Here is a 225117-nt window from a genome sequence, read left to right on the forward strand (position 1 = left end):
AGGTGCCGTACTTCTGGTTGGCCTCCTCGCGCTTCCCCGGGCGGTAGGTGTAGTACGCGTCGACCCGTCGGACATCGAGGTTGTCGGAGCACTGCTGGATGTAGTCCCGCGCCTTCGCCAGCATCGGCGCCACCTGCGTGTCGATCGGCCCGTCGGCCTTGAGCATGAACTCGTGCTTGGTTGACCCCTGGGTGAGCAGGAAGGCGTGCCGTTCCCAGTCGATCTTCAGCGCGAGGTAGGCGACGATCGAGTCGTCCGGACCGTACGCGATCAGCTTCACCTGGGCGAGCAACCTGTCACGGATGCTCCTCATGATGATCTCGAGGGCGGACGCCGGTGCCCGCACCGCGCTGGCGATCTCCCGGGCGACGTGCGCGATGACGTTCAGTCGCACGAGGACCACCACTTCCGGGTCCACATCGACGGAGACGTCGATGTCGTCCTCGCCGTCGTCCATCACTCACCACCCGTCCGGAAGTAGGTCAGGCGCCGCCGGGTGAGACCTCGCCGCTGCAACGCGTCCTCGATCTCGTCGAGCGTCACCCCGCCGACGCCGTTGGCGTACCGCTGCCGCGCCTCGACGATGCCCATCTGCGGGTTTTCCGAGAGGAAGTCGAAGATCTTGTCGCCGAGGCACTCCACCAGGGCGGACGAGATGGCGGCCACGGAGAGGCCCGGATAACGGGCGGCAAGCTTCTCGACCTGCCCGAGCGTGAGTCCGGGCACCCGCGCGTGCAGCGCAGAATAGATCATCTCGGCCCGTTCGGCGGTGTTCGGCTCCCAACTGAAGACCCGCATCCGGCCGGGCCTGATCAGCGGTCCGTGCAGCGTCGACAGATCGTTTGTGGTGAGCACGATCGGAAATCGCCGGCTCGTCCCCACGTCGCACATCCGCACGTCGTCGGCGAGGTTCATCAGGAAGCCCGTCAGGAGCTGCGAGTTCACCGTGTAGCGGGCGTTCCGGTCCCGCCCGGCCGGCCCGAGGTCGAAGTCCTCCAGGACGAGCACCGGATAGCTGTTCTCGACCTCGGCGTGCTGCGCGGCCCGTTTGTAGAGGCCGCGAAGCTGCTCCACCGGGCGGCCCTCCGAACGTCCGCCCAGCTCCGACGAGGAGAACCGGAAAGGGACGAAACCGGCGGCCTTGAGCGACGCCGCGGTCTGGAACGACTTTCCGTCACCGGGCGGACCGACCACGGCCAACAGCAGGGGATAATTGTCCAGGCACGACACGGCGAAACAATGGGAGAGAACAGCCTTGCGAAACCGTTCCGGCACGCTCACTCGGGGTCGACCTCATTTCGCGTCTTTCGATATTCGAAGGTGTCACCCTGCTGCAGCAGAAAGTTGACGTCGGTCAGGATTGCGACCTGCAGTTCCTTCTCCGACATCCCGGCGTACTCGCTCTTGCGGCGGACCAGTGGCAGCACCTGCTGACCCGGCGGTGGCGCCGCGACCGGGGCCACCGGGGCGACCGGAGTCGGCCGCTGCCGAGGCGGAGCGGGGGCGACAGCCGGGCCGGACGCCGGTCGGACGCCCCGGACATGCGCCACCGGTTTCGTCGGTGCGGGTCGCTCCGGCCGTTCGGCCTTGACGGCCCTGACCGTGTATACACCGGTGATGAGCGCCGCCAATACGCCGAGAGCAGCGACTACTATTTCCGTCATTGGTACCGCTCCAGGGGTGGGTCCGACGAGTCTACGAAGATTCCGCCAATTGCCAGTATGGCCGGACGGGGCAAGGTCGACGGCTCTCCGACCCGTCCCGATGCCCGCCCAGCCAAACCCCGACGACCCGATGGTCAACTGTCACCGGCCGGACCGGACCATGCGATCACCGTCAATCAGAAGCACGACAGAAGCGACCTGGAGTTCGATGGCATTCGAGCCATCATGATCGCGGTCCGCGGGACTCCCATCCGCGGATACCGGGTCGCCGGCCCCACATCCGCTCGCTACGCTGCGCCGCATGCGGCTGGAGACTGTCACTCCCGACAACTACGAGGCGGCGCTCGCGCTGTCGGTGCGCCCCGATCAGGAGGACCTGGTCGCGCCGGTGGTCAAGTCGCTGGCCGAGGCGTACGTCTTTCCCGAGCACGCCTGGCCAAGGTTGATCTTCGACGGCGACCGGCTCGTGGGCTTCCTGATGGCCTTCTTCGACATTCCGTGGGGCGATGATCCCGACGACAGGCGCGCCGGCCTGTGGCGCCTGAACATCGCGGCCGACGCGCAGGGCCACGGCTACGGCCGGTTCGCCGTGGAGGCGGTGTGCGCGGAGATCCGCGCCCGGGGCGGCACCCGGGCGTACGTCACCTGGGAGCCCCGCGACGGAGGGCCGGAGCCGTTCTACCTGAAGCTGGGCTTCCGCGCGACCGGCGAGCAGAGCGAGGGCCAGACGGTCGCCGTCCTGGACCTGTAGCGCCTCCCTGATGTCGGCCCCCACTGGCATGATCCGCGCCGTGGGGATTCTCTGCGATTACTTCTCGGCGCCCTCCGATGAGGCTGCTGCCGCGGTCGCCGACGTCCTGGGCGGTCCGCGCGCGGCGGCCGATCCCGGCTTCGATGTCGTCGAGCTGAAAGGGATCGAGCCGGCCGTGCGGCTCGGGACGCTGGAGGCGCTACTGACCAACCTCGATTACGACGCGGTGACGCGGAACCCCCGGCAGGGCAAGGCCGTCGCGGTCCGTGATGACGGCGAGGTGCTGGTCATCTCGCTGACCGACGAACTGCGAGCCGCGCTGGCCGACGCCCCGGAGAGTCGGCTGCGTGAGGTGGCGCGGCCGTGGTCCGAGACCGAGGAGTTCTGGGGGCAGGGTGACCAATCGGTCCTGGCCGAGGTGCTGATCGAGCTGGCCGGGTTGGCTCGCCGGGCGACGACCCGGGACGAGCGGCTCTACTGCTGGGTCTGCGTCTAACCGCGTCAGTTCGGAGAGGTGGGGCGCGCTGTCGGACACGGTCGTCCGCAGCGGGATCGGAAACCAGGCCGAGGATCGCACTCAGGACGGTCAGGAAGACATTACGCGGCTGCTTGTGCAGCCAGACCAGCACGTCCCGGTCGATCTGGACCTTCACGCCGCCTCACCGTTGGCTCGGTCGGCTAGCAGGGCCTCCACCTCTTTCGGGTCGACTCCGAGCGACTCCAGGGCTGCCGACAATGGGATGAACTGGCCGTCTGCGCGGGATCGAGCAATCGCCTCGGAGTCCCGACGGTCACGGAATGCCTCGATCTCCTCCCACTCGTCGATGCCGACCAGCACGGCGACGGGTCGTTCGTACTTGGTGATGATGACCGGTTCACCGGTACGTTCGACCGCCTCCAGCACCCGGCCCGCACCATCGCGGAACTCCCGCAACGTCATCGTCGTCATGTACCGGACTGTACCACGCGGTACCGTGCCAGATATAACGTGATTGCCCGATCGGAGCGCCCGGCTTACCGCCACCTCGGTGAAGTGGAGTGGATCAAGCGCCAGCCAAGGGCTACTTCCAACGAAAGTGGACGAACAGGCGGCCGAAGTTCTTCGAGTCCTTCTCGACCCGGTGGTAGAGCTGCTTGACGTCCTTCTGGTCGAGGAAGCGCAGCACCTTCTTCTTGAGCGCGCCGGAGCCCTTGCCCGGGATGATCTCCACGAGCGTGGCCTTCTTCGCCACCGCCTCGTCCATGATCCCGCGCAGCGCGCGATCGATGTCGTGGCCCTTGTTGTAGATGTCGTGGAGATCGAGCTTCAGCTTCACGCTTCCATCCTAGGTACGCCGAAGGGCAGCCCAACCGGGCTGCCCTTCGGCACCGCTCACCGACCGACCCGTCCCTCGACCCGCTTGAGCGCGGTGGTGTAGTCGGTGTTCGTCGAGTACATCGCCGCCGCGATGCGCAGGTGCCGCAGCGCGTCGGCCGGCCGGTTCATCCGCTCCAGCGTCCGGCCCAGCACGTGGTGCGCGTAGTGGTCGCTCGGGTCCCGGTCGACCAGCTCACGCAGGTGCTCCTCGGCCCGGTTGAGCTGGGCCGACTGAAAGTAGGCGCGGGCCAGCAACTGCCGCACCGAGGAGTTGTCGGGCTCCGCCTCGATGATCGGCTCGAGCAGCCGGGCCGCCCCGGTCGGGTCCCCGGAGTCGAAGAACATGGTCGCCCGCCGGTACTCCGCCAGAAGGTCCACCTGACCCACCTCCTCGTGTCGCGTCAGCCCTTTGTCCGACGCTGGCACAACACCGAAGGAACCGCGAGTGTTCCACCCGGTAAAGATCAGGGCGTGGGGTCGTACCTTTCGCCCACCAGCTCCCACGCCCGGACACCACCCACGATTCCGGCCGTGTTCGGGACGACCACGACGTCGTCCCCCATCCGGGCCACCTGCTCCGGCCGGATCAACCGCGAGTTGCCCCCGCCCAGATAGAGCCGGTCCCAACGGAACACCGGCCGCAGGCCGTCGACCACCTGCCGGATCCGCCGGGACCAGAACGCGTCACCGAGGCGCCGCCGTTCCGGCTCCCCGACGTACGTGTCGTAGGTGGTGTTCCACCGCACCGGCGCGTGCGACAGCTCCAGGTGCGGGGCGATCGTCCCGCCGTCGAAGAGCGCGCTGCCCAGCCCGGTGCCGAGCGTCAGGACCAGTTCGCAGCCGGTCCCGGCGACCACGCCGGCCCCGTGCACCTCGGCGTCGTTGAGGACCAGCGCCGGCACGTCGAACGCCTCGGCCAGCGCGCCGCGCGCGTCGTACCCGGACCATTCCGCGACCAGGTCGGGGTCGACGCGGCTGCGCGGCCCGGAGCGGGTCACGTAGTGCGGGGTGGCCACCACCACGCCGTGCCGGATCATGCCGGGCATCCCGACGGTGAGCCGGTCCGCCGCGGGCAGGCGGGCGCCGAGATCCCGCAGCGTCCGCACGAACACGGCCGGGGGCAGGGGGTACGGCGTGGGCACGCGCAACGGGCGGGCCCGCATGGTGCCGGCGGCATCAAGCACGGAGGCTTTGATCCCGCCGCCTCCGCAGTCGATCGCCAATGTGGTCACCACGGCTGTGAGTCTCCCTCACGTCGGTACCTTCCCAAGCGCGGGACACGGTAATCCGGATGCGCCCGCCGGTATTCTCGGTGTCCTGATGAGCGCCACGTTGATCGCCAAGGATCTCACCGCCGGCCACGGTGACCGCCTCCTCTTCGAAGACCTCAGCCTGGTCGTCGCGCCCGGCGACGTGGTCGGCCTGGTCGGGGTGAACGGCGCCGGCAAGTCCACGCTCCTGCGGACGCTCGCCGGCCTCCAGCCCCGGGAGCAGGGCACGGTGGCGTTGAACCCGCCCAGCGCCACGGTCGGCTACCTGCCGCAGGAGCCGGAACGCCGGCCGGGCGAGACGGTCCGTGACTTCCTGGCCCGGCGCACCGGTGTGACCGCCGCGCAGGCCGCGCTCGACGCCGCCACCGAGGCGCTGACCGCCGGCGCGGCCGGCGCCGACGACGCGTACCCGATCGCCTTGGAACGGTGGTTGGACCTGGGCGGCGCGGACCTGGACGAGCGGGCCGAGCAGGTCGCCGCGGAGCTGGGCCTCGACGTTGGCCTGGACCATCCGACGGTCGGGCTGTCCGGCGGGCAGGCGGCCCGCGCCGGGCTGGCCTCGCTGCTGCTCAGCCGCTACGACATCTTCCTGCTCGACGAGCCCACCAACGACCTCGACCTGGCCGGGCTGGACCGGCTGGAACGCTTCGTCACCGGGCTGCGCGCCGGCACCGTGCTGGTCAGCCACGACCGCGAATTTCTCACCCGCACGGTCAACCGGATCGTCGAGCTGGACCTGCATCAGCGGCAGGTCAACCACTACGGCGGCGGCTACGCGGCCTACCTGGAGGAACGCGCCGTGGCGCGCCGGCACGCCCGCGAGGAGTTCGAGGAGTACGCCGACACGAAGGCCGACCTGGAGGCGCGCGCCCGGACCCAACGGGCCTGGATGGAGAAGGGCGTGAAGAACGCCCGCCGCAAGGCCACCGACAACGACAAGATCGGCCGCAAGTTCCGCACCGAGGCGACCGAGAAGCAGGCGGCGAAGGCGAAGCAGACCGCCCGGCTGATCGAGCGGCTGGAGGTGGTCGAGGAGCCGCGCAAGGAGTGGGAGCTGCGGATGGAGATCGCCGCCGCGCCCCGCGCCGGCGCCGTCGTGGCCGCGCTCCGAGGCGCCGTGGTACGCCGGGGAGCCTTCACGCTCGGCCCGGTGGACCTCCAGATCGACTGGGCCGACCGGGTGGCGATCACCGGGGCGAACGGCTCCGGCAAGAGCACCCTGCTGGCCGCGCTGCTGGGCCGGCTGCCCCTGGACGAGGGGCACGCGGCGCTCGGCCCGGGTGTGGTGGTGGGCGAGGTCGACCAGGCCCGCGGGCTGTTCCTCGGCGACCAGCCGCTGCTCGACGCGTTCGCCGCCGCCGTACCCGAGCTGAAGCCCGCGGACGTCCGGACGCTGCTGGCCAAGTTCGGCCTGCGGGCCGACCACGTGCTGCGCCCGGCGGCGACGCTCTCCCCCGGCGAACGGACCCGGGCCGCGCTGGCGCTGCTCCAGGGCCGTGGGGTCAACCTGCTGGTGCTCGACGAGCCGACCAACCACCTCGACCTGGCCGCGATCGAGCAGTTGGAGTCGGCGCTTGCCGGTTACCCCGGCACGCTGCTGCTGGTGACCCACGACCGGCGGATGCTCGACGCGGTGAGCGTCAACCGGCGGCTGCGCGTGACGGACGGACGGATCGCCGAGGACTGATCCGTGCCGGCCCGCCGGTCGGGGGCCACAATGACCCCATGCTCAAGTGGGAGTACGCGCTGCTGGTCCGCCGCCGCCAGGCCGCGACCACCGACGCCGGGTGGGAGATCGTCTTCCACTGGTACGGCCCGGACGGCACCATGGTCGACGTCACGCCCTACGGCGACACCTCGCTGGTCCACCTGAACCGGGCCGGCGACCAGGGCTGGGAGCTGGTCGCGATGAGCGAGGACCCGTCGTTGGAAGGCCACGCCGAGCTGCACCGCTATCACCTGAAGCGCCCGAAGTCGCCCGCTCCCCAGCCCCGCCAGCGCCTCCGCCCCACCCGCCGAGCGCTCCCCACCTGACCCACCCCAACCCCCCTCCCGGCGCGTTGATCATGAAGTTAGCGGCAGCTCCGTGCCCGATTTGTCGCCGCCAACCCCATGATCAACGGCCCTGCTCCGGCAGTTCCGGGGCGGGACGGCGGACGGCGGGGCGGGGCTGCGGGGTGTGTGTCGGGGTGGAACGGGTATCGCGCGGCCGGAGGTGGCGCATGGTGGCGATGGGGCAGGCCGCGCCCTCGGGTGAGCGGCTCCGCCAGGCCGACGGGTTCCTCGCCGAGGCGTGGGCCGACCTGGCCCGGCATGACGACCGGCTCCGGGGCACGGCCGTCGAGGTGCGCTTCGACCGCGGCGTGGCACACCTGACCGGAGCGGTCGCCGACCCGGCGGAACTGCGGCTGGTACGGGAGTTGATCGGTCGGCTGGCGGGGGTGCTCGGGGTGTGGTGCCGGGTCGGCGTCGCCGGTCGCCCGCCGGTGGTGGTCGACCTGGGCTGCGGCGCGACCAAGCAGTGGCCGGGCAACCTGGGGCTGGACATCTATCCGGCGACCGGCGTGGACGCGGTCGCCGACCTCTCCGGCCCGCTGCCGCTACGGGACGACTCGGTGGACGTGTTCTTCGCGGTACACATCGTCGAACATCTGATCGACTTCCTGCCGCTCTTCGACGAGTGTCACCGGGTGCTGCGGCCCGGCGGCGTCCTGCACGTGATGAGCCCCTGGTGGCGACACGTCAACGCGGTCGCCGACCCGACCCACGTCCGCCTGCTCGACGTGCAGACGTTCAAGGGCATCTGCGGTCAGCGCCCGCCCGGCGCCCCGCGCTGGTATCCGCTGCACGTCGGCTGCGACGGCGCTTCCATCTTCGCCGATCTGACCCCCCTGCCCGCGGATGCGGCCCCTCCATCCCCTTCCCACCTGGCCCGCTTCTTCGACTGAGCCGGGTCAGACGGGTGGGGCGGATTCGCGTAGCGCCAGGCGGTGGGGGGCCACCAGTTCGCGTGGAGGGGCGTCGCGGTCGGCGGCGAGGCGGTCGGCGAGGAGTTCGACGGCCAGGCAGGCGATGTGTGCCTTGTCCGGCGCGACAGTGCTCAGGGTCGGGATGGAGAAGCGACCGTCCTCGATGTCGTCGAACCCGGCGACCGCGACGTCGTCGGGCACGCGCAGGCCGGCCTCGTGCAGGGCGCGCAGCGCGCCGAGGGCGAGCGTGTCGTTGAAGCAGAAGACGGCGTCGGGGCGTACCCCCGAGGTGAGCAGGTGCCGCATGGCGGCTGCGCCGTCCGCGCGGTGCCAGGCCGGCGCGGACGCCACCAGGCGGTCGTCGGGTTCGATGCCGGCCTCGGCCAGCGCGGCGGCGTAGCCGGCCAGGCGCAGCCGGGCGCTGGCGCCCTCGGGGGTGCGTTGGGTGCCGATGGCGGCGATCCGGCGGCGGCCGAGCCCGGCCAGGTGGGCGGTGATCTCCCGGGCGGCGGCCACGTTGTCGATCATGATGTGGTCGGCGGGGCCGTGGTCGACGCGTTCGCCGAGTAGCACCATGGGCAGGCCGTCGAGGCTGGCGAGGTCGTCGGCGGTGAGCGCGAGCGGGCTGAGGATCAGGCCGTCGATCATGTGGTCGCCGATCCCGCTGGCGGCCTTGCGTTCCTGCTCCGGGCCGCCGCTGGTCTGGTCGATCAGCACCGTCCACCCGTGCTGGGCGGCGGCGGCGACCACGTGGCGGGCCAACTCGGCGAAGTAGGGGAGGTCGAGTTCGGGCACAGCCAGCGCGATCACGCCGGTGCGCCCCGTGCGCAGGTTGCGGGCGGACAGGTTGGGCCGGTAGTGAAGTTCGGCGATGGCCTCCTCGACCCGGGCCCGGGTGGCGGCGCGCACGTGCTGGTAGCCGTTGACGACGTTCGAGACCGTCTTCACCGACACGCCGGCCCGTTCCGCCACGTCCTTGAGCCTGTGCCGCACTTGACCTTCCTCCCGCCGCCACTGCGGCGAACTCTACCGCGTGACGACGACGTCCCGACCCCCTTTACAGGACGGGTTACAACGTTGTAGAAACCAGGGGCACGGTGACCGACGTCACCGGGCAGCAGCCCCCGAGGGAAAGGTGGCATCCGTGCCGAACGCGCAGCTCACGGTCGATCCGGCATTCCGGGTCGGCGAGGCCGACCGCCGGATCTTCGGCTCCTTCGTCGAGCACATGGGTCGATGCGTCTACGGCGGGATCTACGAGCCCGGGCACCCGGACGCCGACCCGCGCGGCTTCCGCCGCGACGTGCTGGAGATGACCCGCGAGATGGGCGTTTCCGTGGTCCGCTACCCGGGCGGCAACTTCGTCTCCGGCTACCGCTGGGAGGACGGCGTCGGTCCGGTCGGCGACCGGCCCCGCCGGCTCGACCTCGCCTGGAAGACGATCGAGACCAACGCGTTCGGGCTGGACGAGTTCATGACCTGGGCGACCGCCGCCGGGGTCGAGCCGATGATGGCGGTCAACCTCGGCACCCGCGGCATGCCCGAGGCGTGCGACCTGCTGGAGTACACCAACCACCCGGGCGGCACCCGGCTGTCCGACCTGCGCCGCGAGCACGGCGCCGAGCAGCCGTACGGGGTGCGGCTGTGGTGCCTCGGCAACGAGATGGACGGGCCGTGGCAGGTCGGGCACAAGACCGCCGAGGAGTACGGCCGGCTGGCCGCCGATACCGCCCGCGCGATGAAGATGATCGACCCGTCGATCAGCCTGGTCGCCTGCGGCAGCTCCGGCCGGCAGATGCCCACGTTCGCCGCCTGGGAGGCGACCGTGCTGGAGCACACCTACGAGCACGTCGACTACATCTCCGCCCACTCCTACTACGACCCCGCCGACGGCGACCGGGCCAGCCTCCTCGCCTCCGCGGTCGACATGGACGCCTTCATCACCGAGGTGACCGCCACCGCCGACCACGTCGGCGCGAAGCTGCGGCAGAAGCGCAAGCTCAAGGTCTCCTTCGACGAGTGGAACGTCTGGTACCAGTCCCGCCTCCAGGCCGACCTGGACCGGCGCGGCTGGGTGGAGGCGCCGGCGTTGATCGAGGACGACTACACCGCCGACGACGCGGTGGTGGTCGGCGACCTGCTGATCACCCTGCTCCGGCACGCCGACCGGGTCGGGGTGGCCTGCCAGGCACAACTCGCCAACGTCATCGCCCCGATCCGCACCCGCACCGGCGGCCCCGCCTGGCGGCAGACCATCTTCCACCCGTTCGCCCTCACCGCCCGCTACGCGCGGGGCACCGTGCTGCACACCGAGCCGGTCGGCCCGACGTACCCGACCAGGAAGTACGGCGACGTGCCGGTGCTGGACACCGTCGCCGTGCACGACGACGAGACCGGCGGCCTGGCCGTCTTCGCGGTCAACCGGGGCCCGGAGGACCTCCCGCTCGACCTGGACCTGCGTGGCCTGCCCGGGTTGCGCGGCGAGGCGCACACCACCCTCGCCTCCGGGGCCGACCCGGCGGCCACGAACACCGAGGCCGACCCCGAGCGGGTCACGCCGCGGGAACTCACCACCCCCGTCCTCGACGGTGGTCGTTGCCCCGTGGTGCTGCCCGCCACCTCCTGGAACCTGCTGCGCTTCGCGCCTCGCGGGTAAGGCGGGGGCCCTTATTAACGCTTTCGGTATAGGAGGGGCCCCCGCTTAACACTCAGGTGTTAAGCGGGGGCCCCTCCTAACATCTGGCGGTCAGGGGGTGGGGGCGTGCTCGCGGCGGGCGAGCCGGTTCTTGCGGTGCCCGTAGCCGAAGTAGATGATCCCGCCGAGCGCCATCCAGATCAGGAACCGCACCCAGGTCTCCACCGACAGGTTGAGGCTCAGGTAGAGGCAGGCCACCGCCGTGACGATCGGCAGCACCGGCGAGAACGGCACCTTGAACGGCCGCTCCAGGTCGGGGCGCCGCTTGCGCAGGATCGGCACCGCGATCGCGACCAGCATGAACGCGCAGAGCGCGCCGATGCTGACCAGGTCGGCGAGCGCGGACAGCGGCAGGAAGCCGGCGAGCAGCGCCACCGCGACCGTCATGATCGCGGCGATCCGGTACGGGGTGCCCCAGCGCGGGTGCACCTTGGCGATCGACGGCGGGATGAGCCCGTCCCGGGCGATGGCGAAGCCGATCCGACCCATGGCCACCAGGTCGACCAGGATCACGCTCGTCAGACCGGCGACGGCGGCGATGGAGACGAGCGTCGCGGCCCAGCCGGCCCCGACCGCCCGGAACGCGGACGCGATCGGCGCGCCCTCGTCGATCTCGGTGTAGTTGACCATGCCGACCACGACGAGCGAGACGCCGATGTAGAGCGCGGTGGAGATGACGAGCGTGCCGAGCAGGCCCAGCGGCAGGTCGCGCTTGGGCTTGCGGGTCTCCTCACCCAGGTTCGCCACGGCCTCGAACCCGGTGTACGCGAAGAAAACCACCGCGGCGGCGGTGAGCACCCCGACGAAGCCGAAGACGGAGGGTTCCAGCCCGAAGAGGGCCTGGGTGACCGGCTGCTTGATGCCGTCGTCGCCGGCGCCCGCCGGCTCGCTGGACGGGATGAACGGGGTGAGGTTCGCGGCCTTCACGAAGAACAGCCCGGCGATGATGACGAAGGCGCAGATCGCCACCTTCACCAGCACCAGCACGTTGGTGACCCGGGCGGACTCGCGGATGCCGACGATGGCCACCACGCCGAGCGCCAGCACGATGCCGACCGCGCCGAGGTTGACGATGCTGCCCTCCTCGGCGAACCAGGCGCTGGGCAGGCCGAACAGGTCGGTGAAGTAGCCGGACCAGCCCCGGGCCACCACCGCCGCGCCGAGCGCGAACTCCAGCAGCAGGTCCCAGCCGATGATCCAGGCGACGATCTCGCCCATGGTGGCGTAGGCGTAGGTGTAGGCGCTGCCGGCGGTCGGCACGCTGGAGGCCAACTCGGCGTAGCAGAGCGCGGCGAGCAGCGCGACCGCCCCGGCGATGCCGAAGGAGATCACCACGCCGGGTCCGGCGCTGTTCTTCGCCTCGACGCCGGTCAGCGTGAAGATCCCGGTGCCGATCACGATCCCGATGCCGAATCCCATCAGGTCGACCGGCCCGAGTCGACGACGGAGCCCCGGCTTGCCGTCTTCGCCGTCGGCGTCGCCATGGGCGAGCACGTCCTTGATCGGCTTGGTCCGCAGGACTGACATGGATCACCTCCCCCAACGCCGCGACCACCGCGTTGGCGGTCCGTGGTCGGCCAAGCTACCCACCGTTCGCCGCGTCCAATCCAGTACGTCGGGTGTCGGAATGGTCACGATGCGGTGCGCGGCTCCGGGGTCTTGCGCCGGATCGGGATTGATGAAAGTTTCCTACCGGCGGTGTAATCATCACGGCGAATCTTGCCGAGCGCGCGCCGCCGTCCGCCCTCGGACCCGACGAAGGGACCGCACCGCATGAAGGCAACACCGCTCAGAGCCGCCGCGCTGGCCGTGGCGCTGCTCGGCGCGCTTGTCGCCGCCACCCCGGCACACGCCGCGCCGAACCGGACGACAACCACGAACACCACCGACTGCGTGACGGATCCGGCCACCCCCAAGCGCCAGTTCCGAGCCATGTGGATCGCGTCGGTGACGAACATCGACTGGCCGAGCAAGGACTCGTGGACCGCCCCGGACCAGGTCGCCAAGCAGAAGGCGGAATACCTCGGCTGGCTCGACCTGGCCCAGAAGCTCCACCACAACGCCGTCGTGGTCCAGGTCCGACCGACCGCGGACGCGTTCTGGCCCTCGCCGCACGAGCCGTGGTCGGAATACCTGACCGGGGTACGCGGCAAGGACCCGGGCTGGGACCCGCTGGCCTTCCTGGTCGCCGAGTCGCACAAGCGGAACCTGGAGTTCCACGCCTGGCTCAACCCGTACCGCGTCTCCATGCCCGCCCCCGGCGGCGCCGGCGCCGACCTGTCCCAACTCGCGCCGGACAGCCCGGCCCGGGCGCACCCGGACTGGGTCTTCGCCTACCCGCCGGCCGGCGTCGCCGGCAGCCGGCTCTACTACAACCCCGGCATTCCCGAGGTACGCGAGTTCGTCCAGACCGCGATGATGGACGCGGTCAAGCGGTACGACATCGACGGCGTGCACTTCGACGACTACTTCTACCCGTACCCGAGCGGCACCTACCAGGTGCCCGACGACGCCACGTTCGCCGAGTACAACCGGGGCTTCACCGACCGGGCCGACTGGCGGCGGGACAACATCGACCTGCTGATCCAGGAGATGAACGCCAAGATCAAGGCGGCGAAGCCGTGGGTGAAGTTCGGGGTCAGCCCGTTCGGCATCTGGCGCAACGCGTCGGCCGACCCGAACGGCTCGGACACCACCGGCTCGCAGTCGTACGACATCATCTCCGCCGACACCCGCAAGTGGATCAAGGAGGAGTGGATCGACTACGTGGTGCCGCAGCTCTACTGGTACATCGGCCAGTACCCGGCCGCCGACTACGCCCGGCTGGTGCCGTGGTGGGCGGAGCAGGTGCGCGGCACCCACGTGCAGCTCTACCTCGGCCAGGCCGACTACAAGAGCGGCGAACCGGCGTACGGGTCGTACTGGATGAACCCGCGGGAACTGTCGGACCACCTGACGTTGAACCGGTCGTACCCGGAGGTGCTCGGCAACGTGCACTTCTCGGCGGTGCAGGTCCGGGCGAACCGGCTCGGCGCGACCGACATCTACGCGGCCGAGCACTACTCCCGCCCGGCGCTGGTGCCCGCCATGACGCACCTGCCGCACAAGCCGTTGCTCTTCCCGGTGGTCACCAAGGCCCGGCGGGAGGTGGACGGGGTGCGACTGAGCTGGCGGCAGCCCGCCGACGGCAGGGGCCCGCTCGGCACCGCCACCTCGTACGCGATCTACCGGTTCGACGGCCTCGGCCTGCCCGGCCGGTGCGACCTCGCCGACGCGTCCCACCTGGTCGGCACCGTCCGGGCCACCGACGGCGCCACCCAGTCCTGGGTGGACACCTCGGCGGTCGCCGGCACGCGCTACACCTACTACGTGACCGCGTTGGACCGCCTGTGGAACGAGAGCCCGGCGAGCCCGCCGCGCTTCGTCCGCTGACCCACCCGAATGCCCCCGGCCGCCACCGCGGCCGGGGGCATTCGTCTGTTTGGGCGAATGTCAGCAAGTGGCCGCCCGAGCCATCCCCCGGCGTCACCACATTGATCGACACTCTTCGAAATCCGGAGATCCCGGAGCGCCCGTCCCGACGCCGACCACCCGGAGGTCCACCGTGACCCGACGCCTCGCCACCACCCTCGCCGCCGGCATGATCGCCCTGCTCACCGTGCTCGGCTTGGCCTCACCGGCCGCCGCCGCGGTGAGCACCGCGCAGAAACTCTCCGTGCTGTCCACCTGGACCCAGACCAGCGCCAGCAGCTACAACGCCTGGAACAGCGCCCGGTTGAACAAGGCGCCCTGGGCCGAGTACGGCTTCGACTGGTCCACCGACTACTGCTCGTCCAGCCCGGACAACCCGCTCGGCTTCTCCTTCAACCTCTCCTGCTACCGGCACGACTTCGGCTACCGCAACCACAAGGCCATGGGCATCTTCCCGGCCAACAAGTCCCGCCTCGACAGCGCGTTCTACGCGGATCTCAAGCGGGTGTGCGCCACCTACAACACGATCGTCCGGCCCGCCTGCTACAGCCTCGCCTGGACCTACTACCAGGCGGTCAGCGTCTTCGGTTCGGTCGCCGCCGTGCGGCAGGCCGACCTGGACCGCGCTGCCCGAATGAAGGCCGACGCCGAACGCCGCGCCGCACCCCGCCCCTGACCCGCCGCGCTCCGCCCGCCTGCCCCCCGGTTTCACGGAAGGAGTGGTTGTCCGGGCCCGGACAGCCACTCCTTCCGTGGATCAGCACGCAGGGTGGGGGGTGGGGGTCAGCCGGCTGTGCTGTGGGGCTCGGGGGTCGGGCGGGACGTCTGGCGGCCGAACCAGAGCGAGTCGGCCGTCAGGTCCGGGTGCTCGACGTGCAGCGCCAGCGCCGCCGCCTCGTCCAGCCGCAGCCCGGCGCCCGCGCCGTACGCCGCGTCGAACGCCTCGTCGCCAAGGGCCCGGCGCAACTCCGCCTGCCGGGCCAGCCAGTACGGCTCGTAGATGCCCGGGGTGGCCCGCAGGCTCGCCCGGGTGGCCTGCGCCGCGCCGAAGAGCCGGGCCGCGGCCACCGCGTCGCCGGCCAACGCGCAGCGCACCGCGATCGCGTTGATCGTGTCGCAGGCCCGGCCCAGATAGCCGTGACTCATCCGGGACCGCAGCGCCACCAGCAGATGCTCGTGCGCCGCGACGAGGTCGCCCCGGGCCAGCGCCACCATGCCGAGCAGCATGTCCACCGAGCGGCGGCCCCGCTCCACCGGGCGGGCCGCCTCCACCGGACGGGCCGAGCCGAGCACCTCGGCCGCCTCGTCCAGCGCGCCCCGGCGCCAGAGCAGCTCGGCCAGGTTGTAGACGGCAAGCAGCGCGTCGCCGACCACGTCCTGCGCGTACGCCCAGTCGATCACCTCGCGGCAGACCCGCTCCGCCTCGGCGAACTGCCCCATGTCGACGAGCGGCGCGGCACGCCCGGCCAGCACCCGGGCCAGCAGCCCCAGATCACCGGCCTGCCGGGCCGCCGCCTCGGCCCGCTGCGAATACCGCAGCTCCTCCGCGAACTCGCCGTCGGCGCCCGCGTGCAACGAATGCATGTGGTACGCGGCGGCCAGCTCGGCCTCCGGGATGTCCTCGCCGGTCTCGGCGATCCGGCCGTAGAGCCGGAACAGCCACAACCGCCCCTCCCGGGCCAGCCCGCGCTCCCGCCACCACTGGTCCAAACCCCCGGCCAGGTGCAGCCCCGACCGGGCGCTGCCCCCGGTGGCGCACCAGCGCAACGCGGCCCGCAACTCCCCGGCGAGCGGGTCCAGCGCGTAGAGCGAGAGAGTCACCGGACGGCCGTCCGGACCCAGGTGCGCCCGGTCCAGCGCGTGCCGGGACCAGGCGACGTGCCGGTCCCGGGCCGCCTGCTCCTCACCCGTCTCGATCAGCCGGCGGGCCGCGTACGCCCGGATCGGGTCCAACATCCGGTAGGTGCTTCCCGAGGCGTGCGGCTCGGCCAACACCATCGACTTGTCCACGAGCACCGACAGCGGGTCCAGCGGATCCTCGTCCAGCAGCCACTGCACGGTCGGCAGGTCCACCGGGCCGGCGAACACCGCCATCCAGCGCAGCAGCCGGGACGAGCGGGCGCCGAGCGTCCGGTACGACCAGGTCACCGTGGCCTGGATGGTCAGGTGCCGCTCGCTTGCCGACCGCTGTACCGCCCGGGACGCCGGAGTCGGCGGGGCGGACCCGGTCGCGGCGGCCACCAGGTCGACGGTGTCCTGCTGGTTGCCGCTCCAGCCGGCCTCCACCGGCGGCGGCTCCGCCGACTCACGCCCCGCGTCCAGGGTGCCCATCATGTCGTCGAGCCGCTCCGCCAACTGCCCGGCCGACAGCACCCGCATGCGCGCCGCGGCCAGCTCGATGGCGAGCGGCAACCCGTCCAGCCGACGCACCACCCGGTGCAGGTCCGCCTGCTCGGTCAGGCCCGGCGCCCGACCGCCCCGGGCCGCCGCCGTGCGCTCCAGCAGCAGGGCCACCGCGTCACTCGCGCCGCTGCCCGGCTCCTCGTCCACCGACAGCGGCGGGATCCGCCACACCACCTCACCGGGTACGCCGAACGACTCCCGGCTGGTCGCCAGCACCCGCACCCCCCGGCCGCCGGCGAGCAGCCGGCTGATCACCTCCGCCGACGCGGCCGGCTGGGCGTCGCAGGTGTCGAGCACCACGAGCATCCGGCGGGGCGCCGCGTACTCGACCAGGGTGTCGACCATCGGCCGGCCCGGTTCCGGGCGGAGGCCGAGCACGGCGGCGATCTCGAAGGCGACCAGCCCGGGGTCGGTGACGGCGGCGATGTCGACGAACCACACCCCGTCCGGATAGTTCTCGACGATGCCGGAGGCCAGCTCCACCGCCAGCCGGGTCTTGCCCGCCCCACCCGCGCCCAGCACGGTCACCAGCCGGTACGCCTCGACCAGCCGCCCCAACTCGGCCCGCTCGAAGTGCCGGCCGACGAACGAGGTGGACTGGGTGGGCAGGTTGTGCGCCGCCGCGTCGGCGGTGCGCGGGCGCGGGAACCGCCGCTCCAGCCCCGGCGCGACGAGCTGGAACAGCCGCTCCCGGTCGTCGAAGCCGCGCAGCCGGTGCAGGCCGAGGTCCAGCAGGGACGCGCCGTCCGGAAGCGGGTCGGCGTGCCGGGCGGTGGCCGCCGAGCAGAGCACCTGACCGCCGTGCGCGGCGGCGGCCACCCGGGCCGCCCGGTGCACCTCGGGGCTGGCGTACTCGCCGTCGCGTGGCTCGGCGTACCCGGTGTGCAGGCCCATCCGGACCCGGGGGATGGCGTCCGGGTTCGGCCACTCGTGCCCGGCGAGGGCACGCTGCGCGGTCAGGCATGCCTGCACGGCGGCGGCCGCGTCCGGGAAGGCCAGGAAGAACGAGTCGCCCTCGGTCAGCAACTCCGCCCCGTCCGTGCCGGCGAGCGTGTCGCGCAGCAGCCGGCGGTGCTCCCGCAGGACCGGTCGGTAGACCGGGCCGAGCATCCGGGCCATCCGCGTCGAACCCTCGATGTCGGTGAACACGAAGGTCACCCACCCGCTGGGGAGGTGGATCCGTGGCGACATACGTCGAACCTCCGCCCGCTGACGTCGGGTTCATGCTGCCCTATGATCGCGCCGTCACGCATCGTGAGAACGGACGGGCACATTCCGACCAAAGGTTCCCACAGAAGACGCGCGCCCGGTCGCCCGGCGGTGGGTCAGCAGCCGCAGGCGCCGCCGCAGCAACCCCCGCCCGGGGTCGGTGTGCCACCGACCGGGCCGGCCCCACCTCGGCCGGTGAACGCCACGGTGGAGAGCAGCTTCACTGTGTCGGGGTGACCCTGGGGGCAGGTGGCGGGGCGGCCCGCCTCAGCCATCGGACGGTTGACCTCGAAGGTGTCGCCGCAGGCGCGGCAGCGGAACTCGTACCGGGGCATGCGGTAAGCGTACGGCCGGGCCTGACGCCGTCGCACGGATGGGTGATACTCGACGGGTGGTGGACGGCGAACGGCGACCGACGGTCCGGCCCCTGCGACCCGCCGCGCCGCCCGACGGCGACGCCGGGCCGGTCCCCCGCCCCCGGCGGGACGAACCCACCTCTCCGCCGGCGAAGACCGCACCCGAGACCGCGTCCACAGCGGAGCCCACGGCGGCCGAGCCCGCAGCGGCGAAACCGGCGCTCAAGTCCACAGCGGCGAAGCCGGCGGCAGAACCCGCGGCAGCGGAGCCGGAGGCCGAGCCCGCGGCAGCGGAGCCGGAGGCCGAGTCCGCAACGGCGGAACCCGCGGCGGCGGAGGTCGCAGCGGCCGGGGGGCGGCGTCGGCGGGTGCCGTTCGCGCACGCTGGTCGGGTGCGACCACGGCAGCTCGCGGTGGGCGCGGCCCGGGCCACCCGGGCGTGGTCGCGCCGGCCGAGCGGACGCACCACCCTGCCCGCGCTGTTCCTGCTCGCCCTGGTCGGGGCCGCCGTCGCGGTCGGCGCGATACTCGTGCCGGCGGCCGTCCGCGAGCCGGAACCGGTCGCGGTCGAGGCCACCAGCGCCACCCCGGCCCAGGGGGTGCCGCAGACCGGCACCGTGCCGGGCGTGACCGCCGTGCCGGGCCTGACCGCCGCGCCCGGCCTGACCGGCCTGCCCGGCACCGCCGGGCCGTCCGGCTCGCCGCCGGCCGGTGGCGCGACCGCCAACCCGGTCCTGCCGGCCGGGCGCCCGGCCGACGCGCTGACCGGGTGGGCGCAGCGGGTCGGCGTCACCACCGGGATCCCGGCGACAGCGTTGCAGGCGTACGGCTACGCCGAACTGGTGCTGGCACAGACCCACCGCAGTTGCCAACTGAGCTGGACCACGCTCGCCGCCATCGGCTTCGTCGAGTCCCGGCACGGCACGGCCGGCGGGGCGACCCTGCGACCTGACGGCCTGACCTCGAAGGAGATCCTCGGCGCCCGACTCGACGGTCAGGGTGGCCGCTCCCGGATCCTCGACACCGACCAGGGCCGGCTCGACGGCGACACGACCTTCGACCGGGCGCTCGGGCCGATGCAGTTCATCCCGAGCACCTGGCAGGAGATCGGCGCGGACGCCGACAACGACGGCGTGAAGAACCCGCACGACATCGACGACGCGGCGCTGGCCGCGGGCGAATACCTGTGCAAGGCCGGGCGGAACATGACCATCCCGGGCGACTGGTGGGGCGCCATCCTCTCCTACAACGACGTGCGGCGGTACGCCCAGGAGGTCTTCGACAAAGCCGACGAGTACGGACGCAAAAGCGGCACGTGACGTGACGACGCGCGCACATTCGCGGCCACAACCCTTCCCCCGAGCTGCGGTTGACGGCAAGCTAGACGGGTGATGGTGCGCGAGTGGGACCCTCGGACAGCGTCGTCCGCCGAGATCACGTCACTGCTGGACACGCTGAACGCGGTCCTGGCGGCGGATCTGCCGCAGGATCCGCCCTGGCGGGTGAGCTTCCTACGGGAATACCTGTCCGAGGTGATGCCCGGCGAACGCCGGATCTCCTGGGTCGCCCAGGAGGATCCGGCGCCGGACGGCAGCCCCGGCGGGATCGTCGGGCACGTGCACGTGCTGCTGCTCGGCGGGATCGGCGTGCTCGAGGTGCTCGTGCATCCGGCGCTGCGGCGCACCGGGCTCGGCCGCGAGCTGGTGCGGGTGGCTGCCCGCCGGGTCTGGGACGAGGGGTTCCAGTCGATCGGCGTGGAGGTGGTCGGCGACACCCCGGCCCTGGCGTTCTACGAGGCGCTGGGCTTCACCCGGGAATACGTCGAGACCCGCAGCGTGCTCGACCTGAGCGGGGTGGACTGGCCGGCGCTGACCGAGATGGCCACCGAGGTGAGCGCGGGCTACCACGTCGAGTTCTGCCCGGGCGGGCCGCCGGACGAGCTCATCGAGGCGTACGCGCGAGCCAAGGCCGAGGTGCGCGACATGGACGACGGCGAGCTGCGCCCCAGCTCCTACGATCCCGAGCGGCTCCGGGACAGCCTCGCCACCCTGCACCGGCGGGGCATGAAGCCGTACATCGTGCTGGCGTTGCACGAGGAGAGCGGCGAGGTGGCCGGGCTGACCGAGGTGGTGGTGCCGGCACAGCACCCGACGCGGGCCGATCAGTACGACACCATCGTGGTCGGTGAGCACCGCGGTTTCGGCATCGACCGTGCCATCAAGGCACGGATGCTGCTGGAGCTGCGCTCGGCCGAGCCCGAGGTGGCCGAGGTGCAGACCTGGAACGCGCAGGCCAACGAGTCGATGCTCAAGGTCAACGCGGAGCTGGGCTACCAGCCGGACCGGGACTGGTGCGAATACGGTGTGGACGTCGCCGAGCTGGTGCACCGGCTGGACAGTCACCGCTGACGCCTCTTCACCATACGGCCGCCCGGAGGATGGACGACGGACGGCCACGGCCCTTAACGTGCGTTAGTTCCCGACCACCCATCGTGGAGGCTCCATGCGCCCGCGCCGCACACTGGCCGTGCTCGCGACCACTGCCGCCGTCACCGCTACGGCGATCGTGGTCGTGCCCCCCGCGGCCAGCGCCGCGCCCACCGACCTGTTCATCTCCGAATACGTCGAGGGGTCGTCCAACAACAAGGCCGTCGAGCTGTTCAACGGCACCGGCGGCCCGGTCGACCTGGCCGCCGGCGGCTACCAGCTCCAGATCTTCTTCAACGGCGCCACCACCTCGACGAACGTGGCGCTGAGCGGCACCGTCGCCACCGGGGACGTGTTCGTCTTCGCCGCCTCGGCGGCCACCCCGACGATCCTCGCCCAGGCCGACCAGACGTACGGCGGGGCGCTGTTCAACGGCGACGACGCGATCGTGCTGCGCAGGGGCGACACGGTGGTCGACTCCATCGGCCAGGTCGGCGTCGACCCGGGCAGTGAGTGGGGCAGCGGGCTCACCAGCACGGCCGACAACACGCTGCGCCGGCTGCCCTCGGTCAGCGCCGGCGACACCGACCCGACGGACCCGTTCGACCCGGCCGCCCAGTGGGCCGGCTTCGCCACCGACACGTTCGACGGGCTGGGCAGCCACGCCGTCGACGGCGGGGGCCCGGTCGACCAGGCACCGACGCTTGCGTGCGGCGGCGCGCTCATCGTGGAGGCGGGCGCCACCGCGACCCGCGAGGTGACCGCCACCGACGCCGACGACACCGTCACCGACCTCGCCGTCACCGGAGTCGCCCCGGCCCCGGTGAGCGGCTCGATCAGCCGTACCGCGTTCACCCCCGCGGCCGGGGTCGGCGGCACGGCCCGTGCGACGCTGACCGCGACCGGCCTGCCGGCCGGCAGCTACACGGTCACCGTGACCGCGACGGACGCCGAGGGCGGCACCGCCACCTGCACGCTCGCGGTGCAGGCGACAAGCGTGCTGTCGGTGGGCGAGGTGCAGGGCCGCACCACCGACGACGAGAGCGGGCGCACCGACCGGTCGCCGCTCGCGCCGGCCACCGGAAACGGCACCAGCCCCATGCTGTACGACGTCCGCGGCGTGATCACCAGCAGGTCCCTGACCCGCAGTTCGGCCGGGGCGGACCAGTGGGGCTTCTATCTCCAGAGCCGGCTCGGCAGCGAGGACGGGGACCCGCTCACCTCGGACGGCCTCTACGTCTTCATGGGCTCGTTCACCACGCTGATCGGCGGCTACGCCCCGACCGTCGGCGACGAGGTCGTGCTGCGCGGCCGGGTCTCGGAATACTTCGACCAGACCCAACTCTCCGGCGCCTCGCTGGTCCGCAAGCTCGACTCGGGCCTCGACGTGGACTCCGTGGTCGGGGTGACCGACGCGGTCCCGCCGGCCGAGGCGGACGCCGCCGACCTGTTCTGGGAACGGCACGAGGGCGAACGGATGCGGGTTCGCGCCGGCAGTGGCGTCTCCGCGCCCCGGCACATCTACGCCTCCACCGCCGACTCGGAGATCTACGTGCTGGACCGCGAAGACCCGATCATGAAGCGGTCCGACCCGTACGCCCGTCGGGTGTTCCGCGACGCGCACCCGCTTGACGACATCCCGGGCACGCTCTTCGACAACGGGAACAACCAGCGGATCCTGCTGGGGGCCGGTGGCGTGAAGGCGACCGCCGCCGACTCCGGCGCGCTGCTGCCCGAGGCCCGCACGTTCGACACGCTGACCGAGGACGCCTACGGCGCCGTCTCGTACGCGTTCAGCAAGTACAGCGTGCAACCCGAACAGCTCACCCTGACCGGTGGCGCGGACCCGGCGGAGAACAACCCGCCGCGCCCGGCGGACCGGCACAGCGAGGTGGCGGTCGCCACCTACAACGTGGAGAACCTGTACGACTACCGGGACGACCCGTTCGACGGCTGCGACTTCGCCGGCAACAGCGGCTGTCCCGGCGTCAGCCCGCCGTTCGACTACGTGCCGGCCAGCCCGGAGGCGTACGCCGCGAAGCTGGCCACCCAGGCCCGGCAGATCGTCCACTCGCTGCACAGCCCGGACCTGATCCTGGTGCAGGAGGCCGAGGACCAGGACATCTGCTCGGTGGTCGACGGCAACCTGGCCTGCGGCGACAGCAACGACGCCGACGGCGCGCCGGACACGGTGCAGGAGTTGGCGCTGGCCGTCGCGGCAGCCGGCGGCCCGGCCTACGCCGCCGCGTACGACCGCACCGGCGCGGACGCCCGGGGCATCGTCTCGGCCTTCCTCTACCGCACCGACCGGCTGACGCTGGCCTCCGCGACCGCCGGTGACCCGCTGCTGGGGTCCGCGCCGACCGTCCAGTATCGGTCTGCCGCGTTGCCGTCCAACGCGGACGTGCAGAACCCGAAGGCGTTCAACGCGGTGCTGCCGGCCGATGTCGACAGGTCGACCGGGGTGGACGGCAGCAACGTCTACACCCGCGCGGCGCAGTTGGCCCGGTTCACCGTGAAGGCGGCGCCCGGCTCGGCCGAGCGGTTCACGCTCTGGGCGGTCGCCAACCACTTCTCGTCCGGCCCGGACAGCCGGGTCGGGCAGCGCCGCGAGCAGGCGGCGTACGGGGCCGCGCTGGTGCGGGCGGTCGAGGCCACCGACCCGAACGTGCGGGTGGTCTACGGCGGCGACCTGAATGTCTTCCCGCGGCCGGACGACCCGATCGCGACCGGGCAGAACCCGACCCCGTCGGACCAGCTCGCCCCGCTCTACCAGGCCGGCCTGCACAACCTCTGGGACGACCTGGTCGCGGACGCTCCGGCGTCGGCCTACTCGTACACCTTCAGTGGGCAGGCGCAGACCCTGGACAACATGTTCGTCAACGACCCGATGCACGACGACCTGGTGCAGGTGCGTACGGCGCACATCAACGCCGACTACCCCACGGACGCCACGGATCTGGGCGACCGGGGCGCCAGCGACCACGACCCCCAGGTGGCCCGGTTCGCCTCGCGTGCCGCGCTGCGGGTGGCCGACACCTCGGTGACCGAGGGCGACAAGGGCACCAGCACGATGACGTTCACGGTCACCGTGTCCCGTCCGCTCTCCGAGCCGGCCCTGATCTGCGCGACCACCTACGGCACCACGGCCCAGGCCGGCTCGGACTACGACCCGTACGTGGGCTGCCGGATCCTGGCCGCGGGCCGGACCTCGCTTGCCTTCCCGGTCACCGTGCGCGGCGACCGCAAACGCGAGGCGGACGAGCGGCTCACGCTGTACGTGGCCGGGGTGCCGGGGCTCCGGCTCGCCGACCCGTCCGCGGTAGGGACGATCCTGAACGACGACTGATCGGCGCTGCGCGTGGCGGCCCGTCACTTCGCTCTCCAGCGGATCGGCGGGCCGCCGCGGTATCCGCACCGCTGCGGGTCCTTCGGGGGCGGCACGTTGCGGTATTTGGCCACCCGCACCTCCCACTGGCTGCGGCGCCGCAGGGCGTCCCGGACGGCCCGGTCGCGGTAGAACGTCTCCGGCGGCCGGGCCAGCCCGTACCTGTCGGCCCACCACTCCCCCGGCTCCGGGTCGGTGACGATGTCGAGGTGGGACGGATATCGCCGCTCGGCGCCGTCACGCAGGTCGGCCCGGTCACGCATCGGCTTGAGCACCGTGCCGGCCTCGTCGACGACGACGAGCCGGAAGCCGGCCGTACCCACGATCCGCGACAGCATGGCGAGACTGGGTGCCAGGGTGCCCGCCTCGATCCGCCCGACGGTGGTCGGGTGCACCCCGGCGAACCGGGCCAGCTCGCGTTGGCTGGCGTCGGCGCGGCGGCGGACCGCACGGACGATCCCGGCGGCCGGGAAGGGAATGTCGAAGGGTTCGGTGAGCAACGCCGGCCGCTCGTCTGCGGCCGGCACGCAGGCCGCCCCCGGCGCGGCGGTCACCTCCGGCACGGTGGCCGCTTCGGGGGCGGTAGCCGCTTCAGGCGCGGCGTCGGCGGTGTCGGTCACCCCGCCACGCTCGCGCCTCCCCGGGTGCCACGGCAACCCCGCCCTCCCCGACTGTGGAAAACCCGGCATCCGCCGATCACCCCATCACGACCCACGGGGTACGCGGGCCGAATGGCAGTCACAGAATGTAAACATCACCCAAAGTGACGCGCACCGACCGCCGTGGCGATCGATGCGCCATGACCAATGCCTCTAATGATTCAAATAGGACAGCCCTGAACGCCCACCGACATCACCTCTCGCTGACTTTGCTCTGCAGCCACCGGCGCAGCAGACACCAGCGGTTACTGCTGACTCGATGGCTGCAGAGCAAAGTCTGTGGACGACGAGGCCCACAGGCGAAGGAAATGTGACTCCCTGTGACGAAATCGCTGCAGCAGATCGAGCGGTACGGAAAGGCCGCCGAGCATGGCCAGGATGGCCGGCCGAAGCTGGTGACCGATGCACGAGAGCGGGATATCACACGTCACGACAGAGCGCGGGCAAACAGCGGGGACAGGCGCGGTAGGCCGCGGCACGTGAGCGTATCGGGCGCATGGCTGGGGAGCGCGCAGGCCGCAGCGCGCGAACGCGGGTGGAGACGGAGTCGGAGGACGGCCGGCGCGGCGGAGTGGCGGCGCGGCGGAGTGGCGGCGTTGGGGGGTGGCGGCGTGGGGGGGGTGTCAGATTACAGGGTCACAGGTCGCAGAGCCGGCGACCGGAGCGGATGTCGTCGAGTGCGGTGTGCAGCTCGGCGATCCGTCGTTCCGCCTCGGCGGTCAGCCGGTCGTGCAGCCGTTGCCAGTCGGCCAGGTCCGGCTCCGGCGGCAGAGCCGCGAGCAGGTCGCGGATCTCACCGACGGTGAGGCCGATCCGCTGCGCCACCCGGGCGACCCGGACCCGGCACGCGGCGTCCGGACCGAACCGGCGCTGGTTACCGCTGGTGCGACTGGCCGCGATCAGGCCCTGCCGCTCGTAGAAGCGGATCGCGGAGCCGCTGGCACCGCTCTCCCGGGCCACCTCGCCCACCGTCAGCATGGTCACGCCCACTCCCGCGAGTGCTTGACTTCAACAATTGTTCAAGTCTTAGCGTCCAACCCATGACGACGCAAGAGACGACCCAGGAATCACCGCTCACCCTCGCCGTGCTCGTCGGAAGCGTTCGCCAGCCCCGGATGGGTCGGATGATCGCCGACTGGTTCGTCGACCACGCCGGCCGCCACGCCGGCCTCCGCACCGACCTGGTCGACCTCGCCGAGGTGCCGCTTCCGCTCGCCGACACTCCGCCCGGCGGCAACCCGGCCAGCCCGATCGCCGGCCGCCTCGGCGCCGCGGACGCCTTCGTCGTGGTCACGCCCGAATACAACCACAGCTTCCCGGCGGCCCTGAAGAACGCCATCGACTGGCATCACCGGGAGTGGGTGGCCAAGCCGGTCGGGTTCGTCTCGTACGGCGCCGGCTCGGGCGGGATCCGCGCGGTCGAGCAGCTCCGGCTGGTCTTCGCCGAGCTGCACGCCACCACCACCCGCAGCGGCGTGGTGCTCACCGCGCCGTGGGAGCGCCTCGACCGGCAGGGGCGGCTGGTTGCCGACGGGCCACTGGAGCGGGCCGCCGACGCGACGCTCGGCGAGTTGACCTGGTGGGGCGAGGCGCTCCGGGCCGCCCGCCGGCGCCGACCGTACGGTCAGTAACGCTGGCGGAGGAGCTGGGCCGCCTCGACCGCCCAGTAGGTGAGGATGATCTGTGCGCCGGCCCGGCGGATCGAGGTGAGCGTCTCCAGCATGACCCGCTCCCGGTCGACCCAGCCGTTGGCGGCGGCGGCCTCGACCGTCGCGTACTCGCCGGAGACCTGGTAGGCGGCGACCGGGACGTCCACCGCGGCCCGGACCGCCGACACCACGTCGAGGTAGGGCAGCGCCGGCTTGACCATCACCATGTCGGCGCCCTCGGCGACGTCCAGCTCGACCTCGCGCAGCGACTCCCGCAGGTTCGCCGGGTCCTGCTGGTAGGTGCGCCGGTCGCCGTCCAACGCCGACTCCACCGCGTCGCGGAACGGGCCGTAGAAGGCGGAGGCGTACTTGACGGCGTACGCGAGCACCGAGACGTCCCGGTGGCCAGCGGCGTCCAGGGCCTTGCGGACCACGCCGACCTGGCCGTCCATCATCCCGGACGGCCCGACCATGTGGACCCCGGCGTCGGCCTGGGCGACCGCCATCTCGGCGTACGCGGCGAGCGTCGCGTCGTTGTCCACGCCGCCGTCCGGGGTGAGCAGGCCGCAGTGCCCGTGCGAGGTGAACTCGTCCAGGCAGAGGTCGCTCATCACCACGGTGGCGTCACCGACCTCGGCGATCACGTCCCGGATGGCCACGTTGAGGATGCCGGCCGGGTCGAGGCCGCCGGAGCCGGTCTCGTCCCGCGTCGCCGGCACCCCGAACAGCATGATCCCGCCGACCCCGGCCTGGACCGCCTCGACGGCCGCCTTGCGCAGCGAGTCCCGGGAGTGCTGGAGCACCCCCGGCAGCGACGCGACGGCCCGCGGCTCGGTCAGGCCCTCCTTGACGAACATCGGCATGACCAGTTCGGCCGGGGCGACGCGGGTCTCGGAGACCAGCCGCCGCACGGCCGCGTTGCGGCGCAGCCGGCGGGGCCGGATCTCGGGGTACGGCATGAGGGGTCCTCCTGTCAGCGGAACCTCAGGGCGGTCGGGCCCTGCACCTTCGAGCCGCGGCGCTGCTTCGCCGGCATGGCGGCGAGCTTCTCGCGCAGCTCGACGGCGTAGGCGGCGAGCGCCTCCACCAGGTCGGGCACCGAGGCGTGCGGCGGCTGCACGTCGACCCGCAGGCCGAACTCCGTCGCGGTCTCCGCCGTCTTGGGCCCGATGACGGCAACAACGGTACGCGCGTGCGGCTTCCCGGCGATGCCGACCAGGTTCCGAACGGTGGAGGACGAGGTGAAGAGCACCGCGTCGAACCCGCCCGACTTGATCGCGTCGCGGATCTCGGCCGGCGGCGGCGCCGCCCGGACGGTCCGGTACGCGGTCACGTCGTCGACCTCCCAGCCCCGCTCGGTGAGGCCGGCGGCAAGCGTCTCGGTGGCGATGTCGGCGCGGGGCAGCAGCACCCGGCCGACCGGGTCGAGGATCTCGTCGTGCGGGGAGAACTCGGCCAGCAGGCCCTCGGAGGACTGCTCCCCGGCCGGGACCAGCTCCGGCTGGATGCCGAACGCGCGGACCGCGTCGGCGGTCGCCTCACCGATACAGGCGATCTTGACGCCGCCGAAGTGCCGGGCGTCCAGCCCGTGCTCGGCGAACTTCTCCCAGACCGCCCGGACCGCGTTCACCGAAGTGAAGATCACCCAGGCGTACCGGCCGTCGACCAGGCCCTTGACCGCGCGCTCCATCTGGGCCGGGGTGCGGGGCGGCTCGACCGCGATGGTCGGCACCTCGCACGGGATCGCCCCGTACGCGCGCAGCCGCGCGCTCATCGCGCCGGCCTGCTCCTTGGTGCGGGGCACCAGCACCTTCCAGCCGTACAGCGGGCGGTTCTCCCACCAGCTCAGCTTGTCGCGGTCGGTGACGCCCGCGCCGACGGTGAGCACGACGCGGCCGGTGAAGCCGAGCGCCGCCGCGACGAAGGAGTCCACGCTCGACGTGGTGGTGTACTGCGTCTCGCCGGTGCCGTCGCCGGTCACCCCGACCGCGGTGGCGCCGTCGACCCCGGCGGCCAGCAGCCCGTCCCGGACGGCGGCCAGGTCACCGGCGTCCACCGCGAGCGCCAGCGAGCCCCGGCCCACGGCCGTGGCGAGCGCGTCGAAGTCCAGCGCGGTGACGTCCTCGACGTCGGCGGCGGTGCGCACGCCCGGCAGCGGGACGCCGGCGTACGTGGCGACGCCCTCGGCCTGGCCGACGCCCGGCACCACCTCGAAGTGGGCCGCGGTGCGCGCCACCGCCTGCACCTCCTTGACCACCGAGTCGTGGCCGAACGGGTCACCGGCGACCAGGTGCACCGCGTTCTGGCCGGAGCGGGCCGCGGAGATCAGCACCTTCGCCACGTCCCCCGGCACGCCCTCGGCGGGGCTGAACTCGGCGTCGGACCGGGCCTGGGCGCGTACGTGGGTCAGCAGCGACTCGGGGACTCCCCGGTCGTACACCACGTGGTCGGCCTCGACCAGGGCGTCGAGCGCCCGGCGGGTCAGCAGGCCCGGGTCGCCGGGGCCGGCCCCGACGAAAGCGATCCGGCCTACGGGCTTACGGGTGCGGGTCATTCTGTGCTCCCAAGTTGCTGGGTCCCCGGGCCGGCGTGTCCTTCTTGGCCGAGGATCGAGTCGGCACCGAGTTCGAGGAGTTCGGCGGCGAGTGCCTTGCCGATCTCCGCCGCGTCGGCGGGCGTTCCGGTGCGGGACAGCCGGAGGTCACGGGAACCGTCCGGGCTGATCACCGCACCGCGCAGGTAGATCTCCTCACCGGTCTCACCCTCGGCGAGTTCGCCGTAGGCGGCCACGGGTGCGCTGCACCCGGCCTCCAGGGTGGCCAGCAGTGCCCGTTCCGCGGTGACCGCGGCGCGGGACGGCGCGTGATCGAGCCGCGCCAGCAGCTCGATCAGGTCGTGGTCGTCGACCCGGCACTCGACCGCGAGCGCGCCCTGTGCGGGCGCCGGCAGCATGAGCATCGGGTCGAGCGTCTCGGTGATGACGTCGGCGCGGCCGATCCGGGCGAGCCCGGCCCGGGCCAGCACGACGGCGTCGAAGTCGGCGTCCGGGCCGAGCACCCGGCCCACCCGGGAGTCGACGTTGCCCCGGATCGGGGTGACCTCGAACTGCATGCCGAGCGCGTGCAGCTGGGCGATCCGGCGCAGGGCGCCGGTGCCGATCCGCGCGCCGGGCGGCAGCTCGGCGAGGGTACGGCCGCCGGTGGCGACGAGCGCGTCCCGTGGATCCTGCCGGGGCGGTACGGCCGCGATGTGCAGACCGGGCGCCGCCGCGGTGGGCAGGTCCTTGTACGAGTGCACGGCGAAGTCGATCTCGCCGGCGGTCAGCGCGTCCCGCAGGGCGGACACGAAGACGCCGACACCGAGCCGCTGCACCGGGGCGGTGGAGCGGTCCCCGGCGGTCACCACCTCGACCAGCTCGACCGGGCGGCCGGTGGCCGCGGTGAGGGCGTCGGCGACGTGGCCGGACTGGGCCATCGCCAGGACGCTGCCCCGGGTGCCGAGGCGCAGGGGGGCGGTCATCGCGCACCTCCGGTGGTCGGGACGTCGGCCGCGTCGAACGACGACCGGCCGTCGAGGTCGGTGGTGACCACGTCGGGGACGGTGTCGACCGGGGACGTCTGTGGCACTTCCAGGTCGAACAGCTCGCGCAGCAGGGCCGCGTACTGGTCGCCGCCGGGTTCGGCGGCGAGCTGGCGGACCCGCACGGTCGGCTGGTGCAGCAGCCGCTGCACCACCCGGTGCACGGTGCGGGCAACCTCGGCGCGCTGGTCGTCGCTGAGGTCGGGTCGGCGTTGGCCGAGCCGGCGCAGCTCGGCGGTGACCACGTCGTCGGCCCGGCCGCGCAGGGCGGCCACGGTGGGTGCCACGTCAGCCCCGCGCAGCCAGCTCAGGAACGCCTCGACCTCACCGGCGACGATCCGGCCGACCTCGGCCGCGTCGGCGGCGGCCGGGCCGTCGGCGAGGACGGCGGCCATCCGGTCGATGTCGATCACCTCGACGCCCGGCAGCTCGGCGACGCCCGCCTCGACGTCACGCGGGACGGCGAGGTCGAGCAGGACCAGCGAGGGCCGGTCGGCGCCCCGGCGGGCCAGCGCCCGGGTCACCACGTCCCGGGTGAGCACCGGCTCGGTGGCGGCGGTCGCGGCGACCACGATGTCCACCGTGGACAGCGACTCGACCAGCTCGGCGATCGGCACGGCGGTCGCGCCGTAGGACTCGGCGAGGCGGACGGCGCGGGCGGCGCCCCGGTTGGTGACGACGACCGGTCCGGCGCCGAGCCGGGACAGGGTCGCCACGCCCAGCGAGCCCATCGCCCCGGCGCCGACCACCATGGCGGGTCGTTCGGTCAGGTCGCCGTCGAGCAGGTCGGCGGCGAGGCCGAGGGCGGCGGTGACGACGCTTTGTCCGGCCCGGTCGATGTTCGTCTCGGTGTGCGCGCGCTTGCCGACCCGCAGCGCCTGTTGCATCAGTTCGTGCAGCAGCCGGCCGGTCGACTCGGCGCCGCCGGCGGAATGGTAGGCGTCGCGTAGCTGGCCGAGGATCTGCGCCTCGCCGACCACCATGGAGTCCAGCCCGGTGGCGACCCGGAAGACGTGATCGACGGCGGCGGCGTCGTAGTGCACGTAGAGGTGCGGGGCGAGCGCCGACGGCGGGCAGCCGGCCTGTTCGGCAAGGACCGCGCAGATGTCACCGAGCCCACCGTGGAACCCGGAGACCGCGGCGTACACCTCCACCCGGTTGCAGGTGGAGACGAGGACCGCCTCGGCGACGTACGGCTGGGCGACGAGGCGGTCCAGCGTGCGGGTGAGGTCCGCGGGTGGGACGGCCAGTTGCTCAAGCGTGGCGACCGGGGCGGTGCGGTAGGACGCGCCGACGACGAGCAGTTTCACGTGCCGATCGCCTCCTGGGTGTCGGTGGCCGCGAGCCCGCCGGGCAGGGCGGTGAGACCGGGCCCGCCGGTGGCGGGCAGCGCGGTCAACGACGCCTTGCGGTGCTCGTGGAAGGACAGGATCTGCAGCTCGATCGCGAGGTCGACCTTGCGCACGTCGACCCCGTCCGGGACCGAGAGTACGCACGGCGCGAAGTTGAGGATGCTCGTCACGCCGACGGCGACGAGTTGGTCGGCGACGGCCTGGGCGGCGGGCGCCGGGGTGGCGATCACGCCGATCGAGATCGACTCCTCGGCGACGACCTGGGGCAGCTCGTCGGCGTGCCGCACGACCAACCCGTTTATCTGTTCGCCGACGCGGGACGGGTCGGCGTCGAGGAGCGCGGCGATGCGGAATCCGCGGCTGGCGAAGCCGTCGTAGCCGGCCAGGGCGTGACCGAGATTACCCACCCCGACCAGGGCCACGGCCCGGCACTGGGTGAGCCCGAGCACCGAGGAGATCTGATCGATCAGCAGCGCGACGTCGTAGCCGACGCCCCGGGTGCCGTACGAGCCGAGGTGGGACAGGTCCTTGCGGAGTTTCGCCGAGTTGACGCCGACCGCGCTGGCCAGGCTCTCACTCGACACGGTCTCGTGACCGGCGTCGGCGAGCGCGTGCAACGCGCGCAGGTATTCCGGAAGCCGGGACACGGTCGCCTCGGGCAGCTCCGGAAGCGCCGGTACGGCACCGGTGCGGCCGGGCGCGCCGGGTGGACGGTGCTGACTCATGAGACTCCGTGCGGTGCGATCCTCGACCAGCGTCGGAGGCCGGTCGTTTCGGGACTCCCGCTGGCGACCGTTGTTGCCGGCTGTGCTAGCAGGGCGCGTCGGAACTACAGAGTAGGCGCTTGTGAAGAGGTGCACAAATCGCGATCTTGATGACTCGCGACGCCACTCCACCTGCCCCTCCATTCTCACAAGATCGATCAACCGCGCCTTCCCCGCAGCGCGTGGCGATTATTGCTCAATCCAGACTTCTCTGACCAATCGCGCGCGCCCGGTAGCGCTCAGTGACCGGCGCAGCGAGGCGCTTCTCACTTCCCGGTAGGGAGAACCCCACCCTGGATGCACCGGCGCGCGGGATGGGCCGGCCGGGTCCGCGCTCCTAGCCTCGAACCATGACCGCCATGCCGTCGGCCGCCGCGCCCGCCCCCTCGTCGCCCGTCCGGGGCCTGCTCCGCCAGCTCGGGAACGACACCGGGTACGTGATCTTCAGCCTTCCGTTCGCGATTGTCGGCTTCGTGCTCGTCATCGCGGGGATCTCGCTCACCGCCGGGCTGCTGGTCACCACGCTCGGCCTGCCGGTCCTCGCGGGCCTGCTGTACGCGGCCCGCGGGCTGGCCGACCTCGAACGGCTCCGGCTCCCCGGCGTGCTCGGCCGACCCCGGGTCCGCCCGGTCTACCTGGTGCCCGGCCGTGGCGCCCGGTTCTGGCGGCGGGTCTTCACCCCGATGCGTGACCCGCAGTCCTGGCTCGACCTGCTGCACGCGTTCCTCCGGTTCCCGGTGACCCTGCCCACGTTCGTGATCATGGTGGTGTGGTGGGCGGTGGCGCTGGCCGGCCCGTTCTACGGCCTGTACGACTGGTCCATCCCGCGCGGGCCGGACGACCAGCACCTGAGCTATTTCCTCGGGATGGGTGACGGGGCCGGCGCGCGGATCGCGCTGAACACCGCGATCGGGCTGTTCGCGCTCTTCACCCTCCCCCTGGTCGCCCGCGGGCTGGCCCGGATCCAGGCCGGCCTGGCGTACTCCCTGCTCACCGGCGTGGCCGAGATGCGGCAGCGGATCATCACGCTGGAGGAGCAGAAGCGGGCCGCCGCCTCGGCCGAGGCGGTCGCCCTGCGCCGGTTGGAGCGCGACATCCACGACGGGCCGCAGCAGCGCCTGGTCCGACTCGCCATGGACCTGGGCCGGGCCCGCCACCAGCTCGCCGCCGACCCGGAGGCGGCCCGGCGCACCCTGGACGAGGCGGTCGCCCAGACCCGGGAGACGCTCGACGAGCTGCGTGCCCTCTCCCGCGGCATCGCACCGCCGATCCTGGTCGACCGGGGGCTGCCGAGCGCGCTCGCCGCGCTCGCCGCCCGCGCCCTGGTGCCGACCGAGCTGCTCGTCGACGACGAGTTGGGTCGGGCCGGCGGCCGGCTCGACCCGGGTCTGGAGAGCACCGCGTACTTCGTGGTGGCCGAGGCGTTGACGAACGTCGCGAAGCACAGCCGGGCCACCGCCTGCCGGGTGGAGGTGACCCGGAAGGTGGGCCGGCTGGAGATCACCGTCACCGACGACGGGATCGGCGGCGCCCACCTGGCCAAGGGGCACGGGCTCAGCGGCATCGACGACCGGGTGCGGGCCGCCGGCGGCACCCTGGAGGTGGCCAGTCCGGCCGGCGGGCCGACGTGGGTCCACGCGGAACTGCCCCGGTGACGTCGGTCGGCCCGGAGCCGGCCGCCGACGCCGCCGGACGACGCTGAGGGCCGCCGGAGGCAGCGCCGCGGGCCCCGGACGTGATAGACACCGGACCCATGCGGGTGGTGATCGCGGACGACGCCGTACTGCTCCGGGAGGGGCTGATCCGGCTGCTCACCGAGTTCGGGCACGAGGTGGTGGCCGCCGTCGGCGACGGGGACGCCCTGGTCGAGGCCGTGGTCACACACCGGCCGGACGTCTCGGTGGTGGACGTGCGGATGCCGCCGTCGCACACCGACGAGGGACTGCGCGCGGCGGTGGAGGCCCGCCGTCGGGTGCCGGGCACGCCGGTCCTGGTGTTGTCCCAGTACGTCGAGGTGTCGTACGCCGACGACCTGCTGGACACCGCGGGCCGCGCCGGGGGCGGGATCGGCTACCTGCTCAAGGACCGGGTGGCCGCGATCGACGAGTTCCTGGACGGGCTGGCCCGGGTGGCCGGCGGGGGCACGGTGCTCGATCCGGAGGTGATCAGTCAGCTCCTGGTGCGGCGCCGGCGGGACGACCCGCTCGCGGCGCTGACCCCGCGCGAGCGCGAGGTGCTGGCGCTGATGGCCGAGGGCCGTTCCAACACCGCCATCGCCCGCGCCCTGGTGGTCAGCGACGGCGCGGTCGAGAAGCACGTGCGCAACATCTTCACCAAGCTCGACCTGCCCCCGGACGCCACCACCCACCACCGCCGGGTGCTCGCGGTCCTGGCCCACCTGCGCGCCTGACCCGCGGTCAGGGCAGGGCGCGGGCCATCCGTACCGCCGCGGTGAGGGTGTCGGCCACCGGGTGGCCGCTGGCGCGCAGCGTGGCCGGGTCGGAGATGCCACCGGTGTAGAGGACCGCGGCGCCGCCGACCGCGGTCGCCGCGTCCGCGTCGTCGAGCGAGTCACCGATCAGCACCACGTCCCGACCGTCGAGCCCCAGCTCCGCGAGGTGCTTCTCCAGCCACTGCGCCTTGTGCCCGCCGCCGACCGCGGCGCGCAGCCCGTCCACGCGGCGGAAGTGCGGGGTCAGCCCGTACGTGTGCACGGTGGGCACCAGCTCCTCGTGGAACCACATGGACAGCAACGACTGGCTGCCCGGCCAGGCGGCGATCGCGGCGGTGGCGTCGGCGGCCAGCGCGCAGCTGGTCAACCCGGCCCGGTAGGCGTCGTGGAAGATCCGGTCGAGCGCGCCGAACGCCTCGTCGTCGACCGCCCGGCCGAGCATCTCGGCGTAGTAGTCGGCGATCGGCCGGCGGAACCGCACCCGGTGCTCGTCGGCGCTGACCGCCCGGCCGCCGGCGCTGGCGAACGCCACGTTCGTGGCCCGCACCACCAGGTCGAGGTCGTCGAGCAGGGTGCCGTTCCAGTCCCACACCAGGTGGCGACGCGTCCTCGTCACCTCAGCACCATAGTTCAGAGCTGCGGGGTGGTCAGGTCCCGCAGCAGCCGGTCCTCCTCGACCCGCCAGTATCCGTGCTCCTTGCCGTCGAGCAGCACCACCGGCAGCCGGTCGCCGTAGTCACGCTCCATCTCGACGTCGCCTGTCACGTCCTTCTCCACCCAGCGATCGCCGGTGACCGCCACCACCCGGGCGAGCGCGGCCTTGGCGTCCTCGCAGAGGTGGCAGCCGGGCCGGGTGATCAGGATGAGCCGCGGGTCGGTTGACATCTGGTGCCTCCTGCGGTGCTCGGTCGGCGTCGACTGCGAGTGGGGCGCGGACCGGCTCAGATTACGCGCCGACACCGACGGGCCGGCGGTCCGCGCCACATACGCAACTAACAGTGGGTGGGAATCCCGATGATGGGAGCTGGATCTTCCCGGGCCACCCGGGCGCGTTCCGGACCTGACCGGCCGGGTCGCCGCCACGACACGCCGAGCGGAAAGAAAATTGGGTCCGACCTGGACTTCCGTCGAAACCAGGTTCGGAGGCGAAAGTCAACCACGGGCGACGGACAGCCGGTCCGCCGGCAGTGCCACCGGGCGGGAAATACTTCCGCTCTGTGTAACGGACTTGCCACGCGCGGGTGACGTTGGGCCTATCATCACTCGGGTCGGCTCACCCCATTTGCTGTGAGTCGACACCCCTCAGCCCGAGGAGGCCCCCGTGCCCGTGAGCGCATTGGACCAGCACCTCAAGGGGATCTGCCGCCCGTCGGCACGTCCCGGACCGGCCGCGCCCGACCGGGTCGTACCCGACCCCGCGGCGACGCCGGGGCGCCCGGCGCGGTCGCTGCCCACCTGGACCGGGGAGGCACGGTGACCACGTTCGGTTACGCGGAACGGCCGGCCGGAGTGGTCGGCCCGAGCCAGCGGAACCCGCTCAACGAGCGCGCCGATCCCGCCCCACGCCCCGACGGCCTGCTCGCCGTGCGCGGCGAGGGACGACGAACGCGCAGCCGCGCGCACCACGGCAACGAGGCGCCCGTGCGCCCGGCGCTGCCCGGCGCCAACGCGAAGCCCGCCGCCGGCCGCCTCGGCGCGCCGGCCCGCCCCGTCCCGCCGACCCAGGCCCGGCGCGGCGACGCGGCGACAAGCGCCGAGCCCTCGGCCGCCGAGACCGCCGTGTTCCCCGCGGTGGCCGCCGGCGACACCGCGGTGCTGCCGGCCGTCCCCACCGCCACGCCGGCCACCGGCTTCCCGAGCCGCCCCGACCCGTCCGACCCGGCCACCGAGGTATGGACGCTCGTGGAACGGGCGCAGGCCGGCGAGGCCGAGGCGTTCGGCCTGCTCTACGACAGGTACGTCGACACCGTCTTCCGGTTCGTCTACTTCCGGGTCGGCAACCGCCAACTCGCCGAGGACCTCACCTCCGACACGTTCCTGCGGGCGCTCAAGCGGATCGGCAGCTTCACCTGGCAGGGTCGCGACCTGGGCGCCTGGCTGGTCACCATCGCCCGCAACCTGGTCGCCGACCACTTCAAGTCCGGGCGCTACCGGCTGGAGGTGAGCACCGGTGACGTCCTCGACGCCGACCGGGAGGACCGCGGCCCGGAGGGCAGCCCGGAGGCGGCGGTGGTCGAGCACATCACCAACGTCGCCCTGCTCACCGCCGTCAAGCAGCTGAACCCGGAACAGCAGGAGTGCATCGTGCTCCGGTTCCTGCAGGGCTTCTCGGTGGCCGAGACGGCCCGTGCCATGGGCAAGAACGAGGGTGCCATCAAGGCCCTGCAATACCGGGCGGTGCGGGCCCTGGCCCGGCTGCTGCCCGACGGCTTCCAGGGCTGACAGCGGCAGATCCCCTCACCCACCGGCGCGGGCGCCGGTGGGTGACGTGTGCCCGACACGCTCCGCGTTCGCCATCACACCCGGTGATTTCGCCCCCGAACCGGCCGTAACCGGCGACCGGCGCGAACCGTTTCTCCGGGTGCGACCAGTGGTTGTCCCGGCGTCCCCCGGGCCACCCGGTCCGGCGGGTCAGGTCGGCCGTTCCGGTCGGCACTGTGCCACACGCTGCCACGGGTCGCTGGTGACGACGACGGCCGCCCGGCCGTGACCAGCGGAAGGGGGTGCCCGCGGTGGACAGTGACCTCTTCTCCGGTCGGCGAGCCGAGCGCTTCGCGCAACTCCTCGACGAGGCCAACGGCGGACGCCGACACCACGTCCGGTCCCGAGCCGACGGCGAACTCACCGCGCTCGTCGCGGTGGGCCGGCGGCTCACCGTCGAGCGGCCCACCGTCGAGGTCGACTCCGAGTTCCGCACCAGCCTGCGGGCGATGCTCGTGGCCACCGCCGAACGCGAGGGCGTCACCGCGGGCGCCGGTGCCACCGCCGGCCTGCGCGGCGCGTTGCTGCCGGCCATCACCGGTCGCCGCGCCCGTGCCCGCGGCGCGATCCTGGTCGGCGTGGCCGCCGGCGCGATCGCGCTCTCCGGCATCTCCGCCGCCAGCGAGAACGCGCTTCCCGGCGACGCCCTCTACGGCATGAAGAGGTCCACCGAACGCGCCCAGCTCGCGCTCGCCAAGTCGGACATCAGCCGCGGGCAGCTCTTCCTCGACTTCGCCCGGACCCGGCTCGACGAGGCGGCCTCGGTCCGCGACGACCGGCTCGGCTTCAGCGCCGTTCTCGACGACATGGACGCGGACACCCGACAGGGCGTACGCCTGCTGACCACGGTGGCCGCACAGCGCTCCGACCCGACCGCGCTGGACGCCGTGGACACCTTCCTCGCCGGCCAGCGCCGGATGGTCAGCGGCCTGCTCGACCGGCCCGACCACGCCGACCGGGACCGGACCCGCCGCTCGCTCGCCCTGCTCGACGCGGCCGGCCGGCGCGCCGACGCGCTGCGCGAGGCGATCGCCTGCGGGCTGCCCGCGCCGTCGGTCGCCGACACGCTCGGACCCGCGCCCACCATCTGCCCCGGCGAACGCTGAGCGCACGCGGCCACACTTCCGCTCGCGGCCACCAGACAGTCACGACGAGCCGGATACGCTCGACCCGGAAGGTTCGTGCGGTCGTCGAGGGAGGTGCCGTGACCGAATCCCGCAAGGTGACGGTCAGCACCGACGTCCACGGTCACACCGCCGGCTGGGCGGCGACTCCGGCGGCAACCGTGACCCCGGTCGCGCCGGACCCGACGGCCGCCGCGTTCTTCGACGTCGACAACACCATGATGCAGGGCGCGTCGATCTACTGGTTGGCCCGCGGGCTGGCCGCCCGGAACTACCTCACCGCCGGTGACCTGGCCCGGTTCGCCTGGCAGCAGGCCCGGTTCCGGCTGCTCGCCACCGAGCACGCCGGCACCGTGTCGCAGGCCAAGGAGGCCGCGCTCGCATTCGTGCGGGGCTGGCGGGTCGACGACGTGGAACGCCTCACCGAGGAGATCTTCGACGAGCTGATGGCGCCCCGCATCTGGGCCGGCACCCGCCGACTGGCCCAGCGTCACCTCGACGCGGGTGAGCGGGTGTGGCTGGTCAGCGCCGCCCCGGTGGAGATCGGCCGGGTGATCGCGGCCCGGCTCGGCCTGACCGGTGCGATCGGCACGGTGGCCGAGGTGGTCGACGGCGCGTACACCGGCCGGCTGGTCGGCGACCTGATGCACGGGCCGGCGAAGGCCGAGGCGGTCACCCAACTGGCCACGGTGGAAGGGCTGGACCTGGCCCGCTGCACGGCCTACAGCGACTCCGCGAACGACCTGCCGATGCTCTCCGCGGTGGGCCGCGCGGTGGCGGTCAACCCCGATCCGGCGCTGCTGCGGCGGGCCCGCGAACGGGGTTGGGACGTCCGGGACTTCCGCACCGGGCGCCGGGCCGCGCGCATCGCCGGACACTCGACCGCCGCGGCCGGGCTGCTCGCCGGCGCGGTCACCGCCGGGCTGGCGCTGCACCGCCGCCGCCAGCGCGCCTGAGCACGGGCCGGGCGCCGGCCCCGCCGATCAGGGACCGAACGGGTCCGGGCGGCGTTCGAGCAGCTTGTGCAACGTCTGCTGGATGGTCTCCCGCACCTGGTCGGCGAGGTTGAACACGACGAGCGGGTCGTCCGCCGAGTCACGCAGGTGCGCCGTGGGGATCGGCGGGCAGAACTCGATCAACCACTTGCTCGGCAGCGGCACCATGCCCAGCGGCCCCAGCCAGGGGAAGGTCGGCGTCACCGGGAAATACGGCAGCTTGAGCAGCCGGGCGAGCGGCTTGATGTCGGCGAGCATCGGATAGATCTCCTCGCCGCCGACGATCGCCACCGGCACGATCGGCGTGCCGGTGCGCAACGCGGCGGAGACGAAACCGCCGCGGCCGAACCGCTGGAGTTTGTAGCGGTCGGAGTAGAGCTTCCCGATCCCCTTGAAGCCCTCCGGGAACACGCCGACCAGCTCGCCGTTGCCGAGCAACCGTTCGGCGTCCGGGTTGCAGGCCACCGTGCCACCTGTCTTGCGGGCCAGCTCGGAGACGACGGGCATCCGGAAGACCAGGTCGGCGCCGAGCAGGCGCAGGTAGCGGCGCCCCGGGTGCTGGTCGTGCAGCGCGGTGGAGAGGATCAACGCGTCCAGCGCCACGGTGCCGGAGTGGTTGCCCACCACCAGGCCGGCGCCCTCGGCCGGCACGTGTTCCATGCCACCGACCTCGGTGCGGAACCAGTCCCGGTAGAGCAGCCGGACCAGCGGGTGGAAGACCGCGTCGGTGAGTTCGGGGTCGAAGCCGAACTCGTCCACCTCGTAGTCACCGGCGAGCCGGCGCCGCAGGAACGCGAGCCCCCGCGCGACCCGTCGGTCCCACTGGTCCCCCGGCCGGTCGGTCACGGCCGGCCCGGGCGGCGTCGCGATCCCGGCGGGTCCCGACGCCTCGCCGGCCCCCGCCCGCCCGGCCACGACCTTCTTCGCGACGGCCTTCTTCGCGACGGCCTTCTTCGCGACGGCCTTCTTCGCGACCGGTCGACCAACCGTCGGGGCGGCAGGCTCGGTGACCGGCCGGTGCCCGTTGCGCCGCGCCGGCTCCGCGCCGGGCTCGGGCACGGTCAGCGGTACGTCGCGCCGCTCCTGCGGGCTGCTCACGAGCGCTCCCGGACGGTCGAGCGAACCTGGCGGATGCTCTCCAGCACCAGGTGCTCGGCGGCGGCGAGCTGATCCCGCGTCACCACCACCCCGCCGAGGTGGGCGCGGATGAAGTCGTCGAAGGCGGCGGCGGTCGAGCGGGGAGTGAAGCCGAACTCGTGTTCCAGTCGGGTGGTGTCCACCACCCGACCGTGCACGAAGAGGTCGACCTGATCCAAACCGTAGCGGCCGAAGCCCAGGGTGCGGGCGACCGCGGCCACCCCGGCCAGGCCCGGCTCCAGCACCGGCACGGCCACCCGGCCGGCCCGGCGGATGGCCTGCGACAGCGACAGCACCCCCGGCCCGGCGACGTTGTACGTCCCCGGGTGTTCCTCGGCGACCGACCGGTGCAGCACCGACAGCGCGTCGTCGATGTGCAGGAACTGCAGGCGCGGATCGCGTCCGAAGATGGTGGGCACCACCGGCTGCGCGAAGTAGCGGGTGAGCGTGGTGTCGGCGGTGTAGCCGATGAACGGAGCGAAGCGCAGCACGGTCGCGGTGACGTCGGGCCGACGGCGGCGGAATCCGCGTACGTATCCCTCGATGTCGAGGATGTCCCGGCCGAACCCGCCGCGCGGCACCTCACGCGGCTCGGTGTCCTCGGTGAAGACGGCCGGGTCGCGGAACGACACCCCGTACGCGGCGGTCGACGAGCGGACCACCAGCCGGCGCAGCCGGGGTGCCCGCTGACAGGCGGCGAGCAACTGCATGGTGCCGATGACGTTCTGTTCCTTCATCGCCGCCCGGCCGCCGTGCTGCCCGTCGGGGGCGGTGACGAGCGCCAGGTGCGCCACGGCGTCGACGTCGAGGTCGGTCAGGAGACCGCCGAGCGAGTCGAGGTCGAGGCGGACCAACTCGACGTCGGAGAGCAGATCGGCCAACTCGGGGTTGGGCGGGGCCGGATCGACCCCGATGACCCGCTCGATGCGCGGATCGGCGGCGAGCCGGGCGGCCACGTTCGCGCCGAGGAAGCGACCGACCCCGGTGACGACGACGACCCCCGGGGCACCTGAGGTGCCGCCGAGGGTCATGTCGTGCGCCTTACGCGGCCGGCAGGATCGAGCCGGGACGTCCGCGGCCTGATCACCTGAGCCTCCGAGGGTCGACAGTTGGCAAGTGGTGCCGGTGCCGGGTCAACGCCCGGCGCCGGTCACTTGCCGAGACGGCGACGCTGGACGCGGGTCTTGCGCAGCAGCTTGCGGTGCTTCTTCTTAGCCATGCGCTTGCGGCGCTTCTTGACCACCGAGCCCATACGACAGCCTTTCGATGCAACGTGCGGGGCGGACCGGGAGACGCCACCGCCGGTGGCGCCGTGCCCGCTTGCGGACAACGGACCGGACCAGCGAGGTGGGCAGGGCACACCAGGGTGCGATCTCGGTCGGGCTCCAGGGTAGCCGCAGCGCGTCAGTCGGACCAACGCGCCCCCGTCGCTGCCCCTTTTCGTCACACTCGGCGGGCGGTCGCCGGCTGCGTCAGGCGGACTCCTGGAAGGCGCCCCGGAGGTATTCGTGCACGGCGTGCTCGGGCACCCGGAACGAGCGGCCGACCCGCACCGCGGTCAACTCACCGCTGTGCACGAGACGGTAGACCGTCATCTTGGAGACCCGCATGACCGTCGCCACCTCGGCGACGGTCAGGAACCTGACATCCGACAGCCGTGCGTCGGACTGCGACCCGGCCATGGCTCACCGACCCATTCCCGTGCCCGGCGCGTGCCACCGGGCAGGTGCTCCCGCCTCGACGAGCGACGCGCGTGTAACCAGTACGGTAGCGGGACGGCTGTGACCTGCGCGATCCCTTCCCACCTTTGACCACCGTGGGACGAGCGTTCACCAGGGCTTTTTCGCCCGGACGGGTGGCTCGTCCGAATCCACCTACTCGGCGCGCAGGGCCACCACCGGATCGAGCCGCCCGGCCCGCTGCGCCGGCACCACCCCGAAGACGATGCCCACCGCCGCCGAGACGCCGAAGGCGAGCGCCAGCGACCACCAGGTGATCGCGGCCGGGATCGGCGAGAACACGTCGACGAGCAGCGCGGTGCCCACCCCGAGCGCCATTCCGGTCAGGCCGCCGATCGAGGTGAGCAGCACCGCCTCCAGCAGGAACTGCACGCCGATGTCCCGGGGGCGGGCGCCGACCGCCTTGCGCAGGCCGATCTCCCGGGTCCGCTCGCGCACCGAGACCAACATGATGTTGGAGACGCCCACGCCGCCGACGAGCAACGAGATGCCGGCGATGGCGGCCAGCACGCCGGTGAGCACGCCCAGGATGTCGCCGAGCACGCCGAGGATCTGCTGCTGGGTGACGGCGCTGAACTCGGTGTCCGGATGCCGGCGGGACAACTCCGCGACGATCCGCTCGCCGAGCTGGTCGATCCGCTCCCGGTCGGGCGCCTTCACCGCGATGCCGTCGATCCGCTGGGTGCCCCACAGCCGCTGCGCGGCGGTGACCGGGATGTGCACCTCGTCGTCCCGGTCCACGCCGAGGCTCTGCCCGAGCGGCGCGAAGACGCCGATCACCCGGAACCGCACGCCGGCCAGCGTCACCTGCTGGCCGAGCGGGTCACGGTCGGGGAAGAGCGCCCGGGCCACCGAGGCCCCCAGCACCGCCACCCGCCGGCTGGTGTCCACGTCGGCCCCGGTCAGGTAGCGGCCCCGCTGAAGCGACCTGGTGAACACCGACGGGGTGGTCTCCAGCACGCCCTGCACGGTGGTGAAGTCGGACCGGTTGCCGGCCCGCGCGGTCGCGCCGGAGGCCACCGTGACGGCCACCCGCCCGGGATCGCCGACGACCCGGGACACGGCGTCGACGTCCCGGAGGTCCAGCGGGGACACCACCGGCGCGGTGCCCACCTCGATCCTCCCCGGTACCACCAGGAGCAGGTTCGAGCCGAGCCCCTCCACCTGCTGCTCGACCTGCTGCTTGGTGCCGGTGCCGATGGCCACCAGGATCACCACCGAGGCGACCCCGATGATCACGCCGAGCATGGTCAGCAGGCTGCGCAGCCGGTTGGCCCGCAGCGCGTCCAGCGCCACCCGCCAGGCCTCGGCCACCCTCATCCGGCGCCCCCGCCGTCCCCGGCGTCGCGCGGAAGGCGTCCGGCGTCGCGCGGAAGGCGTCCGGCGGCCCCGGCGGCGCCACCGGGGCCACCGGACGGGTGCCCCGGACCGCTTCCGGACGCGGACCGGGGCTCCGCGCTGGGAGCGCGACCAAGTGTCGCAGGTCCGCCGGCGTCGCCCGACGCCGGTCGATCATGACCGGTGTCCGACCTGATCAGCCCGTCCCGGACGGCGATCCGCCGGCGCGCGCGAGCCGCCACCTCCTGGTCGTGGGTCACCATCACCAGGGCCACCCCGGACTCGGCGTTCAGTCGCTCCAACAGCTCCAGCACCGCCTCGCCGGTGGCGCTGTCCAGGTTGCCGGTGGGCTCGTCGGCCAGCAGCACCGCCGGCTCGGTGACAAGCGCACGGGCGATCGCCACCCGTTGCTGCTCGCCGCCGGAGAGCTGGTTGGGACGGTGGTGCAGGCGGTGCCCCAACCCGACCCGCCCGAGCATCGCCGCCGCCCGTTCCCGCCGCTGCCGCGCCCCGACGCCCCGATAGACGAGCGGCAGCGCGACGTTGTCCACCGCGGACGTCCGGGCCAGCAGGTGGAACGCCTGGAAGACGAAACCGATCGTCTCGTTGCGCAGCGTCGCCAACTCGGGCGCGGTGAGCGTGGCGACGTCCCGGCCGCCGATCACCAGCTTGCCGCCGCTGGGCCGGTCCAACCCGCCGAGCAGGTGCATGAGCGTGGACTTGCCCGAACCAGACGGGCCGATCACCGCCACGTACTCGCCCTGGTCGATGGTGAGCGACACGCCGCGCAGCGCGGACACCGACACCCCGTCCAGCTCGTACGTGCGCGACACGTCGACCGCCTCGATCGCGGCGACCGTCACGGCAGTTCCTGGCCGTCGCGGACCTGGTCGGCGCCGCGCACCACCACCCGGTCGCCGGCCCGCACCCCGTCCACGATCTGCACCAGGTCCGGCCCCTGCACGCCGACGGTCACCGGGACCCGGTCCGCCCGGCCGTCGCGCAGCACCCAGACCGCGTCCCGCCCGTCCGCGGAGAAGACCGCCGAGGCCGGCACCGCCACCGCGTCGGCCGCCTCCCGCACCCGCAGCCGCACCACCGCGTTCATGCCGGGGCGGGGCACGGGTGCGGCCTCCGCCTCGCCGAGCCGGCCGGCGCCCAGGTCGAGCCGGACCCGGTAGGTGACCCCGCCCCGGGCCGAGCTGGTGGGGAGCACGTCCACCGAACGCACGGTCGCGTCGTACGTCGCGCCGGTCACCGCGTCCAGCTCGACCGAGGCGGGCACCCCGGCGCGGACCAGCAGCACGTCGGTCTCGTCCACCTCGGCTAGCAGGCCCAGCCGGCCGGTGTCCACCACGGTGAGCACAGGCGTGCCGGCGGTGACCCGGCCACCGGCCGGCACCGCGTCGTCGACGCCGGCCGGCGGGCCGCCCGAACCGGCCCCGCCCACCGCCGACGGGTCGAGGCCGGGCACCGACGCGCCACCGGGCGCGCCGAACAGCCCGGCCAGGTCGGTCGGCGCCGCCGCCCGGGTGCCACCCGGCTGCACCACACCGGCGATCGGGGCCCGCAGCGTCAGCGCATCGGCAGTCGCCTTCGCCAGGTCGTACGCCTGCTGGGCCTGAAGTCGCTGCGCGGCCGACAGCGCGCTGACGGCGCTGTTCAGGCCCGCCACGCCGCGCTGCACGGCGGTGACCGCGCGGTCGGCGGCGCGGGCGGCCGAGACGTACTGCCGCTGCGCCGACTCGACCTGGAGCAGCAACGCGGCGCGTACCCGCGGGTCGCCGACCTTGCCGGCGGCGGCGCGGGCGGCGGCGAACGCCTCGTCGGCGGCCCGGTCGGTGCCGCGCCGGTTGCCGCCCAGGTCGCCGGCGCCGACACCCCGGCCGGCCCGCTTCGCCGCGCGCAGCGCGTCCCGCGCCTGGGCCAGGCGGTCCCGCGCGGCCGGCGAGTCGACCACGGCGAGCACCTGCCCCTTGGTGACCCGCTGGCCGGGTTGGACGCGCAGGGCGGCGAGGGTGCCGTCGGCGGGAGCGGTGAGCGTCGCGGCGGCCCGCGCGGTCACCGTGGCGGGCGCGTCGATGACCTCGGTGACCGGCGCGCGACCCACCGGGGCGACGGTGACCGCCGGGTCGTCGTCGCCGCAACTGGCGGCCGTGGTGCCGGTCAGCGCGACGACGGCGAGGAGTGCAGTGACGAGACGGGGGCGGCGGGCCGCGGGCAGCCGCGGCGAGAGGGTGCGGGCCACCCCGCCCATGCTACGACCCGTCGGCGTCGCAGCGGCCCGTCGCGTCGGTGCTCAGCCGGCGACCGCCCGGGCGTACGCGACGCAGTCGTCGTGCAGCTCCGGCCACGGGTCGCCGAAGACCTCGTCGGCGGCCTCCGCCGGGGACGTGCGCTTGTGCACCACCGCCCGGAAGAAGTCCAGCACCCGCTGCTCGCCGTACCTGTCGACCAGGTGACGAACGGCCAGATAGCCGAGGCCGTACGCGCCGCCGACCCGGTCGTCGGTCGCGTCGTCGTCCGGGGCCACCGAGTCGAGCCGGCCGGACCATCCGCCGCGGATCAGCTTGCGCACCTCGGCCAGCCCCTCGTAGCGGTCGACCGGCTGCCCGTCGGCGCCGGCGTACTCCGCCAGTCCCTCCACCAGCCACCAGTCCGCGTGGTCCGCGTACCCCTGCTCGGGCAGCGAGGCGGCGTGGGTCAACTCGTGCCGGAGCAGGTCGTCGACGCCGGCCGGGGAGAGGCTCTGCGCGTTGAGCACCACGTCGTGCCGTCCACCCCCGACGCCGACCGCGTAACCGGCGGTCCACTTCGGGCGGCCACCGCCGTACCAGCGCTTCCACTCAGCCTTGCCGGCGTAGTAGACCAGGTACCGGTCCGGCGGCGGGCCCACCGCGTACCGGTCGGCGGTCCGGGCGGCGGCCTCGGCCTGCCCGAGCAGCCCGGGCAGCTTCGCCCGCTGGGCCGGCGTGGTGGCCACAAGTGCCCGCTTCCCGACCGCCACGGCCAGCTCGCTCACCTCCCATGGACGCACGCCCGCCGGGTCCGTCAAGGACCGCTCCACGGCGAGCAGCCGCGGCTGCTCACCCACCAGCCGCCACCGCATGCCCATCCCCGCCGTGCTCGGCGCGCAGCCGGGCTCCACGAAGCAGTAGCCCACCGTCACCGCGAGCCGCCACTCCCCGGGCCGCCCGTCCACCGCCACCGGCACCCCGTCCGCCGCCGGACGCCACACCGTGACCCGCAGCGCGCGCAACGCCGCGTACCGCCGGGTCAGCGCCGGCCGGGCGGCCGGCTCCGCCACCGCGAGGAAGCCGGCCCGGTCACCGCCGAGCAGTGCCCCGGCCTGCCGGTCGAGCTGCCCGACCATCCGCTCGGCGAGCTGCCGCTGCGCCGCCGTACCCCGGTCCGCCGCGCCCGCCGCCGGCCGCCCGGCCGCGTCCGGCTCCCGAAGGAGTACGCCGGGAACCGCGCCCGCGACCAGCCCGAGCACCAGCCCGAGCGCCGTCCACAACGGCCACCGCCGCCGCTTCCCCGCCGCCGGGGTCGGCGCGGGTACGGCTGCCTGCGGCACCCCGGCGGGCGAAGCTGACGTCGAAGGTGGCACGGCGAACACGACGGTGCTCGGCTCGGACGCGGTCGACGCGGTCGGTCCGGTCGACGCGGTCGACGCGGTCAGCGCGGACGCGACCGGTGTCGGCGCGGACGGTGTCGGCGCGGACGGTGTCGGCGCGGATGCGACCGGCTCCGGTGTGACAGCTCTGCTTGCGACCAGCCCGGGTCCGGCCAGCTCGGGTCCGGCCAGCTCGGGTCCGGCCAGCTCCGGCGTCGCCTCCACAGCGGAATTGCCGACCGACCGTAGGGCGGAACCACCGCCCGGCGCGGAGACGGGCTCGGCCGCCGGCACCGGGACGGAAGCGCCCCCAGTCGGGCGTGCCGTGCTGTCCGCGGCTGTGGGAGCAGAGCGGCTGGTCGGACCGGTGGTCGCCACGACATCGTCGACCGGCGAGCCCTCACCCTGGTGCCGCGCGTCGCCCGCACCCGAGCCGAGGCCGGGTTCGTCGTCGTCGGCCGCCCGGCCGGGGCGCGATCCGTGGTCGTCGGCCGCCCGGCCGGGAGGCTGCTCGCCGTCGGCTGCCCGGCCGGGAGGCTGCTCGTCGCCGTCGGTCACGGGCGAAGGGTACGACCAATCGGGCGTTCCGGGAAAGTGCCCGGCGAGTAGTCCCTGCCCCAGGCCCCGTGGGCAGATCTTGGAGGAAAATGGCCCCCAGAGGGGCCCTCCGCTTCCAAGATCTACCGACGACGGTGAGATCTTGGTACGGGGACGCCCCTCCGGGGAAGGATTCGTACCAAGATCTGCCGCCAACGCTCGCGAAGCAGCCGGCGGAAGCCGGCGGAAGCCGGCGGGAGCGGGGACGCGCGTCAGACGGGGGCGCCGGCGTGGGTCAGGAGGGCCTTGTCCACGGCCCAGAGGAGCACCAGCACCGCGCCGGGGACAGGGTGGCCGGCAACGGCGAGCAGCAGGCCGCCGGTGAGGAAGCAGGCGGCCTGGATGCCGAGCTTGGCCGGGGCGGGCAGCGGCACGGCGGCCCGGGGTGAGCAGAACACTCCCCAGGTCACGGCGAGTGCCAGCGGCGCGACCAGTCCGGCGAGCAGCCGCACCGGCCAGCCGGCGTCGAGCGTGAAGCCCCAGAACCCGGCGGCGGCCAGCAGGGCCAACTCCAGCAGGAAGATGAGCACCGTCAGCGCACCGCCGCGAGACGACGGCCCGGCGTTCAGCGGGACCGCCAGCCACGGTATGCGACGTCGAGTCCGTCGATCATCTGCTCGAAGGAGCGGTCGACGTCGCGGGGCAGCCCGAACCCGCCGGCCGCCTCCAGGGTGACGAAGCCGTGCACGGTGGACCGGAACATCCGGGTCGCGTCGACGGCCGCGTCGCCGTCGATGCCGTACCCGTGCAGGATCGCGAAGATCGCGCCGACGGCGCGTTCGGCGGCGGCCAGGTGCTCCGGGTCGGTCGGGTCGGGCGCCCGCTGGGAGGCCGGGTAGCGGCCGGGGTGCCGGTGCGCGTACCCCCGGTAGCCGGTGGCGACGGCGCGCAACGCGTCGCCGCCGGCCCGGCCCGCGGCGGCGCTTGTCAGCACGTCGGCCATCTCGGTGGCGGCCAGCACGGCGAGCTTCTGACGCAGGGCGTCCACACCGCGCACATGCTTGTAGAGGCTGGGCAGCGCGACGCCGAGCCGGCCGGCCAGCGCGGCCAGGGTCAGCCGGTCGTGTCCGACCTCGTCGGCGAGCACGGCCGCCTCCCGGACCACCGTCACCGGGGTCAGGCCGGCCCTAGGCACGCGCGGTCGCTCGCAGGAACTCGACCAGGTCGGCGGCGGTGGCGTCGGGCTGGTCGGCGTGCGGATAGTGGCCGGAGTCGGCGATCATGCGGGCTTCGGCGACGGCGAACTGCCGGCGGGCGGCCCGCGCCTCGGCGCCCGGGTCGGGGAAGTCCGGGTCCTTCGTACCCATCAGGATCAGCACCGGCTGCCGTACCTCGCGTGCCCGTGCGGTCCAGTGCGGCTCCACCGGCGCGACCACGCCGCGCACCGCGGCCATCCGGCCGCGCAGCTTGGCGACCATCTCCCTGCGGTACGCGGAGTCGTCGGCCGGCCGCCCGCACGGGAAGAGCGTGCGGTGGAACAGCCCGAACAGCCGCGGGCTGCGCAGCACGGCGGCTTGGGCGGCCCGCATCAGCGGGTTCGGTCCCGGCACCTTGACGAACGGGCTGACCTGCACGATGCCGCCTACCAGCGCCGGGTCCTCGGCGGCGGCGAAGACCACGGCCGCACCGCTGGACGAGCTGCCGACCAGGGTGGCCGGCCCGCCACCCAGCGTCCGCACCACGGCCAGCAGGTCACTGCCGACCGCCGCCGGGGCGTACGTGGGCCAGCGCGGGCTGGAGTCGCCGTGGCCGCGTACGTCCACGGCGGCGACCCGGTAGCCGGCCGCCACCAGCAGCGGCACCAGGTGCCGGAAGGCCGCCCGGTTCTCCCCCATGCCGTGCGACAGCACCACGAGCGGCCCCGTGCCGTGCACCTCGTAGGCGATCGTCCCACCGTCCCCCGACACCTGGCTAACTGTCATAGCCGAAAAGCTAATGTCATTAGCTTTTAGCGTCAAGTGTTGACCTCAACCCGACCTGAGGTCGCACGATCACCGCATGCCGATCTCCGCCGACACCCACGTACGCCCCGCCCGGCCCAGCCGCGACCTGCCCGCAGCCGAACGGTTCTATGCCGACGGCCTGGGCCTGGACGTGCTCTACCGGGGCGCGGCCGACGGCCCGGGCGAACACGACCTGGTGATGCTCGGCCGACCCGGCGCGGGCTGGCACCTGGAGCTGGTGGGCGGCGCGGCGCTGACCGTCGACCCGCGCCCCACCGAGGCGGACCTGTTCGTGCTCTACCTGGACGGGCCGGTCGAGGACGGGCTGGTGGCGAGACTGGAAGGGGCCGGGGGGGGGACCAGGGTCTCCGCCGGCCCCTACTGGGACGACGACAACTCCAGCTCGGCGCGTCTGACGCCGCGCCACGACCTGGAGCCGTCGGGTGGGGGATCGCGTTCGCCGACCCGGACGGCTACCGCCTCGTGCTGTGCACCCGGACCTGGTCGAACGGCTGACTCACGTCGTCGACATCACCGCGCGGCCGAAGAACGCCAGGTTGGCCGGGCGCTCGGCCAGTCGCCGCATCAGATAGCCGTACCACTGGTCGCCGTAGGGAACGTAGGTACGCACCGTGTAGCCCTCGCCGACCAGACGCTTCTGCTCGTCCGGGCGGATGCCGTAGAGCATCTGGAACTCGAACCGGCCCGGGTCGCGGTCGAACCAGCGCGCCCGGTCCTCGCCGATCGCGATCAGGCGCGGGTCGTGGGTGGCGAGCATCGGGTAGCCGTCGCCCGCCATCAGCACGTTCATACAGCGCACGTATGACTTGTCCACCTCGCGGGCGGACTGGTAGGCCACCGACTCCGGCTCCCGGTAGGCCCCCTTGCACAGCCGCACCCGGGACCCGGCGGAGGCCAGCTCGCGGCAGTCCGACTCGGTCCGTCGCAGGTACGCCTGGAGCACCGCGCCCGTCGACGGGTGGTCCTTGCGCAGCTTGGTCAGGACGTCGAGCGTCGAGTCGGTGGTGGTGTGATCTTCCATGTCCAGCGTGACCGTGGTGCCCGCCGCGTCGGCCGCCGCGCAGATCGCCCGCACGTTCTCGTACGCGAGCTGCTCGTCGAACATCTGGCCGAGCGCGGAGAGCTTCACGCTGACCTCGGCGGCCGGGGTGAGCCCGGCGGCACCGAGCAGGCGCAGCAGTTTCACGTATTCGTCCCGGGTGGCGTTCGCCTGCTCACCGGTGGTGGTGTCCTCGCCCAGGTAGTCGAGGGTGACCGCTTGGCCGTCGGCGACGAGTGCGCGGGTCGCGCGCAGCGCGTCGTCGGTGCCGGCGCCGGCGACGAACCGGCGGACGACGTCCCGGGTGAACGGGGCCGTCGCGACGAGCCGCTCCACCTGGGATGACCGGGAGGCGGCGAGGATGACGGAACGGAGCATGGGCCGAGCCTAACGCCCACCCCGGCACCCGCGCCGGGCACGTGTTAGGCGGGGGCCCTTGTTATCAGCCTGGCGATAAGAAGGGCCCCCGCCAAACGCACCGCGCCATGTCCGCGCCGAGTCGTCTACCGTTGGGGCGTGAACTTCGACGCGTACGCCCGGACCGGGGTCGAGCTCGTCAACGCCCGGCTGGACGACCTCGACGGCCTGCGGGCCCTCTTCCCGGACGAGAACGCCTGGATGCGCGACGAGGTCGCGGAGCGGGACCTCGCCATCTTCCGGCGAGCACAGAAACGCCTGCGGGACGTCTTCGAGTACGGCACCTCGGGCCGGGACGCCGACGCCGTGACGGAGCTGAACGCGCTGCTGGAGGCGTTCCCGGTGCAGCCCCGCATCTCCGGCCACGACTCCTCGGACTGGCACATGCACGTGACCAGCCGGGGCGCCTCGGTCTCCTCCGAATACCTGGCCGGGGCGGTCTGGGGGCTGTCGGTCTGGCTCTGCGAGTACGGCAGCGCCCGGTTCGGGGTCTGCGCGGACGAGCGCTGCGGCAACGTCTACCTGGACACCTCGTCGAACTGCTGCCGGCGGTTCTGCTCCGAGCGGTGCGCCACCCGCTCGCACGTGGCGGCGCACCGCGCCCGCAAGCGTGCCGCGGTCGGCGAGCAGGCGGTGCCGGCCCAGCCGCTCGCCCCGGTCAGCTGACCGCTGCGGTGTTCACCCGGCCCGCCGGCCGTCGGCGGCGCGGCCAGGCGTCTCGGCGGCGCGATCAGGCGTCGACGGGTGAGGGCGCGGTCAGGTTGGCCCGGGCGAACGCCAGCGACTCGCGCAGGTCCGCCTCCCGGACCGCGCGGCTCTTCGCGCCCCGGGTGGTCACCTCCACCGCCACCGAGCCGGTGAAGCCGCGCCCGGCCAGCGAGCGGAGCAGCTCCGCGCAGGGCTGACCGCCCCGGCCCGGCACCAGGTGCTCGTCCCGCCCCTCGCCGGTGCCGTCGCCCAGGTGCACGTGCGCGAGCCGGCTGCCCATCCGGTCGGCCATCGCCAGCGCGTCCGTGTGCGAGGCCGCGCAGTGCGACAGGTCGAGCGTGTAGGCGGCGTAACCGGCGTCGGTCGGGTCCCAGCCCGGGACGTACGGCACGAACTGCCGGCCGGCCATCCGCACCGGGAACATGTTCTCCACCGCGAAGCGGAGCCCACCGAACTGCCCGGCGATGGCGTCGAGGCCGTCGGTGAACGTACGCGCGTAGTCACGCTGCCAGGTGAACGGCGGATGCACCACCACGGTCGGCGACTCCAGCGTCTCGGCCAGCTCAGCGGCGCGGCGCAGCCGCTCCCACGGGTCGGGGCTCCACACCCGCTGGGTGACCAGCAGGCAGGGCGCGTGCACCGACAGCACCGGAATGTCGTAGTGCTCGGACAGGCCGCGCAGCGCGCCCGCGTCCTGGCTCACCGGGTCGGTCCAGACCATCACCTCGACGCCGTCGTAGCCGAGCGCGGAGGCGAGCTGGAACGCCGCCGCGGTCCGTTCGGGAAAGACCGAGGACGTGGACAGGAGCACCGGGACGCGGGAAGTCACACCCCTCAGGGTAGCCGCACCCGCCAGGAGGCATCGGGACGAGCAGCCGCAAAATCACCCAGAGCGACCGCTCGGATCACATCGGTGCAAGCTGATCCAGCCGGCGTAGGATGACCCCCTCGCGCAACGCCCAGGGGCAGATGTCCACGCTGTCGACGTCGAGCCGGCGCATCACCGCCTCGGCCACCACCGCGCCGGCCAGGAGCTGGTGCGCCCGCTGCGCGCTGACGCCCTCCAGCTCCGGCAGGTGAGCCGGCGGAATGTGCCGGACGAACCCGAGCACCTGCCGCAACCCGGTGCGGGTCAGGCTGCGCCGCGCCCAGAGACCGGCGCCGGACGGCGCGGCGCCGGCCAACCTCGCCAGCGAGCGGAACGTCTTGGAGGTGGCCACCGGACGCTCCCAGCCCACCTCGGTCAGCTGCTTCACCACCGGGTCGAGCTGCGCGTCCACGTACTCCCGCAGGTCCTCCACGGCCCGGGCGGGTGGCGGCGTCAGCCCGGCCGGGTCGATCGCCAGCCGCTCCCGGCTGAGCCGGCCCGCGCCGAGCGGCAACGAGACCGCCACGTCCGGATGCTCGTCGATGCCGGCGGCCAGCTCCAGCGAGCCACCGCCGATGTCGAGCGCCAGCAACCGCCCGGCGGACCAACCGAACCACCGCCGCACCGCGAGGAACGTCATCCGCGCCTCGTCCGCGCCGGAGAGCACCCCCAGACGTACGCCGGTCTCGTCGCGGACCCGGGCCAGCACCTCGCCGGCGTTCGTGGCGTCGCGGACCGCGCTCGTGGCGAACGCCAACAGGTCCTCGGCGCCCAGCCCGTCCGCCGCCGCCCGCGCCATGCCGACGGCCTCGACCAGCCCGTCGGCGCCGGCGTCGGTCAACGCGCCGTCCGGGCCGATCTGCTCGGCCAGCCGCAGCACCACCTTCTCCGAGTGGGCCGGCCAGGGATGCGCGCCGTGGTGGGCGTCGACCACCAACAGATGCACCGTGTTGGAACCGACGTCGAGGACACCCAGTCGCATGGGAAGCACCCTAGGGCCAACACGTTTCGTCGGCTCGCCGGCCGGTCGAGGTGACCGCGCGTACGCTGGTCCGGGTGACAGGGCAGATCGAGCTTCACGTGCTGGTGGACGACCCGGACGACCCGCGTAGCCGCGAGGTCGGGCTGGACTTTCCGCGGGAGTGGATCGAGTTCGTCGACCCGGCCGACCCGAAGCACGTCGTCCGGGCCGACCTGACCTGGCTGCTCTCCCGCTGGACGTGCATCTTCGGCCGGGGCTGCCACGGCATCGTCGCCGGGCGGGCCGCCGACGGGTGCTGCTCGCACGGCGCGTTCTTCACCGACTCCGACGACGAGAAGCGGGTCCGGGCTGCGGTCAAGCGGCTCACGCCGGAGACCTGGCAGCACTTCCGTCGCGGCTTCAAGAACTGGACCGAGAACGACACGGTCGACGGCAAGACGCCGGCCCGGCGCACCGCCACCCGGGCGGTGGACGCGCCGTGCGTGTTCCTCAACGACGCCGACTTCCCCGCCGGCGGTGGCTGCGCCCTGCACGCCCAGGCGCTACGCGACGGCGTGCACCCGCTGGAATACAAGCCGGACGTCTGCTGGCAACTGCCGGTCCGCCGCGACCAGGAGTGGCACAAGCGGCCGGACAACACCAAGGTCCTGATCTCCACGCTGGCCGAGTTCGACCGGCGCGGCTGGGGCGCCGGCGGCCACGACCTGGACTGGTGGTGCACCTCCTCCACCGACGCGCATGTCGGCGCCGAGCCGATGTACGTCTCCTACGGCCCGGAGCTGACCGCGCTGATCGGTGCGCCCGCGTACGCGAAGCTGGCCGAACTGTGCGCCGCCCGCCACCGTCAGGGCCAGATCGCCCCGCACCCCGCCAGCGAGTAAGGAAGGGGCCCCTATTAACGCTTCCGGTAGAGGAAGGGGCCCCGCTTAACGCTTGGGGAACGCCGCGTCGACGAGTGCCTGGGCACTACGCCGGGCCGCCTCGGCGACCGCCGGGTCGGCGTCGAGCACACCGCCGGCAAGACCGCCGTCGAGCACCAGGGTGAGCTGCCGGGCCAGCAGCTCCGGCTCGGCCGCCCCGGCCTGCCGGGCCAGGTCGGTCACCCAGGCCCGCACCGCGTTCTTGTGCTCGACCGTACGGGCGTGCACCGGGCCGCCGGCGGGCGACTCGGCCGCGGTGTTGATGAACGCGCAGCCGTGATAGCCCTCCCGACGGCAGGCCCCGGTGAGCGCGTCGAACATCCCGACGAGCTGGGCCCGGGGATCGTCGCCGGCCGCCCGGGCCGCGTCCCGCAACGCGCCGGACCAGGCCCGGTCGACCTTCTCCAGGTACGCCAGGACGAGGTCGTCCTTGCTCGGGAAGTGCTTGTAGAGCGTCGCCTTCGCGACGCCGGACTCGGCGATCACCGTATCCACCCCGACGCCACGCGGCCCGTACGTGTAGAACAGCCGGAACGCGGTCGCCAGGATGCGCTCCCGGGCGGCGCCGGCGGGAGTGCGGGCCATGGGTCCTCCTCGGTGTCGGTCGAAGCCTATCTGTTCACACCCTTCAAGTAGACAGACCTGTCTGTTAGCCTCGGTCGCACCGAGCGACGCATCGGCGTCGCGCAATATCGGAGGACGGATTCCACATGCGTATCGCAGTGCTGGGCACCGGCGTGGTCGGACGGGCGATCGCCGCTCGCGCGACCGAACTGGGCCACGAAGTCGTCGTCGGCACCCGTGACGTCGCCGCCACCCGGGACGCAGACTGGGGCGACTGGGCCACCGGCCACCCCGGAGTCGCCCTCGCCGTCCACGCCGACGCCACCGCCGGCGCCGACCTGGTGGTGAACGCGACAAGCGGCGACGGCTCCCTCCCCACACTCCACGCGGCGGGCGCGGAGAACCTGGCCGGCAAGGTCCTGCTCGACATCGCCAATCCGCTCGACTTCAGCCGGGGCTTTCCGCCCACCCTGTCGGTGCTCAACGACGACTCACTCGCCGAACGGATCCAGCGGACGTTTCCCCGTACCCGGGTGGTGAAGGCGCTCAACACGCTCACCGCCGACCTGATGACACACCCCCGGCGACTCGGCGGCGGGGACCACAGCGTCTTCGTGTCCGGCGACGACGCCGAGGCCAAGAAGACGGTCGCCGAGCTGCTCATCAGCTTCGGCCACACCGACGTGATCGACCTGGGCGACATCACCACGGCACGGGGCACCGAGATGCTGATGCCGATCTGGCTGCGTCTCTACGGCCGACTGGGCACCCCGTTGTTCAACGTCAAGGTCGTACGCTGAAAGGCCGGCACCCGTTGTTGCGGGTGCCGGCCTTCGTGCGTGCTTACTTGTTCCAGTGCTTGGTGACGAGGTCGGTGGCCTGGTTCTCCCACTGGGCGTAGGCATCCGGGTAGGCGCTCACCTGGACGGTCTGCGCGGCCTCGGTCAGCGGCATGTCCTGCCAGCCGTCGACCTGCTTCAGGCCCTTGAGGAACGCCAGCGTCGAGTATTCGGGGTCGGTGATCTGCTCCGGCGTGCCCCAGCCGGAGGAGGGGCGCTGCTGGAACAGACCGAGGGAGTCGTGGTCGTTGGTGTCGCCCAGGTGGCCCAGGTTCTCCAGCTTCGACTCCTGCAAGCTGGTGGCGATGGAGATGACCGCCGCCCGCTCGGGCAGGCCCGCCTTCTTCGTCGCGGCGATGATCGCCTTGACGTTGGCGGTCTGCTCGCCGTTCAGGTCGATAGTCGACTGCTTGCCCTCGGCCTGGACGGTGGCCGTCACGGGCTTGCCGGTGTGGGGGGTGTCGGCGTGGACGGTGGCCGTCACGGGCTTGCCGGTGTGGGGGGTGTCGGCGTGAGCGGCGATCGGACCGGCGAACACACCACCGGTGAACGCCAGACCAGCGATACCCAGGACACTCTTACGCAGAATCGTGTTCATCAGGGGGCTCCATTCCGGGGGTCGACACACACGCCGAGCGGGGGTGGTCGGCGCGGGGCGAGCACCGTCAGGCGCTCAAAGTTCGGGGGTTCCGGCGGCCTTCGCGGGGCGGGGCCTCAACGCGGGTGGGCCGGAGTGACCGTGTAACGACCGGCTACCCACCGTCATTCCCGGGGGCGGGGTCGGCCGCGCGGCATGGGCGCGCCGGCCTTCCTCGGTCGTTCACCGCGTTACAACGCCCCCACCCCCGCGACGATTCCGCCGCCAGAGTGCCACCCACCACCCCCGAACCGGACACCCCACCCACCCGCACACGAAGACACCCACACCGTTCCACTCAGGCGCCACCACGCCCACGACCGGAACGCCAGAGGTGTCTCCACGCGCTGCAGACGTCCATGACGCTCCACCCGCGCGCTGTCAAGGCCGCGAGTGGAGCGCTATGGATCCCCACCCCCGTCCAGTTGATCATGAAGTTGACCGCCGGGAGAGCGCTCCCCGGCACCGCCAACTTCATGATCAACGCACTCCCCATCCGCGCGCCCGTGGAGATCCGGACCGGCGGGCTTCGGCGCTCGATCTCCGGCGAAAGGACGGAATCCGGCGCGCCCACGAGACGGGCATCTGCCCGGGGCAGACCCACGCCCGCCGGGGCGGTCACGGCTCGAACTTGTAGCCCAGACCCCGCACCGTGACGATGTAGCGCGGCGTGGACGGCTCCGGCTCGATCTTCGACCGCAACCGCTTCACGTGCACGTCGAGCGTCTTGGTGTCGCCCACGTAGTCGGCCCCCCAGACGCGGTCGATGAGCTGTCCTCGGGTGAGCACCCGGCCGGCGTTGCGCAGCAGCAGCTCCAGCAGCTCGAACTCCTTGAGCGGCAGTTGCACGCCGGCCCCGTCCACGGTCACCACGTGGCGCTCGATGTCCATCCGAACCGGGCCGGCGGCAAGCGTCGGCGCTCCCGTCTCGTTGGCCTCGGCGGTCTGCCGGCGCAGCACCGCCCGGATCCGGGCGACCAGCTCACGCGGCGAGTAGGGCTTCGTCACGTAGTCGTCGGCGCCGATCTCCAGGCCGACCACCTTGTCGATCTCGCTGTCCCGGGCGGTGACCATGATGATCGGTACGTGCGACCGCTGGCGGAGCTGACGGCAGACCTCGGTGCCCGACATCTCCGGCAGCATCAGGTCGAGCAGCACGATGTCCGCGCCGGTCCGGTCGAACTCGGTGAGGGCGGAGGTGCCCGTCGCCGCGACGGAGACCTCGAACCCCTCCTTGCGGAGCATGTAGGACAGGGCGTCGGAGAACGACTCTTCGTCCTCGACCACCAGTACGCGGCTCAACGGGTGTTCCTTTCCTGTGGTCAGACCTGCCGGAGCTCGGCCGGGCCGGCCTCGATCCCAGCGGAGGCGAGTGTCGTCTCCAGGTCGTCCGGGGGGCGGGCAGGCAACCGGAGGGTGAACGTCGAACCCCCACCAAGAGTGCTCGACACATCGACCCGGCCGCCATGGTTGCTGGCGATGTGTTTGACGATGGCCAGCCCCAGGCCGGTGCCGCCGGTCGAGCGCGATCGGGCCTGGTCGGCGCGGTAGAAGCGCTCGAAGATCCGGTCGACCTCGTTCGGGGCGATGCCGATGCCCTGGTCGGCGACCGCGATCTCGACGTGCTCGTCGGTGCCCCGCACGGTCATCCGGACCGTGGTGTCCTCGGCCGAGTAGTTGACCGCGTTCTCCACCAGGTTCGCCACCGCCGTGGCGAGTTGGCTGTCGCTCCCGTACACGGTCAGGCCCCGCTGCCCGCCCACGACGATCTCCACCCGGCGGGCGGTGGCCGGGGTGCGGGTCCGGTCGATCACCTCCGCGAGCACCCAGTCCACGGAGACCGGTTCGGGCGCCGGCTGCGGCTCGGCGCCCTGGAGCCGGGTGAGTTCCAGCAACTCCTGCACCAACCGGCCGAGCCGGGTCGACTCGTGCTGGATCCGTTCGGCGAACCGCCGCGCGGCGACCAGGTCCTCGGACAGGTCGGGCGCGCCGTCGCCGGCCGGCTCGGTGGCGTCGACGAGCGCCTCGGCGAGCAGTTGGAGGGCGCCGATCGGGGTCTTCAGCTCGTGGCTCACGTTCGCCACGAAGTCCCGGCGCACCCGAGCCAGGCGGTGCGACTCGGTGACGTCGACCGCCTCGATCGAGATGTAGCCGGCGCCCAGCCCCATGGCCCGCAGGTGCACGCCGAGCGGGTTGTCGCCGGCGCTGTCGCGACCCCGCGGCAGGTCGAGCTCGATCTCGCGACGCACGCCCGTGCGCCGGACCTGCCCGGCGAGGGTACGGATCAACGGGTGCGCCGCGATCGACCCGGGTGTCGCCCCGGCCCGGAGCAGGCCCATCGCCCGGGCCGCCGGGTTCACCAGCACCGGCGTGTCGTCCGCGTCGAGCACCACCACGCCGGCCCGAAGCGAGTCGATCGTCTTGCGGCCGAGCCCGGAGAGGCCCCCCTGCGCTTCGTCCGGAATCGTCGGCCTCCCTGCGTCACGGCGGGAGGTCCCGCCGCCCCGCGACGCCCACCGGCGCCGCCATTCCGTCACGGAACCGGACAGCGTCGATCCGGCGACCAGTCCGGCCACCAACGCCACGGCCACCGCGATGGCCACTGCCCATTCCACCCGGCGATCGTAGGGTCATTGTTAACCCAAGGAACGGGCACAAAGGGACGAATCACTCTCGCTTCCGAGAATGTTCACCCATGGGTCCCGCGTCGTTCATCCGCGTTCACCCTGGTGCCGACCGTCCGGCCTACCGTGGGGCGCGCACCTGCTCACGCCGTACCCGCCTCGGGCCGCGGCCCCCGACCCCAGGAAGTGACGATGCGCGACGAGTTCCGGGCCGACCTGCAGATTGTCAGCCAGCTGCTGGTGGACATGGCCGAGGCGGTGCGCGCGGCCATGCGGCAGGCCACCAAGGCGCTCCTCACCGCCGACCGTGGCGCGGCCGAGACGGTGATCGCGCGGGACGCCGAGATCGACGAGCTCTACCGGCACGTGGAGGAGCGGGTCTGCGACCTGCTGGCCCGGCAGGCCCCGGTCGCCTCCGACCTGCGGGCCATGATCACCGCTCTGCACGTGGCCGCCGACCTGGAGCGGATGGGTGACCTGGCCGACCACGTGGCCAAGACGGCGCTGCGCCGGCACCCCTCCCCGGCGGTGCCGGCCGAGCTGCGGCCGGTCTTCACCGACATGGCCGGCATCGCCGACCGGATGGCCGAGAAGATCGGCGCGGTGCTGGCCAAGCCCGACGCCGACGTCGCCGCCGAGCTGGACCGGGACGACGACGCCATGGACGACCTGCACAAGAGTCTGTTCGGCGTGCTGCTCGGCGACGACTGGCCGTACGGGGTGGAGACGGCGATCGACGCGACCCTGCTGGGCCGCTTCTACGAGCGCTTCGCCGACCACGCGGTGAACGCCGGCGAGCACGTGGTCTACCTGATCACCGGATCGTCGTCGGCCTGACCCACCGAGGAGCAAGGAAGGGGCCCTTCTTAACAGGGGAGTGTTAAGAAGGGCCCCTTCCTCTACCAGAGGCGTTAAAAGGGGCCCCCGCCTTACATCAGCGGCCCTGGTTGGCTACCGCGGCGGCGGCTGCCTTGGCGGCCTCGGGGTCGAGGTAGGTGCCGCCGAGCACCTGGGGACGCAGGTCGGCGTCCAGGTCGTAGCGCAGCGGGATGCCGGTGGGGATGTTCAGCTTGGCGATCGCCTCGTCGGAGATCTGGTCGAGGTGCTTGACCAACGCGCGCAGCGAGTTGCCGTGCGCGGCCACCAGCACCGTCCGACCGGCCAGGATGTCCGGCACGATCGAGTCGTACCAGTAGGGCAGCATCCGCTCGACGACGTCCTTCAGGCACTCGGTGCGCGGCATCAGCTCGGTCGGCAGCAGCGCGTACCGGGGGTCGCCGACCTGCGACCACTCGTCGTTGTCGTCGATCGGCGGCGGCGGCGTGTCGTACGACCGGCGCCAGAGCATGAACTGCTCCTCGCCGTACTCGTCCAGGGTCTGCTTCTTGTTCTTGCCCTGGAGGGCGCCGTAGTGGCGCTCGTTGAGCCGCCACGACCGGCGTACCGCGATCCAGTGCCGGTCGGCGGCGTTCAGCGCCAGCTCGGCGGTGCGGATCGCCCGGCGCATCACGCTCGTGTGCACCACGTCCGGCAGCAGGTCGTGCTCGCGGAGCAGCTCGCCGCCACGCCGCGCCTCGGTCTCGCCCTTGGCGGTCAGGTCGACGTCGACCCACCCGGTGAAGAGGTTCTTGGCGTTCCAGTCGCTCTCGCCGTGCCGCAGCAGGACCAGCGTCCCGACGGTGGGTCCTTCGCTCGCAGTCATGCGGATCATCCTGCCGTACCGGCCGGGCGGACACGCGGGGACCTGTGGTGACGACCACCACGTGGAAATGCGGATGACCGGCGTTCCGGCGCGGGACTAGGTTGTAAGGCATCTGAGATAGATCGGTCATTACCATTCGGGGGCACGGGGATGCGTACGGTGCGGGGTTGGTTCCGGGACACGGCGGGCGGGTTGCCGCGTTCCTTCTGGTACCTCTGGACCGGCACCCTGATCAACCGGCTCGGCTCGTTCGTCCTGGTCTTCCTCGCCATCTACCTGACCCAGCAGCGGGGCTTCTCGGCCGCGCAGGCCGGTCTGGTGATCGGGCTCTGGGGCGCCGGCGGCGCGGTCGGCACCACCGTCGGCGGCACCCTGACCGACCGCTGGGGCCGGCGGCCTACGCTGCTCACCGCGCACCTCGGCGCCGCCACCATGATGGTCGCGCTCGGCCTGGCCCGGCCGCTCTGGGCGGTGGCGGTGGGCGCGCTGCTGCTCGGCATGTTCGCGGAGGCGGCCCGCCCGGCCTTCGGCGCGATGATGATCGACGTGGTGCCGGAGAAGGACCGGCTCCGCGCGTTCTCGCTCAACTACTGGGCGATCAACCTCGGCTTCGCCTGCGCCGCGGTCCTGGCCGGACTCGCCGCCGAGGCCGGTTACCTGCTGCTCTTCCTGGTGGACGCGACCACCATGCTCGTCACCGCGCTGATCATCTTCACCCGGGTGGGCGAGACCCGGACCGCGCCGGCCGGTCCGGTCGGCAGGAGCCAGCCGGCCCCGGCGGGCGCGCTGCGCACCATCCTGCGCGACCGGGTCTTCCTCGGTTTCGTGGCGCTCAACCTGTTCGCCGCGCTCGTCTTCCTCCAGCACATCTCGATGCTCCCGATCGCCATGGCCGACTCCGGGCTCAGCCCCGCCACCTACGGCTCGGTGATCGCGCTCAACGGCGTGCTCATCGTGATCGGTCAGCTCTTCGTGCCCCGGCTCATCGCCGGCCGGAGCCGGTCGCACGTACTGGCGCTCGCCGCACTGATCATGGGCGTCGGGTTCGGGCTCACCGCACTCGCCGACACGGTCTGGCTCTACGGGCTCACGGTGCTGATCTGGACGCTCGGCGAGATGCTCAACTCGCCCTCCAACGCCACCCTGATCGCGGAGTTGTCCCCGGCCGCGCTGCGCGGTCGCTACCAGGGCGTCTTCTCGCTCTCCTGGCAGCTCGCCGGCGCCAGCGCGCCGATCCTCGGCGGCCTGCTCCGGGAGCAGGCCGGCAACACCGCGCTCTGGCTGGCCTGCGCCGGGATCGGCGCCGTGGCGGCGGTCGCGCACCTGGTCTCCGGCCCGGCCCGGGAGCGCCGCGCCACCCGGCTCCGCGCCGCCGGGACGGCCGTCGCGCCGGTCACCCTGGCCCGCACCCCCGCGCCCGAGGCGGCCGAGGCCGCGGCCACCTCACCCGCCGCGCCGGTCCAGGTCGGTTCCTGAGTACGCCGCTGGGTACGGTACCTGGGCGTATCGGTAAGGAAACCTTCCTGGAGGAGTGGTGCACGGCCTGCGGCGCTGGTGGGACGACACGGCCGGTGGACTGCCCGCCACCTTCTGGTACCTCTGGACCGGGCTGCTGATCAACCGGGCCGGCGCGTTCGCGCTGCTGTTCCTGTCGCTCTATCTCACCTCCGCGCGGGACGCCTCCCCGTCGCTGGCCGGGCTGGTCGTCGGCGCGTACGGCATCGGCGGCGCGGCCGGCACGCTGCTCGGCGGCGTCCTGGCCGACCGGTGGGGCCGACGGGCCACGCTGCTCGCCGCCCACCTGGCCGCGGCCGGGCTGATGGCGGCGCTGGCGTTCAGCCGGCACCTGGCGGTGATCGCCGTGCTGGCCGCGCTCGTCGGGGTGGTGCACTCGATGCCGGGTCCGGCGTTCGTGGCCGCGATCGTGGACGTGGTGCCGCAGGCGGCCCGGTCCCGGGCGTTCAACCTCCAGTTCTGGGCGTTCAACCTGGGCATGGCGGTGGCGTCGCTGCTGGCCGGTGTGCTCGCCGAGGCGAGCTTCCTGGCGCTGTTCCTGGTCGATGCCGGGGCCACGCTGGCCGCGGCCGTGGTCATCGCGCTCACGGTGCCCGAGACGTTGGCCCGCCAGGCGGTGACCCCGCGGGCCGTGACGGGCCGGCGGCCCGGGCTGCACACCGCGCTCACCGACCGCACCTTCCTCGCGTTCGTCGGGCTGACCTTCCTGCTGGCCGTGCTGACCATGCAGACGTCGACGATCATGCCGCTGGCGATGCGCGCGGACGGACTGCGCCCGAGCGCGTACGGGCTGGTGGTGGCGCTCGGCGGGGCGCTGATCGTGGTCGGGCAGTTGTTCGTGCCCCGGCTGATCGAGGCGCACCGCTCCTCGACCGTGCTGGCCGTCTCCACCGGGCTGATGGCGCTCGGGTTCGGCACGTTGACCGTCGCCGACGGGCTGCCGCTGTATCTCGGCGCGGCCGTGGTCTGGACGGTCGGGCAGATGCTCGCCGCCCCGCCGAACGCCCAGATCAACGCCGACCTGGCCCCGCCCCGACTGCGGGCCCGCTACCAGTCGGTCTTCTACCTGACGTTCCCGGCGGCGTCCTTCGTGGCGCCCGCGCTCGGCGGCCTCAGCCTGGAGCATCTCGGCGAGCGGCACTGGCTGGTGGTGGGCGGGCTGGGCCTGTGCGCCGCGGCCGGTCACCTGCTCGCCGGCGGCCCTCGGGAACGCCGGGTCGCCGCGTTGCGGGCCGCCGCCCGGGAGCCGGAGAAGGTCCACCGCTGAACAACGGCAGAGCGCCCATCCCGACCCCCGTCGGGATGGGCGCTCTGACCGTACGCCCGGCGGCGGCGGGCGACACTCACCCCCGTAAGCGTCGCCCGCTCGCGCCGCCGGTTTACACGGGCGGCACCGTCCCCCAACGGTGTGCTCCACCCGATCATCGCGCATCGCTTGCGCGGATCTGATAGATCCGCCGCTCCCCCGAACGAAAACAAGCGCAACGCGGTGCAATAAAGCTAGTTCGCGCAGATTCCGGATTCAACCCGCATCGCTGTCTTACCCGTCACAGCACCGATGTCGGAAATCCGCCCGTCCCTGCTCCGGCCTCCGACCATCGCCAACACGGGATTCCCGGCGACCATTCCCGTAAACCCTCAACCGTCCTCGCGATTCGGGTTCTCCGTGCGGAAGAAGTTGCTCTGCCGGCCGTCCCGCATCTGCTCCTGATAGATCAGGTTCAGCCGCCGCGAGTCGAATGTCCGAAACCAGTCGTCCCAGGCGATTTCCCGGATCCGGCTGCTCTCCCGGTAACCCGGAATGTTGAAGGTCAGCACCCCGGGCCGGTCGCCCCGCTCGGTGCCGGCGATGGTGGCCGGCTTCGCGCCCCGGGCCCGGGCCCAACGCTGGATCACCTCGTGGTTGCGGGTCACCAGGCTGCGACCGGGACGCTCCGGACGATCGGCGAGCGACATGATGAGCTGCGAGGACCCGATCGACCTACTGGACGCGGGCCCGCGCGTCGGCGCGGCCTGCGCACGAGCCGACGCCGCCTTCCGCGCCGGGGCCGCCTTCGCCCGTGACGACGTCACCTTGGCCCGGGACGGAGCAGCCTTGGCCCGGGACGGAGCAGCCTTGGCGCGAGACGACGTGACCTTCGCCCGGGACGGGGCAGCCTTCGCCCGCGACGACGTCGCCTTCGCGCGAGCGGGCGCCGCCTTGCGCGTACCCGTCGCCTTGGCCCTGGCACCGGTCGCCCGGGCGGCCGGGGCGGACTTGGCCGGCGTCGCCGCGCGGCGCGACGCCGTGGTGCTCTTCCTCGCCGCGGTGGTCTTCTTCGCGGCGCCGGCCCTGCGGGTGGCGGAGGGCCGGCCGGCCGGGCCGGTGCTCCGCCGGGCCGCGCCGCCACGCCCCTCCGCGCGCATGGTCCGCGCGAGTGTCTTCACCAGCTCCGGCTTGCGCAGCGTGGAGGTCCCGGAGACCCCACGACGGCGGAGCTGGCCCCGGATGTCGTCGACCTTCATCCGGGAGATCTCGGACTCCGACACCATCGGGGTGTTCGGGGTCTGGTTACCTGTTTGCCGCTTGGTGCGGGTCGCGGTCGCGCCGCGACCTGAGCTGTTGCGCTGAGCCATTGGGACACGCTCCTCGACAGTCCGTCCTCGGCCCGCGGTGGGTCCCAGTGCTCCGCACCGCGCGCTGCGGCATACCCGTCAGGAGGGTTCCGAACCTCCGGCGGCCGAACCGGCCGGGGCCGAGGGCTCGAAGAGGTGGGCGAACGCGGCCAGGTTGGCGGTCGACTCGCCCCGCTTGACCCGCCACTCCCACTCCCGGCGGATGGCGGTGCCGAACCCGATCTCCAGCATGCTGTCGAACGACTCGTCGGCGTAGGTGAGCACGGAGCCGAACAGGCGGTCCAGCTCGTCCGCGTCGACGCCGGCCAGGTTGACCCGGCCGGTCAGGTAGACGTCGCCGACCGCGTCGATGGAGAACGAGACGCCGTACATCCGCGCGTTGCGTTGGAGCAGCCAGGCCCACAGCTCCTCGCGGCGCTCGTCGGGCTGGCGCATCACGAACGCCTCGATCCGCAGCGCGTGCTCGCCGACGATCAGGTTGCAGATCGTCTTGAGCTTGTGCGTGCCCGGCAGGGTCACCGCGTACGACGTCTCGCCGGTCGACTCCCACTCCAGCTCGCGCTCCGCGCAGACGGCCTCGATCAGGGCGGCGACCTCACTCGTGCGGCTCATCGCACCCACTCTACGGTCGCCGGGCGGCGGTCGCCGGGCGGTGGCGCGGTCACCAGGAGCAGGCGAGGGCCGGATCGCCGAGCCGGCCGGCCAGCCGGGCCCGGTGCTCGGTGATCGCCTCCCCGTAGACCGTGAGCAGGCCGGAGACGGTCCGGTCCCAGGAGAAGTCGCGGGCGTGCCGCTCCGCCCCCCGGGCCAGCGCGGCCCGACGCCTCCGTTCGGGCAGCAGGCGGGCCAGGGCACGCGCCCAGTCGACCGGGTCGTGCCCGTCGATGAGCATCCCGCTGTCGCCGTCGCGTACCGCGGTGACCAGGCCGCCCACGGCGGCGGCCAGCACCGGCGTGCCACACGCCTGGGCCTCCAGCGCGACCAGCCCGAACGACTCGTTGTGCGACGGTACGGCGACCAGGTCGGCGGCCCGGTAGAGGGCGGGCAGGTCCTCGCCGATCCGCGGCGGCAGGAAACGCACCCGGTCGGCCACGCCGAGCGAGTGGGACAACTCGATCAGCGCGGTGGGCCGGTCCAGCCCGCTGCCGCTCGGACCGCCGCAGATCACCACGGTCAGCTCGCGGGCGAGCGCGGGCTCCCGTTCCCGCAGCGCGGCGATGGCGCGGATCAGCACGTCCGGGGCCTTGAGCGGCTGGATCCGGCCGACGAACGCGACCACGTACCCGTCCACGGGCAGGCCGAGACGGCGACGGGCGGCGCGGGCCGCGGCCTCCCGGTCGCCCGGGGCGGGACGAAACCGGTCCAGGTCCACGCCCGGCTCCACCACGGCCACCCGGTCGGGGTCGGCCGCGTACCGGTCGAGCAGGTCGCGGGCCTCCACCCGGGTGTTGGCGATCAGGCGGTCCGCCTCGGCGACCACCTGCTCCTCGCCGATCACCCGGGCCTTCGGCTCGGGCCGGTCCCCGGCGGCGAGGCGGGCGTTCTTGACCTTGGCGAGGGTGTGCGCGGTGTGCGCCAGCGGGACGCCCCAGCGTTCCTTGGCCAGCCAACCGACCTGCCCGGAGAGCCAGTAGTGCGAGTGGATCAGGTCGTAGTGGCCCGGTGGGCGGGCCGCCTCGGCGCGCAGCACACCGGCGGTGAAGGCGCAGAGCTGACCCGGCAGTTCCTCCTTGGTCAGCCCCTCCAGCGGCCCGGCGGTGACATGCCGGACGGTCACCCCGGGTGCCATCTCCACCACCGGGGGCAGGTCGCCGGAGGTGGCCCGGGTGAAGATCTCCACCTCGACGTCGGCCGCGGCCAACCGGCGGGCGACCTCCAGGATGTAGACGTTCATGCCGCCCGCGTCACCGGTGCCGGGTTGGTGCAGCGGCGAGGTGTGCACCGAGAGAGTGGCGATACGGCGGGGCCGGGGCCACGGCAACGCACCACGCTGACGACCGACACCGGTGTGCAACTCCGCCACGTCCGCTCCCTCTGTCACGGTTGATGCCGTCCCGCACGACCGGCGCTTCTCGGTCAACCCGTACGCCGGATGTCATCTTCCCCATCGGGGTTCGGAAATACCTGACGCGGGCTCCCGGGCGTGACGGACCTCATCGCGGCACGGGCCGGGGCGGCGGGAGAGAATGGCCGGATGACCTCTGTCGCCATCGTCACCGGAGCATCGAGCGGGATCGGCGCGGCCACCGCCCGCCGGCTGGCCGCCGAGGGTTTCCACGTGCTCGCCGCCGCGCGGCGTACCGACCGGTTGGCCGCGCTCGTCGCCGAGATCGAGGCGGCCGGCGGCGCGGCGACCGCGGTGGCCTGCGACGTGACCTCGGACGGGTCCGTCGCCGGCCTGGCCGCCGCGGCGGACGCCGCGCCCGGGCCGGTCACCCTGCTGGTGAACAACGCCGGCGGGGCCCGCGGCGTGGACCCGGTCGAGACCGCCGACGTGGGCGACTGGCAGTGGATGTACGACGTCAACGTGCTCGGCACGCTGCGGGTCACCAAGGCGCTGCTCCCCGCGCTGGAGCGCTCCGGCGCGGGGACCGTGGTGATCGTCAGCTCGACCGCCGGTCACGTCGTCTACGAGGGTGGCGGCGGCTACACGGCGGCCAAGCACGCGCAGACCGCGATCGCCGGCACGCTCCGGCTGGAACTGTCCGGGCGGCCGGTCCGGGTGGTCGAGATCGACCCCGGCATGGTGCGGACCGAGGAGTTCGGCCTGGTCCGCTTCGGCGGTGACGCCGACCGCGCCGAGGCGGTCTACGCCGGGGTGGCCGAGCCGCTGGTCGCCGACGACGTGGCCGACTGCGTCGCCTGGTGCGCCACCCGCCCGCACCACGTCAACGTGGACCAGCTCGTGGTCCGTCCGCTGGCCCAGGCCGCCCAGCACAAGGTGCACCGGAAATTCTGATGGAACGGCCGCTCGGCGTCGTCACCCGGGGCACGACGAACCCGAACCGGCTCCGGCGGGTGGACAACTGGATCGCCGCGGCCTGCGGCGATCCGCTCCGCGCCGCCGCCGACCCGCTCGTGGTGGATCTGGGGTACGGCGCCAGCCCGGTCACCGCGGTCGAGCTGCGGGCCCGGCTCGCCACCCGGGTCCGCCCGGACGTGCGGGTGGTCGGGCTGGAGATCGATCCGGTACGGGTGGCTGCCGCCGCGCCGACCGCCGACCCGCCCGGCCTCACGTTCGCCCGGGGCGGCTTCGAGCTGGCCGGGCTGCGTCCCGCGCTGGTGCGGGCGTTCAACGTGCTGCGCCAGTACGACGAGGGCGAGGTGGCCGACGCTTGGCGCACGGTCACCGACCGGCTGGCACCAGGCGGGCTGCTGGTGGAGGGGACCTGCGACGAGTTGGGGCGACTCGGCGCCTGGGTGCTGCTCGACGCCGCCGGCCCGCGCACGCTCACCCTGGCCGCGAAGCTGACCACGCTGGCGAGCCCGGCGTCGCTTGCCGAGCGGCTGCCGAAGGCGCTGATCCACCGCAACGTGCCCGGTGAGCGCGTGCACGACCTGCTCGACGCGCTGGAGCACGCCTGGCGCTCCGCCGCCGGCTACGCCCCGTTCGGCCCACGCCAGCGGTGGCTGCGCACGGTGGCGACGGTCAAGGAGTCGGGCTGGCCGGTCCAGGACCGCCCGGCCGCCTGGCGCCACGGCTACCTGACCCTCCCTTGGCCCGCCGTAGCCCCCTGATCCTCGCGGCTCGCGGCTCGCGGCTCGCGGCTCGCGGCTCGCGGCTCGCGGCTCGCGGCTCGCGGCTCCGAGATCTTGGTATCAAATGGCCCCTCTGGGGGCCTTTTCCTACCAAGATCTTCAGCCTTCCCGACATGCGGAACGCTCATCTCTCAATCTGAAAGCGGCGGATGGCTGCGGCGACCGGCGCGGCGGGCCCGCCGGATCCGCGCGGTGCGGGTGCCAGGCCGGGCGGACACCGAGGCGAGAGAGCGACGGCCGGGCGGGGCAGGCGACGCCGAGGGGTCAGATGGTGCAGTTGATCAGGACGGGCTCGGGGTGGAGGGGGACGCCGAAGCGGGCGTGCACGCCGTCGCGGATCTCCCGGGCCAGGGTCACCAGGGCGGCGGTGCTTGCCGCGCCGGACCGGTTGGTGAGCGCCAGCGTGTGCTTGGTCGAGATGGCGACGCCCTCCGGGCCGGCGTAGCCCTTGCCGAAGCCGGCCTTGTCGATCAGCCAGGCCGCGCTGACCTTCACCACGTCACCGGGGCCCGGCCAGTGCGGCGGCTCGCCCAGGTCGGCCGCGCGCTCCCGGAGCAGCTCGTACGCCTCGCGGTCCAGCACCGGGTTGGTGAAGAACGAACCCACCGACCTGGTGTCCGGGTCGGCCGGGTCGAGCACCATGCCCTTGCCGGCGCGCAGCCGCCGCACGGCGGCCCGGGCGTCGGCCAGCGGCACCCGGTCGCCGACCTCGACGCCGAGCGTGCGGGCCAGTTCGGCGTAGCGGACCGGGGCGGAGAGCGGCGAGCGGGTGAGGTGGAAGTCGACCGAGAGCACCACCCAGCGGTCGCTGTACTTGAAGATGCTGCCCCGGTAGGCGAATCCGCAGTCCGCCGCCGCGATCCGGACCACCTCGCGGCGCGTGCGGTCGTACGCCTCGACGGCGACGATCGTCTCGGCCACCTCCTGGCCGTACGCGCCGACGTTCTGGATCGGGGTCGCGCCGGCCGAGCCGGGGATGCCGGAGAGGCATTCCAGTCCCGCCCAGCCGCGTTCGACGGTGGCGGCGACCAGGTCGTCCCACGGCTCGCCGGCGGCCACCCGTACCGTGACGGTGTCGGCGTCGGCGGCGACGACCTGGAACCCCCGGGAGCGGACGAGCACGACGGTGCCGGGGAAGCCCTGATCGCCGATCACCACGTTGCTGCCGCCGGCAAGGACCAGCACTTCCTCGTCGCGGGCCTCGGCCTCGCGTACCCGGCGGACGATCCCGGTGGCGTCGGTGGCGATCTCCAGTCGGCCGGCGGGGCCGCCGAGGCGTAGGGTGGTGTAGCGCGCCAGGGTGCCCGGATCTGTCGGTCCGGTGGCGGTCGTCGGTTCGGCGTAGACGTCTGACACGCCTTTCACCCTAGGCTGAGGGGGAGCCGCGGCACCCACTGGTGGCCCGGTCACCCCCGGGAGGATGGCGATGAGCAGACTGCACCACACGAAGGACTTCTGGATCGGCGCGTTGCGGACGGAGGGTCCCGCGTTCGCCGCGGCGGTGGCGGAGGCCCCTCCCGAGACACCGGTGCTGTCCTGTCCCGGCTGGACGGTCACCGATCTCGCCCACCACCTGACCCGGATCTACGTGTGGGCGGGCACGGTGTTGGCGGCCGGCTCGACCAGCCGGCCGGAGCGGCACGAGCCGGAGCCGCCGGCCGGTCTCACCCCGGCCCAGTGGTATGCCCAGGAGTACGAGCGTCTGACCGGGATCTTCGACGGGTTGGACCCGGAGGCGCCGGCCTGGAACTTCGCGCCGCAGCCGAAGCGGGCGGGTTTCTGGCCGCGCCGGATGGCGCACGAGACCGCGGTGCACCGCTGGGACGCCCAGCTCGCCATCGGCGCGGGTGACCCGATCGAGTCCAAGCTCGCGGCCGACGGGGTGAGCGAGGTGTTGGACACCTGGCTGCCGGCGGGCCGGCGGCGCGGCTCGGGTCCGTGGCACGGGGTGGTCCAGTTGACCGCGACGGACGCCGCCCAGGAGTGGTATCTGCGCCTGCGCGGTGAGGGGGTCGCGTTGCTGGACACCGCGACGATCCTGGACCACGACGACCACCGGGCCCGGGCGCAGGTGACCGGCACGGCGAGCGACCTGCTACTGGCGTTGATGGGCCGGATCAGCTTCGACACGCTCGGCGTGGCGGGCGACCGCGGTCTGTTGGACGGCCTGCGCACGGGCTGACCGCGTCGAATTTGGGCGGAGAGGGGCGATGACCGCCCCTCTCCGCTTTTTTCGGACGCTCTGAGAGCGCTCTCTTGACACGGTCCCGGACCACCCACCAGGCTGTCGAGAGAGCGCTCTCTTAGTACCGGAACCGTCTTCCACCACCCGTTACGACCCCGAGAGGTCAGGACAGCATGCTCACCTTCACGCGCCGTCGACTGGCGGCGGTGGCCCTGGTCGCCGCCACCGCGCTGCTCGGCACCACCGGCTGCGGCGGCGACGACGAGGCCGCCGCCGACGGGCCGGTCACGCTCACCGTCGACGTCTTCGGCCAGTTCGGCTACGCGGATCTCTACCAGGAGTACATGGCCAGCCACCCCGGCGTGAAGATCGTCGAGCGGGGCACCGGCAGCAACCTCGACGAATACTCGCCGAAGCTCACCCAGTGGCTCGCCGCCGGCAAGGGCGCCGGCGACATCGTCGCCATCGAGGAAGGGCTGCTGGTCGAGTACAAGGCCAACCCGCAGAACTTCGTCAACCTGCTCGACCACGGCGCGGCCGACCTGAAGGGCGACTTCCTCGACTGGAAGTGGAACCAGGGGCTCACCGCCGACGGCAAGCAACTCATCGGCCTCGGCACCGACGTCGGCGGCATGGCCATGTGCTACCGCACCGACCTGTTCGCCAAGGCCGGCCTGCCCACCGACCGGGAGGCCGTGTCGAAGCTCTGGCCCACCTGGACCGACTACGTCAAGGTCGGCGAACAGTTCACCGCGAAGAAGACCGGCGCCGCGTTCCTGGACGCCGCGACCAACACGTTCAACACCATCCTGCTCCAGACCGCCGGCAACACCAGCGGCTACAGCTACTACGACACCGACAACAACCTGGTCGTGGGCAGCAACCCGGCGGTGCGGCAGGCGTACGACACGACGATGGACATCATCGACTCCGGCCTCTCCGGGAAGTACGGCTCCTGGTCGGAGGAGTGGGTCTCCGCGTTCAAACAGTCGAAGTTCGCCACCATCGCCTGCCCGGCCTGGATGACCGGCGTGATCGAGGGCAACGCCGGCCCTGGCGCCAAGGGCAAGTGGGACATCGCCCAGATCCCCGGTGAGGGCGGCAACTGGGGTGGCTCCTTCCTCGCCGTGCCGAAGCAGAGCAAGCACCAGGCCGAGGCGATCGAGCTGGCCAAGTTCCTGACCAGCGCCAAGGGCCAGATCGGCGCGTTCAAGGCGAAGGGCCCACTGCCGTCGTCGCCGCAGGCGCTCGCCGATCCGGCGATCGTCGACTCGACGAACGCCTACTTCTCCGAGGCACCGGTCGGCAAGATCTTCGCCGAGGGCGCCAAGAACCTGAAGCCGGTCTACATGGGACCGAAGAACCAGGCCGTACGCACCGAGGTGGAGAACGCCGTACGCACCGTGGAGTTGGGCAAACGCTCCCCGGAGCAGGGCTGGACCGACGCGGTGTCGAACGCCGAGAAGGCCGCCGCCAAGTAACCCGAGCAGCGCGTGCGGGCGGCCCCGGCGACGGGTGCCGCCCGCACCGCGGAAAGGAGTTCTCAGGTCATGGCCGTCCAGCTCGACGCCCGCCCGCCGGTCGCACCGGCCCCCCGCACCACCCGTACCGACCGGGGCCTCCGGCTCAGCCGGCTCGACACCAGATACTCGCCCTACCTCTTCGTCGCCCCGTTCTTCCTGCTCTTCGGCGTCTTCGGGGCCTACCCGCTGGCGTACACGTTCTGGGTCTCCCTGCACGACTGGGACCTGCTCGGCGCCGACCACCCGTTCATCGGGTTCGACAACTACAGCCAGTTGCTTGCGGACCCGGATTTCTGGCACTCCGTGGTCAACACGCTCGGCATCTTCGTCATCTCCACCGTCCCACAGCTGCTGGCCGCGCTCTGGCTGGCCAACCTGCTCAACCGCCAGCTCCGCGCCCGTACCACCTGGCGGATGGCGGTGCTGGTCCCGAACGTCACCTCGACCGCGGCGGTGGCGATCGTGTTCGCGGTGCTGTTCGGCCGCGACTTCGGGATGATCAACTGGGTGCTCGACCACGTCGGGGTGAACGCGATCGACTGGAAGGCCAACAGGTTCGCCGCCTGGGTCGCCATCTCCACCATGGTCGACTGGCGGTGGACCGGCTACAACGCGCTGATCTTCCTGGCCGCCATGCAGGCCATCCCCCGCGACCTGTACGAGTCGGCGGCGATCGACGGCGCCGGCCGGGCCCGGCAGTTCTGGTCCATCACCGTGCCGCTGCTCAAGCCGACGATCGTCTTCGCGGTCATCATCTCCACCATCGGCGGCCTCCAACTCTTCACCGAGCCGCGGATGTTCAACTCCGGCACCAACGCGATCCGCGGCGGGCCGCTGCGCGAGTCACAGACGGTGACCATGTACATGTTCGAGAACGCGTTCGCGCCGCACTACAACTTCGGCTACGGCTCGGCCGTCGCCTGGCTGCTCTTCGCGCTGATCGCGGTGGTCGCGGCGATAAACGTCCTGCTCCTGCGCCGACTCGGCGGCGGTTCCCGCAAGGAGGTCTCCCGATGACCCGCCTCTGGTCGGCCAGCCGGCTCACCTACCTGGCGTTGGCGCTCTCAGCCGCGCTGTCGGTCTTCCCGATCTACTGGATGTTCGTGGTGGCCAGCCGCACCAGCGACGCGATGGGCCAGGTCCCACCCCCGCTCACCCCCGGCGGCAACCTCGGCGCCAACATCGCCCGGCTGTTCGACAACACCGACGCCTACTTCCTCACCGGCCTGATCAACTCGGCGATCGTGGCCACCACCGTGACGATCTCGGTGGTGTTCTTCTCCACGCTGGCCGGGTTCGCGTTCGCGAAGCTGCGGTTCCGCGGGCGCAACGCGCTGCTGCTGACCATCGTCGCCACCATGATGGTCCCCACCCAGCTCGGCGTGATCCCGCTCTACCTGCTGATGACGAAGCTGAACTGGAACGACCGGCTGCCCGCCGTCATCGTGCCGGCGCTCGTCACCGGCTTCGGCGTGTTCATGATGCGCCAGTACGCCGGCCAGGCGGTCAGCACCGAGCTGATCGAGGCGGCCCGGATGGACGGGTGCAACACCGCCCGGATCTACTGGAACGTGGTGCTGCCCGCGCTGCGCCCGGCCGCCGCCGTGCTCGGCCTGCTCACGTTCATGACCACCTGGAACGACTTCCTCTGGCCGTACGCGGTGCTCAACGACCCGGAGAACCCGACCGTCCAGCTGTCGCTGCGGGCCCTCTCCGACGGGTACTACCAGGACATGTCGCAGGTGTTCACCGGCACGGCCATCGCTACGCTGCCCCTGCTGCTGGTGTTCGTCCTGTTCGGCCGTCAGATCATCGGCGGGATCATGGAAGGTGCGGTGAAGGCATGACGGAACTCCGTTTCCCCGAGGGCTTCGTCTGGGGCGCGGCCACCGCCGCGTACCAGATCGAGGGCGCGGCCCGCGAGGACGGTCGCGGCCCGTCGATCTGGGACACCTTCAGCCGTACGCCGGGCGCGGTGGCCCAGGGCCACACCGGCGACGTGGCCTGTGACCACTACCACAGGTACGCCGAGGACGTGGCACTGATGGCCGAGCTGGGGCTGCGGGCGTACCGGTTCTCGGTGTCCTGGCCCCGGATCCGGCCGGACGGCACCGGCCCGGTCGAGCCGCGCGGGCTGGACTTCTACGACCGGCTGACCGACGCGCTGCTGGCCCGGGGCATCGACCCGATCGTCACGCTCTACCACTGGGATCTGCCGCAGGCGCTCGAGGACCGGGGCGGCTGGACCGTCCGGGAGACCGCCGAGCACTTCGCCGAGTACGCGGTCGTCGTACACCGTCGCCTCGGCGACCGGGTCCGCACCTGGACCACGCTCAACGAACCGTGGTGCTCGGCGTACCTCGGGTACGGCGCCGGGGTGCACGCGCCCGGCCGACGCGACCCGGGGGACGCCTTCCGGGCCGTACACCATCTGCTGCTCGGCCACGGCCTGGCCGCGCGGGCGCTGCGCGCGGCCGGCGCGGAGACGATCGGGATCACGCTCAACCCGGCCGACGTGCAGCCGGCGGACGCCGGCAGCGCGGCGGACGCCGAGGCGGTGCGGCTCGTCGACGGCCTGCACAACCGGATCTTCCTGGACCCGCTGACCGGCGCCGGCTACCCGGCGGACGTGCTGGCGCACGTGAGCCGGATCGTCGCGCCGGACTTCGTCCGGGACGGGGACGAGAAGATCATCGCCGCGCCGCTGGACCTGCTCGGCCTGAACTACTACTCGCCCACCTACGTGGCGGGGCGGCCGGACGGCGGGGGCAGCGACGCGTACCCGGGCACCGCCGGCGCGGTCGAGTTCCTGCCGGCGACCGGTCCGGTCACCGACATGGGCTGGTCGATCGAGCCGGCCGGGCTGACCCGGCTGCTGGCCCGGGTGGCCGCCGACCACCCCGGCCTGCCGCTGATGATCACCGAGAACGGCGGCGCGTTCCCGGACACCACCCGGGACGAATCGGGCCGGGTGGCCGACGCCGACCGGACCGCCTACCTCGACGGGCACCTGCGCGCCGCGCACGAGGCCATCGCCCGCGGGGTCGACCTGCGCGGCTATCTCGTATGGTCGTTGCTGGACAACTTCGAATGGGCCGAGGGATACCGGAAGCGGTTCGGGATCGTCCACGTCGACTACCTGACCCAGCGGCGCACACCCAAGCAGAGCGCCCGCTGGTACCAGGAGGTGATCGCCCGGAACGGGCTGTGACGAGGTGGTGGTTACGGGGATGACGACGGCACAGCGGCCGACCCTGGAGGCGGTGGCCCGGCGGGCCGGCGTGTCCCGAGCCACGGTCTCCCGGGTGGTGAACGGCTCGACCACCGTCGCCGAGCCGATCCAGCAGGCGGTCCGGCGGGCGGTCGAGGAACTCGGGTACGTCCCGAACCTCGCCGCCCGCAGCCTGGTCACCCAGCGCACCGACTCGGTCGCGCTGGTGCTGCCCGAGGCGGCCACCCGGGTCTTCTCCGACGACCAGGTCTTCCCCGGCATCATCCGCGGCGCGGCCCAGGAGCTGGAGGCCGCGGACAAGCAGCTCGTGCTGATGCTCGCCGGCTCGCCGGCCGGGCACGAACGGGTCGAGCGGTACACCACCGGCCGGCACGTCGACGGCGTGCTCTTCGCCTCGCTGCACGGGGAGGACCCGCTGCCCGGCCGGCTGGCCCGGCTCGGCATCCCGGTGGTGTGCAGCGGCCGGCCACTCGACGGCGCCGACGTGCCCTACGTCGACGTGGACCACACCGGTGGCGTGACCACGGCGGTGGAGCACCTGATCGCCGCCGGACGGCGGCGCGTCGCCACCATCGCCGGGCCGCAGGACATGGTCGCCGGCATCGAACGGCTGCTCGGCTACCGGGCCGCGGTCACCGCCGCCGGGCTGCCGGAACTGGTCGCGTACGGCGACTTCACCCGGGAGTCCGGCACCGCCGCGATGCGCGAACTGCTCGCCGCCGACCCCACGCTGGACGCCGTGTTCGCCGCCTCCGACCTGATGGCGCACGCGGCGTTACGCGCGCTGCGCGAGGCCGGCCGGCGGGTGCCCGACGACGTCGCGGTGATCGGGTTCGACGACATCGAGACGGCCGCGTACACCGAGCCGCCGCTGACCACAGTCCGGCAGCCGATCGTGGAGCTGGGCCGGGCGATGACCCGCCAGCTCCTGCGCATCGCCGCCGGTGAGGAGGTCGAGCAGGCCCTGCTGCTCCCCACGCAGCTCATCCTCCGCGATTCCGCGTAAGGCGGGGGCCCCGCTTAACGCATTCGGTATAGGCGGGGGCCCCGCTTAACAAACCGCTCGCGGGGCGCGGGCCGGGTGGCTAGCGTCGCGCGGATGAGTGAAGCCCTGATCCGTCCCGCCCGTGCCGACGACGCCGACGGCGTGGTGGCGCTGCGCAAGCTGGTCTTTCCCTACCTGGTGCGCGGCGTCGAGTCGACCCGCCGGATGATCGCCGAGCCGCCGCCGGGCGAGGACTGGGCGGCCTGGGTCGCCGAGGCGGACGGGCAGGTCGTCGGCTGGGTGTCCGCGTACCGCAACACGCAGACCTCGACGCCCGGGGTGGGTGAGATCGCCACCCTGCACGTGCACCCGGACCACCGCCGCCGGGGCCTCGGCACCGCACTGTTCGACCACGCCTTCGGCCACGTCCGGGCGCTCGGCTCGACCCAGGTGCGCGCCCACACCCGCGCCGAGTCGCTGCCGTTCGCGCGGCGGCACGGCTTCGAGCCCACCCGCGAGCTGCACTACGCTGCGCTCGACCTGCGGCCCGCCCCGCCGATGCCGGAGCCACCGCCGGGCGTACGGCTGCTGCCGACCGCCGGGCTCGACCCGCGCCGGGTCCACCGCGTCGACGCCGAGGCGTCCCGGGACGAGCCCAGCGACGTTCCCGTCGACGCGCTCGACTACGACCTCTGGCGCCACGAGTGCTGGGAGAACCTCGGGCTCGATCGGGAGGCCAGCACCGTTGCCGAGGTGAATGGCGAGCTGGTCGCGTTGAGCCTGGTCAAGCGCGACGGCGAGCGGATGTGGTCGGACTTCACCGGCACGCTGCCCGCGTACCGGGGCCGGGGGTTGGCCCGGCTGACCAAGCTGGCCGCGCTGCACACCGCCGCGGCGCGCGGGGTGCGGACCGCGTACACCTCGAACGACGAGGCGAACGCGCCGATGCTGGCGATCAACGCGCGGCTCGGCTACCGGCGGGTGGAGAGCCTGGTGGCGTGCCGCCGCACGCTCAGCTGAGCCCGGCGGCGACCCGCGCCGCCGTCGCGTACGTGTCCGCGCCGAACAGCACCAGCCGGGCCTCGACCAGGTGCGCCGGGGTGGCCGCGTGCAGCACGGTCAACGCCTGGGTGACCGCGTCCTCGACCGGCCAGCCGTAGATCCCGGCGGAGATGAGCGGAAAGGCCACGGACAGCGCGCCCAGCTCGTCGGCGACGCGCAGGCTGTTGGCGTAGCAGTCGCGCAGGAGCGCCGACCGGTCCTCGCGCGACGCGTACACCGGCCCGACGGTGTGCACCACCCAGCGTGCCGGCAGGTCGCCGGCGGTGGTGGCGACCGCCTGCCCGGTCGGCAGCCCCCGCCCGTAGCGGGCGGCGCGCAACGCCCGGCACTCCGCCAGGATCGCCGGGCCGCCGCGCCGGTGGATCGCGCCGTCCACTCCCCCGCCGCCGAGCAGCGACGAGTTCGCCGCGTTGACGATCACGTCGACCCGCTGCGCGGTGACGTCGCCCTGGATCAGCACGGTGTCCATCTCACTGCTCCTCGGTGTGTTGGCCGAGCGACCGGCGGGCCAGCAGGGCGGCCCCGGCGACGGCGGCCGGCATGACCAGCACCGCGCCGAGCGGGATCAGGAAACACAGGAAGACCGCCACCCCGAAGCCGAGCGCGGTCGGCCGGTCGGCCCGCAGCCTCGACCGCCGGTCCGGCAGCCGCATCCCGCGCCGGTAGAACGGCGCGCCGACCAGCTCCAGCGCCAAAAACCAACCACCCACCAGGGCTCCGACCACAGGCACCACCGTCTGACCCACCACCGGGATGAAACCGGCCGCGAAGAGGGGTACGCCGATCAGCGCGGAGATGGCCACCAGGCGCAACGAGTCGACGACGCTGCGCCGCAGCGAGGCCCAGAACGGCACGTCCACCTTGCCCGGGGTGCCGCCTAGGCGGTCCTCGACCCGCTCCGAGATGGCCTCGTAGAACGGGTCGCCGACGGCGAGTGTGACCGCGGTGAAGGTGAGCACCCCGAGCAGCGCGGCCACCCCGACGACGGCCAGCCCGGCGGCGACCCGCAGCAGCCCACGTGCGGTCGACGACCAGTCGTCGGCGAACGGGGTCAGCCAGGCCGCCAGGTCGTCCACGAAGTAGAGCAGGGCGGCGAAGACGGCCAGGTAGAGCACGCCGGAGATCAGCGCCGGCACGATCCCGAGCAGCATCAGCTTCGGGCTGCGGACGTACATGCCGAGCCCGCGCAGCAGCAGGCCGGCGCCGCCGAGGAAGCGGGTGACCGCGCCGGTGACGGGCGCGACGGTACGGGAGGCGTTCACGACGGCACAGCCTAGTGGGCTCGCGCACGCCGCCGCCGGAGGTGTTAGGCGGGGCCCCCGCCTATACCGAATGCGTTAAGCGGGGGCCCCGCCTTACACAATGGGTGGGTGCGTGCCTCGCGACTGATCTCGTTGGTGCTGCTGCTCCAGTCCCGGGAGACGATGACGGCGGCCGAACTGGCGCACGAGCTGGAAGTCTCCGAACGCACCGTCTACCGGGACGTGCTGGCGCTCTCCGCCGCCGGCGTCCCGGTCTACGCCGACCGGGGGCGGGCCGGCGGTTACCGGCTGCTCGGCGGCTACCGGACCCGGCTGACCGGGCTGAGCCGGGACGAGGCGGAGGCGCTGTTCCTGGCCGGGCTGCCGGGGCCGGCCGGCGACATGGGGCTGGCCGACGCGGTGGCCGCCGCCGAGCTGAAGGTGCTGGCCGCGTTGCCGCCGAGCCTGCGGGACGCGCCGGCGCGCACCGGGCAGCGGTTCCACCTGGACGTGCCGGGCTGGTTCCGGGAGTCCGCGCCGCCGCCCCGGCTGGCCGAGCTGGCCGGGGCGGTCTGGGGAGACCGGATGGTCGAGCTGCGTTACCGGCGCGGCGACCGGGAGGTGACCCGCGCGCTCGCGCCGTACGGGCTGGTGCTGAAGAACGGGGTCTGGTATCTGGTCGGCCGTGTCGGTGCGGCGTGGCGGACGTACCGGGTGGACCGGGTGGTCGACGTCGAGGTGGGTGCGGCCGGCTTCGACCGGGACGAGCGGTTCGACCTCGGGGCGTACTGGCGGGAACAGGCCGGCGCGTTCCTGCGGGATCTGCTCCGGGAGCGGGTGACGGTACGGCTCGGACCGGCGGGCCTCCGGCTGCTGCGGCACCTGGTGGACGCGCCGTTCGTCTACGAGGAGGCGGTCGCCGCGGCCGACCGGCCCGACGGGCGGGGCCGGCTGGTGCTCCGGCTGCCCGTCGAGTCGGTCGACGTGGCGTACGGCCAACTGCTGGCGCTCGGCCCGGAGGTGGAGGTGCTGGCGCCGCCGGAGCTGCGGGACCGGTTCGCCGAGGCGGCCCGCCGGGCGGCGGCGCTCTACGCCGGGCCGCCGGAGGACCCGACCGGTCAGCGGTAGCCGGTGTCGTTGGCCGGCTTGCCGGTCGCGACCACCTCGTCGTGGTAGCGGGCCCAGTGCGGGCGGGTGCCGTCCAGGTCGGTGAAGCCGTACACCTGGGCCAGGCCGCCGCTGTCCAGCGACCGGCCGTTCCAGCGGGCCCGGTCCGGGTCGGCGGCAAGCGCGGCCACCGCCCGCCCGACGAACGCCGGCGTCTCGGACATCACGAAGTGCGGGTCGGTCTTTGCGCCGTCGCGCCAGGTGGCCTCCGTGACGCCGAAGTGCTCAAGCATCGCCTCGGAGCGCAGCCAGCCGGGGGTGAGCGCGACGGCCGTGCAGCCGTACGGGGCCAGCTCGTGCGCCTGGGTGAAGCCGAGCCGGTTCACCGACACCTTCGCCAGGTCGTAGAAGACGGACAGGCGGTAGGTGGCGTCGTTGTACGCCTTCGTGCCGTCGCCGATCTCGACGACCAGCCCGCCCGGGTTGCGGATCAGCAACGGCAGCGCGAAGTGGCTGGTGATGATGTGGGTGTCGACGGCCAGCCGGAGCGTGTGGAAGCCGGCGTCGAGCGGCTGCTCCCAGACCGGCTTCTCCCAGGTGATCAGCGGATCGGCGCCCCAGATGTCGTTGACCAGCACGTCGAGGCGGCCCTGCTCGGCGTCGATCCGCTCGACCAGCCCGCGTACCCGCTCGGGGTCGAGGTGGTCGACCGCGACGGCGATGCCGGTGCCCCCGGCGGCGGTGACCAGCTCGGCGGTCTCCTCGATGGTCTCCGGCCGATCCATCTCGGAGCGGCGCTCCCGGGTGGTGCGGCCGGTGACGTAGACGGTGGCTCCGGCGGCGCCGAGCTGGACGGCGATCTGCCGGCCGGCGCCCCGGGTCGCGCCCGCCACGAGCGCGACCTTTCCGGTGAGTGGTGAGTTCATGGGTTCACCGTGTCACCGATACCTGACACCCGACGTCCGGTTTCCCGGACGGTCCGGGTCAGTCCGCCAGGCGTACCCGGACCCGGCGGTTGGCCCGGCCCTTGCTCTCCACCTTGACCACCTGGACCTTGCCGATCTGGGCGGTGGAGGCGACGTGGGTGCCGCCGTCGGCCTGCACGTCCAGCCCGACGATGTCGACGATCCGCACCTCCTGCTCGGTCGGCGGGATCAGGTTGGACTGGGTGCGGATGATGTCCGGCAGGGCGAGCGCGTCGGCGCGCGGCAGCACCCGGACGGCGACCGACCGGTCGGCGGCCACCTCGGCGTTGACCAGCTCCTCGATGCGGGCCTTGAAGTCCGGCGGCACCTCGGGGAGGTTGAAGTCCATCCGGGCCTCGCCGGGTTCCATGTTGCCGCCGGTGACGAGCGCGCCGAAGTCGCGGAACACCACGCCGCACAGCACGTGCAGCCCGGAGTGGGTGCGCATCAGCATGGTCCGCCGGCCGTCCTCCACCGCGCCTGTGACGTCGGTGCCGACCGGCGGCAGCGGGTCGCCCTCGGCCGGGATGAGCCAGAGGTCGTCGCCCTTGCGGGTGCCGACGATCCGGGTCTGCACACCCTGCCAGAGCAGCACCCCGTGGTCCGGCGGTTGGCCGCCGCCGCCCGGGTAGAACGCGGACCGGTCCAGCACGATGCCCTGTTCGGGATCGGCCGCGAGCACCCGGCACGTCCACTCGCGCAGCGTGGGGTCGGCGAGGTCGAGTCGGTGCGTACGGCCGTGGTGTGTGACGCCCATGGGCGGTGACGTTACTCGTTGAGGAACGACGAGATGCGCCCGCGCAGGTCGGCGCGTTCGGTCCAGAGCACGCCGGGCCGGTCGTACACGTGCAGGGTGGCCGCCGGCAGCGCGGCGGCCAGCCGCTCGGCGACGGGCACCGGATGCAGGTCGTCGTCCGCGCACGCGATCACCAGGGCCGGCGCGGTGACCGCGGCGAGCGCGCCGGCGTCGTCGAGCGCGGCCTGCTCGGGCAGGCTGGCCAGGCCGGGCGCGAGCCCGTCACGCAGCAGTTGGTCGAGCCGTTGCCGCAGGTAGGACCAGCCGGCCGGGGTGTTGCGGACCGACGGCGGCAGCTCCAGCGACACCACCTCGGCGAGCGCGTGCGCGTCACCGTCGGCCACCGCGTCGAGCAGGCCGGTGAGGCGTACCCGGGCCGCCTCGCCACGTGGCGTGTCCAGCACGGCGGGAAGGAAGAAGACGAGCTTCTCGAAGCGTTCCGGGCTCTCGGCGAGCACCCGGCACAGCGCGCCCGCGCCGAGGCTGGCGCCGAACGCGCGGGTGGCGCCGCCCAGGTCGGCGACGGACCGCAGGTCACGGGCGAGGTCCAGGTAGGTCCACGGCCCGGGTGGGGAGTCGGACCGGCCGTGCCCCCGGAACTGGAAGAAGATCCGCCGCCCGGTCACGCCGCTGCCGAACGGCCGGGTGGTGGCGATGCCGTTGCCCAGCCCGTGCGCGAACACGGTGACCGGGTCGCCGACGCCGGTGACCAGGCGTTCCAGGCGCACCCCGTGCGGGGTGGCGACCAGTTCCGTCTCCGGCTCGGGCAGCGCCGGGCGGCCGGTACGCGGCCCACCGGGGCCGGGGCCCCAGGTGCGGGGGCCGCCGTCGGGCGGCGGGGGCCAGCGGAAACTTCTCACCAGGACCCTCGGCCGTCGTGCAGATCCCGCAGGCCGGGGCGCACGTCGAGCATGTAGATCAGACCGGCCGCGATGCCGACCAGCCCGAAGAGGCTGATCGGGCCGAAGCCCAGCAGGGTCAGCAGCAGGCAGACCGCCAGGATGGCGATCCAGCCGCCCTTGGGCAGCGTGCCGATGGCGGCAAAGCCGTCGCCGCGCTGGGTGAGTGCGTGCACGAGCGCCACGCCCTGGATGACAAGCGCGAAGACGAGCAGGATCAGCTGAATCACGGAGCGGACTTCGAACGCGAAGATCGGCGCGGCGTAGACCATGTCGGCAAGCTTAGGCCGAGACCCCGGAAACGTCCGACAGGACGCCGTCCGGGGTCTCGATGGACGGTGGGGTCACTCGGCGGCCGGGCGGGTCCGCTTCGTGGCCTTCGGGGTGACCGGCTTGGCGGCGGCGGCCCTGGCGGTGGTCGCCTTGGTGGCCCGGGTCCGCTTCACGGCGGCCGGCTTGGCGGCCACCGCCTCGGCGACCTCGGTCGGGCTGGGCGCCTCGGTCTTCGGGGCGTCGGCCTTCGGGGCCACGGCGGCCGGGACGGTCTCCTCGGTCGCCGCGATGTCGGCGTTGACCGTGTCGGCGGCCTCCAGCACCCCGGCGCCGACGACCCGCTCACCACGGGCGACCAGTTCGGCGTACGCGGCCAGGGCGCGCTGCTGCGCGACGTACGCGCCGGACACCACGGCGGCGGCGTTGCGGGTGGCGGCCTCGCGGAGCTTGTCCAGGTTGGCGGCCTCGCGGAGCTTGTCCAGGTTGGCGGCCTCGCGGAGCTGGTCGAGGTCGGCCTTCTGGCGCAGCTCGTAGCCGGTGCCGACGGCCTTGCCGCCGAGGTCGGTGACGACCCGGGTGCCGAGGCCGCTGACCACGGTGGGCAGCTTGCGCAGCTGCTCCAGGGCCAGCTCGCCGGCGCCGGCGGCGGCGTAGAGGGGGGCGGGGATGCGGTTGGTCTTCGACTGGGTCATGACTGCTCCTCTTCGGCCGCTCCGGCGGCCTTCCGGGCCGCCCGGCGGGCGGTCGTGCGTTCGCGGGCGGCGGTGGTCGGCGCGGGCGCGGTGCCCGCCTCGGTGACGGCTACCGATTCGAGGACCGCCTCGGTCGGGGTGCCGTCGGGCGTCACGGGGCCGGTAGCGGCCGGCGCGACGGTGGCCGGGGCCTGCGGCGCGGCGGCCGGCTCAGCGGCCTCGGTCGGGCCGGCGGTGCCGGTCGCCTCGGCCAGACGCGCGTTCTCCCGGCGGAACGTCTCGTAGATCTGGGTGAGTGACTGCTTCTGGGCCATGGTCAGCTCGGGATCGACCGCGATGGCCGCGAGCACACCCTGCCCCTCCTTGTCGTCGAGCAGCCCGGCCCGCAGGTACATGGCCGGGGTGGAGACGCGCAGCGCACTGGCGAGCTGCTGGAGCACCTCGGCGCTCGGCTTGCGCAGCCCACGCTCGATCTGGCTCAGGTAGGGGTTGCTGACGCCCGCCTGTTCGGCGAGCTGACGCAGCGAGATCTTCGCATTGCGCCGCAGGTCGCGAATGAACCCGCCGACATCGGGAAGGTCCTTGCTGGTGGCCATGACTCCACCGTAACGCGCCCTGCTAGCTGCTGCAAGCAAAACGCTAGCCACAGTTAGCGAGGTCACTCGAAGGCGGTTGCGGCCCCTTCGAGCGGTCCGTACCGTTCCATCGTGACCAAGATCGAGATCAACGGCGCCCAGCTCACGTACGACGAGGCCGGCAGCGGCAGCGTCGTGGTGCTGTTGCATGCCGGCATCGCGGACCGGCGGATGTGGCGCGAGCAGGTGCCGGCGCTCGCCGCCCGGCACCGGGTGATCGTTCCGGACCTGCGCGGCTACGGCGAGTCCGAGCTGCCGCCCACCCCGTTCGCCCACCACGACGACGTGCTCGGGCTGCTCGACGCGCTCGGCGTCGAGCGGGCCGCGCTCGTCGGCTGCTCGTTCGGCGGCCGGGTCGCGGTGGACACCGCGCTGGCCCACCCGGAGCGGATCTCGGCGCTCGCGCTGTTCGGCGCCCCGGTCTCCGGCCACGAGTGGTCCGAGGAGACCGAACAGCTCTGGGAGGAGCTGGTCGGCGACGTGGACCCGGAGGGCTTCACCGCCACCGCCGCCGGCGAGGTGCGGTTCTGGGTGGTCGGCCCGACCCGCCGGCCGACGGACGTCGACCCCGAGCTGATCCGGTTCGCCGAGGAGATGGACCGCTGGGCGCTCGCCGCCGAGCAGGCGCTCAGCGCGATCGAGGTGGGCGAGCTGGACCCGCCGGCCGTTGACCGGCTGGGCGATCTGCGGATGCCGGTGCTGGCCGCCGCCGGCGCCCACGACCTGCCCGACGTCCACCGCCTGGCCGACCGGATCGCCGCCGAGGCACCGCACGGCACCCGCCTGCCGAACGTCCCCGACGCGGCCCACCTGGTCCCCCTGGAGCGCCCCGAGCCGGTCAACGCCGCCCTGCTCGACTTCCTGCCCTGATCGCGGTCGCGGTCGCGCGCTCGTCGCCCCGGCGGGCGGGCGACCGGCTACCAGACCGGGCGGACCGCGCCGACCGGGAGACCACCGCCCAACAGGGGAAACTCGGCATACTCGGTGAGGACGGGCGCGCCCAGCCCGAGCCGGGTCAGGGCCGAGGTCAGCACCGGCATCCGGGGGCGGGCCGCGCCGTCGTCGATCTTCAGGGCGACCACGCCGACCCCCGGGACCGCCGCCGCCATCACACCCTCCGCGCCGATCTTGGCCAGCAATCCGGGTACGCCGAGCATCAGCCGGGTGTCGTCGGCCACGGTGCCGCCGACCATCTCCGGGTACGCCCGCATCGCGTCCGCGACACCCCGCTCCACCGTGCCCGGCTCGGCGGTGACCAGCCGCCGGAAGGCCCGCGCCAGCCCGGTCAACGACACCGCGTGCACCGGCGCGCCGCAACCGTCCACCCCGACCGCCGCCACCGGCTCGCCGGTGAACTCCTCGACGGTGGCGGTCACCCGCTGCTGGAGCGGATGCTCGGGCCGCCAGTAACCGTCCAGCGGCCAACCGGCGGCCAGGCAGGTGAGCAGCATGCCGGCGTGCTTGCCCGAGCAGTTCATCAGCACCCGGGACGGACCGCCGCCGGCCCGCAGCACCGCCTCCCGGGCGGCCTCGCCGAACGGCAGGTCCGCCGGGCAGTGCAACGCGTCCTCGCCCAGGCCGGCGCCCCGGAGCAACGCGACGACCCGCTCGACGTGGAACTCCTCGCCCGCGTGGCTGGCGGCGACGAGCGCCACGTCGGCCGGGTCGGTCAGCGGCAGCCCGGCCCGGAGCATGCCGACCGCCTGCAATGGCTTGTTGGACGAGCGGGGAAAGATCGGCGAGGTGACGTCACCCGCACCGGCGACCGGTGAGCCGGCGGCGTCGAGCACCACCACGGAACCCCGGTGGACGCCCTCCACGAACCCGGACCGGACCACCTCGGCGAGCGGCACGCCGCCCTCGTACGTCTTTCCCACAGGATGGACGGTACCGACGGGGCGCGGCGGTTCCGCAGCGGGGTGACCTGCGACGTCGACCCTGCCCGTACAGGGGCGTGAGCTTGCCTGCCGCTTACACGCCGAGCAGGGCGCGCGCCTCGGCGATGGTGAGCGGCGGACGCTGGGCGAGCTGCGCGAAGCCGACCGCCCGGGCGACGAGCTGCATGTTGGACTCCACCGGGCGGCCCTTCGCGTAGGTGACCGTGTCCTCCATACCGACCCGCAGGTGACCGCCGGCCGACAGCGAGGCCAGCATCACCGGGATGGTGCTGCGTCCGATGCCGGTGGCCGAGAACGTGGTGCCCGCGGGCAGGTCGCGGAGCATCTGCGCGGCGGCGACCAGGGTGGCCGTGGTGCCCGGCATGCCGCCCGGCACACCCATCACGAAGTCGACATGGACGTGCCCGCCGTGCGGCAGGCCGTACTTGCCGAGCAGCCGCTGCAACGCGGTGAGGTGACCCAGCTCGAAGATCTCGTACTCGGGGACGACGCCCCGCTCCTGCATCCGGGTGTGCAGGTCGACGATGAACTCCCAGCGGTTGAGGAACACGTCGTCCCCGAAGTTGACCGTGCCCATGGTGCAGGAGGCCATGTCCGGCGCGGCGTCCAGCACGGCGAGCCGGTGGGCCTCCGGATCGGTCACCGCGCCGCCGGAGGAGAGCTGCACGATCAGGTCGGTGCTCTCCCGCAACGCGGAGACGGTCTCCCGCAGCCGGCCCTGGTCGAGCGTCGGCCGCGCCTCGTCGTCGCGGATGTGGACGTGGATCACGGCCGCGCCGAGCGCCTCGCACTCCTTGGCGGTCAGCAGCAGCTCGTCGAGCGTCACCGGCAGCGCCGGCACCTCCGCCTTGGCCGACTCCGCGCCGGTGGGGGCAACCGTGATCAACGTCCCTGTCGTCATGCCCGGATCCTAGACGGCCGCCGTCGCACCGCCCCGCAGGTGTTAAGCGGGGGCCCCGCCTATACCGGAGGCGTTAAGCGGGGGCCCCGCCTTAACTGTCGACGGCGGCGGCGGAGTCGCCCACCATCAGGCGGGCGTCGTCGGGGGTGTTGCGCTTGAGCACGGCGAGCGCGATCTGACCCAGCTCGTAGTGGTGCACGGCGGTGCCGACGAAACCGACGGTACGACCGTCGAGCGTCACCGGCGTGCCGGCGGCCGGCGGCTGGTCGCTCGCCACGCCGTCCAGGTGCAGCAACGCCAGCCGGCGCGGAGGCTTGCCCAGGTTGTGCACCCGGGCCACCGTCTCCTGCCCCCGATAGCAACCCTTGTCCAGGTGGACGGCCGGGGCGATCAGGTCCACCTCGGCGGGAATGGTGCGATGGTCGGTGTCCACCCCGGCCCGGGCCCGTCGGGCGGCCACCCGGACCGCCTCGTACGCCCACAGCCCGGCCACCGGCACGCCGGCCTCCCGCAGCTCGGCCACCACGCCCGCCATGGCCGGGCGGGGCACCAGCAGGTCGACGCCGAGCGCCACCCGCCGGGCCCAGCCGCCGGCCGGCAGCGGCTTGACGTCGTACACCACGGAGGGTCGTGCGGGCAGCTCGCCGGAGCGGAACTTCGGACCCGGCACCCCGACCAGGTCGGGCGCGGCCAGCCCGGTGACGCCCAGGGTGTCGAGCGCGCCGGCGGCGTCCGGCCCGACAAGCGAGAGCAACGCGTGGTCGGCGGTGACGTCGCGCGGGTCGACCTTGCTGAAGAAGCGCATCTTCTCCAGGTACGACAGCAGTCCGCCGGTCATCCCCGGCTCGGTGTCCAGCCACGTGGTCTCGCCGTCCTCGGTGACGAGCGCGTGCTGCTCCACGTGCCCGTTCGGGGAGAGCACCAGCAGCTCGGTGCCCTGCCAGGGCGCCAACCCGGCCAGGTGCTGGCTGGTCAGCGTGTGCAGCCAGGCGATCCGTTCCTCGCCGGGGACCGCGAGCACGCCCCGGTGCGACCGGTCGACCAGGCCCACGCCGGTGGCGAGCGTCCGCTGTTCGCGCATCGGGTCGCCGTAGTGCGCGGCCACCGGGGCGACCCCGGCCGCCCGGTGGGCCGGCTCGGGCTGGTCCCGGGTCTGCTCGTCGATGGCGTCGGCGGCGACCGCGCCCGCGATGTCGATCATCTCTGTTCCCCGTCCTGTACGCACCTGCCGCAGACCCCGAAGAGCGCGACGTGCCCGATGTCGACCTGGAATCCGCGCTGCCGTGCCAGTTGGTCGGCGAGCGGCCGGAGCATCTCCGGGGAGATCTCGTCGATCGCCCCGCACTCCCGGCACACCAGGTGCACGTGCTGGTGCTCGCCCGCCGCGTGGTAGGTCGGCGAGCCATGCGACAGGTGGGTGTGCGCCACCAGGCCGAGCCGCTCCAGCAGCTCCAGCGTGCGGTAGATGGTGGTGATGTTGACCCCGGCCGCCACCTCACGGACCGCCGTGTGCACCTGCTCCGGGGTGGCGTGCCCGAGATCCAGGACAGCCTGGAGGACCAACTGCCGCTGCGCCGTCAGCCGCAGCCCGCGCGAGCGGAGCAGTTCCGCGAGGGAGGATTCGGACACCCTCCGATCATAGTTCGGCCGCCGCAGTTGCCCTGCGCCCGTGGCGGGCCGGGTGGGTCAGCCGGCTACGCGGGTCAGGCGGGCGGAGAGGTGCGGGCTCAGGGGGTGGCCCATGGCAGCCATCTCCTGGGCGTACAGCAGGGCGCCCTCGACGATGCCGAACAAGCGGGCGCCGGCCGTGACCTCCTTCGCCGTGGCGGTACGGACGACCGCGTCGGTGGCGAACTCGATCTGGGTGCCCCTGCGCTTGCCGATGTGCAGTTCCATCACGCCGGTCGGCACGCTCATCAGCGCCTCGATCTCGTCGGTGACCCGGTCGCCGTCGAGCACCGGACGCCACCAGCCCACCTCGCGACCGGCCGGGCGGACCGGGCGGCTCTGCTCGTCCAGGATCCACGCCCGGGACTCGTAGAGCAGGAACGGTCGGCCGTCGTGGCTGATCCGGATCTCCTGGGCGAAGTCGAAGTCCTCGATCGTCGGGAAGCCGCCGCGACCCCGGCCGCGCCACACCCCGATGTACGGCAGCAGACCGTCCAGGCTCGGGTGCAACTTCGGGCCGACACGCAGGTCGTGGCTCTCCTCGTAGGGATATTCCTCGACCGGCGGCGCGTTCAGCCACGGCGGCTGAAGCGGATTCTCACTCACCATTTACCTCTTGCTATCCGGACCGCGACATAGACGAGGCCACCGGCGAACGCGCCCAGGCCGGCGACCAGCAGGCTGACGAACCCGATCTCGGTAACCATCCGGGCCATCCTATGCTGGGCGGCATGACGCGCACTCTCGTCGTCAAGGCCACCGCCGGAGCGGACGCCCCGGAGCGATGCGCCCAGGCGTTCACCGTCGCCGCCACCGCAGCCGCCGCGGGGGTGGACGTGTCGCTCTGGCTGACCGGCGAGTCGACCTGGTTCGCGCTGCCCGGGCGCGCGGAGTCGTTCGAGCTGCCGCACTCGGCGCCGCTGGGCGAGCTGCTGCACGTGATCCTGACCACCGGCCGGGTGACCGCCTGCACGCAGTGCGCGGCCCGGCGGGACATCGGCCCGGACGACGTGCTGCCGGGCATCCGGATCGCCGGGGCGGCGGTCTTCGTCGAGGAGGCGATGACCGAGGGCGCGCAGGCCCTGGTCTACTGAGCCTCCACCGGTCGTCCATTCTGACCGGTCCGTCGAACCCGACCCGATATGTCTGTTATGCGCCTACCATTCGGATGTGAGTGAGGCGATCGAACAGTTCTTCGCGTCGCTGCCGGCGCGTGCCCCCGCCGTGTTGCGCAGCCCGATCGGCGGCACCCTCCAGATCGACCTGACCGACGGCAACCGTACCGAGCACTGGTACGTGACGATGGCCCCCGGATCGGCCCGGGTCAGCCGGCACGAGGAGCGCCCACCGGACGCCGTCCTGACCGCCGGCACCCAACTCTTCGAAGGGCTGGTCACCGGCCGGGAGGCCGGCATGGCGGCGGTGCTGCGCAACGAGGCCACGTTCGGCGGGCAGGTCGTACTGTTCCTGGCACTGCGCCGCTTCCTGCCCGACCCGCCCGGGGTACGGGACCCGAGGGACGCCGCCCGCGAACACGTGCGGCAGTCGACGTGAAGGAACGGGTGAGCATCCTCGACGGCAACACGTTCCTGGTCAGCGACCGGCGCGGCAACATCGAGCCGTCGTACGACTTCCCCACCGGGCTGTTCTCCTACGACACCCGGTTCCTCTCCACGTGGATCCTCTCCCTCGACGGCCAACTGCTGCACGCGCTCTCGATCGACGACTCGCTGTCGTACAAGACCCGGTTCTTCATGGTCCCCGGCGAACCGACGCACGACCTGGACGCGGACGTCTCGGTGATCCGCAGCCACTCGATCGCCAGCAGCTTCGACGAGGACCTGACCCTGCTCAACCACTCGGCGCAGGACAAGGAGTTCCGTCTCCGGCTCGACATCGCCTCCGACTTCGCCGACCTCTTCGAGGTCAAGCACCAGTTGGAGAAGAAGGGCAGCACCAGCCCCACGGTGGAGGAGGACGGGCTGCGGCTCACCTACCGCCGGCAGGGGTTCCACCGGGAGACGAAGATCAGCAGCACCGCGCCGGTCGAGGTCGACCGGGACGGGCTGACGTTCCGGATCCGCGTCGCGGCGCACGGCGAGTGGACCACCCGACTGCACGTCACCACCACCATCTACGGGGCCCGTGGTGAGGACGTGCGGGCCATCCTGCCGATGGGCCGGCGACGCACGGTGGCGGCCGTCGAGGCCGAGCAGAACGAGCTGATCGAGCGCGCGCCGACGCTCGGCTGCGACTGCGAGCCGCTGGCCGGGGCCTACCGGCGCAGCCTCACCGACCTGGCCGCCCTCCGATACGAGTCGATCACCCTGGGCGTACGGCTGGTCGCCGCCGGCCTGCCCTGGTTCATGACCCTGTTCGGCCGGGACAGCATGTTCACCTCGCTCCAGTTGCTGCCGTTCCTCCCCGAACTGATCCAGCCGACCATCCTCATGCTGGCCGGTCTCCAGGGCACCCGGGTCGACGACTTCCGGGACGAGGAACCCGGCAAGATCCTGCACGAGCTGCGCTACGGCGAGACCGCCGGCTTCGAGGAGCAGCCGCACTCGCCCTACTACGGCGCCGCCGACACCACCGCGCTCTTCGTCATCCTGCTCGACGAGTACGAGCGGTGGACCGGGGACGGGACGCTCGTGCGCCAACTGGAGCAGGAGACCCGGGCGGCGCTGGCCTGGCTCGACACGTACGGGGACCTGCTCGGCACGGGCTACGTCTGGTACATGACGCGCAACCCGGAGACCGGGCTGCCGAACCAGTGCTGGAAGGACTCCCCCGACGCCATCTCCTACGCCGACGGCCGGCTGCCGCCGTTCCCCCGGGCCACCTGCGAACTACAGGGGTACGCCTACGACGCCAAGCTACGCGGCGCCCGGATGGCCCGCACCCACTGGCACGACCCGGCGTACGCCGAACGGCTGGAACGTGAGGCGGCGGCGTTGAAGGAACGGTTCAACCGCGACTTCTGGATCCCCGAGCGGGAGTACTACGCGTTGGCCCTGGACCCACAGGGACGGCAGGTGGACGCGCTCACCTCGAACATCGGCCACCTGCTGTGGAGCGGCATCGTCGACGAGTCCCGCGCCCCGGCGATCGCCGCCCACCTGCTCGGGCCGCGCCTCTTCTCCGGCTGGGGCGTACGCACGCTCGCCGACGACCAGGGCCGCTACAACCCGATCGGCTACCACGTCGGCACGGTGTGGCCGTTCGACAACTCGATCATCGCCTGGGGCCTGTGGAAATACGGCTTCCGCGACGAGGCCGGCCAGATCTGCGAGGCGATGGTGAGCGCGTCCAACTACTTCAACGGACGGCTGCCCGAGGCGTTCGCCGGCTACGAGCGCGGCCTCACCGACTATCCGGTGCGGTATCCGACCGCGGGCAGCCCGCAGGCCTGGTCCGCCGGTACGCCGCTGCTGCTGCTCCGGGTGATGCTGGGGCTGGAGCCGCAGGGCGAGCATCTGATCATCGACCCGGCCGTGCCGTCGGGCATGGGCCGGGTGGAGCTGCTCGACATCCCGGGGCGGTGGGGGCGGGTGGACGCCCTGGGCCGCAGCCGCACCCCCCACGACGCCAGCCGAGGGCACTGACCCGGGACTGGCCCGGCTCGGCTCGGCCTCGGCCTCGGCCCGGCTCGGCCTCGGCCCGGTCCGGCTCGGTCCGGTCCGGCTCGGCTCGGTCCGGCTCGGCTCGGTCCGGCTCGGTCCGGGTCAGGCCGGGCACGGGCTGGTGACCGCCACCCGTACCCGCTCGTCGATCCGCTCGGCAAGCACCGCCGGGTCGCCCGGACGGGCGTACCTGTCGGCGGAGTCCACCACCGGCGCGGCGCCGGCGCCGAACGCGGCGGCCAGCGGCTGGTCCGGCGTCGCGGCGGCCTCGCCCCGGGCGGTCCGGGCGGTCCCGCCGCCCGGGCAGGGCGCGCCGAGCACCTGGACCGCGCCGGTCGCACCGCCCCAGCGACCCAGCGCGCGGGTCAGCGCGGCGGACTCGGCGGCGGCGTCCACGGCCGGCGACCGGTAACCGTCGCCGACCGGCCGGCAGCCGGTGGCGGCGGTGAGCAGCACCCGACCGGGCCCGCCGGACCGGCCCTCGACGGCCACGAAGTCGCCGGCGTCGGCGCGCAGCAGCGGCTCGCCGTCGAACGTCGAGACACCGGCCCGCCATCGTGACGGCAGCCGGTCGGCCACCTGGCGCAGCACCTCGCGGGTGTCCGCGTCGGCGGTAGCCACCTCGATGCCGCGTTCCAAACTCACACCCGCGTCCAACGGGGTGACCCGGCAACCCCGGTCCAGCCGGTCCGGCAGGAACGCCGGCACGCCGGCCGTCCCGATCGCGGCGCTCAGCTCACCCATCGCCCGGTCCACCACCGGACCGGCCTGGCTCAGCGAGCGTTGCTCCTTGACGGTGGGCGGATCGGTGCGCACCGACCACCAGGTCAGCCCGGCGAGCAGCACGGCCCACACCACTGTGGCAACCACCAGCCAGCGCTGAATGCGGCGGCCGGATCCGGGCTGCTCGGGACGGGTCGGCGGGGCGTACCCAGGGTGGATGGCACCGGTCACGCGATCCATCGTGTCACCCCTCCGCGACCCGCCTCGCTCCGGCTCTGAGATCTTGGTACGAAACGGCCCCCATAGGGGCACTTTGCTACCAAGATTCACTCGCCTCCCGAAAACCGGAAGATCGATCTCAGGGCTTGCGCAGCCAAGTCGCCGGATCCGTCACGAAGATGCCCTTGCCCTGATGGCGGGTGATCACCCCGAGCGCCTCCAGCCGCACGTTGACGAGGTTGATCGTCGATGGGCTGACCTTGAACCGGTCGCACTGCTCGCTGATCGAGGGCAGCTTGTCTCCCGGCTTGTACTTACCCGACCTGACGTCGGCGACTATCTCGTCAGAGATCCGGATGTAGTCCGGGGTCGCAGGCATGGCACTCCTCGCGTGGCACCTGCGATTCGATCACGCACTCGTCGACGTATGCAACTACACACTGCTACCGAACGTTGACTCCTTCCAGTTCCTCAAATAAGTTGGACGACGAGCGCTCCTCGCGTGGCAACGAGCAGGGCTCTTCCCCGGTCGGGGCGGGTGTCGGAGTCGGAAGGGACATGCCCGCCCCGGCCACCTTCCACGGCAGCGACCCGGCTGTTCTCGCGAAAGGTGGTCCCCATCGTGCCCAGGTTGTTCCGTCCGCCCGACCGGCAGTCCCGGCGCGGTTCTCGAACGGTGCACCGGTGAGCGCCGCGACCGACCGCGAGCGGTACGTCGTACACCTGACCGTCGCCGCCGACGACCTGCCGGGCGCGCGGCGGCTGGCCCGCGCGATCGGCCGGTCGCTGGCGTTCCTGCCGGAGTTGGTGCTCGGTGAGACGACGGTGTCCGAGGAGGGCACGTCCGACCCGCAGCACCAGATCTTCTGCGACCGGCGACTCGGTGGACGACGCCGCTGCGTACGGCGGGTAGACCATCCGGGCGGCTGCACGTCCTGAGCCGGCGGCCCACGACGGCTCGGGCCGGCCACCCCTGGACGGGGCGGCCGGCCCGAGCCGATGCGCGCGATGCGGAGGTGTTAAGCGGGGGCCCCGCCTATACCGCAGGCGTTAAGCGGGGGCCCCGCCTTACGCCTTGACGGTGACGGTGACCTCGTTGATGCCGCGGGCGGCGGTCACCGGGGTTTCGCCGTTGCCGTGCCGGGAGAGCGCCCGCAGCGTCCACGAACCCGGCGCGGCGAAGAACCGGAACTGGCCGGCCCCGGACGTCACCACCTCGGCGGTGAACTCGCCGGTCGAGTCGAGCAGCCGGACGTACGCCCCCGGCACGACCTCGCCGGACTCGGCCAGCACCTGACCGGTGATGACGGTTTCCTTCTCCAGGTCCAGGCTGGCCGGGAGCGGCGCGGCCTGGTCCGGCGCGGCGCAGCCGGCAGCGGTCGGAGCGATCGGAGCGGTCGCCATGGTCACGCCTCCCCGGGCTCGTCGCCGAGCGCCACCGGCACGCCGACGAGCGAGCCGTACTCGGTCCACGAGCCGTCGTAGTTCTTCACGTTCTGGTGCCCGAGCAGCTCCTGGAGCACGAACCAGGTGTGCGAGGAACGCTCGCCGATCCGGCAGTAGGCGATGGTCTCCCGGCCGTCGTCCAACCCGGCGTCGGCGTAGATCTTGCGCAGCTCGTCGTCGGACTTGAACGTGCCGTCCTCGTTCGCCGCCTTGGACCACGGCACGCTGATCGCGGTCGGCACGTGGCCGGCCCGCTGCGCCTGCTCCTGCGGGAGGTGGGCCGGGGCGAGCAGCCGACCGGCGTACTCGTCGGGACTGCGCACGTCGACCAGGTTCTTGGTGCCGATGGCGTCGACCACCTCGTCGCGGAACGCGCGGATCGAGGTGTCCGGCGTCTGCGCGACGTACTGCGTCGCCGGCCGCTGCACCGCGTCGGTGACGAGCGGACGGGCGTCCAGCTCCCACTTCTTGCGGCCACCGTCGAGCAGCTTGACGTCGCGGTGGCCGTAGAGCTTGAAGTACCAGTACGCGTACGCGGCGAACCAGTTGTTGTTGCCGCCGTAGAGGACGACGGTGTCGTCGTTGCCGATGCCCCGCTCGGAGAGGAGCGCGGCGAACTGCTCCTGGTTGACGAAGTCGCGGCGGACCTGGTCCTGGAGGTCGGTCTTCCAGTCGAGCTTGATCGCGCCGGCGATGTGGCCGGTGTCGTAGGCCGAGGTGTCCTCGTCGACCTCGACGAAGACGACGCCCGGGGCGTCGAGGTTCTTCTCGGCCCACTCGGCCGAGACGAGTGCGGTGTCGCGACTCATCAGATCACTCCCTGGTGAGGATGGGTGGTGAGCCTGCGCGCGGAGATCGAAGTCGGTGGTTGTCGCACCACGCGCGGGACCCAGGCTGGAAACGGATCACGGGTACGTGCGACGGCGCCGCTGCCGGGCGTTCGGGGGATGCTGCGAACCCTTGGTGCCGATGGCCGCTAGGCGGCCGGAGACAGCCCCGCCGTCAGATGACGGGGCGACACAGGCAGGTGGCCACGCGGCACAGGTCGACCGCGCGCCGTTTGGTGAGGTGGGTCCCCATGGGCAGCGACACTACCAGCCGGACGGGCATGCGCCACCGGTCCGACCAGCATGCGAGACTCGAAGAAGCGGATGGTCGACTGAGCCGATCAGGCGGGCCGGCTTTCAGCCGGCCGAGTTGATCGGCACGTTCGCGGCGTCCGCTTCGATCACCAGGCCCTCCGGCGTCGGTTCCACCTTGCGCAGGTTGAGCTGGAACGGCAGCTCCGGCAGCGGCACGTCGATCGAGATGCTCTTGGCGTAGTTGGACAGCAGCGTCCGCGCCGGCGCCACGTTCGGCAGCCCCTCGGCGGTGAGGTCGTTGAAGCGCAGGGCCACCTTGCCGTCGTTCACGGTCAGGTCGGCGGTGCCGTTGACGGTCAGCTTGATGCCGAGGATGTCCACCGGGGCGGTGACGGCCAGCCGGCCGTCCCGCTCGGCCAGCTTCAGGCCCGGCCGGTTCAGCAGCTTCGCCAGGCTGTCGTAGGTGACGGTGCCCCGCCCGTCGACGCTCTCGGCCACCACGTCGCCCCGGCCGGAGCGGATCGTGTCGAGCGATGCGGTCACGTCGCGGGCGTCCACGTCCAGGCGCGGCACGTCGACCGTGCCGCCCTGCACGTTGCCCTTGACGTCGGTCAACTGGATCGAGATGCGCTCGTACTTCCCGGCCAGGACCTGGTTGAGGAACGGGAAGCCGCCGACCTCCACCTTGGGCGCGGCGGACTGCGCGTCCTGCTTGGCGAGTTCCTGCCGCACCTGGTCGGCGATCGCCCGCTCGGCCACCCCGGCGGCCACCCGGTCGGCGACGACGAGCAGCCCGGCCAGCACCAGCAGCAGGACGACGAAACCGATCAGCACCTTGCGGCCCCGGCGACGGGGCCGGTCCTCTGCCGGGTACGCCTCTGCCACGCCGCCTCCAGTCCTCGCCGCCGTCACCGCGTCTCGCGGCGCAACCGTACTTACCCGGGGCGCGGATTCCCCAACCGGGCGGGTCAGAGGAAGAGCACGCACATGGCGTACGCGGCAGGCGCGGCGAGCGCGAAGCCGCCGAGCGGCCCCTGCATGTGCCGGGCCACCCACATGGTCGGCAGCTCACCGGCCATCAGCCGGCCCGCCTCGGCGTATCCCACGGCCAGGTCGGCGAGGACGGCGGTGGCCGCGGTGACCACCCCGACCAGGGCGGCGCTGGTCGGGGTGAAGCCGACCAGGTAGCTGCCGAGCACGGCGCTGGTGAGCGTGCCGATCATGGCGCCCGCCACCACTCCGGCGGCGCCCCGGGGCACCTGCGGGGCGAGCCGCGGCCACGGCGCGATCGCGTCGGTCAACCGCGCCACCAGCAGGGCCACCCCGGCGGCGCTGAGGCAGACCGTGATCGCCTGGGTGCCCTTGGGTATCCGGCTGAGCACGATCAGCGAGGCGAAGGCGACCACCCCGATCACGATGAGCAGGGTGCCGCCGAGCGAGTCGGTCACCCGGACCCGGTCCACCCGGCGGACGAGCTGGCCCAGCACGCCGAGCACGAACCCGGCCACCGCGGCGTACCCGAGGGGGGCCAGGCCGGCGACGTCGGTCTGCACGGCGGCGGTGTCGGCGATCGCCGCCGTACCTGCGCTGACAAGCGCCACGACGAGCAGCGCGGGCGGTCGCATGGCCATGGTCCAGGCGAGCACGTAGAGGAGCTGGACGCCGAAGACGATGGCCGCGAAGGGCAGCCGGTGCCCGGGGCCGGCGGTCTGCGCCCCGAGCACCAGGCCCACGCCGAGCAGCGCGGCGAAGCCGGCCACGGTCAGCGCCAGCGGACGCCGGAAGGGGACCGACGGGACCTCCTCCTCGGGCGTCTCCTCCGACTCGGGGTCGGGACGCCGGCCCTGGCCGCCCTTGCGGAGCCGGCGTGGCCCCTTCCGCTCGGGCCGCTCCTCCTCCGCCTCGGCCGGCCCGGTGCGCGGGGCGGGCGGGTAGCCACGGGCGGGGCCGGACGGCCCGGCGGGCGGGTCGTCGGCCCACGGTTCGCGAGCGGCGTCGCGTGAGGTGGAGGGAAACACGCCCCGATCGTGCCAGACCCGGGCGGTCCGGCGGGGGTCACGGTTTCGGCAACGTTAAAACCTTGGCCGCGATCGGGGGCAGAAAGGGCAAACGGGAAAAGCCGCGAAGGTGACGGCGAGGCCATCGGTTACGCTCAAGCCGTTACCCCGCCCGTCAGCGACGCCGGGACCCACGCAAGTTCACAGCGCCGCCCCCGCCCGGGCGTGCCGCTGGTCGCGCGCGGCCGTAGGGCCGCCGGGACGGAGGTGATCGTGGAGCTCCTGCTGCTCGTGACCGCACGTGCGGGTGAGCCGTCGGCGGTGCTGCCGGCGCTCGACCTGCTGCCGCACTCGGTGCGCACCGCGCCCCGCGACGTGCGCACGCTTGTCTCCGGCCCGACGCCGGACGCCGTCCTGGTGGACGCCCGTTCCGAGTTGAGCGAGGCGCGTGCCACCTGTCGGATGCTGCACGCCACCGGGCTCGGCGTGCCGCTGGTCGCGGTGGTGACCGAGGCCGGCCTGATCGCGCTGAACGCCGACTGGGGTGTGGACGACGTGATCCTCGCCGGGGCCGGCCCGGCCGAGGTGGAGGCCCGCCTGCGACTCGCCGTCGGCCGGTTGAGCAACGCGGTGGCCGGCGCCGGTGGCTCGATCCGGGCCGGTGAGCTGAACATCGACCCGGACACCTACGCCGCCAAGCTGAAGGGCCGGCCGCTCGACCTCACGTACAAGGAGTTCGAGCTGTTGAAGTTCCTCGCCCAGCACCCGGGGCGGGTGTTCACCCGGGACCAGTTGCTGCGTGAGGTCTGGGGCTACGACTACTTCGGTGGCACCCGCACGGTCGACGTGCACGTCCGGCGGCTGCGCGCCAAGCTCGGCTCGGAGTACGAGTCGATGATCGGCACGGTCCGTCAGGTCGGCTACAAGTTCGTCGTGCCGCCGTCGCGTTCGCTGCCGGAGACGGAGCCCGCCCCGCTGCCGGTCTGACCGGTCCACACCCCCCGCAGGGGACATTTTCCCCGTATGCCCTATTTGCCACATCGTTCCGCCCTATCCTGACTGCCTGGTTTATCAGGATCGAGGGGGGATGCACGTGTGCGCGGTGACCACGGGGGCGGCGAACGGCCGGTGCCGCTGATGACCGGCTCGACACCGCGGGTGCTGGTGGTCGTGACCGCGGTGCTCGTCGGGCTGTCGGCCTCGGCGTACGCGCTGGGCCGCAGCCTGGTGCCCGAGCAGCACCCGACGGCCGCCGGCACGACCGCGTTCGGCGACACCACGCGCTACGCCGACCAGCCGCCGGCCACCGGCTCGCCGGAGACCGCCCGGCCGAGCCCGGACGCGGCGCCGGACGCTGCTCCCGCCATGCCCGAGGACGCCGGTGACGGGCCCTTCGGCGCCCACGTCACCACCGGCTCGTCCCGGGTCGCGCTGACCTTCGACGACGGCCCCGACCCCCGGTGGACGCCACAGGTGCTCGCCCTGCTCGCCGAGCACGGCGTGAAGGCCACGTTCTGCGTCGTCGGCGAGAACGCCGAGAACTACCCGGACCTGGTCCGGTCGATCGAGGCCGAGGGGCACACCCTGTGCAACCACTCCTGGAAGCACGACGTCAACCTCGGCAAGCGCAGCACGGCGACGATCCGGACGGACCTGCAACGGACCAACGACGCGATCCTGGCCGCCGCGCCGAACGCCCGGATCGCGTACTACCGCCAGCCCGGCGGCGCCTGGACCGCCCCGGTGGTGTCGGCCTGCACCGACCTGGGCCTCACGCCACTGCACTGGAGCGTCGACCCGTCCGACTGGAAGGCGCCGGGCGCGACCGCCATCGAGACGGCGGTCCGCACCCAGACCGGGCCGGGCGCGATCGTGCTCATGCACGACGCGGGCGGGGACCGCTCCGGCACCGTCGCCGCGTTGCAGAAGCTGCTGCCCGAGCTGCTCGGCAGCTTCGTGCTGGAGCCGCTGCCCACCGGCATCCAGTGACGAGTGCCACCGACCGCCCTGGCATCCAGTGACGAGTGCCACCGACCGCCGTCGCGCTCCGGCGGGAACGGCGCCCCGCCGGCCGCTACCGTGACTCGGATGAGCAGCACCGAGCCGACGAGTGGTCCCGGACCTGACGCGGCGGCCCCGGGCGACCGGGTCGCACCCACCGAGCGGCTGACGACGGCCGAGGTCATCGACGTGCTGGCGCTGGCGCGCGCGGCCGGCGACGCCGACGGCGCCGATCCGCTCGACGAACACGTGCTGCTGCGGCTGCGCGACCCCGGGGCGCCCGCGGTGCACCTCACCGCCCGGGCCGCCGACGGCACCCTGACCGGGTACGCGCACCTCGACACCACCGCGCCCGCCGAGGGCGTCGGCGTGGAGCTGGTGGTGCACCCGGCGCACCGGCGGCGGGGCACCGGCCGGGCGCTGGCCCGGGGCGTGCTGGCCGCCGCCTCCGGGCCGCTGCGCGCCTGGGCGCACGGCGACCACCCGTCGGCCGCCGCGCTCGCGGTCGACCTGGGCTTCGCCCGGGCGCGGGTGCTGTTCCAACTGCGCCGGCCGCTCGCCGCCGCGCTGCCCGAGCCGGTCCTGCCCGAGGGCGTCGAGCTGCGGGCGTTCCGACCCGGCGACGACGACGAGTCCTGGCTGGCGGTCAACAACGCCGCGTTCGCCGAGCACCCCGAGCAGGGCCGGTGGACCGTCGACGACCTGCGCGTCCGGATGGCCGAGCCGTGGTTCGACCCGGCCGGCTTCCTGCTCGCGGTGGAGTCGGCCACCGGCCGGCTGCTCGGCTTCCACTGGACCAAGGTGCACGAGCGGCCCGGATCGGCCCGGATCGGCGAGGTCTACGTGCTCGGCGTCGACCCGTCCGCGCACCGCGGCGGGCTGGGCCGGGCGCTCACCGCCGCCGGCCTGGCCCACCTGCGCGACCGGCGCGGGCTGGACCGGGTGATGCTCTACGTCGACGAGAGCAACACCCGCGCGGTCGCCCTCTACGAGCGGCTCGGCTTCGCCAGGTGGTCCGCGCACGTCAACTACCAGCTCGGCTGAGCGCCGACCCGGGCCCGCGAGGCCGGTCACGGGAGCGTCACGCCGGAGGCTCGGCGCGGTAACGGCTGACCGGATAAATCGCGTTAAAAGCGATAGCAGGTCGCCAGTTCACGAAATGGACAGAACCGCCTCAGCGTACGGCCATCTCACCGGCCGGACGTGTTCATCCCGCGTTCACTTCCGACCGGCGAACCGTCCATCTGGCACTTCTAACTTTCACGTCAGCCGGTCAGTTCCGGCCCCCGGCACCCCGGGCGACCTGACCAAAGACGTGAAGGGAAACCTTTCAAGTGAAGCTCCAGCGGCACGGCGCCATCGCCTGTCTCGCTCTTACCGCGGTCCTCGGTCTCAGCGCCTGCGGCTCGGACAACAACGAGCCGGCCGCCGGCGCCACCGGCTCCGCTGCGGCGGACTGCGCCACCGGCACGCTGAACGCCCAGGGCTCCTCCGCGCAGAAGAACGCCATGGCCGAATGGATCAAGGCGTACCAGCAGAAGTGCACGGGCACCACGATCAACTACGAGCCGAGCGGTTCTGGCGCCGGTATCCAGGCGTTCATCGCCGGCACCGCCGACTTCGCCGGCTCCGACTCCGCCCTCAAGGAGGAGGAGCAGCCGAAGGCCGACGCCCGGTGCAACAGCGGCCAGGCCCTCAACCTGCCGATGGTGATCGGCCCGGTCGCGGTCGTCTACAACGTCGGCGGCGCGGACAACCTCCAGTTCAGCCCGGCCACCCTGGCGAAGATCTTCGCCGGCAAGGTGACCAAGTGGGACGACGCGGCGATCAAGGCCGACAACCCGGACGCCACGCTGCCGTCGACCGCGATCCAGGCGGTGCACCGCTCCGACGAGTCGGGCACCACCGACAACTTCACCAAGTACCTGTCGAAGACCGCCGAGGCGGACTGGACCTTCGAGAACTCCAAGGCGTGGAAGGCTCCGGGCGGCGTCGGCGCGGCCAAGTCCGACGGCGTGGCCAGCAAGGTCAAGAGCACCGACGGCACCATCAGCTACGTCGAGTGGTCGTACGCCGAGAACTCCGGCCTCAAGATGGCCAAGGTCAAGAACGGCAACGGCGAGTTCACCGAGCTGACCGGCGAGTCGGCCGGCAAGACCATCGCCGGGGCCAAGTTCGAGGGCCAGGGCGACGACCTCAAGATGTCGATCGACTACAACACCAAGGAGGCCGGGGCCTACCCGATCGTCCTGGCGACCTACGAGATCGTCTGCAGCAAGGGCCTCGCGGCCGACAAGCTGCCGCTGGTCAAGGGCCTGCTCGGCCACGCCGCCAGCGCCGAGGGCCAGCAGGAGCTGGTCGAGCTCGGCTACGCCCCGCTGCCCGACGAGGTCCGCACCAAGGTCGAGGCCGCGGTCAAGAACCTGTCCTGACGCCCTGAACGACACCTTCTCAACGCAAAGCGAGCGAGCAGATGGGTGACACCCCTCACCGCTCGGCGCACGCCGGCACCGGCGGGACCCCCGTGGCCATGAGCCACGAGCGGCCCGCCGGTGCCTCGGCGGGTGTGGCCGAGCCCACCGGTAACCCGGACCGCTCCGGCGGCGACCTCGGTGGAGGCGGCGACTTCGGCGGAGGCGGCGACGGCGGCCTCGGCGGAGGCGGCGGCCTGCCCCGGGCCCGCGCGTTCGGCGCGGAACGCGCGTTCCGCGCCCTGACCCTGGCCGCCGGCGCCACCGTGCTGGTGATCATCGCGGCCATCGCGATCTTCCTGATCGCCAAGGCCGTGCCGGCGCTGCGGGCCAACACCGAATCGTTCTGGACCTTCGAGGGCTGGTTCCCGAACGACAACCCGCCGAAGTTCGGCATCGGCGCGCTCGCCTTCGGCACCGTGCTCAGCTCGCTGCTGGCGCTGCTCGTGGCGGTGCCGGTCGCGTTGGGCATCGCCCTCTACCTGTCGCACTACGCCCCGCGCCGGCTCGGCAACGGCCTGGGCTTCATCATCGACCTGCTGGCCGCCGTGCCCAGCGTGGTCTTCGGCCTCTGGGGCCGGGACTACTTCGCCGGACCGGTCACCGACCTCTCCGCCTGGCTCAACAAATACTTCGGCTGGATCCCGATCTTCGGCGAGGGCCCGTACGGCAGCTCGATCCTCCTGGGCTCGGTGGTGCTGGCGATCATGGTGCTGCCGATCGTCACCTCGCTCTCCCGCGAGGTGTTCCGGCAGACCCCGACCGCCAACGAGGAGGCCGCGCTCGCGCTCGGGGCCACCCGCTGGGAGATGGTCCGCACCGCGGTCCTGCCCTACGGGCGGCCGGGTGTCATCGCCGCGGTGATGCTGGGCCTGGGCCGAGCGCTCGGCGAGACCATCGCGCTCGCGTTGACGCTCGGCTCGACGTACGCCATCTCGTTCAACATCCTGGAGGCCGGCGGCAACTCGATCGCCGCCAACATCGCCAACCGGTTCGGTGAGGCGAACGAGACCGGCCGGGGCGCGCTGATCGCCTCCGGCCTGGTGCTCTTCGCGATCACGCTGATCGTCAACATCACCGCGCGTGCGATCATCTACCGCCGCCGCGAGTTCACGGAGTCGGCCGCATGACCTCCACTCTCACCTCCCACCGTCCCCGCCCGCCGGCCCAGCCGGCCACGCTGCGGGCCCGGCGGCTCCCGGCGTACGCCGCGCCCGCCATCGCCGTCGCGGCGCTGCTGCTCGCCGCGGGCCTCGTGTACGGCGCGGACATCGGCGGCCCGGTCCTGGTCGTGGTCCTCGGCGTGCTGCTCTACCTGGCTGGTCTGTTCGCTGCGGCGAACGCGGTGGAGGGCCGACGCTCGGCCCGCAACCGGATCTGGAGCGCGCTGATCCACTCCGCCTTCGTGCTGGCCGTGCTGCCGCTGGCCTCGGTGGTCTGGACGCTCGTCAGCAAGGGCTCCCAGCGGCTGGACGGCGACTTCTTCGGCACCTCGATGAACAACATCGGGGCACGGGACGCCAACGGCGGCGCCTACCACGCGATCATCGGCACGTTGGAGCAGGTCGGCATCGCCACGCTGATCACCGTCCCGCTCGGCGTGCTCTGCGCGATCTACATCGTCGAGTACGGCCGGGGCCGGTTCGCGTTCACCGTCCGCTTCTTCGTGGACGTGATGACCGGCATCCCGTCCATCGTCACCGGCCTGTTCGTGCTCGCCTTCTGGGTGCTGATCGTCTCGCCGGTGTTCAACGACGGCCGCCCGGGCTTCTCCGGCTTCGCCGCCGCGCTCGCGTTGAGCGTGCTGATGCTGCCCACCGTGGTCCGCTCCACCGAGGAGATGCTCCGGCTCGTGCCGGCGCCACTGCGCGAGGGCGCGTACGCCCTCGGCGTGCCGAAGTGGAAGACCATCCTGCGGGTCGTGCTGCCGACCGCGCTGCCCGGCATCGTCACCGGCATCATGCTCGCCGTCGCGCGGGCCGCCGGTGAGACCGCGCCGGTGCTGCTCGTCGCCGGCGGCGGCGCGGCGATCAACTTCAACCCGTTCGAGAACAACCAGTCGTCGCTTGCCCTCTTCGTCTACCAGCAGGCCGGCGAGGCGTCGAAGTACTCGCCGGCACGGGCGTGGACCGCGGCGCTGACCCTCGTCGCCCTCGTCCTCATCCTGACCGTCGCGGCGAAGTTGCTGGCCCGTCGAAACCAGCTCGGCCGATGAACACCGGAGGTACCGCCACCATGGCCAAGCGCGTCGAAGCCGCCAACGTCACCGCCTACTACGGCGGTTTCAAGGCGATTGAGAACATCAACCTGACCGTCGAGCCGAAGACGGTGACCGCCCTGATCGGCCCGTCCGGCTGCGGCAAGTCGACCTTCCTGCGGTCGATCAACCGGATGCACGAGGTGCTGCCCGGCGCCCGGGTCGAGGGCAACCTCACCATCGACGGGCAGGACATCTACGACCGCGACGTGGACGTCACCGCGGTCCGCCGGATGATCGGCATGGTCTTCCAGCGGCCGAACCCGTTCCCCACCATGAGCATCTTCGACAACGTGGTGGCCGGGCTGCGGCTCAACGGCGTCCGGCGCAAGTCGATCCTGGAGGAGGCGGCCGAGAAGGCGCTGCGCTCGGCGAACCTCTGGGACGAGGTGAAGGACCGGCTCGCCAAGCCCGGCGCCGGGCTCTCCGGCGGTCAGCAGCAGCGGCTCTGCATCGCCCGCACCATCGCGGTCGAGCCGCAGGTGGTGCTGATGGACGAGCCGTGCTCGGCGCTGGACCCGATCTCCACGCTGGCCATCGAGGACCTGATGTTCCAGCTCAAGGACAAGTTCACCATCATCATCGTCACGCACAACATGCAGCAGGCCGCGCGGGTGTCCGACCGCACCGCGTTCTTCTCGATCGAGAAGACAGGCGACCCGGGCCGCCTGATCGAGTACGACAACACCCAGAAGATCTTCAGCAACCCCACCCAGAAGAAGACCGAGGACTACATCACCGGCCGCTTCGGCTGAGGTGTTAGGAGGGGCCCCCGCTTAACGCTTTCTGCATAGGAGGGGCCCCCGCTTAACAACCCCGTTCAGCGCAGCACGAAACGCGGCGAGGTCCCGTCCAGGTCCTCGAGGCGGGGCACGATCGGCGTACCCGGGTCTCGGTCCGCCGCCGCGCGGGCCACGCCCGCGAGGTCGCCCGCGGCGGCGACCTCGGCGAGCGTGACCATGGTGGGCGGCAGCATGGTCAGCTCCCCCGCCCTCGCCCGGGCCAGGGCGTCCGCCGGGCGCAGCCACAGCGTCAGGTCGGCCTCGCCGGACACGTCCCGGGTCCGCTGCCCCTCGGGCAGCAGGGCGACGAAGAAGTACGTGTCGAAGCGGCGCGGCTCGAACTCCGGCGTGATCCACCGCGTCCAGGGCAGCAGCAGGTCGGACCGGAGCGTCAACCCGCGCCCGGCCAGCAGGTCGGCGAAGCCGGTACGCCGGCCCACCAGGTCCTGCCGGGCCGCCTCCCAGTCGTCGCCGCTCACGTCGCCGACCACGGTCCCGGGGTCCGGGCCGGCCAGCAGCACGCCCGCCTCCTCGAAGACCTCGCGGGCGGCGGCGCACACCACCGCCTGCGCGTCCGCCGGGTCGAGCCGGAACCGTTCGCCCCAGGCCGCCGGCGTCGGCCCGGCCCAGCCGAGGTGCGCCTCCGAGTCGGACCGGTCCACCCCGCCGCCGGGAAAGGCGTACATGCCGCCGAACGTCATCGCCGCCACCCGCCGGATCAGATAGACCTCGAAGCCGTCGCCGGCCGGGCGGAGCAGCAGCACGGTGGCGGCGACCCGGGGCACCGCGGGCACACCACCCTCGGCGTGGAACCGGCGGGCGTGCTCCACCAGGGCGGGGGGTGCGGCGAAGCCGTCGATCGTCATGCGCCCGAGCCTAGTTCCCTGGCGAGTCGCAGGTCCGGGCCGGATCCAGCCGAGGAACCGGTCCCAACGGGCCGCGCCGGTGAGGTGCCCGGTGGCCTCCACCAGCAGGGTGGCCAGGTAGATCGCGAGCGCCGCCCGGTCGTCGCGGTACTCGACGAGCAGCGCCCGGCGGGCGGCATCGCAGGGCCACGGACGGTCGCAGGCGTCGCAGCGCCAGGTCGGACGCCCGGCGACGTGCGGCCGGCTCACCGCAGCCGCAACGCGACGGCCCGGGCCTCGTCGTCGCTCAACGACATGAACCACAGGAAGCGCTTGACGATCTCGGGCGGCGTCGGGCCGTCGGCCCGGCCGCGCAGGTCGCGGATGGCCCGCCGGGTGAGCCGCGCGAACTCCGGGATCAAGGTCGCCCGGCGGGCGACGTCCGTCGGCGCGGCCCGCAGCGTCGGGCACGGCCAGTCATGGCCGCATCGCGCGCAGATCCACGCCGGACCGTCCGCGACGTGCGCCGAGGGCCACCCCGAGGGGGTACGCGGAGACCAGCGCGTTTCCGGCGCGACGTTGGTCCGGCGAACCGGGTCGAGGTCGTGCACCGCCTTCGCGGCGCCGGTCGGCGGTGTGGGCTTCTCGTCGGGCATGGCACTCCCCTCGTAGAGCGGTCAGGGAGGGGCCGCCGCCGGCGCTCGACCACTGCGGCGGCCCCCGCGTGCGACGCGACCGCCGGGCTCCGCCTCCACCAGCCGCGCCACCTACACGAACTGTGCTTTGCGTAGCGCGACACGTACACCGCGTAGGGATATGGTGAAAAGACATCCAGGACATCCAATGGAGACGTCGTGAACGATGCCCTACGTGCTGCCCTCCACCAGACCGGCCGGACCGTCGAATCACTGGCGTCCCAGGTGGGAGTGGATCCGAAGACGGTCGGACGCTGGCTGACGGAGGACCGGATTCCGCATCCGAGCCACCGATCGGCCGCAGCCGAGGTTCTCGGGCGACCCGTGTCAGACATTTGGCCCGACACTTCCAGGCGTCGTGAGCCCACCTGGTTCAGGCCCTGGCAGGAGATCGAACGGGAAGCGTCGTCTCTCCGCTGGTTCGAGTCGCTGGTCCTGCCCGGGCTCCTTCAGACCGAGTCGTATGCACGCGCCGTGCTCGGTAGCGCCGGCCTGATCCCCCGGGCGGACGTCGAGCGGCACCTCGCCGCCCGACTTGCCCGACAGAACGTCCTTCGCCGTGACGACCCGCCACTGTTCACGGCCGTTGTGGACGAAGCCGCACTCCATCGGCCCGTCGGCGGTCGAGAAACCATGCGGGAGCAAATCCTGGCGGTGATCGAGGCATGCGCAGAGCCACACATCCGCGTTCACGTGGTTCCGTCATCGGTCGGCGCGTACGCGGGACTGAACGGCCCGTTCGTCATCGCCACCTGCGCCGACCATCGGATCGCCGGCTACCTGGACAACCAGTTGCAGGGACAAGTGGCTAGCGGACCGGACGAGGTGGCCGCGATACTGGCAGCGTGGGAAGCCGTTCGCGGTGAAGCTCTCGCACACTGGCAGTCGATCGAACTTCTGAGGGAAGTGGCGGAGACATGGACCTGAGTGGCGCGAAGTGGCGCAAGAGCAGCCGTAGCAGCGGCAACGGTGGGGCCTGCGTCGAGGTTGCCGACAACCTTGCCGGCGTCGTCGGCGTACGCGATTCGAAGGACCCGACCGGGCCGGCGCTTGCCTTCCCGACGGCGTCGTGGCGCGCGTTCGTCGCGGACGTCGCCGGCCGGGCCTGACATCCCGATCGGTGGATCACCCTGCCGGCGGCCCAGCCGGCCGGGATAACGTGCCGGAATGACGCGTTGGGGAATTCTGGCCACCGGACACATCGCCGCCGCCTTCGCCGCCGACCTGCGGCTGGTGCCGGACGCCGAACTGGTGGCGGTCGGGTCGCGTACCCGGGAGAGCGCCGAGGCGTTCGCGCGGCAGCACGACGTGCCGCGGGCGTACGCCTCCTGGGCCGAACTGGCCGCGGACCCGGACCTGGACGCGATCTACGTGGCCACGCCGCACGCCGCGCACCACGAGGCGGCGATGGCCTGCCTGGCCGGCGGCAAGGCCGTGCTCGTGGAGAAGCCGTGCACGCTCGACCTGCCGACCACCATCGACCTGGTGGAGACGGCGCGGGCCCGCGGGCACTTCCTCATGGAGGCCATGTGGATGCGGACGAACCCGCTGATCCTGCGGGTGCTGGAGCTGATCTCCGACGGCGCGATCGGCGAGGTCACCCACGTCCGGGCGGACTTCGGGGCGGTCGGGCCGTTTCCGCCCGAGCACCGGATGCGCAATCGTGCGCTCGGCGGCGGCGCGCTGCTCGACCTCGGGGTCTATCCGTTGAGCCTGGCCCACCTGGTGCTCGGCGCGCCGCAGCACGTGCGGGCGTGGGCGAAGCTGAGCCCGGAGGCGGTGGACGAGAACACCGGCATGGTCCTGGGCTGGGACTCCGGCGCGGTGGCGACGCTCAGTTGCGGCATGGTCGGCCCCACCGCGATCACCGCGTCGATCACCGGCACCACCGGACGGATCGACCTGCCGGAGCTGTTCTTCCGGCCCGGGTCGGCGGTGCTGCACCGGGCCGGCGCCGAGCCGGAGACGATCCCGGCGGACATGACCGGGGGCGGCTACCAGTACGAGGCGATCGAGGTGCAGCGTTGCCTGGCGGCGGGGCTGACCGAGAGCCCGCTGGTGCCGCACGCCGCCACGCTTGAGGTGATGACCTTGATCGACGACATCAAGGCCCAGATCGGCGTCTCCTACGTGTAAGGCGGGGGCCCTTCTTAACACCCGGGTGTTAAGAAGGGCCCCCGCCTATACCGAAAGCGTTAAGCGGGGCCCCCGCCTTCAGAACAGGGGGCGGACGAGGAGGTAGGCGAGGCAGGCGATGGCCGCCGCCGCGGGGAACGTGATGATCCAGGCGATCACGATGTTGCCGGCCACGTTCCAGCGGACCGCGGAGAGGCGCTTGGTCGCGCCCACACCCATGATCGCCGAGGTGATCGTGTGCGTGGTGGAGATCGGTGCCTTCAGCACCAGCGCGTTGAAGTAGAGCACGGCGCTGGCCACGGTCTCGGCCGCGAAGCCCTCCGCCGGGCCGAGGTCGATGATCTTCCGGCCCAGGGTCCGGATGATCCGCCAGCCGCCCGCGTACGTGCCGAGCGCCAGCATCGTCGCGGAGGTCCAGAACACCCAGCCCGGGATGTGCGTCTTGCTCTCCTGGAAGCCGCCGGTGTAGAGCGCCAGCACGATGATGCCCATGGTCTTGGCGGCGTCCTGCATGCCGTGGCCGACGGACATGGCGGCGGCGGACACGGTCTGCGCCAGGCGGAAGCCGCGGCTGAGCTTGCCCGGCTGCCCCTTCCGGAACAGCCACATGATCGCCAGCATCACCAGGAAGCCGAGGATCAGGCCGACCACAGGCGAGAGCACCATCGGGAGGATGACCTTCTCCACGATGTTGCCCCACTGCACGACGCCGTCGGCGGCGAACAGGGTCGCGCCGACCAGGCCGCCGAAGAGGGCGTGCGAGGAGGAGGACGGCAGGCCGAAGTACCAGGTGATCAGGTTCCAGGCGATCGCGCCGAGCACGCCCGCGAAGACCACGCCGAGGCTCTGCACCCCGGTCGGGAGCGTGACCAGGCCGTCGCCGACCGTCTTGGCGACCCCGGCGCCGAAGTGCGCGCCGACGAAGTTGCCGACGGCGGCCAGGCCGAGCGCGATGCGGGGCGTCAGCGCCCGGGTCGAGATGCTCGTGGCGATCGCGTTGGCCGCGTCATGGAAGCCGTTCGTGTAGTCGAACGCCATGGCGACCGCGATCACCGCCAGCACGGCGATGAGTTCGGGGCTCACAGGATCAGGACTCCTTGACCGCGATGGTCTCGACTGTGTTGGCGACGTGCTCGAAGGCGTCGCAGGCGGCCTCCAGCTCGTCGGCCACCTCCTTCATCTTCAGCACGGTGAGCGCGTCGTACTCACCGGAGAAGAGGCGGACGAGCAGCATCCGGTACGCCTGGTCGCCGTCGTTCTCGAGCCGGTTGCACTCGATCCAGTAGTCCTCAAGATCCTTCATCGACTTCAGCCGGGGCATCGCCTCGGCGGTGAGCTTGGCCTGCTGGTCGAGCACGTTGACCAGCTCGTGCAGCTCGCGCGGGAGCGACGGGAGCTTGGTCAGGCCGTACAGGTAGAGCAGGTTGCCGACCGCCTCCAGGTGGTCCATCACGTCGTCGAGCAGCGAGCCCAGCCGGTAGATGTCCTCCCGGTCGAACGGCGTGATGAAGGTGGAGTTGATCTTCTTGTAGAGGTCGTGGGTGATCTGGTCGCTGTCGTGCTCGACCTCGGTCAGCCGCTCGCTGATCGACTGCACGTCGGCACCGGGCAGGCCCAGCTCGTTGAGCAGGTCGGTCCCCTTCACCAGGTTCTGCGCGGCCCTGGTGAAGAGCTCGTAGAAGGCGCCCTCGGTGGGACGGAAGGAAAACTTCACAGCACGGACCTCGTCGTGTCGGTGGAAGGGTGGCCGTCGCCTGAAGCAGGCGCCTGCTCTGGGCATGCTAGGGACACGGTGGAACCGGGCATCGACCGGCCCACCCCTGGTCAGGCCCGATTCACCGCTCGTTCACCTGCTGTTCACCTGAGCGCTTCGCGCCCTGGTCGCGTAACCGGTCACGCTCCCGTTCCACGTCGAAATCGGCAGCCGGATACCCCAGATCCAGGTCGTCGAACGTCTCCTTCAGCAGGTGGGCGAGCGCCCAGTCGCGGTACCACTTGCGGTCCGCCGGCACCACGAACCAGGGGGCGGCCTCCGTGCCGCACCGCTCCAGCGCCTCGGCGTACGCGGCCTGGTATTCGTCCCACCGGGCCCGGGTGTCCAGATCGCTCGGGTTGTACTTCCAGTGTTTCGTCGGGTCGGTGAGCCGTTCCATCAGCCGCTCGCCCTGCTCGTCGTACGAGATGTGCAGCATGACCTTGACCACGGTGACCGCCCGCTCGGCCAACTCCCGCTCGAAGTCGTTGATGATCTCGTAGCGGGACCGCCAGGTCGCCTCGTCGACCAGCCCCTCCACGCGGGCGATCAGCACGTCCTCGTAGTGCGAGCGGTTGAACACGCCCACGTACCCGGGTGGCGGCAGCGCGCGCCGGATCCGCCACAGGAAGTCGTGCCGCAACTCCTCCTTGGTCGGCGGGCCGAAGGAACGGATGTGCAGGCCGAGCGGGTTCATCGCGCCGGCCACCCGCTTGACCGCGCCGTCCTTGCCGCCGCAGTCCATGGCCTGGAGGACCAGCAGCACCCGGCGTGGCCGCCCGCCGGCCAGCCGCGCGCCGGCCTGCGCGGGCGCGCTGGTGGCGCCGCCCGGCCCGGCGGCGACCTGCGCGGCGGCGTACAGCATCTCCTGCTGCCGGCCCAGCTCCGCACCGATCAGCTTGACCTGGTCGCGGGCCCATTCCTTGCGGGCCGACCCGCGTCCGGCCGCCTTCGGCAGCCCCGGCATCGAACGCGGATCCACCGCCCCGAGGTCCACCGTCCCCGGCCCCACCCGCAGCAACTCCCGCATCGACCCGTCCTCGGGCCGCACCACGCCACTCATCCCCCGATCCTCACCCGACAACCCCGATCATGGGTACGGAGCGCCCGCTACGCCCGATAGATGCGCTTTCGTCGACTGTCACGCACGGTCGCCCCGACCTCGGCATCTCTTGATCCACACCGTTTCGCCGAGATGGCGGCATCCGCCGCGCTTCGACACCGCCACCTCGGCGGAATGGAGTCGATCATCCCGCGACACCGGCCACCCCGCCCGAGCCACCCCGCCCGAGCCACCCCGCCCGAGCCACCCCGCCCGAGCCACGCCGAGCGCACAGCGAGTGGGCGCGTTGATCCACACCAGTTCGCCGAGGTGGCCGCATCCGACACGCTCCATTACCGCCACCTCGGCGAAACGGAGTCGATCATGCCCGGGCCGACGGACGGTGGGCGGCGGACGGGAGAATGGAGCGGTGGATGAGCTGGCGGGGGAGTTCGAGGCGGAACGGGGGCATCTCCTGGCGGTCGCGCAGCGGATGCTCGGCAGCCGCAGCGAGGCCGAGGACGCCGTGCAGGAGACCTGGCTGCGATACTCCGGCGCGCTCGCCGACCCGGCCGCCCGCGCCCGCATCCGGGACCTGCGCGGCTGGCTGACCACCACCTGCTCGCGGCTCTGCCTGGACGTGCTCCGGTCGGCGCGGGTGCGCCGCGAGGCGTACCCGGGTCAGTGGTTGCCGGAGCCGGTGGTGACCGGCCTGCCGGCGACGGACGGGTTCGCGCCGGACCCGGCCGAGCGGGCGGTCCGGGCCGACCAGCTCGGCACGGCCCTGCTCGTGGTGCTGGAGCGGTTGACGCCGGAGCAGCGGGTGGCGTTCGTGCTGCACGACGTGTTCGCGGTGCCGTTCGGTGACGTCGCCGAGGTGCTCGCCGTGACGCCGGAGGCGGCCCGGCAGCTCGCCTCCCGGGCCCGGCGGGCGGTGCACGGGCCGGACGCGCCACGGCACACCGCCGACCTGGCCGAGCAGCGGCGCGTGTTGACCGCGTTCGTGGCCGCGGTGGAGTCCGGCGAGCTGGATCAACTGGTCCGGGTGCTCGCGCCGGACGTGGTGTCGATCGGCGACGCCGGCGGCCACTTCCCGGCGGCCCGCCGGCCGGTGGTCGGCGCCGAGGCCGCCGGCCGCCTGCTCCTCGGCCTGTTCGACCAGGCCCGGCGTCGGGGCGGGTTGCGGGCCCGGCCGGTGCTCGTCGACGGCGTGCTCGGCTGGCAGGCGGAACTCGCCTGGCCCGACGGGCGGACGATGCGGATGGTCACCTCGTTCGCGGTGCACGAGGGGCGGATCACCGGCGTGTTCAACCAGCTCAACCCGGAGAAGGTGGGCGAGCTGCCGCCGCTGGGCCCGGAGTCCGGCTGGCCGCCGCGCTGGTGAGCGCGGTCTCAGACCACCAGGGCCAACCATTTCCGGTACGACGTGGCGAACGGCTCGCTGCCGTCACCGAGCGCGCCGAGCAGCCAGCGGGCGGCGGCCTCGGCCTCGGCGACCAGGTCGTCCGGATAATTCCACCGGGCCCGGTGCTCGGCGAACTCGTCCTCGTCGCGCAGCTCGACGAGGCCGGTCTCGCGGCGGCGCACCACGTCCAGGTCGAGGTCGACCAGGTGGACCGTCTCGTCGCCGTCCCAGCGGGCCGGCGTGGCGATGTCGCAGTAGACCTCGCTGGTACGCGGTGGCGGGTTGAACATGCCCGTCCACCAGGCGTGCCGGGGCACCAGCAGGACGAACGGGATCTGCTCGACCGAGGGTCGGCCGTGGTAGACCGACTCGGTGCCGGCCGGCACGCCGAGCCAGACGCCGAGGTCGTCCTCGGCGAGCCGACGGGCCGGGTAGTCGCGGTGGGCGCTGCCGTCGTACTTGCGGTAGATCACGCGGACCACATCGCTCGGCATGCCTGGCACCATAACCGATTCCGGCCACGCCACGCGATCGGCAGGTAACCGGACGCGACCCGCCGTCCGCCACGCCGCCGGAGCGGCCGGACCGGCGTCGGTGCCGGCAGGTACGGTCGCACGGTGAGCCCGTCCCGCACCGCCACCGGCACCGCCGTCCCGAAGAAGCGCCGGAGCGGCCGACCGGGCGGTGGGGAGCTGCTGGCCGCCGCGGTGGGCGCCGTGCCGGGCGGCGCGACCCGGCCCGGCCAGCAGCAGATGGCCGACGCGATCGAGCACAGCATCGCCTCCGGCGAGCACCTGCTGGTGCAGGCCGGCACCGGCACCGGCAAGTCCCTGGCCTACCTCGCCCCCGCGCTGACCGTGGACGGCCCGGTGGTGGTCTCCACCGCCACCCTGGCGTTGCAGTCCCAGCTCGTCGACCACGACCTGCCCCGGCTGGCCGACGCGGTCGAGCCGGTGCTCGGCCGCCGGCCCACCTTCGCCGTCCTCAAGGGCCGCCACCACTATCTGTGCCTGGCCCGGTTGGACAGCTCCGTCGAGGACGAGCCGGACGACGCGCTCTTCGACACGCCCCGGCCCGGCGGCGGCACGAAGTGGCTCGGCGAGGCGGGCCGGCTCGGCAAGCAGGTGCAGCGGTTGCGCGACTGGGCGGAGGAGACCGCCACCGGCGACCGCGACGAGTTGGATCCGGGCGTCGACGACCAGGTGTGGCGCAGCGTCTCGATGCCGGCCCGGGAATGCGTCGGCGCCAGCCGCTGCCCGTTCGGGCAGGAGTGCTTCGCGGAGGCGTCCCGGGCCCGCGCCCGGGAGGCGGACATCGTGGTGACCAACCACAGCCTGCTCGCCGTGGACATGCTCGCCGGGCGGCACATCGTGCCGCCGCACCGGCTGCTCGTCGTGGACGAGGCGCACGAGCTGGCCGACCGGGTCTCCTCGGCGGCCCAGGCCGAGCTGGTGCCCGAGCTGATCGACAGGTCCACCCGCCGGGCCCGGCCGCTGCTCCGCCCCGACCTGGCCGACCGGCTCACCGAGGCCGGCGACGCGCTCGCGGTGGGGCTGGCGGAGGCGCCGGCCGGCCGGCTCACCGCCGGGCTGCCGCCCGCGCTGCGCGAGGCGTGCACGCTGCTCGACTCGGCGACCCGGGCCGCGCTCGAGGCGATCGGCGACGTGAAGGCCGACGACCCGGACCCGGTCCGCAAGCAGCAGGCCAAGGCCGTGCTGGACGAGCTGTCCGCCACCGCCCAGCGGCTGCTCGAAGAGGGCGACCACGACGTGGCCTGGGTGGAGAAGCCGGAGAACGGCAGCCGCCGGGCCCTCGTGGTGGCGCCGCTGTCGGTGGCGGGCACGCTCGCCACCCACCTCTACGACGAGCGCACCGTGGTCGCCACCTCGGCCACGCTGGCGCTGGGCGGGCGCTTCGACACGGTGGCCCGGGCGCTCGGGCTGGAGGCGCCGCCGCCCGCCCCGCCGACGCCGGCCGCCGCCGCGATGGCCACCGCGGCAGCCGCCGGCCGCGGCGCCGACCCCGTCCCGGTGGCGAGCACCGAGGGCAGCCGGGCGGCGATCGGCACGGTCCCGGCCACCGAGGGCCCCGGCTGGCGGTCGCTCGACGTCGGCTCGCCGTTCGACTACGCCCGGCAGGGCATCCTCTACGTCGCCGCGCACCTGCCCCGCCCCAGCGTCTCCGGGCTGCCCACGGCGGCCGGCGAGGAGCTACTGGCGCTCGTCGGCGCGCTCGGTGGGCGTACCCTCGGGCTCTTCTCGTCTCGGCGGGCCGCGCAGCAGGCCGCGGAGCTGGTCCGCGCGCGGACCGACCTGCCCGTGCTGCTCCAGGGCGAAGAGGCGTTGCCGCTGCTGGTCCGCCGGTTCCGCGCCGAACGGGAGAGCTGCCTGTTCGGGGTGATGTCGCTCTGGCAGGGCGTGGACGTGCCGGGCGACGCCTGCCAGCTCGTGGTGATCGACCGGCTGCCGTTCCCCCGGCCCGACGAGCCGCTCGCCGCCGCGCGGGCGGCGGCGGTGGACGCGGGCGGCGGCTCCGGGTTCGCGGCGGTAAGCGTGCCGATCGCGGCGGTACGGCTGGCGCAGGGCGTCGGCCGGTTGATCCGGGCCACCGGCGACCGAGGGGTGGTGGCGGTGCTCGACTCGCGGCTGGAGACGGCCCGCGGCTACGGCCCGTTCCTGCGTCGCTCGCTGCCCCCGTTCTGGTACACCACGCGGGCCGAGGTGGCCCGGGGCGCGCTGGAACGGCTCGCGAAAAGCTGACGCCCGCGCCTCCCCCGGGCGGGGTGACGCGGGCGTCGGCAACGATCGGGCCGGGTCAGGGCGCCTGCGAGGCGACCACCACCGCGTCCGGTGGGGTGTCCGGCACGGTACGCGCGGCGAGCCGCCGGATCGCGGTGTTGAGCACGGCGATCAGCGGCACCGCGACGAGCGCGCCGGCGATGCCGGCGAGCACCACGCCGGCGGCGATGCCGATGATCACGGCGAGCGGGTGGATGGCCACCGCCCGCCCCATGATCAAAGGCTGGAGCACGTGCCCCTCGACCTGCTGCACGCCGACCACCGCGCCGAGGATGACCAGGGCGATTCCCGGGCCGCTGTCGACGAGCGCCACGAGTACGGCCACCACGCCGGACAGGAACGCGCCGACGATCGGGATGAACGCACCCAGGAAGACCAACGCGGCAAGCGGGAACGCGAACGGGATGTCGAAGATGACCAGGAAGATGCCGATGCCCACGGCGTCGATGAAGGCGACGAGCACGGTGGCGCGGACGTATGCGCCGAGCGTCGCCCAGGACGCGCGGCCGGCGTCGTCGACCTTCCAGCGCGCGGCCACCGGCAGCAGCCGGACCAGGAACCGCCAGATTTTGTTGCCGTCGCGGAGGAAGAAGAACGTCGCGAACAGCACCAGCACGGTGCCGGTGAGCACCTCGGCGAGCGTGGCGGCGGTGCTGAGCGCGCCGCTTGTGAACCGCTCGGTGTTGCCGTTGATCCAGTTCTGCGCCTCGTCGATGTAGCGGGTGAGCTGACTGTCGGACAGGTGCAGTGGACCGGTCTTCAGCCAGTCCTGGATCTGCCGGACGCCCTCGGAGGACTTCTGGCTCAGCTCCGGCACACCCTGGATGAACTCGTTCACCACGAGCGTCAACGTGCCGACCACCGCGGCCAAGCCGCCGACAAGCACCACGCCGGTCGCCAGCGAACGGGGGAACCGGGCCTTCAGCAGCCAGCCGACCGCCGGGGCGAGCAACGCCGACAGCAGCAGCGCGACGGTCAACGGGATGATCACGATGCTGATCGTGCCGACGATCCTGAGCAGGGCCCAGGTGACGATCCCGATCACGATCAACCGCCAGCACCAGGCGGCGGCGATCCGCAGCGCGTGCGGCACCTCGGTGTCGTCGCGGCTGACGGTCGAGTTGTGCATCGCGGCCGGCGGCTCGGCGCCCACCACGGTCGCGGCCGGCGACGCCGCCGGACCCGGCGAGGACGGCGACGCCACACCCGCATCCCCCGGCATCGGGTCCGGATCGGCCCCGCGGGCCCGGGCCGCACGACCCGACTCGTACGCGCGGCGGAGCCGTCCGCGCATCCGCTCGAAGCGGCTCAAGCGCACCTCCCGCACAATTGGTCCACCCACGTCACAGGGCAGACAGGATACGTCGGACCGCCCCACCGTAGGGGCGTCCCGCCACACATTGCCCCGCCGTCCCGCCCGGCAACCACGGCGGGGCCGCCCGTGGGGCACGCGGTAGCGTCTTCGCGTGACCGCCGACCAGAGTCTCGACGCCGGGCTGCCCATCCGCCTGCTGCACGATCGCGTGCTGGTGCGTACCGAGGGCGGTGAGGGGGAACGCCGCTCCACCGCCGGCATCGTCATCCCGGCGACCGCGGCGGTCGGCAAGCGGCTGGCCTGGGCCACCGCGGTCGGCGTCGGGCCGCACGTGCGCTCGATCGTCGCCGGGGACCGGGTGCTGTTCGACCCGGACGACCGCTCCGAGGTCGAGCTGCACGGCCGGGCGTACGTGCTGCTGCGCGAGCGCGACGTGCACGCGGTGGCGGCGGAGCGGGTGGAGACCACCGCGACCGGCTCCACCGGGCTCTACCTCTAGCGCCCGACTGTTTGCGGCGCGTCCCGGCGGGAAGCCCAGGCACCTCAGCGTGCCCTGGGGAGGGACCATGATCGTCGTCAAGCGGATTCTCGCCTGGGGATTGCTCGCATTCCTGATCTTCTTCATGGCCTTCCGGCCGGACGGCGCGGCGCAGTTGTTCCGGGGCATCGGCGCCGCGCTGATGGCCATCGCCCAGGGGCTCAGCGACTTCCTCAGCGGCCTGATGGCCTGACCTCAGCGGTGCGGGTGCCACGGGTGCGGGCCGTAGACCGCGGGCGGCGGCGGGGCCAGCACCACCGGGATCGGCACCACCGGCTCGTCCGGCGCCTCGACCGCACGCCGGGATCCGTCCGGGAACCGCAGGTGGTAGCGCTGCCCGTCCCAGACCCCGACCGGCGCCTGCGGGTCGCGACCCACGAAGAACGACCGGTACGCGGCGATCGCGTCCAGCAGCTCCCGTTCCTCCCGTGCCGTCCGGTCCCGCTCGGCGGGCTTGCGGTCCAGGCCCCGGCGCATCCCGTCGCGCAGCAACGCCAACCGGGTCGCGGCGAACTGGTAGCCGCGCATCGCCTTCACCCCGCCGTCGCCGGCCACCCGCCGGGCCCAGGCACGGGCCGCGTGCCGCCGGCCCAGGCTGCCCAGCGCCGCCACCTCGGGCGGGGTGAGCCAGCCGGCCCGCACGTAGTCGGGCAGCGTGCGCTCGGTGAGCCGCCCCTCCCACGCCCGCAGCCACACCGCCAGGCCGACCATGCCGAAGAAGATCGGCACCATCACGCCGATGTAGCCGTAGAGCGCGATCACCGGCTGCCCGGTGAGCTGCGCCAGTGAGGGCAGCAGGTTCCACGTGCCGTGCAGCATCATCGCCAGCAGCAGGCCGGCGAGCGGCGCGAGGATCCGCACCCGCCGGTCGGCGGTACGCGCGGCGACGCCGAGCCCGACGCCCGTCATCGAGGTGAACAGCGGGTGGGCGAACCCGAACAGCAGGATCCGCACGATGAAGATCGCGATCACCTGCTGCGCCCCGGTCGCCGGCCCGTATTCCTCGACTCCCGTGCGGTAGCCGTATCCGCCCAGGTAGAGGATGTTCTCGACCATGGCGAAACCGACCGCGGAGAGCCCGCAGTAGACCAGTCCGTCGGTGACCCCGGAGAACTCGCGTCGCCGGAAGATCAGCAGCAGGATCGGGCCGGCCGCCTTGGTCAGCTCCTCGATGAACGGCGCGACGAGCACGGCGGTCAGCGCGGCGGGCAGCCCCCAGTCGTCGAACAGCTTCGCGCCGGTCTCGTTGACCAGCAGCGAGATGGCGGTGGAGACGAACGCGCCCCAGGCGAAGCAGAAAACCAGGTATTTCAGCGGCTCGGGTTCGTAGCGGTCGAGCCAGAGGAAGCAGGACACCAGCACCGGCACCGGCAGGATCGCCGCGACCACGCCGACCAGCAGCGCCTGGGCGCCCAGGCTCTCGCCGAGCGTGAAGACCATGAACAGCGCGCCGGCCGCGATCAGGAGCACCACCCCGGCCAGCACCAGGAAGCGCCGCCAGCCGAGCCGGCGCAGGGGCATCCGCGGCGTCGGCGCCCCGGGCGGCGGGGCGGCGGGCGCGGACGGCGGCGGCAGAGCTCCGCCGGGCGGGGTGACGGCCATGCGGTCAGCGTAGCCACCCACGCCCCGCTGGTCCGGCCGCATCACGACCGCTATGCTCCCGAACAGGTCACGAGCGCCAGCGTCAAGCCCCGGCTTGCTGGCCGGCAACCCTCGTCGAGGTTCGCGGTGGGGTGCCCCGGGTGATGACCGGGCCCAGCGCCACCACGCGTGCTGGGCAAGCGCGGACCCCGCCGGCGACACCCCGGGGTCCCCTGTGACCCGGGAGGCTCCGCCATGACCGTCACCCTCATGCCCGCACTGCCCACGCTGCCCGCGCCCGTCCGGCCGGACCCGCTCGGCGTGCTCGGCGTACCCGGGGAAATCAACCTGGACCACGCCGCCAGCGCGCCGTGCGCGCGGGCCGCGGCCGACGCGGTGGCCGAGCTGCTGCCCTGGTACGCGAGCGTGCACCGCGGCGCGGGCGCGCTGTCCCGGCGTTGCACTCTGGCCTACGAGCGGGCCCGGCAGACGGTGGCGGACTTCCTCGGCGCGCGACCCGACGATCACGTGATCTTCACCCGGAACACCACCGACGCGGTGAACCTGCTGGCCCGGGCGCTGCCCGCCGGCACCACAGTGGTCACGTTCGCCGGTGAGCACCACGCCAACCTGCTGCCCTGGCCGCGCGGCTCGGTGCGGCTGCCGGTGCCGGCGAGCCCGGCCGACGCGGTCCGATACCTCGACGCGGCGCTGAGCGAGCTGGCCCGCGACGCCCGGCCCGGCCTGCCGGTGCTGGTCGCGGTGACCGGCGCCAGCAACGTGACGGGCGAGTGCTGGCCGGTGGCCGAGCTGGCCCGGGTGGCCCACCGGCACGGCGCCCGCATCCTGGTCGACGCCGCGCAGCTCGCCCCGCACGCCCCGGTCGACGTGACCGCGCTGGACGTGGACTACGTGGCGCTCTCCGGCCACAAGCTGTACGCCCCGTTCGGCGCGGGGGTACTGGCCGGGCGGGCGGACTGGTTGGACGCCGCCCCGCCGTACCTGCCCGGCGGGGGCGCCACCAGTCACGTCGGCGCGGCCACCCACGAGGTCCGCTGGACGACCGGCCCGGCCCGGCACGAGGGCGGCACCCCGAACCTGCTCGGCGCGGTCGCGCTGGCGGCGGTGTGCGCGGCGTTCGCGGCGGCGGACCGGGACGCGCTGCACGCCCGGGAACAGGCGCTGCTGGCCCGGTTGCGCTCCGGCCTGGCCGCGCTGCCGGGCGTGGTGGAGCTGCGCACGTTCGGCCCGGAGGCGCCCCGGGTGGGCATCGTCAGCTTCGTGGTCGCCGGTCGGGACTCCGCGGAGGTGGCCGCCCACCTGGCGACCCGGCACCGGATCGGTGTGCGGGACGGCCTGTTCTGCGCCCACCCCCTGGCCCGCCGTCTGCTGACCGAGGCGGCAGCCCGCACCCCCGGGGCCGCCCTGCCCCCCACCGCCCTACGCGCCAGCGTGGGCCTGGGCACCACCACCCACGAGATCGACTCCCTCCTGACCGCCCTGTCCACCCTCCCCTGACCGCTCCCCTCCCCAACGTCGGGAGGGGGACACAGTCAGCCGGGGGGTGGGGCGGTGGGAGCCGGGGTGGGGGTGGCGGGGCTCTGGTTGTTGACGCCGAAGGACTGGCGGACCAGGCGGTTCGCCTCCTCCTGATCGACGCCGGAGGCCACCATCAGGTCGCTTGCGGCGGTACGCACCTGGGCGATCACCACGCTGCCGGAGAAGCCCACCCCCTGGGTGTACGCCCGACCGGCCTCGCTCACCGCACGCAGCGCGTGCTCCCGCGCCCGCTGCGGTTCCTCCCCCATGGCGAACTCGTGCCGGAGCAGGCGTACCGACTCGGCGAGGTGCGCGACGGCGTCCGGCATCGGCTCCGGGATCGGCTCCTCGTCCTCGATCATGGTCACCGAGCGGCGGATCAGCGTGCCGCTGTTGCGCATCGCCCGGTCGATCGGCTCGGCCGCCTCCGCGTAGTGGGTCAGCTCGCTGCGCCGGTGCCAGCGGGCCGGTGAGATGGTGATGGTCTCCTTGGCGCCCTCGATCGCCTCGCTGAGCGCGGCCAACTCCTCCTTGTTCTCCCGGAGCCGGAACAACGCCCGCTGGGCGGTGTCCCGGTCCCGGTTGCGCAGCGCCTGGGCGCACATGTCGAGCTGCTCGGCGAGCAGGTCCAGCGCCGGCCGGGCCGCCCGGTTGATCACCCGGAGCGGGTTCAGCGGGAGCAGGACGGCGGTGACCACGAGCGCGACGGTGCCGCCGATGAGGGCGTCGATGAAGCGCGGGAACTCCAGGTTGTCGGTGGACGGGGTGAGCGTCACGATCAGCACCGCCGTGGCCGCCGCCTGGATCACGATGGCCACGCTTCCGCCGGCGAAGATGGTCAGCAGGATCGCGGAGGTCACCACCAGCGCGAGCTGCCAGGCGCCGGTACCGAGGAAGTAGATCAACACGTCGCCGACGAGCACGCCGACCGCCACCCCGATGATCAGCTCGACGGTACGCCGGAACCGTTGGCCCACCGAGGCGGCCAGCGTGCCCACCGCGGAGATGGGTGCGAACACCGGTTGCGGATTGCCCAGCAACCGGTGCGCCACCAGGTACGCCAAGCCGGCCGCGAGCCCGGCCTGCAACGCCAGGCCGAACGCGGTCCGGACGCGGTGCATCCGGTCGTGCAGGGTGGCCCTGCTCCTGCTCCGCAGTTCGTCCATCGCGGCGGCGATCCGTGGCCCGTCGAGGTCACCGCCCCCGTCGCGCGACGTCACACGCCGCAGGAACGGCAGTCGTCGGTCCCGGGCCATGGCGGGTACTACCCGTCCCACCCCCGGTGAATCCTCGCTCCGACGGGCAGACTGCACCGGATGGACGAGTTGACGGCGCGGTGGCGGGAGACGGCACGGGCGGCCGGGGCCACCGACCCGGCCGACGTGGATCGGGCCGGGGCGCGGCTGCTGGCCGGCTGGCGGGAGCCGCACCGGCACCACCACACGGTGGCGCACCTGCGGGCGGTGCTCGACGTGGTCGACGCGTACGCCGATCAGGCCCGCCACCCCGACCAGGTCCGGCTGGCGGCGTGGGGTCACGACGCGGTCTACGACCCGCGCGCGGGCGACGACGCCAACGAGCGGGCCAGCGCCGACCTGGCCGGCGCGTTGCTCACCGCCGCCGGGGTCCCGGCCGCGACGGTGGCCGGGGTACGCCGCCTGGTGCTGCTCACCGCCGGCCACCAGGTCGGGCCGGACGACCCGGACGGCGCCCTGCTCTGCGACGCCGACCTGGCGGTGCTGGCCGCCGCGCCGGCCGACTACGACAGGTACGCCGCGGCGATCCGCCGCGAGTACGCCCACGTGCCGGAGCCGGACTTCCGGGCCGGCCGGGCCGACGTGCTGCGACGCCTGCTCGCCCTGCCGGCGCTCTACCGCCTACCCGAGACGCACGCCCGTTGGGAGGCGCCCGCCCGCGCCAACCTGCGCCGGGAGCTGACCGCGCTGTCCTGAGACACGGTGCTTCGGGCGGCGCAGGCCCCCGGCGTGCAGCAGCCGGACGATCTCCCGGGAGGGAACCACTGTCGCGCCCAGCCAGACCGCCGCCCGGAACCGCTCGGCGGGCAGGTCGTAGTGGTCCCGGTCGAAGCCGCGCCGGGGCGCGCCGAGCATCTCCGCGAAGGCATGCAGCTCGGCGTAGGAGACGTCGCTGATCAGATGCGACCAGAGCCGGCCGCGCCAGGGCACCGCGGGCGGGTCCAGGTAGAGCACGGCGCAACGGTACGCCGGTAGCCTTCCCGGCATGGTCGCCCATCCCCTCCTCGACGAACTACGGGCCGCGCTCGGCGGGCCCGCCGTGCTCACCGATCCGGACCTGCTGGCCGTCCACGAGCGGGACGAGGCCGACCTCTGCGCCTCGGGCACCCCGCTTGTGGTGGTCCGCCCCCGCGACACCGGGCAGGTGGTGGCGGCGGTGCGCGCGGCCGGCCGGCACGGCGTACCAGTGGTGCCGCAGGGCGCGCGGACCGGGCTGGCCGGCGCGGCGAACGCGGTGGCCGGCGCGATGGTGCTGAGCACCGTGGCGATGGACCGGATCCGCGAGGTCGACCCGGTCGGTCGGATCGCCGTGGTGCAGCCAGGCGTGGTCAACGCGACGCTGGCCGGAGCCTTGCGGGAGCACGGGTTGTGGTATCCGCCGGACCCCGGCTCGTGGGAGTCGTCCACGGTCGGCGGCAACGTGGCCACCAACGCCGGCGGCATGTGCTGCGTGAAGTACGGCGTCACCGGCGAGTACGTGCTCGGCCTGGAGGTGGTGCTCGCCTCCGGTGAGGTGCTGCGCACCGGCCGGCGTACCGCCAAGGGCGTCGCCGGGTACGACCTGACCCGGCTCTTCGTCGGCTCGGAGGGCACGCTCGGCGTGATCACCGAGGTGACCGTGGCGCTGCGCCCGGCGCCCGAGGCGTCGCTGACCCTGGTGGCGGTCTTCCCGACCACGGCGGCGGCCGGCGGCGCGGTGGCCGGGATCGCCGAGCGGGGGCTCACCCCGAGCCTGCTGGAGCTGCTGGACCGGACCCACCTGCGGGCCATCGAGGCGTACCGGCCGATGGGGTTGCGCACCGACGCGGAGGCGCTGCTGCTGGCGGCGGTGGACACCGGCGACCGGGCGGCCGGCGACCTGGACCGGATCGCCGAGGTGTGCCGCGCGGCCGGCGCCGACGAGGTCTACGTGGCCACCGACGCGACCGAGGCCGCCGCCCTGCTCCAGGCCCGCCGGCTGGCCCACCCGGCGATGGAACGGTTCGCCGCGGTCGCCGCCCCGGGCGGCAACGGCGGCCTGGTCATCGACGACGTGGCGGTGCCGCGCGGCCGGCTGGCCGAGCTGCTGGACGGGGTGGCCCGGATCGCCGCGGAGTGCGACGTGCCGATCGGCGTGGTCGGGCACGCCGGCGACGGCAACATGCACCCCAACATCGTGGTCGACCGGGCCGACCCGGCGAGCGTGGACCGGGGCCGGCGGGCCTTCGACGAGATCATGCGGCTCGGCCTGGAGCTGGGCGGCACGTGCACCGGGGAACACGGCGTCGGGCTGCTCAAGCGGGACTGGCTGGCCCGGGAGATCGGCCCGGTGGGTGTCCGGGTGCACCAGGCGATCAAGGCGGCGCTGGACCCGGCCGGGCTGCTCAACCCCGGCAAGGTGGTCTGACTCAGCCCTTGTCGTCCGCCGGCGTGGCCTGGGTGAGCAGCAGCAGCACCTGGTACGCCACCGGCGGCTCCGGCTCGCCGGGACAGTCCTGGATGGTGATGGTCAGCCCTGGCGGGATGAGCAGCGTCGAGGTCAGCGCGCCGATGCAGAGCTGCCGGTAACGCCGGACCTCGTCGGTCTCCCCGGCCAGCGCCGGGTCGTCGAGCATCTTCTGCAACCGGGACGTCTGCTCGGGGTTCAACGCGCCTGTCGCGTCGACTCCGTCGCCGGCGCAGTCGCGGCACTGCCACCGCCCGGTCGGCTCCACGTCGAGCGTGCGGACCGGGCCGTCACCGCCGAGCCGCTGCACCAGGCTGACACGCCTACCGACCGGTGTCGGTGTGGCCGAACCCTGCTGATCGGGGTAGCTGGCGCTCCCCGACCGGTCGAAAAGCGAGCAGCCGGTCAGGACGGTCACCAGCAGCACGCCGACGGACAGGGCGGAGACGCGCGTCCAGGATGGGCGAACCACGCGGGAAACCTACACTTCCGTAGGTAGGGCGCACTACCCTACTGACCAGTCGGTGCGGCTCCAGTTTGCTCAGCGGGGTGAGCTGCCCGGTCGGCGGCGAAGCCGCGCACGTCGGGCGCGCCGAGGCGCGCCGCGTCGGCCGCGATGTCGTCCGGCATGAGCTGCGACTCCCGCTCGGCCTCCACCCGCGCGCGGTAGTGGGCCACCTCCCGGGCCCGGGTCGCGGCGTCCCAGCCGAGCACCGCGCCCATCAGCTCCGCGGCGTGCTCCGCCGACTCCAGGCCGCGGTGGCTGGTCTCGATGGAGATCCGGGTACGCCGGGTGAGCACGTCCTCGACGTGCAACGCGCCTTCGGCCCGGGCCGCGTACGTCACCTCCGCGGCGAGGTATTCCGGCGCGCCGGCCAGCGGCGAGCCGAGCAGCGGGTCCGCGTCGACCAGGGCGAGCACGTCGAGGGTGAGGCTGCCGTAGCGCTCCAGCAGGTGCTCGACCACTCCGACCGGCACCCCGTGCCGGCGGGCCAGGTCGGCCCGGTCCCGCCACATCGCGGCGTAGCCGTCCGCGCCGAGCAGCGGCAGGTCGGCGGTGCGCGACGGGCGCGTCCGGCCGAGGCGGTGCACCGCGTGGTCGACCACGTCGGAGGCCATCACCCGGTACGTCGTGTACTTCCCGCCGGCCACCAGCAGCAGGCCGAGCATCGGCTCGACCACGGCGTGCTCCCGGGAGAGCTTGGAGGTGGAGTCCGCCTCGCCGGAGAGCAGCGGGCGCAGCCCGGCGTAGACGCCCTCGATGTCGGCGGTGGTGAGCGGCCGGTCCAGCACGAGGTTGACCTGCTCCAGCAGGTAGTCGATGTCGCGCGCGGTGGCGGCCGGGTGGGAACGGTCGAGCTGCCAGTCGGTGTCCGTGGTGCCGATGATCCAGTGGCCGCCCCACGGGATGACGAAGAGCACGCTCGTCGGGGTGCGCAGGATCAGCCCGGTCTCGCCGACGATCGCCGACCGGGGGACCACGAGGTGCACGCCCTTCGAGGCCCGCACCCGCAGGCCGGGGCGCAGCCCGACGTCGTTGAGCATCCGCGACATGTCGTCGCTCCACACCCCGGTCGCGGCGATCACGGTACGCGCGCGTACCTCGAACTCGGCATCCGGCGAGCCGGCCGGCGCCTCCAGGTCGCGCACCCGCACGCCGGTCACCTCGCGGGCCTGGCGGATCAGACCGACCGCCCGGGCGCTGTTGACCACTGTCGCGCCGAGGCTGGCCGCCGTGCGGGCCAGCGTCACCACCAGGCGTGCGTCGTCGACCTGGCCGTCGTAGTAGCGGATCGCCCCGGCCAGCGCGTCCGGCCGCAGGCTGGGGAAGATCCGGCGCGCGCCCTCGCGGGTCAGGTGCCGGTGCATCGGCATGCCGCGCCCGCCGCCGAACACCCCGGCGAACGCGTCGTACGCGGCCACGCCGAGGCCGTAGTAGGAGCGGCGGAGGACACGTCGGGGCAGGTCGCGGACGCCGCCGGAGGTGGGCAGCGGCACCAGGATCGGCACCGGGCGGACCAGGTGCGGTGCGAGCCGGGTGGCGAGCAGGCCGCGTTCGGTGAGCGCCTCGTGGACCAGGTGGAACTCCAACTGCTCCAGGTAGCGCAGGCCACCGTGGATCAGCTTGCTGGATCGGCTGGAGGTGCCGGCGGCGTAGTCGCGCGCCTCCACCAGGGCGACCTTCAGCCCCCGGGACGCGGCATCGAGCGCGGCGCCCGCCCCGGTCACCCCACCGCCGATGATCAGCACGTCGAACCGCTCGGCGCGCAGCCGGCGCAGGTCGTCGGCGCGGCGCTCGGCGGAGAGCTGGCCGGCCACGGATCGGGAGACGTTGGGGTCACGCACCCGTCCACGGTAGCCGTCCCCCCGCCATGACGACACGTCCCGGCCGTACCGTGATGACCATGCTGACCGGCCCGCCCGCTGTTCCCGTACCCCCGCCACCGCCGCGCGAGACCGGGCCGTGGCCGGTCGTGGCGGCGGCGGCGACCGGCGTCTGGGCGGTGCTCGTCACCGTGCCCGGCCAGGTCACCGGCTGGCTTGTCGACCAGGTGCTGCTGGCGCTCGGGATGGACCGGGCGGTGGCGACCTGGCCGGTGGTGGCCGTGGTCACCATGCTGCTCGTCGGCGGGCCCGCGCTGGCGCTGGCGCTGGCCCCCCGCTCCCCGGCGGTGCGGGCGGCCGGGCGGGCGTGGACCGGCGGCGCGGTCGCGCTCGGCGCGGCGACGCTGCTGCGGACGCTGCCGCCGGTGCACCACGAGGCGTACCTGGCCGCGCTGGCGGTCACCGCCGTGCTGCTCGCGCTCGCCGTCGACCGGCTCGCCCGCCGCCGGCCGGTCCCGCCGGACGCGCCGCCCGGCGTACCCCCGGGTTCGGATGCGGAGGGTGAGACCCGCGGCGGCCGGCGGCCCGGCGCGGTGGCGCTGCTGGCGATCGCCGCCGGGCTGGCCGCGCTGCTGCCCTGGACCTGGGTGGGCGCGCTGGGTGGGGCGTTGGAGACGCTGCTCGCCGCGCTGGCCGCCGCCGCGCTCGGCGTGCTGGCGGGGGTGCTGCTCGGCCCCCGGTTCTGGGCCGGGCTCGCCGGTGGGACCACGGTCCGGCCGGCCCGGCTGGTGCTCGTCGGCGGCCTGGTCGCCGGGGTCACGCTGGCGCTGCTGGCGGCCGGCGCCGGGCAGTCCGGCGCCCAGTTGCCGGGCCTGGTCCTGCTGCCGCCGCTCGGCTTCGTGCTCGGCGCGCTGGAGGCCGCGGCCCGGCACGCCGGCCGGTCGGCCGGGCCGGCCCCGGTGCGCTGGCTGGTCGGCCTGGCGTTGGCCGGTCCGCTGGCGTTCACCGACCCGGAGGAGATCAGCCTGCTGTTGGCCACCGGCCGCGACGTGCCGTTCTGGGTCGCGGTCGGCACCGGCGCCGCGTTCGCCGTCGCGGTCCTGCTCGCCGTCGGGTACGGCGTGCTGCTCGCCCGCCCCCACGCCCGCGCTCCCCGGCGGGGCGTGGCCGGGCTGGCCGCCGGGGCCCTGCTGGCCGCCGTGGCGGTGGTGTACGTGGTGCCCGGCCAGCCGGGGCTGTACGGCGAACGGCTGTTCGTGGTGCTGCGCGAGCAGGCCGACCTGAGCGGCCTCCCGGCCGGCGGGCCCGGTCGGGCCGGTCGGGACGCCCGGGCCGCCGAGGTCTACCGGCGGTTGGTGGCGACCGCCGAGCGCACCCAGGGCGACCTGCGCCGCACGCTTACCCGGTTGCGTCTCGACCCGACGCCCTACTACCTGGTCAACGCGATCGAGACGGACGGCGGCCCGGCGGTGCGGGCCTGGCTCTCCGGCCGCCCCGAGGTGGCCCGGGTCCTCGTGGACCAGCGTCCGCGCCCGCTGCCCGCGGCGGCGCCGCCGGCCCGCGGCGACACTCCGGCGCCGACCGGCCCGACCTGGAACGTGTCGCTGATCGGCGCGGACCGGGTCTGGTCGGAGCTGGGCGTCACCGGCGCCGGCGTGGTGGTGGGCAGCTCGGACTCCGGCGTGGACGGGGGGCACCCGGCGCTTGCCGCCGGTTTCCGGGGCGGCGACGACTCCTGGTACGACCCGTGGGAGCACCGCCGCGCGCCGGCCGACCGGGGCGGCCACGGCACCCACACGCTCGGCAGCGCGGTGGGGCGCGGCGGGATCGGGGTGGCCCCGGGAGCGAGCTGGGTCGGCTGCGTCAACCTGGACCGCAACCTCGGTAACCCGGCCCGCTATCTCGACTGCCTCCAGTTCATGCTGGCCCCGTTCCCGCCCGGCGGTGACCCGTTCACCGACGGTCGGCCGCAACGCGCGCCGGACGTGCTCACCAACTCGTGGGGCTGCCCGCCGCTGGAGGGGTGCGACGCGGGTGCGCTGCGTCCGGCGACCGCCGCGCTCGCCGCCGCCGGCATCCTGGTGGTGGCCGCCGCCGGCAACGAGGGCCCGTCCTGCGGTTCGCTCAACGACCCGCCGGCGCCGTACCCGGACGTGCTCACGGTCGGCGCGGTCGACCGTTCCCGCCGGCTCACCGAGTTCTCCAGCCGGGGCCCGACCGGGGGCGTCGCGAAACCCGACCTGGTGGCGCCCGGCGCGGCCGTGCCGTCGGCGTTCCCCGGCGGTGGGTACGCCACCCTCGACGGCACCTCGATGGCGACGCCGCAGGTGGCGGGTGTGGTGGCGCTGATGTGGTCGGCGAACCCGGCGCTGATCGGGGACCTGGACCGGACCCGGCGGATCCTCACCGAGACCGCCACCCCGGCCACGGTGCCGGCCGGCGGGACGTGCGGCGGCACCCGGGACACGGTCGGCGCGGGCCTGGTCGATGCGTACGCGGCGGTGCAGGCAGCCCGAAATGGGGCATAACGCCGTTCGGCCGCCCTGGTGACCGATCGGCCCTACCGTCGAGGAGCAGAGGAGGCGGCGCATGACCACGGATGACGAACGGACCGACGACTTCGCACCGACCGGGGAGCGGATCGCCGATCGACTCGACCTCGGCGACGCCGAGCAGGCCGCCGCCGACCAGCCGGCCGAGGAGGAGTCACGGCAGCCGGTGGACGAGCCCAGGCGGCTGCTGCCGCCCTACGACCGGGCGCACAAGCGACGCAACCAACGCCCGCTGCCCACCTGAGCGCGTACGCGGAAGGGGCGGACCGCTGACGCGGCCCGCCCCTTCTCGGCGTACTGGTGAAGCTGGACTCAGAAGTCCATCTCCCCGCCACCCGGGCCGGCCGGGGCGGCCGGGGTCTTCTCCGGCTTGTCCGCCACGACGGCCTCGGTGGTGAGGAACAGCGCGGCGATCGAGGCGGCGTTCTGCAGTGCGGAACGGGTCACCTTGGCCGGGTCGATGATGCCCGCGGCCAGCAGGTCCACGTACTCGCCGGACGCGGCGTTGAGGCCGTGACCCGGGTCGAGGTTGCGCACCCGCTCGACGACGACGCCACCCTCGAGGCCGGCGTTGACGGCGATCTGCCGCAGCGGGGCGTCCAGCGCGATCTTGACGATCTGCGCGCCGGTCGCCTCGTCGCCGGCCAGGTCCAGCTTGTCGAAGGCGGTCTTGCCGGCCTGCACCAGCGCGACGCCACCACCCGGGACGATGCCCTCCTCGACGGCGGCCTTCGCGTTGCGGACGGCGTCCTCGATGCGGTGCTTGCGCTCCTTCAGCTCGACCTCGGTGGCCGCGCCGACCTTGATCACCGCAACACCGCCGGCCAGCTTGGCCAGACGCTCCTGCAGCTTCTCCCGGTCGTAGTCGGAGTCGCTCTTGTCGATCTCGGCCCGGATCTGGTTGACCCGACCCTGGATCTGGTCGGCGTCACCGGCGCCGTCGACGATGGTGGTCTCGTCCTTGGTCACCACGACCTTACGGGCGTGGCCCAGCATGTCGAGGTTGACGGCGTCCAGCTTGAGGCCGACCTCCTCGCTGATGACCTGGCCACCGGTGAGGATGGCGATGTCGGTCAGCATGGCCTTGCGGCGGTCACCGAAGCCCGGCGCCTTGACGGCGACCGACTTGAAGGTGCCCCGGACCTTGTTGACCACCAGGGTGGCCAGGGCCTCGCCCTCCAGGTCCTCGGCGATGATCAGCAGCGGCTTGCCCGACTGCATGACCTTCTCCAGGATCGGGAGCAGGTCCTTCACCGACGAGATCTTGCTGTTGACGATCAGGATGTAGGGGTCGTCGAAGACGGCCTCCATACGCTCCGGGTCGGTCATGAAGTAGGCGGAGATGTAGCCCTTGTCGAAGCGCATGCCCTCGGTGAGCTCAAGCTCCAGGCCGAAGGTGTTGCTCTCCTCGACGGTGATGACGCCTTCCTTGCCCACCTTGTCCATCGCCTCGGCGATGATCTCACCGACGCTGGGGTCAGCGGCGGAGATGGAGGCGGTGGAGGCGATCTGCTCCTTGGTCTCCACGTCCTTGGCGAGCTTGAGCAGCTCCTCCGAGACGCTGGAGACGGCGGCCTCGATGCCCCGCTTCAGGGCCATCGGGTTGGCGCCGGCGGCCACGTTGCGCAGGCCCTCACGGACGAGAGCCTGGGCCAGGACGGTCGCCGTCGTCGTGCCGTCACCGGCAACGTCGTCGGTCTTCTTCGCGACCTCCTTGACCAGCTCGGCGCCGATCTTCTCGTACGGGTCCTCGAGCTCGATCTCCTTGGCGATGCTCACACCATCGTTGGTGATGGTGGGGGCACCCCACTTCTTCTCGAGCACGACGTTGCGGCCCCTCGGGCCGAGCGTCACCTTCACGGCGTCGGCGAGCTGGTTCATGCCCCGCTCGAGGCCGCGGCGCGCCTCTTCGTCGAACGCGATCATCTTGGCCATACGGCGTTGTCCTCCTGGACACTCACGGGCCACCCGGATGCCCGGGTGGGCCGTCTGGTGTACGCACCTTGGGGACGTCGCCACCTGGCGACGACGACGTCCTCCTCGGTCGGGCCGGACAGCCCGCGACGACCGGCCCCGTGCCACTCCGGCGCCCCTTCGGACACCGGTGCGGCCGTGGCCCTACCGCCCCGACCATTGGCACTCACCGTACGCGAGTGCCAATGACTTGTTTAGCACTCTCCCTAGCCGAGTGCAAGCACGACAGCGCCGGTCAGCCGAGTTCCGCCGCCAGCCGGGCCGCGTTCACCGGGCCTTCCTGCGCCCGCTGCTCGGCGTACGCGACGACCAGCCCGACGAGCTGCGCCAGGTAGGCCGGCGCGGCGAGCGCGGCACCCACCACGGCCAGCGCCACCGCCCCGACCGTGGTGCCCGGCGCGGTCGTCGGATCGGCACCGAACACCGCGCCGCTCACCGCGCCCACCACGACGTCCAGCACCGCCGCCGCGAGCAGCGCGCACGCCACGAGCGCCACCCGGCCCAGCACCATGCCGAAGCTCCGATGGAACAACCGCCACGACCGGCCGATCGGATCCTGCCGCTCGAACAGGTGGACCGGCCCGAACAACGCGACCGCGAACCCGGCGTACACGCCCGGCAGCAGACAGAAGCAGGCGCCGAACGTGATCAGCAGCGAGGCGACGATCGTCCAGCCCCAGAGACCGAGCGCGCGGCGCGCCCCGTACCGGAACGCGCCGCCCAGACCCACCGGCGCACCGGCCGCCTGCCGCGCGACCACCCAGGTTCCGGCGGCCCAGCCGACAGCCTGGAGCGGGCCGAAGACCAGGGTGGCCAGCAGCACCACGCCGTAGAACGCGAGCGTCTGCTCCAGGTAACCGTCCGGCAGCACCGGCGCGCCGTCCGGACCGGCCGCCATCTGATCGGTGGGGACGAGGAACAGCGAGACGACGGAGATCACCGCAGCCGGTACGGCCTGGGTGAGCAGCATGATCGGCACCAGGTGCCGCCAGCCCCGCCGGACCGCGCCGGCACACCGCGCGAACCAACCCCCCACGCCCGCGTGCGGCGGGGTGACAAGCGGGTCCTGCGGGTCGAGACCGGGATACCAGCCGGGATGACCGCCGGGCATCGGCCACGCGGGGTACGCCGCCCCGGGCATCGGGTGACCGGGGTACGCCGAACCGGGCATCGGGTGACCGGGGTACGCCGAACCGGGCGCCCCGGCCGCCGGCCAGTGCCAGCCGTCCGGCGCGGACCAGCCGGACGGAGCGCCCTGCGGCGCGGACCAGCCAGACGGAGCGCCCTGCGGCGCGGACCACCCGGGCGGAGCGCCCTGCGGCGCGGACCACCCGGGCGGAGCGCCCTGCGGCGCGGACCAGCCAGACGGAGCGCCGTCCGGCGCGAAGCCCGAGGGCGCGGTGCCCTGCGGTGCAGGCCAGCCCGGCGGGGTGCCCTGCGGCCCGGAGCCCGAGGGCAGGCCGTACCCGGGCTGGTGTGGCACGGCCGGGTACGAGCCGGGCTGGTCGGCGGCGACCGGGCCGGGCTGGTCGGCGGCCGGGCCGGACCACGGGTCGGCGGGGGCCCATGGGTCGGCGGGCGGCGACGGGGGCCGGGTCGGGTCGACCGGGGGCACCGGTTCGGCACCCGACGGGGGCAGCTCGGACATGGGCCCTCCTCAGCGGCGACGGCTGGAACGGCTCATGATCTTCCACGGTGCGGAGCCGCACCGCAGCCCCGGTCGGGGGGTGGTTCGGCCGCGCGAGGGCGACCGCCGATGATCAGATGACGTGAACGCGCTCGGCCTGCGGACCCTTCTGCCCCTGGGCGATCTCGAACTCGACCCGCTGGCCGTCCTCAAGCGCCTTGTAGCCGTCCATCTCGATCGCGGAGAAGTGGACGAAGACATCCTGCCCGCCGTCGACGGCGATGAAGCCGTAGCCCTTTTCGGCGTTGAACCACTTCACGGTGCCCTGTGCCACGGTGCACTTCCTCACTCTGCGCGGCGTCCCAAGACCCGGAGACCGGCGGACCGGCACCGGCGGCGCACCGTTTCGGCGATCGGCGACGGCCGCTGAATCGGTGACCGAAATCGCACGCTACACGAGGAGTGACGACCGCGCACGACCACAAATCGGGCGCATTCCGGACCGCGCCGGGCACCCGGCGGCGCCATCACCGGACCGGTCCGGTATGTATGCGGCATGACCAGCGCGCCCGCCCCGACCACGGTCCGCCGGATCCGCCCGGAGGACGCCGCCCGGATGCGGGCGCTCCGGCTGGAGATGCTTGCCGACGCCCCGCTGGCCTTCCTGGAGACCGTCGCCGAGGCCGCCGCCCGGCCGCACGCGGACTTCGCGGCCCGGGTCGCGGCGGTCTCCCGGGGCGATCACACCGCCCAGTTCGTCGCCGACCCGGGCGGTCGCCTCGTCGGCCACGCCGGCGGCACGGCCGCGCCGGACGAGCCGGGCCTGACGCTCGTCTACGCGGTCTACGTGACCCCGGCCCGGCGGGGCACCGGGCTGCTCGCCGCGCTCGTGGACGAGGTGGCGGCCTGGTCCCGGGCGTGCGGGCGGCCCGAGCTGATGATGGAGGTGGTGGTCGGCAACGACCGTGCCTGCCGGGCCTACCAGAAGCTGGGCTTCACCGACACCGGGGTACGCGTCCCGCACCCGCGCATCCCCACCCTGCGCGAACTCCAGATGCGTCGCCCGGCCTGACCCCGGTGGAGTGTTAAAAGGGGGCCCCTCCTCTACCGAATGCGTTAAGCAGGGGCCCCGCCTTTCACGCGTGGCGGCGTGACTGCACGACGCGGAAGCGGTTTGCCACGTATGCGCCGTCGGTCAGGGCGGAGTTCGCCGCGGGGTTCGCGCCCGAGCCGTGGAAGTCGGAGAACGCCGCCGACTGGTTGACGAAGACGCCGCCGGTCAGGTTGCAGGACAGGTGCACCCCGGCGTCGACCGCCGCCGCCTCGGCCGCGTCCAGCACCGCCTCGTCGGTGGAGTAGACGGCCGCGGTCAACGCGCCCTTCTCCCCCACCGTCTCGCGCAGGATGCGCAGGCTGTGCTCGGTCGAGTCGGTCGCGATGGCGAACGAGATCGGCCCGAACCACTCCCGCCCGTAGGTCGCGGTGTCGCCGGCGTCCAGCTTGACCACGGTCGGCGTACGCACCACGGCGCCCGGGAAGGACGGGTGCTCGACGGTGCGGGACTCCAGCACCGGCTCACCGACCTTGGCGATCTCGTCGAGGCGCTCCAGCACCCCGTCGTTGACGATCGCGCCGGTCAGCTCGACACCGCGGGCCGGGTCGGCGGTCAGCTTGCCGACCGCGCCGGCGATGCCGGCGGCCACCTCGTCGAAACTCTTGTGCCCCTGGTCGGTGTCGATGCCGTCGCGCGGGATCAGCAGGTTCTGCGAGGTGGTGCACATCTGACCGCTGTAGAGCGTCAGCGTGAAGCCGAGGTTGCGGCAGAGCCCGGCGAAGTCGTCGGTGGAGTCGATCACCACCGTGTTCAGGCCGGCCTTCTCGGTGTAGACGGCGGCCTGCCGGGCGTTCGCCTCCAGCCAGTCGCCGTACTCGGTGGAGCCGGTGAAGTCGACGATCTTGACGGCCGGGTGCAGGGCCAGCGTCGAGGCGAGCTTCTCGCCTGCGGCCTCGGGGGCGAGCTGCACCAGGTTCGGGTCGAAGCCGGCCTCGGCGAGCACCTGGCGGGCGTACCGCACGGTGATCGCCAGTGGCAGCACGGCCCGCGGGTGCGGCTTCACCAGCACCGGGTTGCCGGTGACGAGCGAGGCGAACAACCCGGGGTACGAGTTCCAGGTCGGGAACGTGTTGCAGCCGATGACGAGCGCCACCCCGCGCGGCACCACGTGGAACGTCTTGGTCATCCGCAGCGGGTCGCCCTTGCCGGCGGCCTTCTCCCAGCCGGCCGTCCCCGGGTGGCGGGTCATCTCGGCGTACGCGTAGGCGACCGCCTCCAGGGCGCGGTCCAGCGCGTGCGCGCCGCCGGCCTGGAACGCCATCACGAACGCCTGGCCGCTCGTGAACTGCACGGCGTTGGCCAGCTCGAAGATGTTCCGGTGGAGGCGGTCGAGGATCTCCAGGCAGACCCCGGCCCGGGCCTTCGGGCCGGCGTCGCGCCAGGCCGGGAGCGCGGCGGTGGCGGCGGCCACCAGTTCGTCGGCGCCGGCGTGCGGGTAGCGCACGTCCAGCGACACCCCGAACGGGCTGGCCTCGGTGGCGACGGTGGTGCCGTCAGCGGCCTGGTCGAGCGGGAAGTCGCCACCCAGGTACGCCTCGAAGGCGGCCTTGCCGTCGGCGGCTGCGGTCTCGCCGTACACCCGGGGGCTGGGCGACTCGGGATAGGCGGACCAGTACCCGCGCTCCGTGATCGCGGTCAGCGCCCGGTCGAGGGTTTCGGCGTGCCTGTCGTACAGGGGGTGCGGGGTCTCCGTCATGCCCGCCATCATGCAACAGAAAGGCACCAGATCAGTAGGGGCGTGTCACAACTCAGATGGTCAACTGCCAGTCGACGGAGCCGGCCGCCGGGCGGAAACCGAGCTGTTCGTTGATCGCGATCATGTGGGCGTTGGCGGCGGCGTTCCAGGTGTCGACGTTTCGCAGCGCCGGTTCGTGGCCCAGCGCGTACGCCAGGTTGGTGGTCTTGCAGAGCAGGCCGAGCCGGTGGCCGCGGTGGCCGGAGTCGACGATGGTGATCTGCTGCCAGGCGTGCTCGGTGCTGCTGGCGTCGAGGCTGAGCTGGCTCCAGCCGACGAGCCGGCCGGACGCCTCGTGCACCGCGCCGGTGTTGTAGCGGCGCACGCCCCGGGCGTCGAGCGCCCGCTCCACGCCCCGCTTCCGCTGCGCGTCCATCTTCTGCTGTTCCCATGCCAGCTCCCCCATGGGCGCGTCGAGCAGCAGCCGGCCCTCCAGGTGGGCGACGTCCGAGGCGTACTCCTCGGGCACATGGTCGCGCCAGTGCACCGTCCGGTAGCCGGTGGCCGCCGCGCGGGCCTCGGCCGACAGCGTGGCCAGCCGGGACCGGTCGAGCGCGGTCACGTCGAGCCGGCGGCGGACGTCGGCGTTCGCCGCCTTCGCGCCCATGGCGGCGGCGAACGCCGCGCCCGGGAATTCCCGCTCTTCCTGGCCGGGCAGCGCGGCGGCGGTGGAGCCGACAAGCCGCTTGCCGCCGTGCTCCCGCAGCAGGCGCATGCCGTGTTCGTGCAGCACCCGCCCGATCCCGCGACGGCGGTGGGCCGGGTCGACCACCAGCTCGACGCTGGCGTTCTCGGTGTTCTCCAGCGTGTGCAGGTGCAGCCGGAGCCAGCCGAGGGGCACCCCGTCGAGGCGGGCGACGGCCCAGCGCCCGTCGATGCCGGGCATCGGGTGCCGCAGCAGTGCCTCGAACCGCCGCCGGCAGGTCGGCGGCAGGTCCGGTTCGTCGACGGCGCGGGCCGCCTCCGCGATCCGGTACGCCGCGTCGAGCGTGGGTCGGTCGGCGGGATCGAGCGGGGTGACGGTCAGGCCCATGGCGGCGATCCTGGCCCGGGAACGGCGACAGGGCCAGCGGATTTCCGCTGGCCCTGTCCGAGGTTGGTCGGGAGGGACGTCCGCACAACGCCTCCGGCGTTGGGTCGCAAAACTTCGAAAAGTCTCCGGCGGATGCCCTCCCGCACCGAGCATCTTGCGCCGTCCGGTTCCTGCCGTCAAGTCCTCGGGGGTGGTTTTCTGCCACTCCCCGCACATCCCCCGTCACCCGCTGCGGCAAGTTGACCAAGGAGTTCGCGTCCGGATCGGCCACTGCCGCTGACGCCTACTCCTTGATCAACGCCTTGTCGGACGGGTCAGGAGGTCAGGAGAGGAGGCCGGCGTCGCGGGCGGCGCGGAGGCTGGGCTTGATGCGGTGCGTGGGGCCGGCGGCGGCAGCCACGGCGTCGAGGGTCTTCAAGCCCTCGCCGGTGTTGAAGACCACCGTCTCGGCGGTCGGGTCGAGCTTGCCGGACTCCACCAGCTTGCGCAGCACCGCCACCGTCACGCCGCCCGCGGTCTCGGCGAACACGCCAGTGGTCCGGGCCAGCAGTCGGATGCCGGCGCGGATCTCGTCGTCGTCGGCGTACTCCATCCAGCCGCCGGTGCGGCGGACCGCCTCCAGCGCGTACACCCCGGCGGCCGGGTCGCCGATGTTCAGCGACTTGGCGATGCCTGTGGGCTTGACCGGGACGATGGTGTCGCGGTCGTCGTGCAGCGCGGTGGCGATCGGGTTGCAGCCGGCGGACTGGGCGCCGAACACCGTCCAGCCACCGGCCGGCGCCTCCACCAGGCCGATCTCCACCAGCTCGGTGAACGCCTTGTCGATCTTGGTGAGCAGCTCGCCGCTGGCCATCGGGATGACCACCTGCGCCGGGATGCGCCAGCCGAGCTGCTCGGCCACCTCGTACCCGAGCGTCTTGGAGCCCTCCGCGTAGAACGGCCGGACGTTCACGTTGACGAACGCGGTGTCCTCGAACTCGTCGGTCTCCACCAGCTCGCCGCAGAGCCGGTTCACGTCGTCGTACGAGCCGTCGATCGCGACCAGGTCACCGCCGTAGACCGCGGTGGTGACGACCTTGCCCTGCTCCAGGTCACTGGGGATGAAGACCACCGACGGCACGCCGGCCCGGGCCGCGTGCGCGGCGACCGAGTTGGCCAGGTTGCCGGTGGACGCGCAGGCGTAGCGGGTGAAGCCGAGCGCGCGGGCGGCGGTGAGCGCCACCGACACGACACGGTCCTTGAACGAGTGGGTGGGGTTGGCGCTGTCGTCCTTGACCCAGAGCGGGCCGGTGAGCCCCAGCTCGGCGGCGAGGTTGCCGGCGGCCACGAGCGGGGTCAGACCCGGGTCGAGGGTGACCCGGGTGGCCGGGTCCTGGCCGGCCGGCAGCAGGGCGGCGTAGCGCCAGATGCTGTTCGGGCCGGATTCGATCTGCGCCCGGGTGACGGTGGCCAGGGCGGCGGTGTCGTAGTCGACCTCAAGCGGGCCGAAACACTCGTAGCAGGCGTGCTGCGCGGCCAGCGGGTAGCGCGCGGAACAGGCGCGACAGACCAGGGCGCGGGCCGGGCTGCGGGTGGTGTCGATGCCGGAGACGGCGGGAAGGGTCGACGTCATGCCGAGAGGTTCCTCTCATCTTTCCCCGCATCGCCGGGTGCGGCGGGGACGGAATTGGCACCTGCCCGCGGTCGCTCGTCGTCGAGCGTGGCGGGTGGTTGCCGGGGCGTCGTCGGGCCGTATCCCTCAGCCCCTCTGGATGAGGTATGCAGTTGTGCCGCCGAGTCTATGCGCTGCTCACGGAGCTGCCACCCGGGGGTCCCACGCAGTGGGCCACACGGGTGGCATGATCACCGGATGCGGAACGCGGCAGCCGGCACCGGTCTTCTCGCGGCGCTGACGCTAGTGGCGGCCTGCACCCGGGCACCGGCGCCGATCGACCCGCTGCCCCCGCAGCCGACCGCCCCCACCGCCTCGCCCACCCCGTCGTGCACCCCGGAGGGCATCCGGATCACCGAAACCGGGGTGAGCGCCGCGATGGGGCTGCGGGCCATGGGCCTGGACCTGGTCAACTGCGGAGATCAGCCGTACGAGTTGCGCGGCTATCCGGCGGTCCGCCTCCGGGACGCCGACGGGGACCGGATCACGGTCCGGATCGTCCCCGGCGCCACCGGGATCACCTCCGGCTTCGACGCCCCACCCACCCGGGTCGTGCTGCGCCCCGGCGAGCGGGCCGGCGCGGCGTTGCTCTGGCGCAACACCGTCACCGACGCGACAGTGGTGGCGACCGAGGGCAGGCAGCTCGACGTCGCCCCGGTCAGCGGCCGGCCGGCGTACCCGGTCGCGCTGGACGGTCCGATCGACCTGGGCAACACCGGCCGGCTGGGGGTCAGCGCCTGGAAGCGCCGCGACCCCGAGGTGACCACGGAACCGGCCGAGCCGAGCGGCCCGCCGTCCACCGCCGACGCCCCGATCAACCCGCTCTGACAGCGAGTTGACCTTGACGGCGGCCCGCCGCCCTGCCCCCACATGGCGGGCGCGCAGTCTCGCACTCCGGGATCCAAGCGATCTGACCGGTAAACAGACTCAGCTTGCACCCGTTTGGCCGTCTTGATGCCCGCGGTGCTCGGGAGACGTCGGTAGGCCGGACGCCAGTTCGGTGATGTGGCGGTATCCGACCACCGGCGATGCCCCCACTTCACCGAACTGGTGTTGATCATGGCCAAACGATCACCGCCCACGCTTCCTCGCACGAGACCCGGCCGGAGAGTAGGCCACCGTGCGGCCGGTTGCCCGTTTTCACGCCTGCGCGGCGTCCCGACGAGACCAGGTGACTTGGAAGGAAAGGGCCCCTGGAGGGGCACTTCGCTTCCAAAGATCTCTATCGGTGGCACCGATCATGGACTTGTGGCACCAAGGCTCGCGGATTATGCGCCTTTTGTGGGGTGCCACAACTCCTAGATCGACGATGCGCAGCTATCCGCCCACCTCACGGACGAAGACGCCCCGACCGGGAGCAACGACGAAGGCGGCCGGGCTACTTGTTGGCGTCCGGAACGAACACGCCGAGACCTTGGTGGCCGTACAACTCGCCGGTCTCGATCAGGATCGTGATGGACTGCCGGACGGTCGACTGGCTGCCCACCTCGTACAGATCCGCCAACTCCTTGGTGGACGGCAGCTTGTGACCGGGCGGCCACTCGCCTTCGGCGATGCGCCTCCTGATGTCGGCGATGATCCTGCGGTAGTGCGGCTCGAATCTGCGCGGTGTGGACATGCGAGTGCTCCCAGCTAGGCATGCCCATCTGATCACGAAGCCGGGAGACACTTCAAGCGCATCGTTGACTTTACCAGTATTATCGGTAAAGCTTCCCGAAGGAACGCCCAGCTAGGCACTGGTCGATCCCCCCAGCCGGGGCAGCGCACGTCTTCGACGGCACCAGTGCGCCGCCCCGGCACCTCACTAGCGAAGGAGACCCGATGTGACGGAGGCGGAGACGAATCCGGAGGTGACCGCCGCCAGCGCGATCTGGGCTGTCGAGCAGGTGGCCGGCGAACTGCGGGAGACGTACCTCGCGGTGGCCGCCGCCACCGTGCTGCTGGAACGCGTCGGAGCGGGGTGCGCGCATCCCGCGATCAAGCTGGCCCGGCGCAGCGGCGAGGACGCCCTGGACCTGGCCGGGGACGCGGAGTCCCAGATCAGCGACGGGGTACGCCGGCTCCGTGTGGCCGCCGACCACCGGGAGACCGTCACCGTCGGCGGGTTGGTCGAGGCGCTGGACGGCGTGCGGAGCCGGCTGGGCGCGACCGCCGACCGGATCGGCCGGCTCCCCGATCGGGTCACCGTCGCCGGGCGCCAACTCCTCGACGCCGCCCCGGATGACCACCCGGCCGCCGCTGACGCCGTCCGGCAGTGGCGGCGCGCCGCCGAACAACTCGCCCTGATGGCGGAGAGCCTGACGGCGGCCGTTGACGCGCTGTCGACGTACACCTGTGGATTGTCCGGCATGGGTGGGCCGCGATGACCGATCCGCACTGGATCATCCACCTGCCCACCACGCTGACCAGCATCGACGAGGCCGCCGCCCTGGCCATGGCGCTGCGTCGCTCACTCGGTCACGTGCTCGCCGTCGACTTCGGCGAGACGACGCTGTCCGAGGAGGACCGACAGTCTGCGCGTACCCCGGTCTGGTGCGACGCCCGCCTCCCCGGCCCACTCCCCCGCCGCTGCCAGCTCCCCGCGTCCCACCCCGGCGGGTGCCGGGCTGAATCTTGGTACGGGACCGTCCCCTGAGGGGCAGCCTCGTACCAAGATCGCGAATGCGCGGGGTTCAGGCGGGGACGGAGGCGCGGGAGGGCGAAGGAGCCTCCGACGTTGCCGCGCGGCGGCGGGCCAGCAGGGCGTCGAGCGCCCAGGTGCCCGGGCCGAGCACCGCGACCAGCAGGAACGACCAGCAGAACATCGCGGCCGCCTCCCCGCCGTTGCGGATGGGCAGCAGGCCGTGCGGCTGGTGCACCACGAAGTACGCGTACGCCATCGAGCCGGAGGCGAGGAGCGCGGCCGGGCGGGTGCCCAGGCCGACGAGCACCAGCGCGCCGCAGACCAACTGGATCAGCGCTGCCCACCAGCCGGGCCAGGTGCCGACCGGGATCGCCTCGCCGGTGACCGGGTTGCCGCCGAGTATGCCGAAGATCGACGCCGCGCCGTGGAGCATGAAGAGCAGGCCGACGACGATGCGGAACAGGGAGAGCACGGGGCCCTTCAAGTGCGTGGGAACCATGGGATACCTCCTGGGCGATATGTGGCGACGTCCAGGATGGCGGGCTCAGGAATAGAAGTTAATCAATTCCTTGCTGGCGGGACAATCTCATGGGAACGCTCCCATGATATGGGCTTGAGACGTTAAGCGGGGCCCCTTCCTCTACCGGAAGCGTTAAGAGGGGCCCCCGCCTTGCACTTCAGCTGGTGATGTCCTTGCGGGTGAACCGCCAGAAGGCGAGCCCCCAGAACAACGTCGCGTAGACGATCGCCGAGATCGCGCCCCGCACCACGTCGTCGGTCTGCGTCGGCGTAGACAACAACCCCAGCCAGGCGCTGCTGTAGTGGGTCGGCAGCAGGTCGCGCAGCCCGCCCAGCGCGGTGATCTGGTCGAGGATGCTGGACAGGATCCAGAGCAGCACCGCACCGCCGACCGCGCCGAGCGCGGCATCGGTGGTCACCGACAGCAGGAACGCCAGCCCGGCCACCACGAGCAGCACCACCGCCAGATAACCGAGCACCCCGAGCAACCGGAGCAACCCGTCGGCCGGGGCCAGCTCGGCGGAGACCTGACTGCTCAGCGGCTCCCAGCCGTACCGCAGCGTGCCGGCGAGCAGCGCGGTGCCCGCGAGCAGCAGCAACGCCAACCCGGAGTACGCGAGCGCGACCACCAGCTTCACCGCGAGCAGCCGCGCCCGGGGCACCGGCACGGCCAGCAGGTAGCGCAGGCTGCCCCAGCTCGCCTCGCTGGCCACCGTGTCACCGAAGAACAGCGCCACCACCACGACCAACAGGAACGACGCCGACACCAGGATCGAGAACAGGGTGAAGTTGAGCCCGCCCGCGGTGGCCAGGTCGGCCAGGCTGGCGAACTCGCCCCGCCCGCCGCCGTCGTCGTTCCCGGAGTCGAACTGGAACGCGATCAGGATGATCAGCGGCAGCAGCACCATGAACCCCAGCGCCAACTGGGTACGCCGACGCGACGCCTGCCGCCGGAACTCCGCCCCGAACGGCAGCGTGGCCGACGGCCGGTAACCGACCGCCGCCCCACCACTGCCCTTCGACGCCACCTGAGAACCCGCCATCACCGGTCACCGCTTCCCCGAGAGTTCTCGCCGACCAGGGCGAGGAACGCGTCCTCCAGGCGACGCCGGGGCACCACCCGGTCCACCCCGATGCCGGCCCGGACCAGCTCGGCCACCACCTCGCTGCGTGCGGTGCCGTTCGTGTCGACCACCAGCCCACCGTCGTCGTCGGGCAGCACCCGCACACCGTCGAGCCGGTCGAGCACGGTACGCGCGGCATCCGGGTCGCTCACCTCGAACAGCACGCTCGGCGACTCACCGACGATCTCCCCGACCGGGCCGGACGCCACGATCCGCCCCTTGTTCACCACCACCGCGTGGGTGCAGGTCTGCTCCACCTCGGCCAGCAGGTGGCTGGAGACCAGCACCGCCCGGCCGTCCGTGGCGTAGCGCTGGAGCACCCGGCGCATCTCGGCGATCTGCGGCGGGTCGAGCCCGTCCGTCGGCTCGTCGAGCACCAGCAGCTCGGGCAGGCCGAGCATGGCCTGGGCGATGGCGAGCCGCTGCCGCATGCCGTGGCTGTACTTCTTCGTCCGCCGGTGCACCGAGTCACCCAGGCCGGCGATCTCCAGCGCCTCGTCGAAGTGCGCGTCCGCCCACGGCCGGCCGGTCGCCCGCCAGTACGCCTTCAGGTTGTCCAGCCCGGACAGGTGCGGCAGGAAACCCGGCCCCTCGACGAGCGCGCCGATCCGGGAGAGCACCGGCGAACCGGGCACCAGCCGGTGCCCGAACACGTAGATCTCCCCGGCGGTGGGCTGGGTCAGCCCCATCAGCACCCGCAGCGTGGTGGTCTTGCCGGCGCCGTTCGGCCCGAGCAGGCCGACCACCTGGCCGGGGTGCACCTCGAAGTCCACCTCGGAAACGGCGACGAAGCCGTCCGCGTACTCCTTGCGCAGGTTGCGCACGGCGAGCGGCACGCCCGCGTACTCCGGGTGCACGGAGCGGTCCTGGCGGCGTTGCCGGCGGCGGGCGAGCAGGACGACCACGACGAGCCCGACCGCGATCGCGGCGAGCAGGCCGACAAGCACCCAGCGCCAGATCGCGGCCGAGGTGGGGATCGGCGCGGCGTCCACGGTGGGCAGCACCAGCGGGCCGTCGCCGAGCGCCACGGTGTGCACGGCCGGTTCGGCAGGCGTGGCGTACGCCTGGTCCGACGTCGCCACCACGAGCCGCAGCCGGTGCCCGGCCTCGACCCGGCGGACGATCGCCGGCAGCGTGACCGTCACCGGCGTCGCGGCGTCGAGGCTGGCCGGCAGGCCGGTCAGCCGGACCGGCGCGACCAGGCCGTCGGGGAGCGTGGCCGCGCCCTGCGGGTCGACGTCGTAGAGCTTGACGAAGAGCACCGCCTCGCCGGTCGCCGAGGCGGCCCGGATCCGTACGGTCGGTGCGCCCACCACGTCGACCGGGTCGTCGAGCGGCGCCGACTCGAAGCGCGCGTGCTGGCCGGGGATGTCGCCGGCCACGCCGTCCAGCAGCGAGCCGAGCGCGCCGGCGAACGGGATCGTGGAGATGGCCGCCGGGTTGCCGTTCGGCGGTACGGCGACCGGCTGGGCCGGGCCGGTGAGCGCCACGTCGCGACGCTCCTGCCCGGTCACGCCCGGGTAGTCGTCGGTGCGGTAGCCGGTGGCCACCAGACCCCGGTCGAGCGCGTCGAACCCGGCGATCCGGGAGAACGTGAAGGAGTCGCCCGGTGCCGCCCCCTCGCCCTTGACGTAGTGGTCGAGCCACTGCGCGGTCAGGAACTTCACCCGGTCGGAGTCGGAGGTCGGCCCGGCGCCGCCGTCGTGGCCGCCGGTGAACCAGGCGACCCGGACCGGGGTGCCGGCCGCGGCGATGCCGCGCGCGTTGGCGTCCGCCTCGGTGAGCGGGAAGAGCGTGTCCGCCTCGCCCTGCACCAGCAGGGTGGGGGCCTTGATCCGGTTCAGCGCCGGGGCCGGCGACGAGCGGCGCAGCAGCTCGACCGCGGCGGCGTCGGCCCGGCCGGTGGTGGCGATGCGCAGGTACGCGGCGCAGACGTCGGCGGCGAACCGGCCGCAGGACGGGTCGGCGGCGCCACCAGGCGCCCGGCCGGAGCCACTGCCCGGTCCGGCGCCCGGCTGCGGGCTCGCCGGCCCGGCCGAGGCGGGCGCGCCCTCCGGCGCGGCGGCGGTGGCGCCGGACAGCCCGGCCGGGCCCGAGCCGGCGTTGCCGCCGCCGCCGAAGAAGATGCCGGCCCAGCCCTTCTTGAACACGCCCTCGGTGGGCGGTTTGCCGGTGTTCTCCGGCAGGAACGCCCGGGACAGGTCGTTCCAGGTGATCATCGGGACGATCGCGTCGACCCGGCGGTCCTGCGCGGCCAGCAGCAGGGCCAAACCGCCGCCGTACGAGCCGCCGACCACGCCGACCCGCGGGTCGCCGGCCGCGTCGAGGCGGATCTCCGGACGGGCGGCGAGCCGGTCCAGCAGCCGCTGCGCGTCCCGCACCTCGTAGTCGGGACTGTCCAGGTGGATCTGGCCGCCGCTGCGACCGAAGCCGCGGGCGGTCCAGGTGAGCACGGCGTAGCCGCGGGCGACCAGGTCCTCCGCGTCCGAGCGGACCGACTCCTTGGTGCCGCCGAAGCCGTGCGCCAGCAGCACCGCCGGCACCCGGTTGTCGCCGGAGGCGTCGTCGGGCAGGTAGAGCGTGGTGTCCAGGTCGACCGGCTCGTCCCCGTCCGGTCCCGAGCGGACGGTCACCAGGGCCGGCTCGGTCCGGAAGTCCGGGCCCTGCGGCCGGGCCACCCAGACCAGGGCGGCGGCGACGAGGACTACCACCACCACGGCGGCGACGAGCCGGCGCGGGTGGCCGGACAGGGCACGCCGGACCCGTGCGACGGGCAGCGGTGATCTCATGTGGCACACGGTACGGGCCGTCCGCTGAGCGTTCCCTGAGATCCGCCGTACGTCCATTCGACTGCGCCGTTCGGTGCGTACCGGCCGTCGTCCGCAGCAGGTCCAGAGCATCCCAGCGGGATGTATTCGCATCCCGTGAAATCACATCTACGGTTGCAAACCGTCGTCGATGCCACGTCTCGGCGGCCTGATCCGACGCTGCGTGTGGCCACAACTTACTATCGGTCACCCGAGGACGAACTGACGTGAAGCCGACTCCGTGACCACGGTTCCAGCCACGCCCGGTTCGACTAATTTTCCGGTCCGGTGCACGGGACTGCTCACGGCGACCTCCCGCGGCACCGATCGCCCCGCCGTCGCCGTCGCCGGAGGAGAGACACCATGACCGTCCCCGCGCCGCGGGTCCGTCGGCGGCCCTCCGTGCCGGGCCGCGTCCTGCCCCTGCTGCTGGCGCTGGTGCTGGTCGCCCCGCTCGGCCTGCTCTTCGCGCTCGCCGAGGGGAACACCGCGGACGACCACGACCTGGCCGCCCGGGAACGACTCGGCGTCCGCTACCTGCGCGCCCTCGGGCCGCTCACCGACTCGCTGGTGGAGGTCCAGTCCACGGCCGTCGCCCAGGCGCCGGCCTCCCGCGCCGCGCTCAGCGCCGCCATCGAAGAGGTGGCGAGCGTGGACGACGCCGTCGGCGACGAGCTGCGCAGCCACGACCGCTGGGCCGGGCTGCGGGCGAAGCTGGACGGGATGCCGGAGCGCGAACTCACCGATCCGGAGGCGGCCTACCAGGCGTACGGCGAGGCCGCCGACCTGCTGCTCGCCCTCTACCGGAAGGTTCGGGAAAGCTCCGGCCTGATCCGCGACCCGCAGTCGGACACGTTCTTCCTCCAGGACGGCATCGGCGGGGCCCTGCCCACCGCGACGGTGCTCGCCGGCCGGCTCGCCGACCTGGTCCGGCTGGCCGCCACCCGACCCGCAGCCGAGCGGACGAAGACCGGCATCGAGCTGGCCGAACTCCGGGTGGCCGCGTTCGGCCCGGCCAACGACCTGGTCGCCGACCTCCGCGCGGCGGTGGACAGCACGGAGAGCGCCGACCTGGGTGCCAACGTGCTCACCCCGTTGGACACCTATCAGCGGTCCCTCGAAGCGTTCACCGCGGCGGGCGGCGGGCAGGCCGCGCCGAATCCCCAGCAGCTCACCGCCGCCGGGATCAGCGCCCAGGCCGCCGCCAAGCAGCTCCGCACCGTCATCCTCGACCAGCTCGACGCGCTGCTGACGAAGCGGCTGGACGCACTCGACCGGGACCGGTTGCTGGCCCGGGTCGCGGCCGGGGTGGCGACCGCGCTGCTGGTGGGGCTGGCCGTGACGCTGTTCCGGCGCCGCCCCGCCGACAAGCGCCCGACGCATGCCGAGGCCGCGCGGCCCCCGGCGGTCCGCCCGGACCCACCGTCCCCCGCCCGGGACGCCGACCGCCTACCTGTCCGGGACGCCGACCGCCTGCCCGTCCGGGCCGGTACGGCTCCCGAGGCCGAGCGGTGGAGGCCCTTCGATGCTGCTCACTAGGCTGCGGATCCGGGGCAAGCTCGCCCTGCTGGTGATCATTCCGCTGCTGAGCATGGTCGGGCTGGCCGTGCCGGTGGTGGTCGATCGGGTGGCCGCCGCGCAGCGGGCCGCAGACACCGCCGAGACCGTACGCGTCGCCAGCCGGATCGGCAGCCTGGTCCAGGACCTCCAGCAGGAACGACTGCTCTCGATCGGGCTGCTGCTCGGTCGGGTCAGCCGCACCGAGCTGCTCCAGAAGTCCGCCACCGTCGACGACCGGGTCGCCGACCTGCGCGCCGAACCGCTGCCGACGCCGGTCAGCGAGGCGATCGAGGGGGTACGCGAGCTCGCCGACGTCCGTGCCGCAACGCTCGACGGACGGGCCATCCCGGCACAGATCTTGAACACGTTCTCCCGGGTCGACCTGGCGCTGATCGAGTCGCTTCGGCTGCCGTTCCGGGTGGACACCGACTCGTCGGCCGGGCGGCAGGTGCTCGCACTGGACGCGCTGCTGCACACCGACGAGGCGCTGAGCTCGTGCGCCACCCAGATCGTCCTGGTCCGCGCGAACGGTGACCCGACGATTTCCGCCTCCTACATCGCCTGCGTCGCGACGCTCAACGTGGACAACGAGCGGTTCCGCAAACTGATCACGCCGGAGCAGTTGCAGCTGGCGCTGCTCGACGACGCGGCGGTGGCCGCCCGGACCAACCAGACCTTCCTGCAGGACAGCGCGCAGGATCCGGTCCTTTCGATCGCACGGGTGCCGCTGGACACGCTCTTCCCCTCGGTCCGCTCGATGATCACACTGGGCCAGTTCGTGGAGAAGAAGATCGTCGCGGACGTGATCGCGGAGACCCGCACCGAGGAGCGGGAGGCGCTGACCGCGGCCTGGCTGGTCGCCGTGGCGGCGGCCGTGATCCTTCTCCTGGTGGTGCTGCTGAGCATGACCGTCGCCCGGACCGTGTCCCGGCCGCTGAGCCGGCTCACCAAGTCCGCCGAGCGCGTCGCCCGGGTCGCCGAGGCGGAGCTGACCCGGGTCGCCGACGACGAGACCGAGTCGGTGCCGCCGGTGCGCCTCGACCCGGTGGACGTCGACGCCCGGGACGAGATCGGCGACCTGGCCCGCGCGTTCGACCGGGTGCAGCACACCGCCGCCCGGCTGGTCGAGCGGCAGGTTGCCGGCCGGCGCAACGTGGCGCAGATGTTCGGCCACGTCGGCCGGCGTACGCAGAACCTGGTCGGCCGCCAGATCGCGCTCATCGACCGGCTGGAACGGCAGGAGGCCGACCCGGGCCGGCTGGAGCACCTCTACCGGCTGGACCACATCTCCAGCCGGCTGCGCCGCAACGCGGGCAGCCTGGTGGTGCTCTCCGGCGCCACCGGCTCGGACGATCACGTGGCGCCGGTTCCGCTGGCCGACGTGGTCCGGCTCGCGCTCGGCGAGATCGAGGACTACACCCGGGTCGACGTGCAGGTGCCGCCCGGTGTCTCCGCGGCGCCCGCGATCGCCGGCGACCTGGTGCTGGCGCTGGCCGAGCTGATGGAGAACGCGACCGCCTTCTCACCCCCGCACACCCGCGTCGTGGTCTCCGGCGAGCTGACCGGTGTAGGCGCCCGGCTGCTCGTGGTGGACCACGGCATCGGCCTCACCGAGGAACGGCTCGTCGAGGAGAACGCCCGGCTCACCCGGCGGGAACGGCTCGACCTCGCGCCGACCGAGGTGTTGGGGCTCTTCGTGGTGGGCCGGTTGGCCCGCCGGCACGGCTGGAACGTACGGCTGACGGCGACGCTCGGCGGCGGCGTCACGGCCGGCGTGGAGATCCCGGCCGCCTCGCTCGTGGTCCGCCGGCCGGAGCCGGCCGACGCGGCCGTGGCCCGGGCCGTCGTGCCGGCCGGCGAGCGGCGTCCGCAACCCGCTCGCTCGGGTCGCGCGGCCGGCGTCCCGCCGGCGTCCGCCGACCTGGTCGGCTTCGACGCGGAGCTGCTGAGCCGGGCCACCCGCAGCATCACCAGCGGCGACTCGTGGAACGCCTTCGGCGAGCCCGCCGACGATCCGGAAACGACCGGCCCGCTCGGCACCGCGGCGACCGCGCCACCCACCACGCTGCCCGCCGGCCCGGCCGCGCTCCCCGCGGGCACCACTCCGCCGACACCGGTCGTCGGCCCGACCCCGGCCGCTCCCCCGGCCGCCGGGCCGACGACCGGCCCCGCCTTCGCGCCGCCGCCCGCCGGTCCCGCCTTCGCGCCCCCGCCCGCCGGCCCCGCCTTCGCGCCCCCGCCCGCCGGCCCCGCTTTCACGACGCCGTCCGCCGGCCCGGCCCGCCCGACGGCACCCGCCGGCCCGGCCCGGCCGACGTCGCCGCCGCCCGCCGGATTCCCGCCGGGCGGATCACCGGTCCCGCCGGCCGAACGGCCGTCCGCCGCGCGGCCGTCGAGCGCGGCGGGTCCGGCCGGGCCGCCCGGGACCCGACCGATCCGGAAACGGGTCCCCGGCGCGAACCTGCCGGCCGGCCCGCCGGCCGCACCGGCCGGGCCGGTGATCGGGCCGCTGATCGGCGTCCCGGACGACCCGGCCACGGTCCGCGCCCTGGTGGAGGCGTTCCAGGACGGGGTACGCCGGGCCGAGGACGACATCACGCCGGCCGAAGCGACACCGGAGCGACCCCGGCTCAGCCGGCGGGTACCCGGCGCGAACCTGTCCGTCTCGGCGGTGGCGCCCGCGCCCCCGGCCAGCTCCGACCCCGGCGACCCCGTCGAGGTCCGAAACCTCATCACCGAATTCGAGGCGGGCGTCGCCCGTGCTCTGCGCGAAGTGAGTCCCGACCGACGCTACGAAGAGGATCCATCACGGTGACCAGCCCGTTCCTGCACGACAACGTCGAACAGAGCATCAACGGCGACCTCAGCCCCGAGGCGCGCACCTTCAACTGGTTGCTCGACTCGTTCACCTCCAGCACGGCGGGGGTGATGGAGGCGATCGCGGTCTCCTCGGACGGACTCCTGATGGCCATGTCCGCGATCAAGGACCGGTCCAACGCGGAGCGGCTCGCCGCCGTGGTCTCCGGTATGACCAGCCTCGCCGGCGGCGCCGCCAGCTGGTACGCGCTGGGCGGGCTCAACCGGGTCATCGTCGACATGGCCGAGGGCTACCTGCTGATCAGCGCGATCAGCAGCGGCTCGGTCCTCGGCGTGGTCGCCGACCGGACCGCCAACCTGGGCACCGTGGCGTACGAGATGACGCTCTTCGCCGGCCGTGCCGGCGGTGCGCTGAGCCCCCGCCTGATCGCCGAGCTGAAGAACGCCGTTCAGCAATGATCCCGGGGGCCGCCGACGAGGATCCGGAGCCGGAACACGGCGTCCGGATCCGCCCCTTCCTGCGTGCGTCCACCCGGCCGACGCCGAGCACGGACGCCGACGACGGGGAGCCGTCCGGCCTACGGCCGTTCGTGCTCACCGCCGGCCGGGTGGACGGCGACCCGGCGATCAGCCTGGAGACCCAGGTGACCGCCCGGCCCGGCAGCGTCTCGTGGGCGGTGACCGCCCGACTGGCCCCGGAACTGGCCGCGATCGTCGCGATCTGCGTCGAGCCGGTGTCGGTGGCCGAGATCTCCGCCCGGACCCGGATGCAGTTCGGGGTGACCCGGGTGCTGGTCGGTGACCTACGCGCCGCCGGCCACCTCGACGTGCACGTCGCGGACGGCGACGACGCCCTCGATCCCGACCTCATCCTGCGAGTGATTGATGGACTTCGTGCGATCTCCTGACTGGCGGGCGGCCGCCCAGGGCGGGCCGGCCGCGAACAGCGCCCCCGCCCGCTACGGCAACCCTGCCCCACTGATCGGCCGGGCCACACCGCCCCCACCGGCCGGACCACCACTGCCCTACCGGCCGCCGGGCACGCCCGGGGAACCGGCCCCGATCGTCAGCCGGGTACCCGCGCCCCGCCCGCCGATCCCGGTGAAGATCCTCATCGCGGGCGGCTTCGGGGTCGGCAAGACCACCACGGTCGGCGCGATCTCCGAGATCGCTCCGCTGACCACCGAGGCGGAGATGACCACCGCCGGGATCGGCGTCGACGATCCGGGCGGGGTGGCCGGCAAGACCACCACCACGGTCGCCATGGACTTCGGCTCCGTGACCATCGACCGCAGCCTGAAGCTCTACCTCTTCGGTACGCCAGGTCAGGCCCGGTTCGGTTTCATGTGGGACGACCTGGCCCGGGGCGCGCTCGGCGCGCTTGTGGTGGTGGACAGCGCCCGGCTCGACGACTGCTATCCGGCGATCGACTTCTTCGAACGGGCCGGGCTGCCGTTCGCCGTTGGCGTCAACGCGTTCGACGGGCGGTTGGCCCTGGACCTGCCGTCGATCCGGTGGGCGCTGGCGATCGCCGAGCACGTGCCGCTCGTGCAGTTCGACGCCCGGGACCGGCTCTCCGTACGGGACGCCCTGCTGGTCGTCCTGGATCGGGCGCTTGACCGGGCGACCCGGTCCCGGGAACGCTGAACCATCCGTCGGTTCGGTCCGTGGTCATCGAAGGGGTGGACGCGATGAGAGGTGATCTGGACGAGACACTGGCCCGGCTGGCCCGGCGCGAGGAGGCGCAGCGCCGCCGGGCCCCGCTGCCCGGGGAGCCGGCCGAGGGGGCAAACCGGGGCGTGGCCCTCACCGGGCCGGACCTTGCCGGACCCGACCTCACCGGGCCGGACCTGGTCGGGCCCTACGCCACCGGGCCTGACCTCGCCGAGCCCTACGGCGCCGGGCCCGACCTCGCCGAGCCCTACGCCACCGGGCCGAACATGGTCGAACCGACCGACCCTCGGGCCGGGCACGGCGCGTACCGGCTGCGCGGCGGGGAGACGCCACCGCCGCCCCGGCGGGACCCGGTCGAGGAGGTCGCCGAGGCGCTCCGGCGGGTCGTCGCCGATCACCCGGGGCTCGCCGTGACGGTCCGGGTGGAGCGGGGCAACCAGGCGTACCCGTTACGGGTCTCCTGGGCCGGACCGACGGTCACGGTGGGTCCGGTGCCCGCGCCGAAGCCGCCGCCGGCCTGGCCGATGTCGGTGAAGACGGTGGTCGACCCCGGGCACGACCCGGTCGGTACCGACCCGGCCGCCCGGCTCGCCGAGATGATCCGGCGCGACCCGTCACTGCTGGAGAACCTCGACCCCCACTGACGAGGGCGACGGCGAGCCGGACCGCCCGCCGTCGCCACCCTCACTCGTCGCGCTCCTCCCGGCGTCGCCTGACGACCGGCCGGCGGGGCGCCTCGGGGGCACGACGCGCCCGCTCCTCGCGGGCCGGCCGCTCCTCGCGCTGCGGTCGACGGGCCCGCTCGGGCTGCCGGCGGCGCGGCGGCGGCTGCTCCGGCTCCTCGCCGTACTCCTCGTCGTCGAAGTCGTCGCCGGCGTCGTAGTCGTCGTACTCCTGCTCCTCGACCGGACGGCGGCGCTGCGGCGGCCGGCGGCGGCCACGCCCGGCGGGCTCCTTACCGCCGCCCCGCCCCTGCTCCTCGCGGAGCGCGGTCTCGTGGTCCTTGACCACCTGGGAGTCCCGGATCTCACCCCGCCAGCCCTCGACCGAGTCCGGGTCGAGCACGGTCTCGGTCATCACGTGCCGGACGAAGTGCTTCAGCTCCAGCCGGACCCGACGGCCCTGCGCCCGCCACAGGTTGCCGGTGTGCTCGAAGAGGCCCTGCGGGTGGTACTCCAGCACCACCAGGATCCGGGTCAGCTCCGGGCCGACCTCGTGGAAGCTGACCGTGCCGTCGACCGAGCCCTTGTCGCCCTTGGACCGCCAGTGGATCAGCCGGTCCGGGATCTGCCGGACGATCGTCGACTCCCAGGTCCGGTGCGACCACAGGACCTGCGCCTTCCAGGTCATCTTCTCGTCTTCGTCGCAGTCGGCCTGCTCGACCTTCTTCATGAAGCTCGGGAAGTCGCCGAAGGTGGTCCACTGGTTGTAGGCCACCCGGACCGGCACGCCGACCTCGATGGTCTCGACGATGTTGGTGACCTTGAGCTTCTTGCCGCCGCCCCTGCCACCCTTGCCGCCACCGAACGCCGACATCAGCTTCTCCTTACCGCCGGCCACGCCGGCATGCAACACGGCCGTCAGCGGGGAGTGACCGTCGGCGAGCTTCTGCGCGCCGGTGGCCGCGGCGACCAGGCCCGGTCCACCGCCCTGCTTCGCGTACTCGCTGAGTCGACCGGTCGCGCCGGTGACCCGCTCGGTGACCACCTGCACGGCACGTTCACCGATCGCGGAGACGAGATTGCGCAGCTCGCCGCCGATCTGGTCGCGGGCGCGCCCGGCGAGGTCGCTCGTGGACATGGTCACCGCCCCCGCCACCGGCGCACGGGGGCCGGCTGCTCGTCCCGGTCCTCGTCGTCGATCTGGTCGTTGGTCTCGTCATAACCGGCGTCCGGTTGGTCGTCGAGCTCCGGTTCCTCGTCCGGAGTCGACCGCGGCCCGGGCGAACCGTCGGCGGACTGGCCGCCGGACCGGCGGCGCAGCACGTCCGCGCCGCCCCGCAGCCGACCACTCACCGCGTCGATGCCGCTGCCGGCGGCGGCGGTCGCCGCGGCCCGACCGGCGGTGACCAGCGGCGCACCGAGCTTGCCGAGGTTACTCAGCTGGGGGTTCGACCCGAGCAGGCCGGTGGCCATCTGCTTCAGGCCGGCGGGGTTCTGGCTGGCCCGGCCGGCGGCGACCGCGGCGGCCAGGGTGAGCGCCGTACGCAGCTTCCTGCGCCGACCGAGCACATATCCGAAACCGACCGCCAGGGCGATCCGAGCTCCGCTCTTCATCAGCTCTCCTTCGCTCCCCGGCGAAAGACACCTCGTGCGTCGGAGCAGGCCCGGAACGTAATTGCCGGGGATCAGCAAAGGCGGCCTGCGACGGTGTACCCCGCATCAGCGGACCCGGCCGGCAGTACCCGTCAGAGCATGCCCGAAACACGTCACAACCGGGGCGAAACGTCGCGACGCAGCAGATATGAGCAGGGGAAAGGCGAGAAGTGACGGGTGGTGTCAGCGGGTCGGCAGGGCGGAATCAAGACACATTCGGGCGTGCATTTTCCCGCCCTCTTCCCGCAGTTCCGCGCCACATTTACGAAGCACGGAAATGGCCCCGGCGTTGTCCGGCGTCGTGTCGGCCACGACCGTGTGCATGCCGGCCGCCGCGGCGGCGTGCAGCAACTCCCGCAGCGCGGCGGCGCCCAGGCCCCGACCCCGCGCCGACCGGCCGAGCCACATCCCGGTCTCCACCGTCCCCGGCTCGTCCCGGCGGGTCATCCGCACCATGCCGACCACCTCACCGCCGGACACGATCGCGAACATCAGGGTGCGCGTCGGACCGTCCAGCCCGCCGAAGCTGGCCCGGTGGAAGTCACGGAAGGCGTCCCGGCGGGCCAGCGACCAGCCGGCCGGGGCGTCCACCGGAGGCATGACGTCCTCCGGTTCCGCCTCGGCCGCCGCTACGGAGAGCAACGGCTCCATGTTCCGCTCGTCCACCGGCTCCAGCCGTACCGCACCCGTCACGAGCCGGAGTCTGCCGGCCGCTCCGGCGTGCGTCCACCCCTTTGGGCACTCATTGCCGGTACGGCGGAGCGGGTCGACCGGTCGTACCCCCGGGGTGTTCCGGCTCACGCTGCGTTGTCATCCGACCGGTCCGTTCCGGGGTGAGGGCGCTCACGCCGGAAGGAGCGCCGACGCATTCTGACAACTGTGCGTCACCGGCAAAGGTCAGTCGGTAGCTTCGGGTTGGACGGACCACGACAGGGGGTCGACATGTTGGAGCGGTTGCACGAGTCGGGAATCCGCGCGGAGCACGCCTACCTCGCCGGCTTCGTCAGCATCGGGCTCTCGTTCACCAGTTGGTTTCTCTCCAAGAGCCTGGAGCGTGCCGGCATGGCGCGGGCGGACCGTTGGGGCATCTTCATCGGCGAGTGGGCGCCGACCTTCTTCGCCATCGGCAATGGGCTGCGCACCTACGAAAAGTGAGACCCGTCAACGCCGCCGGTTGCGGGCCCGCGACGAGCGCAGCCGGCGCAGCCGGCCGATCAGCAACGGCTCGGCGGCCAGCGCGGCCGGATGGTCCAGCAACCCGTTGAGCAGTTGATAGTAGCGGGTTGCGGACAGGCCGAACGTGTCCCGGATGGCCTGCTCCTTGGCGCCGGCGTGCTTCCACCACCGGGACTCGAAGGCGAGAATCCGCCGCTCCCGCTCGGTCAGCCCACCGACCGCGTCCGCCTCGGCGGGGCCGGTCGCGTCGTCGTCGCCGGCCGCGCCCGCACCGGCCGCGTCATCACCGGCTTCGGGCGAAGAGGCACCGGCGGGCTCGGACGAGGTCTCGCCGGCAGGGTCGGACGGGGTGCGCGGCGGGGGGACGGCCGTCCGGCGCGTACCCTCCGGCGGTCCGGACGGGTCGGGCCGCTCCACCGCGGTCCGGTCCGTGGCGTCGGCGGACATGGCGCTCCTCTCCGACGAAGAAGGACCGGCGCGGGAGACGCGCCGGCCGAGGGGAACCCCAGCGTAACCAGGGCCGCCCTCGACCGCATCGCCCCGCGCGGTCCGCGCCGCCGTCGCAGAGCTACGGCGGCGCGGACCGCGGGTCAGGAGATGTCCCGCCGGCGCATCGTCCAGAACGCGCCGACCAGGGCCGCCGCGGCGCCGATGCCGAACACCACCGCCGACTGCTGCCAGGTCACCACGTACCTGGCCGGCTCGCAGGCGCCCCTGGCGAACTGGCAGGTGTCGTAGTCGAACAACTCAGCCTGTTTCATGAACCACGACTGGGCGTACGTCGAGAGCACGTAGCGGTCGCCGAACGGCACCGACAACACGCCGACCGCGATCCGGATGCCGATCTCGCTGACCGCGAAGAGCGCCACCGCCGCCCCGAGCGCCATCGCGGTGTGCCGACCCAGCGAGGCCAGCGCGAACGCGACCGCGCCGACGACGAGCACCAGCGCCACCGCCCGCAGGCCGTCCAGCCCGATCGAGCGCCACACCCCGGCGGTCATCTTCGCGGTGGTGCCGCGGGATGTGCCGATCAGCCAGAACGCGGCGGTCCACAACGCGCCGAGCACGACGCTCAGCCCGAGCATGGTGGTGAGCAGCGCGGCCAGCTTGGTGCCGAGCACGGCGAGCCGTTTCGGTCGCCACAGCAACAGGTTCATCATCCCGCCGGTGTTCCACTCGGCGCCCACGAAGGAGGCGCCGACGATGAACGCGAAGAGCGCCACCGCACCGGCGAAGACGGCGATGAACGTGGGGAACTCGGCCCGGAAGTCGAACTGGTACGGCAGGTTCCACTTCGGGTCGAACATCTCCGGCTGCGGCTGGTAGTCCTTGCCGCAGTTCGGGCCGTACCGGTCCTCGGTCTGCTCACCGCGGGCCTGGGCGGCCTCGCACTCGGTCACGGTGCGCTGCCAGTCCTGGACCGACTGCCGGTACTGGCGGTCGGACTCGGCCTGGGCGGCGGCCACCGTCTCCGGCGAGAGCTTCTGGCTGGAGAAGCTGAACGCGGTGGCCACGGTGGCGAGCCCGAGCACCAGCAGGACGAACAGCAGCCGGGTGAGCCGGCGCTTGGCGAGCCGGCGCAGCTCGGTGACGAACAGGCTCATGCGCCCCAACCTCCTGCGGTGCCGGTCTGGTCGACCTTGGCGGACTGATCGACCTGACGGTGCTGGCCGGGGACCGGCGCGGTGGCGGTCAGTTCGAGGAAGACGCTCTCCAGGTCGACCGCGACCGGGGTGAGCTCGCTGACGTAGAGGCCCTGTTCGGCGAGGAGCCGGCTGACCACCGCCGGCTTGTCCACGCCGGACAGCATCAGGTGGTCGGGCTCGCTGGCGACGCGGATCCCGGAGCGGGTGAGCGTCTCCACGGCCTGGGGCAGGTCGGTGACCGCCTCCAGGCGTACCCGCACGGAGCCCTGGGAGTGCGCCGCGAGCACCTGCTCGACCGGCCCGAAAGCGACCCGCCGGCCGAGCGAGATGATGGTGACCGAGTCGCAGATGAGCTGGATCTCGCCCAGGATGTGGCTGGAGAGCACCACGGTCATGCCGGATTCGGCGAGGTTGCGCATCAGCCCGCGCATCTCCCGGATGCCGCCCGGGTCGAGGCCGTTGGCCGGCTCGTCCAGGATCAGCAGCTTGGGCTCCTTGAGCAGCGCGGAGGCGACGGCGAGCCGCTGCTTCATGCCGAGCGAGTAGGTCTTCACCCGCTCCCCGGCCCGGTCGCGCAGCCCGACCAGCTCCAGCACCTCGTCGACCCGCTGCTTCGGCAGCTCGCCGGCCTGGGCGAGCAGGCCGAGCGTGTCCCGCGCGGAGAAGTGCGGGAAGAACTGCGGGCTCTCCACGATGGCGCCGACCTGCCCGGCGACCGCCGGCAGCGCCCGCGGCAGCTCCTGGCCGAGGATCGCCATCCGGCCGCCGTTGGGCCGGATCAGCCCGAGCAGCGTACGCAGCGTGGTGGTCTTGCCCGAACCGTTCGGGCCGAGGAAGCCGTGCACCTGGCCGGCCTCGACCCGCATGTCGAAGCCGTCGAGCGCGTGGCGGACCCCGCGTTTCCGGCTCCGGTACGTCTTACGGAGACCCTCGATCTCCAGGACAGCCGACACAGCTGACCTCCCCCGATAAGTTAGGCGACAGCGACACCATACGCGGTATGCACGCGAAGGCAATACCCGGTATGCAGGGTCGGCGTGTTAAGCGGGGGCCCCGCCTCTACCGGAGGCGTTAAGCGGGGCCCCCGCCTTAACCCTCAGGCGCAGACGACGTGCAGGCCGGCCTCGCGGAATGCCTGCACCAGGCTCGGTGACGCTCCGGAGTCGGTCACGATTGTCTCCACCCGGTCCACCGAGCAGATCCGGGCGAACGCGTGCCCGCCCAGCTTGGACGAGTCGGCGATGACCACGACCCGCTTGGCGCGGGCCACCATGAGGCTGTTCATGGCCGCCTCGCCCTCGTGGTGCGCGGCGGCGCCGAGCTGCGGGTCGATCGCGTCCACGCCGAGCAGCGCGACGTCCAGGGTGACCTCGCGCAGCAACGCCCCGCCCAGCGGCCCGACCAGCTCGAACGACTTCGGCCGGACCACGCCGCCGGCCACCACCACCTTCATCCGCGAGCGCACCAGCAGCTCGTTGGCGATGTTCAGCGCGTTGGTGACCACGGTGAGCTGGGCCCCCTCGGCGCTCGTGTTGAGATCCGGCCGGACCGCCAGGGCGCGGGCCACCTCGGTGCTCGTGGTGCCGCCGTTCAGCCCGACCACCGTGCCCGGGGACACGAGCGCGGCGGCGGCGGCGCCGATCCGCTGCTTCTCCGCCGAGTGCTTGGCGGTCTTGTAACGCAGCGGCAGGTCGTAGGAGACGCCGTTGGCGACCGCGCCGCCCCGGGTCCGCGTGATCATCTGCTGCTGGGCGAGCTGGTCGAAGTCCCGCCGGATGGTCGCCTGGGAGACCTCCAGCCGCTCGGCCGCCTCCTCGACGCTGACCCGGCCGCTGTCGGTGAGCATCTCGAGCAGCGCGTTCCAACGCGCGTAGCGGTCCACCGCGGGGGCCTCCCCTGCCTGTGCACGTACGGTGATCGGTTGCGTGCACAGTAGTGCGCGAAACTGGGTCTGCGCAAAACCCTGTTCTGCGCGAACGGGGAGACGGTTGCGACGCCCACCTCACTTCGCGCAGAATGACGCGCGAAAGAAGGCTGGATCGCGCCGTATTGCGCAAGGTCTCCCGTGGCGAGGAGTGGTGATGGCGTACGTGCACGCGGAGATCGCGAGCCAACCCGACTGCTGGCGGGAGGCGGCCCGGCTCGCGCCGACCGTCGCCGAGCGCCTGCCGCGCCCCGGTGAGCGGGTCGCCGTGGTCGGTTGCGGCACGTCGTGGTTCATGGCGGAGGCGTACGCCGGGCTGCGCGAAACCGCCGGCCAGGGCGAGACCGACGCCTTCCAGGCCAGCGAGTTCCCGACCGGCCGCCGCTACGACCGGCTCATCGCGATCACCCGCTCCGGCACCACCACCGAGGTGCTCGACCTGCTCGCCGCGCTGCGCGGGCAGATCCCCACCACGGTCCTGGTGGGCGACCCGGCCTCGCCCGCCGTCGACCTGGCCGACGCCACGGTCGCGCTGCCCTTCGCGGACGAGCGCTCCGTCGTGCAGACCCGCTTCGCCACCACCGCGCTGGCGCTGCTCCGCGCCCATCTCGGCGAGGACCTCGGCCGGCTGGCCGCCGACGCCGAGGTGGCCGTCCGGGCCCCGCTGCCGATCGACCCGGCCCGCATCGAGCAGGTCACGTTCCTCGGTCGCGGCTGGACCGTCGGGCTGGCCCAGGAGGCCGCGCTGAAGTGCCGCGAGGCGGCCACGTTCTGGGCCGAGGCATACCCGGCCATGGACTACCGCCACGGTCCCATCTCGATCGGCGCGCCGGGCCGGCTGGTCTGGGCGTTCGGCGGGATCCCGGACGGGCTCGCCGAGGACGTGGCGGCCACCGGCGCGGCGTTCGTGCACAGCCGCACGCACGGCTGCCACACCGTGCTGACGAGCTGGGCGGCCGGCCGTAACCCGGTCGACCCGATGGCCGACCTGATCCTCGCCCAGCGCTTCGCGGTCGCGCTGGCCACCAGCCGCGGCCTCGACCCCGACGCGCCCCGCCACCTGACCCGCTCCGTGGTTCTGGCATGAGCGAACGCACCGAGCGCAGCGAGGGCCGTGAGCGCATGCCCAGCCGGAACCCAGCGTGATCCAGCGCGACGAGGTCGTCGTCGCGCTGGACGTGGGCGGCACCGGGATGAAGTGCGCCCTGGTCCGGCCGGACGGCACGACCGTGCACACCGAACGGCACGCCACCGACGCCCAGCGCGGGCCGGAGGCCGTGGTCGGGACGGTCCTCGACGTGGCCGAGGGCCTGGCCGCCACCGCCCGCGCCGGCGGTTTCACGCCGGTGGCCTGCGGCATCGCCGTGCCCGGGGTGGTCGACGAGGCCCACGGGGTGGCGGTCTGGTCGGCGAACGTGGGCTTCCGGGACGTACCCCTGCGGGACCTGGCGCGGGCGCGCCTGCGCCTGCCCGCGGCGCTCGGCCACGACGTCCGGGTGGGCGGCCTGGCCGAGGCCCGGCTCGGTGCCGGCCGCGACGCCGGCCACGTGCTCTTCGTCGCGATCGGCACCGGCATCGCCGCCGCGCACGTCGTCGACGGGTCGGCCGCCGCCGGCGCGCACGGCGCCGCCGGGGAGATCGGACACATTCTGGTACGCCCCGGCGGCCCGCGCTGCGGCTGCGGCCGGACCGGCTGCCTGGAGGCGGTGGCCTCGGCCTCGGCGATCGGCCGCCGCTACACGGAGCTGGCCGGGGTGCCGACGACCGCCGCCGAGGTGGCCGACCGGGCGGCGGCCGGCGAGCAGCTCGCCGGTGCGGTCTGGCGGGAGGCGGTCGAGGCGCTCGCCGACGGGCTCGCCACCGGGCAGGCGCTGTACGACGTGGCTACCGTGGTGATCGGCGGCGGGCTGGCCCAGGCCGGTCCCCGGCTGTTCGACCCGCTGCGCGACGCGCTGCGCGAGCGGCTGACGTTCCACCGCGAGCCGCGCCTGGTCGCGGCCGCCCTCGGCGACGAGGCCGGCTGCCTCGGCGCCGCCCTGCTGGCCCTGGACACCCTGGCGAAGGAGAGTTGATGACCCGGCGCGTGACCGGCAAGGTGGTGACCCCGACCGGCGTCATCCGGCAGGGCTGCGTGGAGATCCGGGACGGCCGGATCAGCGCGGTCGCCGACTATCCGTCGGTGCGCGACGGACACTGGATCGTGCCCGGCTTCGTGGACATGCACACCCACGGCGGCGGCGGCCACACGTTCACCACCGGCGACCCGGCTGCCGCCCGGCAGGCCGCCGCGTTCCACCTCGGGCATGGCACCACCACGCTGCTGGCCAGCCTGGTCAGCTCCCCGTTCGCGCTGATGCGGGACGCCACCGCCGCGTTCCGGCCGCTCGTCGAGTCGGGCGTGCTCGCCGGCCTCCACTTCGAGGGCCCCTACCTGTCCGCCGACCGCTGCGGGGCGCAGAACCCGGAGTTCCTGCGCGACCCGTCCACCGACGAGCTGACCGAGCTGATCGAACTGGGCGGCGGCGCGGTCCGGATGGTCACGCTGGCCCCCGAGCGTGCGGGCGCCACCGCGGCGATCGAGCTGCTGGTGGCGAACGGCGTGGTGACGGCCGTCGGGCACACGGACGCCACCTGGGCGCAGACCCGCGCGGCGGTGGCCGCCGGGGCGAGCGTCGGCACCCACCTGTTCAACGGGATGCGTCCGGTGCACCACCGCGAGCCCGGCCCGGTGGTGGCGCTGCTGGAGGCCCCGAACGTGGTGTGCGAGCTGGTCGCCGACGGCGTGCACCTGCACGACGGCATGCTCGGCTTCGCCACCTCGGTCGCCGGCCCGGACCGGGCCGCCCTGGTCACCGACGCGATGGCCGCCGCCGGCATGCCCGACGGCGAGTACGAGCTGGGCGGCCAGGCGGTCACCGTGGCCGGTGGCGAGGCCCGGCTCAGCCGGGACGGCGCGATCGCCGGCAGCACGCTCACCATGGACGCCGCGCTGCGGCACGCGGTCGGCGCGGGCGTCGCGCTGCCCGACGCCGTCCGGATGGCCGCCACCACCCCGGCCCGCGCGCTCGGCCTCGGCGACCGGGTGGGCGCGCTCCAGGCCGGCCTGCGCGCCGACCTGGTGGTGCTCGACGACGACCTGAACGTGGTCCGGGTGATGCGCGCCGGCGAGTGGGTGGAGTGAGTCAGGCGGTGGGCACCTCGACGCCGAGCACGGCCTGCTCGTCCGGGCGGTGCACCAGGACGTCGGCCAGATAGGAGTGCACCGCCCGGCGCATCCCCACGTCTCGGCCGGCCTGCTCGGAGAGCAGCCATTTGTGCTCGATGATCTGGGCGAACAGCTCCTGCGGCTCCAGCTTGCGGCGCAGGTGCGCGGGCACCGCCCGGACCACCGGCTCGAACACCTCGGTGAGCCAGCGGTGCGCCGCCTGCTGCTCGTCGGTCAGGTCGCTCTCCACCCGGTAGGCGTCCAGGTCGTTGAGGAGCTTGCGGGCCTGGTTCTCCTCGGCGTCCAGACCGGTCAGCCGCAGCAGCCGCCGGGTGTGGTAGCCGGCGTCGACCACCTTGGGCCGCACCAGGTAGCGCCCGTTGTCGACGGTCGACAGCGCCACCTCGGCCACGTCGAAGCCCAGCTCGTTGAGGCGACGGATGCGGCCCTCGATGTCGTGCCGGGCGGCGCGCTCAACCTGCTGCTCGTAGGTGATCTCGTGCCAGAGCTGCTCGTAGCGCCGCACCACCTCCTCGCAGACCACCTCCGGGTCGATCGACTCGTGCAGCAGGCCGGCGGCCTGGAGGTCGAGCGCCTCGCCGAAGATGTTCACCCGGGCGATCTCCAGGTCCTCCCCGCGCTGGCCGTTGGAGAGCGACGGGTGCAACGCCCCGGTCTCGGCGTCCACCAGGTAGGCGGCGAACGCGCCCGCGTCCCGCCGGAACAGCGTGTTCGACAGCGAGCAGTCACCCCAGAAGAAACCGGTCAGGTGCATCCGGACGATCAGCGCGGCCAGCGCGTCCAGCAGCCGGTTCATCGTCTCCGGGCGCAGCGTGTTGGAGAACAGCGCCCGGTAGGGCAGGGAGAACTGGAGGTGCCGGGTGATCAGCACCGGGTCGAGCGGCTCGCCGTCGTCGGTCTGCCGGTCCGCCACGATCGCGATCGCCTCGACCGACGGGAAGTCGATCCGCTCCAGCGCCCGCAGCAGGTCGTACTCGCGCTCGGCGACCCGCTCCCCGGTCTCCTTCACCGCGTAGACGTAGCCGCCGAGCCGGACGAACCGGACGATGTGCCGGGAGATGCCCTGGGGTAGCGCCACCAGATGCTCGGCAGGCCACTCGGCCAGCGGGGTCGACCAGGGAAGGTCGAGCAACGCCGGGTCGACGAGGGCCGAAGTGATCCGCACGGCCACCAGTGTGACCGGTGACCGCCGGGGAACGCTTCCCTTCGTGGCTCGGCACACAACCGCCGCTGCCCCGGCCGCCGTCGGCGGCCGGTAGCGTGTGCGCGTGCGTCAGACCTCAGGGGTACGCCGCGACCTGCGGCTGCGGCCCGTCCGACCGGCCGGGTGGTGGTGCGACGGGCTGCTGCTCGCCGCGCTCGTGGCGCTGACCGTGACACTTGCCGCAGGGCACCTGTTCGGGCTCGACCGGGCCGTCGCCGACTGGTCCGCCGCGCACCGGCCGACCGTCGCCCGCTGGATCGCGATGGCGTTCAACCTGCTCGGCCAGGGCACCCCGCTGACGCTGCTGGCGGCCGGGCTGGGCGTGCTGCTGGCGCTGCGGCTGCGGGCGGTGCGGGCGGTGCTTCCGCCGGTGGCGGCGTTCGTGCTGACGTTCTGCACGATCGGTCCGCTGAAGGTGTGGACCGCACGACCGGCGCCGAGCGCCAGCGTGAAGGAGCCGTTCCTGCCACCCGAGCAGACGCTGCCGCTGTTCCAGCACGAACTGCCGGTGCGCTTCGCCCAGTCGTACCCGTCCGGGCACGTGGCCAACGCGATCGTCTGGTACGGCGTGCTCGCCCTGCTGCTGGCCCCGCTGCTGCGCACGGTCGGCCGCGCCGTCCCGCCCCGGCTGATCACCGTGGTCCGGGTGGCGCCCCCGGCGATCGTCTTCTGCACCACCGTCTACCTGGGCTGGCACTGGCTCACCGACTCGGTCGCCGGGCTGCTGCTCGGCCTGCTGCTGGACCGGCTGCTGCGCCGGGTGCCCTGGGACACCCTGCCGCTGCCCCGGCGGCTCGGCGAGTGGGCGCGGCCGGTGGTCTGGTCCGCCCCGGACTGAGCAGCGGCCGACCGGCCCGGCGCCGCCCCGGCTCGTAAGGCGGCCGACCGGCTCGTCCGCGCCGACTTCGTAAGGCGGCCGACCGGCCCGGATCGGTCCGCCGGCCGAGGACGGCACCCGCTGTTCACCGCCGGAGCCTAGGCTGCCTCTGTGGAACGGCTGGCGCGGCGGCTCGGCGTACCCGATGCGGTGGTCATCGGTCTGGGCTCGATGCTCGGCGCGGGCGTCTTCGTGGTCTTCGCCCCGGCCGCGGCGGCGGCCGGCGGCGCCGGCCTGCTTGTCGCGCTCACGCTGGCCGGCTTCATCGCGTTCTGCAACGCCATCAGCTCGGCGCGGCTCGCCGCCCGTTACCCGGAATCCGGCGGCACCTACGTCTACGGCCGGGAGCGGCTGCACCCGTTCGCCGGTTTCGTCGCCGGGTGGGGGTTCGTGGTCGGCAAGACGGCGAGCTGCGCGGCGATGGCGCTGACCATCGGGGCCTACCTGTGGCCGGGGCGGGCGCGGCTCGTCGCGGTCCTCGCGGTGGTGGCGGTGACCGCGGTGAACCTGCGCGGCATCGGCAGGACCGCGACCGCCACCCGGGTGCTCGTCGCGGTGGTGCTCACCGTGCTGGCCGTGGTGGCGGTGACCGGCGCGCCGCACGTCGCGGCCGACCGGCTCACCGGCGTCGCCGACGTCGGTACGCACGGCGTGCTCACCGCCGCCGGCCTGCTCTTCTTCGCCTTCGCCGGCTACGCGCGGATCGCCACGCTCGGCGAGGAGGTCCGCGACCCGGAACGCACCATCGGACGCGCGGTGCCGCTGGCGCTCGGCGCGGTGCTGGCGATCTACCTGACGCTCGCCGTGGTCGCGCTCGGCGTGCTCGGCTCCGGCCGGCTCGCCGCCTCGACGGCCCCGCTCGTCGACGTGGTGACCGCGGCCGGCCGGCCCGGACTGGCCTGGCTGGTGCGGGCCGGGGCTACGGTCGCGGTGACCGGGGTGCTGCTCTCCCTGCTCGCCGGCGTCGGGCGCACCACGCTGGCGATGGCCCGCCGCCGGGACCTGCCGGGCGCGCTGGCCGCCGTGCACCCGCGCCACCGGGTGCCGCACCGCGCCGAGCTGGCCGTGGCCGCCGTGGTGATCGTCGTGGTGGCGCTTGCCGACGTCCGGGGCGCGATCGGCTTCTCCAGTTTCACCGTGCTCGTCTACTACGCGATCACCAACGCCTCGGCGTTGACGCTCGGCCCGTCGCTGCTCGCCGCGCTGGGACTGGTCGGGTGCCTGGTGCTCGCGGTCAGCCTGCCGCTGCCAAGCGTCCTCGCCGGCTTCGGCGTGCTCGCCCTCGGCGCCGCCTGGTACGCCGTCCGCCACACCGCCCGCGCGACCTGACCCTGCTCACTCGGTCGCGCGTGGATGGCCGGTGCCCGCATAGGTGAGCCACACCGTGCGGCGCTCGTCGTCGATCAGATACCAGATCCGGCCGCCGCCGGTCACCTCGTACTGCCAGCGTTCCAGGGCCTGGCCCTTCCAGTGGCTGGTCGCCAACAAGCCCTTGAGTCGGTGATGACGGTCGGGGTTCGCCATGGATCGCGGGTCCGCCCGCAGCGCTTCGAACGCCCGGCGCAGGTTCGTCGGCACCTGGCGGGCCAGATGCTCCCAGCCCTCTGCAGCGGCCGAGTCGGCGAAGCGCAGTTCGTACTCGCCCGCGACGGCCGGCGGCGCCGCCCAATCGCCCCGTTTCGGGCTCACGGCTGCGCGTCCGGCGCAGGCACCGGACCGAAGTCTCCGCTGGGCTCCCCGCCGACGTGCTCGAGCAGGACGGGATCGGCGTGCACCTCGGCAGTGTGCCGCCACTGGGTCAGCAGGACCGCGACGGGCGACAGATTCTCCAGTGAGGCGGCGCCCTGCGCGACCGTGGTCAGCTCAGCGAGCAACTGGTCGACGTCCTCGTCGGGCAGGAAGGCGACCCAGGGCAGGGCCTCGCCCAACACTCGACGGACGGCCGCCAACGGCCCGGTACGAACCATGCCGGCCAGTAGTCGGGCGGTGAAATCGACGACGACCGCGTCCCGTTCCAACTGGTCGGCGCGGGTCAACGCCAGGTCACCGGCACCCCGACGGCGCAACCGCAGGGCGCGCACCTTCTCCAGCCGGTCCGCCGTGGCGGCCGGATGATGGAGGAATTCGCTGAAGGGAAGCTCTTCATAGACCGCACCCATGACTTCCACACTACCTTGGAACTAGCGCCGGTGGGTTACTCATCAGGTTGGCGGGGAAACGGCGCGGCGGGCGGTCCGGGTGTGGTCTCCCGCAGCAGGGCGGTCAGCCCGGCCCGGCGGGCCACCACCGTCAACCGGTCGCCGGCGCGCAGCACCACCCGCGGGTCGACCGACCAGTCGGCCTTCTGCCCGGTGCGGGTGTGCGCGAGCAGGCGCACCTCGCCCGGACGGGCGACCGCGCCGAGCGGACGACCGTCAAGCGGCGAGTCGGCCACCACCGGCACCTCGGTGACCAGCAGCGCGTGCCGGTCGACCGGGATGGTGGCGATCACCGCGCGGTCCAGCAGGGCCGCCGCGAACGACGGCGCGGCCAGGTAGGACACGCTGCGCGAGATGCCGATCCCGAACGCCTGCTGGATCCGCTCGGCGAAGTCGCCGTCGAACAACCGCAGCACCACCCGCAGATCCGGGTCGAGGGAACGGGCGATGAGCGCGGCACGCAGGTTCGCCCCGTCGTCGGTGGAGACCACCACGAGCGCCTGGCTGGTGTCGACCGAGGCGGCGCGGAGCGTCTCCTCCAGGCCGGCGTCGGCGACGATCACCGGCACCCCCAGCCGGTGCGCAAGCGCGGCGCCCCGCGCGTCGGGGTCCTTGTCGATCGCCACCACCTCGACGCCGAAGTCGTGCAGCTGGGCCATCACCCGGGTGCCGATGTTGCCCAACCCGACCACCACCACGTGCCCGGAGCGGTCGGGTTGGATCCGGCCGGAGTGCAGGGCCAGCCGGGCGTTGACGATGCCGTCGACCACGGCGGCGGTGATCAGCGGGATCAGCGCCAGCCCGGCCAGGTTGAGCACCACCTGCATCACCTGGGCGGCGGCCGGCTTGGTGACGTCCGGATCCTGGCCGCTGAGCGTGGTGACCAGCGTGAGGTAGAGCGCCTCGCCCCAGGTGACGCCCGCCGCCCGGGCGTTCAACCAGCCGAGTACCGCGATCACCCCCAGCAGCACCAGCACCGCGATGCCGATCTTGCGGGTGGCGAAGCTGCGGGCCGCCCGGAGCACCATCGCCACCGGCTGGCGGCGCCGCCGGGCCCGCACCAGCCGGCGGGCGGCCAGCTCGGTGCCCGCCGGGCGGCCGGTCGCCTCGGCCAGCACCACGTCGGCCGCGACCTCGTCGGCCGGCAACACCCGGACCAGCTCCGGGTCGGTCGTGACGGCCAGGCCGCAGACCACGTCCTGCGGGCGTACGTCGGCGCGACGGGCCACGTAGAGCGTGCGACCGGCGTGCCGGAAGTGGGTCGGCGCCAACTCGCCGAGCGCGGCGGCGACGAATGCGGGAGCGGCCATCGAGGCGTCGGAGATGACCGCCGAATCGGGAAAGAGCTGACGCAGCCCGTCGGCCAGATTGGTGTTGTACATCCGCACCACCAGGCGCAGCCGGGGCTCGACCGCCTGGGCGCAGAGCGCGGCGTGCATGTTGCCCACGTCGTCCTGGTGCAGCAGGGCCAGCCCGTCCGCGTCGGCCAGCCCGGCCCGCCGGAACGTGGCCTCGTCCAGCCGGTCCGCCGTCACCACGCGTACCCCTGGCACATCCCGCCCGTCGGGGCCGTCGGAGCGGCGGCGTTCCGGCACCACGAGCGTGACCCGGACCTGACCGGCGGTCGGATCGGTGGCGAGCAGCGCCCGCACCACCCAGTAGGCAAGCGGGTCGGAGCCGCAGACCACGTAGTGCGGCAGCTCGTCCCCGTTCGGCCGGAACCGCCACCCGGTCGCGCGGCGCGCGCGGTCGCGCAGGGGCTCGGCCATGCCCGGATCGTAGCCAGCCGCTCGCGGCCGGCGCAGCCCCCGATCTTGAACGCATGTCACGGCCGGGCGCGGGTAGAGCAGCGCCATGCAGACGTTCCTGCCGTATCCGGACTTCCTGGCCAGCGCCCGGACGCTGGACCAGAAGCGGCTGGGCAAGCAGCGGGTGGAGGCCATCCAGGTGCTGCGCGGGCTGACCCGGCCGGACTACGGCTGGCGCAACCATCCCGCCGTGAAGATGTGGGCCGGGTACGAGGAGGCGCTGACCCGCTACGGGCTGGACATGTGCGCGGTGTGGTGCGAGCCGGGCCGGGCCGACACCTGCGCCGGCACGCTCGCCACCGACCTCGCCGCCGCCTGCGGCGTCACAACGATCCGGACCCAGGACGAGCTGGCCGCCGCCGGTGACCTACCGCCCTGGCTGGGCCGTGACGACCTGCACCGCAGCCACCGTTCGTCCCTGCTGCGCAAGGACCCCATCCACTACACCCCGCTCTTCCCTCCCGACACCCCACCCGACCTGGACTACGTCTGGCCCCCCTCCGACCGCCCCCGCCCCTGCCTCCCGTGAAAGGCGGGGGCAGGATGGGGGCCTGGGGAGCGGAGGGTGGGGCGTGGGGCTGTCGCAACAGGTCGGCCGGCTCATCGGCGTACGTGAGCATGTGGTGGACCCGGGCGGCGGTGGCGCGGCCCGGGTGCCGCGACCGGTGTCGGCGCTCGTGGTGGGTGGTGGCATCGCCGGCATGTCGGCGGCGGTGGTGCTGGCCGAGCGCGGGGTGGCGGTGACCGTGCTGGAGGCCGCGCCGCACCTCGGCGGCCGGCTCGGGGCCTGGCCGGAGGCGCTGCCGGACGGCGTGCAGCGCAACGAGCACGGGTTCCACGCGTTCTTCCGGCAGTACTGGAACTGGCGGTCGATCCTGCGCCGGGTCGATCCGACGTTGGGGTTCCTCAAGCCGGTGAAGGGCTATCCGATCCTGTCGGCGCGGTGGCCGACGGAGGAGTTCGGCAAGCTGCCTCCCGCCCCGCCGGCCAACCTGCTGGCGCTGCTGCTGCGCAGCCCGAGCGTGCGCCTGGCGGACCTGCGCGCGATGGACCGGGACGCGGCGCTCCCGCTGCTCACCTACGACCCGGTGCGCACCTACGCGGAGTTCGACGAGCGGACCGCGGACGAGTTGCTCGCCTCGCTGCGGCTGCCGGACCGGGCCCGGGCGATGCTGTTCGAGGTCTTCTCGCACTCGTTCTTCAACCACGAGGCGGAGATGTCGGCCGCCGAGATGATCGCCCAGTTCCACTTCTATCTGCTCGGCAACCCGGAAGGGCTGGCCTTCGACTGCCCGGACGAGGACTACGCGACGGCGATCTGGGAGCCGTTGACCCGGCACGTGGAGCAGCACGGCGGCCGGGTGCTGACCGGCTCGCCGGCCGCCCGGCTGGACCGTACCCCGGACGGCTGGCGGGTGACCGGCGCGGACGGTGACTCCTGGGTGGCCGGGCACGTGGTGCTCGCGGTCGACCCGCCGGCGCTCGCCGCGCTTGTCGCGGCCTCCCCCGGCCTGGGCGCGGCGGCACCCGAGCTGGTGGCGCGGATGCCCGCGTTCGGTCGGCCCGGCCCGCCGTACGCGGTGGCTCGCTACTGGATGGACGGAGACGTCCGCGCGGACCGGGCGGTGTTCAGCGGCGTGTCGCGTCAGCCGACACTGGACTCGGTGACGCTCTACCACCGGTTGGAGGCGGAGCCGCGCCGCTGGGCGGAGCGCACCGGCGGCTCGGTGGTGGAGTTGCACGCGTACGCCTGCGAGCCGGACGTGCCCGCCCACGAGCTGGCCGCGCGGATGCTGCGGGAGCTGACCGGGCTCTGGCCGGAGGTGGCCGACCTGCGGGTACGCGAACTGCGCGCCCGGGTCGAGGCGCAGGCGCCGGCGTTCACGCCTGGTAGCCACGCCGGCCGTCCGGGGGTACGCACCGACGCGGCGGGGCTGTATCTGGCCGGGGACGGGATCCGCACCGAGTTCCCGAGCGCGTTGATGGAGCGTTCGGCGGCCACCGGGATCATCGCGGCGAACCACATCCTGCGCGCCGAGGGGGCGGCGGCCGAACCGGTCCGTTCGGTCCGCCCGCGTGGCCTGCTGGCCGGCCGTTCCCGATGATTCGTCGGTAGGCGGCGACGTCGAACGGTGAGCACCGCCGCGCGTCGGGTCGGACGGCAGCCACCCTCCGACCGCGGATCGAAATACGTTGCAGGCGTCTCCGGCGTCGATCTACCGTGAGCGCGCAAGGTCAACCACCGTTCCGGGAGCCGTCCATGGCGCTGCGATACGCCACCACGATGCCGTCGTGGCTGTTCAGCTCCGGCTGCTCATGGTCCGGAAGGCTCGACTGACGCGCGTCACGCGCCCACGTCGTCGCCGCCCGGTCCCCATGGACCGGGCGGCTTTTTCGTACCACCGATCGGGAAGGGAGTGCCCGGTGGACGCCGTCCTCGTCATCAATGCCGACCTCGGCCCGCTGCACCGGGTCACCGTCAAGCACGCCATCCGGATGCTCTGCCGCCGGGTCGCCGAGATCCACGAGGCCGAGCCGGACCGGCTGATCGGCGTCTTCCCGCTGCCCCGGGTGGTCCGCCTCGTCCGGTACGTGGTGACCCGCTGGCGGTTCCGCGCCGGCCCGGCCTGGTCCCGCGCCGGGGTGCTGGCCCGGGACGGCCGCCGGTGCGCCTACTGCGACGGCCCGGCCACCACGATCGACCACGTCCTGCCCCGCTCGCGCGGTGGCCGGAACACCTGGGGGAACACCACCGCCGCCTGCTACCCGTGCAACCAGCGCAAGGGCGACCGGACCCCGGCCGAGGCGGGCATGCCGCTGCGGCGGGAGCCGGCGACCCCGAGTTGGGTCGGGCTGGCGCGGTGACGGACGGCCGGCGGGCACAGGGGGCGGTGCCGGGGGTACGCCTCCGGCGCGGCGCCCGCCGGCCCTCACCCTCCGCGCCTCGGCGCGGCGCCCGTCACCGGTCGAGGTGGCGGGCGATCCCGTCGAGCAGGAGGTCCAGCCCGCCGCCGAATTCGTCGTCCGGGCCGACCGCGCCGGCCGCGCGCGCGGTTTCGGCCAGCAGGGGGAACTCGTCGCGGGGCAGCGCCGCGATGACCGCCGTGGCGGGGCCGGCCAGTGCGCCGAGGTGCTCCATCTGGATCGCCCCGATCACATAGCCGAGCAGGGCCCGGAACGCGACCACCCGGCGGGTGCCGGCGAGGCCGGCCCGGGTCAGCACCGCGAGCACCGCCTCGCCCCAGCGCAGGATCCCGGGCGAGTGGTGCCGGTGGGCGGGGAGCAACGGCACGACGGCCGGGTGGGCCCCGACCGCGGAGCGCACCCGGTCGACCAGGTCCCGGATGCCGTCCGGCCACGGAACGTCGACCGGTGGGCGCATGTCGACCCGGTCGAGGATCCGCTCGACGACCAGCGCCTCCAGCTCGTCGCGGTCGGCGACGTAGCGGTAGAGACCCATCGTGCTGGTGCCGAGCTGCGCGCCGACCGCCCGCATGGTGAGGCCGGCGAGACCGTCCCGGTCGAGCACCGCGAGCGCCGCGTCGGCGAGTTGCACCGGGGTCAGCGAACGAGGACGGGGCATGGCCTTGACAGCGTACAAGATACGCCTACGGTTGTAGGAGTACGTCGTACGCCTACAATGGGAGCGCGCATGGACGTCGTCACCGCACGCCACCTGACCAGCGTCACCGGCGAGGAGATCGCCCTGCCGGACGCCGACCGCCTGGTCCATCTCCAGTTCCGCCGCTTCGCCGGCTGTCCGGTCTGCAACCTCCACCTGCGGTCGATCGTGCGCCGGCACGCCGAGATCGAGGCGGCCGGCGTACGCGAGGTGGTGCTCTTTCACTCCCCCGCCGACGAGTTGCGCGAGCACGTCGCCGACCTGCCGTTCGCCGTGGTGGCGGACCCCGACCGACGGCTCTACCGGGAGTTCGGGGTGGAGTCCGCGCGACGATCGCTGCTCGACCCACGCGCCTGGGCAGCGATCCTGCGCGCCGTGGCGAGCGGCACCTGGCACGTCCTGCGTGGCCGGGAGCGCCTGCCGTCCCGCACACCGCACGGCGGGCGACTCGGGCTGCCGGCCGACTTCCTGATCGCCCCCGACGGCCGGGTGCTCGCCGTGAAACACGGCGAGCACGCCTACGACCAGTGGTCGGTCGACGAGTTGCTGTCACACGTCAGCGAAAGCCGTGCCGCGCACTCCCCCCGAAGCTCGGATGCCACGATCTCGGCTCGACAAGGCGGGCCCGATGACGACGACGGACCGGCAGGCATTTGACGTCCATGCCGTTCCACCCACCGCTACGCCCGGCCGGGCGGGCGTCCGGGGGCGGGCGACGATCAACCCGGCGGGGTCCAGCGGAAGCGCGGGGGGCGGCGCTCGTTTGCCGCCGCCACCCCCTCGCGGGCCTCGCCGCTGGCCCGCACCTGGGCGTGCCACCAGGCGATCCGGTCGGCGTCGGCGCGGCCGTCGACGATCTCCTTCGCGGCGGTCACGGTAAGCCGCGACCGCCCGGCGATGGTGGCGGTCAACGCCGCCACCCGGCCGGCGAGCGCGCCGGCCGGCAGCACCTCGTCGACCAGGCCGATCCGCAGCGCCCGCTCGGCGTCGACCAGGTCGCCGGTGAAGAGCAGGTGCTTGGCCGCGGCCGGCCCGACCAGGCCGGCCAGCCGGCGGGTGGTCGGCGCGGGATAGACCAGGCCGAGCCGGGCCGGGGGTACGCCGAAGCGGGCGTCCGCCGCGGCGAGGCGCAGGTCGCAGGCGACGGCGAGCTGGCAGCCGCCGCCGACGCAGGCGCCCTCGATCGCGGCCACGGTGGGGCGGCCGAACGCGGCGAGCCGTTCCTCGGCGGCCACCGCGATGCTGCCGTCACCGGCGTCCAGCAGCTCGTCCAGGTCACCGAGGTCGGCACCGGCGCAGAACGTGCCGTCCGCGCCGGTGAGCACGAGCGCCCGTACCGTCGGGTCGGCCTCCAGGCCGTCGAGCAGCACCGGGAGGTGCCGCCACATGGCCGGGGTCATGGCGTTGCGGCGGGCCGGGTTGCGGATCACCACGGTCGCCACCGGGCCGGTCACGGTGACGGTCAGCTCCGCGTCGGACATGACTCCGACCGTAACGGGCGGGGCCCGGCGACCACCCGCGTGGGGTGGCTGCCGGGCCCCGGGGTCGGGCGGTCAGGTCAGGAGACGTCGACCGCGGTGTCGTCGATGACGAACGAGGTTTGCAGCGAGACGTCCTCGGTGCCGGTGAACTTCAGCGTGACCGTCTGCCCGGCGTAGGAGGCCAGGGAGAAGGACTTCTGGCTGTAGCCGGTGGCCTTGTTCAGGTTCGAGTAGGTCGCCAGCGTCGCCAGCACGGAGCCGGAGGAGCTGAGCACCTGCACGGTCAGCTTGTCGTACTGCACGCTCGTCGTGCTCTCCGCCGAGTCGACGTGCAGCCAGAAGCTGAAGTTGTAGGTCGAGCAGCCCGACGGCAGGCTCACCGACTGCGCGATGTTCTCGTTGCTGCGGTAGCCGTAGCCGTTCAGCCAGGAGAACCGGGTGCCGCTGTGCGCCGACTGACCGCTGTAGGAGCCGATCGTGCCGGTGGTGCCGGTCCACGGGCTGGTGCCGGTCTCGAAGCCCGGGTTGCCGAGCTTCTGGCCCGCGCCGGTGCAGCCGCCGCTGCCGCCGCTGACGGTGAGCGAGTACGTGGCGGTCTTCGTGCCCGACGTGGCGCTGCCGGTGACCGTCACCGAGTAGGTGCCGGACGGGGTGCCCGAGCTGGTGGCGATGGTGAGGGTGGACGAGCCGCCGGAGGTCACCGAGGCGGGGCTGAACGACGCGGTGGCGCCGCTCGGCAGGCCGGACGCGGAGAACGTCACGGTCTGCGCGGACCCGCTGGTGGTGGCCGTGGCGACGGTGGCGGAGACGGAACCGCCCGCGGTCACCGACCCGGCGGTCGGGGAGAGCGAGACGGAGAAGTCGTTGCCGGTGGAGCTGCACGGCGCGTCGCTGCCGGCGACGTTCACCGCGGTCCACGCCGCCTGCACGGTCTTGTACTCGGTGGAGCAGTTGCCGTACAGGTCGGTCGCCGCCCGCAGGGTGTACGCGCGGGCGGTGTTCGACGGGGTGGTGTTGTTCACGTACGTGGTGTTCGAGGTGAAGTACACGTCGAGCGCCCGGTACCAGATCTTCTCCGCCTTGGCGCGGCCGATCCCGGTGACCGCCGGCGCCGAACCGCAGACCGGCGACGTGCCGTACGCGGTCGAGCCGGTGCCCTCGGCCAGGTTGAAGTAGAAGTGGTTGCCGACGCCGGAGGAGTAGTGCACGTCCTTGTTCTTCGTGCTGGTGGACCAGCAGGAGTCGGACGAGCCGTCCAGCGACGGGTTGTACATGTAGCGCAGCGGCGTACCGTTGCCGTTGATGTTGATCTTCTCGCCGACCTGGTAGTCGCCCGGGTCGCTCGGCGCGGCGGCGTAGAACTCCATCATGTTGCCGAAGATGTCGCTCGTCGACTCGTTGAGGCCACCGGCCTCACCGGAGTAGTTCAGGCCGGACAGCGCCTCGGTGACGCCGTGGCTCATCTCGTGCCCGGCCACGTCGAGCGAGACCAGCGGGCGGGAGTTGCCCGACCCGTCGCCGTAGGTCATCTGGGCGCCGTCCCAGAACGCGTTGACGTAGTTGTTGCCGTAGTGCACCCGGCTCGGCACGCCCTGGCCGTTGCCGAAGATGCCGTTGCGCCCGTGGACGTTCTTGAAGTAGTCGAACGTCTTCGCGGCGCCGAAGTGGGCGTCCACGGCGGCGGACTGCCGGTTGGAGTTGGCGCCGTTGCCCCACACGTTGTCGGCGTCGGTGAACGTGGTGCAGCTCGAGGTGCCGTTGTTCATGTCGCAGGTGCGGCCGTTGCCGTGCGACGGGTCGATCATCTGGTAGGTGCTGCCGGAGAGCGTCGTGTCGATGCTCACCGAGCCGGTGTAGATGCCCTGGCCGCTGCCGAGCACCGACTCGATCTCGTCGTACGAGCCGATGACCTTGCCGGTGGTGGCGTCGGTGACGACGTGCAACTTCGACGGCGTCTGCTTGTCCGCCTTCCACCCGGTGGCGACGGTTTCCCAGGCCAGCCGGCCCTTGCCGCTCGTGGCGTCGACGAAGAGTTCGGGCGCGCCGACGGAGGTGAGGCTGCCGGTGAACGCCTTGCGTGCGCTGGCCTTGGCCGCCGCCGCGCCGACCTTTGCGGTGGTGCCCAGGGTGAGCGGGGCGGACAGGCCGACCGAGGTGCCAGCCATGGTGCCGTTCGGGGCGGTGTGGACGACGAAGTCACCGCCGTAGACCCGCAGGCCGTGGTAGGTGCGGGAGTATCGGGTGTGGGCCGCCCCGGAGGGGTCGACCTTGGTGCGGACGGCCTGGTACGCCTCCCCGCTGGCGCCCTGGACGGCACCGGGGTTGGCACGGAGCAGGCTGTCGGCCCGGGCCGCGGCGGCGGGCTCGGGGTTTGCGGCGCTAGGTGCTGCCGCGTGCGCCGTGGTGGTGACGCAGGCCAGCACGCTGCTGGTGAGCAGCGCTGCGCTGGCGGCGGCGACGGTTCTTTTCACGGGCCCTCCTGGAAGGAAGTTGTGACGGGGGTAGTCACTGATGTAGATATAGCTGAGACATCGAAGGACGTGAAAGAGATCGGCGGTTTCCCGTCCGAGACACTGACCGAACGGATGAGGGAGGCGCGGTGGGTGGGAACCAGGTGGCCCCGTCGCGCGTCCGATCGGTATGAGAGCAGCCCCCGCCATGGCGGCCGCCGTCGCCGTCATCCTCACCCCGCTCGCCGGCTGCGCCCGTGCCGACACACCGGCGCCCGTCGGCCCGGTCGCCACGCCCGCCCCCGCGTCCGGCGTCAACGTGACGCTCGTGAAATCCGGTGGCATCGTCGGGCTCACCGACACCATCACCGTGCGGCCCGACGGGAGCTGGACCAGGACCGACCGGTCCGGCACCGCCCGCGACGGCCAACTCACCGAGGCCGAACTCGACCGGCTGCGGCAGCTCACCGCCGACCCCCGGCTGACCGCCGAGGCCGCCGTCACCGTGCCGGCGACCATGTGCGCCGACGCTTTCAACTACCGGCTCACCATCGGCTCGACCACGAGTTCGTACGTGGACTGCCCGCCGCAGGCCACCCCGCCGGCCGCCACCGCCGAGGTGGTCGGCCTGCTCACCCGCGCGACCGGCTAGAAGACGAAGTCCGGCGGCATGCCGGTGCCGCGCAGCTCCGGCGGCAGGTGCGCGACGTCGTTGACCGCGATCAGGTTCGGTGGGCCGCCGGCACTGAAGCGGATCACGGTCAACCCCGCGTTGTGCAGGCCCAGGCCGAGCCAACGCCGCTCCGGCGCGTCCAGGGCGTGCCGCACCAACCAGGCGATCAGGAAGCTGTGCGTCACCACCAGCTCGCGTACGTCACCCTCGGCCGGCACGGCCGCGAAACGCGCCACGGCCTCCGCCGTCCGGCGCGGCCCGTCGGCCCGCTCGGCCGCGTCGTAGCCGGCCAACATCCGGGCGTACGCCGCCGGCAGGCCGGCCGGATCCGTGTCGTGGGGCAGGTGGTCACCCACGCTGTCGGAGCAGTGCACGGGTACGCCGGGAAGCGCGGCGACGACCAACTCGGCGGTCTCTGCGGCCCGCAGCAGCGGCCCGTGGTGCACCGCGTCGATCCGCGCCCCGCTCAGCCGCTCGCCGAGGAGGGCCGCCTGCCGCCGGCCCCGCGCGGAAAGGCCGGTGTTCCCCTCCACCTCCGCCCCGTCCTGCTCGCCGTGTCGGGCCAGGAACAGCAGCCGGCTGGGCATCTGTCACCTCACCATGCATCGGGAGGGCCGACCCTAGTCGCCCCTCCCGATGCCCGCTGCCCCGCGGTCAGCCGTTCGCCCACTGCTCCCGCGGGTGCATCTGGCCGATCCGGATCCGGTTGCCGAACGGGTCGCGGATGCCGAAGTCGATCCCGTACGGCCGGTCGGTCGGCTCGTCGGTCACGTCCACGCCCTTGGCGACCAGATCCGCGTACGCCTTGTGCGCGTCGTCGGTGGTGAGGAACAGGAAGCCGCCGGCGGCGCCCTTGGTGAGCACCTCCCGCACCTGCTCGGCGGTCTTCGGGTCCAGCGCCGGCGGGCCGGGCTTCTCCAGCAGGATCTCCCGCGCGGGGTCGCCCGGCACGTTCACCGTCAACCAGCGCATGAAGCCGAGATCCTGGTCGGTGTTCACCTCCATGCCCAGCTTGCCGACATAGAAGTCGAGCGCCTCGTCCTGGTCGAGCACGTAGATCTGGGAGCGGGAAATCGAAGTCATCGTCATGCCACGAACGCTAGAGCAAGCCCCTGACCTGCTGCTTATCCAAAACTGCTCGGTCTGGTCCAGGATTTCGCGAAGCAACTCGGCACGTTCGCCGCAGCGGACCGGTGCCGCCGGAAGTCGCTCGGCGACTCGCCGACGACCTGCCGGAACGTCCGGCTGAACGTGCCGAGGCTGGCGAAGCCCACGGCGAGGCAGATGTCTGTGACGTCCCGGTCGGTCTCCAGCAGCATCGACATGGCCCGCTCGACCCGACGGCGTTGCAGGTAGCGGTGCGGGGTCTCGCCGAACGTGGCCCGGAAGGTCCGGATGAAGTGCGCCTGCGACACGTGCGCGATCCGGGCCAGCGCCGGAATGTCAAGCGGGTGCGCGTACGCCCGGTCCATCGCGTCCCGGGCCCGCAACATGGCCCGGTTCGACTCCTCCACCCCCCGACTCATGTAAGGAGGGGGCCCTTGTTAACGCATTCGGTATAGGAAGGGCCCCCGTTTAACACCCCGTCACCTCGCGCGCCCACGTCACGCCTCCCAGTTCTGCCCGGTGCCGTCGTCGCCGAGGACTGTCCGAGCGGCCGATTCGCCGACACCCCGATGCGCAGGAGGGTAACCGCATCATCACCGTCGATTGATCGACAGTCACGGGAGGAGCCCGGATGGACTCGCTGCGGAAGACCTCGCTGGTGGCGGGCGGAAGCTACGTGCTCACCTTCGTCTCGATACCGACCCTCAGGCTGTACGCCCCGGCACGCGAAGCGGACTACCTCGTCGGCAGCGGGTCGGAGACCCCGGTCGCCCTCGGCGGCCTGCTCGAGACGATCGTCGCGCTCGCCTGCATCGGCACCGCCGTCGCGCTGTTCCCGGTGCTCAAACGGTACGGCGAGGCCCGGGCGCTGGGCTTCGTCGCCGCTCGGGTGCTGGAGGCCGCCGGCATCTTCGTCGGCGTCGCGAGCCTCCTCACGGTGGTGGCCCTGCGGCGGGCCGGAGCCGGCGCGGACGCGCTTGTCACCGGGCAGGCGCTGGTCGCGCTCTACGACTCGATGTTCCTGCTCAGCCAGAGCCTCATCCCGGCCGTGAACGCGTTGTTGCTGGGTTCCCTGCTGTACCAGTCGCGCCTGGTCCCGCGCATTCTTCCGCTGCTCGGACTCGCCGGGGCGCCCCTGCTCGTGGCCGCCGACCTCGGCGTCCTGTTCGACCTGTGGGACCGGCTGTCGCCGGTGACCGCGGTCGCGGCCCTGCCCATCGCGGTGTGGGAGTTCTCGCTCGGCGTCTATCTGCTCGTCAAGGGTCTCCGGCCCGCGCCGGTCACCGCAGGCGTCGCCGCCGACGACCGCGCCGCCCAGGACACGGCCGTCTGACCGTCGACGGCCATCGGCCGGGAACGCCTTGTGGAATTGGAGCCCCCGGCCGGGATCGAACCGGCGACATCTCGCTTACAAGGCGAGTGCTCTGGCCAGCTGAGCTACAGGGGCGCGTGTGACGGGCTCAGCATAGCGACTGGCCACCGGAAATCCCGCCCGGCAGTGCTCCCGACCACGGAAAACGTCACCTTCCCGACCGGGATCGGCCGATGGATCGTCGTCGAATCGCTTCGAAAACCGGGAGATTGATGCCTCGCCGTGCCTCGCTGACCGGAATGTCCGTCCCTGCTGTCCCACCCGCTGCTCCTCGCCTTGGCACAAACGCGAAAGCCGTTTACGGTGCAGTGACACGGACGACACTCCGGGCCGGCTCCGGCTGCCCGGGTGACGCGCCGTCGGGCCGGCACCCTGGGTGCCGGTCGCTCCTTCCACTCGGATCGTCCGGCACGTTCCTGCCGGTGAAAGGAAGCGCTCCATCATGGCTACGGTCACCTACGCGAAGGCGTCCCGGATCTATCCGGGCACCGAGCGCCCCGCCGTCAACCAGCTCGACCTCCAGATCGGTGACGGGGAATTCCTCGTCCTGGTCGGCCCGTCCGGCTGCGGAAAGTCCACCAGCCTGCGGATGCTCGCCGGTCTGGAGGACGTCGACGACGGCGCGATCTACATCGACGACCGGGACGTCACCCACCTCCCGCCGAAGGCCCGCGACATCGCGATGGTCTTCCAGAACTACGCCCTCTACCCGCACATGACGGTGTACGAGAACATGGCGTTCGCCCTGAAGCTGCGCAAGACCTCGAAGGCGGAGATCGACCGGCGGGTCAAGGAGGCGGCCAACCTCCTCCAGTTGGAGGAGTTCCTCAGCCGCAAGCCGAAGGCACTCTCCGGCGGTCAGCGCCAGCGTGTCGCCATGGGCCGCGCGATCGTCCGCGAGCCGCAGGTCTTCCTCATGGACGAGCCGCTGTCGAACCTCGACGCCAAGCTCCGGGTGCAGACCCGTACGCAGATCGCCTCGCTCCAGGCGAAGCTCGGCGTCACCACGGTCTACGTCACCCACGACCAGGTCGAGGCCATGACCATGGGCCACCGGGTGGCGGTCATGCTTGACGGTGTGCTCCAGCAGGTGGACACGCCGCGGGCGCTCTACGACACCCCGGCCAACGTCTTCGTCGCCGGTTTCATGGGCTCCCCGGCCATGAACATCAAGACGGTGCCGCTGACCGAGCAGGGCGGCGCGTTCGCCGAGATGACCATTCCGCTGACCCGCGAGCAGATCGCGGCGGCCCGCGCCGAGGGCGGCGACGGCAAGGTCACCGTCGGCTTCCGGCCGGAGGACTGCGACCTGGTCAGCCCGTCCGAGGGCGGCATGCCGGTCGTGGTCGAGCTGGTCGAGGACCTGGGCTCCGACGCCAACATCTACGGCCACGCCGCGCTCGAGGGCCACAACGAGCGGTTCGTGGTCCGCACCGACCGGCGCAGCATGCCGAACATGGGCGACACCGTGTTCGTCAAGCCGCGTGCCGGCCGCAACCACGTCTTCAACGCCGCCACCGGCAAGCGGATCTGACGTACGCGAAAAAAGGGGCGGTCCGTCACGGCGGACCGCCCCTTTTCGTCTGCGGTGTCAGGCTTCGGCGGCCCGGCGGCGGGCGACCTCGGCGAGCGTGACCGCGGCGGCGACGCTGGCGTTGAGCGACTCGACGTCGGAGACCATCGGGATGCTGACGGTCAGGTCGCAGGTCTCGCCGACCAGGCGGGACAGTCCGCGCCCCTCCGAGCCGACCACGACGACGAGCGGGCCGGCCGCGGCCTCCAGGTCGTAGAGGTCGGTCTGCCCGTCGGCGTCGAGGCCGACCACGACGAAGCCGGCCTCCTTGCACGCCTTGAGCGACCGGGTCAGGTTGGTAACCTGGGCGACCGGCACGCGCGCGGCCGCGCCGGCGCTGGTCCGCCAGGCGGTCGCGGTGATCCCGGCGGCACGTCGCTCGGGTACGAAGACACCCTGTGCGCCGAACGCGGCGGCCGACCGGATCACCGCGCCGAGGTTGCGCGGGTCGGTGACGCCGTCCAGCGCGACGAGCAGCGGGGCGGCCTGCTCCAGCGCGGCGGCGACCAGGTCGTCGAACGGCTCGTAGGCGAACGGCGGCACCTGGAGGCCGACGCCCTGGTGCAGCACCCCACCGGTCATCCGGTCCAGCTCGGCGCGGCCGACCTCGAGGATCGCGATGCCCCGGTCGGCGGCGGTGCGGACGATCTCCTTGACCCGGTCGTCGACGTCGATGCCCTGCGCGGTGTAGAGCGCGGTCGCCGGCACCTGGGTGCGCAGCGACTCCAGCACCGGGTTGCGCCCGACGAGCAGCTCGGGGCTGTCCTTCGCCGGGTTCGACTTGCGGCCCGGGGCGACCCGGGGCCCACCGGACCGACCGGCGGGCTTCCCGCCGCCGCTGCGGCCCTTGACGGTGGGTACGCCCCGACCGCCGCCCTTGCCCCAGGTGGTGTCCTTGCTGCCGGGTTGGCCGATCTTGGGCGCGCGCCCTTCCTCGGCGGCGGCACGGCGCTCCTTGTCCTGCTTCCAGGCGGTGCGCTGGGGCAGCTTCTCGGTGCCGGAGTATGCCTTGTGCCAGGGCCGTTCATCGGCCGGCAGGGTGCGACCCCGGCCGGCGAGGGCGTCCTTGTTCTTGCCACCGGTGCCCTTGGGGGCGCCTGCCTTCGGCGTCAGTCGCCGGCCACGGCGCTGTGAGTTGCCGGCCATCAGTCCTGCTCTCCAATAGTCCAACGCGGGCCCTGGGGGGTGTCCTCGACCGCCACGCCGGCCTGCTTGAGCTGGTCGCGGACGGCGTCGGCGGCGGCCCAGTCCTTGCGGTCGCGGGCCTGGGCGCGCTGTTCCAGGGCCAGCGCGACAAGCGAGTCCACCACACCGCGCAGGTCACCCGCGCGGTCGCCGCCGGTCCAGGCCGAATCCAGGGGGTCGACGCCGAGGATATCCAGCATCGCCCGGGTGGCGGCCAGCGTGGTGCGGACGGTCACATCGTCGCCGCCACTCAACGCCGTGTTGCCGTCCCGGACCACCTCGTGCAGCACGGCGAGCGCCGCCGAGGTGTTGAGGTCGTCGTCCATCGCCGCCACGAAACCCGCCGGCAGCCCACCGGGTCGACCCGCGCCGACCCGTTCGGCCGCCCGCTGCACGAAACCTTCGATCCGCCGGTACGCGACCGCGGCCTCCCGCAGCGCGTCCTCGGAGTAGTCGATGCGGGACCGGTAGTGCGCGGCGGCGTAGTAGTAGCGCAGCTCCACCGGGCGCACCCCGAGCGACGCCACGTAGTCGAGGTCGAGCGTGTTGCCGAGCGACTTGCCCATCTTGGTGCCGCCGATGCCGAGCAGACCGTGGTGCACCCAGTAGCGGGCGAACGGCAGGTCGGCGGCCTGCGACTGGGCGATCTCGTTCTCGTGGTGCGGGAACGTGAGGTCGAGCCCGCCGCCGTGGATGTCGAACTCGGCGCCCAGGTAGCGCCAGCACATCGCCGAGCACTCGATGTGCCAGCCGGGCCGGCCGCGACCCCACGGGGACGGCCAGGCGGCGTCGGCCGGTTCGCCCGGCTTGACGCCCTTCCAGAGCGCGAAGTCACGCGGGTCCCGCTTGCCCCGGTCGGGGGCGTCCCCGGCGGGCTGCATGTCCGCCGGGGACTGCCCGGACAGCGAGCCGTACGCCGGCCAGGAGGCCACGTCGAAGTAGACGTCGCCGGAGCCGTCGGTGGCCGGGTAGGCGTGCCCGGTGTCGATCAGGCGGGCGATCAGCTCGTGCATCTCCGGGATGTGCCCGGTGGCCCGCGGCTCGTACGTCGGCGGGAGCACGTTCAGCGCCCGGTAGGAGGCGGTGAGGATCTGCTCGTTCGCGTACGCGATGGACCAGAACGGCCGGTCCTGCTCCATGGCCTTGGCCAGGACCTTGTCGTCGATGTCGGTCACGTTGCGGATGAAGGTGACCTCGAAACCCGTGCTCAGCAGCCAGCGACGCAGCACGTCGTAGTTGACGCCGGAGCGAAGGTGGCCGATGTGCGGAGGCGCCTGGAGCGTGAGACCACACAGGTAGACCCCCACCTTGCCGGCTTCCCGCGGGACGAAGTCCCGCACCGATCGGGTGGCGGTGTCATACAGGCGTAGCGTCACCTCACAAGGGTAGCCGTCCGCACATTTCCCGGTTGGCCGGAGCCGGGTCGTACGCTGCGTGCTGTGGACGCGCAGGCACGCCCGGGAGAGACCGCACAGACCCTGGACCGGGGTCTGCGGCTGCTGCACCTCGTCGCGGACGCACCGGGCGGGCTGACCGTCACCGAGGCGGCGCACCGGCTGGGCATCGGGCGGGCGGCGGTCTACCGGCTGGTCGGCGCGCTGACCGGGCACGGCATGCTCCGGCGCGACGGCGCGGGCCGGCTCCGGCTGGGTGTCGGCGTGCTGCACCTGGCTCGACGCGCCCAGCCTCTGCTCGCCGAGGGGGCGTTGCCCGCGCTGCGCCGGCTCGCCGAGCGGACCGGAGCCACCGCGCACCTGACCGTGGTCGAGGGCGGCGAAGGGGTCGCGCTGGCCGTGGTCGAGCCGAGCTGGACCGCGTTCCACGTGGCGTACCGGACCGGCTCCCGGCACCCGCTGGAGCGGGGCGCGGCGGGTCGGGCGGTGCTGGCCGGCCGGGCCGGCGACCCCGGGCCGGTCAGCACCAGTGGGGAGCTCCAGTCCGGGGCGTACGGGGTGGCCGCGCCGGTGCTGGGGGTGCCCGGGCTGGAGGGCAGCGTCGGCGTGGTGTCGCTGACCCCGCTGGACGTGACCGAGGTCGGCGCCCAGGTCACGGCCGCCGCCGAGGCGGTCGCCGCCGCCCTCTCCTGACCTCGCCCGCGGAGGCGCGAGAGTCATTTGCTGCCCGCCGCCCAGCCACCACGGCCGCGAGGTCCCGCTCCCACACTCGGGCACTCGGGCACTTCAGCACTCCAGCACTCCAGCACTCCAGCACTCGGGCACTCGGGCACTTCAGCACTCCAGCACTCCAGCACTCCAGCGCTCGGGCACTCGGGCACTCGGGCACTCGGGCACTCGGGCACTCGGGCACTCGGGCACTTCAGCACTCGGGTACGCGGGCGCCAGCTCGGTGAAGTGGCGCTATCGGGGCCGGGTGGATACCGCCACCTCGGCGAGATGGAGTTGATCATCTCGATGCACCCCGTTCGGCAGGCTTTGCGTCAGGCCGCCCCGATCCATCCAAGCCAGTGCCCCACCGCACCCAACCAACCCGACCGACCCGACCGACCCGACCGACCCGACCGATCCGACGGGTCCGGCACCACATCGGCGAAGTGGCGGCATCCGCACGGTCGGATGGCCCCACCTCGGCGAAATGGAGTTGATCATCGCCGTCGCCCTGCTCCGGCCAGGCCGTGCCAACCGCGCAGCGCCGTGCCGAGCCGAGCCGAGCCGAGCCGTGGAGTGGAGTGCAGTGCAGTGCAGTGCCGAGCAGTGGAGTGCCGAACAGTGGAGTGCAGTGCAGTGCCGAGCAGTGCAGTGCAGTGCCGAGCAGAGCAGAGCAGTGCAGTGCAGTGCAGTGCCGAGCAGTGCAGTGCCGAGCAGTGCAGTGCAGTGCCGGGCAGTGCCCGCATTGCCATGCCGGGCAGCGCCGGGCAGCGAACCACCCGAGCACGCGAGGCGACGCCACGTTTGCTCGCTCACACGCCCGTGTCCTCCTCCGTAGGTCATCCGGCTCACGGGACGACCTGCGGACCGACCACCACCCGCCAGCTCGGCGAAGTGGCGCTGTCGAAAGCAGCCCGATCACGCCACCTCGGCGAAATGGAGTCGATCTTCCAATGACGACGCGGGCGGGGCGCGGAGCCCTAGCACATTCAGCGGCCGGTTGGTGGGTTGTCCACAGGGGCGGCGACCGAGGCGAGGCGCGGTTGTCCACAGGGGTGTCGGTGGGTGCCGGCCCGCCCGCACGCTTGTCGCATGCCACCTCATCCACATAGACCGCCGCAGTTGGCATGGCAGGTCTTCCGGGGCTCGGACGCGGTCCGGCGCGGGCTGCTGTCCCGCCACCATCTCCGGGGCGCGTCCTGGGTCCGGCTCCGGCAGGACGTCTACGGCGATGCCCGCCTGGACCGCGACCACGCCCTGGCCTGCCGGGCCGTCCTGCTCCGCATGCCGCCCGGCACCCTGATCGCCGGCCCGTCGGCGGCCTACCTGCACGGCGTCGAACATGCCGCCGATTTCACTGACGACGTGCACGTCCTCCTGCCGGCCATGGTCCGGGCCGATTCTCATCCGGGCGTCCGGGTGCACCACGCCCCGATGATCAGCACACGCAGCGGCCTGTTGGTCCCCGCCGGCGCCGCGCCGACCGGTCGCGGCCTGCCCCGTGACCGGCCACCGGACCCGACCATGCCACCGATCCAGGCCACGCCACCGGACCGAAACAGGCCCACGGACCGGATCAGGCGACAAAACCAGAGCGGACCACCAGACCGAACCAAGCCACCAAACCAGAGCGGACCACCAGACCGAACCAAGCCGCCAGACCCGAACGGTCCCCCGCCCCGCACCGCGCCCGCGGTCTGCGCCTGGGAGACGGCGGTCTGGGCCGACCCCGTGCGGGCGGTCGGCATCATCGACGGGCTGTTGCGGCTCGGCGCGGTCAGTCAGTCCGGGTTGGCCACCGAGGCGGCCCGGAACACGGGCCGGCCGGGTGGCCGCCGGGCGTCCTGGGTGTTCAGCCTGACCGACGGGTGCGCCCAGTCGCCACCCGAGTCTCATCTGCGGGTGCGCCTGATGTTCGCCGGCCTGCCGCAGCCGGTGGCGCAGCATCCGGTGCGCGTGTCGACAGGCGTCGTCCTGCATCCCGATCTGGCCTGGCCGGAGTTCCGGGTGGCCGTGGAGTACGACGGTAGGTGGCACCTCGATGCCGACCGGATGCACCGGGACCGCCGCCGACTCAACCAGCTCGTCGAGGCCGGTTGGCTGGTGCTGCACGTGACCGGCCGCCGCCTGCGTAGCGAGTTTCCGCCCCTGGTCCGTGAGATTCGCGCCGCCCTCGTGGCTCGGGGTTGGCGTCCGTGACGGGTGTGATGGACCGGGCCCGTCCGCTGTCGCCGGGAGCTGCGGGCGGCTGCACAAACTTCACGCCGGGCGGCCACCGGTGGAGGGCCATCGTGCGCGTTCGGCGGCACGGCACGGAGGAGCCCGGGCGACCAGCGCCGCCCGGGCTTCTCCGTACCCGATTGCTGTTACGGCCGCGCGTTGGGCTTCAGCGGGGTCTTCACCGCGGCGTAGGCGTCGACGATGCCGTAGCCGTAGAAGCCGTTGAAGTTCAGCGATCCCGCGCAGTACGCGTCGAACTCGGCGCTGCGGCCCTCGTTGGTGTAGGTCTGCAGCCGCGGCTCCGGGCAGGCGTGCTCGGCCGCCGTCCGGTAGAGGTGCTGTTCGACCTGGTCCGGCGCCATGCCGAAGCCGTCCCGGCCCTGCTTCTTGCCGAACCGGCTGACGATCAGCGCGGCCACGCCCGCGGCGTGCGGCGACGCCATCGAGGTGCCCTGGAGGTAGGTGTAGTAGCCACACTCGCCCTTGGCGGTGCACTGCTTGAACACCGACTCCTCGAAGCCGGCCACGATGTTGCCGTTCTCGTCGACCGACCCCTCCTCCTGCAGCACCTTCTTCGGGTACGTGGAGAGGATCATGTTGGCGTCGGTGAGGTAGCTGTCGGTGCCGAAGCCGTCCCGGAACCAGCCGCCCGGGGCCGCCACCGCGGTCTGCTCGGTGCCGTAGTTCGAGTAGTCGGACTTCTTACCGGACGGGCCGACCGCCGACACGCTGATCACGTGCGGGCCCTCGGTGGGCAGGTCCCAGCAGCTCGCGTTGTCGATCGGCCGCGGGTACGGGTCGGAGCCGTAGTCCGGGCTGCTCACGTCGGTGCGGGGGGCGCCCAGGTCCTCGTGGTTGTTGCCGAGCGCGCCGACGAGCGTGACGCCCTTGCGGTGGGCGAAGGTCAGCGCCCGCTTCATGGCCTCGATGATGGTCCGCTGCTCGGCCTGCGCCTCCGGCGAGTCGGCCGGGTTGGCGGCGCAGTTGTAGAGCCACGGGTCGACGTAGAAGGACATGTTGACCACGTCCAGCCCGGAACGGCCGGCGTGGACCAGCGCGTTGACCACCGGGTTGAGGAAGAAGTAGCCGCTGTCCTGACCACCCTTCAGCTCGACCAGGGAGACCTTCGGGGCCACGCCGGAGAGGCCGAAGCCGTTGGCGGCGGCGCCGATGGTGCCGGCCACGTGCGTGCCGTGCCCGCCGTCGTCGGTGCCGACCGGGTCGAGGCAGCTCGCCACCTCGCACGGTCCGTCGACGTCGGGCATGTCCGGCGCGAAGTTGCGCGACAGCGCCCAGTTGAAGTTGGGTGCCAGGTCGGGCTGGCTGGCGTCGAGGCCGGTGTCCAGGACGCCGACGGTCACCCGGCGGTCACCGGGCTCGATCTTGCGGGCCTTGTCGGCCCGGATCATGTCCAGACCCCAGAGCTTGTCGTCCAGCGGGTCCATCTTCTTGGCCTTGCCCTTGGCGGCCTTGCCCTTGCGCGCGCCGGGGGTCGTCAGGTGTTCCTGCTCGACCCGGTCCAGCTTCGGCTTACGGCCGATCGCCTTCTCCTCGGCGGCGCCGAGCAGCGCGCCGGCGGCGGTGGCCCGGCTCGCGAAGTCAGCCCGGTCGCTGGTGACCTGGAAGAGACCGACGTCGTCGGTGCGGGAGACGACCGTGCCGCCGGCCGCCTTGATCGCGGCAATCGCGGCGTCGGTGGACACACCGCTCTCCGCCAGCACGGTGAAGGTCCGGGTACTGGACGGCGCGGCGGTCGCCGGGACACCCAGGCCGGTCACCGTGAGTGCCAGCGAGGCCGCGACCGCGACCGCGCCGGCGGTGAAGCGCTTGCTCACCACATCAGATCCTCTCGTTGAGGGACGTGGCAGTCATCCCACAACATGGACGCGGGTTTCGCCAGATGCACGTCCGTAATAGTCCGCAATCAGGCATTCGCGCTCGTCAACGCAGTCACCACGTCGGGCAGGTCGACCGACGTGGACACCTCGGCGTCCGGTGCCCCGGTCCCCCTCAGGGAGAGCGTGCGACACGTCGGGCCGCTACCGCTCGCCAGCCAGCGCGGGCTCGGCCGTGACCGGTGCCGCCGTCCCGGGGCCGGCCCGCAGCTCGTCCACCCGCACCAGGGCGACGCCGCCGACGATGAGTACGCCGCCGACCAACTGGATCGCGCTCGGCAGCTCGTTCAGCACCAGCCAGGCGATCAGCACCGCGAACATCACCTCGGTCAGCCCCACGAAGGAGGCGAGGCGGGCACCGAGCAGCCGCGCCGCGGCGACCCCGGTCAGGTACGCGACCACGGCGGCGATCAGCGACAGCCCGGCGATCGGCACCAGCCAGCTCATCCGGTGCCCGGCGAAGCTGACGTCGGCGGTGCCGGCGGCCAGCGGGAGGATCCCGACCGCGCCGAGCAGCAGCAGCGCCACCGCGCCGACGGCCATGCCGCCGCTCGCCATCACCACCGAGGGCAGGTCGGCGTCGATGCGACCGGCGATGACGAAGTATCCGGCCAGCCCGATCCCGGCGCCGAGCCCCCAGAGCACGCCCACCGGGTCGAGGCGGCCGGCGCCGGTGAGGTCGAGGACCAGCACCAGCCCGGCCAGGGCGGTGAGCGATCCGGCCACGGTCAGCAGCCGGGGACGCTGCCCGTGGACCAGCCACATCCACCCGACCACGAGCACGATGCCGAGGTATTCCAGCAGGAGCGCCACACCGACCGGGAGGTAGCGGACCGCGTTGAAGAAGCACGCCTGGGCCATGGCCACGCCGAGCAGCCCGAACAGCACCACGGTCAACCCGGTGCGGCGTAGCACCGGCCACCGGCCGCGCAGCGCCAGCAGGGCGGGCACGGCCAGCACCAGCGCGGCGATGCCGACCCGGGCGATCACCACGGCCACCGCCGACCACTCGCCGGTGACCAGCGGGCGGGCGAACGTGCCCGAGGTGGCGAACGTGACCGCGGAGAGCAGGGCCAGGCCGAGCCCGGCACCGGACCGTTCACGCATCGGCAGCTCCTGGTCATGAGTGAAAAGCGCTACGCTGATGACGCTAGGGGTGGTCCACGACAGGAGTCAAGTTGCTTTTTGCTCATGACACCGAATGCGGGTTGGCCGCCGCCGCCGCGCTTGTGAACACCACCGGCCCGGGCCGGGAGGGCCTGCCCGACGTGGCCGCGCTCGACGAGTTCTTCACCGCGCACGGGTGGAGCGGCCGGCACGAGCACACCGACGCCGAGCTGCTCCAGGTCCGCGCGCTACGACCCCGGCTGCGCCGGATCTGGTACGCCGACACCGACGAGGTGGTGGAGATCGTCAACCTGCTGCTCCGCGAGTCCCGCGCCCTGCCGCAGCTCATCCGGCACGACGGCGAGCCGTACCATCTGCACGCCGTGCCCCGCGACGCGCCGCTGGCGACCCGGATGGCGGTCGAGGCCGCGATGGCCCTGGCCGACCTGGTTCGGGCGGGCGAGCTTAGCCGGCTGCGCCGGTGCGACCACCCCGACTGCGACAACGTGCTCGTCGACCTGTCGAAGAACCGGTCCCGCCGGTTCTGCGACGCCGGCTGCGGCAACCGGGCCGCGGTCAGCGCCTACCGGGCGCGCAAGGCGTCCCACTCCTGACGCGCCCCGGGCCAGTCCTCCCGGCGCAGCTCGTACTCCACCTCGCCGTGCTCCGTACCCGGAATCGGATCGTCGAACGTCAGGTGGAACGTGCGGACGTAGCGCAACCCCGCGCGGGCCAGCACCGCGCGGGACCGGTCGTTGACCGCCATCGTCTGCGCCCACACCCGGCGGAGGCCGACCGTGTCGAACCCGTGCCGCACCAGCGCCCGCGCGCCCTCGGTGGCCAGCCCGTGCCCCCACGCGGCGCGGCGCAGCCGGTAACCCAGCTCCCCCTCGCCGCCGTCGTCGGACGGGTCGAGCGCCAACCAGCCGAGGAACTCACCGGTGAACCGGTCGAGCGCGGCCCAGCGGCCGAGGCCGGGATAGCTGTCGTACTGCGCCAGCAGCCGGGGCAGCACCTCGTCGCGAATCGTCCCGGCCGGCGTCGGCACGCCGTTGGTCAGGAACCGCATGACCACCGGATCGGCGTCCAGCGCGACCAGCCGATCCACGTCGTCCACGGTGAACGGCCGGAGCGTCAGCCGCGCGGTCTCCAGCAACACCCCGTCGTCACCCACGGCCGGATCATCCCGCCACCCCCGGCCCCCGAGCGAGGCATTTACCGCCGCGGCACGCTGCGGTGGATCTTGGAAAATTTGGGCCCCTCTGGGGGCCATTCCATTCCAAGATCTGCGTCACCGCGCTAGCTCGGCAGTTCCTCCGCGACCCAGAGGCCACGACCCGGCAAGCCCACTACCAGGCCCCGGTCCTGAAGCCCGAGCAGGCCGTCGTGGTGGGGCCACTCGCTCCCCGGCCGGGCGGTCCCACCACGGCCGGGGGCGGCGATGTCACCACCGACTCAGCTCGAAAGGGACCGCGCATGCCCACATCCGACCGACCGCACCTGCCCCTGCGCCCGCTCTGGCTGTGCCGCTCCTGCGGCACGCCCTGACCGTGCGCCACCGCGCGCCTCACCCTGGTCGGCGAGTACGCCACCGACCCGGTCGGGCTCAGCGTCCATCTCTGCGGCGTGCTCTACGAGGCGACCGCCGACCTGCACCGGGTGCACCCGGACGACCGGCTCGACCCGGCCGTCCTGTTCCACCGCTTCCTCGGCTGGGCCCGCCGTCGGGCGATGCCCTGACCTCAGGGGTGGGTCATCCGGAGCAGGTCCAGCGCCTCGTCGAGCTGGGTCTCGGTGAGCTTGCCCGAGTCGACGTGGCCGCGCGAGATCACCACCTCGCGGATGGAGACCTGCTTGGCAAGCGCCTCCTTGGCGATCGAGGCGGCCTCGTCGTACCCCAGGTGGCGGTTGAGCGGCGTGACGATCGACGGCGACCCTTCCGCGTACGCCAGGCAGACCTCGGCGTCCGCGACCAGGCCGGCCACCAGGCGCTCCGCGAAGAGTCGACTCGACGCGGCGATCAGCTTGATCGACTCCAGCAGGTTCCGGCCCATCACCGGGAGCATCACGTTCAGCTCGAAGTCGCCCTGCGAACCGGCGAACGCCACCGCCGCGTCGTTGCCGACCACCTGGGCGCAAACCTGGCGCATCGCCTCGGCCACCACCGGGTTGACCTTGCCGGGCATGATCGACGATCCGGGTTGGAGATCGGGGATGCGCAGCTCACGCAGACCGGCGCGAGGGCCGGACCCCATCCAGCGTACGTCGTTGGCGATCTTGTAGAGGCTGACCGCGACGGTGCGGAGCTGGCCCGACGTCTCCACCAGGGCGTCCCGGGCGCCCTGCGCCTCGAAGTGGTTGCGCGCCTCGGACAGCGGCAGGCCGGTCGAGTCCCGCAGGCGCCCGATCACCTTGCCCGCGAAACCCAGCGGGGTGTTGATGCCGGTGCCCACGGCGGTGCCGCCGAGCGGCAGCTCGGCCAGCCGGGGCAGCGCCATCTCCAGCCGCTCGACGCCGTAGCGGACCTGTGCGGCGTACCCACCGAACTCCTGCCCCAGGGTGACCGGGGTGGCGTCCATCAGGTGGGTACGGCCGGCCTTGACCACGGTCTCGAACTCGGCCGCCTTCGCCTCCAACGCCATGGCGAGCTGGGTCAACGAGGGAAGCAGATCCTCCACCACGAACTGGGTGGCGGCCAGGTGGATCGAGGTGGGGAAGACGTCGTTGCTGGACTGCGACGCGTTGACGTGGTCGTTCGGGTGGACGTCCCGGCCCAGCTCGCGGCTCGCCAGCGACGCGATCACCTCGTTCGTGTTCATGTTGGACGAGGTGCCGGAACCGGTCTGGAACACGTCCACCGGGAACTGGTCGTCGTAACCGCCGGCGACCACATGGGCGGCGGCGGTGGCGATGGCCTCGGCCACGTCCGCGTCGATCACCCCCAGCTCGCCGTTGACCTGGGCAGCCGCGCCCTTGATCTGCGCCAGCGCCTTGATCTGGGCCGGTTCGAGCCCGCGCCCCGAGATCGGGAAGTTCTGCACCGCGCGCTGCGTCTGTGCCCGCCACAGCGCCTCGGCGGGCACCTCCACCTCGCCCATCGAGTCGCGTTCGATCCGGTAACCGGTCGCCTCTGGAGTCGTCACCCGTACCATCCTGCCCCGCCACCCGCCGACGTGCAGGGAAAGCGGGCCGCCCTCAACCCAGCTCGGCCAGCAACTCCTCGGTCGCCCGCCGGTCCGGCGACTCGACCTGGCGGAACAGCACAAGCGCCCGGGCGGCGTACCGGCGGGCCTGCGCCGGGTCGGTGTCGCGCAGGCAGCGGGCCAGCCCGTCGAGGGCCCGCCCCTGCTCGTAGCGGAGGCCGAGCCGGGTGGCGTCGGTCATCACCCGCCGGTGCAGGTCGAGCGCGGTGTCCACGTCACCGAGCGCGCGCAGGGCGCGCGCCAGCAGGTTGCGGGACGCGCACTGCCCGACCCGGTCGCCGGCGTCGGTCATCGCCAGCAGCGCGGCGCGGTGCCGGGCCTCGGCCTCGGCCGGACGCCCCGCCTCCTGCTCCATCAGGCCGATCTCGTTGAGGATCTCCCCCTCGCCGAACCGGTTGGCGCTGGACCGCTTGACCCGCAGCGCCGCCCGGAGCAGCCGGCGGGCGGGCCCCAGGTCGCCCATGCGGTGCCGGATCATGCCGAGGTGGCCGATCGCGTTCCCGGTGTGCCGGAACTCACCGCCCTCCCGGGCCAGCAGGACGTGCTGGCGGGCCGCCCGGAGGGCCAGGTCGTACCGGCCCCGGAAGAGCAGCACGATCGAGAGCATGTTGAACAGGGTCGCCATCAGCCCGGCGTCCTCCGGGTAGCGGGCGGTCCGGTGGGCCTCGTCCAGGCACTCCAGGCAGCGTTCGTACTCGTCGCCGCCGAAACACGCGGCGGCGAGGTTGCCGAGCGCCTGCACCCGTTCCTGACGCAGGCCGAGCCGGCGGTAGCGGTCGACGACCGCCTCCATCAGCCGGACCGACTCGGCGTAACGGCCGAGCCGGAACTTCGCCGAGGCGAGGTAGTTCATGGTGATGGCCACCGCCTCGTCGTTGCCCGACACGGTCGCCGCCCGGAGGGCCACGTCGTGCGTCTCGACCAGCTCGTCGAGGTGGCCACCGACGAAGTTGGACCACCAGAACGCCCGGGTGAGCTGCCAGCAGTGGTCGAGCAGGCCCTCCGACTCGGCGAGGCGAACCAACGCGGTGAGCGTGGCCCGGTTCTCGTCGAACCAGGACAGGCCCCGCCGTTCCTGGGTGAGCACCAGGTCGGGACGACGCGGCGGTGGGAGCACGACGTTCGCCATGCCGCTCGGCTTGGCCTCGGCGAGGATCGCGAGAGCTGCCGCCACCTGAAGGTGGTATTCGATCAGCCGGTCGACACCGGCCCGTCGTTCCTCCGCATGCTCGGACTCGGCCAACAGCCGGCGGGCGTACTCCCGCAGCAGGTCGTGGAGGCGGTAACGGCCCGGCTCCACCTCCTCGGCCAGATGCGCGTCGACAAGCTCGTCGAGCAGGTCCTGTGTCTCGGGCAGCGGCAGCTCGATGAGCGCTGCCGCCACCCGGTTGTCGAACCGCACCCCCGGGTGCAGCCCGAGCAGCCGGAACAACCGCCGGGCCGGCGCCGAGACCTGGGCGTACGACAGGGCGAAGGCATGACCCACCGAACGCTCGCCGGCCGCCAGCTCGGCCAGCGGATCCTGTGCCTCGGTCAGCCGCTGCGCCAGGTCGGCGACCCGCCAGAGCGGACGGTGCGCCAGGCGGGCGCCGGCCAGCCGGATGGCGAGTGGCAGGTAGCCGCACCGCCTGACCACCTCGGCCGCCGCCGCCGGCTCCGCGCCGATCCGGTCGACGCCGACCACCCGGCCGAGCAGTTCCAGCGCCTCGTCCGGGTCCAGGACTGGCAGCGAGTGGGGACGCCCGTCGTCGAGACCGACCAGCCGGCGGCGGCTCGTCACCAGCACCAGATTGTCCGGGCCGCTGGGCAGCAACGCGGCGGCCTGGCGGGCGCTCGCCGCATTGTCGAGCACCACCGCGGCCCGCCGGTCGGCGAGTTCGGAGCGCCACATGGCCAGCCGGTCCTCCGGGTCGACCGGCACCCGCTCGGGGGGCACCCCGAGCTGCCGGAGCAACGTCCCGGCCGCGGCGGCGGCGGTCAACGGGGTGCGCTCGCTGTAACCGTGCAGGTCGATGAAGAGCTGCGCGTCCGGGAACTGCTCCCGCACGGCGGTCGCGACCTGCACGGCGAGGGTGGTCTTACCGCTCCCGGCCATCCCGTCGATCAGGTGCAGGCGGGCGCCCTCGGCCACGATCTCCTTCACCAGCCGGGCCATGGTCTGCTGCCGCCCGGTGAAGTCGCTGATGGCCCGGGGCAGGGCGCGCACCGGAACGGCCCGGGGCGCGACCGCCGGCCCGCTCCCGGCGTCGTCACCGGCCAGCAGCCGCTGGTGCAGCGCCTGGAGCGCCGAGCCGGGTTCGATGCCCAACTCCTCGGCGTAGATCCGCCGCCCCTCCCGGTAGACGGCGAGCGCGTCCGCCTGCCGGCCCAGCGCGGACAGCGCCTGCATCAACTGCCCGCGCAGCCGTTCCCGCAGCGGGTGCCGCTCGACGTTCTCGGCCAGCTCGTCGACCAGGTCGGCCGCCCGGCGCAGCCGCAGCTCGACGTCGACGCACTCCTCCAGGATCGCGAGCCGCTGCTCGTCGAGCGTCTGCGCCCGCCGCCGTACGCTCCGGGCGGGAATGCCGGCCAGCGCGGGGCCGCGCCACAGCGCCAGCGCGGCCCGGTAGTGCTCACGCGCCTCGGTCGCCCGACCGGCGCTCACCGCCGCGCGGGCGGTCTCCACGATGCGGGCGAACACCTCGGCGTCCAGATCGTCCGGCCCGACCCGGATCCCGTAACCAGCGGGGTCGGTGACGATGGTGTCGGCGGGCAGGCCCAGCACCACGAACCGGTGCCGCAGTCGCGACACGCAGATCTGGAGCTGGGCGCGGGCGGTGGCCGGCGGGCGTTCCTCCCAGATGGCGTCGACAAGCTCCTCGGTCGGCACCACCCGACCGGCGCGCAACAGCAGCATGGCGAGCACGATCCGGTCCCGACCTGCGGTGACGGTGGCTTCGCCGCCGCCCACCCGCAGCGGGCCCAGGATCCCGAACCGCATCTGCGACCCCCGTACGCCCGGTTGCACCTTCCAGCAGCGTAGCCCGACGATCACCGAACGCCGCGTGGAGGCGATAGTGATGTGATAGCGGATCGACAGCGCCTGCGCCCAGACTCAATCCGGTTGTCGGTGACGGCATCCGACGGGGGCGGTGCGCCTGCCCGGCCGCGAGGCTGGTCAGGCGCACCGATGTCGATGCACGGCGAACGCGCCGAGGGGCGCGCGGGCCTGGCCCGGGCGCCCCTCGCGTACGGCGGCGAAGTCAGCGGCGGCCGACGGTGAGCACCGGCTTGGTGACCTCGGCGAAGAAGTCGTTGCCCTTGTCGTCCACGACGATGAAGGCGGGGAAGTCCTCCACCTCGATCTTCCAGACCGCCTCCATGCCCAGCTCGGCATATTCGAGCACCTCGACGTGCTTGATGCAGTCCTGGGCGAGCCGGGCGGCCGGACCGCCGATCGAGCCGAGGTAGAACCCACCGTGGGCGTGGCAGGAGCGGGTCACCTGAGCGGACCGGTTGCCCTTGGCCAGCATCACCATCGAACCGCCGGCCGCCTGGAACCTCTCCACATAGGCGTCCATCCGGCCGGCCGTGGTGGGGCCGAACGACCCGGAGGCGTAGCCCTCCGGGGTCTTGGCCGGGCCGGCGTAGTAGACCGCGTGGTCGCGCAGATAGTGCGGCATCGGCTCGCCGGCGTCCAGCCGCTCGGCGATCTTCGCGTGGGCGATGTCACGGGCGACGACGAGCGGGCCGGTAAGCGACAGGCGCGTCTTCACCGGGTATTGCGACAACTCGGCCCGGATCTCGGCCATCGGCCGGTTCAGGTCGACGCGGACGACGGTCTCGGTGTCCAGTGTCTCGTCGGTGACGTCGGGCAGGAAGCGCGCCGGGTCGGTTTCGAGTCGCTCCAGCCACACACCCGACGGGGTGATCTTGGCAACCGCCTGACGGTCGGCGGAACACGAGACCGCGATGGCGACCGGGCAGGAGGCGCCGTGCCGGGGCAGCCGGACCACCCGCACGTCGTGGCAGAAGTAGCGACCGCCGAACTGCGCGCCGATGCCGAAGTTGCGGGTCAGCTCCAGCACCTCGGCCTCCAACTCCAGGTCACGGAAGCCGTGCGCGCTCATCGAACCCCGCGTCGGCAGCGCGTCCAGATATTTCGCCGAGGCGTACTTGGCGGTCTTCAGGGCGTACTCCGCCGAGGTGCCGCCGATGACGATCGCCAGGTGGTAGGGCGGGCAGGCGGCGGTGCCGATCAGCCGCAGCTTCTCCTCCAGGAACTGCATCATCCGCGTCGGATTCAACAGCGCCTTGGTCTCCTGGTAGAGGTAGGACTTGTTGGCCGAACCGCCGCCCTTGGCCATGAAGAGGAACTTGTACGCGTCGGGGTGCCCGTCCGGGTCCTCGGCGTACAGCTCCACCTGCGCCGGCAGGTTGCTGCCGGTGTTCCGCTCGTCCCACATGGTCAACGGCGCGAGTTGGGAGTAGCGCAGGTTGAGCCGGGTGTACGCCTGGTAGACGCCGCGCGAGATCGCCTCCGCGTCGGCGCCGTCGGTGAGCACGTGCCGACCGCGCTTGCCCATCACGATCGCGGTGCCGGTGTCCTGGCACATCGGCAGCACGCCGCCGGCCGCGATGTTGGCGTTGCGCAGCAGGTCGAGCGCGACGAACCGGTCATTCGGCGAGGCCGCCGGATCGTCGATGATCGACCGGAGCTGGGCCAGGTGGGCCGGGCGCAGGAAGTGGGCGATGTCGTGCATGGCCTCGGCGGTCAACGCGGTGAGCGCGGCCGGTTCGACGGTGAGGAACCGGCGGCCACCCGGGCCGTTGACGACGTCCACGCCCTCGTCGGTGACCAGGCGGTATTCCGTCTGGTCCGGACCGGTCGGCAGCAGGGGCGCGTACGAGAAGGCGGTGGCACTGCTCATGACCGAAAAGCCTAGGGCAGAGCGATCGATCGGTGACACCCGCCGGTGGGTCGTGGGACGCCCATCTCACCGCGCGTCACTTCCCGTCGGCGCAGAGCTCCCGCTTCGGCCCGCAACTGCCCTGGTCGCTGGGGGGACGACCGGTGTCGGCCGGGTCGGGCGCCGGCACCGGGCCCTGGTCCGGCCGGGACACCCCGGCGGCAGCGGCGCCCCAGCGGACGTACCCGATCTCCCGCCCCTCGCCGATGATCATGCCGTTCGGGCCGACCGCCAGAGCGTTCGCTGAGGTACGCAGCTCGACCAGCACCCGGCCCTCGCGGGGCTCGACCGCGACCAGCCGGGACGGCTTCTCGTCGCTGATCACCACCGCGTACGGGGTGAGCGCCGCGCCACTCCTGCTGCCCGCCGGACGGGTCCACCGGGTCCGGTCGGCCGACAGCTCACGGCCGAGCAGCGAATCCTTGCCGGCGCCGCGCACCACCGCGTACCTGTCGTCGACGGCGAGCAGCTTCTCACCCTCCGCGCCGACCTGGAGCGGCCGTCCGTCGTACCCGTCGAGCACCGCCTCGCGGCCGTCCGGGGCCACCCCGATGAGCACATTGCGGGCGCCCTGCGGATCCTCCCGCTGCACGCAGCCGGCGGAGTCCGCGGTGCGCAGGTTGATCCCGGCCCGCCGCCACACCTGCTGGCCGGTGGCCGGGTCGACGGCGGTGATGACGAAGTAGCAGCTCCCGTCGCGGGAGGTCGCCGCGATCCGGAGCAGCCGGCCGCCGACCACGGACAGCCGCTCGTCGCGGCCGGGCTCGACGTTCTGGAGCACCCGGCCGGTCGCGGTGTCCAGCACGTGCACCCGGCCGTCGACCGGGAAACCCAGCAGCGGCGGGACCGACTCCGGCCCGGCCACCTCGCCGTCGATCCGGGTCGCGTCCAGCCGGCGGGTGCCGCGCAGCTCCGGGTTGTCGGCGAGCAGACCGCTGTGTACGCCGGGCAGGAAGGCGGTCCACAACGGAGCGTTGCCGCGCGGCTCCCAGGCCCGCAACGTGCAGTCGGTCGGCTCCACGCAGTAGGCGTCGAGCAGCAGGTTGCGGTAGGTCCAGACGGCGATCGCGCGATCGTCGCGGCGACGGGTCACCCCGGTCACCGGGTCGAGCACCTCGTACCCCTTGTTCAGCAGCTTGCCCACGGCGACGACCGACTCGCGTCCGCTGCCGGCGACCGCGGACCAGTCGGCCTTGCGCTCCCAGAGTTGGGTGCCGTCGGCGAGGTTGCGCGACTCGACCCGGGTGCGCTGCTCCACGATCACGGTGTCACCCGCGATCGTGACGCTGCGCGGGGTGCCGCCGACGCGCTGCTGCCAGACCACGTCCGGCTCGGAGATCGGCTTGCTGCGGTCGACCCAGTCCCACAGGCCGGGGAAGGGGTTCCAGACGCCGGTGGCGGCGAGCACGACCACGGTGATGAGCCCGAGCAGCAACCAGCCGCGTGCGCCTAGGCCCTTCACACCCGACACGGTAGCGACGATCACCGGTCCCCCGGGCTTCGCGCGGGGCGTGTCGCGCCGCTTCTTGCGCGGCCTCAGGTGTTAATAGGGGGCCCCGCCTCTACCGAATGCGTTAAGCAGGGGCCCCTCCTTCACCGCTGGGCGGCGGAGCGGACCAGCGGCAGCGTGCGGTAGGGGATCTGCTCGGCCAGCGCGATGATGGTGGAGGCGCGCCGGATGCCCTCCGAGGCGACGATCTGGTCGATGACCCGCTGAAGGTCGGTGTTCGACCGGGCCACGATCCGGCAGAGCAGGTCGCTGGAGCCGGTGATGGTGTGCGCCTCCAACACTTCCGGGATGGCGGCCAGGTGTGCGGTGACCTGGTCGTGGCCGTGCCGCTGGCTGATCTCCAGGGTGACGAAGCTGGTCACCCCGAAGCCGATCGCGGCCGGCGAGATGTCCGGCCCGAACCCGCCCACCACGCCCCGGCCGACCAGCTTGTCCAGCCGGGCCTGGACCGTGCCGCGCGCCACGCCGAGCCGCCGGGAGCACTCCAGCACCCCGATCCGGGGCTCCTGCGCGAGCAGTTCGATCAAGCGGGCGTCCAGCTCGTCGAGCTGTACATCCTGATCAGTGTTCATGGTGGTTCACCATACCGAATGCACAACCTGACCAGGAATTTCGGCAACTGTTGCCCAACCCGAGAGGCTCCGGCGATGCTCGCCGGACAAGCACACCACGGCGGCCCACGAGGCCGGCCGGTACGCGAGGGAGGCCACCATGACCCAGGCGATCGACCGACCCCAGCCCACCGAGGAGACCGACGCCGACGTTCTCGTCGGCGCCGTCGACCACGACATCAGCCGGGACCCGTTCCCGGTCCGGGGCCTCGACCACCTGCACTTCCTGGTCGGCAACGCCAAGCAGGCGGCGCACTACTACTCCACCGCCTACGGCATGACCTGCGTGGCCTACCGCGGCCCGGAGCAGGGCTACCGGGACCACGCGCAGTACGTGCTGACAAGCGGCTCGGCCCGGTTCGTGCTGACCGGCGTGGTCCGCCCGGACGCCGACGGCGCGGAGCACGTGGCCGCGCACAGCGACGGCATCTCCGACATCGCGCTCGAGGTGCCGGACGTGGACGCCGCGTACGCGCACGCCACCGCCCAGGGCGCGACCGGCCTGCTGGAGCCGCACGACGTCAGCGACGAGCACGGCACCGTCCGGATGGCGTCCATCGCCGCGTACGGCGACACCCGGCACACCCTCGTCGACAGGTCCCGCTACACCGGCCCGTTCCTGCCCGGCTTCGTCGCCCGCGGCCCGATCGTGGACCGGCAGCCGATGGTCGACGCCGGCCTCCAGCCGAAGCGCTTCTTCCAGGCCGTCGACCACGTGGTCGGCAACGTCGAGCTGGGCCGGATGGACGAGTGGGTCGAGTTCTACAAGCGGGTCATGGGCTTCACCAACATGGCCGAGTTCATCGGCGACGACATCGCCACCGACTACTCCGCGCTGATGAGCAAGGTGGTCGCCAGCGGCACCCGCAAGGTGAAGTTCCCGCTCAACGAGCCGGCGGTGGCCCGCAAGAAGTCGCAGATCGACGAGTACCTGGAGTTCTACCGGGGCCCCGGCGCCCAGCACATCGCGGTGGCCACCAACGACATCCTCGCAAGCGTGGACGCCATGCGGGCGGCTGGCGTGGAGTTCCTGGACACCCCGGACTCCTACTACCAGGACCCGGAGCTGCGCGCCCGCATCGGCAACGTGCGGGTGCCGATCGAGGAGCTTCAGTCCCGCAAGATCCTGGTGGACCGGGACGAGGACGGCTACCTGCTCCAGATCTTCACCAAGCCGGTGCAGGACCGGCCCACCGTCTTCTTCGAGCTGATCGAACGGCACGGCTCCCTCGGCTTCGGCAAGGGCAACTTCAAGGCCCTGTTCGAGGCGATCGAGCGGGAGCAGGAGAAGCGCGGCAATCTGTGACACTGTCCGCGTGACCCAGCCTCCCCCGAACACGACGCCGCCGCCCGCCGGGCCCCCGCCCCCGGGCGGCGGCGTCGCGCCGCCCGCCGGCCCGACGGTGCCCGTGCAGCACACCCCGCCGACGTACGCCGACCTCCCCGGCTACCCGTCGCCGCCACCCGGGTACGCCCCGTATCCGGGATTCGCCCCGCCCCCGGTGGCACCGGACGGGCAGCCGCTCGCGAGCTTCGGCGACCGGCTGCTGGCCTGGCTGATCGACACCGCCGTGGCGTCGGCCGTGGCAATGTTCGTCTTCCTGCCGATCTTCTTCGTCATCATCTTCCGTGCGGTCGGGAACATCGAGCAGAGCGGCCCGGAGGGACCGGACCCGTCGGCGGTCTGGGCGGACTTCTTCTTCCCGCTGCTCGCCGCCGATCTGGGAATCATCGCGTTCCTGTTCGTCTTCTACTGGCTCTACCACGTCGAGTACGCCCGCCGGACCGGGCAGACGCTCGGCAAGAGGGTGATGAAGCTGCGGATCATCCCGGCGAGTCCCGGCGCGACGCTGACCCGGGGCATGCTCGGCAAGCGCTGGCTTGTCGAGTTCGTCGCCGGGTCGCTCGTGCCGTTCCTCAACTACCTCGACGGGTTCTGGCAGCTCTGGGACAAGCCCTGGCAGCAGTGCCTGCACGACAAGTTCGCCGGCACGGTCGTCGTTAAGGTTGGTCCGTGAGCGTGAGGAGCGAGCCGGGCCTGCGAGCCCCGCAGTCGCGAACTGAGGGGGCACCGTGACGTTGAACGAGCACAGCGAGGCACATCCGTGAGTGTGGAACCCGGCTGGTACGTCGACCCCGCCGAGCCGGAGACCCGCCGGTGGTGGGACGGGGAGGGCTGGATCGGCGCGCCGATCCCGGTCGACGTCACCCCGCCCGACGGTCCCCCGCCCGCCGAGCCCGAGCCGACCGCCCCGACGCCGACCTCCGGCGCGACGCCGCACACCGGCGCGGCCGACTCGCCAGGGCACGCCCCGACATCAGGCGCGCCGGGGCAGCCCGGGCACGGGCCGGGGCAGCCCGGCCGACCCGGGCAGCCGCACCAGCCCGGGCAGTGGCCGGGCCAGCCGCACCAGCCCGAGCAGTGGTCCGGGCCACCGGGGCCGGGCGCGGCCTGGCCGGGACAACCCGGGCAGGCCGGGCAGCCGGGGCAGCAGGGACCACCGCCGGGCTGGCCCTACCCGCAGTGGCCGGGCCGACCGCCGGTCCCGCGCCCGCACGGCCTGCCGCTCGCCTCGTACGGCGCCCGGCTGGTGGCCCGCCTGATCGACTTCGGCGTGGTGTTCCTGCTCAACGTCCTGGTCAACGGATGGTTCGTCTGGCGCTACTTCGAGGCGATCGAGCCCTACCTGCGGGAGACGATGCGCCGGGCGTTGAACGGTGACACGTCCACCGAGGGGCTGCCCCAGATCGACGACCAGGCCGGCGGGCTCCAGGTCGTCATCCTGCTGATCGCCACCGCGCTCTGGTTCGCGTACGAGGTGCCGTCGATGGCGGCGCGCGGGCAGACCTTCGGCAAGCGGCTGGCCCGCGTACGCGCGCTGCCGGTCGAGACGGACCAACCGCTCGGCTTCGGCCGGGCGTTCCGGCGGTGGAGCACCCTCGGCCTGCCCACGCTGCTCTGGTACTGCTGCGGGCTCGGCCTGCTGTTCCAGTTCGTCGACGCCGTCTCCCCGCTGTTCGACCAACCGCTGCGCCAGGCGCTGCACGACAAGCGGGCGCAGACCGTGGTGGTCCAGCTCCCCCGCGCCCGGCCCGACGCCCCCACCACCCCGCGCGACCGCGCCGACCCCCCGGGAGAATCCCCATGACCGAGACCGGACGTCCCCAGCCCGCGCTGCGGCTCACCCGCGCCGACCTGGACGCGCTGCCCAACTACGTGCCCGGCCGCAGCCCCGCCGACCTGGCCCGGGAGCTGGGCCTTCCCGAGGCGATCAAGCTCGCCAGCAACGAGGTGCCGTACGGCCCGCTGCCGGGCGTGGTGGAGGCGGTCGCCGAGGCGGTCGCCGGATCGCACCGCTACCCGGACATGGGCGTGGTGGCGCTGCGCCAGGCCCTCGCCGAGCGCTACGGCGTGGACGCCGACCGGATCGCCACCGGCTGCGGTTCGGTGGCGCTCGCCGAGCACCTGGTGCGGGCCACCTGCCTGCCCGGCGACGAGCTGATCTACTCGTGGCGCTCCTTCGAGGCGTACCCGATCATCGCGGCGACAAGCGGCGCGACGAGCGTGCGGGTGCCGAACGACGCCGGGCACGGGCACGACCTGGCCGCGATGGCGGCGGCGGTGACCGACCGGACCCGGATGATCCTGGTCTGCAACCCGAACAACCCCACCGGTACGGCGGTGCGCCGCGCCGAGCTGGACCGCTTCCTCGACGCGGTGCCGGACGACGTGCTCGTGGTGATCGACGAGGCGTACCGGGAGTTCGTCACCGACGCCGAGGTGCCGGACGGCCTCGACTACCTGGACCGGCCGAACGTGGTGGTGCTGCGCACGCTGTCCAAGGCGTGGGGTCTCGCCGGCCTGCGGATCGGTTGGCTGGTCGCCGCGCCGGCGGTGGCCGCCGCCGTCCGCAAGGTGGTCACCCCGTTCTCCACCAGCACGGCCGCGCAGGCCGGCGCGCTCGCCGCGCTGGCCCAGGCCGACGAGGTGCGGCGGCGCTGCGCACTGGTGGTGGCCGAGCGGGACCGGGTCACCGAGGCGTTGCGCAAGTTCGTGCCGGACGTGCCGGAGAGCCAGGCCAACTTCGTGTGGCTGCCGCTCGGCGACCGCGCGATGGAGTTCGGCAAGGCGTGCGAGGCGCGTGGCGTGATCGTCCGGCCGTTCCCGGGCGACGGGGTGCGGGTCACCATCGGCACCCCGGCCGAGAACGACGCTTTCCTGGCCGCCGCCGAGGCTTAAGGAGGGGCCCCTTCTTAACGCCTGGCGTCGAGAAGGGGCCCCTTCTCATCGGCCGGAGGCGTCAGGTGGCGGCGAGCAGCACCGGCTCGGCCATCAGGAACCAGCCCTGGTCGTCGTCCTCGGGGACGGCGTCCTCCCGGACCCGCTCCACCGCGACGTAGCCGCTCACCGCGTACGCCCGGCCCGGCTGCCAGCCGATCCCGTCCCGCCCGACGTCGAGCACGAACTCCGACCGGGTCGCGCCGGTCAACGGATCGAGCGTGACCAGTTCCCGGCGGTCGGTCAGCAGGTGCACCCGGCCCGGCTCCACCGCGAGCACCCGGGCCGGGTGGACGTCCGCCCGGCGCCACAGCTCCTCACCCGTACGCGCGGACCGTCCGGTCACCACCGGACCGGACGTGTCCACCACCCGTTCGCCGTCCAGCACCGAGTCCGGACCGTCCAGGCCCGGCGCGGCCGTCGGCTCGCCGGGATCCGTCACCAGCCAACCCCGGCTGTCCTCGCCGGCCGGCCCGGCCGTACGCAGGCCACGGCACCCGGAGTGCCCGGCGCGGCAGCCGACCGGGGTGACCACGAGCCGGTCCGGCGCGTCCGGCGGTCGCCAGCGGGTCCGCAGCACACCTGTCGTCGCGTCCCGCAGCTCCACCGCGTCCGGCCCGGCACAGGTGTCCACGCCGACCATCTCGCCGCTCGCGGTGCTGCCCACGTCGACCCGGCAGCCGCGACCGACCTCGGCGTGCCAGAGCCGGCGGCCGTCGCCCAGGGCGTACCCGCCGACCGCGCCCGGACCGGCGGCGAGCAGCACGTCGCGCCCGTCCGCGGCGCGGGCCACGTGCAGGCCGGCCGGATCCCAGACCGTGGCGGCGAAGGTGCGTCGGGGCTCCGCCGTCGACCCCGGCTCCGGGCCGTCGGCACGCCAGGCCACCCGTCCGGTACGCGCGTCGAGCGCCACCAGCTTGCCGTCCGACCAGCGGCTGACCACGGTCGTGCCCACGGCGAGCACCCCGACAAGCGTCGCCGGCCAACGCCGGTAGGACCAGAACGGGGTGACCCGGTGCCGGCCGGTGACCGGCTGGTCCGCGTACACCTGGCGGGCGCCCGCGTAGACGCGGAGCCGGCCGTCCACGACGAGCGGCGCCACCGGCAGCCGCCCGATCACCCCGGCGGTCGGTGCGGGCAGTGCCGAGTAGGGCTCCCGGGCCACGGTCTCGACCTCTGCCGGCGCGAGCACCCGGGCGACCACGGCGACCGACGCCGCGACGGCCAGCACCGCCGCCAGCGCCACCACGGCCCGCCGCCTGCCGGCCTCCGCCATCCGCCACCTCCGCCCCGGCACCCTACCGGCCAGGTCCGGAGCGCGACCCGGTCGCCCGGCTCCCGGCTGCCGCCCGCTCGCGGCTCGCGGCTCGCGGCCGGCGAGGCGAGGGCGGTCGGAGCGCTCAGGCGGCCTCGGCGGAGCGGGACGGGCCGGCGGCCACGGCCAGGTCGGCCAGGTCACGCCGGAGCGCGCCCTCCACCGCCCGGGCGGCCAGGCCGCCGAGGATCAGCGCCAGGACCCGCCCGTACGGCCGGGTCGGCACCGCCTGCTGCTCGACCGTGACCTCGGTGCAGCCGCGCCGCCGCCGCTCGACCGTGCGCAGCGTCCAGGTGATCCGGTAGTCGACGCCGGAGCCGCGCGAGCCGAGCACCAGGCGGCGCGGCGCGACGGCCTCGACCACCTCGAACTCCTCCGGCGGGGCCCCGCCGTCCGGCCGGGCCGGGGTCTCCCGCCAGGTGGTGCCGGGGGCGAACCCACCGGGGGTGAGCACCTCGACCGCGCCCACCGCGGACAGCCAGTCGGCACGGGCCGGGAGGTCGGTCAGCAGGCGCCACAGATGGGCGTCCCGCGCCTCGATGAAAGCGGAAACGGTAACCGTCGACATGGCACCTCCCGTGTCATCCACGGTACGGGCCGGCACCGGTCCCGTGGAGCCCCGTGGCGACAATTCCACCACCGGCACCCCGGACGGGGCGCCGGCGTTCCCGTGGATCGTCAGCCCCGGAAGGCGTCGCCCCGCAGCGCCGTGACGAACGCGGACCAGCCCGGCGGGCTCACCGCGAGCGCAGGCCCCTCCGGGTCCTTCGAGTCGCGTACGCCCACCACGCCGTGCGCGGCGACCACGTTTGTGGCCACCTCGACGCAGAGGCCCTGATCGTTGGAGCGGCTGCTGGTGCGCCAGACAGCGCCGGTCAACTCGGTCATGTTCGATCCCTCCTGTTTCTCTTCCTCGTACGTCCCGGACCGGCACCGCCCGGGCCGCACTCGACCCGCGTCGATAAACGCACAAGGAAGCGGCCCCGATCGCACCCGGTGTGCGATCGGGGCCGTCGTTGAAGAAGGTGGATCTCAGCGGGCCGGGAGAATCGTCCCGGTGACCTCGCCGAGCGCGACAGTGGTGCCGTTCGGGCCGGGCGCGGTGGCGGTGATCGTCACCGTGTCGCCGTCCTCCAGGAAGGTCCGCTGGGTGCCGTCGGCGAACTTCACCGGCTCGGCCCCGCCCCAGGTGAGCTCCAGGAACGAGCCGACCTGGTCACGTTCCGGACCGGAGACGGTGCCGGAGGCGTAGAGGTCGCCGGTGCGCAGCGACGCCCCGTTGACGGTGAGGTGGGCGAGCTGCTGGGCCGGGGTCCAGTACATGGTGGCGAACGGCGGCTCGGCCACCCGCTCGCCGTTCCACTCGACCGACAGGGTCAGGTCCAGCCCGAGGTGCGGGGTGTCCCGCAGGTATTCCTGCACCGGCGGATCCTGGTCCGGCGCGGGCACGAACGCGGCGGCGAGCGCGTCGAGCGGCGTCACCCAGCCGGAGACCGAGGTGGCGAACGACTTGCCGAGGAACGGGCCGAGCGGCTGGTACTCCCAGGCCTGGATGTCCCGGGCCGACCAGTCGTTGACGAGCACCACGCCGAACACGTGGTCGGCGAAGTCGTCCACCGGCACCCGCTCGCCGAGCCGGCTCGGCACCCCGACCACGAAGCCGACCTCAGCCTCGATGTCCAGGCGCACCGACGCGCCCGTGGTGGGGCCCTGCGCGCTGGCCCGCTGCCCGATCGGGCGGACCACCGGGGCGCCCGAGACGACCACGGTGCCGGCCCGGCCGTGGTAGCCGATCGGCACGTGCTTCCAGTTCGGCAGCAGCGGCGGCTGGCCGGGCCGGAAGATCTGCCCGACGTTCCCGGCATGGTGCTCCGAGGAGTAGAAGTCGACGTAGTCCGCCACCTCGAACGGGAGCAGCAGCTCGACCTCGCGTACCGGCACCAGCAGCGACTCCACCGCCGCCCGGTGGGCCGAGTCGGTGAGCAGCTCGACGATCCGCTCCCGGACGGCGGTCCACTGCGGCCGGCCGAGCGCCAGGAAGGCGTTGAGCGTGTGCCGGCCCAGCGCGCCGCCGGCCAGCACCAGACCGGCCGCCTCGGCGCCGGCCAGGTCCAGCACGGACTCGCCGATCCGGACGCCGATCCGCGGCTCGCGGTCGCCGTGCCGGAACACGCCGTACGGCAGGTTCGTCACCCCGTACGGCGACCCCGCCGCGCCCTCAACCCAGCTCATAGGTCATAGCCTCCGTTCACCAGCCCCAGCCGGATCAGATCGGTAAGTGGTTCGGCGATGCTGCACGAGCCGTACCCGGCCCAGAGCGGGCGCTGCGCCTCGCGCCGGGCCCGGGCCGACTCGACCACGCGCAGCGGGTCGGTGGCGGCCAGCAGCTCGGCCACCGCGTCCACCTCGGCGCCCTCGACGGCGGCAAGCGTGGCGGCCAGCACGTTGACGAAGCCGTGGTGGGTGAAGCCGGTCTCCGGGTCGCGGTGCCGGATCGCGTGGTGCAGCCCGGCGGTGAGCTTGAACGGCAGGTCCCGTTCCCGGCAGGCGCAGATCACCGCGGCCAGCTCGACAGGCGTCGGGAACAGCTCGGCGGCGAGGCCGCCGGTGCGGAACTTGGCCGCCACCGGCAGCCCGTCGGCGCGCGCCCGGGCGAGCGCGTCGAGCGCGCCCATCAGCCCGAAGGTCAGCGGGATCTCGGCGTAGACGGCGGTGCCGTCGAGCCGGCCGGCGAACGCGACCAGTTGGGCCACGCCGGGCTGCGGGTCCTCGCCGCGCTTGGCGACCGGCGCCTCCACCTGCCGGGCGGTCACGCCGTCCGGGGTCAGGGCGGCCAGCGCCTCGGGAAGCCGGTCCAGGCCGGTGTCGCCGATCAGCCCGATGACGAGGCCCGGGTCCACCAGGCCGCGCAGCGCGCCGCGGACGATCTCCGAGGCGGGCAGCAGCAGCGGGCCCACCAGGTCCGCGTACCAGGCCGTGCGGTGTTCGCGGTGCGCGGTCACCGCGTCGGGCAGCGCGGCGTTGCCCGGCGGGAAGACCGCGGCGTCGTCCACCAGGCCGGTGAGGAGGCGGGGCACCTGCGTTGACACGAGACAAGAATGTACGGGACGCTACGAGGAACGGACAACAGCGTCCGATTATCGGACGCCACCGGCCGGCAACGGGACATAACGGGAGGCGAAATGCCCTACTACCGCAGCGTGGGCGAGGTGCCCCGCAAGCGCCACACCCAGTTCCGACAGCCCGACGGCACGCTCTACGCGGAAGAGCTGGTCGGCCAGGAGGGCTTCTCCTCCGACTCGTCGCTGCTCTACCACAGGCACGCGCCGACCGCGATCCTCGCCGCCGAGGAGTACGCCCCGCCCACCGTCACCCGGGTGCCGAACCTGCCGCTCAAGCCGCGCCACCTGCGCACCCACAAACTCGACGGCAGCGGCGCGGACCCGGTGCTCGGCCGGCGGTACCTGCTCGCCAACGACGACGTCCGGATCGCGTACGTGCTCGCCGACCGGCCCTCGCCGTTGTTCCGCGACGCCACCGGCGACCACTGCCTCTACCTGGAATCCGGCTCGCTGCGGGTGGAGTCGCCGTTCGGCGTGCTCGACGCGGTGGCCGGCGACTACGTGGTCATCCCCACCTCGACCATCCACCGCCTGGTGCCGACCGGTGACGAGCCGACCCGGCTGCTCGCCGTCGAGGCGGCCGGGCACATCGGCCCGCCCAAGCGCTACCTCTCCGTCCGCGGGCAGTTCCTGGAGCACTCGCCGTACTGCGAGCGCGACGTCCGGGGGCCGGACACCCCGCTGCTCGTCGACGGCGAGGAAGTGGAAGTGCTGGTCCGGCACCGCTCTCGGGCCGCAGGCCCGGGCGGCAGCGGCACAGCCTGGACGCGTCATGTTTATGCGCACCACCCGTTCGACGTGGTCGGCTGGGACGGGCACATGTACCCGTGGGCGTTCTCCATCCACGACTTCGAGCCGATCACCGGGCGGATCCACCAGCCGCCGCCGGTGCACCAGACGTTCCAGGGCCCGAACTTCGTCATCTGCTCGTTCGTGCCGCGCAAGGTCGACTACCACCCGGCCGCCATTCCGGTGCCGTACCACCACCACAACGTCGACTCCGACGAGATGCTCTTCTACACCGGCGGCAACTACGAGGCCCGGCGCGGCTCCGGCATCGAGCAGGGCTCGATCTCGCTGCACCCGTCCGGCTTCACCCACGGCCCGCAGCCGGGCGCCGCCGAACGCTCGATCGGGGCGGACTTCTTCGACGAGCTGGCGGTCATGGTGGACACGTTCCGCCCGCTGGACCTCTGCGACGCGGGCACCGCCTGCGAGGACGACGGCTACGCCTGGACCTGGGCGCGCAAACCCTGACCCCTACCCCCGGCGGAACGCGGTGAACCAGGCGAACACCGTGACCATGGTCGCCGCCACCAACGGCCACGGGCCGCCGGTCAGCGCGTACACGGCCAGCAGCAGCGGTCCGGCGGCCGACGCGTACACCGCCGGGGCCAGGCCGCGCGACATGGCGTCCCGCAGCCCGGGCGACCGGGCCGCCGGCAGCCCCGCCAACACGCCAACCCCCACCGCCACCAGCACCGCGAGCAGCCGGGACACACCCGGCGCGACCGGGGCCAGCCCGGCGGCAAGCAGCGTGGCGGCAAGCGACCAGCCGGCGGCGGACAGCACCAGCCGGCGCAGGCCGTCGTCGGCGGACCGGACCGGATCGGGCCCGGCCGGTGAGATCTCGGCCACCTCGGTCAGGTGCTCGAGCGTCTCCGCGTAGCGGCGGCGCTCCAGCCGGGCCACGCCCGGGTCCTGCCCCGCCCCGGCCAGCTCCGGGTCCAGCCGCAACGCCTCGCGGTAGGCCCGTTCGGCCAGGTCGAACAGCTCCAGCCGGACCGAGACCAGGCCGAGCACCAGGTGCGCCTCCGGCTCATCCGGGGTCAGCTCGACCCCCCGCCAGGCCGCGTCGAGCGCCGGCTGCCCGTTCCGTGCGGCGGAGAGGATCGCGGCGGCGCTGCGCTGCGCGTACGGGTCGGTCGGGCCGAGCGCCAGGATCTCGTCCGCGGTGCCCGCCGCGGCCTTCCAGTGCTCCTGGTCGAGCAGCGCGAGCCCGCGTACCACGAGCGCCGGCACGTCACCCGGCGCCGCCGCCAGCGCCGCCTCGGCCCCCGCCAGCGCCTCGGCCGGACGGTCGGCGGCGAGCTGCATCCGGGCCCGCATGGTCAACGCGCCCAGGTGTGCGGGCTCCGTCGCGATCAACGCGGTGAGTTCGCCGATGCCCTCGTCGTAACGGCCCAGCTCGGCGAGGAGGTGGGCCCGCTGGAGGAAGCCGTCGGCGGCGGACTGGTCGGGGGTGGCGTCACTCGGCATCCCGGCGAGCGTAACCGCCCCGCCCCACCTCCCGTCGACAAGCGTCGCCGCTCAGGCGCTGCGGCAGGGCGCGTCCGCCCGACCCCCGCAGGTCCCGAGGCTGCACCAGCGGCGTCTGCCGCTCTCGTCGAGGAACAACCACCCGCAGCGTTCGTCGGCGCAGACCTGGACGGTGAACCGACTCGCGTCGGCGAGCAACTGGGCGCCGCTGAACGCGGCGGCGTGCAGGGGCAGCCGCAACCCGGCGGCGAGGGCGACCCACCAGCGCCCGCGCCCCTCCCCCTCGCGCCGGAACACCAGGTTCCGGGCGGCTGCCTCGGCGGCCCGGGCGACCACGTCGAACGCCCGGCGGTCGGCCGGCTCGACCAGGCTGGCGTAGAGGGCGGCCCGAAGCGTACGGGTCTCGGCGAGCACCGCCTCCGCCGTGTCGGGGTCGCGCCGGGCCAGGTGCAGCAGGCGATTCACGGACACCTCGTCGGCCAGCCCGACGTGCCCGGCCCAGACGGCAAGCGTCCGGTAGCCGCGCAGCCACTCGGCCCCGGGCAGCGGGGATCCGAGTCCCCACCCGGCGAAGGTGTTGCAGAAGTCGAGGGCGGGATGGCCGCCGACGCTCCAGGGCAGGGCCTCGTCGCGGACCCGCACCTCGTACGCGGGCCGCCCCACCCGGTCGAGCCGGTCGTCGCCGGCCAGGACGCGTCGGCGTACCTCGCGCAGCCGCGACCCCGGCTCGACGCCGAAGTCCGCCACGAGCAACTCCCGGGTCGTGCGGTAGAGCCGCAGCGCATCGGCCCGCCGCGCGCCCCGGTACAGGGCGGTCATCAGCACGGCCACCAGCTGTTCCCGGGTCGGATGCCGGGCGGCCAGGGGCGTCAACTCGGCGATCACCCGGCCGTGCCGGCCCAGCGCGAGCTGCGCCTCGGCGCGCAGTTCCACCGCCACCAGGCGGAGTTCCTCCCACGGGCCGTGCAGGCGGTCGCGAAGTTCGCCGTCCGCCTCGGCGGCGAGCAGCGGCCCCCGCCAGAGCGCGAGCGCCCGGTCGAGCAACCGCACCCGCTCGGCGGGGTCCGCGGCGCCACCTGCCGCCCGGACCAGTTCGCCGAACTCGTCGACGTCGACGCGATGCCCGCCATCCTCGACGACGTAGCCCTCACCTCGGGTGCTGATCCGCACCCCGTACGGCTTCAATGCGCCCCGCAACCGACCGATGTACGTCTGCACCGCGCCGCGCGCCCCGGCCGGGGGCAGACCGTTCCAGAGCAGGTCGATGAGGCGGTCGGTCGGCACCACCGCACCCGCGTCGAGCAGCAGCAGCCCGAGCAGGCAGCGCTCCTGGCGTCGGCTGCCGAGCTCGACGGGCCGGTCGTCGTGGCGGGCCTCGAACGGCCCGAGCAGGCGGAACTCCATACCGACGAGGACGAGCCAGCCGGGGCCGACGGTTGCCAGCCGGCGGTGAGCGCGTGGTCGGGCAGCTCGGCGCGCGGCCCCGGGCACCGACCGGACGGGCCGGCGGCGCCGTCGACACGGTGAGCCGATGGTGAGTCACGGTGCCGAGGCTGATCCCGTCCCCGACAAGTGACCCGGACGGAGTGATCATGCGTGTCAGCAGGATGAGCGTCGCCCTGGCGGCGGTGTTGGCGGTGGTCGTCGCGACCCAGCCCGGCCCGGCGACCGCCGCCGGCAGCGGCAGCGCGCGTGCCGGCGCCTGGGTGCCGGCGCCCCAGGAGGCGTTCGAGATGCCCGCCGGAGCCCGGTGCGAGTTCGCGGTGCGGGTGGAGCCGATCGTCGATGAGGTGCGGAAACTGACCCTGGCGACCTACCCGGACGGCTCACCCAAGCGGGAGCTGTTCACCGGCGCCCTCATCGACCGGGTGACGAACCTGGAGACCGGGGCCACCTCCACCGCGGACGCGAGCGGCACCTCGCTCGTCGTCTACCGCACCGACGGATCGATGACCTGGTACGTCTCCGGTCCGGTGCTGCTCGGCTTCCGGGAGAACGCCGGCTCGCTGCCGAAGGGGCTGTGGATCGTCGACGGCCGGTTCCGGGTGGCGTTCACCCCCACCTTCGACAAGGCCATCACGATGCTCCACGGCACGACCCACAACGTCTGCACCGACGTCGACTGAATCCCGGCGCGGCGACCGGCGCGCCCGGTCGCCGCGTCAGTCGGCCGGGGCCTCGTACACGAGCGCCACCGCGATGCCGGCGAGCCCCTCGCCGCGCCCGGTGAAGCCGAGGCCGTCGGTGGTCGCCGCGGAGACCGTGACCGGCGCGCCGACCGCCTCGGAGAGCACCCGCTGCGCCTCGTCCCGCCGCGGCCCGATCTTGGGCCGGTTGCCGATCACCTGGACGGAGACGTTCCCGATCGCGAAGCCGGCCGCCCGCACCCGGCGGGCGCTCTCGGTCAGCAGCGCCACCCCGGAGGCACCCGCCCACTCCGGCTGGTCCACCCCGAAGTTGGCCCCCAGGTCGCCGAGGCCGGCGGCGGAGAGCAGCGCGTTGCAGGCGGCGTGCGCCGCCACGTCGGCGTCCGAGTGCCCGGCCAGGCCTTCCTGACCCGGCCAGTGCAGGCCGGCGACCCAGCAGGGCCGCCCGGCCGCGAACGCGTGCACGTCGGTGCCGACGGCCACCAGAGGAACGATCATGACCCGAGCGTACGCGCGGGCCCGTAGCCGTCCTTGACGATGGTGCTGGCGTGCGCTTAATGTTTCCCTGTACGCCCCAGTGTCGCCTCTGCCTCCGTGCACGCGCCTGGGGCTCTTTCTTGTTCGGCGTGGGAAGCGCCTCCGGAGCCTCGTCACACTTAGCATCCGACTCGTCACGCCGCATCCCCATGCTCGTACCGTCAAGCGCTGGATCTCGTCCGGCCGGTTCCAGAGTTACCTGGCTGCCGCGGGTGGCGACGAGAGCAAGGCGTGCGAACTGTACGAGTGGAGCGTTGCCTTGACGGGCGCCTCGTTCGAGGCGTTCCACTACGTCGAGGTCGTCACGCGCAATGCGATCGACCGCGTGATGCGAGAGCACCTGGGCGAGCCGGAGAAGGGCATTCCCTGGGTCCTTCTTCCGATCGGCGTCAGGCGGCCGGTCCAGGACCGCATCGACCGGAACGTCGCTGAGGTTCGCGACCGGTTGCGGCGGGAGCATCCTCGGAAAGAGACGCGCGACCAGATCATCGCCAGCTTGAGCTTCGGCTTCTGGGTCGCGCTCCTGGGCTCGGAGCACGAGCAACTGTGGCGGGATGCCCTGCACCGGTCCTTCCCGTACTCGTCCGGGAAACGTCATGACGTGGCAAGCGCTTTGAACGCGCTTCGGATGTTCCGCAACCGGCTCGCGCACCATGACTCACTTCTCACCACGGATGTGCCCTTCCGGCTCAGCCAGATGATCGAGGTCGCCAGGTGGGCAGACCCTCAGGCCGCCCACTGGCTCGCCCGAACCGAGCGGGTCACCGAGGTGCACCGGCAGCGCCCCGCGCCGCGCAACGACACCGTCGTTGTCTCCGCCAGGAACGCCTGGGGGCTCTACCAGGCGGCACGCGCGTACGTCTGCCAGCCGGTGGAGCACCTGGCGTTTTACTCACAGCGCCAGATCAATCAGGAGGTTGCCAAGATCCTCTTCCGCCTGGACAACGTCGATTGGACGGTGGGTGAGATCAACCGACTTCGGACAACGGGCGAAACCCTGGACGCAACCCTCGCCGAGATCATCGAAGTCAGTCGGAAGCACGGCTGGACCGAAGGCCGCTATCAGGTGTTCGGTCTTACCGCTCCGGGGTCGGCCGGCCACCTCACCCTGCCCGCTGCGATACCTCATCACGAGCGGGGCAGGGGAAGCGCCTTCACCCAGGGCCAGCGGTACGTGGTTCGTGATCGCCTCCGCCGGGCTCGCTCGACGGCCGATCTCTGACGGTCAGGGCGTCAGGAACCCGTGGTCAGGAGGTGTTCGGCCAAGGTCAGGTCGAACGGGCGGGTGATCTTCATGGCCAGCTCGGCGCCGGGTACGCAGAACACCGCGACGCCCTGCTTCTCCACCAGGCCGGCGTCGTCGGTGAGTGGATCACCGGCCGCCTGGTGCGCGGCATCGAGCACCGCGCGGCGGAAGCCCTGCGGCGTCTGCACCGCCCGGAGGGCCGCCCGGTCGACGGTGCCGAGCACCCGCCCGGCGGCGTCGACCTCCTTGATCGTGTCGACCACGGGCAGCACCGGGATCACCGCGTCGTGCCCGTCGCGGACCGCCGCAGCGACCGACTCGACCAGGTCGGGCGGGGTCAGCGCCCGGGCCGCGTCGTGCACCAGGACGATCTCCGGCCCGGCCGGCACGGCGGCGAGCGCTGCCGCGACGGACGCCTGCCGCTCGGCGCCGCCGGGCACCACGGTCACCGGCGCCACCGGCGCGAGCAGTGCCCGCACCGATGCGACGTCGGCGGCCGGCGCGGCCACCACGATCGTGTGCACGGACGGCGCGGCGGCGATCCGCCGGACTGCGTGCACCAGCAGGGGCTCCCCGGCGAGCGGTCGGAGCGCCTTGGGGGCACCGGGGCCGAGGCGTACCCCGGCACCTGCCGCAGGAACGAGGACCGCGACGTCACCGCGCGGATTGAGCTGCGCGGTCACGTCGCGGTCCTCGGTTTTCGTTCGCTGCGGTGCGGGTAGAGGCAAAGATGCGGATCAGGCCTCGGTCAACACCTTGTCGAGCAGCGTCTCCGCCTCGTCCTTGGTGCTCTTCTCGGCCAGTGCGACCTCGCCCACGAGGATGTCACGAGCCTTGGCGAGCATGCGCTTCTCGCCCGCCGACAGGCCCCGCTCCCGCTCCCGGCGCCACAGGTCGCGGACGACCTCGGCCACCTTCAGCGGGTTACCGGAGGCCAGCTTCTCCAGATTCGCCTTGTAACGCCGCGACCAGTTGGTCGGCTCCTCGGTGTGCGGTGCACGGAGCACGTCGAAGACCTTGCCCAGGCCCTCTTCGCCGACCACCTCGCGCACACCCACGATCTCGGCGTTCTCGGCGGGCACCCGGACCGTCAGGTCACCCTGTGCGACCCTCAGGACGAGGTATTCCCTGGGCTCGCCCTTGATCACCCGAGTCTCGATTGCCTCGATGAGTGCGGCCCCGTGGTGGGGGTAAACAACGGTCTCGCCGACACTGAAAACCATAGGTTCGAAACCCCTTTCGCTGTGTCTAGGGTAACACGCTCAGGCACCGATGTCTCACCGCTGTCCTGATCGTTGGCGCAGCTCAGGGGCCCTGTGAGAGGTCTTTCTTCGGCTTGACAGGAGCTCAAGTCGATGGTTTCAACACGCTCCGTCACGAACAAATGACTACCGGGTACGGCCGGTCGGAGCATACGGATCTAGGGCAATGCGCTCCTTCCATGGTAGCTCCGCAACTCCATTCGCGCCCAGGTGTGGCGGTACGGCCCCCGGTGCGGGACCCTGGGGGTGGACGCGACGTCCGCTCGCCGAGACGTTCCTGGGGGTCCGATGGGCGTGCCTGACGCTGACGGCCAGGGGCCGCCGGACGGCCTGCCCGGGCTCCCTCCGGAATGGGGCCGGGTGGTGGTGCCGGACGACGCCTCGGCGCTCGAATACGAGGCCCGGCAGATCCGCCGCGAGCTGCGCCGCGGCACCCGGCGCTCCCGTCACCCCGGCCCGGTGCGCCTCGGGTTCCCCCTCCTGGCGTTGCTGATCTCGATGCTTGTCACGCTCGCCGGGCTGGCCGCCGTCACCTGGCCCCGGTCCAACCGGGCCGGCGGCCCGACCGTGCTCCCCCGGGCCACCACGGCCAGCCCGCCGGTGGTCGGCCCGCTGCCCGCGCTCGACCTGGTCGGCGCCGACAACACGCCGGTGCCGCTGCGCAGCCTGCTGCCCGCCATGATCATCCTGGTCGACGCCTGTACCTGCACCGAGGAGGTCGGCACGGCGGCGGCCACCGCGCCCGCCGGAGTCACCGTGGTCACCGTGACCGAGGGCCGCAGCGCCGGACCCGCCATCGCGACCGGGGTACGCCCACTCGGCGACCCGGCCGGCGGCCTGCGCTCCTACCTGCACCTCGCCGCCCACCCCGGCACCGCCGCCGCGCTGCTCGTGGACCGGCGCGGCACGCTGGTCCGGGTGGTGCCGGAGCTCGGCCCCGCGGGCGACTACCAGGCCGACCTGGCCCGGCTGAGCGGTTGACCCGGCCTCAGTAGAGCGCCTCCAGCCGGGCGTCGAGCCGGGGCTCGCCCCGCAGCGCGGCGAACCACACCCGCACCCGCCCGCCGGCGCCCTCCACGAAGAAGACGTCGAACGTCCCGTCGCAGTCGTGCACCCGTTCCAGGTCGTCCGAGTCGGCGCCGGTCAGCCGCATCATTACGGCCCCGCCGCCGGAGCAGCCCACCGACAGCTGGTACGTGTCGCCCGGCGACGGGGTCACCTGCCGCACCACAGGTTGCCCGTCCGCCGGCAGCTCGGACGTCTCCCGCCACACCACGTGCGACACCCGGACCGGGCGCGCCGCCCCGTCGGGGTTCACCCGGATCACCACCGACCGGTCCGGATCGGAACCGTCCCGGACGGCGCGTGGAACCACGCCGACGAGCGGATCCGAGCCGGCCGGCCGGCCCGGCAGCACCTCGCCGGTCGCGGCGTCGAGATCGACACGTGAGTGCACGATGTCGTCGGCGGGCCGGCCCGTCACCGGGTCGACAGCCGGCGCCGTGAACCGCCACCACCACGCGCCGAACGCCAACGCCAGCACGGTCAGGCCGGCCAGCAACACACGCCGGATCCGCTCCTCGGACGCCATGCGTGCAGCGTAACCATGTGGACGATCCCCGGCGAGCCGTCAGGACTCGCGTTCCAGCAGGGCCGCGTAGAGCGTCAGCCCCGGCCCGAACGCGAGCATCACCACCCGACGCGGCGACGGGGACGCCCGGCCCAGCCGGTCCAGGATCAGCAGGACCGTCGGGGACGAGCAGTTGCCGTGCTCGGCAAGCGTCTGCCGGGACGCCGCGAGCGCCGTCGGCGGCAGGGCCAACTCACGCTCGACCACGTTGAGGATCCGGGGGCCGCCCGGATGCACCGCCCAGCCGTCCACCTCGGACCGGCCGAGCCCGTGCCGAGCCAGCAGATCGTCCACCAGGTCACGGACGAACCGGGAAAGCACCATCGGCACCTTCGGCGACAGCCCCATCCGGAAGCCGGTGTCGGTGACGTCCCAGGTCATGTGGTCGGCGGTGGAGGTGTCGGTGACCGAGGTCACCTCGCGTACCGCGTACCCCCGGCCGCCGGGCACGACCACGGCGGCGACCGCGGCGTCCGAGAAGAGCGCGTGCGAGACGATCTGCTGGGTGTCCACCCGCGCGCCCGGCGGCTGGATGTGCAGGCTGGTCAGCTCCGCGCAGAGCAGCAGCGCGGGCCGCCCCCGGGCGGTGACGAAGTCGCTCGCCGCACCCAGCCCGGGCAGGGCCGCGTAGCAACCCATGTGCCCGACGAACATGCGCTGCGTGTCCCGGGCCATGCCCAGGTCCCGGGCGAGCAGGATGTCCAGCCCGGGGGTCGCGTAGCCGGTGCAGGAGCAGACCACGAACAGGCCGATCTCACTGGCGTCCAGGCCGGCGGCGGTGAGCGCGCGGCCGACCGCCTCCTTGCCGAGCGGCAGCGCCTCCACCTGGTAGCGGCGCATCCGACGCTCGGTCGGCCACTCCGAGACGTCCTCCAGCAGGGGATTCACCGCGGCCTGCCGGCGGGTCACCCCGGAATTGGCGAAGATCTTCTCGGCCAGCGCTCGGGTGGTGCCGGAAAAGTGCTTCTCGAAGAAGCCCGACCACAGCTCGGCCTGCGCGGCGCCCGGCGGTTGTGCCATGCCCAGACCCGCGATCACCGGTACGCCCACGTCCCCACCTCTCGATAGCTGTCTCCGCTCACCAACGAGGGGCCGTGCCGTCCCGGTCCGGGTCACCGCCGAGCGCGGCGATGCCGAGCCAGTCGGCGCACACGTCGGAGGTGGCCGGGTGCAGCGAGCCGCACCGGGCGTCCCGGTAGAGCCGCTCCAGCGGATGGCCCCGGCGGGTCGCCGAGGTGCCGGCGGCCTCCAGCATGGATGCCGCCACGTCCGCTGCCGTGGTGCCGGCCAGCAGCTTGGCGCGCCACACCCACCGGTTCGTCTCGGCGTCGCCGGGGTTCTCGTCGACCCATCGGGCCGCCTCGGTGACCGCCAGTTCGGCCGCCGCGGTGGCCGCGTCCGCCCGGCCTAGCCGGGCCCGGACCGCCGGCAGGCCGGCCAGGTTCCGGGCGTTCAGGTGCTCGGCGGCGGCGTCGATCGCGGCCCGCGCCACCCCGACGTAGACGGCCGCGTAGCTGGCCACCAGCCAGTGCGGCATGAGCTGGGCCACCACCAGGGCCAGCCCCTCCACGCCGCCGAGCAGCCGGTCGGCGGGCACGGTCACGTCCAGGTGCAGGTCGTGCGAGGAGGTGGCGCGCATACCGAGGGAGTCCCACGTGGGCTCCACCGTGATCCCCGCCCCGGCCGGCACCAGGAACTGGGAGACCACGGACTGGTCGGTGGCGCTGCGCGCGGCCACCAGGTAGCCGTCCGGGTGGCCGGCGCCGGAGCAGAAGGTCTTGCTGCCCTTGATGTGCCAGCCACCGTCGACCGGCTCGTAGACGGTGCTGAGCTGGGACAACCGGCCGCCGGCGCCGCGCTCGCTCATCGCCACCGCGTACCAGGCGCCGTCGGCCGCCGCGCGTAGCAGCCGGTCCCGGGCGGCAAGCGCCTCCTCGGGTACGCCGAGCGCCTCGGCCAGTTCCTCGGTGACCGCGCCCAACGCGCCGGTGACCGAGGCGTGCATGTTGAACACCAGCGCGGTCGCGCCGTTGCCGCGCGCCAGCTCGGTGGCGACCGCGGCGTACTCGGCGAAGGTCGCCCCCAGCCCACCCAGCTCGCGCGGGACCATCAACCCGAAGAGGCCGGCCTCCCGCAGGTCGGCGAAGTCGTCCGCCGGGAACGAGCCGTCCCGGTCGTGCCCGGCCGCGCGGGCGGCCAGTCGCGGCGCCAACCGGCGGGCCGCCCCCAGCGCGTCCACAGTCATGTCGCCTCCCTCTCCGCGTCCCTTACCCCGGGCGGTCCCGGCTACCCGCCTCGCCGGCCACTGCCCTGGTAGAGGACGGCGGTCGACCGGGTCGGCACGATGCGCGGCTGCGCCCGGACCGGACGGTCACCGCCCCGCCACCGGCGCAGCAGCCAACCAAGCGTGCCGCCCAACTCCGGGCGGAGCCCGCGTACGCGCAACGCCACGCCGTGCCGGGCGCACTCGGCGACAAGCGCGCGGGCGTCCACGAACAGCCGGTGGTCGTGGATGCCGCGCGGCACCGTGGGCAGCCGCTCGCCCACCTCCACCGCGACCAGCCGGGCCAGCAACGTGTCGTTGATGGTGTCCAGCACCAGCAGGCCGCCGGGGCGCAGCAGCCGACACGCCTCGGCGACCGCCCGTCGCCAGTCCGGCACGTGCTCCAGCACCTCACCGGCGGACACCACGGCGGCGCAGCCGTCGGCCAGCGGAACCGCGGTGGCGTCGCCCTGGAGCACGGTCACCCCGTGCGCGGCGGCCAGGTCGAGCGCCGAACGGGTCAGGTCCACCCCGACGTGCCGGTAGCCCTTGCCGGCCAGGTGCGGCGCCAGCAACCCGGCGCCGCAACCGAGGTCGACGAGCAGATCGTCCCGGGAGGACGCCGGGGGCACCAGCGCCGCGCGGGCGCGGGCCAGCCAGTGCAGCATCGCGAAGGCGCCGTCCGGCCGCCACCACTCGCCGGCCAGGTCGTCGTACTGCCGGGGGTCGTTCGGGGGCAGCGACCGGCGCGGACGGGACACCGGGGACGCTTCTGGCATGGACCGAGCGTGGCACGACTCCCCGGTAACGACCAGACTTCCCTTATGTCGACGCGGGTGTTAGGGCTGGTCAGGGCAAGCCATCCGGAGCCGGCGGCGGCGGTCACGGTGGTCGCCGCGCTGCTCGCCGTCGGCGTCGGGCACTCCGTTACCGGGGTGGTGACCGTGGCGCTGACCGTGCTGGCGAGCCAACTCGCGGTCGGCTGGAGCAACGACCTGATCGACGCCGACCGGGATGCCGCGGTGGGGCGTACCGACAAGCCGGTGACCACCGGCGCGGTCGCCCGGCCGGCGCTGGCCCGGGCCACCGCGGTGGCCGCCGTCGCCACCCCGCTGCTCGCGCTGGCCGGCGGCCCGGCCGCGGCGGCCTGCGCCACCCTGGGGCTGGTCTCCGCGCTGCTCTACAACCGGCCGCTGAAGTCGACCGCGGTGTCGGTGCTGCCCTACGCGGTCTCGTTCGGCGCGCTGCCCGCGTTCGTGGTGCTGGCCCTACCCGGCTCGCCCGCGCCGCCGGCCTGGCTGGTGGCCGCCGCCGCGCTGCTGGGCGCCGGGGCGCACTTCGCCAACGTCCTGCCCGACCTGGCCGACGACGCGCGGACCGGAGTGCGCGGACTGCCGCACCGGCTCGGCCCGGCGGGCAGCCGGCTGGCTGCCGCCGGGCTGCTCCTCGCGGCCACCGTCACCCTGGTGTTCGGCCCGCCCGGGCCGCCGTCGTGGGCCGGCCTGGCCGCGGTCGCCGCCGCCGTCGCGGTGCCGGCGATCGGTGGGTACGCCGGGCGCGCGGCGGCCCGCACCGACGGCCGACAGGTGGCCGCCTTCCGGGCGGTGCTGGTGGTGGCGCTCATCGATGTGGTGCTGCTGGTCGCGAACGGCCGGGTGGTCTGAGCGGTCCCCGTCGCGGGTGGCAATGCCGGGTCCGCGTGCGGGCCTCGATCAGCTCCAACTACCCTGGAGCGCGGTCTGCGCGGGCAAGGCCACCCCGTGCCCGGCGGTCGACCGGGCGGGGATCGTGACGAGGAGGACCGACGTGACGCGCTCGATCAGGGGTTCCCGGCGGCCGGCCCTGTTGCTGGCCGGCACCGCGGCGGCGGGTCTGCTGCTCGCCGGGTGCGGCACCGGGCAGGTGGCCGAGACCGCCAACAAGATCCCGTCGGTACAGGGCGTCAACGTCCAGACCTCCGACAACCTCTACAAGGTGCGCGGCCTCTACGTGCAGTTCCCCGGGCCTCAGGGCTACGAGGCGGGCGCCAACGCGCCGCTCAATGTCGTGATCTACAACGACAGCGAGGCCCCGGTCACGGTGACCGTCACCACCGACAGCGCCCGGGACATCCTGCTCACCGGTGCCGCCGGCGCCAGCGGCGCGGCCACCCCGACCGGCTCGCCGACCGAGCCGGCCTCTGTCTCGCCGACCGCCGCCGACCCGAGCGCCTCCCCCAGCCAGTCGCTCGAGGTGCCCGCCTCGCCGTCGGCCGGGGAGTCCGGCTCGGCCAGCCCGTCGCCGTCGGAGAGCGAGTCCGCGCCCGCCGGCCAACCGGCCCGGATCGAGATCCCGGCGCTCGGGTACGCCCAGCTCAACAGCGGTAACCCGCAGTTCCTCCAGCTCGTCGGCCTGAACCAGAAGCTGGTCGTCGGCCAGCAGGTCAACCTGACCTTCGACTTCGGCAACGGCCAGGTCATCCGGACGCCGGCCCAGGTCGGCGTCCCGCTGACCCCGGAGGCGCCGCCGTCCGCGGTCGTCAACCCGCGTGAGCACGCCGCCGAAGAGGGTGGCGTCGAGGGCGGCAGCCACGGCTGACGCCGTACCCGTTCTCCGTCGACACCGTCGTCGTGGCCCGCGCCACTTCGGCGGTGTCGCCGTTTCCGGTGGGCTTTCGTCGTACCGTCCGGTTAGCGTCCGGTGGTGACCACGCCCCGATCGACCTCCTCCCGCGCCGGCGCCGGCCGCGGCCGTGCCGCCGCCCGCGAACCCCGCCCGGCCTACGAGTGCGACGCCTGCGGGCATCAGCCACCCAAGTGGATGGGCCGCTGTCCCGAGTGCGGCGAGTGGGGCTCGGTCGTCGAGTCCACGGTCACCGGCCCGATGGTCTCCGGCCGGGTGGTCAGCTCCCGGATGCCGGCCGAGCCGGCCCGGCCGATCGCCACCATCAGCGCCGCGCCGGCCCGGGCCCGCCCGACCGGCGTCAGCGAGCTCGACCGGGTGCTCGGCGGCGGCCTGGTCCCCGGCGCGGTGGTGCTGCTCGCGGGCGAGCCCGGCGTCGGCAAGTCGACGCTGTTGCTCGACGTGGCCCAGCAGTGGGCCGCCGGCGCCGGCAGCCCGTCGCTCGTGGTCAGCGGCGAGGAGTCGGTAAGCCAGGTGCGGCTGCGGGCCGAGCGGATGGGCACCCTGCACGACCAGCTCTACCTGGCCGCCGAGAGCGACCTGTCGGCGGTCCTCGGCCACCTCGACGCGGTCAAGCCGGGGCTGCTGGTGCTCGACTCGGTGCAGACGATCTCCACCACCGGCACCGAGGGCGTGCCCGGTGGCGTGACCCAGGTGCGCGCGGTCACCGCCGCGCTTGTCGCGGTCGCCAAGGAACGCGGCGTGGCCACCGTGCTCGTCGGCCACGTGACCAAGGACGGCCAGGTCGCCGGCCCACGCGTGCTGGAGCACCTGGTGGACGTGGTGCTCCACTTCGAGGGCGACAAGCACTCCTCGCTGCGCATGGTGCGTGGCGTCAAGAACCGGTTCGGCGCGGCCGACGAGGTCGGCTGCTTCGAGATGCACGAGGGCGGCATCAGCAGCCTGGCCGACCCGTCCGGCCTCTTCCTCACCCGCTATTCCGAGCCGGTGCCGGGCACCTGCGTGACCGTGGCCATGGAGGGCCGGCGGGCGCTTGTCACCGAGGTGCAGGCGCTGATCGGGGCGACGGTCGCCGGCTCGCCCCGACGCACCGTCTCCGGCCTCGACGGCGCCCGGCTGGCCATGGTCCTCGCCGTGCTCCAACGGCGCACCGAGCGGCTGACGCTGCACGACCGTGAGGTCTTCGCCGCCACCGTCGGCGGCATCCGGGTGGTCGAGCCGGCCGCCGACCTCGCGGTGGCGCTCGCGGTGGCCTCCGGCGGGCTCAACCTCGCGCTCAACCCGCACCTGGTCGCCATCGGCGAGGTCGGGCTCACCGGCGAGGTGCGCCGGGTCGGCGCGGTGCCCCGCCGGTTGGCCGAGGCCGCCCGGCTGGGCTTCCGGCTGGCCCTGGTCCCACCCGGTTGCGGCCCCGGCAGCAGCGGCGTCGCCCCGGAGCACATGCGGGTGATCGAGGTCACGGACGTGCGGGCCGCACTACAGGCCGCCGCCCGCGCCTCCGCGGAGTGACCGTGAGTGGTCACGAGCCGGGACCGGCCGGGCGATTCCGGACAGGCCACGCGGCCCGTCGGCGACCGCGAAAGCCGGACATCGTGACACATCACAGTAACCACGAGAGCACCCACCGCACCGCAGTCCGTAGAATGTGCCCGTGCCGACCGACCGCGATGCCACCAAGCCCGCAACGGCTACGCCGCACGCCCGCACCGGTGCCGTCAGCGGCAACCCGACCCGCGCGATCAGCGTGAGCGTCGCCGCGAGCGTCGGTGGGGCCGGCGCCGACCCGCTACGGGCCAACCTCGCCCTCATGGCGCCCGGCACCGCGCTCCGCGACGGCCTGGAACGGATCCTGCGCGGTCGCACCGGCGCGCTGATCGTGCTCGGCTACGACAAGGTGGTCGAGCAGATCTGCACCGGCGGCTTCCCGATGGACGTGGAATTCTCCGCCACCCGGGTCCGCGAGCTGTGCAAGATGGATGGCGCCGTGGTGCTCTCCAGCGACGGCACCCGGATCGTCCAGGCCGGTGCGCATCTGATGCCCGACCCGTCCATCCCCACCGAGGAGTCCGGCACCCGCCACCGCACCGCCGAGCGGGTGGCCCGGCAGACCGGCTACCCGGTCATCTCGGTCAGCCAGTCGATGCGGATCATCAGCCTCTACGTCAACGGCCAGCGGCACGTGCTCGACGACTCGGCCGCGATCCTGTCCCGGGCCAACCAGGCGCTGGCCACGCTCGAACGCTACAAGCTCCGCCTCGACGAGGTCTCCGGCACGCTCTCCGCGCTGGAGATCGAAGACCTGGTCACGGTCCGCGACGCGGTGGCCGTGGTGCAGCGGCTGGAAATGGTCCGGCGGATCGCCGACGAGATCGCCGGCTACGTGGTGGAGCTGGGCACCGACGGCCGCCTGCTCGCGCTCCAGCTCGACGAGCTGATGGCCGGTGTGGACGCCGACCGCACCCTGGTCATCCGCGACTACCTGCCGGTCGGCCGCAAGTCGCGCACGCTCGACGAGGCGCTCGTCGAGCTCGACCTGCTCAGCGCCACCGAGATGATCGACCTGGTGGCGGTGGCCAAGGCCATCGGTTACCCGTCCGCCTCCGACGCGCTCGACGCGGCGGTCAGCCCGCGCGGGTTCCGTCTGCTGGCCAAGGTGCCACGGCTGCCGGCAGCCGTGGTCGACCGGCTGGTCGTGCACTTCGGCAGCCTCCAGCGGCTGCTCGGCGCGACAGTGGAAGACCTCCAGGCGGTCGAGGGGGTGGGCGACGCCCGTGCCCGTGGGGTCCGTGAGGGCCTGTCCCGGCTCGCCGAGGCGTCCATCCTGGAACGGTACGTCTGACCCGCCTCAGCCGGTGATGGTCAGCTTCACCGGCTCGCTGATCTTGGTGCCGACCCGGGCGAAGACCTGGTACGTGCCGATCGGCGCGTACGGGCCGGCAGCCAGGCCATCGGCGCAGCGGCTGGTGTCCCGGCCGTTCCAGCCCAGCTCGTAGGAACGCTCGAAGTTCGACGCGAACGACTGCACGTTCGAGCCCCGGTTGGTGCCACAGGTGTCCGACGACCAGACCTTCTCCGCGCCGGCCTTGACGTAGAGCTCCTGCAGATCGGCGCCGACGTCCCGGCTGCACGTACGGTCGGAGACGTTCTTGATCTTGAGGCGCAGCGTGACCACGGTGCGCTGCGGTGCGCTGGCCGGCAGCGCGACCGGCGTCACCCGCAACTCCGCGTCGGTGCAGGTGCCGTCGCCGGAGACCGACTGCCCGGACGTACCACCGT

223 protein-coding genes, 1 tRNA gene, 2 pseudogenes and 2 riboswitches (2 of these 228 only partly in view) are annotated in these 225117 nt (G+C 73.0%); of the genes and pseudogenes, 97 read left to right on the forward strand and 129 right to left on the reverse strand.

The features are described 5' to 3' along the window. The 3 genes in view from O7613_RS22300 to O7613_RS22310 are tightly spaced (each overlapping or abutting the next) and all read right to left on the reverse strand, a layout consistent with a single transcriptional unit that may run on beyond the window. Positions 1 to 457 carry the 5' portion of a hypothetical protein gene (locus tag O7613_RS22300; protein WP_281586516.1) on the reverse strand. The gene continues 122 nt to the left of window position 1, outside the view, so 457 of the gene's 579 nt are visible here — the first part of the coding sequence; its start codon is at positions 455 to 457; its stop codon lies beyond the left edge, outside the window. Then, positions 457 to 1281 (reverse strand): AAA family ATPase, encoded by an 825-nt coding sequence (locus tag O7613_RS22305; RefSeq protein ID WP_282289816.1) that lies wholly within the window; start codon positions 1279 to 1281, stop codon positions 457 to 459. The genes O7613_RS22300 and O7613_RS22305 overlap by 1 nt, the downstream gene beginning before the upstream one ends. After that, a complete protein-coding gene (locus O7613_RS22310) occupies positions 1278 to 1463 on the reverse strand; it encodes a hypothetical protein (RefSeq protein ID WP_282289817.1) in 186 nt (61 codons plus the stop codon). Before O7613_RS22310 ends, O7613_RS22305 begins: the two co-directional genes overlap by 4 nt. A gap of 502 nt (positions 1464 to 1965) precedes the next feature. On the opposite strand from O7613_RS22310, the gene O7613_RS22315 reads away from it, so the two are divergent. Together O7613_RS22315 and O7613_RS22320 are read left to right on the forward strand one after the other, a co-directional pair. Beyond that, entirely contained in the window at positions 1966 to 2415 is a 450-nt protein-coding gene (locus tag O7613_RS22315; RefSeq protein WP_282289818.1) for a GNAT family N-acetyltransferase, read from the forward strand. 10 nt (positions 2416 to 2425) lie between these two features. Beyond that, the gene (locus O7613_RS22320) at positions 2426 to 2911 is read left to right on the forward strand and encodes a hypothetical protein (RefSeq protein ID WP_282294662.1); all 486 of its coding nucleotides are present in this window, start codon (positions 2426 to 2428) and stop codon (positions 2909 to 2911) included. 153 nt (positions 2912 to 3064) lie between these two features. Here the strand turns inward: O7613_RS22320 and O7613_RS22325 are convergent, their stop codons facing one another. From O7613_RS22325 to O7613_RS22340, 4 genes are all read right to left on the reverse strand, one after another. Further along, entirely contained in the window at positions 3065 to 3364 is a 300-nt protein-coding gene (locus tag O7613_RS22325; protein ID WP_282289819.1) for a type II toxin-antitoxin system Phd/YefM family antitoxin, read from the reverse strand. Between the two features lie 112 nt (positions 3365 to 3476). After that, a complete protein-coding gene (locus O7613_RS22330; protein ID WP_013288724.1) occupies positions 3477 to 3731 on the reverse strand; it encodes a Smr/MutS family protein in 255 nt (84 codons plus the stop codon). Positions 3732 to 3787: 56 nt separating this feature from the next. Then, positions 3788 to 4150: a tetratricopeptide repeat protein gene (locus O7613_RS22335; RefSeq protein WP_089155326.1), complete on the reverse strand. Its 363-nt coding sequence runs from the start codon at positions 4148 to 4150 to the stop codon at positions 3788 to 3790. An 86-nt stretch (positions 4151 to 4236) separates the two neighbouring features. Then, on the reverse strand, positions 4237 to 5007 hold the full coding sequence (locus O7613_RS22340) for an ROK family protein (RefSeq protein ID WP_282289820.1): 771 nt from the start codon (positions 5005 to 5007) through the stop codon (positions 4237 to 4239). Positions 5008 to 5092: 85 nt separating this feature from the next. Between O7613_RS22340 and O7613_RS22345 the strand changes: the two genes are divergently transcribed. From O7613_RS22345 to O7613_RS22355, 3 genes are all read left to right on the forward strand, one after another. Further along, positions 5093 to 6730 carry an ABC-F family ATP-binding cassette domain-containing protein gene (locus O7613_RS22345; protein ID WP_281586508.1) on the forward strand — a complete coding sequence of 546 codons (1638 nt, stop codon included), beginning with the start codon at positions 5093 to 5095 and terminating at the stop codon, positions 6728 to 6730. A 38-nt stretch (positions 6731 to 6768) separates the two neighbouring features. Next, complete coding sequence (locus tag O7613_RS22350) at positions 6769 to 7077, forward strand: hypothetical protein (protein ID WP_282289821.1); 309 nt, start codon at positions 6769 to 6771, stop codon at positions 7075 to 7077. A 188-nt stretch (positions 7078 to 7265) separates the two neighbouring features. After that, on the forward strand, positions 7266 to 7991 hold the full coding sequence (locus O7613_RS22355; RefSeq protein WP_282289822.1) for a methyltransferase domain-containing protein: 726 nt from the start codon (positions 7266 to 7268) through the stop codon (positions 7989 to 7991). A 6-nt stretch (positions 7992 to 7997) separates the two neighbouring features. Here the strand turns inward: O7613_RS22355 and O7613_RS22360 are convergent, their stop codons facing one another. Further along, positions 7998 to 9005 (reverse strand): LacI family DNA-binding transcriptional regulator, encoded by a 1008-nt coding sequence (locus O7613_RS22360; protein ID WP_282289823.1) that lies wholly within the window; start codon positions 9003 to 9005, stop codon positions 7998 to 8000. Between the two features lie 151 nt (positions 9006 to 9156). Between O7613_RS22360 and O7613_RS22365 the strand changes: the two genes are divergently transcribed. Beyond that, positions 9157 to 10668, forward strand: coding sequence for an alpha-N-arabinofuranosidase (locus O7613_RS22365; RefSeq protein WP_282289824.1), 1512 nt, complete (start codon positions 9157 to 9159; stop codon positions 10666 to 10668). A 90-nt stretch (positions 10669 to 10758) separates the two neighbouring features. Here the strand turns inward: O7613_RS22365 and O7613_RS22370 are convergent, their stop codons facing one another. Beyond that, positions 10759 to 12234: an amino acid permease gene (locus O7613_RS22370; protein ID WP_282289825.1), complete on the reverse strand. Its 1476-nt coding sequence runs from the start codon at positions 12232 to 12234 to the stop codon at positions 10759 to 10761. Positions 12235 to 12480: 246 nt separating this feature from the next. Between O7613_RS22370 and O7613_RS22375 the strand changes: the two genes are divergently transcribed. Both O7613_RS22375 and O7613_RS22380 read left to right on the forward strand, forming a co-directional pair. Then, on the forward strand, positions 12481 to 14139 hold the full coding sequence (locus O7613_RS22375; protein WP_282289826.1) for a family 10 glycosylhydrolase: 1659 nt from the start codon (positions 12481 to 12483) through the stop codon (positions 14137 to 14139). A gap of 172 nt (positions 14140 to 14311) precedes the next feature. Beyond that, entirely contained in the window at positions 14312 to 14854 is a 543-nt protein-coding gene (locus O7613_RS22380) for a phospholipase (protein WP_282289827.1), read from the forward strand. A 107-nt stretch (positions 14855 to 14961) separates the two neighbouring features. On the opposite strand, the gene O7613_RS22385 is transcribed toward O7613_RS22380, so the two are convergent. Both O7613_RS22385 and O7613_RS22390 read right to left on the reverse strand, forming a co-directional pair. Beyond that, positions 14962 to 17772, reverse strand: coding sequence for an adenylate/guanylate cyclase domain-containing protein (locus O7613_RS22385; RefSeq protein WP_282289828.1), 2811 nt, complete (start codon positions 17770 to 17772; stop codon positions 14962 to 14964). 134 nt (positions 17773 to 17906) lie between these two features. After that, on the reverse strand, positions 17907 to 18125 hold the full coding sequence (locus tag O7613_RS22390; protein ID WP_281586499.1) for a zinc ribbon domain-containing protein: 219 nt from the start codon (positions 18123 to 18125) through the stop codon (positions 17907 to 17909). A gap of 56 nt (positions 18126 to 18181) precedes the next feature. Between O7613_RS22390 and O7613_RS22395 the strand changes: the two genes are divergently transcribed. From O7613_RS22395 to O7613_RS22405, 3 genes are all read left to right on the forward strand, one after another. Continuing rightward, a complete protein-coding gene (locus tag O7613_RS22395; protein WP_282294589.1) occupies positions 18182 to 19465 on the forward strand; it encodes a lytic murein transglycosylase in 1284 nt (427 codons plus the stop codon). A 72-nt stretch (positions 19466 to 19537) separates the two neighbouring features. Then, positions 19538 to 20554: a GNAT family N-acetyltransferase gene (locus tag O7613_RS22400; protein WP_281590064.1), complete on the forward strand. Its 1017-nt coding sequence runs from the start codon at positions 19538 to 19540 to the stop codon at positions 20552 to 20554. Positions 20555 to 20648: 94 nt separating this feature from the next. After that, positions 20649 to 23921: a lamin tail domain-containing protein gene (locus O7613_RS22405; protein WP_282289829.1), complete on the forward strand. Its 3273-nt coding sequence runs from the start codon at positions 20649 to 20651 to the stop codon at positions 23919 to 23921. 23 nt (positions 23922 to 23944) lie between these two features. On the opposite strand, the gene O7613_RS22410 is transcribed toward O7613_RS22405, so the two are convergent. Then, on the reverse strand, positions 23945 to 24580 hold the full coding sequence (locus tag O7613_RS22410) for a helix-turn-helix transcriptional regulator (RefSeq protein WP_282289830.1): 636 nt from the start codon (positions 24578 to 24580) through the stop codon (positions 23945 to 23947). 675 nt (positions 24581 to 25255) lie between these two features. Beyond that, positions 25256 to 25597 carry a MerR family transcriptional regulator gene (locus O7613_RS22415; protein WP_282294590.1) on the reverse strand — a complete coding sequence of 114 codons (342 nt, stop codon included), beginning with the start codon at positions 25595 to 25597 and terminating at the stop codon, positions 25256 to 25258. Between the two features lie 62 nt (positions 25598 to 25659). Here O7613_RS22415 and O7613_RS22420 point away from each other — a divergent pair, with 62 nt between their 5' ends. After that, complete coding sequence (locus tag O7613_RS22420; RefSeq protein WP_282289831.1) at positions 25660 to 26250, forward strand: NAD(P)H-dependent oxidoreductase; 591 nt, start codon at positions 25660 to 25662, stop codon at positions 26248 to 26250. On the opposite strand, the gene hemB is transcribed toward O7613_RS22420, so the two are convergent. The 5 genes from hemB to O7613_RS22445 are packed head-to-tail and all read right to left on the reverse strand — an operon-like array spanning position 26244 to position 31924. Beyond that, positions 26244 to 27227: a porphobilinogen synthase gene (gene hemB, locus O7613_RS22425; protein ID WP_281586495.1), complete on the reverse strand. Its 984-nt coding sequence runs from the start codon at positions 27225 to 27227 to the stop codon at positions 26244 to 26246. The two genes, O7613_RS22420 and hemB, sit on opposite strands and share 7 nt — an antisense overlap. A gap of 14 nt (positions 27228 to 27241) precedes the next feature. After that, on the reverse strand, positions 27242 to 28822 hold the full coding sequence (locus O7613_RS22430) for a uroporphyrinogen-III synthase (RefSeq protein ID WP_281586494.1): 1581 nt from the start codon (positions 28820 to 28822) through the stop codon (positions 27242 to 27244). Further along, positions 28819 to 29787 carry a hydroxymethylbilane synthase gene (hemC, locus tag O7613_RS22435; protein ID WP_282289832.1) on the reverse strand — a complete coding sequence of 323 codons (969 nt, stop codon included), beginning with the start codon at positions 29785 to 29787 and terminating at the stop codon, positions 28819 to 28821. The genes O7613_RS22430 and hemC overlap by 4 nt, the downstream gene beginning before the upstream one ends. Continuing rightward, the gene (locus O7613_RS22440) at positions 29784 to 31157 is read right to left on the reverse strand and encodes a glutamyl-tRNA reductase (RefSeq protein WP_282289833.1); all 1374 of its coding nucleotides are present in this window, start codon (positions 31155 to 31157) and stop codon (positions 29784 to 29786) included. The genes hemC and O7613_RS22440 overlap by 4 nt, the downstream gene beginning before the upstream one ends. After that, positions 31154 to 31924: a redox-sensing transcriptional repressor Rex gene (locus O7613_RS22445; protein WP_281586491.1), complete on the reverse strand. Its 771-nt coding sequence runs from the start codon at positions 31922 to 31924 to the stop codon at positions 31154 to 31156. Before O7613_RS22445 ends, O7613_RS22440 begins: the two co-directional genes overlap by 4 nt. Positions 31925 to 32313: 389 nt before the next feature. Here O7613_RS22445 and O7613_RS22450 point away from each other — a divergent pair, with 389 nt between their 5' ends. Next, the gene (locus O7613_RS22450) at positions 32314 to 33618 is read left to right on the forward strand and encodes a sensor histidine kinase (RefSeq protein WP_281586490.1); all 1305 of its coding nucleotides are present in this window, start codon (positions 32314 to 32316) and stop codon (positions 33616 to 33618) included. Between the two features lie 98 nt (positions 33619 to 33716). Further along, entirely contained in the window at positions 33717 to 34373 is a 657-nt protein-coding gene (locus tag O7613_RS22455; RefSeq protein WP_281586489.1) for a response regulator transcription factor, read from the forward strand. Between the two features lie 7 nt (positions 34374 to 34380). On the opposite strand, the gene O7613_RS22460 is transcribed toward O7613_RS22455, so the two are convergent. After that, positions 34381 to 35031, reverse strand: coding sequence for an HAD hydrolase-like protein (locus O7613_RS22460; RefSeq protein ID WP_282289836.1), 651 nt, complete (start codon positions 35029 to 35031; stop codon positions 34381 to 34383). A 14-nt stretch (positions 35032 to 35045) separates the two neighbouring features. Continuing rightward, positions 35046 to 35300: a glutaredoxin family protein gene (locus O7613_RS22465; RefSeq protein WP_282289838.1), complete on the reverse strand. Its 255-nt coding sequence runs from the start codon at positions 35298 to 35300 to the stop codon at positions 35046 to 35048. A 588-nt stretch (positions 35301 to 35888) separates the two neighbouring features. Between O7613_RS22465 and O7613_RS22470 the strand changes: the two genes are divergently transcribed. From O7613_RS22470 to O7613_RS22480, 3 genes are all read left to right on the forward strand, one after another. After that, positions 35889 to 36857: an ECF subfamily RNA polymerase sigma factor, BldN family gene (locus tag O7613_RS22470; RefSeq protein WP_281586486.1), complete on the forward strand. Its 969-nt coding sequence runs from the start codon at positions 35889 to 35891 to the stop codon at positions 36855 to 36857. A gap of 290 nt (positions 36858 to 37147) precedes the next feature. Next, entirely contained in the window at positions 37148 to 38002 is an 855-nt protein-coding gene (locus tag O7613_RS22475; protein WP_281586485.1) for a DUF5667 domain-containing protein, read from the forward strand. 98 nt (positions 38003 to 38100) lie between these two features. Beyond that, positions 38101 to 38976, forward strand: coding sequence for an HAD-IB family hydrolase (locus tag O7613_RS22480; protein WP_281586484.1), 876 nt, complete (start codon positions 38101 to 38103; stop codon positions 38974 to 38976). A gap of 27 nt (positions 38977 to 39003) precedes the next feature. Here O7613_RS22480 and O7613_RS22485 read toward each other — a convergent pair whose 3' ends face one another. From O7613_RS22485 to O7613_RS22535, 11 genes are all read right to left on the reverse strand, one after another. Beyond that, the gene (locus O7613_RS22485) at positions 39004 to 39885 is read right to left on the reverse strand and encodes a lysophospholipid acyltransferase family protein (protein ID WP_282294591.1); all 882 of its coding nucleotides are present in this window, start codon (positions 39883 to 39885) and stop codon (positions 39004 to 39006) included. Positions 39886 to 40109: 224 nt separating this feature from the next. Beyond that, positions 40110 to 41183 (reverse strand): NAD-dependent epimerase/dehydratase family protein, encoded by a 1074-nt coding sequence (locus O7613_RS22490; protein WP_282289839.1) that lies wholly within the window; start codon positions 41181 to 41183, stop codon positions 40110 to 40112. Positions 41184 to 41302: 119 nt separating this feature from the next. Continuing rightward, on the reverse strand, positions 41303 to 41404 hold the full coding sequence (locus tag O7613_RS22495) for an AURKAIP1/COX24 domain-containing protein (protein WP_007465623.1): 102 nt from the start codon (positions 41402 to 41404) through the stop codon (positions 41303 to 41305). A 220-nt stretch (positions 41405 to 41624) separates the two neighbouring features. Continuing rightward, positions 41625 to 41834: a helix-turn-helix domain-containing protein gene (locus tag O7613_RS22500; RefSeq protein ID WP_013288759.1), complete on the reverse strand. Its 210-nt coding sequence runs from the start codon at positions 41832 to 41834 to the stop codon at positions 41625 to 41627. A gap of 192 nt (positions 41835 to 42026) precedes the next feature. Continuing rightward, positions 42027 to 43211 carry an ABC transporter permease gene (locus O7613_RS22505; RefSeq protein WP_281586482.1) on the reverse strand — a complete coding sequence of 395 codons (1185 nt, stop codon included), beginning with the start codon at positions 43209 to 43211 and terminating at the stop codon, positions 42027 to 42029. After that, positions 43208 to 44092 (reverse strand): ABC transporter ATP-binding protein, encoded by an 885-nt coding sequence (locus O7613_RS22510; protein ID WP_282289840.1) that lies wholly within the window; start codon positions 44090 to 44092, stop codon positions 43208 to 43210. Before O7613_RS22510 ends, O7613_RS22505 begins: the two co-directional genes overlap by 4 nt. Then, entirely contained in the window at positions 44089 to 45486 is a 1398-nt protein-coding gene (locus O7613_RS22515; protein WP_282289841.1) for an HlyD family efflux transporter periplasmic adaptor subunit, read from the reverse strand. Before O7613_RS22515 ends, O7613_RS22510 begins: the two co-directional genes overlap by 4 nt. 42 nt (positions 45487 to 45528) lie before the next feature. After that, complete coding sequence (locus O7613_RS22520) at positions 45529 to 47403, reverse strand: hypothetical protein (RefSeq protein WP_282289842.1); 1875 nt, start codon at positions 47401 to 47403, stop codon at positions 45529 to 45531. Positions 47404 to 47654: 251 nt separating this feature from the next. After that, positions 47655 to 47972 carry a YrdB family protein gene (locus O7613_RS22525; protein ID WP_282289843.1) on the reverse strand — a complete coding sequence of 106 codons (318 nt, stop codon included), beginning with the start codon at positions 47970 to 47972 and terminating at the stop codon, positions 47655 to 47657. 35 nt (positions 47973 to 48007) lie between these two features. After that, on the reverse strand, positions 48008 to 48577 hold the full coding sequence (locus O7613_RS22530; protein WP_282289845.1) for a TetR/AcrR family transcriptional regulator: 570 nt from the start codon (positions 48575 to 48577) through the stop codon (positions 48008 to 48010). Continuing rightward, complete coding sequence (locus tag O7613_RS22535) at positions 48570 to 49364, reverse strand: alpha/beta hydrolase (protein WP_282289846.1); 795 nt, start codon at positions 49362 to 49364, stop codon at positions 48570 to 48572. The genes O7613_RS22530 and O7613_RS22535 overlap by 8 nt, the downstream gene beginning before the upstream one ends. 76 nt (positions 49365 to 49440) lie before the next feature. On the opposite strand from O7613_RS22535, the pseudogene O7613_RS30825 reads away from it, so the two are divergent. Beyond that, positions 49441 to 49901: pseudogene (locus tag O7613_RS30825) on the forward strand (VOC family protein). A 1-nt stretch (position 49902) separates the two neighbouring features. Here O7613_RS30825 and O7613_RS22540 read toward each other — a convergent pair. After that, a complete protein-coding gene (locus O7613_RS22540) occupies positions 49903 to 50823 on the reverse strand; it encodes a proline dehydrogenase family protein (protein WP_281586476.1) in 921 nt (306 codons plus the stop codon). A gap of 138 nt (positions 50824 to 50961) precedes the next feature. Here O7613_RS22540 and O7613_RS22545 point away from each other — a divergent pair, with 138 nt between their 5' ends. Next, entirely contained in the window at positions 50962 to 51528 is a 567-nt protein-coding gene (locus O7613_RS22545; RefSeq protein ID WP_281586475.1) for a CGNR zinc finger domain-containing protein, read from the forward strand. A 64-nt stretch (positions 51529 to 51592) separates the two neighbouring features. Here O7613_RS22545 and O7613_RS22550 read toward each other — a convergent pair whose 3' ends face one another. Beyond that, positions 51593 to 52399, reverse strand: coding sequence for a sugar phosphate isomerase/epimerase (locus tag O7613_RS22550; RefSeq protein WP_281586474.1), 807 nt, complete (start codon positions 52397 to 52399; stop codon positions 51593 to 51595). A 76-nt stretch (positions 52400 to 52475) separates the two neighbouring features. Next, a complete protein-coding gene (locus tag O7613_RS22555; RefSeq protein WP_281586473.1) occupies positions 52476 to 53420 on the reverse strand; it encodes a Ppx/GppA phosphatase family protein in 945 nt (314 codons plus the stop codon). Between the two features lie 74 nt (positions 53421 to 53494). Between O7613_RS22555 and O7613_RS22560 the strand changes: the two genes are divergently transcribed. After that, positions 53495 to 54301 (forward strand): hypothetical protein, encoded by an 807-nt coding sequence (locus tag O7613_RS22560; protein WP_281586472.1) that lies wholly within the window; start codon positions 53495 to 53497, stop codon positions 54299 to 54301. A 45-nt stretch (positions 54302 to 54346) separates the two neighbouring features. Here O7613_RS22560 and O7613_RS22565 read toward each other — a convergent pair whose 3' ends face one another. Then, entirely contained in the window at positions 54347 to 54925 is a 579-nt protein-coding gene (locus O7613_RS22565) for a TetR/AcrR family transcriptional regulator (protein WP_281586471.1), read from the reverse strand. A gap of 125 nt (positions 54926 to 55050) precedes the next feature. On the opposite strand from O7613_RS22565, the gene O7613_RS22570 reads away from it, so the two are divergent. Next, entirely contained in the window at positions 55051 to 55704 is a 654-nt protein-coding gene (locus O7613_RS22570) for an NAD(P)-binding domain-containing protein (RefSeq protein WP_282289850.1), read from the forward strand. A 43-nt stretch (positions 55705 to 55747) separates the two neighbouring features. On the opposite strand, the gene O7613_RS22575 is transcribed toward O7613_RS22570, so the two are convergent. The 3 genes from O7613_RS22575 to O7613_RS22585 all read right to left on the reverse strand — a co-directional run bounded on the left by O7613_RS22575 (position 55748) and on the right by O7613_RS22585 (position 58917). After that, on the reverse strand, positions 55748 to 56341 hold the full coding sequence (locus tag O7613_RS22575) for a hypothetical protein (protein ID WP_282289852.1): 594 nt from the start codon (positions 56339 to 56341) through the stop codon (positions 55748 to 55750). A gap of 657 nt (positions 56342 to 56998) precedes the next feature. Then, positions 56999 to 57682, reverse strand: a complete 684-nt coding sequence (locus tag O7613_RS22580; protein WP_281586468.1) for a response regulator transcription factor — start codon at positions 57680 to 57682, stop codon at positions 56999 to 57001. A 20-nt stretch (positions 57683 to 57702) separates the two neighbouring features. Then, positions 57703 to 58917 (reverse strand): ATP-binding protein, encoded by a 1215-nt coding sequence (locus tag O7613_RS22585; protein WP_282294592.1) that lies wholly within the window; start codon positions 58915 to 58917, stop codon positions 57703 to 57705. Between the two features lie 279 nt (positions 58918 to 59196). Here O7613_RS22585 and phoU point away from each other — a divergent pair, with 279 nt between their 5' ends. Next, positions 59197 to 59841 carry a phosphate signaling complex protein PhoU gene (gene phoU, locus O7613_RS22590; protein WP_282289854.1) on the forward strand — a complete coding sequence of 215 codons (645 nt, stop codon included), beginning with the start codon at positions 59197 to 59199 and terminating at the stop codon, positions 59839 to 59841. A 97-nt stretch (positions 59842 to 59938) separates the two neighbouring features. On the opposite strand, the gene O7613_RS22595 is transcribed toward phoU, so the two are convergent. Further along, the gene (locus O7613_RS22595; RefSeq protein ID WP_181570547.1) at positions 59939 to 60706 is read right to left on the reverse strand and encodes a phosphoglyceromutase; all 768 of its coding nucleotides are present in this window, start codon (positions 60704 to 60706) and stop codon (positions 59939 to 59941) included. Between the two features lie 150 nt (positions 60707 to 60856). Here O7613_RS22595 and O7613_RS22600 point away from each other — a divergent pair, with 150 nt between their 5' ends. Beyond that, positions 60857 to 62182, forward strand: a complete 1326-nt coding sequence (locus O7613_RS22600) for an MFS transporter (RefSeq protein WP_281586466.1) — start codon at positions 60857 to 60859, stop codon at positions 62180 to 62182. Positions 62183 to 62240: 58 nt separating this feature from the next. Further along, positions 62241 to 63488 (forward strand): MFS transporter, encoded by a 1248-nt coding sequence (locus O7613_RS22605; RefSeq protein ID WP_282289856.1) that lies wholly within the window; start codon positions 62241 to 62243, stop codon positions 63486 to 63488. A gap of 371 nt (positions 63489 to 63859) precedes the next feature. Here the strand turns inward: O7613_RS22605 and O7613_RS22610 are convergent, their stop codons facing one another. The 3 genes from O7613_RS22610 to mshA form a co-directional block, all read right to left on the reverse strand. Beyond that, complete coding sequence (locus O7613_RS22610) at positions 63860 to 64753, reverse strand: hypothetical protein (RefSeq protein WP_282294593.1); 894 nt, start codon at positions 64751 to 64753, stop codon at positions 63860 to 63862. A 162-nt stretch (positions 64754 to 64915) separates the two neighbouring features. After that, a complete protein-coding gene (locus O7613_RS22615; protein ID WP_281586463.1) occupies positions 64916 to 65449 on the reverse strand; it encodes a YbjN domain-containing protein in 534 nt (177 codons plus the stop codon). Positions 65450 to 65498: 49 nt separating this feature from the next. Beyond that, positions 65499 to 66860 (reverse strand): D-inositol-3-phosphate glycosyltransferase, encoded by a 1362-nt coding sequence (gene mshA / locus O7613_RS22620; RefSeq protein WP_282289858.1) that lies wholly within the window; start codon positions 66858 to 66860, stop codon positions 65499 to 65501. 171 nt (positions 66861 to 67031) lie between these two features. On the opposite strand from mshA, the gene O7613_RS22625 reads away from it, so the two are divergent. Then, on the forward strand, positions 67032 to 67796 hold the full coding sequence (locus O7613_RS22625) for an SDR family oxidoreductase (RefSeq protein ID WP_281586461.1): 765 nt from the start codon (positions 67032 to 67034) through the stop codon (positions 67794 to 67796). Next, positions 67796 to 68575 carry a class I SAM-dependent methyltransferase gene (locus O7613_RS22630; RefSeq protein WP_282289861.1) on the forward strand — a complete coding sequence of 260 codons (780 nt, stop codon included), beginning with the start codon at positions 67796 to 67798 and terminating at the stop codon, positions 68573 to 68575. The genes O7613_RS22625 and O7613_RS22630 overlap by 1 nt, the downstream gene beginning before the upstream one ends. 285 nt (positions 68576 to 68860) lie before the next feature. On the opposite strand, the gene O7613_RS22635 is transcribed toward O7613_RS22630, so the two are convergent. Beyond that, positions 68861 to 69952, reverse strand: coding sequence for a UDP-N-acetylmuramate dehydrogenase (locus tag O7613_RS22635; RefSeq protein ID WP_282289863.1), 1092 nt, complete (start codon positions 69950 to 69952; stop codon positions 68861 to 68863). A gap of 70 nt (positions 69953 to 70022) precedes the next feature. Between O7613_RS22635 and O7613_RS22640 the strand changes: the two genes are divergently transcribed. From O7613_RS22640 to O7613_RS22670, 7 genes are all read left to right on the forward strand, one after another. Further along, entirely contained in the window at positions 70023 to 70778 is a 756-nt protein-coding gene (locus O7613_RS22640; protein ID WP_281586459.1) for a maleylpyruvate isomerase family mycothiol-dependent enzyme, read from the forward strand. 176 nt (positions 70779 to 70954) lie between these two features. Then, a complete protein-coding gene (locus O7613_RS22645; RefSeq protein WP_282289864.1) occupies positions 70955 to 72262 on the forward strand; it encodes an extracellular solute-binding protein in 1308 nt (435 codons plus the stop codon). A gap of 69 nt (positions 72263 to 72331) precedes the next feature. Continuing rightward, positions 72332 to 73321, forward strand: a complete 990-nt coding sequence (locus O7613_RS22650) for a sugar ABC transporter permease (protein ID WP_282289866.1) — start codon at positions 72332 to 72334, stop codon at positions 73319 to 73321. Then, positions 73318 to 74151, forward strand: a complete 834-nt coding sequence (locus O7613_RS22655) for a carbohydrate ABC transporter permease (RefSeq protein ID WP_282285038.1) — start codon at positions 73318 to 73320, stop codon at positions 74149 to 74151. Before O7613_RS22650 ends, O7613_RS22655 begins: the two co-directional genes overlap by 4 nt. Further along, on the forward strand, positions 74148 to 75515 hold the full coding sequence (locus tag O7613_RS22660; protein WP_282289867.1) for a GH1 family beta-glucosidase: 1368 nt from the start codon (positions 74148 to 74150) through the stop codon (positions 75513 to 75515). Before O7613_RS22655 ends, O7613_RS22660 begins: the two co-directional genes overlap by 4 nt. Before the next feature lie 19 nt (positions 75516 to 75534). Then, the gene (locus tag O7613_RS22665) at positions 75535 to 76542 is read left to right on the forward strand and encodes a LacI family DNA-binding transcriptional regulator (protein ID WP_281586454.1); all 1008 of its coding nucleotides are present in this window, start codon (positions 75535 to 75537) and stop codon (positions 76540 to 76542) included. Between the two features lie 93 nt (positions 76543 to 76635). Then, positions 76636 to 77541 (forward strand): GNAT family N-acetyltransferase, encoded by a 906-nt coding sequence (locus tag O7613_RS22670; protein ID WP_282289870.1) that lies wholly within the window; start codon positions 76636 to 76638, stop codon positions 77539 to 77541. Here the strand turns inward: O7613_RS22670 and O7613_RS22675 are convergent. Continuing rightward, complete coding sequence (locus O7613_RS22675; RefSeq protein WP_282289872.1) at positions 77534 to 78052, reverse strand: O-acetyl-ADP-ribose deacetylase; 519 nt, start codon at positions 78050 to 78052, stop codon at positions 77534 to 77536. The two genes, O7613_RS22670 and O7613_RS22675, sit on opposite strands and share 8 nt — an antisense overlap. Before the next feature lies 1 nt (position 78053). Further along, positions 78054 to 78845 carry an EI24 domain-containing protein gene (locus O7613_RS22680; protein ID WP_281586451.1) on the reverse strand — a complete coding sequence of 264 codons (792 nt, stop codon included), beginning with the start codon at positions 78843 to 78845 and terminating at the stop codon, positions 78054 to 78056. Between the two features lie 108 nt (positions 78846 to 78953). On the opposite strand from O7613_RS22680, the gene O7613_RS22685 reads away from it, so the two are divergent. After that, positions 78954 to 79952, forward strand: coding sequence for a WYL domain-containing protein (locus O7613_RS22685; protein WP_282289874.1), 999 nt, complete (start codon positions 78954 to 78956; stop codon positions 79950 to 79952). Here the strand turns inward: O7613_RS22685 and O7613_RS22690 are convergent. The 6 genes from O7613_RS22690 to O7613_RS22715 all read right to left on the reverse strand — a co-directional run bounded on the left by O7613_RS22690 (position 79943) and on the right by O7613_RS22715 (position 84152). After that, positions 79943 to 80857 (reverse strand): SDR family oxidoreductase, encoded by a 915-nt coding sequence (locus O7613_RS22690; protein WP_282289876.1) that lies wholly within the window; start codon positions 80855 to 80857, stop codon positions 79943 to 79945. The two genes, O7613_RS22685 and O7613_RS22690, sit on opposite strands and share 10 nt — an antisense overlap. A gap of 58 nt (positions 80858 to 80915) precedes the next feature. Next, positions 80916 to 81653, reverse strand: a complete 738-nt coding sequence (locus O7613_RS22695) for an alanyl-tRNA editing protein (RefSeq protein WP_282289877.1) — start codon at positions 81651 to 81653, stop codon at positions 80916 to 80918. Between the two features lie 11 nt (positions 81654 to 81664). After that, positions 81665 to 82552 carry an alpha/beta hydrolase gene (locus O7613_RS22700; RefSeq protein ID WP_282289878.1) on the reverse strand — a complete coding sequence of 296 codons (888 nt, stop codon included), beginning with the start codon at positions 82550 to 82552 and terminating at the stop codon, positions 81665 to 81667. After that, positions 82549 to 82863: a DUF2516 family protein gene (locus O7613_RS22705; RefSeq protein ID WP_281586446.1), complete on the reverse strand. Its 315-nt coding sequence runs from the start codon at positions 82861 to 82863 to the stop codon at positions 82549 to 82551. The genes O7613_RS22700 and O7613_RS22705 overlap by 4 nt, the downstream gene beginning before the upstream one ends. 72 nt (positions 82864 to 82935) lie before the next feature. Then, a complete protein-coding gene (locus O7613_RS22710; RefSeq protein WP_282289879.1) occupies positions 82936 to 83556 on the reverse strand; it encodes a hypothetical protein in 621 nt (206 codons plus the stop codon). Next, entirely contained in the window at positions 83553 to 84152 is a 600-nt protein-coding gene (locus tag O7613_RS22715) for a helix-turn-helix transcriptional regulator (protein WP_281586444.1), read from the reverse strand. Before O7613_RS22715 ends, O7613_RS22710 begins: the two co-directional genes overlap by 4 nt. 111 nt (positions 84153 to 84263) lie before the next feature. Between O7613_RS22715 and O7613_RS22720 the strand changes: the two genes are divergently transcribed. After that, positions 84264 to 85061: an alpha/beta hydrolase gene (locus tag O7613_RS22720; protein WP_282289881.1), complete on the forward strand. Its 798-nt coding sequence runs from the start codon at positions 84264 to 84266 to the stop codon at positions 85059 to 85061. A gap of 47 nt (positions 85062 to 85108) precedes the next feature. Here O7613_RS22720 and O7613_RS22725 read toward each other — a convergent pair whose 3' ends face one another. The 6 genes from O7613_RS22725 to mtfM form a co-directional block, all read right to left on the reverse strand. Further along, positions 85109 to 86068 (reverse strand): asparaginase, encoded by a 960-nt coding sequence (locus O7613_RS22725; protein WP_282289883.1) that lies wholly within the window; start codon positions 86066 to 86068, stop codon positions 85109 to 85111. A gap of 94 nt (positions 86069 to 86162) precedes the next feature. Further along, complete coding sequence (locus O7613_RS22730) at positions 86163 to 86990, reverse strand: 3-keto-5-aminohexanoate cleavage protein (RefSeq protein ID WP_282289885.1); 828 nt, start codon at positions 86988 to 86990, stop codon at positions 86163 to 86165. A gap of 91 nt (positions 86991 to 87081) precedes the next feature. Beyond that, positions 87082 to 88191, reverse strand: a complete 1110-nt coding sequence (locus O7613_RS22735) for a folate-binding protein (RefSeq protein ID WP_282289887.1) — start codon at positions 88189 to 88191, stop codon at positions 87082 to 87084. After that, positions 88188 to 88619, reverse strand: coding sequence for a Fur family transcriptional regulator (locus tag O7613_RS22740; protein ID WP_282289888.1), 432 nt, complete (start codon positions 88617 to 88619; stop codon positions 88188 to 88190). The genes O7613_RS22735 and O7613_RS22740 overlap by 4 nt, the downstream gene beginning before the upstream one ends. A 57-nt stretch (positions 88620 to 88676) precedes the next feature. After that, positions 88677 to 89267 (reverse strand): FABP family protein, encoded by a 591-nt coding sequence (locus O7613_RS22745; protein WP_281586438.1) that lies wholly within the window; start codon positions 89265 to 89267, stop codon positions 88677 to 88679. Continuing rightward, the gene (gene mtfM, locus O7613_RS22750; protein WP_281586437.1) at positions 89261 to 89365 is read right to left on the reverse strand and encodes a small membrane protein MtfM; all 105 of its coding nucleotides are present in this window, start codon (positions 89363 to 89365) and stop codon (positions 89261 to 89263) included. The genes O7613_RS22745 and mtfM overlap by 7 nt, the downstream gene beginning before the upstream one ends. A 12-nt stretch (positions 89366 to 89377) precedes the next feature. On the opposite strand from mtfM, the gene O7613_RS22755 reads away from it, so the two are divergent. The 3 genes from O7613_RS22755 (at position 89378) to O7613_RS22765 (ending at position 92263) form a co-directional block, all read left to right on the forward strand. Further along, positions 89378 to 89752, forward strand: coding sequence for a DsrE family protein (locus O7613_RS22755; protein ID WP_281586436.1), 375 nt, complete (start codon positions 89378 to 89380; stop codon positions 89750 to 89752). A 76-nt stretch (positions 89753 to 89828) separates the two neighbouring features. Next, complete coding sequence (locus O7613_RS22760; RefSeq protein ID WP_281586435.1) at positions 89829 to 90212, forward strand: SCP2 sterol-binding domain-containing protein; 384 nt, start codon at positions 89829 to 89831, stop codon at positions 90210 to 90212. Next, a complete protein-coding gene (locus O7613_RS22765; RefSeq protein ID WP_282289889.1) occupies positions 90209 to 92263 on the forward strand; it encodes a glycogen debranching N-terminal domain-containing protein in 2055 nt (684 codons plus the stop codon). The genes O7613_RS22760 and O7613_RS22765 overlap by 4 nt, the downstream gene beginning before the upstream one ends. Positions 92264 to 92383: 120 nt before the next feature. Here O7613_RS22765 and O7613_RS22770 read toward each other — a convergent pair whose 3' ends face one another. Together O7613_RS22770 and O7613_RS22775 are read right to left on the reverse strand one after the other, a co-directional pair. Next, positions 92384 to 93235, reverse strand: coding sequence for a hypothetical protein (locus tag O7613_RS22770; protein ID WP_282289890.1), 852 nt, complete (start codon positions 93233 to 93235; stop codon positions 92384 to 92386). Between the two features lie 127 nt (positions 93236 to 93362). Further along, positions 93363 to 93602: a winged helix-turn-helix domain-containing protein gene (locus O7613_RS22775; protein WP_282289891.1), complete on the reverse strand. Its 240-nt coding sequence runs from the start codon at positions 93600 to 93602 to the stop codon at positions 93363 to 93365. A 305-nt stretch (positions 93603 to 93907) separates the two neighbouring features. Between O7613_RS22775 and O7613_RS22780 the strand changes: the two genes are divergently transcribed. Continuing rightward, a complete protein-coding gene (locus O7613_RS22780; RefSeq protein WP_281586431.1) occupies positions 93908 to 94162 on the forward strand; it encodes a hypothetical protein in 255 nt (84 codons plus the stop codon). A 129-nt stretch (positions 94163 to 94291) separates the two neighbouring features. Here the strand turns inward: O7613_RS22780 and O7613_RS22785 are convergent, their stop codons facing one another. The 5 genes from O7613_RS22785 to O7613_RS22800 all read right to left on the reverse strand — a co-directional run bounded on the left by O7613_RS22785 (position 94292) and on the right by O7613_RS22800 (position 97769). Further along, positions 94292 to 94627, reverse strand: a complete 336-nt coding sequence (locus tag O7613_RS22785; protein WP_281586430.1) for a DUF1416 domain-containing protein — start codon at positions 94625 to 94627, stop codon at positions 94292 to 94294. A 2-nt stretch (positions 94628 to 94629) separates the two neighbouring features. Beyond that, positions 94630 to 95478 carry a sulfurtransferase gene (locus tag O7613_RS22790; protein WP_281586429.1) on the reverse strand — a complete coding sequence of 283 codons (849 nt, stop codon included), beginning with the start codon at positions 95476 to 95478 and terminating at the stop codon, positions 94630 to 94632. Positions 95479 to 95671: 193 nt separating this feature from the next. Continuing rightward, positions 95672 to 95779 carry an Ms5788A family Cys-rich leader peptide gene (locus tag O7613_RS30830; RefSeq protein ID WP_348775383.1) on the reverse strand — a complete coding sequence of 36 codons (108 nt, stop codon included), beginning with the start codon at positions 95777 to 95779 and terminating at the stop codon, positions 95672 to 95674. 74 nt (positions 95780 to 95853) lie between these two features. Then, on the reverse strand, positions 95854 to 96636 hold the full coding sequence (locus O7613_RS22795; RefSeq protein WP_281586428.1) for a DUF2993 domain-containing protein: 783 nt from the start codon (positions 96634 to 96636) through the stop codon (positions 95854 to 95856). Positions 96637 to 96719: 83 nt separating this feature from the next. Further along, entirely contained in the window at positions 96720 to 97769 is a 1050-nt protein-coding gene (locus O7613_RS22800) for a hypothetical protein (RefSeq protein ID WP_281586427.1), read from the reverse strand. 246 nt (positions 97770 to 98015) lie between these two features. Between O7613_RS22800 and O7613_RS22805 the strand changes: the two genes are divergently transcribed. From O7613_RS22805 to pstB, 7 genes are all read left to right on the forward strand, one after another. Continuing rightward, complete coding sequence (locus O7613_RS22805; protein ID WP_281586426.1) at positions 98016 to 98735, forward strand: response regulator transcription factor; 720 nt, start codon at positions 98016 to 98018, stop codon at positions 98733 to 98735. 150 nt (positions 98736 to 98885) lie between these two features. Then, positions 98886 to 99737: a polysaccharide deacetylase family protein gene (locus tag O7613_RS22810; protein ID WP_282294594.1), complete on the forward strand. Its 852-nt coding sequence runs from the start codon at positions 98886 to 98888 to the stop codon at positions 99735 to 99737. Between the two features lie 99 nt (positions 99738 to 99836). Then, positions 99837 to 100793, forward strand: a complete 957-nt coding sequence (mshD, locus tag O7613_RS22815) for a mycothiol synthase (RefSeq protein ID WP_282289894.1) — start codon at positions 99837 to 99839, stop codon at positions 100791 to 100793. Positions 100794 to 101083: 290 nt separating this feature from the next. Continuing rightward, positions 101084 to 102181, forward strand: a complete 1098-nt coding sequence (gene pstS / locus O7613_RS22820) for a phosphate ABC transporter substrate-binding protein PstS (protein ID WP_282289896.1) — start codon at positions 101084 to 101086, stop codon at positions 102179 to 102181. 41 nt (positions 102182 to 102222) lie between these two features. Further along, positions 102223 to 103350, forward strand: a complete 1128-nt coding sequence (gene pstC, locus O7613_RS22825; RefSeq protein ID WP_282289897.1) for a phosphate ABC transporter permease subunit PstC — start codon at positions 102223 to 102225, stop codon at positions 103348 to 103350. Further along, positions 103347 to 104435 (forward strand): phosphate ABC transporter permease PstA, encoded by a 1089-nt coding sequence (pstA, locus tag O7613_RS22830; RefSeq protein WP_282289899.1) that lies wholly within the window; start codon positions 103347 to 103349, stop codon positions 104433 to 104435. Before pstC ends, pstA begins: the two co-directional genes overlap by 4 nt. A gap of 20 nt (positions 104436 to 104455) precedes the next feature. Next, positions 104456 to 105232, forward strand: coding sequence for a phosphate ABC transporter ATP-binding protein PstB (pstB, locus tag O7613_RS22835; RefSeq protein ID WP_281590054.1), 777 nt, complete (start codon positions 104456 to 104458; stop codon positions 105230 to 105232). Between the two features lie 65 nt (positions 105233 to 105297). On the opposite strand, the gene O7613_RS22840 is transcribed toward pstB, so the two are convergent. Together O7613_RS22840 and O7613_RS22845 are read right to left on the reverse strand one after the other, a co-directional pair. Next, positions 105298 to 106125 carry an NUDIX domain-containing protein gene (locus O7613_RS22840; protein WP_282294596.1) on the reverse strand — a complete coding sequence of 276 codons (828 nt, stop codon included), beginning with the start codon at positions 106123 to 106125 and terminating at the stop codon, positions 105298 to 105300. Between the two features lie 245 nt (positions 106126 to 106370). Then, positions 106371 to 106760, reverse strand: a complete 390-nt coding sequence (locus O7613_RS22845) for a hypothetical protein (protein ID WP_282289901.1) — start codon at positions 106758 to 106760, stop codon at positions 106371 to 106373. A 198-nt stretch (positions 106761 to 106958) separates the two neighbouring features. On the opposite strand from O7613_RS22845, the gene O7613_RS22850 reads away from it, so the two are divergent. Genes O7613_RS22850 through O7613_RS22860 form a run of 3 tightly spaced genes read left to right on the forward strand, consistent with a single transcriptional unit; the run spans position 106959 to position 108935 of the window. Next, positions 106959 to 107726 (forward strand): helix-turn-helix transcriptional regulator, encoded by a 768-nt coding sequence (locus O7613_RS22850; RefSeq protein ID WP_282289903.1) that lies wholly within the window; start codon positions 106959 to 106961, stop codon positions 107724 to 107726. Beyond that, a complete protein-coding gene (locus tag O7613_RS22855) occupies positions 107717 to 107908 on the forward strand; it encodes a DUF397 domain-containing protein (protein WP_282289905.1) in 192 nt (63 codons plus the stop codon). The genes O7613_RS22850 and O7613_RS22855 overlap by 10 nt, the downstream gene beginning before the upstream one ends. 58 nt (positions 107909 to 107966) lie before the next feature. Beyond that, positions 107967 to 108935 carry a Gfo/Idh/MocA family oxidoreductase gene (locus O7613_RS22860; protein WP_282289907.1) on the forward strand — a complete coding sequence of 323 codons (969 nt, stop codon included), beginning with the start codon at positions 107967 to 107969 and terminating at the stop codon, positions 108933 to 108935. Between the two features lie 78 nt (positions 108936 to 109013). Here O7613_RS22860 and O7613_RS22865 read toward each other — a convergent pair whose 3' ends face one another. The 3 genes from O7613_RS22865 to O7613_RS22875 form a co-directional block, all read right to left on the reverse strand. Next, positions 109014 to 110018, reverse strand: coding sequence for an inorganic phosphate transporter (locus tag O7613_RS22865; RefSeq protein WP_281586414.1), 1005 nt, complete (start codon positions 110016 to 110018; stop codon positions 109014 to 109016). Between the two features lie 4 nt (positions 110019 to 110022). Continuing rightward, the gene (locus tag O7613_RS22870) at positions 110023 to 110649 is read right to left on the reverse strand and encodes a DUF47 family protein (RefSeq protein ID WP_089157475.1); all 627 of its coding nucleotides are present in this window, start codon (positions 110647 to 110649) and stop codon (positions 110023 to 110025) included. Positions 110650 to 110770: 121 nt separating this feature from the next. Beyond that, complete coding sequence (locus tag O7613_RS22875) at positions 110771 to 111751, reverse strand: PPK2 family polyphosphate kinase (RefSeq protein ID WP_282289910.1); 981 nt, start codon at positions 111749 to 111751, stop codon at positions 110771 to 110773. Between the two features lie 409 nt (positions 111752 to 112160). On the opposite strand from O7613_RS22875, the gene sigJ reads away from it, so the two are divergent. Continuing rightward, positions 112161 to 113114, forward strand: coding sequence for an RNA polymerase sigma factor SigJ (gene sigJ / locus O7613_RS22880; RefSeq protein WP_282289912.1), 954 nt, complete (start codon positions 112161 to 112163; stop codon positions 113112 to 113114). An 8-nt stretch (positions 113115 to 113122) separates the two neighbouring features. Here the strand turns inward: sigJ and O7613_RS22885 are convergent, their stop codons facing one another. Continuing rightward, positions 113123 to 113629 carry a DUF402 domain-containing protein gene (locus O7613_RS22885; protein WP_282289913.1) on the reverse strand — a complete coding sequence of 169 codons (507 nt, stop codon included), beginning with the start codon at positions 113627 to 113629 and terminating at the stop codon, positions 113123 to 113125. Between the two features lie 123 nt (positions 113630 to 113752). Between O7613_RS22885 and O7613_RS22890 the strand changes: the two genes are divergently transcribed. After that, positions 113753 to 115894, forward strand: a complete 2142-nt coding sequence (locus O7613_RS22890) for an ATP-dependent DNA helicase (RefSeq protein WP_282289914.1) — start codon at positions 113753 to 113755, stop codon at positions 115892 to 115894. A gap of 55 nt (positions 115895 to 115949) precedes the next feature. Here O7613_RS22890 and O7613_RS22895 read toward each other — a convergent pair whose 3' ends face one another. After that, positions 115950 to 117245 (reverse strand): AI-2E family transporter, encoded by a 1296-nt coding sequence (locus tag O7613_RS22895; protein WP_282289915.1) that lies wholly within the window; start codon positions 117243 to 117245, stop codon positions 115950 to 115952. Between the two features lie 154 nt (positions 117246 to 117399). Between O7613_RS22895 and O7613_RS22900 the strand changes: the two genes are divergently transcribed. Together O7613_RS22900 and O7613_RS22905 are read left to right on the forward strand one after the other, a co-directional pair. Continuing rightward, positions 117400 to 117747: a co-chaperone GroES gene (locus O7613_RS22900; protein ID WP_281586408.1), complete on the forward strand. Its 348-nt coding sequence runs from the start codon at positions 117400 to 117402 to the stop codon at positions 117745 to 117747. Between the two features lie 67 nt (positions 117748 to 117814). After that, complete coding sequence (locus O7613_RS22905; protein ID WP_281586407.1) at positions 117815 to 117979, forward strand: hypothetical protein; 165 nt, start codon at positions 117815 to 117817, stop codon at positions 117977 to 117979. 2 nt (positions 117980 to 117981) lie between these two features. Here O7613_RS22905 and O7613_RS22910 read toward each other — a convergent pair whose 3' ends face one another. Next, positions 117982 to 119433: a PrsW family intramembrane metalloprotease gene (locus O7613_RS22910; protein WP_282289916.1), complete on the reverse strand. Its 1452-nt coding sequence runs from the start codon at positions 119431 to 119433 to the stop codon at positions 117982 to 117984. A gap of 20 nt (positions 119434 to 119453) precedes the next feature. Further along, positions 119454 to 119576, forward strand: a riboswitch (SAM riboswitch). A gap of 46 nt (positions 119577 to 119622) precedes the next feature. Here O7613_RS22910 and O7613_RS22915 point away from each other — a divergent pair. Further along, positions 119623 to 120885, forward strand: a complete 1263-nt coding sequence (locus tag O7613_RS22915; protein ID WP_282289917.1) for an aminotransferase class V-fold PLP-dependent enzyme — start codon at positions 119623 to 119625, stop codon at positions 120883 to 120885. Positions 120886 to 120920: 35 nt separating this feature from the next. On the opposite strand, the gene O7613_RS22920 is transcribed toward O7613_RS22915, so the two are convergent. Then, positions 120921 to 122162: an FUSC family protein gene (locus O7613_RS22920; protein WP_282294597.1), complete on the reverse strand. Its 1242-nt coding sequence runs from the start codon at positions 122160 to 122162 to the stop codon at positions 120921 to 120923. 60 nt (positions 122163 to 122222) lie between these two features. Here O7613_RS22920 and O7613_RS22925 point away from each other — a divergent pair, with 60 nt between their 5' ends. Further along, entirely contained in the window at positions 122223 to 122858 is a 636-nt protein-coding gene (locus O7613_RS22925) for a metal-dependent phosphohydrolase (protein WP_282289919.1), read from the forward strand. Here O7613_RS22925 and O7613_RS22930 read toward each other — a convergent pair. Beyond that, positions 122784 to 123116: a DUF4031 domain-containing protein gene (locus O7613_RS22930; RefSeq protein WP_281586403.1), complete on the reverse strand. Its 333-nt coding sequence runs from the start codon at positions 123114 to 123116 to the stop codon at positions 122784 to 122786. The two genes, O7613_RS22925 and O7613_RS22930, sit on opposite strands and share 75 nt — an antisense overlap. A gap of 31 nt (positions 123117 to 123147) precedes the next feature. Here O7613_RS22930 and O7613_RS22935 point away from each other — a divergent pair, with 31 nt between their 5' ends. Continuing rightward, positions 123148 to 124548, forward strand: coding sequence for an FAD-linked oxidase C-terminal domain-containing protein (locus tag O7613_RS22935; protein ID WP_281586402.1), 1401 nt, complete (start codon positions 123148 to 123150; stop codon positions 124546 to 124548). Position 124549: 1 nt separating this feature from the next. Here O7613_RS22935 and O7613_RS22940 read toward each other — a convergent pair whose 3' ends face one another. Beyond that, entirely contained in the window at positions 124550 to 125059 is a 510-nt protein-coding gene (locus tag O7613_RS22940; protein ID WP_282289921.1) for a hypothetical protein, read from the reverse strand. A gap of 38 nt (positions 125060 to 125097) precedes the next feature. Further along, complete coding sequence (locus O7613_RS22945) at positions 125098 to 126933, reverse strand: glycerol-3-phosphate dehydrogenase/oxidase (protein ID WP_281586400.1); 1836 nt, start codon at positions 126931 to 126933, stop codon at positions 125098 to 125100. 53 nt (positions 126934 to 126986) lie between these two features. On the opposite strand from O7613_RS22945, the gene O7613_RS22950 reads away from it, so the two are divergent. Then, positions 126987 to 129440, forward strand: coding sequence for a S8 family serine peptidase (locus O7613_RS22950; protein WP_282294598.1), 2454 nt, complete (start codon positions 126987 to 126989; stop codon positions 129438 to 129440). Between the two features lie 61 nt (positions 129441 to 129501). Further along, entirely contained in the window at positions 129502 to 129708 is a 207-nt protein-coding gene (locus O7613_RS22955) for a hypothetical protein (protein WP_281586398.1), read from the forward strand. Positions 129709 to 129776: 68 nt separating this feature from the next. Here O7613_RS22955 and groL read toward each other — a convergent pair whose 3' ends face one another. The 3 genes from groL to O7613_RS22970 all read right to left on the reverse strand — a co-directional run bounded on the left by groL (position 129777) and on the right by O7613_RS22970 (position 133399). Then, positions 129777 to 131399 (reverse strand): chaperonin GroEL, encoded by a 1623-nt coding sequence (groL, locus tag O7613_RS22960; RefSeq protein ID WP_281586397.1) that lies wholly within the window; start codon positions 131397 to 131399, stop codon positions 129777 to 129779. Between the two features lie 274 nt (positions 131400 to 131673). Then, on the reverse strand, positions 131674 to 133086 hold the full coding sequence (locus O7613_RS22965; protein WP_282289924.1) for a hypothetical protein: 1413 nt from the start codon (positions 133084 to 133086) through the stop codon (positions 131674 to 131676). Positions 133087 to 133198: 112 nt separating this feature from the next. Continuing rightward, positions 133199 to 133399 carry a cold-shock protein gene (locus O7613_RS22970; protein ID WP_281586395.1) on the reverse strand — a complete coding sequence of 67 codons (201 nt, stop codon included), beginning with the start codon at positions 133397 to 133399 and terminating at the stop codon, positions 133199 to 133201. Between the two features lie 222 nt (positions 133400 to 133621). Between O7613_RS22970 and O7613_RS22975 the strand changes: the two genes are divergently transcribed. Further along, positions 133622 to 134137 (forward strand): GNAT family N-acetyltransferase, encoded by a 516-nt coding sequence (locus O7613_RS22975; protein ID WP_281586394.1) that lies wholly within the window; start codon positions 133622 to 133624, stop codon positions 134135 to 134137. Between the two features lie 64 nt (positions 134138 to 134201). Here the strand turns inward: O7613_RS22975 and paaN are convergent, their stop codons facing one another. From paaN to thrC, 3 genes are all read right to left on the reverse strand, one after another. After that, positions 134202 to 135875 carry a phenylacetic acid degradation protein PaaN gene (paaN, locus tag O7613_RS22980; RefSeq protein WP_281586393.1) on the reverse strand — a complete coding sequence of 558 codons (1674 nt, stop codon included), beginning with the start codon at positions 135873 to 135875 and terminating at the stop codon, positions 134202 to 134204. Between the two features lie 52 nt (positions 135876 to 135927). Next, positions 135928 to 137163 carry a GNAT family N-acetyltransferase gene (locus tag O7613_RS22985; RefSeq protein WP_348775384.1) on the reverse strand — a complete coding sequence of 412 codons (1236 nt, stop codon included), beginning with the start codon at positions 137161 to 137163 and terminating at the stop codon, positions 135928 to 135930. Positions 137164 to 137269: 106 nt separating this feature from the next. Next, positions 137270 to 138559, reverse strand: coding sequence for a threonine synthase (gene thrC, locus O7613_RS22990; RefSeq protein ID WP_282289927.1), 1290 nt, complete (start codon positions 138557 to 138559; stop codon positions 137270 to 137272). Positions 138560 to 138571: 12 nt separating this feature from the next. Beyond that, positions 138572 to 138705: riboswitch (SAM riboswitch) on the reverse strand. Positions 138706 to 138796: 91 nt separating this feature from the next. On the opposite strand from thrC, the gene O7613_RS22995 reads away from it, so the two are divergent. Next, on the forward strand, positions 138797 to 139426 hold the full coding sequence (locus O7613_RS22995) for a DUF4232 domain-containing protein (protein WP_282289929.1): 630 nt from the start codon (positions 138797 to 138799) through the stop codon (positions 139424 to 139426). A 550-nt stretch (positions 139427 to 139976) separates the two neighbouring features. Here the strand turns inward: O7613_RS22995 and O7613_RS23000 are convergent. Next, positions 139977 to 140216: a GntR family transcriptional regulator gene (locus tag O7613_RS23000; protein ID WP_282289930.1), complete on the reverse strand. Its 240-nt coding sequence runs from the start codon at positions 140214 to 140216 to the stop codon at positions 139977 to 139979. Positions 140217 to 140421: 205 nt separating this feature from the next. On the opposite strand from O7613_RS23000, the gene O7613_RS23005 reads away from it, so the two are divergent. After that, positions 140422 to 140964, forward strand: coding sequence for a hypothetical protein (locus O7613_RS23005; protein WP_282289932.1), 543 nt, complete (start codon positions 140422 to 140424; stop codon positions 140962 to 140964). Beyond that, entirely contained in the window at positions 140961 to 141233 is a 273-nt protein-coding gene (locus tag O7613_RS23010) for a hypothetical protein (protein ID WP_282289933.1), read from the forward strand. Before O7613_RS23005 ends, O7613_RS23010 begins: the two co-directional genes overlap by 4 nt. 37 nt (positions 141234 to 141270) lie before the next feature. Here O7613_RS23010 and O7613_RS23015 read toward each other — a convergent pair whose 3' ends face one another. The 3 genes from O7613_RS23015 to O7613_RS23025 form a co-directional block, all read right to left on the reverse strand. Beyond that, complete coding sequence (locus tag O7613_RS23015; protein WP_282289935.1) at positions 141271 to 141720, reverse strand: DoxX family protein; 450 nt, start codon at positions 141718 to 141720, stop codon at positions 141271 to 141273. A 178-nt stretch (positions 141721 to 141898) separates the two neighbouring features. Beyond that, the gene (locus O7613_RS23020) at positions 141899 to 142783 is read right to left on the reverse strand and encodes an ABC transporter permease subunit (protein ID WP_282289937.1); all 885 of its coding nucleotides are present in this window, start codon (positions 142781 to 142783) and stop codon (positions 141899 to 141901) included. Further along, on the reverse strand, positions 142783 to 145653 hold the full coding sequence (locus tag O7613_RS23025) for an alpha/beta fold hydrolase (RefSeq protein ID WP_282289939.1): 2871 nt from the start codon (positions 145651 to 145653) through the stop codon (positions 142783 to 142785). Before O7613_RS23025 ends, O7613_RS23020 begins: the two co-directional genes overlap by 1 nt. Positions 145654 to 146034: 381 nt before the next feature. Here O7613_RS23025 and O7613_RS23030 point away from each other — a divergent pair, with 381 nt between their 5' ends. Genes O7613_RS23030 through O7613_RS23055 form a run of 6 tightly spaced genes read left to right on the forward strand, consistent with a single transcriptional unit; the run spans position 146035 to position 152366 of the window. Continuing rightward, positions 146035 to 147210, forward strand: a complete 1176-nt coding sequence (locus O7613_RS23030) for a hypothetical protein (protein WP_282289941.1) — start codon at positions 146035 to 146037, stop codon at positions 147208 to 147210. After that, positions 147197 to 150046: a nitrate- and nitrite sensing domain-containing protein gene (locus O7613_RS23035; protein ID WP_282289943.1), complete on the forward strand. Its 2850-nt coding sequence runs from the start codon at positions 147197 to 147199 to the stop codon at positions 150044 to 150046. Before O7613_RS23030 ends, O7613_RS23035 begins: the two co-directional genes overlap by 14 nt. Then, positions 150043 to 150507: a roadblock/LC7 domain-containing protein gene (locus tag O7613_RS23040; RefSeq protein ID WP_281586382.1), complete on the forward strand. Its 465-nt coding sequence runs from the start codon at positions 150043 to 150045 to the stop codon at positions 150505 to 150507. The genes O7613_RS23035 and O7613_RS23040 overlap by 4 nt, the downstream gene beginning before the upstream one ends. Further along, positions 150504 to 150956, forward strand: a complete 453-nt coding sequence (locus tag O7613_RS23045) for a DUF742 domain-containing protein (protein ID WP_281586381.1) — start codon at positions 150504 to 150506, stop codon at positions 150954 to 150956. Before O7613_RS23040 ends, O7613_RS23045 begins: the two co-directional genes overlap by 4 nt. Continuing rightward, a complete protein-coding gene (locus O7613_RS23050) occupies positions 150934 to 151695 on the forward strand; it encodes an ATP/GTP-binding protein (protein WP_281586380.1) in 762 nt (253 codons plus the stop codon). Before O7613_RS23045 ends, O7613_RS23050 begins: the two co-directional genes overlap by 23 nt. 44 nt (positions 151696 to 151739) lie before the next feature. Beyond that, positions 151740 to 152366 carry a hypothetical protein gene (locus O7613_RS23055; protein ID WP_282289945.1) on the forward strand — a complete coding sequence of 209 codons (627 nt, stop codon included), beginning with the start codon at positions 151740 to 151742 and terminating at the stop codon, positions 152364 to 152366. 40 nt (positions 152367 to 152406) lie between these two features. Here O7613_RS23055 and O7613_RS23060 read toward each other — a convergent pair whose 3' ends face one another. From O7613_RS23060 to O7613_RS23070, 3 genes are all read right to left on the reverse strand, one after another. Further along, the gene (locus tag O7613_RS23060) at positions 152407 to 153522 is read right to left on the reverse strand and encodes an SRPBCC family protein (RefSeq protein ID WP_282289947.1); all 1116 of its coding nucleotides are present in this window, start codon (positions 153520 to 153522) and stop codon (positions 152407 to 152409) included. A gap of 2 nt (positions 153523 to 153524) precedes the next feature. Then, on the reverse strand, positions 153525 to 153998 hold the full coding sequence (locus O7613_RS23065) for a hypothetical protein (protein WP_282289948.1): 474 nt from the start codon (positions 153996 to 153998) through the stop codon (positions 153525 to 153527). A gap of 222 nt (positions 153999 to 154220) precedes the next feature. Further along, positions 154221 to 154730: a GNAT family N-acetyltransferase gene (locus O7613_RS23070; protein WP_281586376.1), complete on the reverse strand. Its 510-nt coding sequence runs from the start codon at positions 154728 to 154730 to the stop codon at positions 154221 to 154223. Between the two features lie 249 nt (positions 154731 to 154979). Here O7613_RS23070 and O7613_RS23075 point away from each other — a divergent pair, with 249 nt between their 5' ends. Next, a complete protein-coding gene (locus tag O7613_RS23075) occupies positions 154980 to 155192 on the forward strand; it encodes a hypothetical protein (RefSeq protein WP_281586375.1) in 213 nt (70 codons plus the stop codon). Between the two features lie 6 nt (positions 155193 to 155198). On the opposite strand, the gene O7613_RS23080 is transcribed toward O7613_RS23075, so the two are convergent. The 4 genes from O7613_RS23080 to O7613_RS23095 all read right to left on the reverse strand — a co-directional run bounded on the left by O7613_RS23080 (position 155199) and on the right by O7613_RS23095 (position 158741). Beyond that, positions 155199 to 155660, reverse strand: a complete 462-nt coding sequence (locus O7613_RS23080) for a DUF3263 domain-containing protein (protein ID WP_282289950.1) — start codon at positions 155658 to 155660, stop codon at positions 155199 to 155201. 143 nt (positions 155661 to 155803) lie between these two features. Continuing rightward, entirely contained in the window at positions 155804 to 156817 is a 1014-nt protein-coding gene (locus O7613_RS23085) for an ABC transporter permease subunit (RefSeq protein ID WP_282289952.1), read from the reverse strand. Beyond that, positions 156814 to 157812 (reverse strand): ATP-binding cassette domain-containing protein, encoded by a 999-nt coding sequence (locus O7613_RS23090; RefSeq protein ID WP_282289954.1) that lies wholly within the window; start codon positions 157810 to 157812, stop codon positions 156814 to 156816. The genes O7613_RS23085 and O7613_RS23090 overlap by 4 nt, the downstream gene beginning before the upstream one ends. 143 nt (positions 157813 to 157955) lie before the next feature. Beyond that, positions 157956 to 158741 carry a DeoR/GlpR family DNA-binding transcription regulator gene (locus tag O7613_RS23095; RefSeq protein ID WP_282289956.1) on the reverse strand — a complete coding sequence of 262 codons (786 nt, stop codon included), beginning with the start codon at positions 158739 to 158741 and terminating at the stop codon, positions 157956 to 157958. Positions 158742 to 158940: 199 nt separating this feature from the next. Between O7613_RS23095 and O7613_RS23100 the strand changes: the two genes are divergently transcribed. The 3 genes from O7613_RS23100 to nagA are packed head-to-tail and all read left to right on the forward strand — an operon-like array spanning position 158941 to position 161964. Then, entirely contained in the window at positions 158941 to 159870 is a 930-nt protein-coding gene (locus O7613_RS23100; RefSeq protein WP_281586371.1) for a sugar isomerase, read from the forward strand. 55 nt (positions 159871 to 159925) lie between these two features. Next, positions 159926 to 160855, forward strand: a complete 930-nt coding sequence (locus O7613_RS23105; RefSeq protein WP_282289958.1) for an ROK family protein — start codon at positions 159926 to 159928, stop codon at positions 160853 to 160855. Continuing rightward, the gene (gene nagA / locus O7613_RS23110) at positions 160855 to 161964 is read left to right on the forward strand and encodes an N-acetylglucosamine-6-phosphate deacetylase (protein ID WP_282289960.1); all 1110 of its coding nucleotides are present in this window, start codon (positions 160855 to 160857) and stop codon (positions 161962 to 161964) included. Before O7613_RS23105 ends, nagA begins: the two co-directional genes overlap by 1 nt. A gap of 1 nt (position 161965) precedes the next feature. Here nagA and O7613_RS23115 read toward each other — a convergent pair whose 3' ends face one another. After that, positions 161966 to 163174, reverse strand: coding sequence for a DUF4032 domain-containing protein (locus O7613_RS23115; protein ID WP_282289962.1), 1209 nt, complete (start codon positions 163172 to 163174; stop codon positions 161966 to 161968). 103 nt (positions 163175 to 163277) lie between these two features. Here O7613_RS23115 and O7613_RS23120 point away from each other — a divergent pair, with 103 nt between their 5' ends. Then, a complete protein-coding gene (locus O7613_RS23120; RefSeq protein WP_282289964.1) occupies positions 163278 to 164051 on the forward strand; it encodes a phosphatase PAP2 family protein in 774 nt (257 codons plus the stop codon). A 150-nt stretch (positions 164052 to 164201) separates the two neighbouring features. Next, the gene (locus O7613_RS23125; protein ID WP_282289966.1) at positions 164202 to 165419 is read left to right on the forward strand and encodes an APC family permease; all 1218 of its coding nucleotides are present in this window, start codon (positions 164202 to 164204) and stop codon (positions 165417 to 165419) included. A 6-nt stretch (positions 165420 to 165425) separates the two neighbouring features. On the opposite strand, the gene O7613_RS23130 is transcribed toward O7613_RS23125, so the two are convergent. Genes O7613_RS23130 through O7613_RS23140 form a run of 3 tightly spaced genes read right to left on the reverse strand, consistent with a single transcriptional unit; the run spans position 165426 to position 168057 of the window. Further along, the gene (locus O7613_RS23130) at positions 165426 to 165779 is read right to left on the reverse strand and encodes a hypothetical protein (protein ID WP_282289967.1); all 354 of its coding nucleotides are present in this window, start codon (positions 165777 to 165779) and stop codon (positions 165426 to 165428) included. Next, entirely contained in the window at positions 165776 to 166249 is a 474-nt protein-coding gene (locus tag O7613_RS23135; protein ID WP_281586364.1) for a hypothetical protein, read from the reverse strand. Before O7613_RS23135 ends, O7613_RS23130 begins: the two co-directional genes overlap by 4 nt. 35 nt (positions 166250 to 166284) lie before the next feature. Continuing rightward, entirely contained in the window at positions 166285 to 168057 is a 1773-nt protein-coding gene (locus tag O7613_RS23140; RefSeq protein ID WP_282289968.1) for an NAD-binding protein, read from the reverse strand. An 85-nt stretch (positions 168058 to 168142) separates the two neighbouring features. On the opposite strand from O7613_RS23140, the gene O7613_RS23145 reads away from it, so the two are divergent. The 3 genes from O7613_RS23145 to O7613_RS23155 all read left to right on the forward strand — a co-directional run bounded on the left by O7613_RS23145 (position 168143) and on the right by O7613_RS23155 (position 170961). After that, positions 168143 to 168625: an MSMEG_6728 family protein gene (locus tag O7613_RS23145; protein ID WP_281586362.1), complete on the forward strand. Its 483-nt coding sequence runs from the start codon at positions 168143 to 168145 to the stop codon at positions 168623 to 168625. A gap of 43 nt (positions 168626 to 168668) precedes the next feature. Beyond that, the gene (locus O7613_RS23150) at positions 168669 to 170201 is read left to right on the forward strand and encodes an FAD-dependent oxidoreductase (protein WP_282289970.1); all 1533 of its coding nucleotides are present in this window, start codon (positions 168669 to 168671) and stop codon (positions 170199 to 170201) included. Between the two features lie 319 nt (positions 170202 to 170520). Next, positions 170521 to 170961 carry an HNH endonuclease gene (locus O7613_RS23155; protein ID WP_282289972.1) on the forward strand — a complete coding sequence of 147 codons (441 nt, stop codon included), beginning with the start codon at positions 170521 to 170523 and terminating at the stop codon, positions 170959 to 170961. A 94-nt stretch (positions 170962 to 171055) separates the two neighbouring features. On the opposite strand, the gene O7613_RS23160 is transcribed toward O7613_RS23155, so the two are convergent. Beyond that, complete coding sequence (locus tag O7613_RS23160; protein WP_281586359.1) at positions 171056 to 171679, reverse strand: TetR/AcrR family transcriptional regulator C-terminal domain-containing protein; 624 nt, start codon at positions 171677 to 171679, stop codon at positions 171056 to 171058. A gap of 69 nt (positions 171680 to 171748) precedes the next feature. On the opposite strand from O7613_RS23160, the gene O7613_RS23165 reads away from it, so the two are divergent. Beyond that, positions 171749 to 172375: a peroxiredoxin-like family protein gene (locus tag O7613_RS23165; protein WP_282289976.1), complete on the forward strand. Its 627-nt coding sequence runs from the start codon at positions 171749 to 171751 to the stop codon at positions 172373 to 172375. 62 nt (positions 172376 to 172437) lie between these two features. Here O7613_RS23165 and O7613_RS23170 read toward each other — a convergent pair whose 3' ends face one another. Both O7613_RS23170 and O7613_RS23175 read right to left on the reverse strand, forming a co-directional pair. Beyond that, complete coding sequence (locus O7613_RS23170; protein ID WP_281586357.1) at positions 172438 to 173199, reverse strand: enoyl-CoA hydratase/isomerase family protein; 762 nt, start codon at positions 173197 to 173199, stop codon at positions 172438 to 172440. Between the two features lie 77 nt (positions 173200 to 173276). Beyond that, positions 173277 to 175670 (reverse strand): M4 family metallopeptidase, encoded by a 2394-nt coding sequence (locus O7613_RS23175; RefSeq protein WP_281586356.1) that lies wholly within the window; start codon positions 175668 to 175670, stop codon positions 173277 to 173279. 187 nt (positions 175671 to 175857) lie between these two features. On the opposite strand from O7613_RS23175, the gene O7613_RS23180 reads away from it, so the two are divergent. Further along, on the forward strand, positions 175858 to 176301 hold the full coding sequence (locus O7613_RS23180; protein ID WP_282289977.1) for a hypothetical protein: 444 nt from the start codon (positions 175858 to 175860) through the stop codon (positions 176299 to 176301). On the opposite strand, the gene O7613_RS23185 is transcribed toward O7613_RS23180, so the two are convergent. From O7613_RS23185 to O7613_RS23195, 3 genes are all read right to left on the reverse strand, one after another. After that, on the reverse strand, positions 176298 to 176909 hold the full coding sequence (locus O7613_RS23185) for a histidine phosphatase family protein (RefSeq protein ID WP_281586354.1): 612 nt from the start codon (positions 176907 to 176909) through the stop codon (positions 176298 to 176300). The genes O7613_RS23180 and O7613_RS23185 overlap by 4 nt on opposite strands. 67 nt (positions 176910 to 176976) lie before the next feature. After that, positions 176977 to 177411, reverse strand: coding sequence for a VOC family protein (locus O7613_RS23190; RefSeq protein WP_282289979.1), 435 nt, complete (start codon positions 177409 to 177411; stop codon positions 176977 to 176979). Between the two features lie 35 nt (positions 177412 to 177446). Then, entirely contained in the window at positions 177447 to 177848 is a 402-nt protein-coding gene (locus O7613_RS23195) for an AraC family transcriptional regulator (protein WP_281586352.1), read from the reverse strand. A gap of 212 nt (positions 177849 to 178060) precedes the next feature. Here O7613_RS23195 and O7613_RS23200 point away from each other — a divergent pair, with 212 nt between their 5' ends. Continuing rightward, positions 178061 to 178762 carry a DUF4386 domain-containing protein gene (locus O7613_RS23200; protein WP_282289981.1) on the forward strand — a complete coding sequence of 234 codons (702 nt, stop codon included), beginning with the start codon at positions 178061 to 178063 and terminating at the stop codon, positions 178760 to 178762. Between the two features lie 37 nt (positions 178763 to 178799). Here O7613_RS23200 and O7613_RS23205 read toward each other — a convergent pair. After that, positions 178800 to 178876, reverse strand: a tRNA-Thr gene (locus tag O7613_RS23205). A gap of 367 nt (positions 178877 to 179243) precedes the next feature. On the opposite strand from O7613_RS23205, the gene ugpC reads away from it, so the two are divergent. After that, positions 179244 to 180335, forward strand: a complete 1092-nt coding sequence (gene ugpC / locus O7613_RS23210) for a sn-glycerol-3-phosphate ABC transporter ATP-binding protein UgpC (protein ID WP_282289982.1) — start codon at positions 179244 to 179246, stop codon at positions 180333 to 180335. 57 nt (positions 180336 to 180392) lie between these two features. Here ugpC and rlmB read toward each other — a convergent pair whose 3' ends face one another. Next, a complete protein-coding gene (gene rlmB, locus O7613_RS23215) occupies positions 180393 to 181520 on the reverse strand; it encodes a 23S rRNA (guanosine(2251)-2'-O)-methyltransferase RlmB (protein ID WP_281586349.1) in 1128 nt (375 codons plus the stop codon). Then, positions 181520 to 182935, reverse strand: a complete 1416-nt coding sequence (cysS, locus tag O7613_RS23220) for a cysteine--tRNA ligase (protein WP_282289983.1) — start codon at positions 182933 to 182935, stop codon at positions 181520 to 181522. The genes rlmB and cysS overlap by 1 nt, the downstream gene beginning before the upstream one ends. Positions 182936 to 182998: 63 nt before the next feature. On the opposite strand from cysS, the gene O7613_RS23225 reads away from it, so the two are divergent. Continuing rightward, positions 182999 to 183646, forward strand: a complete 648-nt coding sequence (locus tag O7613_RS23225; protein WP_281586347.1) for a helix-turn-helix domain-containing protein — start codon at positions 182999 to 183001, stop codon at positions 183644 to 183646. 1140 nt (positions 183647 to 184786) lie between these two features. Further along, the gene (locus tag O7613_RS23230) at positions 184787 to 185863 is read left to right on the forward strand and encodes a hypothetical protein (RefSeq protein ID WP_282289985.1); all 1077 of its coding nucleotides are present in this window, start codon (positions 184787 to 184789) and stop codon (positions 185861 to 185863) included. A 167-nt stretch (positions 185864 to 186030) separates the two neighbouring features. Here O7613_RS23230 and O7613_RS23235 read toward each other — a convergent pair whose 3' ends face one another. Both O7613_RS23235 and O7613_RS23240 read right to left on the reverse strand, forming a co-directional pair. After that, a complete protein-coding gene (locus O7613_RS23235; protein ID WP_282289986.1) occupies positions 186031 to 187719 on the reverse strand; it encodes a S8 family serine peptidase in 1689 nt (562 codons plus the stop codon). A 204-nt stretch (positions 187720 to 187923) separates the two neighbouring features. Further along, positions 187924 to 188886, reverse strand: a complete 963-nt coding sequence (locus tag O7613_RS23240) for an EamA family transporter (RefSeq protein ID WP_282289987.1) — start codon at positions 188884 to 188886, stop codon at positions 187924 to 187926. Between the two features lie 71 nt (positions 188887 to 188957). Between O7613_RS23240 and O7613_RS23245 the strand changes: the two genes are divergently transcribed. Next, positions 188958 to 189500 carry a CGNR zinc finger domain-containing protein gene (locus O7613_RS23245; protein WP_282289988.1) on the forward strand — a complete coding sequence of 181 codons (543 nt, stop codon included), beginning with the start codon at positions 188958 to 188960 and terminating at the stop codon, positions 189498 to 189500. On the opposite strand, the gene O7613_RS23250 is transcribed toward O7613_RS23245, so the two are convergent. Next, positions 189470 to 190060 carry a GNAT family N-acetyltransferase gene (locus O7613_RS23250; protein WP_282289989.1) on the reverse strand — a complete coding sequence of 197 codons (591 nt, stop codon included), beginning with the start codon at positions 190058 to 190060 and terminating at the stop codon, positions 189470 to 189472. The two genes, O7613_RS23245 and O7613_RS23250, sit on opposite strands and share 31 nt — an antisense overlap. A gap of 302 nt (positions 190061 to 190362) precedes the next feature. On the opposite strand from O7613_RS23250, the pseudogene O7613_RS23255 reads away from it, so the two are divergent. Further along, positions 190363 to 190626: pseudogene (locus tag O7613_RS23255) on the forward strand (hypothetical protein). Between the two features lie 2 nt (positions 190627 to 190628). Here O7613_RS23255 and O7613_RS23260 read toward each other — a convergent pair. From O7613_RS23260 to O7613_RS23280, 5 genes are all read right to left on the reverse strand, one after another. Beyond that, complete coding sequence (locus O7613_RS23260) at positions 190629 to 192038, reverse strand: class II fumarate hydratase (RefSeq protein ID WP_281586339.1); 1410 nt, start codon at positions 192036 to 192038, stop codon at positions 190629 to 190631. A gap of 43 nt (positions 192039 to 192081) precedes the next feature. Continuing rightward, complete coding sequence (locus tag O7613_RS23265; RefSeq protein ID WP_281586338.1) at positions 192082 to 195069, reverse strand: AfsR/SARP family transcriptional regulator; 2988 nt, start codon at positions 195067 to 195069, stop codon at positions 192082 to 192084. 262 nt (positions 195070 to 195331) lie between these two features. Further along, positions 195332 to 196999, reverse strand: a complete 1668-nt coding sequence (locus O7613_RS23270) for a fumarate hydratase (protein ID WP_282289990.1) — start codon at positions 196997 to 196999, stop codon at positions 195332 to 195334. 76 nt (positions 197000 to 197075) lie between these two features. Next, entirely contained in the window at positions 197076 to 198473 is a 1398-nt protein-coding gene (locus O7613_RS23275; protein ID WP_281590045.1) for a PQQ-binding-like beta-propeller repeat protein, read from the reverse strand. Positions 198474 to 198631: 158 nt separating this feature from the next. Then, a complete protein-coding gene (locus O7613_RS23280) occupies positions 198632 to 199120 on the reverse strand; it encodes an Lrp/AsnC ligand binding domain-containing protein (protein WP_281586335.1) in 489 nt (162 codons plus the stop codon). Positions 199121 to 199259: 139 nt separating this feature from the next. On the opposite strand from O7613_RS23280, the gene hppD reads away from it, so the two are divergent. The 4 genes from hppD to hisC all read left to right on the forward strand — a co-directional run bounded on the left by hppD (position 199260) and on the right by hisC (position 203399). Continuing rightward, positions 199260 to 200465, forward strand: a complete 1206-nt coding sequence (hppD, locus tag O7613_RS23285; RefSeq protein ID WP_282289991.1) for a 4-hydroxyphenylpyruvate dioxygenase — start codon at positions 199260 to 199262, stop codon at positions 200463 to 200465. Between the two features lie 10 nt (positions 200466 to 200475). Next, on the forward strand, positions 200476 to 201177 hold the full coding sequence (locus tag O7613_RS23290) for an RDD family protein (RefSeq protein ID WP_282289992.1): 702 nt from the start codon (positions 200476 to 200478) through the stop codon (positions 201175 to 201177). Positions 201178 to 201264: 87 nt separating this feature from the next. After that, positions 201265 to 202308, forward strand: a complete 1044-nt coding sequence (locus tag O7613_RS23295) for an RDD family protein (protein ID WP_282289994.1) — start codon at positions 201265 to 201267, stop codon at positions 202306 to 202308. Further along, a complete protein-coding gene (gene hisC / locus O7613_RS23300; protein WP_282289996.1) occupies positions 202305 to 203399 on the forward strand; it encodes a histidinol-phosphate transaminase in 1095 nt (364 codons plus the stop codon). The genes O7613_RS23295 and hisC overlap by 4 nt, the downstream gene beginning before the upstream one ends. Before the next feature lie 61 nt (positions 203400 to 203460). On the opposite strand, the gene O7613_RS23305 is transcribed toward hisC, so the two are convergent. The 5 genes from O7613_RS23305 to O7613_RS23325 form a co-directional block, all read right to left on the reverse strand. Continuing rightward, positions 203461 to 204714 (reverse strand): PQQ-binding-like beta-propeller repeat protein, encoded by a 1254-nt coding sequence (locus tag O7613_RS23305; protein ID WP_282289998.1) that lies wholly within the window; start codon positions 204712 to 204714, stop codon positions 203461 to 203463. 124 nt (positions 204715 to 204838) lie between these two features. Further along, entirely contained in the window at positions 204839 to 205321 is a 483-nt protein-coding gene (locus O7613_RS23310) for an SRPBCC family protein (RefSeq protein ID WP_281586329.1), read from the reverse strand. Between the two features lie 110 nt (positions 205322 to 205431). After that, complete coding sequence (locus tag O7613_RS23315) at positions 205432 to 205641, reverse strand: DUF397 domain-containing protein (RefSeq protein ID WP_282290000.1); 210 nt, start codon at positions 205639 to 205641, stop codon at positions 205432 to 205434. Between the two features lie 144 nt (positions 205642 to 205785). Further along, entirely contained in the window at positions 205786 to 206985 is a 1200-nt protein-coding gene (gene fahA, locus O7613_RS23320; protein WP_282290002.1) for a fumarylacetoacetase, read from the reverse strand. Continuing rightward, entirely contained in the window at positions 206982 to 207842 is an 861-nt protein-coding gene (locus O7613_RS23325) for a hypothetical protein (RefSeq protein ID WP_282290004.1), read from the reverse strand. Before O7613_RS23325 ends, fahA begins: the two co-directional genes overlap by 4 nt. Positions 207843 to 207935: 93 nt before the next feature. On the opposite strand from O7613_RS23325, the gene O7613_RS23330 reads away from it, so the two are divergent. Beyond that, positions 207936 to 209132, forward strand: coding sequence for a homogentisate 1,2-dioxygenase domain-containing protein (locus tag O7613_RS23330; RefSeq protein ID WP_281586325.1), 1197 nt, complete (start codon positions 207936 to 207938; stop codon positions 209130 to 209132). A gap of 3 nt (positions 209133 to 209135) precedes the next feature. Here the strand turns inward: O7613_RS23330 and O7613_RS23335 are convergent, their stop codons facing one another. Together O7613_RS23335 and O7613_RS23340 are read right to left on the reverse strand one after the other, a co-directional pair. Then, positions 209136 to 210134: a tetratricopeptide repeat protein gene (locus O7613_RS23335; RefSeq protein WP_282290006.1), complete on the reverse strand. Its 999-nt coding sequence runs from the start codon at positions 210132 to 210134 to the stop codon at positions 209136 to 209138. A 51-nt stretch (positions 210135 to 210185) separates the two neighbouring features. Next, the gene (locus O7613_RS23340) at positions 210186 to 211538 is read right to left on the reverse strand and encodes a BTAD domain-containing putative transcriptional regulator (protein WP_282290007.1); all 1353 of its coding nucleotides are present in this window, start codon (positions 211536 to 211538) and stop codon (positions 210186 to 210188) included. Positions 211539 to 211726: 188 nt separating this feature from the next. On the opposite strand from O7613_RS23340, the gene O7613_RS23345 reads away from it, so the two are divergent. Beyond that, positions 211727 to 212260 carry a hypothetical protein gene (locus O7613_RS23345; protein WP_282290008.1) on the forward strand — a complete coding sequence of 178 codons (534 nt, stop codon included), beginning with the start codon at positions 211727 to 211729 and terminating at the stop codon, positions 212258 to 212260. Between the two features lie 36 nt (positions 212261 to 212296). Here O7613_RS23345 and ispF read toward each other — a convergent pair whose 3' ends face one another. Next, on the reverse strand, positions 212297 to 212779 hold the full coding sequence (ispF, locus tag O7613_RS23350; protein WP_282290009.1) for a 2-C-methyl-D-erythritol 2,4-cyclodiphosphate synthase: 483 nt from the start codon (positions 212777 to 212779) through the stop codon (positions 212297 to 212299). Positions 212780 to 213077: 298 nt separating this feature from the next. Between ispF and O7613_RS23355 the strand changes: the two genes are divergently transcribed. Then, complete coding sequence (locus tag O7613_RS23355) at positions 213078 to 214040, forward strand: hypothetical protein (protein WP_282290010.1); 963 nt, start codon at positions 213078 to 213080, stop codon at positions 214038 to 214040. A gap of 11 nt (positions 214041 to 214051) precedes the next feature. Here O7613_RS23355 and ispD read toward each other — a convergent pair whose 3' ends face one another. Together ispD and O7613_RS23365 are read right to left on the reverse strand one after the other, a co-directional pair. Next, positions 214052 to 214747 (reverse strand): 2-C-methyl-D-erythritol 4-phosphate cytidylyltransferase, encoded by a 696-nt coding sequence (gene ispD / locus O7613_RS23360; protein WP_281586319.1) that lies wholly within the window; start codon positions 214745 to 214747, stop codon positions 214052 to 214054. A 54-nt stretch (positions 214748 to 214801) separates the two neighbouring features. Next, positions 214802 to 215287 (reverse strand): CarD family transcriptional regulator, encoded by a 486-nt coding sequence (locus O7613_RS23365; RefSeq protein WP_013288937.1) that lies wholly within the window; start codon positions 215285 to 215287, stop codon positions 214802 to 214804. A gap of 327 nt (positions 215288 to 215614) precedes the next feature. Here O7613_RS23365 and O7613_RS23370 point away from each other — a divergent pair, with 327 nt between their 5' ends. Then, positions 215615 to 216307, forward strand: a complete 693-nt coding sequence (locus O7613_RS23370) for a hypothetical protein (RefSeq protein ID WP_282290011.1) — start codon at positions 215615 to 215617, stop codon at positions 216305 to 216307. Between the two features lie 7 nt (positions 216308 to 216314). Here O7613_RS23370 and O7613_RS23375 read toward each other — a convergent pair whose 3' ends face one another. From O7613_RS23375 to O7613_RS23390, 4 genes are read right to left on the reverse strand one after another with little or no spacing between them, the layout of a single operon-like run. Further along, positions 216315 to 216917 carry a hypothetical protein gene (locus O7613_RS23375; protein WP_282290012.1) on the reverse strand — a complete coding sequence of 201 codons (603 nt, stop codon included), beginning with the start codon at positions 216915 to 216917 and terminating at the stop codon, positions 216315 to 216317. A gap of 39 nt (positions 216918 to 216956) precedes the next feature. Then, the gene (locus O7613_RS23380) at positions 216957 to 217976 is read right to left on the reverse strand and encodes a type III polyketide synthase (protein WP_281590044.1); all 1020 of its coding nucleotides are present in this window, start codon (positions 217974 to 217976) and stop codon (positions 216957 to 216959) included. A gap of 58 nt (positions 217977 to 218034) precedes the next feature. Beyond that, positions 218035 to 219201 carry an acyl-CoA dehydrogenase family protein gene (locus O7613_RS23385; protein ID WP_282290013.1) on the reverse strand — a complete coding sequence of 389 codons (1167 nt, stop codon included), beginning with the start codon at positions 219199 to 219201 and terminating at the stop codon, positions 218035 to 218037. 41 nt (positions 219202 to 219242) lie between these two features. Further along, positions 219243 to 219998, reverse strand: coding sequence for a methyltransferase domain-containing protein (locus O7613_RS23390; protein ID WP_281586315.1), 756 nt, complete (start codon positions 219996 to 219998; stop codon positions 219243 to 219245). Positions 219999 to 220043: 45 nt separating this feature from the next. On the opposite strand from O7613_RS23390, the gene O7613_RS23395 reads away from it, so the two are divergent. From O7613_RS23395 to disA, 4 genes are all read left to right on the forward strand, one after another. Continuing rightward, entirely contained in the window at positions 220044 to 220883 is an 840-nt protein-coding gene (locus tag O7613_RS23395) for a UbiA family prenyltransferase (protein WP_282290014.1), read from the forward strand. Between the two features lie 142 nt (positions 220884 to 221025). Next, positions 221026 to 221796 carry a hypothetical protein gene (locus O7613_RS23400; RefSeq protein WP_281586313.1) on the forward strand — a complete coding sequence of 257 codons (771 nt, stop codon included), beginning with the start codon at positions 221026 to 221028 and terminating at the stop codon, positions 221794 to 221796. Positions 221797 to 221901: 105 nt separating this feature from the next. Further along, a complete protein-coding gene (gene radA / locus O7613_RS23405) occupies positions 221902 to 223350 on the forward strand; it encodes a DNA repair protein RadA (protein WP_282290015.1) in 1449 nt (482 codons plus the stop codon). Between the two features lie 142 nt (positions 223351 to 223492). After that, positions 223493 to 224680 carry a DNA integrity scanning diadenylate cyclase DisA gene (disA, locus tag O7613_RS23410; RefSeq protein ID WP_281586311.1) on the forward strand — a complete coding sequence of 396 codons (1188 nt, stop codon included), beginning with the start codon at positions 223493 to 223495 and terminating at the stop codon, positions 224678 to 224680. Between the two features lie 6 nt (positions 224681 to 224686). Here disA and O7613_RS23415 read toward each other — a convergent pair whose 3' ends face one another. Beyond that, positions 224687 to 225117: the 3' portion of a hypothetical protein gene (locus O7613_RS23415; protein WP_281586310.1), read on the reverse strand. The gene runs 346 nt beyond the window's last position; the window shows 431 of its 777 coding nt (coding positions 347-777); the start codon falls outside the window, past its right edge — the gene reads right to left on this strand; its stop codon occupies positions 224687 to 224689.

This window comes from Micromonospora sp. WMMD975 (assembly GCF_029581215.1).
GTDB lineage: Bacteria > Actinomycetota > Actinomycetes > Mycobacteriales > Micromonosporaceae > Micromonospora.

Excerpts from the sequence above, each read along its gene's own strand:
- O7613_RS23310 (WP_281586329.1), bottom strand. The coding sequence starts at position 205,321 with ATGTCGACGGTTACCGTTTCCGCTTTCATCGAGGCGCGGGACGCCCAT.
- O7613_RS23265 (WP_281586338.1), bottom strand. The coding sequence starts at position 195,069 with ATGCGGTTCGGGATCCTGGGCCCGCTGCGGGTGGGCGGCGGCGAAGCC.
- O7613_RS23180 (WP_282289977.1), top strand. The coding sequence starts at position 175,858 with ATGGCGGCCGCCGTCGCCGTCATCCTCACCCCGCTCGCCGGCTGCGCC.
- O7613_RS23370 (WP_282290011.1), top strand. The coding sequence starts at position 215,615 with ATGGGCGTGCCTGACGCTGACGGCCAGGGGCCGCCGGACGGCCTGCCC.
- O7613_RS22355 (WP_282289822.1), top strand. The coding sequence starts at position 7,266 with ATGGTGGCGATGGGGCAGGCCGCGCCCTCGGGTGAGCGGCTCCGCCAG.
- hisC (WP_282289996.1), top strand. The coding sequence starts at position 202,305 with ATGACCGAGACCGGACGTCCCCAGCCCGCGCTGCGGCTCACCCGCGCC.
- O7613_RS22935 (WP_281586402.1), top strand. The coding sequence starts at position 123,148 with ATGGTCGCCCATCCCCTCCTCGACGAACTACGGGCCGCGCTCGGCGGG.
- O7613_RS22885 (WP_282289913.1), bottom strand. The coding sequence starts at position 113,629 with ATGCCGAGCGATGTGGTCCGCGTGATCTACCGCAAGTACGACGGCAGC.
- O7613_RS22375 (WP_282289826.1), top strand. The coding sequence starts at position 12,481 with ATGAAGGCAACACCGCTCAGAGCCGCCGCGCTGGCCGTGGCGCTGCTC.
- O7613_RS23190 (WP_282289979.1), bottom strand. The coding sequence starts at position 177,411 with ATGACGATGACTTCGATTTCCCGCTCCCAGATCTACGTGCTCGACCAG.
- O7613_RS22995 (WP_282289929.1), top strand. The coding sequence starts at position 138,797 with ATGCGGAACGCGGCAGCCGGCACCGGTCTTCTCGCGGCGCTGACGCTA.
- O7613_RS23055 (WP_282289945.1), top strand. The coding sequence starts at position 151,740 with ATGAGAGGTGATCTGGACGAGACACTGGCCCGGCTGGCCCGGCGCGAG.
- O7613_RS22975 (WP_281586394.1), top strand. The coding sequence starts at position 133,622 with ATGACCAGCGCGCCCGCCCCGACCACGGTCCGCCGGATCCGCCCGGAG.
- O7613_RS23375 (WP_282290012.1), bottom strand. The coding sequence starts at position 216,917 with ATGGCGTCCGAGGAGCGGATCCGGCGTGTGTTGCTGGCCGGCCTGACC.
- O7613_RS22650 (WP_282289866.1), top strand. The coding sequence starts at position 72,332 with ATGGCCGTCCAGCTCGACGCCCGCCCGCCGGTCGCACCGGCCCCCCGC.
- O7613_RS23330 (WP_281586325.1), top strand. The coding sequence starts at position 207,936 with ATGCCCTACTACCGCAGCGTGGGCGAGGTGCCCCGCAAGCGCCACACC.
- O7613_RS22465 (WP_282289838.1), bottom strand. The coding sequence starts at position 35,300 with ATGTCAACCGACCCGCGGCTCATCCTGATCACCCGGCCCGGCTGCCAC.
- O7613_RS22630 (WP_282289861.1), top strand. The coding sequence starts at position 67,796 with ATGGAACGGCCGCTCGGCGTCGTCACCCGGGGCACGACGAACCCGAAC.
- O7613_RS22555 (WP_281586473.1), bottom strand. The coding sequence starts at position 53,420 with ATGCGACTGGGTGTCCTCGACGTCGGTTCCAACACGGTGCATCTGTTG.
- O7613_RS23280 (WP_281586335.1), bottom strand. The coding sequence starts at position 199,120 with ATGAACACTGATCAGGATGTACAGCTCGACGAGCTGGACGCCCGCTTG.
- O7613_RS23170 (WP_281586357.1), bottom strand. The coding sequence starts at position 173,199 with ATGTCCGACGCGGAGCTGACCGTCACCGTGACCGGCCCGGTGGCGACC.
- paaN (WP_281586393.1), bottom strand. The coding sequence starts at position 135,875 with ATGACGGAGACCCCGCACCCCCTGTACGACAGGCACGCCGAAACCCTC.
- O7613_RS22445 (WP_281586491.1), bottom strand. The coding sequence starts at position 31,924 with ATGAGTCAGCACCGTCCACCCGGCGCGCCCGGCCGCACCGGTGCCGTA.
- rlmB (WP_281586349.1), bottom strand. The coding sequence starts at position 181,520 with ATGGCCGGCAACTCACAGCGCCGTGGCCGGCGACTGACGCCGAAGGCA.
- ugpC (WP_282289982.1), top strand. The coding sequence starts at position 179,244 with ATGGCTACGGTCACCTACGCGAAGGCGTCCCGGATCTATCCGGGCACC.
- O7613_RS22690 (WP_282289876.1), bottom strand. The coding sequence starts at position 80,857 with ATGAACTCACCACTCACCGGAAAGGTCGCGCTCGTGGCGGGCGCGACC.
- O7613_RS22455 (WP_281586489.1), top strand. The coding sequence starts at position 33,717 with ATGCGGGTGGTGATCGCGGACGACGCCGTACTGCTCCGGGAGGGGCTG.
- O7613_RS22320 (WP_282294662.1), top strand. The coding sequence starts at position 2,426 with ATGTCGGCCCCCACTGGCATGATCCGCGCCGTGGGGATTCTCTGCGAT.
- O7613_RS22350 (WP_282289821.1), top strand. The coding sequence starts at position 6,769 with ATGCTCAAGTGGGAGTACGCGCTGCTGGTCCGCCGCCGCCAGGCCGCG.
- O7613_RS22655 (WP_282285038.1), top strand. The coding sequence starts at position 73,318 with ATGACCCGCCTCTGGTCGGCCAGCCGGCTCACCTACCTGGCGTTGGCG.
- O7613_RS22625 (WP_281586461.1), top strand. The coding sequence starts at position 67,032 with ATGACCTCTGTCGCCATCGTCACCGGAGCATCGAGCGGGATCGGCGCG.
- O7613_RS23305 (WP_282289998.1), bottom strand. The coding sequence starts at position 204,714 with ATGGCGGAGGCCGGCAGGCGGCGGGCCGTGGTGGCGCTGGCGGCGGTG.
- O7613_RS22535 (WP_282289846.1), bottom strand. The coding sequence starts at position 49,364 with ATGACAGTTAGCCAGGTGTCGGGGGACGGTGGGACGATCGCCTACGAG.
- nagA (WP_282289960.1), top strand. The coding sequence starts at position 160,855 with ATGACCCGGCGCGTGACCGGCAAGGTGGTGACCCCGACCGGCGTCATC.
- O7613_RS22575 (WP_282289852.1), bottom strand. The coding sequence starts at position 56,341 with ATGAACACGATTCTGCGTAAGAGTGTCCTGGGTATCGCTGGTCTGGCG.
- O7613_RS23000 (WP_282289930.1), bottom strand. The coding sequence starts at position 140,216 with ATGTCCACACCGCGCAGATTCGAGCCGCACTACCGCAGGATCATCGCC.
- O7613_RS22955 (WP_281586398.1), top strand. The coding sequence starts at position 129,502 with ATGACCACGGATGACGAACGGACCGACGACTTCGCACCGACCGGGGAG.
- O7613_RS23065 (WP_282289948.1), bottom strand. The coding sequence starts at position 153,998 with ATGAAGAGCGGAGCTCGGATCGCCCTGGCGGTCGGTTTCGGATATGTG.
- O7613_RS23145 (WP_281586362.1), top strand. The coding sequence starts at position 168,143 with ATGCAGACGTTCCTGCCGTATCCGGACTTCCTGGCCAGCGCCCGGACG.
- O7613_RS22695 (WP_282289877.1), bottom strand. The coding sequence starts at position 81,653 with ATGGGCGTCACACACCACGGCCGTACGCACCGACTCGACCTCGCCGAC.
- O7613_RS23165 (WP_282289976.1), top strand. The coding sequence starts at position 171,749 with ATGGACGTCGTCACCGCACGCCACCTGACCAGCGTCACCGGCGAGGAG.
- O7613_RS22965 (WP_282289924.1), bottom strand. The coding sequence starts at position 133,086 with ATGTCCGAGCTGCCCCCGTCGGGTGCCGAACCGGTGCCCCCGGTCGAC.
- O7613_RS23200 (WP_282289981.1), top strand. The coding sequence starts at position 178,061 with ATGGACTCGCTGCGGAAGACCTCGCTGGTGGCGGGCGGAAGCTACGTG.
- O7613_RS22715 (WP_281586444.1), bottom strand. The coding sequence starts at position 84,152 with ATGGCCACCAGCAAGGACCTTCCCGATGTCGGCGGGTTCATTCGCGAC.
- O7613_RS22860 (WP_282289907.1), top strand. The coding sequence starts at position 107,967 with ATGACGCGTTGGGGAATTCTGGCCACCGGACACATCGCCGCCGCCTTC.
- O7613_RS22610 (WP_282294593.1), bottom strand. The coding sequence starts at position 64,753 with ATGGTGTCGGAGTCCGAGATCTCCCGGATGAAGGTCGACGACATCCGG.
- O7613_RS22615 (WP_281586463.1), bottom strand. The coding sequence starts at position 65,449 with ATGAGCCGCACGAGTGAGGTCGCCGCCCTGATCGAGGCCGTCTGCGCG.
- O7613_RS22785 (WP_281586430.1), bottom strand. The coding sequence starts at position 94,627 with ATGGCGACCGCTCCGATCGCTCCGACCGCTGCCGGCTGCGCCGCGCCG.
- O7613_RS23345 (WP_282290008.1), top strand. The coding sequence starts at position 211,727 with ATGCGTGTCAGCAGGATGAGCGTCGCCCTGGCGGCGGTGTTGGCGGTG.
- O7613_RS23035 (WP_282289943.1), top strand. The coding sequence starts at position 147,197 with ATGCTGCTCACTAGGCTGCGGATCCGGGGCAAGCTCGCCCTGCTGGTG.
- O7613_RS22315 (WP_282289818.1), top strand. The coding sequence starts at position 1,966 with ATGCGGCTGGAGACTGTCACTCCCGACAACTACGAGGCGGCGCTCGCG.
- O7613_RS22450 (WP_281586490.1), top strand. The coding sequence starts at position 32,314 with ATGACCGCCATGCCGTCGGCCGCCGCGCCCGCCCCCTCGTCGCCCGTC.
- O7613_RS23140 (WP_282289968.1), bottom strand. The coding sequence starts at position 168,057 with ATGGCCGAGCCCCTGCGCGACCGCGCGCGCCGCGCGACCGGGTGGCGG.
- hemB (WP_281586495.1), bottom strand. The coding sequence starts at position 27,227 with ATGCCGTACCCCGAGATCCGGCCCCGCCGGCTGCGCCGCAACGCGGCC.
- O7613_RS22905 (WP_281586407.1), top strand. The coding sequence starts at position 117,815 with ATGATCGTCGTCAAGCGGATTCTCGCCTGGGGATTGCTCGCATTCCTG.
- O7613_RS22875 (WP_282289910.1), bottom strand. The coding sequence starts at position 111,751 with ATGAGTGGCGTGGTGCGGCCCGAGGACGGGTCGATGCGGGAGTTGCTG.
- O7613_RS22345 (WP_281586508.1), top strand. The coding sequence starts at position 5,093 with ATGAGCGCCACGTTGATCGCCAAGGATCTCACCGCCGGCCACGGTGAC.
- O7613_RS23185 (WP_281586354.1), bottom strand. The coding sequence starts at position 176,909 with ATGCCCAGCCGGCTGCTGTTCCTGGCCCGACACGGCGAGCAGGACGGG.
- O7613_RS22840 (WP_282294596.1), bottom strand. The coding sequence starts at position 106,125 with ATGACGATCGACGGCTTCGCCGCACCCCCCGCCCTGGTGGAGCACGCC.
- O7613_RS22855 (WP_282289905.1), top strand. The coding sequence starts at position 107,717 with ATGGACCTGAGTGGCGCGAAGTGGCGCAAGAGCAGCCGTAGCAGCGGC.
- O7613_RS23385 (WP_282290013.1), bottom strand. The coding sequence starts at position 219,201 with ATGACTGTGGACGCGCTGGGGGCGGCCCGCCGGTTGGCGCCGCGACTG.
- O7613_RS22405 (WP_282289829.1), top strand. The coding sequence starts at position 20,649 with ATGCGCCCGCGCCGCACACTGGCCGTGCTCGCGACCACTGCCGCCGTC.
- O7613_RS22915 (WP_282289917.1), top strand. The coding sequence starts at position 119,623 with ATGACCGTCACCCTCATGCCCGCACTGCCCACGCTGCCCGCGCCCGTC.
- O7613_RS22735 (WP_282289887.1), bottom strand. The coding sequence starts at position 88,191 with ATGATCGACATCGCGGGCGCGGTCGCCGCCGACGCCATCGACGAGCAG.
- thrC (WP_282289927.1), bottom strand. The coding sequence starts at position 138,559 with ATGACGTCGACCCTTCCCGCCGTCTCCGGCATCGACACCACCCGCAGC.
- O7613_RS22810 (WP_282294594.1), top strand. The coding sequence starts at position 98,886 with ATGACCGGCTCGACACCGCGGGTGCTGGTGGTCGTGACCGCGGTGCTC.
- O7613_RS22430 (WP_281586494.1), bottom strand. The coding sequence starts at position 28,822 with ATGACCCGCACCCGTAAGCCCGTAGGCCGGATCGCTTTCGTCGGGGCC.
- O7613_RS22660 (WP_282289867.1), top strand. The coding sequence starts at position 74,148 with ATGACGGAACTCCGTTTCCCCGAGGGCTTCGTCTGGGGCGCGGCCACC.
- O7613_RS22495 (WP_007465623.1), bottom strand. The coding sequence starts at position 41,404 with ATGGGCTCGGTGGTCAAGAAGCGCCGCAAGCGCATGGCTAAGAAGAAG.
- O7613_RS23025 (WP_282289939.1), bottom strand. The coding sequence starts at position 145,653 with ATGAGATCACCGCTGCCCGTCGCACGGGTCCGGCGTGCCCTGTCCGGC.
- hppD (WP_282289991.1), top strand. The coding sequence starts at position 199,260 with ATGACCCAGGCGATCGACCGACCCCAGCCCACCGAGGAGACCGACGCC.
- O7613_RS22505 (WP_281586482.1), bottom strand. The coding sequence starts at position 43,211 with ATGAGGGTGGCCGAGGCCTGGCGGGTGGCGCTGGACGCGCTGCGGGCC.
- O7613_RS23335 (WP_282290006.1), bottom strand. The coding sequence starts at position 210,134 with ATGCCGAGTGACGCCACCCCCGACCAGTCCGCCGCCGACGGCTTCCTC.
- O7613_RS22665 (WP_281586454.1), top strand. The coding sequence starts at position 75,535 with ATGACGACGGCACAGCGGCCGACCCTGGAGGCGGTGGCCCGGCGGGCC.
- O7613_RS23260 (WP_281586339.1), bottom strand. The coding sequence starts at position 192,038 with ATGGTACGGGTGACGACTCCAGAGGCGACCGGTTACCGGATCGAACGC.
- pstB (WP_281590054.1), top strand. The coding sequence starts at position 104,456 with ATGGCCAAGCGCGTCGAAGCCGCCAACGTCACCGCCTACTACGGCGGT.
- O7613_RS22515 (WP_282289841.1), bottom strand. The coding sequence starts at position 45,486 with ATGGGCGGGGTGGCCCGCACCCTCTCGCCGCGGCTGCCCGCGGCCCGC.
- pstA (WP_282289899.1), top strand. The coding sequence starts at position 103,347 with ATGACCTCCACTCTCACCTCCCACCGTCCCCGCCCGCCGGCCCAGCCG.
- O7613_RS22400 (WP_281590064.1), top strand. The coding sequence starts at position 19,538 with ATGGTGCGCGAGTGGGACCCTCGGACAGCGTCGTCCGCCGAGATCACG.
- O7613_RS22950 (WP_282294598.1), top strand. The coding sequence starts at position 126,987 with ATGACCATGCTGACCGGCCCGCCCGCTGTTCCCGTACCCCCGCCACCG.
- O7613_RS22600 (WP_281586466.1), top strand. The coding sequence starts at position 60,857 with ATGCGTACGGTGCGGGGTTGGTTCCGGGACACGGCGGGCGGGTTGCCG.
- O7613_RS23135 (WP_281586364.1), bottom strand. The coding sequence starts at position 166,249 with ATGGGTGCGGTCTATGAAGAGCTTCCCTTCAGCGAATTCCTCCATCAT.
- O7613_RS23015 (WP_282289935.1), bottom strand. The coding sequence starts at position 141,720 with ATGGTTCCCACGCACTTGAAGGGCCCCGTGCTCTCCCTGTTCCGCATC.
- O7613_RS22415 (WP_282294590.1), bottom strand. The coding sequence starts at position 25,597 with ATGCTGACGGTGGGCGAGGTGGCCCGGGAGAGCGGTGCCAGCGGCTCC.
- O7613_RS22385 (WP_282289828.1), bottom strand. The coding sequence starts at position 17,772 with ATGTCGCCACGGATCCACCTCCCCAGCGGGTGGGTGACCTTCGTGTTC.
- O7613_RS22540 (WP_281586476.1), bottom strand. The coding sequence starts at position 50,823 with ATGCTCCGTTCCGTCATCCTCGCCGCCTCCCGGTCATCCCAGGTGGAG.
- fahA (WP_282290002.1), bottom strand. The coding sequence starts at position 206,985 with ATGAGCTGGGTTGAGGGCGCGGCGGGGTCGCCGTACGGGGTGACGAAC.
- ispF (WP_282290009.1), bottom strand. The coding sequence starts at position 212,779 with ATGATCGTTCCTCTGGTGGCCGTCGGCACCGACGTGCACGCGTTCGCG.
- O7613_RS23340 (WP_282290007.1), bottom strand. The coding sequence starts at position 211,538 with ATGGAGTTCCGCCTGCTCGGGCCGTTCGAGGCCCGCCACGACGACCGG.
- O7613_RS23030 (WP_282289941.1), top strand. The coding sequence starts at position 146,035 with ATGACCGTCCCCGCGCCGCGGGTCCGTCGGCGGCCCTCCGTGCCGGGC.
- O7613_RS23050 (WP_281586380.1), top strand. The coding sequence starts at position 150,934 with ATGGACTTCGTGCGATCTCCTGACTGGCGGGCGGCCGCCCAGGGCGGG.
- O7613_RS22390 (WP_281586499.1), bottom strand. The coding sequence starts at position 18,125 with ATGCCCCGGTACGAGTTCCGCTGCCGCGCCTGCGGCGACACCTTCGAG.
- O7613_RS23160 (WP_281586359.1), bottom strand. The coding sequence starts at position 171,679 with ATGCCCCGTCCTCGTTCGCTGACCCCGGTGCAACTCGCCGACGCGGCG.
- O7613_RS23045 (WP_281586381.1), top strand. The coding sequence starts at position 150,504 with ATGATCCCGGGGGCCGCCGACGAGGATCCGGAGCCGGAACACGGCGTC.
- pstC (WP_282289897.1), top strand. The coding sequence starts at position 102,223 with ATGGGTGACACCCCTCACCGCTCGGCGCACGCCGGCACCGGCGGGACC.
- O7613_RS22490 (WP_282289839.1), bottom strand. The coding sequence starts at position 41,183 with ATGACCCTCGGCGGCACCTCAGGTGCCCCGGGGGTCGTCGTCGTCACC.
- O7613_RS22325 (WP_282289819.1), bottom strand. The coding sequence starts at position 3,364 with ATGACGACGATGACGTTGCGGGAGTTCCGCGATGGTGCGGGCCGGGTG.
- O7613_RS23060 (WP_282289947.1), bottom strand. The coding sequence starts at position 153,522 with ATGTCCACGAGCGACCTCGCCGGGCGCGCCCGCGACCAGATCGGCGGC.
- O7613_RS23080 (WP_282289950.1), bottom strand. The coding sequence starts at position 155,660 with ATGTCCGCCGACGCCACGGACCGGACCGCGGTGGAGCGGCCCGACCCG.
- O7613_RS22845 (WP_282289901.1), bottom strand. The coding sequence starts at position 106,760 with ATGCCCGACGAGAAGCCCACACCGCCGACCGGCGCCGCGAAGGCGGTG.
- O7613_RS22920 (WP_282294597.1), bottom strand. The coding sequence starts at position 122,162 with ATGGCCCGGGACCGACGACTGCCGTTCCTGCGGCGTGTGACGTCGCGC.
- O7613_RS23390 (WP_281586315.1), bottom strand. The coding sequence starts at position 219,998 with ATGCCAGAAGCGTCCCCGGTGTCCCGTCCGCGCCGGTCGCTGCCCCCG.
- O7613_RS23270 (WP_282289990.1), bottom strand. The coding sequence starts at position 196,999 with ATGAGCAGTGCCACCGCCTTCTCGTACGCGCCCCTGCTGCCGACCGGT.
- O7613_RS22570 (WP_282289850.1), top strand. The coding sequence starts at position 55,051 with ATGCGTATCGCAGTGCTGGGCACCGGCGTGGTCGGACGGGCGATCGCC.
- O7613_RS22675 (WP_282289872.1), bottom strand. The coding sequence starts at position 78,052 with ATGGACACCGTGCTGATCCAGGGCGACGTCACCGCGCAGCGGGTCGAC.
- O7613_RS23010 (WP_282289933.1), top strand. The coding sequence starts at position 140,961 with ATGACCGATCCGCACTGGATCATCCACCTGCCCACCACGCTGACCAGC.
- O7613_RS22710 (WP_282289879.1), bottom strand. The coding sequence starts at position 83,556 with ATGACCCAGTCGAAGACCAACCGCATCCCCGCCCCCCTCTACGCCGCC.
- O7613_RS23380 (WP_281590044.1), bottom strand. The coding sequence starts at position 217,976 with ATGGCACAACCGCCGGGCGCCGCGCAGGCCGAGCTGTGGTCGGGCTTC.
- O7613_RS22420 (WP_282289831.1), top strand. The coding sequence starts at position 25,660 with ATGACGACGCAAGAGACGACCCAGGAATCACCGCTCACCCTCGCCGTG.
- O7613_RS23395 (WP_282290014.1), top strand. The coding sequence starts at position 220,044 with ATGTCGACGCGGGTGTTAGGGCTGGTCAGGGCAAGCCATCCGGAGCCG.
- O7613_RS22775 (WP_282289891.1), bottom strand. The coding sequence starts at position 93,602 with ATGCCTGCGACCCCGGACTACATCCGGATCTCTGACGAGATAGTCGCC.
- mtfM (WP_281586437.1), bottom strand. The coding sequence starts at position 89,365 with ATGGTTACCGAGATCGGGTTCGTCAGCCTGCTGGTCGCCGGCCTGGGC.
- hemC (WP_282289832.1), bottom strand. The coding sequence starts at position 29,787 with ATGACCGCCCCCCTGCGCCTCGGCACCCGGGGCAGCGTCCTGGCGATG.
- O7613_RS23240 (WP_282289987.1), bottom strand. The coding sequence starts at position 188,886 with ATGCGTGAACGGTCCGGTGCCGGGCTCGGCCTGGCCCTGCTCTCCGCG.
- O7613_RS30830 (WP_348775383.1), bottom strand. The coding sequence starts at position 95,779 with ATGCCCGTCCGGCTGGTAGTGTCGCTGCCCATGGGGACCCACCTCACC.
- O7613_RS22985 (WP_348775384.1), bottom strand. The coding sequence starts at position 137,163 with ATGTGCGGGGAGTGGCAGAAAACCACCCCCGAGGACTTGACGGCAGGA.
- O7613_RS22640 (WP_281586459.1), top strand. The coding sequence starts at position 70,023 with ATGAGCAGACTGCACCACACGAAGGACTTCTGGATCGGCGCGTTGCGG.
- O7613_RS22730 (WP_282289885.1), bottom strand. The coding sequence starts at position 86,990 with ATGACGACAGGGACGTTGATCACGGTTGCCCCCACCGGCGCGGAGTCG.
- O7613_RS23085 (WP_282289952.1), bottom strand. The coding sequence starts at position 156,817 with ATGAGCCTGTTCGTCACCGAGCTGCGCCGGCTCGCCAAGCGCCGGCTC.
- O7613_RS22925 (WP_282289919.1), top strand. The coding sequence starts at position 122,223 with ATGGACGAGTTGACGGCGCGGTGGCGGGAGACGGCACGGGCGGCCGGG.
- O7613_RS22670 (WP_282289870.1), top strand. The coding sequence starts at position 76,636 with ATGAGTGAAGCCCTGATCCGTCCCGCCCGTGCCGACGACGCCGACGGC.
- O7613_RS23075 (WP_281586375.1), top strand. The coding sequence starts at position 154,980 with ATGTTGGAGCGGTTGCACGAGTCGGGAATCCGCGCGGAGCACGCCTAC.
- phoU (WP_282289854.1), top strand. The coding sequence starts at position 59,197 with ATGCGCGACGAGTTCCGGGCCGACCTGCAGATTGTCAGCCAGCTGCTG.
- groL (WP_281586397.1), bottom strand. The coding sequence starts at position 131,399 with ATGGCCAAGATGATCGCGTTCGACGAAGAGGCGCGCCGCGGCCTCGAG.
- O7613_RS22755 (WP_281586436.1), top strand. The coding sequence starts at position 89,378 with ATGCTGGGCGGCATGACGCGCACTCTCGTCGTCAAGGCCACCGCCGGA.
- O7613_RS23195 (WP_281586352.1), bottom strand. The coding sequence starts at position 177,848 with ATGAGTCGGGGGGTGGAGGAGTCGAACCGGGCCATGTTGCGGGCCCGG.
- O7613_RS23315 (WP_282290000.1), bottom strand. The coding sequence starts at position 205,641 with ATGACCGAGTTGACCGGCGCTGTCTGGCGCACCAGCAGCCGCTCCAAC.
- mshD (WP_282289894.1), top strand. The coding sequence starts at position 99,837 with ATGAGCAGCACCGAGCCGACGAGTGGTCCCGGACCTGACGCGGCGGCC.
- O7613_RS22595 (WP_181570547.1), bottom strand. The coding sequence starts at position 60,706 with ATGACTGCGAGCGAAGGACCCACCGTCGGGACGCTGGTCCTGCTGCGG.
- O7613_RS22565 (WP_281586471.1), bottom strand. The coding sequence starts at position 54,925 with ATGGCCCGCACTCCCGCCGGCGCCGCCCGGGAGCGCATCCTGGCGACC.
- O7613_RS22370 (WP_282289825.1), bottom strand. The coding sequence starts at position 12,234 with ATGTCAGTCCTGCGGACCAAGCCGATCAAGGACGTGCTCGCCCATGGC.
- O7613_RS22645 (WP_282289864.1), top strand. The coding sequence starts at position 70,955 with ATGCTCACCTTCACGCGCCGTCGACTGGCGGCGGTGGCCCTGGTCGCC.
- O7613_RS23365 (WP_013288937.1), bottom strand. The coding sequence starts at position 215,287 with ATGGTTTTCAGTGTCGGCGAGACCGTTGTTTACCCCCACCACGGGGCC.
- O7613_RS22500 (WP_013288759.1), bottom strand. The coding sequence starts at position 41,834 with ATGGCCGGGTCGCAGTCCGACGCACGGCTGTCGGATGTCAGGTTCCTG.
- O7613_RS22745 (WP_281586438.1), bottom strand. The coding sequence starts at position 89,267 with ATGGTGAGTGAGAATCCGCTTCAGCCGCCGTGGCTGAACGCGCCGCCG.
- O7613_RS22705 (WP_281586446.1), bottom strand. The coding sequence starts at position 82,863 with ATGGTCTACGCCGCGCCGATCTTCGCGTTCGAAGTCCGCTCCGTGATT.
- O7613_RS23100 (WP_281586371.1), top strand. The coding sequence starts at position 158,941 with ATGGCGTACGTGCACGCGGAGATCGCGAGCCAACCCGACTGCTGGCGG.
- O7613_RS23020 (WP_282289937.1), bottom strand. The coding sequence starts at position 142,783 with ATGGCGGGTTCTCAGGTGGCGTCGAAGGGCAGTGGTGGGGCGGCGGTC.
- O7613_RS22790 (WP_281586429.1), bottom strand. The coding sequence starts at position 95,478 with ATGAGTCGCGACACCGCACTCGTCTCGGCCGAGTGGGCCGAGAAGAAC.